The sequence below is a fragment of the Microlunatus antarcticus genome (genome assembly GCF_014193425.1).
Lineage (GTDB): Bacteria > Actinomycetota > Actinomycetes > Propionibacteriales > Propionibacteriaceae > Microlunatus > Microlunatus antarcticus.
In genome coordinates this window covers 1,023,305-1,253,990 of the sequence record NZ_JACHZG010000001.1, presented here as the reverse complement: position 1 = coordinate 1,253,990, position 230,686 = coordinate 1,023,305, and the positions used below count along the sequence as shown (strand labels likewise).

The following is a 230,686-nucleotide window of genomic DNA, read 5'->3' as shown; positions in this document are numbered from 1 at the left end:
TCGGCGGCCAGGGTCAGCGCGCCCAGCCGGTCGGCGAGCGTCACCCCGTACGGGACCAGCGCGCAGGTCGTCACGCCGGCGGCCGCCAGCCGGGCCAGCCCGTCGGCGACCCGGGAGCGGTCCCCGAGGAGCGACGTGCGGTCGACGAGCGGGTACGGGACCGCGGCCTCGGCGTCGCGCGGACGCCCGGCGAGGTAGAGGTCCTGGATCTCGGCGGCCTCGTTCGCGAAGCCCATCCGGACGGCGAGAGAGAAGTAGAAGTTCTGCTCGCGGCTGCCCATGCCGCCGACGTAGAGGGCGGCGTACGCCCGGACCGGGTCGGCGCAGGCGTGCAGGTCCTCGCCGACCGACAGCGGGACCGTCGCCACGACGTCGAAGCCGTCGAGGTCGAGCCCGGCCCGGGCCCGGCCGGACCCGACGTGACCGAGCTGCTCGGCCGCGAGGTCGGGGTCGAAGAAGACGGCGAGCCAGCCGTCGGCGATCTCACCCGCCAGCTCGAGGTTCCTGGGTCCGACGGCGGCGAGGTAGAGCGGCAGGTGGTCGCGGACCGGTCGCAGCCCCAGCCGCAGCGCCTTGCCCGGCCCGTCGGGCAGCGGCAGCGGGTGGTGCGGGCCGTCGTGGCGGACCGTCTGCCGGCTGAGCGCGAGACGGACGACCTCGACGTACGCCCGGGTGCGGGCCGACGGTTCCGCGAACGGGACCCCGTGCCAGCCCTCGGACACCTGCGGTCCGGACACCCCGAGGCCGAGGGAGAACCGGCCGCCGCTCAGCAGGTCGAGCGTCGCGGCGGTCATCGCCGTCAGGGCCGGCGTGCGTCCGGGGATCTGCATCACGCCCGCGCCGAGGCCGATCGTCGAGGTCTGCCCGGCGAGCCAGGCGAGCACGCTCGGGCTGTCGGACGAGTACGCCTCGGCGGCCCAGACCGACGCGAAGCCGAGCCGTTCCGCGTGCTGCGCGAGCGCGAAGGTCTCGGCCGGGTCGGCCCGGCCGGACAGGTAGCCGAGGTTGAGCGCGAGCCGCATCGTCCGACGGTAGGCCAGCCCGCGGACCGGTCCAGGAGCCGCCGGGCCATAGGGTCGCCTGCGTGGAGTCACGACGCGTCGGCGACAGCGGCCTGGTCGTCTCACGGCTCGGGCTCGGCACGCTCACCTGGGGCCGCGACACCGGCGAGGAGCAGGCCCGTGGCCTGCTCGAGACGTTCTGCGAGGCCGGCGGCACGCTGATCGACACCGCCGCCGCGTACGGGGCCGGCGACGCCGAGCGCCTGGTCGGGCGACTCGTCGACGAGGTCACCCACCGCGACGACGTCGTGATCGCCAGCAAGGCCGGGTTCGTCGTCCGCCGCGGCGAGCGCGTGGTCGACACCTCCCGGCGCGCGCTGCTCCGCGACCTGGACGCCTCCCTGGCCCGCCTCGGCACCGACCACCTCGACCTCTGGCAGGTGCACGCCTGGGGCGACGCACCGCTGGAGGAGTCGCTCAGCGCCGTCGACCAGGCGGTGACGAGCGGGCGGGTCCGCTACGCCGGCGTCTCGAACTTCGTCGGCTGGCAGACCGCGCAGGCCGCGACCTGGCAGCGGGCGGTGCCGGGCCGGAGCCAGCTGGTGAGCGCGCAGGTCGAGTACTCCCTGCTGGCGCGGCGCGCGGAGGTCGAGGTGCTCCCGGCGCTGCACGCGTTCGGGATGGGCTGCTTCCCGTGGTCGCCGCTGGGCCGCGGCGTGCTGACCGGCCAGTACCGCGTGGGCACGCCCCGCGGGTCACGGGCTGCGAGCGAGCACTTCGCCTGGTTCGTCGAGCCCTACCTGGAGCCGCGCAGCCGCGGCGTCGTCGAGGCCGTGAGCCGGGCGGCCGAGGGCCTCGACCTCACCCCGCTGCAGGTCGCCCTCCTGTGGGTCCGTGACGCGCCCGGCGTCACCGCTCCCCTGCTCGGCGCCCGGACGGCGGGTCAGCTCGCACCCGCCCTGGCCACCGAGGGCCTGACGCTGCCCCCGGAGATCAGCTCGGCGCTCGACGACGTCTCCGGTGGGCCGAACGCGCTGCGCTCGCCCCTCGCCGCCCGGAGCTAGCCGCGCACCTCCGGGTCAGCCGCACAGGCCGCAACCTGTGCGGCTGTGCCGCCGGTACGCGGCTGCGTGGAGGCCGCGCGGAAGGACTTCGTGACCGGGGCGAGGGCGTACGACGAGGAAGGTCAGACCGTCAGGCGCGCGCGGATGATCTTGCGGCGCACCCAGACGTCGCGCGTGCCGTCGCGGTAGCGCCGCAGGCGGGTCAGCTCCCAGCCCCCGTGCTCGCACCGTTCCGTGAGCAGCTGGCGGACCGCGCCGCGCGACAGGTCGCGGGGCAGCCGGACCTTCTGGACCTCGTAGTCGACCGGCCGTGCGTCGGCGTAGCTCGTGATCATCGAGACCGAGGGTAATCCGCGACCGGAGCGGCTGCGAGGACTTGTGGGGCGCGTCTCAGCCGTGAGGTCAGGCCTGGTCCAGGAACCGGTCGAGCACGCGTGCCCCGAACTCCAGCGACTCGACGGGTACCCGCTCGTCCACGCCGTGGAACATGCCGACGAAGTCGAGGTCCGGCGGCAGCCGGAGCGGTGCGAAGCCGAAGCAGCGCACGCCCAGCGCGTCCCACGCCTTGGCGTCCGTGCCGCCGCTCATCAGGAACGGCACCGCCTTGGCCCCCGGGTCCTCGGCGGCCAGGCATGACTGCATCGCCTCGACCAGCGCCCCGGAGAACTCCGTCTCCACCGCGGGCTGGACGTTCTCGATCTCGTAGCGGACCTTCTCCCCCAGCAGCTCGGTGATGGTCTCGAAGAAGGCGTCCTGCCCGCCCGGCACGAACCGCCCGTCCACCGACGCGGTCGCCCGGCCGGGGATCACGTTGTGCTTGTAGCCGGCGCGCAGCATCGTCGGGTTGGCCGTGTTGCCCATCGTCGCCCCGACCATGCGCGCGATGCTGCCGAGCTTGGCCAGCGTCGGCTCGACGTCGTTCGTGTCGAGCTCGACGCCGAGCGCCTCCGACACCGCCTCGAGGAACGCCTGCTGCGACGCGGTGATGCGGTTGGGCCACTCGTACGTCCCGATGCGCCCGACCGCGGCGGCGAGCTCGGTCACGGCGTTGTCGTCGTTGCGGAACGACCCGTGCCCGGCGCGTCCGTCGGCGATGAGGTTGAGCCAGGCCAGCCCCTTCTCCGCCGTCTGGACGAGGTAGAGCCGCAGGTCGTCGCGGACGGTGAGCGAGAAGCCGCCCACCTCGCCGATCGCCTCGGTGCAGCCCTCCACGACCTCCGGGTGGTTCTCGACCAGCCAGCGCCCACCGAGCCCGCTGCCGGCCTCCTCGTCCGCGGTGAAGATCAGCCGGATCGGACGCCGGGGCGCGCGGCCCGTCCGGACGCGGTCCCGTACGACGCTCAGCACCATCGCGTCGAAGTCCTTCATGTCGACCGCGCCGCGGCCCCAGACGCAGCCGTCCTGGATCTCCCCGGAGAACGGGTCGACGCTCCAGTCGTCCGCGTTCGCGGGCACGACGTCGAGGTGGCCGTGGACCAGCAGCGGCGGCAGGCTCTCGTCGGTCCCCTCGGGCGACCAGTGCGCGACCAGCGACGTACGGCGCGGCTCCGACTCGTAGAGCTGGCTCTCGATGCCGACCTCGTCCAGCCAGCCGGCCACCCGCTCGGCCGCGTCGCGCTCCCCCGGACCCGGCTCGGAGCCGTAGTTCGTGGTGTCGATGCGGATCAGCTCCCGGCAGAGCTCGACCACCTCGCGGTCCGGGGCTGCGTCCAGACCTTGCACGTTCGTCCTCGTGTCGTCGCTCACGCGCTCATTCTCGTCCGGCCGACCCGACCGACCCGGCGCCAGGGGTGAGAATGAGGCACGTGCGCTTCCCCTCCCGAGCCTGGCTGGTCTGGGGGGTCGGCGTCCTCGCGTACGGGCTGGCGGTGTTCCAGCGCTCCTCGCTGAGCGTCGCGGCGGAGTACGCGACGGCGCGCTTCGCGATCGGGGCGTCCCTGTTCTCGGTCTTCGCGGTCCTGCAGCTGGTCATGTACGCGGTGATGCAGGTGCCCGTGGGGGTGCTCGTCGACCGCATCGGGTCGCGCAAGATGGTCGCCCTCGGCGCGCTCGTCATGGCGGGCGGCCAGGTGCTGATGGCCCTCACGACCTCGCCCGCCGGCGCGATCGTCGCCCGGATGCTCGTCGGCACCGGCGACGCGATGACCTTCGTCAGCGTCCTGCGGCTGATCCCGTCCTGGTTCCCGGCGCGCCGGGTGCCGATCCTCACGCAGGTCACCGGCCTGCTCGGGCAGCTGGGGCAGGTGGCGGCCACCATCCCGCTGGTCCTGGTGCTGCACACGTTCGGGTGGACCCCGGCCTACCTGGGCGCCGCGGCGATCGGGGTGCTCGTGGGCGTCGCCGTGCTCGCCGGGATCCGAGACTCGCCGATCGGGGCGCAGGCCTCGCCGCCGATCACCTGGCGCGAGGCCGTCGGCCAGCTGCGGCTGTCCTTCGCCGAGCCGGGCACGCGCCTCGGTCTGTGGTCGCACTTCACCTCGCAGTTCTCCCAGATGGTCTTCGCCCTGCTCTGGGGCTTCCCGTTCCTCACCATCGGCCTGGGCTACAGCGCGACGCTCGCCGGCTCGCTGCTGACCCTGATGGTGCTCGCCGGGCTGGTCGTGTTGCCGGTCACCGGTCAGCTCACCGCGGCCTACCCGCGCCGCCGCTCCAACCTCGTCCTGACCGTGCTCGTCGCCACCGTCGTGATCTGGACCGTGGTGCTGCTCTGGCCGGGACCGGCACCGCTGCCCGTCGTCGTGATCCTCATGCTCGTGCTGTCGGCCAACGGCCCGGCGTCGGCGGTCGGCTTCGACTTCGCCCGCTCGTTCAACCCGACGCCCCGGCTCGGGGTGGCCTCCGGCATCGTCAACGTCGGCGGCTTCACCGCCTCGCTCACCACGATCCTCGTCATCGGGATCGTGCTCGACGCGCTGGCGCCCGACGGCGCGTACACGCTGCGCGACTTCAAGCTCGGCTTCTGCTTCCAGTACCTGCCCTGGGCCTTCGGCTTCCTCGCCGTGGTCCGGACCCGCCGGCTGACCCGCGCCGGGATGGCGGAGCAGGGCGACGTGATCGACACCCTGCCCCACGCCATCGCCCGGCACTGGCACGACCGCGGGCAGTAATCGCGGGCAGCAGGCGTCCCAGGCGTCCACGGGACCGACCGTGCGTCAGCAGCCCTCCGGGACAGGTATAGTCATCCCTCGGTCCGGAAACGGGCCGCACCGGTCCGGGTGGCGGAATAGGTAGACGCGCTAGCTTGAGGTGCTAGTTCCCTTTACGGGGAATGGGGGTTCAAGTCCCCCCTCGGACACATCTTGTCGAACACACCCTCACAACGACCGCCTGACGCGGGGCCTCCCGCGCCCGGCGTCGTCGAGGGGCCCGCGCCGACGGATCAGCCTGTCGAGCTGGGCACGGGGGTCCGGGCGTACGGACGGCTCCTCCGCCACGGACCGGCATCACGGCCGTTCCTCTTCGCCGCGCTCGCGCGGCTCACCCTGTCGATGACGCCGCTCGGCGTGCTCATCCTCGTCGAGTCCGAGCGCGGGACGTACGCCCTGGCGGGCCTGGTCAGCGGGGTGTACGCCATCGGCGCCGCGCTCGGGACCCCGCTCTGGGGCCGGCTGATGGACCGCTTCGGGCAGCTCCGGGTGCTGCTGCCCACCGCCCTGACCAGCGCGGCGCTGCTCGCCCTCCTCGCCCTGGCCACCACGCGCGGTGCGCCCGACCACCTGCTGCTCGTCATCGCCGCCGGCGTCGGCGTCAGCTATCCGCCCATCGGACCGGCCCTGCGCTCCAGCTTTCGCATCGTCCTGCCCGACCCGGATGCCCGGCGGGTCGCCTTCGCCCTGGACGCCACATCGGTCGAGCTCGCCTTCGTCCTCGGTCCGCTGCTGCTCTCGGTCCTGCTGCTGCCCGGGATCAACGCCCTGCCGCTGCTGGTCACCGCCGGGCTCCTCGCGGTCGGCGGGATCGGCTACTGCCTGACCGGGGTCGCCCGGCGTGCGACCGCCCGGACGCAGCAGGCCGCGGCCGGCCACGACGCGTCGGCGGCGCCCAGCGGCCCGCGGACGGCGCTGACGGCCGCCGGAGTCCCGGTCGTCCTCGCGGTGATGCTCGTCATCAGCATCGGCTTCGGACAGCTCGACACGTCGATGGCCGGCACGGCCGACCTCGCGCTCGGCAGCACCGAGCGCGTCGGCATCCTCTTCGCCGCCATCGCGGGCGGCAGCACCCTCGGGGGACTGGCGTACGGGGCCCGGACGTGGTCGCACAGCGAGCGTCAGGCCGTACCCCGCCTGCTCGCCGTGTTCGCGACCCTGCTGGGCGTGCTCGCCGTGCTGCTGGCGACAGGGACGACGCAGCTCGTCGTCCTCCTGCCGGTGCTGTTCCTGACGGGGCTGACCATCGCGCCGGCCCTGATCATGCAGCAGGCGCTGCTCGACCAGCTCGTGCCGCCCGCCCGGCTGAACGAGGCCCAGTCGTTCCTGTCCGCGTCGAACACGGCCGGGGCCGCGCTCGGCACGGCGATCGCCGGCGTCGTCATCGACGTGGCCGGGCTGTCCTGGTCGTTCGGCGGTGCGGCGCTCGGCGTCGCGGCGGCCGCGATCGTCGCGAGAGTCGCCCACCGCCGTCGCGCCTCCTGACCCCACACTGGTCAGTCGTACGAACCCCCGAGCACCGAAGTGAGTCGACCATGCCTGCCGTTCCCGCCCCGCCGTCCGACGTCCGCCTCCGCGGCCGCCTGGGGGCCGAGTTCCTCGGCACCTTCGGCCTGGTCTTCGGGGGTTGCGGCAGCGCCGTGCTCGCGGCCAAGTTCCTCACCGAGGACGGTGTGCAGCTCGGCATCGGCTTCGCGGGCGTCGCGCTCGCCTTCGGCCTGACCGTGCTCACCGGGGCCTTCGCCTTCGGCCACGTCTCGGGCGGTCACTTCAACCCCGCGGTGACCGTCGGCCTCGCGGTCGCGCGTCGCTTCGGCTGGCGCGAGGTGCCGCACTACGTCGTCACGCAGGTCGTGGCCGCCACCGCGGCCGGCGGCGTCCTGTGGATCATCGCCACCGGCGGCCCCACGACCGCGGGCGAGCTCCGCGCGTCGGGCTTCGCCACCAACGGCTACGGCGCCCACTCCCCCGGCGGCTACGGGCTCGGCGCGGCCCTGCTGACCGAGATCGTCATGACGGCGGCGTTCCTCTACGTGATCCTCGGTGCCACCGACGACCGGACGAACAAGGCCTTCGCGCCGATCGCCATCGGGCTCGCGCTGACCCTGATCCACCTGATCAGCATCCCGGTCACGAACACGTCGGTGAACCCGGCCCGCTCGCTCGGCGTGGCCTGGTACGTCGGCGGCGCGGCCCTCGGCCAGGTCTGGCTCTTCGTCCTCGCCCCGCTGGTCGGTGCCGCCCTCGCCGGCGCGACGTACGCCCGCGTCACGGGGGCAGACCGCGGGGCCCCGTCCGTCGAGATCGCCGACGACGACGAGGAGCCGGCGCAGCGCGCCCCGCGGCGGGGCTGAGCCCGCGCGGACCCGCCCGGGTCCTCGACCCTTCCCCACGGGGAAGGTCGAGGATGACGGCGTGACCTCCCGGATGACGATCGGCGACTTCGCCCGGGCGACGCGGCTCAGCGCCAAGGCGCTCCGCTTCTACCACCGGGCCGGGGTGCTCGAGCCCGCCGCGGTGGACCCCGTCAACGGCTACCGCCTGTACGAGCCCGACCAGATCGTCGACGCGCAGGTCGTCCGGCAGCTGCGCGCGCTCTCGGTCCCGGTCGAGACGGTCCGCGAGATCCTCTCGGCGCCCGCCGTCGAGACCCGTCACCGGCTGATCTCGGCGCACCTCGTCCGGCTCGAGTCCGAGCTGGCCGCCACGCGGGCCGCCGTCAGCGCGCTCCGAGGTCTCCTGACCGACCCGCCGACCCACCTCGAGGTGGAGCACCGGAGCGTCCCGGCGACGCCGGCCCTGGTGGTCCGCCAGTCGATCCGGCTGGACGACCTCGGCGCCTGGTACGTCGGCGCGTCCGCGGAGCTCGAGGCGGCCCGGGCCCACCTGGGCCAGGAGGCGGCGGGGCCGCTCGGCGGGATCTGGGACACGGGGCTGTTCCTCGACGAGCGCGGCGAGGCCGCCCTGTTCGCACCGCTGACGACGCTGGACCACCGCCCGACGCCGACGGGACGCGTCCGGACCGAGCTGCTGCCCGCCGTCGACCTCGCCGTCGCGGTCCACCGCGGGCCGGACGAGACGATGGCGCAGACGTACGGCGCGCTGGGCGCGTACGTCGCGGAGCACGAGCTGGGGGTCGAGGGGCCGGTGCGGGAGACGTACCTCGAGACCTGCACCCCGGGCTCGCCGGACGTGGTCACCGAGGTCGGCTGGCCCATCTTCCGCACGACGCGCTGACCGCCACGGGACCCGTGTCTTGACCTTCCCCCCACGGGAAGGTCGACGTTGGGGTCATGAACCCGGACCGACCCGCCCTCGCCCCCGCCGTCACGACGTACTTCGCGCTGATGGAGGGCCCGGACAAGCTCCGGGTGATCGACGTCTTCACCCCCGACGCCGTCGTGGTCGACGACGGGCGGACCTACCGCGGGCGTGACGCCGTCCGCACCTGGCTGACGGGCGCGGCGAGCGAGTTCACGACCACGTCGACGCGGTTGTCGGCCGAGCAGGCCGGTACGACGGCGACGGTCGTCGTCCTCCTGGAGGGCGACTTCCCGGGCGGGCGCGTCGAGCTGACGCACACGTTCGAGCTGGGGCCGGACGGGCTGGTGCGTGCGCTGAGCATCAGCGCCTGAGCATCAAAGCCTGAGCATCAGCGCCGGGCCGCGCTACCGGGTCGGGAGCCAGACGGTCGCGCGGATCATCTGGTGGTCCGAGGGGATGGTGCCGACGATCTTCCCCTTCTTGTCCAGCCTCGCCACCGTCTCCCACTCGCTGACGCGCATCTCGGTCGTGAGGATGTAGTCGATGTAGCTGCCCAGGCCCCAGCTCTTGTGGTTCGGGGCCTTGCGCGCCCAGTCGCCGTTCGAGCTGTTCAGGTAGGTGCGGATCTTGTGCTCGACGGTCGCACCCTTCGGCTTGTGCGTCTTGTACTTCCCGCCGAGCGGGTCGACGAAGCCGGCCTTGACGTAGACGTCGTACGGGCCGTTGCTGGGCTTCTCGAAGCGCGTCGAGTTCCAGTCGCCCACGGCGATCATGGGGAGGCCATCGGGGTTGTGCGCCCGGAGCTCGGCGAGCGCGACCTCCGCCTGCTTGTTCTTGACCTTGTAGTCCTTGTCGGTCCCCACCGTGTGCAGGTTGGAGAACAGGAACCGCTGGCCCGTGCTCCGCTGGCGCAGCTCGGCCCACGCCATGTAGTTGTCGCCCTTGCCCTTCGGCACCGGCAGCAGCTTCGACCCCTGGGCGACGACCTCGATGCGGGCGGCGTCGTAGAGGATCCGCTGGCCCTCGGAGGCGCCCTTGTCCGCGTAGGTGCAGCGGTTGGGCGACGTGTCCTTGACACAGTTGTAGCGGGTGCCGTTGGTGATCGCCCAGGTCCCGCCGAGCCGGGCGAGGAGGTCGTCGTACTGGTTGATCTTCTTCGGCTCGGACTCCTCGTCGTGGAGCAGGCCCTGGGTCGCCTCCTGGACCGCGAGCACGTCGAGGTCCTGGCCCAGGATCGTGTCGACCACCGCACCGCGGCGGTCCTCCCAGCGCTTCTCGTTCTTGCGTCCTTCGTAGGAGTTGGCGTTGCGGATGTTGTACGAGGCCACCCGCAGCGGCGCGGAGACCGGTGTCGCGACGGTCGCCACCGGGGCGGCCTGCGCCGCGGGGCTGAGGACGGACCCCGCCGGCACGCTCACGGGCAGCACCAGGGCGGCGAGCGCCGCGGCACCGGCTAGCCAGACGCGCGACGAGCACGTAGGACGGGGCCGGCGCGCGAGGAGGCCGCGCTCAGGCCGGGAGGTGGGGGTCATCGGGCTCCTTCGAGGACCGGACCGCCGTGAGGCGGCCCGTGCCGGCAGCCGTGTCCCCGCGCACCGCGACGGCGCGTCGACCGCCGTCTGCCCGTGACCTCGCTCGGGAAGCCCTCGCCGTTACCAAGAATCGGGTCGGTCGCCCTCAGGTCGGGTCCGGGCACACTGGACGTCCGGCCCGGCCCGCGGGCGGACCTGGAGGGAAGACCCGTGACCTACCCCGTGCCGTACGGGCCGCCGCCCGTGCTCGCGCAGCGTGACCCGATGCCCGTCGAGCCCGTCGCCTACCCCCAGATGCTGCGGACGCCGCGCGCGACGTGGGGGCGCGGGGTGCTGATGATCGTCTGCTTCGTGCTGTCGTACCTGCTCGTCAGCACGGTGCTGCAGGGCGCCGCGATCGGGTTCGACGTCTACCGCGGCGCCACGTCGCTGGATGACGTGCTGGCCATGCGGCTGGACCTCACACCCGCGCTGCTCCTGTCGGTCAACCTGTCGAACGTCGCCGCCATCCCGCTGAGCATGGTCCTGCAGCGCGCGTTCTTCGGCCAGCGCGGTCGGTGGCTCAGCTCGGTGACGGGACGGTTCCGCTGGGGCGTGCTGGCGCGCGGCGCGCTCGTCGCCCTCCCGTTCTGGGCGGCGTACCTCGTGATCACGCTGGTCTTCGCGCCCGAGTCGGTGAAGGTCCCGAGCGGCACCTACGTCGCCCTGCTCGTGATCGTCGTGCTGACCACGCCCTTCCAGGCGGCCGGCGAGGAGTACGGGGCCCGTGGCCTCATCACCCGCGGCGCCGGCTCGTGGTGCGCGTCGCCCCGGCTCGCGCTCCTCGTCGGCACGGTGCTGTCGGGCGCGGTCTTCACCCTGGCCCACGGGGCGGGCGACCCCTGGCTGATCGCCTTCTACTTCTTCTTCGCCGTGGTCCTGTCGCTGATCACCTGGCGCACCGGCGGGCTGGAGGTGGCGGTGCTGCTGCACGCGGCCAACAACCTCGTCGCCTTCGGCAGCCTGGTCCTGCTGCAGCAGGACACTGCATCGGTCTTCGACCGCGGCGCCGGCAGCGCGGGCCCCGCGGTCCTGCTGCCGGGGGTGATCCTGCTGCTCAGCGCAGGCGCGCTCTGGCTGTGGGCGTCCCGTGCGGGCCTGCAGCGCACGTACGTGCCCGAGCACGCAGCACCTGCGGCACTCGACCCCGCCTCGACGTACGTCGGTCCCTGGGACCAGGCGGTCCGCTGAGTCGTATCCTGAGGATCTGCCGTGAGAGGCGAAGAGCCCGGCCAGCCGAGGCTGGACGGGCTCTTCTGACCGCTCCTCCGCCCGTGGGCTGGGGTCACGCGGGGACGCACCTCAGCCCGGGATGAGGGGAGAGGGAGGAGGAACGGCGGTCAGTAGGCCCCGCGGCGGGCGGCCACCGTGGTCACGGTGCGGGCCAGGATGGAGACGTCGAGCATGGTGCTCCAGTTCTCGGCGTAGAAGACGTCGAGCTTGACGCGCTGGTCGTAGCCGACGTCGCTGCGCCCGGAGACCTGCCACAGGCCGGTGATGCCCGGCTTGAGCGCGAGGAAGCTGCGCTGGTGCGCGCCATAGCGCTCGAGCTCCATGGGCGTGATCGGTCGCGGACCGACGAGCGACAGGTGACCCAGCAGCGAGTTGAAGAGCTGCGGGATCTCGTCGAGGCTCGTCCGGCGCAGGAACTTGCCCAGGTTGGAGACCCGGGGGTCGTCGGCGACCTTCTGCTCGTGGGCGAACTCCGCCACCAGGTCCTCGCGGCCCATGGCGATGAAGGCCTCCTCGGCCGTCTTGTACGGACGGTCGGCACCGGTCGAGTACTCCCAGAGCATCGAGCGGAACTTGTACACGCCGATGGAGCGACCACCGCGGCCGAGACGCCGCTGCTTGTAGAGCACCGGACCAGCCGGGTCGGTGATCTTGACCAGCGCGGCCACGGTCAGGAACAGCGGAGCGAGGAGGACGAGACCGACCAGAGATCCGAGGACGTCGATGACCCGCTTCGTCACGGTCGCCCAGCCGTCGAGCGAGGTGAGACGCACCTCCATGACCGGGATGCCGTCGACGGTCGCCATGGTGGAGCTGGCGGCAAAGACCCCGAAGAGGTCGGGCACGAACCGGTAGCCCATGCCCCGGTCGTTGGCCAGCGCCATGAGACGGGTGGCTTCCTCCTTGGTCATCGTCGTGTCGGTCTGCACGATCTCGTCGATGCGGACGCGGTGCGAGTCCAGCGCGCGCTCGACCGTCGCGTAGACCGGACGATCACCGAGGAACACGCCACCGGCCTCGTCCTTCGATACAGCGGCAACGATGGAGTGCCCACGCCCGGAGCGCGTCAGAGTGGCGGCCACCCGCTCCGCCACGGGTCCGGTCCCGACCACGATGACGTTGTGCAGCGCACGACCCTGAGCGTGGGCCCGGCGGAGCGCCGCCCGCACCGCGGCCCGGCCGCCCATCACCAGCACGGTGCCGATGACGAAGGCGTACACAGGGACGGCCCGCCCCGGGAACAGCGGCAGGCCCAGGTAGAAGTAGTCGGCGAGGATGAGCGCCGCGACGCCGACGCCGATGCCGCCCATCACCCTCGACAGCTCGGTGAGGCGCCCCCAGCTCTGCCGGGTCGAGTACAGGCCAGAGGCGGCGAAAATCAGGGCCCAAGCCGGCGCGGCGACGCACACCACGGACGTGTACTGACCGAACGAGGCGAACTCCGCCCAAGGGTGCTTGGGCGTCGACACCCGCAAGACGTAGGCCGCGATGCAGGCGACGAAGAGTGCGAAGACGTCGACGACGACAGAGACTGCCGTGAAAGCCATCTGGCGCTGGGTGCGCGTGAGCGCGGACGATTCAGACATGGTTCCCCCCCGAGAACAACTACAAAAAGCAGACGCGTGACATCAGCGTCGACGTCTTAGAAGTCCTGCCCCCAGGACTGAGACGAGCCTATGTCGGTGCTCCCGGATCCGCTGGCGTCGTCGGGCAATTTCGCCAGACTTGCTTGAGATGTCAATCACACGAGAATCTCGTGCGCTGCACCAATCCGTTCTGCTGACAACGATTTCCCTGACGGGTGAACGCCAACTATTGGCGCCGAGGCGCCCTGAAGCAGAGAAATAGCTTCACCTGGTCGACCCGGCCGAACCTTCCCGTGCGGCCGGGCAGGTCGGTAGGGCCTTTCTGCTTCTCTTGGTATTCTCTTGGGTGTGTGGCCGCCTCGGGGCGGCCGGGGACGCACGTGACCGATCGGGTGTCGGGTGTCGGAGAGAACGCGCCTTGCTGAGCGCCTGCGGACGAAGCCGACTTGGCGCGACGGGGACCTGGTGTGGCTGGGTCTGCTGCTGTCGGTGGTGTCGGCCGTCCTGATGATCGCCCTCGTGTGGTGGCTCGTCACCTGAGCGTGCGCTCCGCGTCCGACCGCCCTAGCGGAAGTCGCGTGAGCGGTAGCTCTGCGGGATCACCGCGGTTGCGGCCGGGAAGAGCCCGCTGAGCGCCTCGAGCTTGTCGGCGACCAGGTTCGTCACCCCCTCGGAGTGCTCGATGGTGCCGCGCACCAGCATCGCGTTGGTCCGTCGGCCCACCCGGACGAAGCGTTGCCACATCGGGCGCGAGCAGACCACGTTGAGCATGCCGGTCTCGTCCTCCAGGTTGAGGAACGTGACCCCGCCGGCCGTCGAGGGCCGTTGCCGGTGGGTGACCAGCCCGGCCACCCGTACCCGGGTGCGGTCGTGCTGGGCCCCCAGCGCGCTGATCGGGACGATCTCGTGGCCGTCGAGCACCGGACGCAGGTGCCCGATCGGGTGGTCGTCCGGGCTGATCTGCGTCGCCCACAGGTCGGCGAGGGTCAGCTCGGCCGCGCTCATCCCCGGCAGCTCCGGCGGTGCAGCGTCCACCGCCGTGCCCGGCAGGGTGTCCGCGCTGTCGGCGTACCCCGCGTTCCACAGCGCCTGGCGCCGGGAGAGCCCGAAGGAGTCGAACGCCCCCGCGGTGGCGAGCGCCTCGGTCTGGGCCACGGTCAGGCCCGTCCGCCGGACGACGTCGTTGATGCTGGTGTACGGCCCCTCGGCCCGGGCGTCGACGATGCGCTGGGCCTGGGCCTTGCCGATCCCCTGCACCTCGCTCAGCCCCAGCCGGACCGCGAAGCGCCCGTCTCGGCGGTGGGTGTGGGTCAGGTCGGGGGCGCTCACGAGCCAGGGACCGACCGGCGCCTGGTCACGTTCCAGGCAGGACGCCATCCCGGTCGCGAGGCTGTGCTTCTCGCCTGCGGCCTTCCCCTCGCTCACGCCCTCGTCGCCGAGCTCGCCGTCCAGCAGCTCCAGGCCGGCGTCGACGTCGGAGGCGACGATGTCGGGGCGGCGGACCTCGACGCCGTGGCGCCGGCCGTCGGCGACCAGCGACTGCGAGGAGTAGAAGCCCATCGGCTGGGCGCGCAGCAGCCCGGCGAGGAACGCCCCGGGGTAGTGCAGCTTGAGCCAGGAGGAGGCGTAGACCAGCAGCGCGAAGCTGATCGAGTGGCTCTCGGCGAAGCCGAAGTTGGCGAACGCCTTGATCCGGGCGTAGATGTCGTCGGCCAGGTCGCCGAGGATGCCGTGCGAGGCCATCCCCTCGTACAGCGTCGTGCGCAGCCGCTCGATCTTCTCGATCCCGCGCTTGGAGCCCATCGCCCGGCGCAGCAGGTCGGCGTCGTCACCGGTGCAGCCGCCCACGGTCATGGCGATCTGCATCAGCTGCTCCTGGAAGAGCGGGATGCCCTTGGTGCGCTCGAGCACCGGCTTCAGCGCCGGGTGCAGATAGGTGATCTCCTCCTTGCCGGTGGCGCGCCGGATGTAGGGGTGCACGGCCCCGCCCTGGATCGGGCCCGGCCGGATCAGGCCGATCTCGACCACGAGGTCGTAGAAGCGGCGCGGCTGGAGGCGCGGCAGGGTGCCGATCTGGGCACGGCTCTCGACCTGGAACACCCCGATCGAGTCGGCGCGGCAGAGCATGTCGTACACGCCCTGCTCCTCCTTGGGGATCGAGTCGAGGTCGAGGCGCTCGCCGACCCGGTCGGCCGCGAGGTCGAGGGTGTACTGGATCGCGGCGAGGATGCCCAGCCCGAGGAAGTCGAACTTGACCAGCCCCATCCAGGCGCAGGAGTCCTTGTCCCACTGCAGGACGGTGCGCTGGTCCATCCGGCCGCGCTCGATCGGGACGACCTCCCCCACCGGTCGCTCGGTGAGCACCATGCCGCCGGAGTGGATGCCGAGGTGGCGCGGTGCGCGCAGCAGCTGCTCGGACAGGTCGACCACGGCGGTGGGGATGTCGTGGTCGTGCTCCTCGTGGTGGCCGTTGACTGACACCGTGCCCCAGGAGTCGATCTGCTTGGACCACGCGTCCTGCTGCCCGGTGGAGTAGCCGAGGGCCTTGGCCATGTCGCGTACCGCCGACTTGGGGCGGTAGCTGATGACGTTGGCGACCTGCGCCGCGTTGTGCCGGCCGTAGCGGCGGTAGACCTCCTGGATCACCTCCTCGCGCCGGTCGGAGTCGAAGTCCACGTCGATGTCGGGCTCCTCGTCCCGGTTGACCGAGAGGAACCGCTCGAACGGCAGGTCGTAGAGGATCGGGTCGACCGCGGTGATCATCAAGACGTAGCAGACGACCGAGTTGGCCGCCGAGCCCCGGCCCTGGCAGAGGATGCCCTGCTCGCGGGCGAAGGCGACCATGTCGCGGACGATGAGGAAGTACCCCGGGAAGTCCTTCTCCTCGATGACCGCGAGCTCGCGCTCCAGGCGCTGGCGGGCGACCGCGTGCCGCTCGGGCGGGTAGCGCTCCTCCAGGCCCTGGCGGCACAGCTCCCGCAGCCACGTGGCCGGGCTGTGGCCGGGCGGGACCTGCTGCTTGGGCAGCCGCGGCTTGGCCTGCTGCAGGTTGAAGGCGCACTCGGTCGCCAGCCGGACCGACGTGGGGACAGCACCCGGGAAGCGGGCGAAGCGCTGCGCCATCTCGTGGCCCGAGCGCAGGTGCGCGCCGGGCGGCGGCAGCCAGCCGTCCATCTCGGTCAGGCTGCGACGGGCCCGGACCGCCGCCATCGCGGCGGCCAGGCGACGTTCCTCGGGGGTCGCGAAGTGCACGTTCTGCGTGGCGACCAGCGGCAGGTGCTGCTCGGCGGCGAGAGCCGCGAGCACGTCGTGGGTCGTCGAGTCGGTGGGCAGGCCGGCGTCGCTGATCTCCACCGCCACGTGGTCACGGCCGAAGAGCCCGACCAGGTCGTCCAGCGCCCGCGCCGCGGCGGCGGTGCCCACCCGGGTCGGCCGACCGGCCTCGCTGTGCCGGGTGAGCGCGGCGCGCAACGGACCCTTTCGACAGCCGGTGAGCACCAGCCAGTGACCCTCCGAGCGCTGCGCCAGCTCGTCGAGGTCGTAGACGGGGCGGCCCTTCTCGTCGCCGCGCAGCTGGGCGTCGGTGATGGCGGCGGACAGGCGGTGGTAGCCCTCGACCCCGCGGGCCAGCACCAGCAGGTGCTCCCCCTCCGGGTCGGCGACCCCGTTCTGCGGCACGGTCAGGCCCAGCGACAGCTCCGCGCCGTAGACGGTGGGCAGGTCGTACGCCTTGGCCGCCTCGGCGAACCGCGCGGCGGCGTAGAAGCCGTCGTGGTCGGTGAGGGCCAGGCCCGCCAGCCGCAGCCGGGCGGCCTCCTCGATCAGCGACTCGGGGTCGCTCGCGCCGTCGAGAAAGCTGAAGTCGCTGTGCACGTGCAGCTCGGCGTAGGGGACGTACGGCTCGTCGGGCGAGCCCGGCCGCCCCTCCGGCACGCGGTAGGCCGGCCGCTTGTGCGAGTACCCCGGCGCGCTGTCGTCGCCCGGGTGGTCCAGGCTCGGCCGACGCTCCGGCGGGGCCGGCTCCGCCTCCGGCGCCGCCCGACGCCCGGACAGCGCCCGCTCGAGCTCGCCCCACGACTGCGGCGGGTTGCTCCACCCCATCTAGCGGCCCACCGCTCGCGGCCAGACCGTCGGGGTCGGGGTCAGGATCGGGATCGGTGTCGCCCTACTCATAGCGCGCCTCGACCCACCACTGGCCGCCCTCGACCATCAGCAGCCACGCGGAGCCGTCGACCGCGACGACCTGGAAGCGGGCGACCGCGCGGGCGACCTCCGGGTCCCACCAGAGCTCGTCGATCGGCCAGGGACCGGCCCAGGCGTCGACGACCAGGTCGGCGGACCAGTCCGCGGCCCACCGTGCCCCGGCGGGCTGGTCCGAGGAGGGCCGGACCCGCACCCGGACGGGCTCGGCGGAGACGGCACCGCGGCCGGTGAGCCGGACGGGCATCCCCTCCGCGGACAGGACCGTGGCGGGGACCGGCTGGGCCAGCACCCGCGCCGGGGCCGGCGGCGGGATGCTGCCCGGCCAGGGCAGGCCAGCCGGACGCCGGTCGCCGGCGCGCTCGCCCCAGGGGGTGAGCGCCTGCCGGTCGCGCGGGCTGCGACCGCCCTGCAGCGAGGGGACGAGCACCTGCTCGGGGCCGAGCATCCCCTGCAGCCGGGCCACCCCGCGCACGATCCGCTCGTCCGGCGCGGTGCCCCACAGCCCCTCGCCGTGGTCGGCCAGCGACTCGACCGCCTCCGGGATCAGCCGCACCGTCTCCACCGGCTCGGGCGCTGGGTCGCCCTGGAGCTGCCAGTAGAGCCGGTCGACGAGGTCGGCCGCGCTGAACCAGCGGGGGTGCGCCCACACCCGGGAGCCGAGCCAGCCGCGCTCGCCGCTGACCTCGATACGCACCTCGCCGCAGACCAGCCCGTGACGGGACAGCTCGGCGACGAACGCCTCCGCCGTACGGCGGGTGCTGAAGGCGATCGGCTCGATGGTCTCCAGGCCGGGCGAGAAGGTCACCTGCGCGTCGAGCTCGCGGGGCGGCCGCCGGGCCACCGCCGGGCGCGCGTCCGCGCCCCGGGCCAGCCGGTGCAGCCAGGCACCCGAGGCGCCGAAGCGGGTGGCGACGTCCCGCACCGGCAACGCCGCCAGGTCACCTAGGGTCCGCAGCCCGAGCCGGCGGAACAGGCTCACCTGCTCGAGGTCGTCGAGGACCGCGACGGGCAGCCGGGACAGGAAGCGCCGGGAGCCGCCCACCTCCACGACGACGCTGTCCTGCGGCGCGGCCTGCTTGGCCGCCTGCTCCGCGGTGAACATGCCGTCGGCGATCCCGGTGCGGCAGTCCCACACCCCGGTGGCGACGAGGTGCTCGGCGACGACCGCCGCGGCCTCGGTCTCCCCGCCGTAGAAGCGGCGCGGCACCGCGAGGGCGCAGAGACCCGGCCGGATCGGGGTCACCGTGGCGCTGACGTGCTCGATCGCGGACAGCACCGCCTCGAACGCCCGGACGTCGCGCTCGGGGCTGTGGTCGGTCAGCACGAGCTCCGGGCAGCGGGCGGTGGCGTCGCGGCGCCGCATTCCCCGGCGCACCCCGTCGCGACGGGCCTCCTCGGAGCAGGCGAAGACCTCGCCGCCCTCGATCACCGCCACCGGGTCGGTGACGGCCAGCCCGAGCTCGGCGGCCGCCGCCACGACCGGCCAGTCGGGGCACCAGACCACCATCACCCGGGGCGCACCGCCCCGGTCCTCATCGGTCCGGTCGGCGCCGGTCGGGTCGGCGCCCGCCCGGTCGGGCACGAGCAGCGCGCTCACCAGGAACCTCCGACGGCCGCCGCCGTACGCCCGTCGACCGGCTGGGGGGACGACGTGCGCACGGGCTCCGCCCCGCCGCGACCGGGCAGGTCGAGGCCGAACGTCTGCCGCGGCGACCCCGTACGACCCACCTCCACGACCATCCGACGGCCCGAGAGGTGGCCGTGGCCCCGGCCCAGGCCGGACCACACCGACTCGCGCACCCGGAACCTCGCCTGGCAGCGGGGCCACTCGCCCCAGCACACCAGCGCCGCGTCCTTGGTCCGCAGCCGTGCCCGGAGCCGCTCGGCCGGGTACTCGCCCACGGCGACCGACGGTCGCACCAGCACCACGGAGGCGACGTCGACCAGCGCCGCGACGACGCTCATCCAGTGCTCCCCGGGGTGCGGGACGACGATCGTGCGCTCGAGGTCGACCCCCAGCGCAGCCGCCGCCTCGTAGCCCAGGTCGGGCGCCCCCACGACGCCGACCCACTCCCCCGCCGCCGAGGGTCCGGCCAGGAGGGCGAGGGCCAGCCCGGCGCTGTCGGTGGCGTACGCCGCCCCGGTCGCCAGGTCGAGGTCGGGGGTCAGCCCGGGGAGCCGCCGGCCGCTGGCGCCACCCTGCATGCGGTGCACCCGCTGCCGCAGCTCGTCGAGGGTGCTCGCGCTCGTCGAGCCCCGCCCGCTGGGGAGACCGCGGACCGGCAGGTCGGGGACCTCGTCGAGGACGGCTGCGACTGACACCGGTCTATATTCGAACACGTGTTCGAGATCGTCAAGCGGGTCCCTCGGACTGGCCTCGACCCGAGGTCGAGGCCCGGCGCCCCACCAGGACCGGGCTCCCGCACGTCACGACGTGGTGTCGGAGTGCCCGGCCTCCTTCTCGCACGGGCCCGCCCGGGCCATAATCCTGCTGACAGCCAAGACGTCCCTCGTGCACCCTGTTCGAGCCCCGTGACCAGCCAGGCCACGTCTCGCCCGGCGCGTACGGGGCGGAGGGGAGGTGGTCGTGTCCACGGTCGTCGTGCTGAACACGGACAACACCGCGCTGCACACCGTCTCGGTCAAGCACGCCATCAAGATGCTCGTGCGCGAGGTCGCCGTGGTCGAGGAGTCCCGGGTCGGCGCCTCGATCGGGCCCTACCCGTGGCCCGTGGTGCTGCGGCTGATCCGTTACGTCAAGACCACATTCCTCTACGCGGCGGCCCCGGCGTGGTCGAAGCGGGGCGTGCTGCGTCGCGACGCGCACCGCTGCGCCTTCTGCGGGTCGACCGCCGACACCGTCGACCACCTGGTCCCGCAGTCGCGCGGGGGCGGCAACACCTGGCAGAACACCGTCGCCGCCTGCACGCGCTGCAACAACGTCAAGGCCGACCGCACCCCCGTCGAGGCCGGGATGCCGCTGCGCCGGCTGCCGCACGTGCCGACCTGGCGCGAGGCCTACCACCGACGCACCTGAGACCGGACGCCCTCGAACGAACGAGGGCGTCCGGCCTGCCGTGGCCCTAGGCCTGGACCGTGAGCCCGCCCGTGGGGACGAGGCCCGGGCGCCCGACGCCGGTCTGCCGCTCGTGCCGCTCGGTGTGGCGCGCCCTCAGCACGGACCGGGCGGCGTCCAGCGCGGACACCGAGCGGTCGTACGACCGCATCGCGACCCCGGTGAAGAGGCAGTCGACCAGCACCAGCTGCGAGACGCGGCTGGACATCGACCCCGTCCGGAACGTCGTCTCCCGGGCGGCCGTGGTGAGCACGATGTCGCTCTGGCCCACGATCGGCGCGCGGTCGAAGTTGGTGATCGCGATCGTGGTGGCCCCCCGCGTCCGGGCGACGCGGAGCGCGTCGATCACGTCGATCGTCGTCCCCGTGTGGGAGATGCCGACCGCCACGTCGCCGGAGACCAGGCCCGCGGCCGACGACAGCGCCGCGTGCGGGTCGGCCCAGACGCCGCTCGCCAGCCCGAGCCGGTGCAGGCGCCCGTGGAGCTCCTGGGCGACGAGAGCGCTCGCCCCCACCCCGTAGACGTCGACCCGCCGGGCCTTGGCCAGCGCGTCGACCGCGGCCTGGAGCGCCACGACGTCGACGGCCGCACCAGTGTCCGCGATCGAGCGCTGGTCGGCGTAGGTGATCTTGGCGACCATCTCGGCCATCGAGTCGGTCTGGACGATCACGCCGTCCGACGCCGTCCCCGAGGCCCGGTCGTCCTCCTCGCCCTGCGCCGCCCGGGCGAGCGCGATGCGCAGCTCCGGGTAGCCGGCCAGGCCGAGGGCCCGGCAGAAGCGCAGCACGGTCGTCTCCGACGTGCGGCACAACCGTGCCAACGAGGTGATGGAACGTTCGCTGACCCCCGCCGGGTCCGCGAGCACGGCCTCGGCGACCCGTTGCTCGGCCGGCCGCAGGCTGGGCAGAGCCCCCCGGACGCGGATCAGGACCGACAGCGACGAACGGCTCTGGCCGGAAGCAGGCGTGTTCGGAGAAGAAGCTGTGGCCGGGCGGGACGGCTTCGAGCCGTCCGTCCGTGGGATGTGACCCACCCCAGCCGCCGGACGAACCGGCGGTCTGCGCATGCCGAAATCAGTTGTTGACACATCGCCCCCCTGACTGTGTGTCTTGGTCGGATCATAGGGGTCGGCACGGGTCCCCGTCCGCCGTTCGCGCAGAATTCCGCGGCCGTCCCGAAGCCGCCGCCGCCCGGGTCGGCGTCGGCTCCGGACAAGGTTCCGGACGGCCCTCCACCACCGGCGTCGCCGTCGCTAGGTTGGCCCTGTCACCCGGCCTCGAGACGCCGCCGGGGCGAGGCGAGAGGGGCGACCGTGCCCACCTGGGACGCTCAGGCCTACGCGGCCTTCACCGACGAGCGGGCCCGCCCGTTCGTCGACCTGACGGCCCGGATCGGGGCCGCGTCGCCGAGGACGGTGGTCGACCTCGGCTGCGGGTCCGGCGCGCTCACGGCGGGCCTCGCGGAACGCTGGCCAACCGCGCACGTCACCGGCGTGGACTCCTCGCCCGCCATGATCGAGGCCGCCGAGCCGTACGCCGGGCCGCGCGTCTCCTTCGTCCAGGCCGACCTCGTCGGCTGGCGCCCGGCAGAGCCCGTCGACGTCCTCGTCAGCAACGCCGCCCTGCAGTGGGTGCCCGACCACCGCGCCCTGCTGCCAGCCCTGGTCGACGCCCTCGCCCCCGACGGGTGGCTGGCCTTCCAGGTCCCCGGGAACTTCGACGCCCCCAGCCACCAGGCCCTGCGGGCGGCCGCGGCCGGACCGGCGTACGTCGCGCACACCAGCGAGGTCGTCCGGCCAGCGGTCGCCGAGCCGGCCGACTACCTCGCCGAGCTGACCCGCCTGGGGTGCCGGGTCGACGCGTGGGAGACGACCTACCTGCACGTGCTGCAGGGGCCGGACCCCGTCCTGCACTGGCTCGAGGGGACCGGGGCGCGCCCCTACCTCGACGTGCTGCCCGAGACGTTGCGGCCGTCCTTCACCGAGGCGCTGCGGCAACGGCTGGCCCAGGCCTACCCCGCGCAGCCGTGGGGCACGGTGCTGCCGTTCCGGCGCCTCTTCGTCGTCGCCCAGCGGCAGGCGGGGTGAGCACGGACGACTGGTTCGCCGCGCCACCGCTGCGGACCGCCCGGCTGCGGCTCGACGCGCTGCGCCTGGCCGACGCCCCGGCGTTCCTGGCCGCGCTCGGCAGCCCCGAGGAGCGGGACGAGGTGGTGGCCCACCTGCGGGTGCCGCGGGTGAGCGACGTCCGCGGCGCCGGAGCGGTGATTGCGGCCGCGCTGACCGACGCCGACCGGGTCGCCTACGCCCAGCGGCTGGCGGACGGGACGTTCGTCGGGACGACCTCCTTCTACGAGATCGCGCCGGGCGTCCGGGCGCTGGCGATCGGGCACACCTGGGTCGGCCGGCCGTGGTGGCGGACGTTCGTCAACACCGAGTCCAAGCTAGCGATGCTGACCCGGGCCTTCGAGGGGGTGGGCGCGGAGCGGGTCGTCTGGCACACCGACATCCGCAACGTCCGCTCGCAGGAGGCCATCGCCCGGCTCGGGGCACAGCGCGAGGGCGTCCTGGCGCACCACCGGATCCGGATGGACGGGAGCTGGCGCGACACGGTCCAGCTCGCCATGCTCGCCGACGACTGGCCCGCGGCCCGGGCCCGGCTGACGGACCGGCTCGCCGCTCACGGGTGAGAACGGGAAGGATGAGCCGCATGCGCAGCCTGCGAGCCGCTCGATGAGCGCCGACGTCCAGACGGTCCGCGCCGATGACCGCTCCCGCTACGAGGGGCGCGTCGACGGCGAGCTCGTCACCGTGCTCGCCTTCGTCCGCCGCGGCGACGTCCTCGACCTCACCCACACCGCCACCGAGCCCGCGTTCCGCAACCGGGGCCTGGCGGGCGCCGTCACGGCGGCGGCGCTCGACGACGTCCGGCAGCGCGGCGAGAAGGTGCACCCGTCCTGCCCCTTCGCGGTCGCGTTCCTGGACGACCACCCGGAGTACGCCGACCTGCGCGTCTGACCCCGGCCAGGACCCGTCGGCGGCTCGCCCGGCTAGCCGGTCCGCCGGGGCAGCAGCAGCCCCGCCTCGCGCAGCTCCGCCTCCGCCAGGGCGTCGATCACCCGCCGGTCGCCCGAGCGCCATGCCCGGACCGGGTCGTCGCTGATGGCCGCGAGCACGTGCATGGGCTGGTTGGCCATGGCCCGCAGCGCAAACAGGTCGAGGTCGGCGGCACCGTCGATGTAGCGCTGCGCGGCCCGGGCCCGCCGGACGAAGCGGACCCGCCGGGGCACCCACAGGGCGAGCACCGTCGTCACCGGGATGAGGAACACCAGCCACCCGGTCGCCGTCGCGAGCCGCTCGATGAGGACCACCTGCCGGTCGGCGGTCGCGACGAGGTCGCCGAGGCTGCCGCTCGCCGCGTCGAACGGGCGGCGCAGCTGGTCGCCCAGCCCCGGCACCTGCGCGGCCGACGTCGCCGCGTCGCCGAACTGGCCCGCGAGGTCGCGGGCGGTGCGGGCGGTCTCGCGCGCCGGGCCCGCCAGCGCGCCGACGGCGCCGGACACCGCGAGGCCGACCGCAGCCCACAGCACCGTCCACACGAGCACGGCGACGTCGCCAGCGAGCTGGCCCGCCAGCTGGCCGCGCCGCTGCGCGTAGATCCTCATCCGGCCCACCTCCGGGTGGCAGGATAAAACGATGCGTGCCAGAGCAGGGTTGCTCGTGCTGGCGCTGGTCACGGCCGGCTGCAGCAGTGGTCCGACGCCGTCGCCGCCCCCGGACACCGACGGGGCCCGTCAGGTGGCCACCCAACTCGCCGCCGCCCTGGAGAAGAAGGACCTCACGTCGGTCACCTTCGCCGGCTCGACCGGCGCCCAGGCGGACGCCCTCTTCCAACCCCTCGTCCGCGGCATGGGACCCGTGAGCCCCCAGGTCGAGGTCACCGACGTGACCACGACCCAGGCCACGCTCGCCTACCGCTGGACGTTTCCGGGCGTGCCGCAGCCCTGGACATACGACGCGACGGTCGGTCTCGAGCGCCAGGCCGGCGCGTGGCGTCCGACCTGGGCGCCGACCCTCCTGCAGCCGGGGCTGGACGGCTCGCACCGGCTCTCGCAGCACCGGCTCTACCCCGAGCGCGGCGAGGTGCTCGGCGCGGACGGCGACGCGATCGTGCGCAGCCGCTCGGTGGTGCGGATCGGGATCGACAAGGCCAACCTCGCGGCTGGGCGCCAGAAGGCCTCCGCGACCCGGCTCGCGAAGCTCGTCGACATCGACGCCGAGACGTACGCCCGCCTGGTCGCCCGGGCCGGGGCCCAGGCCTTCGTGCCGGCGATCGTCTACCGCGCGAAAGACTCTGACCGACCGGCCAATCGCGAGGTCTTCGCCATCCCCGGTGCGCTGCCGATCCAGGACGACGCGATGCTCGCCCCGTCGCGCGACTTCGCCGCCGCGCTCCTCGGCCGGGTCGGTCCGGCCACCGCCGAGATCGTGAAGGCCTCGGACGGCGCGGTCACCGACGGCGACGAGGTCGGCCTGAGCGGGCTGCAGAAGCGCTACGACGAGCAGCTGCGCGGCACGCCGGGCGTGGTCGTCGAGCTGGTCGCGAGCAGCGACGCCTCCCCCGGCGCGAGCCCCGCGGCCCCCACGCCCAGCGACACCCCGTCGTCCCCGGACCCGTCGGACCCGCCGAAGGCCACCACCGCGTACGAGGTCAAGGCCGTCGAGGGCAAGCCGCTCGAGACGACGCTGAACGTCGGGCTGCAGCAGCTCGCGGAGAAGTCGGTCGGCCGGAGCTCCAGCGGCGCCTCGCTCGTCGCGGTCCGACCCTCGACCGGCGAGGTGCTCGCGGCGGCCAACAACGACGACAGCGACGGCCAGGCGGTCGCGACGGCCGGGCAGGTCCAGCCCGGGTCCACGTTCAAGGTCGTCTCGGCCCTCGCCCTCCTCCGCGCGGGGCTCGAGCCCGGGTCCCGGGTCGAGTGCCCGCGCACCATCAGGGTGGGCGGGCGCACGTACGAGAACTACGACGACTACCCCGGCGCCTACCTGGGACGCATCGACCTGAGGACCGCCTTCGCGCAGTCGTGCAACACCGCCTTCATCGGGCAGCGCGGCAAGCTCGGTGCCTCCGACCTCGCGGCCGCAGCGGGCTCGCTGGGCGTTGGGACCGACTTCGACGTCGGCTTCCCGGCCTACTTCGGCTCCGTCCCGACCGGCGGCAACGACAACGCCCGGGCCGAGGCCGTGTTTGGCCAGGGCAAGGACCAGGTCTCCCCGCTCTCCATGGCGCTGGTCGCGGCGAGCGTCGAGGCCGGCCGCACGGTGCTGCCGACCCTCCTCGAGGGCCAGCGGCCGACGTCGACGGCCGCCCCTCTCACCAGGGCGGAGGCGGCCGAGCTGAAGCAGCTCATGCGCGGCGTGGTGACGCAGGGCAGCGGGCGTCGCCTGCTCGGTCTCGACGGCCCGGACGTCATCGCCAAGACCGGGACCGCCGAGTACGGCGGCAGGACGCCCCCGAAGACGCACGCCTGGATGATCGCCGCGCAGGGCGACCTGGCGGTGGCCGTCTACGTGCAGGACGGCGAGTCCGGATCCGGTTCGGCCGGTCCGCTGCTCGAGGCGTTCCTGCGCGCAGCCCGCTGAGCGCTCCTGACCTCTCATGGCCCTCACCTCCCCGGCACGGGCGTCGCCCGCCAGCCGCGGGCGTCGCCGGTGGCGAGGCCGAGGGACTCCAGCTCGGACAGCGCGGCCAGGCAGACGGGCACCCGGACACCGGCGGCCGTCGCCACCTCTCCGGGCGTACGCCACCGCCGTGCGGAGAGCGCCTCGAAGACGCCCAGCCGGGTCGGGTCGAGCTCGTCCGTGCGCCGTTCGGGCCCCTGCTCGTACGGGAGCAGGTGCTGACCGGCGGCCGAGACCAGCTCGAGCACCTCGGCGGCGCGCGTCACCAGGACCGCCTGACCGCTCCGCACCATCAGGTGCGGCCCGACCGACGCCGCCGAGTGGACCGGGCCGGGCACGGCCATCAGCGGCCGGCTGAGCGCCGACGCCCAGCCGGCCGTGTTCCGCGCGCCGGACCGCAGCGCGGCCTCGACCACCACCGTCCCGCTGCTCAGCGCGGCGATCAGCCGGTTACGGGCCAGGAACCGCACCCGCGTCGGGTGCGAACCGGGCGGCAGCTCGGACACCACGAGGTGCCGCGCCGCGAGCGTCTCGAAGATCCGGGCGTTGCCGGGCGGGTAGGCCACGTCGACGCCGTTCGCCACCACCCCGACGCTCGCGCCACCGACCGCGAGAGCACCGCGGTGCGCAGCCGCGTCGATGCCGAACGCGCCGCCCGAGACCACGGTGAACCCAGCCTCCGTCAGGTCGGCCGAGAAGTCCGCGGCCACGCCGTTCCCGTACGCCGTGGCCGCCCGCGAGCCGACGACCGCCACGGATCGTTCCACGAGCTCGACCAGGTGACCCGGTCCGCGCAACCACAGACCGAGCGGGACCCCGCCGCGACGCTGCACCGGCTCGAGCCCGGCGAGGTCGTCGAGACGCTCCGGCCACTCCTCGTCCCCGGGCGTGACGAACCGCCCCCCGGCCTCCGCCGCCGCGGCCCGTCGCTCGTCGAGGTCCAGGGCCACGGCGCGGTCCGTCGTCAACTGCCCCAGGGCGCCCGCGCGGACGGCCGCCCAGGCCTCCTCGGCCCCGAGCCGCTCGACCAGCGCGGCGACCTCGGGGTCGCCGGCGTCGGTGACGCACCCGAGCGCCAGCCGTGCCGTCCGGTCGAGGGAGTCCGCTCCCGCCGTGCTCACCCGACCTCCCGCGTGAGGGTGCCGGGCTGCTCGCCGCGGCGCATGGCGAGAGCCAGGGCGGTGTCGTCGCGGCTGGGCCGGTCGCGGCCCGCCAGGTCGGCGACGGACCACGCCAGCCGGAACACCTTGTCCACGCCCCGCGCGCTGAGCCGTCCCCGGTCGAGCGCGTCCCACGCCAGCTGAGCCCCGTGAGGAGGCGGCAGCCCCCGGCGCAGGTACGGCCCCGGGACCTCCCCGTTCGTCCGCCAGGGCGTCCCCCGGAGCCGGTTCTGCTGCCGGCCCCGCGCCTCGACGACGCGCTCGGCGACGCGCGCCGAGGGCTCACTGTCCGAGCCGGCCGCCTTGAGGTGCGAACGCCGCAGCGGCAGGAACGCTTGGGCGATGTCCACCCGATCCCGCACAGGCCCGCTGATCTTGTCGGCGTAGCGCCGCACCGACGTCGGCGGGCACCGGCACTCCGCACCCGGCGTCGCGGCCATCCCGCACGGGCACGGGTTGGCCGCGAGGACCAGCTGGAACGCGGCCGGGAACCGGGTGTTCAGCTCGCTGCGCGCGATGCTCACCGTCCCCGCCTCCAGCGGCGTGCGCAGCGCGTCGAGCACCTGCGGCGCGAACTCGGGCGCCTCGTCCAGGAAGAGCACGCCACGGTGCGCGCGCGAGATCGCCCCGGGCCGGGCGATGCGCGGCCCTCCCCCGACGATGCTGGCCACGCTCGCCGAGTGGTGCGGGTCGACGTACGGCGGACGCGTCATGAGCCCGCCGGACAGGTCGAAGCCGGCGAGCGAGTGCACCGCCGACACCTCCAGCGCGTCGGCCGGCTCCAGGTCCGGCAGCAGCCCGGGCAGGCGTGACGCGAGCATCGTCTTGCCCGCGCCCGGTGGCCCGTGCAGGAACATGTGGTGACGGCCCGCTGCGGCGACCTCCAGCGCCCACTTGGCCTCCTCCTGACCGACCACGTCGGCCAGGTCGAGGACGCCCGCACGGTCGTCGGGCGACGTCGTCACGGTCAGCTCCACGGGGTCGACGAGCGGCACGGGGTCGCCCCGCAGCTCGGCGACCAGCTGGCTGAGCGAGGCGAAGCCGAGGACGTCGACGCCGTCGACCAGGCTCGCCTCCGGCGCCTGACGCAGGGGCACGATCACCCGGGTGAAGCCGGCCCGAGCCGCCGCGAGCGTCGCCGGGAGGACACCCGGTACCGGCCGCAGCCGCCCGTCCAGACCGAGCTCCCCGAGCAGCGCCGTACGTGAGAGCGCCTCGAGCGGCACGATCCCCGACGCGGCGAGCACCGCGGCGGCGATGGCCAAGTCGTAGTGGCTGCCCGTCTTCGGCAGCGCAGCCGGGGACAGGTTGATCGTCAGCAGGGCCACCGGCCAGGTGTGCCCCGAGTTGGAGACCGCCGCCTTGCACCGGTCACGGGACTGGTAGAGCGCCGCGTCGGGCAGCCCGATGAGGACCGTCTTCGGGAGACCACCGCCGATGTCCGCCTCGACCTGCACCATCCGTCCCTCGACGCCGACCAGCGCGACCGACCACGTGCTCGCGAGCATCAGCCCACCCCACGCGCGTGGGTCAGCTGCGGGTCCTGCCCGGCCAGCAGCACCACACCGATGGCGTCGATCCGCACGCGGACCGGCCCGGTCGGGTGGTCACGCACCCACTCGACGGCCAGCTGCCGCAACGTCCGCAGCTTGGCCCAGGTGATGGCCTCGAGCGGGTGGCCGAAGCCCAGGCCCGAACGGCACTTCACCTCGCACACCACGACCGTCGGCACCCCGGCCGACCGGTCCAGCGCCACCACGTCCACCTCGCCCAGCCGCCCGCAACGCCAGTTGCGGGCGAGGACCTCCATCCCCTGCCGCTGCAGCTCGGCGACCGCGAGATCCTCCCCGCGCCGCCCGATCGCCTGCTTGTCCGCCTTCATCGCTCACCTCCACCGGGAGGGTGGTCAGATCGAGCGATTCGTGCCGCGGTCCGCCGGGGCGGTGGACGACGAGGCCGGCCGAGCGCTCGTCCTGTGGACAAGCGACACAGCGGCTGCTCGGACTCGCGAAGTGGCTACGGCCAACGGGTCGCTGACCACGAGAAACTCCCGCTGACCACGGCAGATCTGGTGTGGTCAGCTCCGGACTTTCACGTGAACGTGAAAAATCAGTGACGCGCGGGACCCGTGAAACGCGATAGAAACCAGGGGCGGGCGTCAGCCCTCGGTGACGCTCTTGGGGACCTGGAGGTCGGAGTGGGCGATCTCCTCGATGGAGACGTCGCGGAACGTCAGGACCTTGGCGCTCTTGACGAAGCGGGCCGGGCGGTACATGTCCCACACCCAGGCGTCGCCCATGGAGACCTCGTAGTAGACGTCGCCGCCCTCGGTGCGGACCTTGAGGTCGACGGCGTTGCAGAGGTAGAAGCGCCGCTCGGTCTCCACGGCGTAGGTGAAGATGCCGACGACGTCCTTGTACTCGCGGTAGAGCTGGAGCTCCAGCTCGCTCTCGTACTGCTCGAGGTCTTCCGCGCTCATGACGCCCTGACTTCTCCCTGCTCGACGTGCTCGTCCTGCTCGTGCGCCCCACCATGCTCCGGCGCCCCGGCTCCGACGACCTTAGTGGCCCGACGCACGTTGACGAACCGGCGTCGGTGCGTGGGCGACGGCCCGTACGCGTCGAGCCGCTCCTGGTGCAGCGGGGTGCAGTAGCCCTTGTGGACGTCGAACGCGTACTCCGGGTAGACGAGGTGCTCGGCGGCCATGATGCGGTCCCGCGTGACCTTGGCGACGATCGAGGCGGCGGCGACGCAGGCCGCCACCCGATCGCCCTTCCAGACGGCCAGGCCCGGGACGCCGAGCCCGTCCACGCTGAAGCCGTCGGTGAGCACGTAGGTGGGCGGCAGGTCGAGGCGCAGCAGCGCGCGCCGCAGCGCGGCCAGGTTGGCGACGTGCATGCCGAGCCGGTCGCACTCCTCGGGCGGCACGGCGACCACCGACCAGGAAAGCGCCTTGCGGGTGATCTCGTCGTAGAGGCGATCCCGGGCGAGCGGGGTCAGCAGCTTGGAGTCGCGCAGACCCTCGATGCGGCGCGCCTTCGACTCGCCGAGGATGACCGCGCCCGCCACCAGGGGGCCCGCGCAGGCACCACGCCCGGCCTCGTCGGCACCGGCGACCGGGTCGAGCCCGGCCCGGTGCAGCGCGCGCTCGTAGCCGTACAGCCCGCTGTCCCGGCGCAACCGGATGCTCCCCGGAGCCGGGACCTCCGGGGCCGTGGGGACCGTCGTGCTCAACAGCTCACGCCGGCAGGCTTGATCTCGCCCCGTTCGGGTGCGGCCTTCGTCGGCGCCGGAACGTCGGCGAACGTCGCCGGCATCCGCAGCCGCTTGGCCCGGTCGAAGGGGGACGCGATGGCGAAGGCCGGTCCCACCACGTCGGAGACCGGGACGAAGGCGGTCTGCCCGCGCCCCTGGGTCGAGACGTCCGAGAGGTGGCAGCGCGAGTCGGCGCTGAGGTCGCGGTGGTCACCCATCACGAAGATGTGGTCGCGCGGGACGACCACGGTGAACTCGACGTCCGACGGGGCGACCTGCTCCCCCGACGGGCTCGTGTAGAGGTACGAGGTCTCGTCCAGCGCCGTGCCGTTCACGGTGAGCCGGCCGCTGTCGTCGCAGCAGACGACCGTGTCGCCGGGCATCCCGATCACGCGCTTGATGAGGTGGCCCGGAGAGCTCGCCGTCGGCACCCCGATGAACTCGAGGACCCGGTCCCCGAAGGTCGGGTCCTCGGTCGGCTCGTCGCCCAGCCAGTCGGCCGGGTCCTTGAACACGACGACGTCGCCGCGGTGGAAGTCGGTGATCTTCTGCACCACGACCCGGTCGCCGACGAGCAGCGTGCTCTCCATCGACTGGGACGGGATGATGAACATCTGCCCGACGAACGCCCGCAGCAGCGAGCTGACGATGATCGCGCCGACGACGACGAACACCAGCTCCCGCAGGAACGCCAGTCCCGCGTTCGGCCGCCGTCCGACCGGTCGCTCCACCGTCAGCTCTTCGCTCGCCATGGCTCCCGTTCGGTCACGCCCATCAGTGTGCCCGGCCGGGCGTCAGCGGTCGCGCTTCTCCTTGATCTTGGCAGCCTTGCCGCGCAGACCGCGGAGGTAGTAGAGCTTGGCGCGCCGCACGTCGCCGCGACGGTCGATCTCGATCTTGTCGATGATCGGGGAGTGCACCGGGAACGTGCGCTCGACGCCGACGCCGAAGCTGACCTTGCGGACCGTGAACGACTCGCGCAGGCCGTCACCCGCGCGGGAGATGACGATGCCCGCGAAGACCTGGATGCGGGAGCGGTTGCCCTCCACGACCTTCACGTGCACCTTGACGGAGTCGCCGGGGCGGAAGGTGGGGACGTCGTCGCGCAGCGAGGCGCGGTCCAGCTCGTCGATCAGTCTGCTCATGATGTGTTCCTCGCCGGTGCCACAGGTCACCATGCTCGTGTCGTGCTCGGATGAGGGAAGCCCGGTCGTTCCGCCTCGCTCCCCCTGTGGCAGGTGGGCGGGACGGGGGCAACAGCGAGCAAGTCTGCCACAACGCAGGAGGCCCAGCCGCATCCACGTGCGGGCTGGGCCTCCTGCTGCTGCAGAGCCGGTGAGGACTCAGTCGCCGCCGCGGGCGAGCGAGCCGAGCAGGTCGCGGTTGAGGCGGCTGATCGTCTCGAACGGGATGCCCTTGGGGCAGACCGCCGTGCAGTCGCCGATGTTCGTGCAGCCGCCGAAGCCCTCGGCGTCCTGCTGGTTGAGCATGTTCACGACGCGGCTCTTGCGCTCCGGCTGACCCTGCGGGAGCAGCCCGAGGTGGGTGACCTTGGCCGACGTGAACAGCATCGACGACCCGTTCGGGCACACCGCGACGCAGGCGCCGCAGCCGATGCAGGTCGCCGCGTCGAAGGCGTGGTCGGCGTCGTTCTTGGCCACCGGCGCCGCGTGGGCGTCGGGGGCGGTGCCGGTCGGGGCCGAGATGAAGCCGCCGGCCTGGATGATCCGGTCGAGCGCGCTCCGGTCGACCATCAGGTCCTTGATGATCGGGAACGGCCCGGCCCGGAACGGCTCCACGTCGATCGTGTCGCCGTCGTTGAAGCTGCGCATGTGCAGCTGGCACGTGGTCGTCTGCTGCGGGCCGTGCGGCACGCCGTCGATGACCAGGTCGCAGCTGCCGCAGATGCCCTCGCGGCAGTCGTGGTCGAAGGTGATCGGCTCCTCGCCGCGCATCGTCAACCGCTCGTTCAGCACGTCGAGCATCTCGAGGAAGCTCATGTGCTCGGAGACGTCTTCGACCTCGTACGGGACCATGCGGCCCTCGGCCTCGGGCCCGTCCTGGCGCCAGACCTTCACGGTGATGTTCACTACTTGTAAGACCTCGACTTCAGCTCGACGTACTCGTAGACCAGTGGTTCCTTGTGCAGGACCGGGCGTTCGCCCTCCCCGCCGAACTCCCACGCGGCGACGTAGGCGTACTCGTCGTCGTGGCGCAGGGCCTCGCCGTCCTCGGTCTGGGACTCGGCGCGGAAGTGCCCACCACATGATTCGCGGCGGTGGAGGGCATCGATGCACATGAGCTCGCCCAGCTCGATGAAGTCGGCGACCCGGCCGGCGCGCTCGAGGGCCTGGTTGAGACCCTCTCCCGTGCCGAGGATGCGGACGTCGGACCAGAACTCGGTCTTCAGCTCGCGGATCCGCGAGATGGCCTTGCGCAGGCCCTCCTCGCTCCGCTCCATGCCGCAGTAGTCCCACATGATGTGGCCGAGCTCCTTGTGGAAGGAGTCAACGGTCCGGCTGCCCTTGATCGACAGCAGCTTGTCGATCCGGCCCTTGACCGAACCCACGGCCTCGGCCACGGCCGGGTGGGAGGCCTCGACCTTCGGGAACGGACCGGCGGCCAGGTAGTCGTTGATCGTGTTCGGCAGGACGAAGTAGCCGTCGGCGAGACCCTGCATCAGCGCGCTGGCGCCGAGCCGGTTGGCACCGTGGTCGGAGAAGTTCGCCTCGCCGGTCACGAACAGGCCCGGGATCGAGCTCTGCAGGTCGTAGTCGACCCACAGCCCGCCCATCGTGTAGTGCACGGCGGGGTAGATCCGCATCGGCGTCTCGTACGGGTTCTCGCCCGTGATCTGGGCGTACATGTCGAAGAGGTTGCCGTACTTGGCCTCGACGCTCTTCTGCCCGAGCCGGTCGATCGCGTCGGCGAAGTCGAGGTAGACCCCGAGCCCGCCGGGACCGACACCGCGACCCTCGTCGCAGACGTTCTTGGCGGCCCGGGACGCGATGTCGCGCGGCACCAGGTTGCCGAACGCCGGGTAGATGCGCTCCAGGTAGTAGTCGCGCTCGTCCTCGGGGATCTCGCGCGGGTCACGCTTGTCCTCGCCGGACTTGGGGACCCAGATGCGGCCGTCGTTGCGCAGCGACTCGCTCATCAGCGTGAGCTTGGACTGGTAGTCCCCGCTCACCGGGATGCAGGTCGGGTGGATCTGGGTGTAGCAGGGGTTGGCGAAGTACGCGCCCTTGCGGTGGGCCCGCCAGGTGGCCGTGACGTTGCAGCCCATGGCGTTCGTCGAGAGGTAGAAGACGTTGCCGTAGCCGCCGCTCGCGAGCACCACGGCGTCGGCCATGTGCGTGTCGATCTCGCCGGTGACCATGTTCCGCACGACGATCCCGCGGGCCTTGCCGTCGACGACGACCAGCTCGAGCATCTCGTGCCGGGTGTGCATCTTGACCGTGCCGGCGGCGATCTGGCGCTCCAGCGCCTGGTACGCCCCCAGCAGCAGCTGCTGCCCGGTCTGGCCGCGCGCGTAGAAGGTGCGCGACACCTGCACGCCGCCGAACGAGCGGTTGTCGAGCAGGCCGCCGTACTCGCGGGCGAAGGGCACACCCTGCGCGACGCACTGGTCGATGATGTTGGTGCTGACCTGGGCGAGGCGGTAGACGTTCGACTCCCGCGAGCGGAAGTCCCCGCCCTTGACCGTGTCGTAGAACAGCCGGTAGGTCGAGTCGCCGTCGTTGCGGTAGTTCTTCGCGGCGTTGATGCCGCCCTGGGCGGCGATGGAGTGCGCCCGGCGGGGGCTGTCCTGGTAGCAGAAGCTCGTGACGTTGTAGCCGGCCTCGCCGAGCGTCGCGGCGGCCGAGGCGCCGGCCAGGCCGGTGCCGACGATGATCACGCTGAGCTTGCGGCGGTTGGCCGGGTTGACCAGCTTGGCGCTGAACTTGCGCTCGTCCCACCGCTGCGCGATGTCGACCTTCGGCGCCTTGGTGTCGGCGATGTCGTCGCCCTGGTCGTAGACGAGGTCTGCGTCGACCGAGTTGATCAGGTCACCGACCGAGTCCTTGGCCGAGTCGACCGCGTGCCGCCACGTGCCGACGACCCGGTCGCGCAGGCCGTGCTTCTCCTCGCCCTGGTCGCTCATCGCGTCACTCCTTCGCTCGGGGTCGCTCTCGTCATGGGCAGGGGGCACGGGGACGTCATCGGACGAGCCCGAACAGGATCGAGAAGGGGGGCAGCAGGAACCCGACCGTCACGACGCCGGCGACGGCGTACGCGATCAGGTTGAGCCGGTGCCGGGCCACGGTCGAGGTGTTGAGCCCGAGCGTGGTCAGCGCGCTCCAGGTGCCGTGGCGCAGGTGGAACCCGACCGCCAGCATCGCGACGGTGTAGGCCGCGACCAACCACCAGACGCTGAAGCCGTTGACGACACGCTCGTACGGGCTGGCCGAGGCCCCGCCCGGGGTGATCACCTGCCAGGTGAAGTTCAGCAGGTGGAAGACCACGAAGAGGGCGATGATGATGCCGCCCCAGCGCAGGGTGAAGGAGCTGTACGAACGCTGCACGCCACGTGCCGCCTTGGCCGAGTGGTAGCGCTTGGCGCCACCTCGACCCCGGTGGTTCCGACGCCAGAGCTTGACCGCGGCGTACGCGTGCGCCACGACGGCGGCGAGCAGGACCACGCGGATGATCCAGAGCAGACCGGTGTGCGGCAGGATCGGGTCGCCGATCGTGCGCAGGTGGTGCGCGTACTCGTCGAAGGCCGCCTGGCCGGCGAACACCTTCAGGTTCCCGTACATGTGCGCCAGCAGGTAGCCGATGAGGACGATCCCGCTCACGGCCATGAGGGCCTTGAGCGCGACGGTGGACCGCGCCGCGCGCTGCGACGTGGTCAGGGTCGTTGTTGCCACCCCGCAACGATAGAGCGAGGCCCTCCGGAGGCACGAATAAGGCCAGTCGAGGCACTGGTGTCATTGATCACGTCGGCGTCCGCATCCGGGTCTGCCACACAGGTCGGCTGCCTAGCCTCCGGTGGTGCGCACCTCCTGGACCGGTCGCGCGGTGGTCACCGCCGTCCTGCTCACCGCGGCCTGCGGAACGGTGCCGCCGACGTCGAACCCCTCCCCCACGGGCTCGCCCCCGGTGTCGCCGAGCCCGTCGCGCCCGTCCTCGCCCCCGACGACGCTGCACGTCGTCGGGCTCGGCGACTCGGTCACGTCCGGCGAGCACTGCGCCTGCGACGACTACGTCACGGGCTTCGGCCACCTCCTGGCCTCGCGGAGCGGCGCGAAGGTCCACACCACCGACGACGGCGAGAGCGGCTCCACCAGCGACGGCCTCGCCGACGAGCTGACCGGCCACGACGCGGACGACCGGCACCTGCAGGCCGACGTCGCGGACGCCGACGTCGTCGTCGTGACCATGGGCGCCAACGACCTCTCCCCCGCCCTGTCCGCCTGGCGCTCGGGCTCGTGCGGCCCGGCCTGCTACGACCCGGAGGTGACGCAGATGCGGTCGGACCTGGGACGCGTGCTCGACCGCGTCGCCACGCTGACGGCCGGGCGGGCCCGGGTCCTGGTCACCACCTACTGGAACGTCTTCACCGACGGCGACGTCGCCCGTCGGGCCGAGCGGGCGGGCTACCTCACCTGGAGCGACACCGTGACGCGGCGGGCGAACGCCGCCATCACCCAGGTCGCCGACGCGCACGCCGCGACCCTGGTCGACCTCTACGCCCCCTTCAAGGGCGACGGCAGCGCCGACCCGACCCGCCTGCTCGCGGCGGACGGCGACCACCCGGACCGCGCCGGCACCGCGCTGATCAGCCGTACGGTGCTGGCCGCCTACACGGGGTCCTGAACCTTCGACGTGGCTGGAGCCGCTCGCCTCACGGGGCGAAGGCCGCCTGACCCTGGCCGAGCCAGCGCAGCACGGCGGGGACCGAGCCGGCGTAGTTGCGGTAGTTGTGGCCGCCGGTGCTGAACACCAGCGAGGAGACGCCGGGGTCGCCCCGCGTGGCGGCCAGCATCTTCTCGGTCTCGCCGTAGCTGTCCGGGTCTCCCTGGCTGGTGATCAGCAGCAGCCGGTGGTCCGAGGCGAGCCCGGTCCGCCCGTAGAGCCAGAGCGGGGAGTTCTCGTCGTAGCGGATCCGGGAGCCGCCGAACAGGTTGCCGGTCGTGTGGTCGGTGATCGGCTGGTAGTAGCCCCCGAAGCCGGCCGCGTCGGTGAAGAGCTTCGGGTGGGCGAGCACCAGCTTGACCGCGCAGAAGGCGCCGGTGCTGTAGCCGGCGACGCTCCAGGACGAGGCCGACGTGTCGACGCGGGCGTGCTGCAGCACCGCGTCGCGGACGTCGTGCGACAGCCACGTCTCCGCCTTCGGCCCGCCGGGCACGTCGGTGCACTCGGTGTCGCGGGGCGGGTTGGTCATGAGCGGCGGGAACACCGCGACGAACGGCTTGACCAGGTGCGCGTCGATGGCCGCCGTGGCGGCCGCCCCGAAGCCGAAGTGCGCGAACATCACCGCCGGGCTCGAGGGCTGGCCGGGCAGGACCATCAGCACGGGGAACTTCGTGTGCGCGTACGCCGGCTGGTCGTACTGCGGCGGGCGCCAGACGAGGACGGGGGCGTCGACCCCGGACGCGGGGCCGTGCACCTGCACCACGTCGACGGTGCCCTGACCGGGCCGGACGAGGTTCTGGGTCTCGATCGCCGGGGTGGGGGCGGACGTCCCGAGCAGGTCGCCCCACGAGGAGTAGAAGACGAAGTCGCGGTTGACGGCCAGGAACGTGGTGGAGACGGCGAGGGCCTGGCAGCCGAGGACGGCGGCGACGCGGCCCAGGACCCCGAGCCGTCGGTGCCTCCCCGTGCGCCAGACGAGCCCGGTGACGACCGGGGCGACGAGGGTGGCTGCGCCGACGAGCAGCAGCAGCGGCAGGCCCGTGAGGCTCACCTTGAGCTCCTTCTGGCCCGCGACGACGCGAGCCCCACGCCATGAACTACGGGCGTGGGCGGCGAGTTCCGGCGGCTAGCGTGGCTCCGTGAGCAGCCGGTGAGCGACGAGGCGGGCGGCCGGGTCCGCGTCGGCCTGCTCGGGCCCCTGCTGGTGCTCCGCGACGGGGTCGACGTGACGCCGGCGGGCGTACGGCTGCGGGCGCTGCTGTGCCGGCTCGCGGTCGACGCGGGCCGCCGGGTCAGCCACGACGAGCTCGTCGACGCGGTCTGGCCGGACGGACCGCCGGCCGAGCCCACCAACGCGCTGCAGTCGCTCGTCTCGCGGCTGCGGCGCGCGCTCGGGGACGCCGCCCCGGTCGTGCAGGAGCCGTCGGGCTACCGGCTGGTGCTGGCGGCGAGCGACGTCGACACGGACCGGCTGCGGACCGCGGTCGTCCGGGGCGACGCCGCGCAGGCCGCCGGAGAGCTCGGACCCGCGGCACGGGCGTACGCCGAGGCCCTCGCCCTGGGACGTGGAGAGCCGCTGGTCGACGCCGGGCCCGCCGCGTACGCCGCCGCCCACGTCGCCCGCTGGGACGCCCTCCGCCTCGCCGCCGCCCGGGGTCGCGCCGCCTGCGCCCTGGCGTCCGGAGACCCGGCGGCCGTCGTCGACGACCTGGTCGAGCTGGTGGCCGCGCACCCCCTCGACGAACGTCTCCGGCTGCTCCTCATGCGCGCGCTCGCCGCGACCGGACGGTCGGCGGAGGCGCTGGCGGCGTACGAGGACGCGCGCCGGGTGCTCGCCGAGGAGCTCGGCACCGACCCCGGGCGCGAGCTGGCCGCGCTGCACCTGCGGCTGCTGCGCGGCGAGGTGCCGGCGGGCCCCGAGGTCGCCGCCGCGCGGCCGGCCGCGCCCCGGAGCAACCTGCCCGGCCCGCGCACCAGCTTCGTCGGGCGCGAGGACGACCTCGACCGGGTGCTGGGCGCCCTGGACACGTCGCGGCTCGTCACGGTCGTCGGGTCGGGCGGCGCGGGCAAGACCCGGCTCGCGGTGGAGGCGGCGGCGCGGTGGCTCGGCTCCGCGGACGGCTCGGCGTGGCTGGTCGAGCTGGCGCCGGTCACCGAGCCCGCCGGCGTGGCCGACGCGGCGCTCGCCGCCCTCGGGTTGCGCGACGCCCGGGTGACCGACCGCGCCGACCGGGCGCCGCAGGACGCGACCGAGCGGCTCGTCAACGCCCTGCGCGAGCGCCGCTGCCTGCTCGTGGTCGACAACTGCGAGCACCTGGTCGACGCTGCGGCCGAGCTGGTCGACCGGGTCCTGCGCGACGTCGGCGACCTGCGGGTGCTCGTGACCAGCCGGATGGCGCTGACCGTCGACGGCGAGGTCCTCGTCCCGCTCGCGCCGCTCCCCCTGCCGCCCGTGGACGTGGACCTCGGGACCGCAGCCGCCCACCCGGCCGTGCGCCTCTGGCTCGACCGGGCCGCCGCCGTGGCGCCCGGCTTCGTGCTCGACGCGCAGACCCTGGGTCCGGTCGTCGAGATCGTGCGCCGCCTGGACGGCCTGCCGCTGGCCATCGAGCTGGCCGCGGCGCGGCTCGGGGTGCTGCCCGTCGCCGACGTCGCGCAGCGGCTGTCCGACCGTTTCCGGCTGCTCACCGGCGGCAGCCGCGCCGGGCTCCCGCGCCACCGGACCCTCCGTGCCGTCGTGGGGTGGAGCTGGGACCTGCTCTCCCCCGCCGAGCGGCTGCTGGCCGAGCGGCTGGCGGTCTTCCCCGCCGGCACCGACGTGGAGACGGCGGTCGCGGTCTGCGCCGACGACCGCCTGCCCGCCGACGAGGTCGACGCGCTGCTGCTCGCGCTGGTCGAGAAGTCCCTGCTGCGGGCGACCGAGGCGGACGGCCGGTTGCGGCTGACGATGCTGGAGACGCTGCGCGAGTACGGGACGGAGCAGCTCCTGGGCCACGGCGAGCTGGACCGGGCGCGCGCCACGCACGCCGCGTACTTCACCGCCCTGGTCGAGCGGCCGGAGCCGGTGCTGCGGGGGCCGGACCAGCTGGGTGCGCTGGACCGGCTGGGGCGCGAGCGCGAGAACGTCGCCGCCGCGCTGCGCTACCTCGTCGACGCCGGCGAGGCCGCGGCCGCGCAGCGGATGTGCCTCGCCCTCGTCTGGTACTGGACCCTGGTGGACGGTGGCGACGAGGCCACCACGTGGCTGCGTGCCGTGGTGGAGGCGAGCAGGGGGCCTGGGCGGTCGGCGCCGCCCGAGATCGCCTACGCCGAGGCCGGGCTGGCCGTGTCCGAGGCCTTCGGGGCGCAGAACTTCGCCCTCGGCGGCTGGACGGAGGCGCGGACGCTGCTCGGGCGGTTGGCCGACCGGCTCGTCGGTGTGCCGGCACCCTTCCCCGGCCTCGCGGTGCTGCGGGCCACGGTCGCGTCCTTCGCCGCCCGGCCCGACCTGGTCGAGCGTTTCGTCGCGGAGGCCGAGGACGACCCCGACCCCTGGGTGCGGGCCGCGATCCAGAGCACCGTCGCGAGCATCGCGGAGAACTCCGGCGACGTCGACGGGATGCGGCGGGCGGCGGTCGCCGCGTACGACGGCTTCCGGGTGCTGGGCGACCGCTGGGGCCTGTCGTCGTCGTTGCTCGTCCTCGCCGCGCTCGCCGTCTTCGACTCCGACCTCGACGCGGCCGAGGCGGCGTACGCGGAGGCGCTGCGCCACATCGTGGCGCTCGGGTCGGCCGAGGACGACCTCTACCTGCGGATCCGGCTGGCCGACCTGCAGGCCCGGCAGGGTCAGGTCGACCGGGCTCGGGCGACCGTGACCGACTTCGTCGCGGACCCGGGCTCCCCGCGGATGACGGTGGAGCGCGAGCTCGTCGCCGAGGCGGTCCTGGTCGGCCTCGACCTGCAGGCCGGGCGGGCCGACGCGGCGCTGGCGGGCGCAGGTCGCCTCCGGCAGCGCCTGGCGGAGCGGCCGCTCACCGCACCGCTGGACGGGCACCTGAGCTCGATCTGCCTCGGGACGACGGCGACCGTCGAGGCGCTCGCCGGTGACCCGACCCGCGCGGCCGCCGACCTCGCCAGCGCGTACCCGACGGCGCTCGGAACCCACGACATGCCGATCATGGCCACGGTCGGGGTGGCGGTCGCCGCCCTGGCGCTGGCCCGCGCCGAGCCGGTCGAGGCGGCCACCGTCCTCGGCGCCGCCGCCCGGGTACGGGGCGCCGACGACCCGACAGAACCGACGGTCCTCCGCCTCACGACGGCGCTGCGCGACCGGCTCGGCGACGCCTTCGACCCCGCGTACGCCGCGGGCTGGACCCTCGGGAGCGCGGCGGCGGTGGCGCGGCTGGACCCTCAGGCCCGCCGGGCGTAGGCACGCAGGGCGAGCGGGACGAAGACGACCAGGAGCAGGGCCATCCAGCCCAGCGTCCAGACGAGGTCGTGCGCGTACGGGCCGCCGGTCATCAGCGCGCGCATCGTCGACACCAGGTGCGAGATCGGGTTGACGTGCACGAAGGCCTGCAGCCAGCCCGGCATGGTCTCGGTGGCGACGAAGGTGTTGCTGCCGAAGCTCAGCGGCAGCACCAGCAGGAAGCCGATCCCCTGCACCGCGCCCGACGTCCGGGCGATCATCCCGACGAAGACCGAGATCCAGCAGAAGCACAGCGCGAAGGCGATCGCGAGCAGCATCGCCGCCAGCGCGTGCAGCCCGTCGGTCTGGACGCGGAAGCCCATCAGGGTCCCCGTCCCCAGCGTGATCGCGCAGAGCACGACGTAGCGGGCCAGGTCGGCGAGGACCGCGCCGACCAGGGGGATCGAGCGGCCGATCGGCAACGAGCGGAACCGGTCGAAGACGCCCTTCTCGATGTCGGTGTTGAGGTTGGTCCCGAGCGCGATGCCGGCGAGGGCGATGGACTGGCCGAGGATCCCCGGCAGGAGGAACTGCAGGTACGCCCCGCGGTCGCCGCCCGCGATCGCGCCGCCGAAGATGAAGGTGAACAGCGCGAGGAAGATGATCGGCTGGACGGTGACGTCGATCAGGGCCTCGGGCGTCCGCCAGGTCTTGATCAGGCTGCGGCGCGCGAGGACCACGGCGTGCCGGACGTAGCGGGCGACGCCGCCCCGTGGTTCCGCGGGCAGCTCGGCGTCGGCCGAGGGTGAGCTGCGCGTGAGGGTCGGGGTGGCGGTCATGCTGCGTCCTCCTGGGACTCGGAGCCGGTGCTGGTGTCGTCGACCGGGCGTCCGGTCAGGGAGAGGAAGACCTCGTCGAGGCTCGGCAGGTGCAGGGAGAGCTCGGTGATGCCGATGCCGGCGGCGGCGAACCGTTCGACGGCCAGCGGCAGCACCGCCTCGCCGACCACGGGCACGGTCAGCCGGTGGCGGCCGGTGGCCTCGGGCTCCGCACCCGCCAGGCCGCCGAGGATCGCGGCCACGTCACCCAGCCGCGCCGGGTCGGTGGGCCGCACGGCGAGGCGGAAGCCGCCGAGGATCCGCTTGAGCCCGTCGGGGGTGTCGTCGGCGATCACGCGGCCGTGGTCGATGACGGTGATGGAGTCGGCCAGCGCGTCCGCCTCCTCGAGGTACTGCGTGGTCAGCAGGACCGTCGAGCCCTGCGTGACGAGGGTGCGGATGACGTCCCACATCTCCTCGCGCTTGGCCGGGTCGAGCCCGGTGGTGGGCTCGTCGAGGAAGATCACGGCGGGACGCCCGACCAGGCTGGCCGCGAGGTCGAGCCGGCGGCGCATGCCGCCCGAGTACTGCTTGGCCCGCTTGCCGGCCGCATCGGTGAGGTCGAACCAGGCCAGCAGCTCACGAGCCCGGGCGCGGGCCTCGCGCGGGCGCAGGTCGAGGAGCTCGCCGATCATGACGAGGTTCTGGGTGCCGGTCAGGTCCTCGTCGACGGAGGCGTACTGCCCGGTCAGCCCGATGCTGGCCCGGACCCGGCCGGCCGCGGTCGTGACGTCGTGGCCGGCGACCCGCGCGGAGCCGCTGTCGGGTCGCAGCAGCGTGGCGAGCACGCGTACGGCGGTGGTCTTGCCGGCCCCGTTCGGGCCGAGGACGCCGAGGACGGTGCCCTCCGGCGCGACGAGGTCGACGCCGTCGAGGGCCTGGGTGGTGCCGAACCGCTTGCGCAGCCCGGATGCTTCGATCGCGTTCATGCTGCCAGCGTGCGCGTGGTGCCTGACACGGCGCGCACACGGCGCTGGCACGGCGCGAGGCTGCGGTCAGCCCTTGCGGAGGGTCACCACGGGGACGCCGACCTCGTCGATGCCCTGCTCGACGACCCGGAAGCCGAAGCGGCGGTAGCGGGCGACGTTCTTGCGGCTGGCGACGCCGGTGAGCAGACCCGCGGGGGCACCGGGCGGGCCGGCGTCGAGGATCTGGCGCAGCAGGGCCGAGCCGAGGCCGCGGCGCTGCTGGTCGGGCGCCACCATCAGCCGGCCGATCCACCAGGTGCCGTCGTCGAGCAGAGTCCCACGGACCGCTCCGACGATCCGGCTCCCCGACCGGGCGACGAGCACGGTGGCCGAGGTCAGCAGGGACGCGGCCAGCTCGTCAAGGGTCTCGGTGAGCGGAGGGATCGTCAGCACCCTGTTGAGCTGGCCCTCCGCCAGGAACGCGGCCCGCTGCAGCGTGAGCAGCTCCCCCGCGTCGGCCGGCGTCGCCACGCCGACCACGACCCCCTCCACGCCGTCGAGCGGGCTCGGGGCGAGATCGGGGCGGACCCGTCGGGTGCGTTCCAGGGCCTGGTCGCGACGCCAGGCGGCGATCGCGCCGTGGTTGCCGGACAGCAGCACGGGCGGCACGTCGAGGCCGCGCCAGGAGGTGGGCTTGGTGTAGACGGGGCCCTCGAGGAGCCCGTCGTGCTCCGCCGCGTGCGACTCCTCGGTCAGCGACTCCGGGTTGCCGATCACCCCGGGGACCAGCCGGACGACGGCCTCCAGCATCACGAGCACGGCCGCCTCGCCGCCGTTGAGGACGTAGTCGCCGATGCTGATCTCGTCGACCCGCATCCGGGTGGCGGCGTCGGCCATGACGCGGGAGTCGATGCCCTCGTAGCGGCCGCAGGCGAAGACGAGGTGCTGCTCGGCGGCGAGCTCGGCGGCGACGGCCTGGGTGAAGCGGCGACCCGAGGGCGTGGGGACGACGAGCCGGGGCGTGGTGGCCGACCCGGCGGGAACGATCGCGTCGAGCGCCGCGCCCCACGGCTCGGGCTTCATCACCATGCCGGCGCCACCGCCGTACGGGGTGTCGTCGACGGTCCGGTGCCGGTCGTGGGTCCAGGTGCGCAGGTCGTGCACGCCCAGCTCGACCAGGCCGGTGTCGATCGCCTTGCCGATCAGGGACAGGCGGAGCGGAGCGAGGTAGTCGGGGAAGATCGAGACGACGTCGGCCCGGAGCAGCGCCGTCACGGAGCCAAGTCGGGCGCGTCGGGCTCGTCGAGGTCGTCCTCGGTGTCGCTCAGCAGGCCGGGCACGTCGGCCACGACCAGGCGACCGTTCACGAGGTCGACCTCGGGCACGAGCGCCTCGACGAAGGGGATCAGCCGTGGGCCGGTCCCGGTGCTGATCTCGAGGAGGTCCTGCCCCGCCGGGTGCAGCACGGCGAGCACCCGACCGACAGGGCGGCCGTCAGGGGTGACGGCCTCGAGTCCGACGAGCTGGCGGTCGTAGTACTCGCCCTCGTCCGACGGGAGCTCGCTCGCCGGGACGTCGGTCACGAGGACCAGGCCGCGGGCGGCCTCGGCGGCGTTGCGGTCCTCGAGCTCCTCGAAGCGGACGAGCAGGCGACCGGAGTGGTCACGCGCGGTCTCGACCGTCAGCACCCGCGGGGAACCCTCGACGCGCAGTCGCGCACCCGGGACGAAGCGTCGTTCCGGCTCGTCGGTGCGGACCCCGATCGCGACGTCGCCGCGGATGCCGTGGGCACCGCCGACGACGCCGACGACGACCTCGACCAGCTGGTCGGGGTCGTCGGACGGCGTCGGGGTCACGCGGCTGACGTCAGGGCGTCGGCGGTCAGGACCGCGGACGACGGGCGGGCCGGTCCACGTCGACGAAGTCGATGCGGACCGGGTCGCGCCCGGCCAGGGCGCCCACGACCGTGCGGAGCGCGGTCGCGGTGCGCCCCTGGCGCCCGATCACCTTGCCGATGTCCTCGGGGTTGACCCGCACCTCGAGCATCCGCCCGCGGCGCTGGTCCTTGTCCCGGACCACGACGTCGTCCGGGTTGTTCACGATCCCCCGGACGAGGTGCTCGAGCGCCTCGGTCAGCATCAGAAGGCTTTGCCCGGGGCGGGCGCCGCAGCGGCGACACCGGCGTCGGCGGCCTGCTCGGCCTCCGCCGGGGTGCCCTCGACCTCGGCGTCAGGCGTGGAGCGACCGGACTTGGTGGTCGCACCCCCGCGCGGCGCGTCGCCGGCCTCAGCCAGCGCGGCGTTGAAGAGGTCGAGCTTGTTCGGCTTCTCCTTCTGCGGCTGCACGCCGGAGGGCGTGGTGTCGCCGGAGAACTTCTGCCAGTCACCCGTGCGCTTGAGGATCGCGACGACGGCCTCGGACGGCTGCGCGCCGACGGAGAGCCAGTACTGCGCGCGCTCCGAGTCGACCTCGATGACCGAGGGGTCGTTCTTCGGGTGGTACTTGCCGATCTCCTCGATCGCCCGACCGTCGCGCTTGGTGCGCGAGTCGGCGACGACGATGCGGTAGTGCGGCGACCGGATCTTGCCCAGGCGCTTCAGACGGATCTTGACAGCCACGTGTGTGGATACTCCTGTTTTCGTACGCGGCCGGGCGCATGCACCGGCCACGAGGTTGGGTGAGCTCCGACGACACGGTGGGTGTCGAGACCGCCGGGGCTCGAGGGACCCGCGCACGACGGCGTTGAGAGGGCGCCGACCCGCACGGATGCGGCCCCCATCATGCCAGACCGGGCACGAGAGGCGCGCATCCGCGGACCGACCGGCTCAGGCCGTCGCGCACTCCTTCGTGCCCGAGCAGGTCCTCAGGTTCCGCACGGCCGACCTCAGCTCGGCCTTGCGGGTGGCCGAGAGGTCCTTCCATCGGTTGTCCAGCTGCTGCGGGTCCCGCGCGTTGTCGTAGTACTCGCGCTCGCCGTCGCCGTACTCGACGTAGGTCAACCGGTCGTTGGTGATGGCCTCGTAGGACGGCGGGTTCGCCCCGTTCTTCCCGGCGTAGTCGGGGTCGCTCGGGTCGAGGTTCGGCCCGTGGTGCTCGACCAGCCCGTACGCGCGCCAGTTCTTCGGCCGCTCGCCGCGCAGCAGCGGGAGCAGGGAGCGCCCGTCCGCCTTGGCCAGAGCCGGGGCTCCGGCGGCGTCGACGAAGGTCGGGGCGAGGTCGACGTTCTGCGCCGGTCGACCGATCGTGGCGTGCTTCACGCCGGGCCCCGTCACCACCAGCGGCACGACGAGGTCGGTCTTGTACGCCGTCTGCTTGCCCGCCGGCAGCCGGTGCTCACCGAGGTGGAAGCCGTTGTCGGAGCTGAAGACGACGTAGGTGTTGTCGAGCTGACCGGTCGCCCGGAGCGTCGAGCGCAGCCGGGAGAGCATCAGGTCGACCGAGCGGACGGACTGGGCACGCTTGCGGTAGACGGTGTCCAGCTTCGTGACCTGGGCCTTGGTCAGCTTCTTACGGTCCTTGATCCAGGCGGGCTTGTCGGCCATCGAGGCCTCGTTGAACGCCTTGCTGCGCGGGGCCTTCAGGCCCTTGTACTTCTTGGCGTCGCGCGGCGCGGGCGTGTAGGGCGCGTGCGGGGCGAAGGTCGCGATCTCCAGCGCGAACGGCTGCTTCGCGGCGCTGGCGTTCAGGATGAAGTTCTGGCCCTTCGTCGACACGACGTCGGTCAGGTAGGCCTGCGGGCGCTGGCCGTACGCGACCTCACGGCCGTTCTCGTTCATCGTGTAGCCGAGCTCGGGGTAGCCGTTGCCGGCCACGTCCCACTCGTCCCAGCCCTTCGGGACGTTCGACCCCGGGGTGCCGTCGCCGGCCTTGGGGTCGTAGCCGTTCAGGTACTTGCCCATGAACGCGGTCCGGTAGCCGGCCTTCTGCAGGGCGACGGCGTACGTCTGGTCGGCCAGCCCGTGGTGCTCGAACGCGCCGTAGCCGCCGTCGGCGCCGCTGTTGGTGAACACGCCGGAGGTGTGCGGGTACTGCCCGGTGAAGATCGACGTGCGCGACGGGCAGCAGAGCGAGTCCGAGACGGTGTAGTCGGAGAAGCTCGCCCCCTTCTCCTGCATCGACCGGACGGTCGGCATGTACCTCAGCAGGCTCGGCTCGAGGTCGTCGGTGAGGACGAAGACGAGGTTCGGCGGCTTCGGTGCCGCCGGCGCCGCCACGGACGGGGTGGGCGCGGGCGTCGCCCCGGCCTGGGCGGGCACGGCGAGCCCGGCGCCGGCCGCCGAGGCGACGGCGGACAGGCCGGCCAGTCCGACGACGAGCCGGACGAGGCCGGCGCGGGCCCGGGGACGAGGCCCGGACGGTCGTGCTCGGCGCTTGCTCTGGGACATGGGAACCCTTTCGGCGAGGTGAGGTCTACCGAGAGGGACGCTAGGGACGTTCGGAGAGCAGCAAGGGGTCCTGACCTCCTTCTTCAGGAACCCGACAGGTCAGCTCGTGACGTCGCGGCGCAGGAACCTCCACACGGCGACGCCCACGAGGACGACCGAGTAGCCGACCGACCAGAGCGCCCCCTGGGCCATGGCCGACCAGTCGACCGTCGGCGCGAGCGCGTCGGCCCAGGCGAAGGCGAAGTGCCCGGGCAGGGCCTGGCGCAGCCCGCCGAGCGCGGTGATCTGGTCGAGGATCGCGCAGACGATCCACAGCACGACGCCCCCGCCGACCGCGGCGAGCGGGGCGTCGGTCGTCGTACCGAGCAGGAACGCGAAGGCCCCGACCACGGCCAGCGAGAGGAACAGGTAGACCACGACCACCCCGAGCCGCGCGAGGAGGAGCGGGTAGCCGAGCTGGTCGCCGGTCGGCCCGACGTACGGGCCCCACCCGTACGCGATCCCGCCCACGAGGAGCGCCCAGGCCGGGAGGAAGACGAAGGCCGCGAGGCTGAACAGGCCGGCGGCGACCAGCTTCTGGCGCAGCAGGCGTTCCCGGCGGACGGGGGCGGTGAGCAGGTAGCGCAGGCTCGACCAGCTCGCCTCGCTGGGCACCGGGTCGCCGGCGAAGAGGGCGACGACCACCACCAGCAGGAAGCCGGTCGAGGCGAACAGCGCGAAGACGACGAGGTTGGCCCCGCTGTCCTGGGCCAGGTCCACGAACCCGCGCTGCGCCGTGCCGTCGTCGCGCCCGCCCAGGGCGAAGGCGCCCACCAGGACCAGCGGCAGGGCGACCAGCACGGCGAAGACGACGAGCGTGCGCCGCCGCGACAGCTGGCGGCGGATCTCGGCCCGCAGCGGAAGGCTGCCCCGGCTCACCGCGGCGTCGGCGTCCGGGGTGGTCACGGTGCTCATGAGGTCGCTCCCGCGCTCTCGGCGTCCAGCAGGTCGAGGAAGGCCTCCTCGAGGCGCCGTCGACCGTCCCCGGTGAGGGTGGCGGTCGACTCGGACAGCAGCACGTGCCCCCGGGCCATGACGACGACGTGGTCGCAGGTCTGCTCGACCTCGGCGAGCATGTGCGAGCTGACCACGACCGTGCGGCCGGCCGCGGCGTAGTCGGCCAGCACCTGCCGCATGGCGGTGATCTGGGGCGGGTCGAGCCCGTTGGTCGGCTCGTCGAGCAGCAGCAGCGGCGGCAGGCCGAGCATCGCCTGGGCGATGCCGAGCCGCTGCCGCATCCCCTGGCTGTAGCCGCGGACGCGGCGGTCGATCGCGCTGCCCAGGTCGGCGATGGCGAGCACCTCGTCGAGGTGCGACTCCTCGACGGGACGCCCGGTGGCCTCCCAGTACGCGTCGAGGTTGGCCCGGCCGCTCAGGTGCGGCAGGAAGCCCGGACCCTCGATCAGCGCGCCGACGGAGGCCAGGACGTCCGCGCCCGCGTGCACGCCGCGACCCTCCACCCAGACCTCGCCCTCGTCGGGCCGGATCAGCCCGACGACCATCCGCAGGGTGGTCGTCTTGCCCGCGCCGTTCGGTCCGAGCAGACCGACGACCTGACCGCGCTCGGCCCGGAACGAGACGCCGTCGACGGCACGGAGGCCGTCGGCGTACGTCTTGACCAGTCCGTCGACGACGAGCGGGACGTCGGCGAGGTCCGGGCGCTCGACCGCGGTGCGTCGCGACCGCCGCAGCAGGACCAGCCCGACCAGGGCGGCGAGCAGCACGACACCGAACCCGACGACCAGCGGCAGCGGCACGTCGAGCCGGCTGCCCCCGCTGGCGGCGAGCCCGCCGAGGTCGGGCAGCACGAGTGCGGGCGCGACGAGCGCGACCCGGTAGGTGGCGGGGTCGACGGGCCCGGCGTACGCGCTGTCGGTGGTCGCGAGGACCAGCTGCAGCCGGTGCCCGACCGGGACCGTGTGGGACACGACGGGCAGCGCGACCTCGACGGTCGTCGCCTCGCCCGGGGTCAGCCCGGTGACCCGGACGGGCGCGACGGCCCGGCCGGGCAGGACGGTCGACGTCGGGCGCTGCGTCTGCGGGTCGTCGGGACCGAGGTCCCACACGCTCGCGAACAGCACGGCCTCGGTCGACGACGACGTGACCCGCACCTGGACCCGGCCGCTGCCGACCAGGTCGTACGGGCGGGTGACGGGGGCACTGGTGAACACGGCCGCCTGCCCGGGCAGGACGGCCAGCGGGTAGCCCGCCGCGGCGGCCGCAGCTCCGAGGGCGCCGCTGCCGGGCAGGTTCGTGAGGGCGCCGGGGCGTGCGCCGGCCGGGTTCACCACCGTCTGCTCGCCGCCGTCGAGCGGGAGCGTGCGGGTCGCCGGGGCCGCGCTCCCCCGGCCCGGGTAGGTGTCGGAGGTGAGGACGCGAGGCGCGGTGCCGTCCCCGGCGTCGCCCTGGCCGACGAGCGACGTCTCGGGCACCGTCACCGAGAGGGCCGGGACGGCCGGCGCCGACGCGTCGCGCTTCAGGTAGCGGTCGAACCAGGCGGTCAGCCGGTCCAGCTGGGCATCGACGGAGACGTCGCCGTCGTGCCCGCCCGGAACCCACGCCGTCGCCGCCGGCGTGGCCGCGGGCAGCCCGCGCATGACGCGGTCGGCCTGGTCGAGGCCGAAGAGCGTGTCGTCCTCGCCCTGGATCATCAGCGTGGGCGCGGCGACGCGGCCCAGGTCGGGCGAGGAGCGCCGGGTCAGCGCGAGCAGGGCGTCGGTCGGGGTGCCGGTGCGGGCCGAGGCGAGGTAGGCGGCGCACACGTCGGGGGCGAACCGTCCGCACAGGCTCGGCGTCGGCTGCTCCCCCGCTGTGCCGCCGGTCGCCGACGGGTCCGTGGCGGTGCCGGCCGAGGCCGTCCCGGTGAACAGGGCGGCCGCCCACGCGGCCTTGAGCACGCCGGTCCCACCGGTCGCGGTGACGTCGCCCAGCGACCCCGCGCCCCCGGTCACCGCGTGCTGGGGGACGAGCGCGCTGGTCAGGTCGGCGTAGGTGAAGGCCGGGACGATCGCGTCGATGCGCGGGTCGAGCGCTGCGGCCTCGAGCGCGACCGCGCCGCCGTAGCTCGCGCCCGCGAAACCGACGACGGGGTCGTCGCCGACCTTCTCGACCTCGGGCCGGGCGGCCGCGGCGTCGACCATCGCCACCGCGTCACGCCCCTCGTACGCGGGGTCGTCCAGGTGGACCAGGCCGCCGGATGCGCCGAAGCCGCGGGCGGTGTAGACGAGGACCGCGTAGCCGTCACGGGCCAGGGAACGCGCGGTCGGCAGGCTGTCGGCCTTGGTGCCGCCCAGGCCGTGGGCCAGGACGATCGCCGGGCGCGCGACGCCGGGGTCGGTGGTGAGCAGGGTCGCGTCGAGGGCGACGGCCTGCCCGCCCTCCTCCGGCGTGCCGGGGACGCTGAGCACGGTCTCCACCACGCGCTCGTCCGCCGCCTGCGCCGGGACGGAACCCAGCAGCGGCAGGAGCCCGAGGGCTGCGGCGGCCGCCAGCGCGGCCGGTCGTCTAGACAACCCGGCGTCCACGCAGGACGACGGCGGCGGGGGTGCTGAGCACGGTGAGGTCGACGCGAGGATCCTCGTCGAAGGTGACCAGGTCGGCCGGGGAGCCCTCTGTGAGCGCGTCGGGGCGGCTCAGCCAGGCCCGGGCCCGCCAGGACCCGGCCCCGAGCGCCTGCTCCGGCGACAGGAACGCGCCCATCGCGGCGATCTCGCGCCCGACGATCCCGTGCGGCAGGTAGCCGCCGGCGTCCGTGCCCGCGTACACCGGGACACCCGCGTCGATCGCGGCGCCGAACGTGGCCACCCGACGGTCGTAGAGCGCGCGAACGCGCCGGGCGTACGCGGGGAACTTCGCCTGCGCGGCGTCGGCGAAGCCCGGGAAGTTCTCGAGCTGGATCATCGTCGGCACGAGCGCGACCTGACGTTCGGCCATGAGGGCGATGGTGGGCTCGTCGAGCCCCGTGCCGTGCTCGATCCCGTCGATGCCCGCCCCGACGAGCTCGGCGACGGCCTGCTCGCCGAACACGTGCGCCGTGACCCGGCAGCCGAGCTCGTGGGCGCGGTCGATGCCGGCCCTCGCGACCTCGACCGGCCACAGCGGCGTCAGGTCCCCGACCTCGCGGTCGATCCAGTCCCCCACCAGCTTGATCCAGCCGTCCCCGCGGGCGGCCTGCCGCTCGACCGCGGTCACCAACGCGTCCGGCTCGACCTCGTCGGCGTAGTTGCGCAGGTAGCGCTTCGGCCGCGCGATGTGCCGGCCGGCGCGGATGATCTCGGGCAGGTCCTCGCGGTCGTCCATCCAGCGGGTGTCGGCCGGGCTGCCGGCGTCACGGAGGAGGAGAGCCCCCGCGGAACGTTCCGCCAGTGCGTGCTGCTCGGCGACGTCGTCGGGGACCGCGCCGTCGCTCTCGAGGCCCACGTGGCAGTGCGCGTCGACCAGGCCGGGCATGGCGTACGCCCCCGGCACGGTCACCGCGTAGCGCACCGGCTCGTACGTCACCCGCCCCTCGACCACCCACAGCTCCCGCCGCTCGCCCTCGGGGAGGACGACGGCGGACAGGTGCAGGCGCTCGGTCGTGGCGGGGCTAGCGGCCGAGACGGTCACGCAGGTTGGAGGGCAGCTGGAAGTTCTGCATGGCCTCCTGCAGGGCCTTCTCGTCCATCGCCGGGTCAGCGCCGAAGGCGGCACCCGCGTCGACGGCCGGTGCAGCGGCCGGGGCGCCGTTCCGCTTGGCCGGGTTGCCGGAGACCTTGTGGCCCTTCTTCTTGGGGGCCGCCTTGGCCGGGGCCTTCTTGGCCGAGCCGGGCAGGCCCGGCATCCCGGGCATCTTGCCGCCGGCCAGCGAGCTCATCATCTTGCGCGCCTCGAAGAAGCGGTTGACCAGCCCGTTCACGTCGGAGACCTGGACGCCCGCGCCCTTGGCGATGCGTGCCCGGCGCGACCCGTCGATGATCTTGGGGTCGTCGCGCTCGGCCGGGGTCATCGAGTGGATGATCGCCTCGAGGCGGTCGACCTCGCGCTCGTCGATGTTGTTGATCTGGTCCTTGAACTCGCCCATCCCCGGCAGCATCCCGAAGATCTTGGACAGCGGACCCATCTTGCGGACCATCTGCATCTGCTGCAGGAAGTCGGCGAGGGAGAAGTCGCGCCCCTCCTTGGAGGTGAGCTTGGCCGCCGCCTTGGCCGACTGCTCGGCGTCGAAGGTCTTCTCGGCCTGCTCGATCAGGGTGAGGACGTCGCCCATGCCGAGGATGCGGCTGGCCATCCGGTCGGGGTGGAAGACGTCGAACTCGGTGAGCGCCTCGCCGTTCGAGGCGAACATGATCGGCTTGCCGGTCGCCCGCGCGATGGACAGCGCCGCACCGCCGCGGGCGTCGCCGTCGAGCTTGGTGAGGACGACGCCGTCGAAGCCGACGCCCTCGGCGAAGGCGTTGGCCGTGTTGACCGCGTCCTGGCCGATCATGGCGTCGACGACGAAGAGGACCTCGTCGGGCGAGACCGCGTCGCGGATGTCGGCGGCCTGCTGCATGAGGTCGGCGTCGATGCCGAGGCGGCCCGCGGTGTCGACGACGACCACGTCGAAGAGGCGGCGCTGCGCCTCGAGGATCGAGGCCTTGGCCACGGCGACCGGGTCCCCGACGCCGTTGCCCGGCTCGGGGGCGAAGACCTGCACCCCGGCGCGCTGCCCCACGACCTGGAGCTGGTTGACCGCGTTCGGGCGCTGGAGGTCGGCCGCGACGAGCAGCGGCGAGCGTCCCTGCGACTTGAGCCAGAGCGCGAGCTTGCCGGCCAGGGTCGTCTTGCCGGCGCCCTGGAGGCCGGCGAGCATGATCACCGTCGGCGGGTTCTTGGCGAACCGGATGGTGCGGGTGTCGCCGCCGAGGATCGCGACGAGCTCCTCGTCGACGATCTTGACGATCGCCTGCGACGGGTTGAGCGCGCCGGTGAGCTCCGCGCCCTTGGCCCGCTCGCGCACCTTGGCCACGAAGTCACGGACGACCGCGAGGTTGACGTCGGCCTCGAGCAGGGCGACGCGGATCTCCCGCGCGGTGGCGTCGATGTCGGCCTCGCTCAGCCGCGTCTTGCCGCGCAGGTTCTTGAACGTCGCGGCCAGGCGGTCGGAGAGGGTGTCGAACACGGAGTCAGCCTACCCAGCGCGTCCCTCCGCACGTCCCTCGTCGCCCGCCGCCGGTCGATAGTCTGGCGTCGTGCGCCTGGTGACGTTCAACGTCCTGCACGGAGCGAGTGCCGACGACGGCGAGGTGGACCTCGACCGCTTCGCCCGGGCGGTCGTGGCCCTCGACCCCGATGTCCTGGCCCTCCAGGAGGTCGACCGCGGTCAGGAACGGTCCCACGGGGCCGACCTCGCCGCCGTCGCCGCCGAGGCCATGGGTGCGGCCACCACCCGGTTCGTCGCGGCGATGACCGGGGACCCGCGCCACCGCTGGCAGCCGGCCCCGCGCTCGCCCGACCCGGAGGCGTCCGCGTACGGGGTGGCCCTGCTCTCGCGTTACCCGCTCGTCGGCTGGCGCGACCTCCACCTGCCACGGGTCGCGACCCCGGTCCCCCGGGTCAGGCGCCACCCGCGCCGCGTGGAGCTCGCCCACGAGGAACGGCGCGCCGCGGTGATCGCCCGGCTCGAGACGCCCGAGGGGCCGCTGCTCGTGGCGAGCGCGCACCTGTCCTTCCTCCCGGGCTGGAACCTGCTGCAGCTCTACGCCCTGCGCCGGGCCCTGACCTCGGTGGGCGGGCCCGCCGTCCTCATGGGCGACCTCAACATGACGCCGCGCCCGGCCCGGGCGGTCACGCGCTTCCGGCCGCTGGCGCGGTTCGACACGTTCCCGCACGACTCGCCGCGCGAGCAGATCGACCACGTCCTGGCCCACGGGGACGTCGGGGTCGTGACCGACGCCCGGGCCGTGCAGCTCCCGATGTCCGACCACCGCGCGGTGGTCGTGGAGCTCGACCGGTCCCGTCTGCGGTGACCGTGACCCCGGAGCCCGCCGGGCTGACGCTCGAGCGCGTCGCGTACGCCGACCCCGCCGTGGTGGCGCTGACCGCGCAGGTGCAGGACTACTACCGCTCGATCTACGGCGGGCCGGACGACGCGCCGCTCGCCGACGAGGAGCTGACGCCGCCGGCGGGGACGTTCCTGCTCGCGCGGCTCGAGGGCGAGCCGGCGGGGATGGGGGGCTGGCGGACCGCGCCGGGCGTGCCCGCGCTGGGCGGCGCGCACCCGGCCGAGCTGCGGCGGATGTACACGGTCCCGGCCGCTCGCCACCGCGGCGTCGCCCGGGCCCTGCTGACGGAGCTCGAGCGCACGGCGGGCGCGTACGGGTCGGACGTGATGGTGCTGTCGACCGGCGGGGTCCAGGCCGACGCGGTCGCCTTCTACCGGGCCTGCGGCTACGTCGACATCGCGCCCTTCGGGCACTGGGCGGGCTCTCCGGGCATCGTCTGCCTCGGTCGCCGCTTGGTGGGCTGATTCTTACCGGGCTCGGGGAAGCGTGACCCGCCTTCGACGGTTGAAGGCTGTATGACCACGACACCGGACAAGATCGTCTACACCGCCACCGCCACGACCGTCGGAGGCCGCCGCGGCGGTCGCGCCACCTCGAGCGACGGCATCCTCGACCTCACGCTCACCGCTCCCAAGGAGGTCGGCGGTCCGGGCACCGGCACCAACCCCGAGCAGCTGTTCGCCGCCGGCTACTCGGCGTGCTTCAACTCCGCGTTCGTGGGCGTGGCCAAGCAGGCCGGCGTCAAGGCCGACGACGCGCACGTCACCGCCAACGTCGGCTTCGGGCCGGCCGGGCAGGGCTACGCGCTGACCGTCGACCTGGAGATCTCCGTCGCCGGGCTGGACCTGGCGAAGGTCCAGGAGCTGGCCGAGGTCGCTCACCAGGTCTGCCCCTACAGCAACGCGATTCGCGGCAACGTGCCCACGACGGTGACCGCCGTCGAGGCCGCCTGACCCGAGAAGGCCTCTCTCCCGCCGGTTTTCTGACGCTCGTTCACCGAAATGCCGCTTCGACGGCCCATCTGCGACGACGAGGGGCAGGAAACCGGCGAGCAGGCGTCAGCCCAGGCGCCGGACGCCGACCTCGACGCCGTGCGCCCGGAGCCGGTGGGCGAGCCCCAGCCCGATCCCGGTCATCGGCGTGAGCACCCCGGCGGCGTCCGGCAGGTCGTCGAGGGCCAGCGCGAGGGCGCTCTCGCCGAGCAGCACCGCCGTCCCCTCGTAGCCCGGGTCGTACGGGGCCGCCACCCGCGCCGCGTACCGGGCGCCGGTGGTGGTGGTCGTCTCGACCTCGACCGCGAACCGGCCCCGCCGCCGGGCCGCCTCGCTCGGGCCGTCACCGGGGTCGGGGAGCACCCGGTCGGCGACGACGCGGGTGACCCGGTTGGTGAGCGAGCCGACCAAAGCGCCTTGGACCCCGGCCACGACGACCGCCGCCGCGACGCCCAACGGACCCCGGGCCGTGTCGACGACCTCGCGGTAGTCGAAGTCCGGTCCGTACGCACCGTCCAGCAGGGCGTCGGTCCGCATGACCACCTGCCGGTTGTAGACGCTCATGACGAACGGGGCGGACCAGACCCCGCTGCCTTCGTCGCGCGTGAGGGTCGCGTGCCCCCGCCGGCCGCGGCCGGGTGACGTGCCCCCGGTCAGTGCGTCCGGGTCGCTGAGGAACCGGCGCAGGTCCGGCTGCCCCTCGACGGTGATCAGCTGCTGGCGCAGGGAGTCGACCGTCCCGCCGCTCAGCCCCCCACGCATCTCACGGACGTGGAGCGTCGTCGCGCCCGGCGTGCCCTCGCCGTCCGCGGCCGCCTGGTCGGCGACGAGGCGGACCCCCAGGTCGGAGGGCACCGAGTCGAAGCCGCAGGAGTGCACGATCCGCGCGCCGGACGCCCGCGCGGCCTCGTGCGACCGGGCCACGCTGTCGCGGGCGAAGAGGGTCTCCCCGGTGAGGTCGGCGTAGTGGGTCCCGTGCTGCGCGCAGGCCGCCACGACCGGGAGCCCCGCGCGGGCGTACGGGCCAACGGTCGTGACCAGCACCCGGGTCCGGGCCGCCAGCCGGTCGAGCGCCCGGCGGTCGGTGACGTCGACGGTGACGAGCTCCCACGCGGCGGCGCCCGCACCGAGGTCGTCCCGGAGCGCCGTGAGGCGTTCCGCGGAACGACCCGCCAGGGCGATCCGTACGCCGGTCGGTGCCGAGCGCAGCAGGTGCGCCGCCGTCAGCCGCCCGACGAAGCCGGTGGCCCCGAGCAGGACGAGGTCGAGGTCACGGTCGCCGTCGTCGGTCATCGCCCCAGCGAAGCACAGGCGACCCCGGCGCCCCGGGTCAGCGCGTCAGGACGCGGACTCGAGCAGGGCGTCGACGAACACCTCGGCGTCGAAGGGCGCCAGGTCGTCCACGCCCTCGCCGATGCCGACGAGCTTGACCGGGACGCCGAGCTCGCGCTGCACCTGCACGACGATGCCGCCCTTGGCGCTGCCGTCGAGCTTGGTCAGCACGATCCCGGTGACCTGGACGACCTCGCGGAAGATGCGGGCCTGGACGAGCCCGTTCTGGCCGGTGGTGGCGTCGAGGACGAGCAGCACCTCCCCGACCGGGGCCTGCTTCTCGACGACGCGCTTGACCTTGCCGAGCTCGTCCATCAGGCCGGTCTTGGTGTGCAGCCGGCCGGCGGTGTCGACGATGACGACGTCGACCTCCTGCTCGATGCCGGCGCGCACCGCCTCGTACGCGACGCTCGCCGGGTCCGCGCCCTCCGCGCCCCGGATCGTCGGCACGCCGACCCGGTCGCCCCAGGTCTCGAGCTGGTCGGCGGCGGCCGCGCGGAACGTGTCCGCGGCGCCGAGCACGACGTCCTTGTCCTCGGCGACCAGGACACGGGCGAGCTTGCCGACCGTGGTCGTCTTGCCGGTGCCATTGACGCCCACGACCATGACGACGGCCGGGACCTCCGTCCGGGTGGTCGCGATCGACCGGTCCATCGTCGGGTCGACCAGCGCCAGCAGCTCCTCGCGCAGGATCGTCCGCGCCTGCCCGGGCTGAGCGACACCCTCGACGCGGAAGCGGGTCCGGAGACGTTCCACGAGCTCGGTGGTCGGGCCCACGCCGAGGTCGGAGGTGATGAGGACGTCCTCGAAGTCCTCCCACGTCTGCTCGTCGATGCGGTCACGGCTGAGCAGCATGAGCAGGCCGCGGCTCAGGCCGCTGTCCCGCCCGGCCAGCCGGCGACGCAGGCGCGCGAGACGGCTCTCCGCCGTCTCCGGCCGCTCGTGGACGAGCGGCGGGACCATCGGCTCGACCTCGACGGACTCCGGGGCCTCGGTCCCGGGCCGGTCCAGCAGGCCGACCGCACCGGCCCGTTCGTCGGCGCCGTCCTGCGCGCCCGGATGCCCCGGGGCGCCCGTGAGCGAGCGCGTGTCGCTCCCCCGCCGCAGCGCACGGCGGCGCGTACCGGCGACCAGGCCGACGACGACGAACGCCGCGACCAGGATGCCGCCGATGAGGTACCAGAGCTCGGTGCCGTTCACCGGCTCATCTTAGGGGCGCATGGGCGGGCCGCCCCCGGCGTCGAGCCGCCGCGGGCGGTGCCCGAAGGTCAGCCGACGTGCAGGTGCAGCACGCGCATCAGGCGCAGGAACGCGGGCGGCGGCGCGCCGTCGCCGTTGAGGTGCCGCGCCGCCTTGGCGAGCTTGACCCGCAGGCGGGGCAGGCGGTCGGCGCCGCGGCCCTCGAGCCCGACGACGACCACGCCGACGATCCCGAGGATGAGGGCGAGGAGCAGGAGGCTGGCCACGATGATCGCGGTCACGGCAGGAGCTCGGTCATGAGGTGCTTCTTTCGACAGTCGGGGGTTCCGGGGAAGGAACTGCCTACGCCGGCCCGGTCACCCGGGACGACGCCAGAATCGTCCGTCCCTCCCCACCGCCACCTGGTCCGGACACGCGCGCGTCTTCCTACCGATCCGGTAACGGCGCGGGCACCCACCCCAGCTGACCAGTGGTCGCTCAGCCCTCGACTGCAGCGACCAGTGGTCACTCCGTGCCCTTGGGAGGGCAGGGAACCCCGACCTACTGACCAGTGGTCGATCGAGACGGGTCCGGGATCCGCCGTCGGAGATCCGGCTCCGGAGCCCCGGGGTTGCTCAGGCGACGGCCTCGGACTCGCGGAGGCGCTGGGAGATGACGGCCGACACGCCGTCGCCGCGCATGGTCACCCCGTACAGCGCGTCGGCGATCTCCATCGTGCGCTTCTGGTGCGTGATCACGAGCAGCTGGCTGCTCGCGCGGAGCTCGGTGTAGATGTCGAGGAGGCGGCCCAGGTTGGTGTCGTCCAGCGCCGCCTCGACCTCGTCGAGGATGTAGAAGGGGCTCGGCCGGGCGATGAAGAGCGACACCAGGAACGCGACCGCCACGAGCGAGCGCTCACCGCCCGACAGCAGCGACAGCCGCTTGACCTTCTTCCCCGCCGGGCGCGCCTCGACGTCGATGCCCGTGGTGAGCCAGTCGCCCGGCTCCGTCAGCACCAGCCGGCCCTCGCCACCCGGGAAGAGGCGCGAGAACACCCGCTCGAAGGCGACCTCCACGTCCGCGTACGCCTCGGCGAAGACCTGCTCCACGCGGGTGTCGACGTCCGCGATGATGTCGACGAGGTCCTTGCGGGTCCGCCGCAGGTCCTCGAGCTGCTCGGCGAGGAAGCGGTGCCGCTCCTCCATCGCGTCGAACTCCTCGAGCGCCAGCGGGTTGACCCGGCCCAGCACGGCGAGCGCACGCTCGGCCTTGCGCAGCCGCGCCGACTGCTCTTCGCGGACGTACGGGCGCGGCGACGGGAGCTCCTCGCCCTCCTCCAGGTCCTCGGCGGCGGGCAGCGCGCTCCCGTCGGGTCGCGACAGCACGGGCACGAGCTGGTCGGGGCCGAACTCGGCGACCAGCACCTCGGCGTCGAGGGACAGCTCGGTGACGGCCTTCTCCACGAGGACCTCCACGCGCAGGCGCTGCTCGGTCCGCGCCATCTCGTCGCGGTGGGCCTCGTTCACGAGGGTCTCCAGCTCCGCGGCGAGGCGGCGTACGCGCGACCGGCTCTCCCCCAGCGCGGCGTCGGCCTCGGCGCGGACGGCGTCGACCTCGGCGCGCTGGGCAGCGGCGGCGGTCAGCGACCGCTCGACCAGGGCGAGCAGGTGCTCGGCCCCGGTCCGGACGGCCGCCGCGGTCTGCGCCTCGCGACGCATCCGCTCCCGACGGGCGTGGGCCTGGGCGCGGGCATCGCGTTCCGCACGGGCGGCGCGGCGGAGCGTGTCGGCCCGACCGGACAGGGCGCGTACGCGTTCCTCGTGCGTCCGCAGGGCGAGCCGCGCGTCCATCTCGGCGCTGCGGGAGACCCGGGCCTCCTCTCCGAGCGCGTGCCGCGGGCCGGGGTCGGGCTCCTCGTCGCCGGTCGACTGCTCGGCGGCGGCGAGCCGCTCCTGCAGGGCGACGAGCCCGGCGGCGTCGGACTCCTTGGCCGCCCGGGCCTTGCCGATGGCGTCCCCGAGCCGGCCGGCCTCGGCCGCGGAGCTCCGCGCCTGGGCGCTGTGCTGACCGAGCTCCTCGGCCAGGGCGGACATCACGGCGTCGGACTCGTGGAGCTGCGCGAGCGCCACCTCGACCGTCTTGGCGGCGTCGCGGTGCTCCTCCTCGACGGCGGCCCGCGAGAACCGGAGCCGCTCGAGCGTGTGCTCGGCCTCGGCGAGGCGGTCCTTCGCCTCGTCGAGGGCCGCCTGGGCCTCGAGGAGGCTGGGCTGCGCGCTCGAGCCGCCGCTGACCAGGTGCGTCGCGACCAGGTCGCCGTCGCGCGTGACGGCGGTGACCTCGGGGTGGGCGGCGACCAGCGTCCGGGCCGTGTCGAGGTCCGGGACGAGGGCGACGAGGTGCAGGGCGCGGCGGACCGCGGGGCGGAGCGCGTCCGGGGCCTGGACGACGTCGACGGCCCAGCGGGCGCCGACCTCTTCGAGGCCCTTCGACAAGCTCAGGGAGCGTTCTTCTGCCCCTGCTCCTGCCTCGGCGTCACTCGCGACGAGCAGGGCGGCGCGGCCGAGATCCTCGGTCTTGAGGTGGTCGATCGCGGCGAAGGCCGCGTCGAGGCCGTCGACGGCGACCGCGTCGGCGACCGTGCCGAGCGCGGCGGCGATCGCGGTCTCGAGACCCGGCTCGACGCGCAGCAGGGACGAGAGGGAGCCGAGCAGACCCGTCGTCGGCGAACCGTCCGCCAGCAGCGCAGCGGCCGCGTCCTTGCGCTGCAGCCCGACGCCGAGGGCGTCGACCCGGGCGGCGAGGGCGGCCCGTTCCTGGGCGGCGGCGTTCTCGGCGTCGCGCAGCTCGCGGCGACGCACGGCCACGGCTTCGAACGCCTCCACCGCCTCCTCGTGCTGGCTGTCGAGCCCCAGCTCGCCGTCGTCCAGCCCGGCGATGCGCGACTCGAGCGCGGTGAAGGCGAGCGTGGCCTGCTCCGCCCGGCACTCGGCCTCGCCCTGGGCGACGGCGAGGCGCTCGAGCTCGGCGTCGGCGGCCTCGCCGCGGCTGCGCAGCGCCTCGAGCTGGCCGTTCAGCCGGACGAGGCCCTCCCTGCGGTCGGCCGCGGCCCGGACCAGGCCGGCGTAGCGCGCCTCCTCGGCGCGGTGGGCCTCCTCGGCGCCGGCCCGCAGCGCGGTCGCCTCGGCGAGCGCCGCCGTACGACGCCCTACCTCGTCCAGCAGCTCACGTTCCTGGGCGGCGACCGTCGCGGCCTCTGCCTCCAGGGCGTCGGGGTCGCGTCCCGTGCGGACGTCGGCGGGCTGGTCGCTCGCGTGGCGCACGCGCTCGGTCGCGATCGAGATCGTGCTGGTGACGCGCTCCTTCACCGCGGCGAGGGCGTACCAGGTCTCCTGCGCGGTCCGCTGGCGCGGCGACGCCTCGCGCAGGCGCTCCTCCGCCGCGGCCTCGGCCTCGCGGGCCTGGGTCAGCGTCGCCTCGACGGTGCCGCGGCGGGCGAGCAGCGCCTCGGCGCCGGCGACCTCCGACTCGAGGGCGAGCGTGGCCTGCACGAGGTCGTCGGCCAGCAGCCGGGCGCGGGCGTCGCGAGCCTCGGCCTGGACCACGGCGGCCTTGCGGGCGACCTCGGCCTGCCGGCCGAGCGGCTTGAGCTGGCGCCGGATCTCGTTGAGCAGGTCGGCCAGGCGCTCGAGGTTGCCCTCGCACGCCTCCAGCTTGCGGAGCGCCTTCTCCTTGCGCTTGCGGTGCTTGAGGACCCCGGCCGCCTCCTCGACGAAGCCGCGTCGGACCTCCGGCGTCGCCTGCAGGATCGTGTCGAGCTGGCCCTGGCCGACGATGACGTGCATCTCGCGGCCGATGCCCGAGTCGCTCAGCAGCTCCTGCACGTCGAGCAGGCGGGCGGACCGGCCGTTGATCGCGTACTCCGAGCCCCCGTTGCGGAACATGGTCCGCGAGATGGTGACCTCGGCGTACTCCACGGGGAGCGCGCCGTCGGAGTTGTCGATGGTGAGGGCGACCTCGGCCCGGCCGAGGGGCGCGCGGCCGGCGGTGCCGGCGAAGATGACGTCCTCCATCTTGCCGCCGCGCAGCGACTTCGCGCCCTGCTCGCCCATGACCCAGGCGAGGGCGTCGACCACGTTCGACTTGCCGGACCCGTTCGGGCCGACGACGCAGGTGATGCCGGGCTCGAAGGTCAGCGAGGTCGCCGAGGCGAACGACTTGAACCCCCGCAGGGTGAGGTTCTTCAGGTACACGTGACGCCTCTCCGCCCCCACGCGGCGGGGACGTCCGGGACGGCCGTGCGTGCAGGACGCGCGACCCGCGGGGCGGAGGGCCGCACGAGACGACCCGCCGGAGGAAGCCCCGGTCTGAGGCCGTCAGGTTAGCCGCGGAGCGGGTGTCGCCGCCGCCACCGCGTACGGCGTGGCGTCTCCCGGCTCAGGCGGCGCGGTCGGGCTCGGAGCCCGGGACCAGGGTCGGAGCGGGAGCGGTGCCGTCGCGCTCCTCGGCCACCTCTTCCTCCTCCAGGCTCGGGTGCACGCCGCCCCGCACCGACGAGAAGGTCCAGAGCTTGTTGAGCACGAAGGACAGCGGGACCGTCACGGCGATGACGATCAGGTTGGCCCAGTAGAGCTTCGTCCGGAGCCCCGTCGAGTTGTCCAGCACCGTGGACGGGAGCGAGATCGGCGAGCCGGGGTGCATGAGCAGCGTCGCCAGGCCGAGCCCGATCAGCTGGGCCACCAGCCCGACGGCGAGGAACGGCGCGTACTCGCGCCACCAGCCCGAGTGCTTCGAGCTGCGGAACGTGAAGTGCCGGTTGAGCTGGAAGTTCCAGAGGTTGGCCACGAGAAAGCTGACCATCAGGAACAGGTGGTACCAGCGGATGTTGAAGGCCGTGCCCGGGAGGTCGATGAAGACGTCCTCGAAGTGCGGACCGGTCCGCTTGAGCAGGATCAGCGCCAGGGTGTTGATGAGCACGCCCGAGCCGCCCACCAGGCCGAACCGGAACAGGAGGTTCCAGTTCTGACGGTGGCGCACGAACACGTAGTGGCCCAGGCTCTTCACAGTGTCAGAGACGATAGCGCCGCGCGGATCGTTCCGGGCAGAGGCGCTCGGGGCACGTTCAGACCGCGCGGGCCGACGCGACCGGCGTCCGCTGGCAGTGCGGGCAGCGGTAGGACGACCGGTTCATGAAGGGCTCACGCCGTACGAGGGCGCCGCACCGGGGGCACGGCCGGCCCTCCTGGCCGTACACCGCGAGCGCGCGGTCGAAGTAGCCGCTGGCGCCGTTGACGTTGACGTAGAGCGCGTCGAACGAGGTCCCACCGGCCGCGAGCGCGCGGCTCATCACCGCCGTCGCCGCCGTCAGGATCTCGGCCGCCTTGGCCGCCGACAGCGACCAGGTGCCGCGGGCGTAGTGGGTCTTGGCGAGCCAGAGCGCCTCGTCGGCGTAGATGTTCCCGATCCCGGAGACCAGCTGCTGGTCCAGCAGCGCGCGCTTGATCCCGGTGCGGCGCGCACGGAGCCGCCGGCTCGCGGCGGCGAGGTCGAACTGCGGGTCGAAGGGGTCGCGCCCGATGTGGGCGACCTCGGCCGGGAGCTCGGCCCCGCCGGGCGACAGCGACAGCCCGCCGAACATCCGCTGGTCCACGAAGCGCAGCTGCGCGCCGGAGTCGAGGTCGAAGAGGACCCGGGTGTTGGGCGCGAGCGGCCCGTCGGCGGCGTCCACCCGGAACTGCCCGCTCATGCCCAGGTGCGCCAGCAGGGCGTCGCCGTCGGCGAACGGCAGCCAGAGGTACTTCCCGCGCCGGGCGGGCTCGGTGAAGGTGCGCCCCGTCAGCGCGGCGGCGAAGTCGTCGGGGCCGGCGAGGTGGCGGCGTACGGGCCGGGGGTGCAGGACCTGGACCCGCTCGACGCGGGTGCCGGCCACGGCGTCGGTCAGCCCACGCCGGACGGTCTCGACCTCCGGAAGCTCAGGCAGGGGCCTGGGCCGCGTCGTGCTGGGCGGCGTCCTGGACGGTCTGGCGCTCCTTGAGGGCGGCGAACGCGAGGGCTGCCGCGTTCTGCTCGGCCTCCTTCTTGTTGCGCCCGGCGCCGGGACCGTAGTCGAGGGCGTCCACGGCGACGGTCGCGAGGAACGACTTCGCGTGGTCGGGGCCCGACTCGAGCACGTGGTAGACGGGCACGCCCAGCCCGGAGAGCGACGCGATCTCCTGCAGGCTCGTCTTCCAGTCCAGGCCCGCACCGCGGGTCGAGACGTCGGTGATGAGGCTGTCGAAGAGGTGGTGCACGAAGCGCCGGGCGGCGTCGATGCCGTGCTGCAGGAACACGGCCCCGATCAGCGCCTCCATCGTGTCGGCGAGGATCGAGGACTTGTCGCGCCCGCCGGTGGTCTCCTCGCCCCGCCCGAGGTGGACGAGCGCCCCGAGCTCGAGGCCGCGCGCGACCTCCGCGAGGGCGCGCGAGTTGACGACCGCAGCCCGCAGCTTGGCGAGCTGACCCTCCGACAGGTCCGGGAAGGTCGTGAAGAGGTGCTCGGTGACCACCAGTCCGAGGACGGAGTCACCGAGGAACTCGAGACGTTCGTTCGTGGGCAGCCCACCCTGCTCGTACGCGTACGAGCGGTGCGTGAGCGTCCGTTCGAGCAGCACGGGCTCGATGACGAGCCCGAGCTGGTCCAGCAGCGCGCCGGCGGGCAGCTGCACCACGATCGACGACGGCGTCAGGACTCGAGGACCTGGCGGCGGAAGGCCCGGGTGCCGTAGGTGCCGCAGTTCGGGCACACGGTGTGCGGCAGGTGCTTCTGCCGGCACGCCGGGTTCTCGCAGATCACGAGGGTCGGCGCGGTGGCCTTCCACTGCGCGCGACGGCTCCGCGTGTTGCTGCGCGACATCCGCCTCTTGGGGACAGCCATGATTTCTCTCTTCTCGCTCTGGGACCGCCCCGCGTCAGCGGGACGACTCCTCGCCCTGCGCAGGGCCGGATCGATTGTACGGATGGGAAGCGGGCTGCTCCACCACCTGGTCGGACGGCGCGCCCAGGTCCAGGGCGCCGAGCGCGGACCAGCGGGGGTCCACGGCGGCGTCGTGGTGGTGCCCCGGGTCGTCGTCGAGCCGTGCGCCGCAGACCGGGCACAGGCCCGAGCAGTCCGGGGTGCACAGCGGCTGGAAGGGCAGGTCGAGCACGACGTCGTCGCGCAGGACCGGCTCGAGGTCGATCAGGTCGCCCTGGACGAGGCTGACCTCGTCCTCCTCGTCGTAGCCCGCCTCGGTGCTCGCGTCGTAGACGAAGAGCTCCTGCACGTCGACCTCGACGGGCACGGTGACCTCGCGGAGGCAGCGGACGCACTCCCCGACCGCCTCCAGCCGGGCCGTGCCGGTGGCGAGGACGCCCTCGACGACCGACTCGAGGCGCAGGTCGAGCTCGATGGGTGCGCCCTCGGGCACGCCGATGACCTCGATGCCGAGGCCGGCCGGGGCGGGGACGGTCGTGTCGACCTTCGTCATCGCGCCCGCCCGTCGTCCGAGGAGCCGGACGTCGAAGACGAGCGGGGAACGACGGTCGGCGGAGTGACGGTCGGTGGAGCGCTGGGACGCACTCATGACAGCTCCTCGGTCGACCGGGCGGTGGGGAGGGGGTCGCGTACGCCGCCCTCACGGGTCCGGCCCCCACGCCACGCTGTGCTCAGCAGGAGGGCCGACCCTCGATCTTAGCCGGGTCGACCTACGTCGCAAACTCCCCGGACGTCCTCGGTGCGCTCAGGCCCCGTGGGTCCGGGCGACGTCGAGCCCGCTGCGCTCGGCCAGGCGGGCCCGGGCGGTGTGGACCTGGCTCGTCGTCTTGTGCAGGACGGACTCGAAGCCCGCCATCCGGGAGTCGATGAAGAGGTCGGTCTCGCGGCGCAGGGCCTCCGCCTCTGCCTCGGCGTCCGCCTTGACCTTGGCCGCGATCTCCTCCGCGACGCGCACGACCTCGCTGTCGCGGGCCAGCGCACCCGCCTCCTCGCGAGCCCGCTCGCGCAGGCGGGCGGCCTCGGCCTCCCCCGCGGCGATGGCGGACTGCTTCTCGTCGATGACCTGCTGCGCCCCGGCGATCTCGTCGGGGAGGTGGGCGATGACGTCGTCGATCGCGTCCAGCACCTCGCCGCGGTTGATGACGCACGAGGCCGACATCGGCATCGAGCGGGCGTTGAGGACGAGCTGGCGCAGCTGCGTCAGCTTCTCCTCCGCCGTGGTGGTGGTGGCGGCCATGTCGTACCTCAGTCTCCTCGGTGGTGCCGGCGCCTGATCCCGCTGCGAGGCGCCTCCGGCGAGGTCGGTGCGCGGCCCCGCGAAGCGTCCAGCATAGGCACGCGGGACGCCGTGCGCCGACGCGCAGAAGGCGTCAGCGACCGTCCTGCACCTTGGCGCGCGTCCGGGCCGCAACCGCGGGCGGGACGAGGTCCGACAGGTCCGCCCCGTACGCCGCCAGCTCGCGGACGCGCGTCGAGGAGACGAAGGACAGCTCCGGCGCCGTCGGCAGGAAGAGGGTCTCGACGCCGGTCAGCCGGCGGTTGAGCTGGGCCATCTGCACCTCGTAGTCGGTGTCGGAGGCGCCCCGCAGCCCCTTGCAGATCACCGTGGCGCCGCGGGCGGTGCAGAAGTCGACCAGCAGCCCGTCGAACTCCTCGACGCTCACGTTGCCGAAGGGGGCGCAGACCTCGACGAGCAGCTCGACCCGCTCGGCGGCGGTGAACAGCGACCGCTTGCCGGCGTTGCGCCCGACCGCGACCACCAGGTGCTCGAAGGCGGCGGCGGAGCGGCCGATCACGTCGAGGTGCCCCAGCGTCACCGGGTCGAAGGAGCCGGGGCAGACCGCGGTCGTCATGGCGCGACGCTAGCGGTGCCGCCGCCCTCGGGCGCGAGCTGGGCGAAGTGCAGGACGGTCTCCCCGTACGAGCGCACCCAGCTGTCGGCGACCGCCGCGGGCCAGGCCGGCGCGGGCGTCCGGCTCGAGCGCTCGAGCACCAGCAGCCCGTCCGGCACCAGCCACCCGTGCGCGACCAGGTCGGCGACGACGGCGTCCAGCCGCTCGGCGGCGAGCGCGTACGGCGGGTCGGCGAAGGCGACGTCGTACGCCTGGTCGGCCCGGAGCCGGGCCAGGGTCTCGACCGGGGTCGAGCGGACGGCGGCCCCGAGGTCGAGGGCGGCCACGTTCCGCCGGGCGAGGGTCGCGGTGCGGGCGTCGGACTCGACCAGCAGCACCGGTGCGGCACCCCGGCTCGCGGCCTCGAGCCCGATCGCGCCGGAGCCGGCGTAGAGGTCGACGAACGCCAGCCCCGCCAGCGCCTCGGCGGGCGGCTCGGCCGCCGTGCCCGCCCAGGAGGCCAGCGCGGAGAAGAGGGCCTCCCGGACGCGGTCGGACGTCGGCCGTGTCAGGTCCCCGGTGGGGGTCTCGAGCCGTCGGCCGCCGCGGCTGCCGGCCACGATGCGGCTCACCGCGGGCTCGCCCCGGTCTCACCCTCGGGCGTCACGTCCGCTCCAGCCAGTCGCCCGCCGCGCGACGCTCGACGTCGGTGACGATGTCGGAGAGCCCCGGGTCGTCCGCCAGGTCGGGGTCGGCGACGCAGCGGGCGGCCAGGTCGCGGGCGTGCGCGATGAGGTCGCCGTCGTCCAGGACGCGCAGCAGCCGCAGGCTGGAGCGGCGCCCGGACTGGCTGGAGCCCAGCACGTCGCCCTCCCGCCGCTGCTCGAGGTCGACCTCGGCGAGGGCGAAGCCGTCCCGGGTCCCGGCCACGGCGGCCAGCCGCTCGCGCGCCGGCGTCCCCGGCTCGGCCTGCGTGAGGAGCAGGCAGACCCCCGTGTGGCCGCCGCGCCCGATGCGACCGCGGAGCTGGTGGAGCTGGGAGATGCCGAAGCGGTCGGCGTCGCAGATGACCATGACGGTCGCGTTCGGGACGTCGACGCCCACCTCGATCACCGTGGTCGCCACGAGGACGTCGGTCTCCCCCGCCGCGAACCGGCCCATGACCGCGTCCTTCTCCTCGCTCGGCAGCTGGCCGTGGAGCATCTCCACGGCGACGCCGGACAGCGCGCCCGTCGACAGCTCCGCGTACAGGTCTTCGACCGCGGCGGCCGGCGGGGCGTCCTCGGGGGCGAAGTCGTCGCCGAGGACCTCGCTGCTCCCGCTGGCCGCGTCCTTCACCTTGTCCTTGGTCGAGGAGATCCGCGCGCAGACGACGTACGCCTGCCGGCCCGCCGCGACCTCCTCGCGGACCCGGTCCCAGGCCCGGTCCACCCACGTGGGCTGGCGGCGTACGTCCACCACCACGGTGCTCACGTCGGCGCGCCCCGCCGGCAGCTCGCGCAGGGTCGAGGTCTCCAGGTCGCCGAACACGGTCATCGCCACCGAGCGCGGGATGGGGGTCGCGGTCATGACCAGGACGTGGGGGCGTGCGCTCGCCTTGGCGCCCAGAGCGGCGCGCTGCTCGACGCCGAAGCGGTGCTGCTCGTCGACCACGACCAGGCCCAGGTCGGCGAAGGCGACGTCCTCGCTGAGCAGCGCGTGGGTCCCGACCACGAGGCCGGCCGCACCGGAGGCGACCTGGGCCAGCGCCTCCCGCCGACGGGCCGCGCCGAGCGACCCGGTGAGCAGGACGACGCCGGTCGCGTGCTCGGCGGCGCCGAGCGTCCCGGCCTCGGCCAGGTCGCCGAGCATCCGCGTGATCGTGTGCCGGTGCTGCGTGGCCAGGACCTCGGTGGGCGCGAGCAGCGCCGCCTGGCCCCCGGCGTCGACGACCGCGAGCATCGCCCGCAGGGCGACCAGGGTCTTGCCCGAGCCGACCTCGCCCTGCAGCAGCCGCTGCATGGGGACGGTGCGCGCGATCTCGGAGAACAGCAGCTCCCCGATCTCGACCTGACCGGCGGTCAGGACGAACGGCAGACGCGCGTCGAACGCCTCCAGGAGCCCGCCGGGACGCCGCGGTCGCGGGGTCGACCCATGCGTCGCCGCGTCGGCCCGGCGCCGCGCCATGGTCAGCTGCAGCGCGAAGGCCTCGTCGAAGCGCAGCCGCTCCAGGCCCTGCTCGGCCCGGTGGCGGTCGTCCGGCCGGTGCACGGCCCGGAACGCCTCGCCCTGCTCGACCACCTCGGCCTCGGCCCGGATCACCTCGGGCAGCGGGTCCGCCCGACCGGCCACCGCGTCCAGGGCCAGCCCGATGCAGGAACCGATCGTCCAGGTCCGGAGCTTGCCGGTCTGGGGGTAGATGGGCACCAGCGCGCTGCCGGTGATCTTGGCCATGTCCTCGTTGCGCGCCGCTCCCCCGACCACCGAGCCGTCGTCGCCGAGGATCACGAAGTCGGGGTGCGCCAGCTGGAGGGTCTGGTTGAAGATGCGCACCTTGCCCGCGAAAATGCCGCGGGCGCCCGGGGTGAGGTCGTTCTGCCAGTAGCGGATCAGGTGCGGGGTGCCGAAGAACGTCAGCGTGAGGTAGCCGCGGCGGTCGGTGACCACGACCTCGAGCCGGGGCTTACGACCCGTGTGCTGGCCCGCGCTGGGCAGGTTGTGGGCGCGCACGGTGCGGACCTCCGCCAGCACGGCCACCTCCTCGTCCGGCTCCAGCGTCGAGAGGTCGGACAGCTCCGTGCCGGAGAAGTACTTGCGGGGCACGAGGTGCAGCAGGTCGCCGACCGTCCGGAGGCGCAGGCCCTCGAGCTGCGTGGCGGTGCGTCCGCCGACGAGCGTGTCGAGGCGGGCGTCGAGCTGCCGGAACGTCGGGGTCCGCCACACCGCGTCCGCGGGACGCACCTCGGGCTGAGGCGCGGGCCGGGCCTTCGACGGCGTCTTCGGCGGGGTCTTGGGCTCTGTCTTGGACCCGGGCTGCACCAGCGGGACCACGTTCCCCGTACGACCGGCCACGCGACCACCGTAGAGGTCCGTTCCGACACCCCGCCCGCCGCAACGCCCGTCCTACGGCACCAGGACGAGGGCGAGGACCCCCAGGGCGATCCAGACGACGACGAACAGCACCGGCACCGCGCGGAAGAACAGCAGCGCGCGCCGCTGGTCCGCCCAGGACGAGGGGCGTCCCGCACCCCCGTGGTAGCCGGGCGCGGTCCCGCCGAGGCGACCGAACAGCTCGTCCTGCTGCGCGCTGAGGACCAGCAGGATGCGCGCGGCCCCGCGGACCGCGGGCAGGGTCAGCAGCGCGAGCAGCAGCCCGAGCACGGCCAGCACCGGGGCCGCGACGCCGGCGAAGACCCGGCCCCACGGGGCACCGTTGCTCATCGCCGCGGTGTACGCGATGGTCAGGAACGCCTCGGCGCCGAGCAGCGCGTTCACCCGCTCGTGCAGCAGCCCCAGCTCGTCGCGCGTCTCCTCCCGGACGGCGGCCAGCCTCGCGGCGTCCGCGGCCGGGTCCGGCGCCGGCACGCTCACCGGGGCGTCGGCACGAGGGAATGCCGCAGCTCGGCGACAGACGTGTCCGGTTCGGGCAGGCCGGGAGGTCGGACGTCTGTCGTCATCGGTCTACCTCTCGAGGGTGCGATCCTGCTCGACGGAGAGTCTCGCTGATTCGACCGGGTTCCACACCGTCAGGTACTCTCGTGAAGTTGCCCAGGGCGGACCGCGTACGCGTGCGTCGCCGGGGCGAGACCAGATCCGATCTTTCGTGGGAGTGAATCCAAGTGGCTGCGGTGTGCGACGTGTGCGGCAAGAGGCCTGGCTTCGGCCACAACAAGCCTTGGTCGAAGAAGAAGACCAACCGGCGGTGGGACCCGAACATCCAGACCGTCAGCGCGGCCCTGTCCGGCCGGGCCAAGCGGATCAACGCCTGCACCTCGTGCATCAAGGCCGGCAAGGTCGCCGTCGCGAGCTGAGCCCGCGGCTCTGACGTACCGAGACCCGCCCCTCCTCACGGAGGGGCGGGTCTTGTCGTCTCCGGACCTTCTGCACACCCTGGAGAAAGTTCTGTGCCGTTGACCACCTCAAAGGTGGTCAACGGCGCAGAACTTCGAGAGCGGGGGCTGCCGCTCAGGTCAGGACGACGACCGGCACGATCATCGGGCGGCGGCGGTGGGTGTCGTTGACCCAGCGGCCCAGCCGGCGCCGGATCACCTGCTGCAGCGCGTACGCGTCGTCGGTGCCGTCGGCGAGCGCGGCCTCGAGGGCCTCGGTGATCCGCGGGCGGACGGGGTCGAAGATCTTGTCGCCCTCCACGAAGCCCCGGGCGTGGATGTCGGGGCCGGTGATCACCTTGCGGCTGCGGGTGTCCACGACCGCGACGACGGAGATGAAGCCCTCCTCGCCGAGGATCTTGCGGTCGGTGAGCGCGGCCTCGGAGATGTCGCCGACCGTCGTCCCGTCCACGAAGATGTAGCCGGCGTCGACCTTGCCGACGACAGACGCCTTGCCCCGCTCCAGGTCGATGACCGCGCCGTCCTCGGCCAGGATCGTCCGCGTGCGCGGGATCCCGGTCTGGATGGCGAGCTCGGCGTTGGCCACCAGGTGGCGGGCCTCGCCGTGCACGGGCATCACGTTGCGGGGCTTGACGATGTTGTAGCAGTACAGGAGCTCGCCGGCGCTGGCGTGCCCGGACACGTGGACCATCGCGTTGCCCTTGTGCACCACCTTCGCGCCGAGGCGGGTGAGCCCGTTGATCACGCGGTAGACCGAGTTCTCGTTGCCCGGGATCAGGGAGCTGGCCAGGACGACCGTGTCACCCGGCTTCAGGTCGATCACCGGGTGCTCGCTGGCGGCCATCCGGGAGAGGGCCGACATCGGCTCGCCCTGCGACCCGGTGCAGACGATGACGACGTCCTCGGGCCTGAAGTTCTCGATGTCGCGCATCTCGATGAGCGTGTTCGCGGGGACCTTGAGGTAGCCGAGGTCGCGTGCGACGCCCATGTTCCGGACCATGGAGCGCCCGACGTAGACGACCTTGCGACCGTGGGCGACCGCGGAGTCGAGCACCTGCTGCACGCGGTGCACGTGGGAGGCGAAGCAGGCGACGATCACGCGCTGCTTGCTCTTGTCGAACACGCGGTCCAGCGCGGGGGCGATGTCCCGTTCGGGCGTCGTGAAGCCGGGGACCTCGGCGTTGGTCGAGTCGACCATGAACAGGTCCACCCCGGCCTCGCCCAGCCGCGCGAACGCGCGCAGGTCGGTCAGCCGGCCGTCGAGCGGGAGCTGGTCCATCTTGAAGTCACCGGTGTGCAGGATGCGGCCGGCCTCGGTGCTGATCGCCACGGCGAAGGCGTCGGGGATCGAGTGGTTGACGGCGACGAACTCGAGGTCGAAGGCGCCGACCTGGGTCTGCTCGCCGTCGGTCACGACGAGCTCGACGGTGTTGCGCAGGCGGTGCTCCTTGAACTTCTCGCGCAGCAGCGCGAGCGTCAGCTTGGAGCCGATGAGCGGGATGTCCGGGCGCTGCTTGAGCAGGTAGGGCACGGCACCGATGTGGTCCTCGTGCCCGTGCGTGAGCACCAGTCCGACGACGTCGCCCAGGCGGTCGGCGATTGCGCCGAAGCCGGGCAGGATCAGGTCGACCCCGGGGTGGTTGTCCTCGGGGAAGAGGACGCCGCAGTCCACGATCAGCAGCTGGCCGTGGTACTCGACGACCGTCATGTTGCGCCCGATGTCGCCGAGCCCGCCGAGCGGGGTGACGCGCATGGCGGACCGCGAGAGGGGCGGGGGGTTGTGCAGACGGGAGGCAGCCACGTCGACCGACCCTACCGGTGGCGGCAGACGCACCATTTCTCCGGAACTGCCGTGGCGCGCCGTCCGTTACGGAACAATAAGAGGGTCCGCAGGCTGGCTGCTCGGGGGTTCAGGCAGCCTGCGGACTTCTCTCTCCCGCCGCCGGTGCTTCCTCGTCCGCGGTCGGGGCCCGGTGCGTCAGCCCTTCGCCGCGAAGTCCTTCGGGGTGAACCGGCCCTCCCGCAGGCGGCCCTCGATGTCCTCCAGGCTGTGCCCGGTCAGCTCGGGCATGCGGAGCAGGACGAAGATCCAGGCCGCGACGTTGAAGCCCGCGTAGACCCACATGGTCGGCCCGACCCCGATCCCCTCGATCATGGTCAGCACGGTGAGCGTGATCAGCATGTTCGTGGTCCACAGCGTCATCGACTGCGCACTGGTCCCGGCGCTGCGCACGCCCAGCGGGTAGATCTCCGAGCCCGTCAGCCAGCCCATCAGCTGCAGCCCGCCGGCGTTGAAGAACATGAACACCACGAGGCAGGCGACGATCACCGGGATGTCGCCGCGCCCGTCGTGGCCGGTCACGAACAGCCCGCCCAGGACCGCGAGGGCCAGGGCCGCGCCCGGCACCATGATCAGCGTCAGCCGCCGACGTCCCACCTTGTCGACGATCGCGAGCCCGACGATCATCATCACCAGGTACGTGACGCCCAGGGCGAGGCTGACGCGCAGCGCGGCGCTCTCGGAGAACCCGTTGTCGGTGAGGATCGTCGGCGCGTAGTAGATGATCATCTCGATGCCGCTGAGCTGGGTGAAGAGGGCGATCCCGCAGCCGACGACGAGCGCCGGGCGGACCCACGGCTTGCGCAGGCCGCGCCAGCCCCGGTTGTCCCGGCCGGCCGAGCGCTCCTCCTTCTCGAGCCCGACGATCTCGTCGAGCTCGGCGTCCAGGTCGCTGCCCTCCTCGCGCACGCCGCGCAGCGCCTCCCGCGCGTCGTCGCGCCGGTCGGCCTTGACCAGCCAGCGCGGGCTCTCCGGGAGCCGCAGCATGAGCAGGAGCATGATCGCGGCCGGCACCGCCGCCGCCCCGACCGAGACCCGCCACGGCGAGGCCTCGGTCGCGCCGACCAGGGTGGCCAGGACGATGCCGACGCCGATGCCCAGCTGGAACGTCAGGACCAGGCGCCCGCGCTTGCGGGCCGGGGCCAGCTCCGCCACGTACATCGGCACGACCTGGGTCGCGCCGCCGACCGCGAACCCGAGCACGATCCGGGCCAGCGAGAGGGTCGGCGCGCTCGGCGCGACCGAGCAGAGCAGGGTGCCGACGACGAAGACGCCGGACACGATGAGGATCGTCGTCCGCCGCCCCCGCCGCTCGGACAGCTGGCTGCAGGCGAACGCCCCGAGCACCGCCCCGAAGAGGATGCTGGCCGCGATGACCTGCTCCATGCCGCTGCCGGTGGAGAAGTCGCGGCGGATCTGCAGCAGAGCGCCCGAGATGATGCCGGTGTCGTAGCCGTAGAGCAGGGCCGAGATGGCCGACACCACGGCGGCCATCAGCATCCGGCCGGTCAGCGCCTGGGAGACGCCCTGGGTGGCGTCGGGCGGGGACGAGCCCTCCCGACCCCGCGTGGTGGTCTCCGGCTCGGTGTCCGCGGCCATCGGTGCTCCTCGCGTACGGGCGCCCCTCGGTGGACGCGCAGGACAACCTATGACGGCGCCCCGGGTGCGGCCGGGGGCTCCCCCGGGTCCTGCTGGGTAGCATCAGCGCGTGCCGCAGCCCGCGCAGGTCGCCGACTCCGTCCGGCTGGCCTGGCCCACGGAGGCCCCCTCGATCTCGGCCGTGCAGCGGCGCGGATGGCTCGGCCTGCCGGCGCCGCTGGCCGACTCCCTGCTGACCGGGGTCGACGAGCCGGCCATGGTGCAGGCGTGGGAGCAGGTGATCGCCCGCCCGGCCGACGCACGTCAGCGCGTGCTGGTGGCGGTCGGGAGCGACCGGCTGGTCGGCTTCGCCACGACGGGACCCTCGGAGGACGTCGACGCCGAGACGGGCGTGGACGGGGAGGTGGACCAGTTCTGGGTCGACCCGCCGGCCCAGCGTCGCGGGCACGGGTCACGCCTGCTGAACGCCTGCGCCGACACGCTGCGGGCGGACGGCTTCGGCCACGCGCGCTGGTGGGTGCTGGCCGAGGACGTCGTGCTGCGCCGCTTCCTCGCCGACGCCGGCTGGGAGGCGGACGGCGCCACCCGGTCGATCGGCTCCGAGGACGGCACGGTCCGCATCGACCAGCTGCGCCTGCACACCAGCCTGGCCGCCGAGGACGGCGCCTGAGTCCTCGGCCCGAGGCTCAGCGCCGGATCGGGAGGTCCGTCCCGCTGAGCCCGACGTGGAGCCCGTCGTCCTGGGCGTCGACCGACGTCACCTGCAGGTCGAAGGGGACGCCCTCGAGCGGGATCGGCTGCACGACCGCCTTGATCAGCTGCTGCGCCACCACGTCGGGCAGCGTGTAGCCCGCGACCTCGACCGTCGGGTCGGCCAACGACACGGTCTGCTTGGCCTCGTCCAGCGCGAGGCGGCCGGTGATCTTGGCCTGGACCGTCAGCCCGTACAGCCGCTGGTTGCCCTCGAGGGTGAAGCGCCCGCCGCCCGCGTAGGTGAGGGGGACGCCCGCCGCCCGCTGGAGCGCGTCGTACGCGACCAGGGCGGTCCCGTCGGCGCGGGCGACGTTCATCGTCTTCCACCAGTCGGTGGTCGTGACGTCGCGCAGCGTCATGTCGACGTGGTCGATGGGCAGCACGCTGTCGTTGCCCTGCCCGACGTCGTCGGCCACGACGTGCACCTCGCCGAGCCGGCGGGCGGCGACCTGCGTGAGGAACGGGCGACCGAGCACCTCGACGGCCGGGGCCTGCGGCGTCCCCAGCTCGCTCTGCAGCTGCGTGGCGACCTCCCGCTCGACGCGGGAGTGGGCGTACGCGTCGACGCCGTAGAAGGCGACCGCGAGCACCGCGGCGAGGACGACGAAGACGATGGCGAAGCGGACGCCGGCCGCTCCCCGCTGGCCCCGGCCCGCCAGGTGCCCCGGGAGTGCGCCGCTCACGCGAGGCCCAGCACGGACTCGATGCCGACCGTCAGGCCGGGGGTGCCCGGCAGGGCGCGGACCGCGGCCAGCACCCCGGGCATGAAGGAGACCCGGTCGAGCGAGTCGTGCCGGATGGTCAGGGTCTCGCCCTCGGAGCCGAAGAGGACCTCCTGGTGGGCGACGAGCCCGCGGAGACGGACGCTGTGGACGGCGATGCCGTCCGCGCGGGCCCCGCGGGCGCCCTCGAGCCCCGAGGAGGTCGCGTCCGGGGGTGCGCCCAGGCCGGCGGCCACACGGGCGTCGGCGACGCGGGCCGCGGTGGCGGCGGCCGTGCCGGACGGGGCGTCGGCCTTGCCGGGGTGGTGGAGCTCGATGATCTCGACGCTCTCGTAGAACGCGGCCGCCTGCTCGGCGAAGTGCATCATCAGCACGGCCCCGACGGAGAAGTTCGCGGCGACGAGCACGCCGACGCCCGGGTGGTGGCCGAGGAGCTCGTTCACGCGGCCGAGACGTTCGGGGGTGAAGCCGGTCGTGCCGACCACGACCCCGATCCCCCGCTGGACGCACCAGGTGAGGTTGTCCATCACGGCGTCCGGGTGGGTGAAGTCCACGGCGACGTCCGCGGCCTCGGCCGGAGCCCGGTCGTCGTCGGCGTCGAGCGCGGCGACCAGCTCGAGGTCCTCGGCGGCCTCGACGGCCCGGCAGACCTCGGCGCCCATGCGCCCGCGGGCGCCGAGCACGGCGACCTTGATCGTCACGGGACTCCTCGGGTTCGGCGTCGGGCGGACGCCCAACCTAGTCGGTCGGGGGTCGCGGTCTATGTCTCAGCCGAACGAGGCGAGGTCTCGCGTCAGGAGCGCGTGCTGGGCGGCGTAGCCGTCGCCGTAGAAGCGCAGCGTCCGGTCGAGCGCGTCCTGCAGCCACTGCCTGCCCTGGGCATCGATCTGGCCCGTCAGCCGCAGCAACGCGAACCCGGCGGCGATGACGAACCCGTCGAGATCCGGCGACCCCTCCTCGATCTCGTCCACGAAGGCAGCGGCGTCCTCGGCCGCCGTCAGCTCGAGGACGTCGGAGACGGTCGCCGTCGGACCCAGCTCGGTCCGCTGCTCCTCGGCCTCGACGAAGAGGTCAGACCCCTCGTCGGAGCCGAAGGGCGCGAAGTCGTCCGCCGGGTCGTCGTAGATCGGGTCGGTGAAGTGCTCCGCGAACCTCGGGTGGGTGTAACCCGGCACGCCCTCGCTCGACATCGCTCCATCCTGCCGTCTGGCGGGGACTCGGGCGCCCGATCGCCCGGATCTGCCGGGAACGCCGGTACGAGGAGATCGGTGAGTGCGGATCAGGCCCAGGGACGGGTCGCGGCCGCGGGGACCTTGGGACCGACGAGGCCGAGGGTCGGGCGGGAGCCGAAGATGCGGCCCGCCTCCGCGCGCAGCTCGTCGGGGGTGACGGCGTCGTAGTGGGCGAGGACGTCGTCCAGGGAACGCTCGTCGCGCAGCAGGGCGGTCGTGCCGAGCCGGCCCATCCGGCTGGAGGGGCCCTCGTACGACAGCACCGTCTGGCCGCGCATCTGGGTCTTGGCGTCGGCGAGCTCGGTGGCGGTGACGCCGTGCTCGGCCACCGCGTCGAGCTGGCCGCGCACCACGTCGAGGATCGGCCCGAGCCGCTCCGGCGCGCAGGCGAACTCGACGCTCCACATCCCCGCGTCGGAGTAGGTGGTCTCCCCCGCGTCGATGCCGTACGTCAGCCCGCGCCGTTCCCGGACCTCGACGAACAGCCGCGACGCCATCCCCCCACCGAGGACGGTGGCCAGCAGGCCCGAGGCGTAGCGCCGGTCGTCGAAGAGGCCGCCGGAGCGGTAGGCGAGGACGGCCTGCACCTGCTCGACCTTGCGGCGCGTCACCACGAGCCCGGTGAGGCCCGTGTCGGGAGTGGGGACGTCGGGTCGTGGCCCCGCGCCGGGCTGCGGCATGGCGTCGAGCGCCGCGACCTGCTCGACGAGCCGGTCGTGGTCGACGTCCCCGGCCGCGGCGACGACGAGGTTGCCGGGCCGGTAGTGCTGACGCCAGTGGCGGACGACCGTGTCGCGCGACATCGCCTCGATGGAGGCGGGCGAGCCGATGACCATCTTGCCGAGCCCCGACCCCGCGAAGACGGCGTCGGCGACCTGCTCGGCCACGACCTCGCCGGGGTCGTCGGCGTGCATGGCGATCTCGTCGAGGATGACGGCGCGCTCGGCGTCGACGTCGGCCGTACGGACCCTCGACTCGCTGACCATGTCGGTCAGCACGTCGGTCGCGAGATCGGCGTCAGCGGCCAGCACACGCGCGTAAAAGCACGTGTACTCCTTCGTGGTGTACGCGTTCAGCTCGCCGCCGCGCGACTCCACGGCGGCCGAGATCTGCTCCGCCGTACGCCGTCGCGTGCCCTTGAACAGCACGTGCTCGAGGAAGTGCGAGGCCCCGTGGCGCGCGGCGGTCTCCTGCCGTGAGCCCACGCCGGCGTAGATCCCCACGCAGAAGGTGCGGCTGGACGCCATGCGCTCGCTGACCACGGTCAGCCCGTGCGGCAGCACGGTGCGCCGAACGGCGCCGTCCTGGTCAGGACGGCGCCGCGCGGTGGTGGATCGGTTGGTGCTCAGACGGCGACCGGCTCCTCGACCACGGGGATGAGCGAGAGCTTGCCCCGGTCGTCGATGTCGCTGATCTCGACCTGGAGCTTCTGGCCGACGTTCAGGACGTCCTCCACGCTCTCGACGCGCGCGCCACCGGCGAGCGGGCGGAGCTTGGAGATGTGCAGCAGGCCGTCCTTGCCCGGGAGCAGCGAGACGAAGGCGCCGAAGGCGGTGATCTTGACGACCGTGCCGAGGTAGCGCTCCCCCCGCTCGGGCATCGTCGGGTTGGCGATGGCGTTGATCAGCGAACGCGCGGCTTCGGCCTTCTCGCCGGAGTCGGCGCCGACGTAGATCGTGCCGTCGTCCTCGATGCTGATCTGCGCACCGGTGTCGTCCTGGATCTGGTTGATCACCTTGCCCTTCGGGCCGATGACCTCGCCGATCTTGTCCACGGGGATGTTGATCGTGATGATCCGCGGCGCGAAGAGGCTCATCTCGTCCGGGGTGTCGATCGCCTCGGCCATGACCTCGAGGAGCGTGGTGCGCGCCTCCTTGGCCTGGCTGAGCGCGCCGGCGAGCACGTCGGACGGGACACCGTCGAGCTTGGTGTCGAGCTGCAGGGCGGTGATGAACTCGCTCGTGCCGGCGACCTTGAAGTCCATGTCGCCGAACGCGTCCTCGGCACCCAGGATGTCGGTCAGCGCGACGTAGCGGGTCTCCCCGTCGACGGTGTCGCTGACCAGGCCCATGGCGATGCCGGCAACCGGCGCGCGCAGCGGCACGCCGGCGTTCAGCAGGGCCAGCGTCGAGGCGCAGACCGAGCCCATGGAGGTCGAGCCGTTGGAGCTGAGCGCCTCCGAGACCTGACGGATGGCGTACGGGAACTCCTCGCGCGTCGGCAGCACCGGCAGCAGGGCGCGCTCGGCGAGCGCTCCGTGGCCGATCTCGCGGCGCTTGGGCGAACCCACGCGGCCGGTCTCGCCCGTGCTGTACGGCGGGAAGTTGTAGTTGTGCATGTAGCGCTTCGTCTTCTCCGGCGCCAGCGTGTCGAGCTTCTGCTCCAGGCCCAGCATGTTCAGCGTGGTGACACCCAGGATCTGGGTCTCGCCCCGCTGGAACAGCGCGGAGCCGTGCACGCGCGGGACCACGGCGACCTCGGCGGACAGGGTGCGGATGTCCCGCACGCCGCGGCCGTCGATGCGGAAGCCGTCGGCCAGGATCTTCTGACGGACGAGCTTCTTGGTCAGCGCGCGGAAGGCGCCGCCGATCTCCTTCTCACGACCGCCGAAGCCGCCGTCGCTGAGCTGGCCGCGGACCTTGTCCTTGAGGGTGTCGGTGGCCTCCTCGCGCTGCTGCTTGTCGGCGATCGACATGACCTCGGACAGCTCGGCACCGGCCAGGTCGGAGACGGCCGCGTACACGTCGTCGTTGTAGTCGAGGAAGATCGGGAAGTCCGCGGTGTCCTTGGGGAACTGGGCCGCGAGCTCGGCCTGCGCGTCGCACAGGATCTTGATGAACGGCTTCGACGCCTCGAGCCCGGCCGCGACGACCTGCTCGGTCGGGGCGGTCTTGCCGGAGCGGACGAAGTCCCAGGTCTGCTGGGTGGACTCGGCCTCGACCATCGCGATGGCGACGTCACCGGAGGCGGTGACCCGCCCGGCGACGACCATGTCGAAGGTCGACTCGGCGAGCTGGCTGACGTCGGGGAACGCGACCCAGTCGTTGCCGATGAGAGCGACGCGGACGCCACCGACCGGGCCGGTGAACGGCAGGCCGGCGAGCTGGGTCGACAGCGACGCGGCGTTGATCGCCACGACGTCGTACGACTTGTCCGGGTTGAGCGCCATGACCGTCACGACGACCTGGACCTCGTTGCGCAGACCCTTGACGAAGCAGGGGCGCAGGGGCCGGTCGATGAGGCGACAGGTGAGGATCGCGCCCTCGCTGGGGCGGCCCTCGCGGCGGAAGAACGAGCCGGGGATCTTGCCCGCGGCGTACATGCGCTCCTCGACGTCCACCGTCAGGGGGAAGAAGTCGATGGCGTCGCGGGGCTTGCTCTGGGCCGTGGTGGCCGACAGCAGCATCGTGTCGTCGTCGAGGTAGACGGTCGCCGAACCGGCGGCCTGCTGGGCCAGCAGGCCCGTCTCGAAGCGCACGACGTGGCGCCCGTGGGCGCCGTTGTCGATGACGGCCTCGGTGAACCGAACGTTGGGTCCCTCCATGGGGGTCCTTTCTCGCTGGCACGCCCGCGCCTGCGGGTCGTGCCGGATGGGGACCACATCCACGCACCGGTGTGTCTGGTGAGGCGCGGCTCGCGACCCTCCGCACTGCTGCGAGAGGGACGGCGGGCACCGGCGCCGCACCCACGGGCTCGCATCGGGAGCCGGTCTTCGATCGAGGTCCGCGGGTCGGGGCCGGTTCTTGCGAACCGGCGCCTCCCGAGGGCCACTACCGGAGACCGGGCTTCTCGTGCCGACACGCTGGTCGGGGTGCTCGACGGGGTCGAGCGGTGCGGGATGCGGTCTGAAGTGGGTCTGGCTGGTGAGCCGTTATGAAGTTGTCAGCCCTGCCGCACGGGGCGGCAGGACCGGTGGAGCGGCAAGCGGTCCTGGCGGGCTCTCACCCGCAGGACCGCTCGGTCGTCAACGACGCAGACCGAGGCGCTCGATGAGCGAGCGGTACCGGTTGATGTCGGTCTTCGCGGCGTAGTTCAGGAGCCGGCGCCGCTGGCCGACCAGGAGCATCAGGCCACGACGCGTGTGGTGGTCGTGCTTGTGCTCCTTGAGGTGCTCGGTCAGCATCGCGATGCGCCGGCTGAGCAGGGCCACCTGGACCTCGGGAGACCCCGTGTCACCGGGGTGCGTGGCGTACTGCTCCATGATGGTCTTCTTCTCGGCAGCGTCGAGCGCCATGTGTCCCTCCAAGGGGTCTCGTTGCGCGGCGCTCCCCGGGACCATCTACGAAAGACGGGTCTGCACTCGGTGTGCGAGGGAGCTCTTGGGCGTCCGCGGCCGATCGAACGGCAGGTCCGAGCATACAAGGTGCGCTCCGCACAACCGTAATCCGGCCCTGACCAGGGCTGATCTCGCCGGCCTCGCTGCCGGGACGTCCCCGGCAGGCCTAGGAGGAGTGCAGGAGCTGCCGGGCGTGGTCGACGTCGCTGTGCATCTGGACGATGAGCGACTCCATGCCGGCGTACTTGACCTGCCCGCGCAGCCGCGCGTAGAAGTCCACGGCGATCTCGACGCCGTAGAGCTCGAGGTCGTCGCGGTCGAGGACGTACGACTCGACGCGGCGCTCGAGGCCGTCGAAGGTCGGGTTGGTGCCTACAGAGATCGCCGCGGGCCACCGCTCGGCGTCCGGGACGTCGAGGCGCGTCACCCAGCCGGCGTAGACCCCGTCCGCCGGGACCGCGAGCCCGGGCGGGACGGCGACGTTGGCCGTGGGGAAGCCCATCTCGCGTCCACGCTGGTCGCCCTTGACCACGACGCCGCAGAAGCGGAACCCGTGGTCGCTGAGCTCGCGGACCCGCCCGAAGTCGCCGTCGGCGACGGCCTGCCGGATGAGCGTCGACGAGCTCGGCTGCGTGCCGTCGGTGAGCAGCGGCACGCCCGACACGGCAAAGCCTCCGCCCGGGCGCGAGGGGTCGTCCTGCCCGAGCGCGGTCAGGGCGGCGACGTCCCCGGCGGCGCGGAAGCCGAAGTGGAAGTTCTCGCCCACCACGACGCGGACGGGGTGCAGCGGGCGGATGACCTCGTCGACGAAGCGGGCGGGGCTCCAGCCGGCCACCTCGGAGGTGAACTCCACGACGACCACGTCGGTCACGCCCTGGGCGCGGAGGAGCTCGACGCGACGTTCCAGGGAACCGAGCAGCAGCGGGGTCTGGTCGGGGCGGATGACCGACATGGGGTGCGGCCAGAAGGTGACGACGACCAGCGGGGCGCCCGGCTCGAGGGCCTGCGCGGCCCGGAGGAGCTCGACGTGACCGCGGTGCACGCCGTCGAAGTTGCCGATGACCACCACGGGCCGCTCGGGCGCACGCCCGGGTGCCTCGTCAACCACCCCCGGAGCGTACCTGCGTGGCGCCGCCAGAATGACGTCATGACCGACGACAAGGACCGTACGGACGCCGCGGACCTCGGCCTGGACCTCGGCGGCAACGACGACGCCGTCCTCTTCAGGTGGCTGGTCGCGTGCCTGCTCTTCGGCGCGCGGATCAGCCAGGACCGGGCGGCCGCCGCGTTCGCGGAGCTCGACGGAGACGGCGTCCTCACCCCCGACGCCCTGGCCGGTGCCTCGACGCGGCACCTGGTGGCGCTGCTCGACGCCGGCCGCTACACCCGCTTCGACGACTCGAAGGCGGCCGAGCTGAAGCAGCTGGGCCGCGACGTGCGGGAGCGCTACGACGGACGCCTGTCGTCGCTGCCGGAGGGGGCGCGGACCTCGAAGGAGGTGTCGGAGCGGCTGCAGGGGTTCAAGGGCATCGGCCCGGTCGCCGCCGACATCTTCCTGCGCGACGCCCCGGCGGCCTGGCACCCCTGACGCCACCTGGGCGACGAGCCAGGCGCCTCAGCCGACGAAGACGGCCTCGGGCCGTGCCCCGTCGGGGCCGGGGCGGTAGAGCGCGAGGAACGTCCCGTCCTGGTCGACCAGCGCGGTCAGGCCCTCGAGCGCCAGCTGGGGAAGCCGCCGGCCGACCCGCACGTCCGCGGACCGGTCCGCGTCGAGGACGACCACGGGGAAGGACCGGGCGGCCACCTGCGCGATCGGCTCGACCCGCGGCGGCGTGACGTCGTGGCCCGGCTCGGGCAGGACGACCGCCTCGTCCAGCGTGAACGGACCGACCCGGGTCCGCCGCAGCGCCGTCAGGTGGCCGGCGCTGCCGAGGGCGGAGCCGAGGTCCCGGGCCAGGGCCCGGATGTACGTGCCGGACGAGCAGTCGACCACCACGTCGAGGTCGATCACCGCCACGCCCTCCGCCTCGGCGTCACGACGGGCCAGCACGTCGAACCGGTGGACGGTGACGGGGCGCGGCACGAGCGCGACCTCCTCGCCGGCCCGGACGCGGGCGTACGAGCGGACGCCGTCGACCTTGATCGCCGACACCGCGGTCGGGACCTGCAGGATCGGACCGCGCAGGGCGTCGAGCGCCACCTCGAGCCGTATGGTGTCGAGCTCCGGTGCGCCCGGCGTGGCCACGACGTCACCCTCGGCGTCGTCCGTGACCGTGCCGACCCCGAGGCGGATCGTCGCCTCGTAGGTCTTGTCGGTCAGCGTGAGGTGCCCGAGCAGCCGGGTGGCCCGCTCGACGCCGACGACGAGCACGCCGGTGGCCATCGGGTCGAGCGTCCCGGCGTGACCGACCTTGCGCGTGCCCAGGAGTCGACGCACCCGCCCGACCACCCCGTGCGAGGTGAGTCCGGCGGCCTTGTCGACGACCACGACCCCCGAGGGAACCGGCGGACGTCCGTCAGCGGGCAGGGCGGTCGACCTCGGGCTCGTCGACCGCAGCCGGCGGCACGTCGACGTCCGCGTCCGCGTCGTCCTCGGAGTCGTCCTCCGGGTCGTCGTGCTTGTAGGGGTCGGCCTCCCCCGCGTACGTCTTGCCCTCGGCGACCGCCGCGACCCGGGCGTCGACCTCGCGGGCGGCGGCGAGCGCCTCGTCGAGCTGGCGTGCGCTCTCCGGCACGACGTCGGGGATGAAGACGAGCGTCGGGGTGAACTTCAGCCCCAGCTGCTTGCCGACCTGGGAGCGGATGAGCCCCGTCGCGGACTGCAGGGCGGCGGCCGACGACGCGTAGTCGGCGTTGCCGCCGAGGACGGTGTAGAAGATGCTGGCGTCGCGGCTGTCGCCGGTGAGCCGGACGTCGGTGATCGTCACGAAGCCGAGCCTCGGGTCCTTGATCCGACGCTCCAGCATCGCGGCGGCGATCTCCTTGATCTGATCGGCCAGCTTGAGCACTCTCGGCGACGGCATGCGTCCTCCTCGGTCGTCGGGTGGGGAACACCCAATGGTGCCTCAGGCGCGGGAAGCTCTCACCGGCAGTCGACCGCCGGACCGGCACCGGGCGCGTCCGCGTCTTCAGACCGGTGCGTGAGTTGGTGGCCGACGACGGCGTCGGCGTACGGCGTCCTCAGACCGGTGCGTGAGTTCGTGGCCGACGACGGCGTCGGCGTACGGCGTCTTCAGACCGGTGCGTGAGTTCGTGGCCGACGACGGCGTCGGCGTACGGCGTCTTCAGACCGGTGCGTGGGTTTGTGGGGCGGGACGACGCCGGCGTACGGCGTCTTCAGACCGGTACGTGAATTCGTCGCCGACGACGGGCTCGGGTCCCGCATCTGCGGCCCGGCGCGGGAGCCGTGGCGCGAGCTGGGTTGGTCCCGGGTACGGCTCGGACGGGACAGCAGAACGGGGAGGATCCCGCACCGTGGTGGTGCGGGATCCTCCCCGTTTCCGGGTCAGACCCTACGAACGCGCCTTCTCGCGCATCTCGAAGGTCTCGATGACGTCACCCGTGCGGATGTCGGAGTAGTTCGCGAGCGTGACACCGCACTCGAACCCCTCGCGCACCTCGGTGGCGTCGTCCTTCTCCCGGCGCAGCGACGAGATGCTCGTCTCCGTGATGACGACCCCCTCGCGCAGCAGCCGGGCCTTCGAGTTGCGTCGGAGGCTGCCGCTCGTGACCATGCAACCCGCGATGATGCCGGCCCGCGAGCTGCGGAAGATCTCGCGGATCTCCGCCTGCCCGAGGGTGGCCTCCTCGTAGATCGGCTTGAGCAGACCCTTGAGCGCGGCCTCGATCTCGTCGATCGCGGCGTAGATGACCGAGTAGTACCGGATGTCGACGCCCTCGCGGTCCGCCATCTCCGTCGCCTTGCCCTGAGGCCGGACGTTGAAGCCGACGATGACCGCGTTCGAGGCCGCCGCGAGGCTGACGTTGGTCTCGGTGATCGCACCGACACCGCGGTCGATGACCCGCAGGCTGACCTCGTCGCCGACGTCGATCTTGGCCAGCGCGTCCTCGAGCGCCTCGACCGAACCCGCACCGTCGCCCTTGAGGATGAGGCGCAGCTCCTGCTCCTCGCCCTTCTCGAGCGAGTCGAACAGCTGGTCCAGCGTCTTGCGCCGGGTGCCGGCCGCCTGGGCCGCCATCCGGAGCCGCGACGCACGCCGCTCGGCGATCTGACGGGCCATCCGGTCGTCGTCGACGACGATGAAGCTGTCGCCCGCGCCGGGGACGGCCGTGAGGCCGAGGACCTGGACCGGGAACGACGGCGGAGCCTCGTCCACGTTGTGCCCGTGGTCGTCGAGCAGCGCCCGGACCCGGCCGTAGCCGGTGCCGGCGACGATCGAGTCGCCGACGTGCAGGGTGCCGCGCTGGACCAGGACGGTCGCGACGGGGCCGCGGCCCTTGTCGAGGTGGGCCTCGATGGCCACACCCTGTCCGTCCATCTCCGGGTTGGCCCGCAGGTCGAGGGCCGCGTCGGCGGTCAGGACGACCGCCTCGAGCAGCTGCTCGAGCCCGACGCCGGTGATGGCGGAGACGTCGACGAACATCGTGTCGCCGCCGTACTCCTCGGGCACCAGGCCGTACTCGGCCAGCTGGCCGCGGACCTTGGTCGGGTCCGCACCCTCGCGGTCGATCTTGTTCACCGCGACCACGATCGGCACCTCGGCGGCCAGGGCGTGGTTGAGCGCCTCGATCGTCTGCGGCATCACGCCGTCGTCCGCCGCCACGACGAGCACGGCGATGTCGGTCGACTTCGCCCCGCGGGCACGCATGGCGGTGAACGCCTCGTGACCAGGGGTGTCGATGAAGGTGATCTTGCGCTCCTGGCCGTCCACCTCGGTGGCGACCTGGTAGGCGCCGATGGCCTGCGTGATGCCACCGGCCTCGCCGGCGACCACGTTGGTCTTGCGGATCGCGTCGAGGAGCTTCGTCTTGCCGTGGTCGACGTGACCCATGACGGTGACGACCGGCGGGCGGGCCTCGAGCTCGTCCTCGCCACCCTCGTTCTCGCCGAACTCGATGTCGAAGCTCTCGAGCAGCTCGCGGTCCTCGTCCTCGGGCGAGACGATCTCGATCTTGTAGTTGAGCTCGGTGGCCAGCACCGCCAGCGTGTCCTCGGCCACCGTCTGCGTGGCGGTGACCATCTCGCCCAGGTTGAACAGCACCTGGACCAGGTTCGACACGTCGACGTTGATCTTCTCGGACAGGTCGGTCAGCGACGCGCCACGGGCCAGGCGGACGGTGGAGCCGTCGCCCTGACGGACGCGGACGCCACCGATCTCCGGCGCCTGCATCTGGTCGAACTCTTGACGACGCTGACGCTTCGACTTGCGACCACGACGGACGGGACCGCCGGCGCGCCCGAAGGCACCCTGCGTACCGCCGCGACCACCGCGGCCACCGCGGCCGGCCGGAGGCCCACCGGGACCGCCGCCGGGACGCCCGGGAGCGCCGCCGCCACCGGGACCACCCGGACGACCACGACCCGCGGGTGCGCCGCGACCACGGGCACCGGGACCGGCGGGAGCGCCGAGCTGGCCGGAGGCCTGGCGCGGCATCATCGCCGGGTTCGGACGGGGCATACCGGGCACGCCGCCGGGACGGGCACCCGGAGCGCCGGGCGCACGGCTGGCCGGAGGACGCGGGCCGCCCGGACGAGCGGTGTCGGCCGGGGCCGCGGGTGCACCCGGACGGGGCGGACGGGCCGCGCCCATGCCCTGGGAGGGCGCGAACGGGTTGTTGCCCGGGCGGGCCGTGCCGGGGCGACGGTCACGCGGGGCGGGACCACCGGGGGTGCCGGTGCCGGCACCGGGCGTGCCCGGTCGGGCCGGCGGACGGCTGGGCGTGGGGCCCGCGCCGGTGCTGGTGCCACCGGGCCGGGGCGCAGAGGTCGAGGGACGCTCGTCCTGGCGCGCGGCCGGGGCCGGCGTGGCCGGGCGCGGCGCACCGGGGCGCGCCGAGGCCGGCGTGGCGCTCCGGGTCGTCGAGGCGCCCGGGTTGCCCGGCGCGGACGGCGTCGGGGGGTTCCGGGTGGACGGCGCCGTGCTCGGAGCCGGCGCCGGAGGCGTACGGGTGGAGGGTGCGGTCGACTCGGCCGACGTCCGGGCCGCCGGTGCGGCCGGAGCAGCAGGCGTACGGGTCGAGGGCGCTGACGGGGCCGCGGGGGTCCGCGTCGACGGGGAGGCACCGGGACGCGGCCCCGGGGTCGCCGACGAGGTGCCGGGGACGCTCGGGCGCGGCGCGGAGGGCGTCGCGGACGGGGCGCTGGGGCTGGAAGGTGCGGTCGGCGCGCTGGGAGCGGCCGGAGCAGCGCTGCGGGCGGCCGGCACAGCCGGGGTGGGCCGGGCCGCGGGGGCCTCGGCGGGAGCGAGCTTCTCACGGAGGCGCCGGATGACCGGCGCTTCCAGGGTGGACGAGGGGGACTTGACGAACTCCCCCATGTCCTTGGCCATCGAAAGGACGGCCTTGCTGTCGACTCCGAGCTCCTTGGCGAGCTCGTAGACACGGGTCTTGGGCACGAATCTCCTACGTAGTCGGCCCTCACCCTCGTGGCGCGGACCAGTTAGCCGAACATGCTCATTGAGCAGTCTTCATCGCGAGTTCATGAGCGAGCGCTCACTTCCTGGTGTCTGCGGACCTCGATCGAGGCCCGGGCGCGGATCGGAAACAGCCCGATCACAAGGACCAACTCTAGCCGCTGCCGACGGCTCTGCCCAACGGGGCTCCGGGACCCGCTTCCGCGAGGTACGCGGTGAGGACCGCGCCGGCCGCGGGAGCCTCGACCGGGGCCCGCAGCATCCGGCCGAAGGCCCGCTTCTTGACCGCCAGAGCGACGCATGCAGCGTCCGGGTGGACGTACGCCCCCCGCCCGGGGGCACGGCGCCGGGGGTCGACCACGACGGTCGTCCCCGCGGCCACCACGCGCAGCAGGTGGTCGACCTCGTCGCGCCGGCGGCAGCCAAGGCAGGTGCGGACCGGGCCGTCGTACGCCGGGGCGCCTTGGCGTTCAGTCACCCGACGGCTGGACCTCGGTGTCCGGGCGGATGTCGATCCGCCAGCCGGTCAGGCGGGCGGCGAGGCGGGCGTTCTGCCCCTCGCGCCCGATGGCCAGCGAGAGCTGGTAGTCGGGGACCACGACGCGGGCGGAGCGGAGCCCCTCGTCGACCACCGTCACCGAGGTGACCTTGGCCGGAGACAGCGCCTGCCCCACGAACGTGGCCGAGTCGGGCGACCAGTCGACGATGTCGATCTTCTCGTCGTTGAGCTCGTGCATGATCGCCCGCACCCGCGACCCCATCGGGCCGATGCAGGCGCCCTTGGCGCTCACGTCGGGGTTGTGGCTGATCACGGCGATCTTGCTGCGGTGGCCGGCCTCGCGGGCCACGGCCTTGATCTCGACCGTGCCGTCGGCGATCTCGGGCACCTCGAGCGCGAAGAGCCGCTCGACCAGCGCGGGGTGGGTCCGGCTCACGACGACCTGCAGCCCGCGCAGCTCCCGGCGCACCGCGACGACGTAGACGCGGAGCCGCGTGCCGTGGGTGTAGCGCTCGCCCGGCACCTGCTCGGCCAGCGGCATGATCGCCTCGGTCTTGCCGAGGTCGACGAGCACGGTCCGCGAGTCCCGTCCCTGCTGGACGACGCCGACGACGATGTCGCCCTCGACCGCCGCGAACTGCCCGTACTTCTTCTCGTCCTCGGCGTCGCGCAGCCGCTGGAAGATCACCTGGCGCGCCGTCGCCGCCGCGACCCGGCCGAAGCCGTCCGGGGTCCCGTCGTACTCCCCCACCGTCGCGCCGTCCTCGTCGCGCTCGGGGACCATGACGGCCACGTGGCCGTTGCGCCGGTTCAGCTCGACGCGGGCGCCCGCCACGGGCGCGTCGGTCTTCTCGTACGCGGAGAGCAGGGCCTCCTCGATCGCGCTGGCGAGCAGCTCGAAGGAGATCTCCTTCTCGCGCTCCATGAGCCGTAGCACGGAGATGTCGATGTCCATCAGCTGTCCTCGTCCTCGTCGTCGTCGATCTCGAGCTCGTCGTCGTCCTCGTCGTCGTCGCTCTGCCTGCGGTTGAGCTCGACCTGCACGAGGGCCTTGGTGATCTCGTCGTAGCGCAGCCGGCGCGCCGCGCCGTCGACGTCGAGCTCCACCGCGTCCTCGCCGGCCTCGGTGATGCGCCCGGTCAGCTGGCTGCCGTCGAGCAGGTCGACCCGCACCAGACGGGTGGCGTTCCGCCGCCAGTGCTTGGGTGCCGTCAGGGGGCGGCCGACGCCGCGCGAGGAGACCTCGAGGGTGTACGCCGCCTGGCCGGTCGCGTCCGAGGTGTCGAGCGCCTCGGACACCGCCCGGCTGGCCGAGGCGATGTCGTCGAGCAGGGGTCCGCGGCCCTTGGGCCCGTCGCCGTCGACGACGATCCGCACCACGCGGCGCTTGCCGGCGGGGACCACCTCGAGGGCGTCCAGCTCGAGCCCGAAGCTCTCCAGCACCGGGCTCACCACGGCCTCGATCGCTGCATCCCTCATCGCGTCGCGCCGCCCCTCATCCGGTTGTGTCCCGCAGTTGTCCGGTCAGACGTCGCCGACCGGGTTGCCCGACACGCTCACGCGGCCGGAACCCCCCGAGCATAGCGAGGTCCCGGCGGGCCTCGGGTACGTTCGGTCGGTGCCCGAAGCCCCGACGGCCCGCTGGCGACGGCGGGACCTCCTGCGCCTCGGCCTCGCGCTCCCGGTGCTCGCCGGCTGCTCGACCTCCCCCGCCGTGGCCCCGCTGCCCGGCGCGTCGGGGACGAGCGGCCCGAGCCTGACGCCGGGTGCCGCCTCGCCCGCCCCGGGTCCCTCCGTGCCCGCCACCGCGACCGCGGAGCAGACGCTGTCGGTGTACGCCGCCGCCGTCCTCACCGGTCCCCGGCGAGCGGACCTGAGCGGCGACCAGCGCCGGCTGCTGACCTTCCTGCGTGACGTGCACGCGGACCACGCCATGGCCCTCGCCGGGGCGGACCCCACCTCGCGACCCACGACCGCCACGCCCGCCCCCACCGCCGAGAAGCCGGACCTGGCCAAGGTGAGCCTGGGCGACGCGCTGAAGCGCCTGGCCAAGCAGGAGTCGGCGCAGGCCGCCCGGCACCGCCGGGCCGCCACCGCGGCCACCGGTCTCGCGGCGCTCGTCGCCGGGTCGCTCGCGGTCGCCGCCGACTCGTACGCCGCCGCGCTCGGTGCCTCCGACACGCCGTCGGTGAGCGCGAAGAAGGCCCGCAAGCCGGCCGCCCTGCTGAGCGACGTCGCCGCCACCCAGCAGCTCGTCGCGCAGCTGCACGCCGTCGTCTACGGCTACCAGCTGGCGATCGGCAAGCTCGGGTACTCCAGCTCCGCCCGCCGGCGGGCCGTCGCCGAGCTCGCGACGGCGCGCCGGCTCCTCGACGTCCAGATCGCCTTCCTGCTCGGCCGCAAGGCCGACGTCCCGGCCGCCGAGCCCGCGTACGCCCCCTCCTCGACCGTGCGGTCGGCCGACGACGCCCGTCGGCTGGTGCGCGGGATGCAGGCGCGGCTGGAGCCATTCGTGGGGCTGTCACTGGCGGCGGCCGCGACGCCGGAGGCCCGGACGCAGGCCCTCACGCTGCTGGCCGGCACCTGCCGCACGGCACGTTCCTGGGGTGCGCCGCTGCAGGCCTGGCCGGGCTGGCCCGACTAGTCAGGCGCTCGTTCAGCTCGCGAGCATGCGGACGGTGTCGTACGCCAGCTTGATCGCCAGCGCGGCGACGACGACGAGGAACACGCGCCGCACGAACCCGTTGCCCCGGGCGATCGCCGTCCGGGCGCCGAGGTAGCCGCCGAGCAGGTTCGCCGCGCCCATCGACAGGCCCAGGCCCCACAGGACCGTGCCGTGCGCCGCGAACACGCCGAGCGCGGCCACGTTGGTCACGAGGTTGGCGATCTTCGCCTTGCCGCTGGCCTCGAGGAAGCCGTAGCCGAGCACGCCGACCAGCGCGATGACGAAGAACGAGCCCGTCCCCGGACCGAGGAAGCCGTCGTACGCACCGACCACCAGCCCGATCACCGCCGTCCGGCCGTAGTGGGCGCCCCCCGTGTGGCGGACCGCGCTCACCAGCCCCAGCTGCGGGCGGCGCCAGGTGTAGAGGCCGACGCCGACCAGGGCCACCAGCACGATCGGGGTGAAGGCGTCCTTCGGCAGCAGCTTCGCCAGCTGGGCTCCGCCCGCCGAGCCCAGGCCCGCCCCGACCACGAGGGACAGGACGGTGCGCCAGTCGGGCCGGACGCGGCGGGCGTACGTGATCGCGCTCGTCGCCGTACCCCACATGGAGGAGAGCTTGTTCGTGCCGAGGATCGCCGCCGGCGGGGTGCCCGCCGGGAGACCGATGAGCAGCGCCGGCAGCTGGACGAGACCCCCGCCGCCGACCACCGCGTCGATCCAGCCCGCGGCGAACGCGACGACGACCAGGAGGACGAGGGTGGCGAGCGGCAGGTCGAGACCCGCGAGCACTCAGCCCTGCTCGGGCACCACGAGGCTCGGCCGCCCGTGCGCCTCGGCGACGACCTCACCGAGCGCGTCGTCCAGGGCCACCTCGCGACGCTCGCCGCTGCGGCGGTCGCGCACCTCGACGTTCCCGTCGGCGAAGCCCCGGCCCACCACGACGATCGTCGGCATCCCGAGGATCTCCGCGTCCGCGAACTTCACGCCCGGGCTGGCCTTGCGGTCGTCCAGGAGCACGCTCACGCCGGCCTCGTCCAGGGACGTGGCGAGCTCCGTCGCCCACGCCAGCGCGGCGGCGTCCTTGCCCGCGACGACGACGTGCACCAGGTAGGGCGCGAGCTCGCGCGGCCAGGCCAGGCCCTTGTCGTCGCAGGTGTTGTCGGCCACGGCCGCCACCGCGCGCGAGCACCCCAGCCCGTACGAGCCCATCGTGACGGTGACGAGCTTGCCGTTCTGGTCGAGCACCTTGAGCCCGAGCGCGTCGGCGTAGCGGGTGCCGAGCTGGAAGATGTGGCCCATCTCGATGCCGCGCGCGAGCTCGAGCGGACCCGAGCCGTCCGGCGCCGGGTCGCCCTCGCGCAGCTCGGCGGCCTCCAGGAAGCCGTCCGGGGTGAAGTCGCGCCCGCAGACCAGGTCGAAGACGTGCTGGCCGTTGACGTTGGCGCCGGTGATCCAGCGGGTGCCCACGCCGACGCGGGGGTCGACCAGGAAGCGGATGCCGCTGCCCGACTCCTCCCCCAGGACCTCCGGGCCGATGTAGCCCTTGACCAGCATCGGGTAGTCGGAGAAGGCGTCGAAGATCTCCACCTCGGCCGGCTCGAGCTGCGCCTGGACGCGCTTGAGGTCGACCTCGCGGTCGCCGGGCAGGCCGAGGACCAGCGGGGCCTGCTTGCCGTCGGGCTGGGTGACCATGAGGACGACGTTCTTGAGGGTGTCCGCGCCGGTCCAGGGCCGGTCGTCGCGCGGGTACCGCTCGTTGGCCACGGCGACCAGGCTCGCGATCGTCGGCGTGTCCGGGGTGTCCTCGACGTGCGCGGCGGGGACGTCGTCGAAGGGCAGGTCGTCGGGCGTGGGCGTCCGGACCGCCTCGACGTTGGCCGCGTAGCCGCCGGGCGAGCGGACGAACGTGTCCTCGCCGGTCGCCGAGAGCGCCAGGAACTCCTCGCTCGCCGAGCCGCCCATGGCCCCCGACATCGCGGAGACGACCGCGTACTCGAAGCCGAGCCGGTCGAAGATCCGGATGTAGGCGGCGCGGTGGGCCGCGTACTGCTCGCGGAACGCCTCCACGTCGATCGCGAACGTGTACGAGTCCTTCATGACGAACTCGCGCCCGCGCAGGATCCCGGCGCGGGGCCGCGGCTCGTCGCGGTACTTCGTCTGGATCTGGTAGAGCGTCAGCGGCAGGTCCTTGTACGAGGAGTACAGGTCCTTGACCGCGAGCGTGAACATCTCCTCGTGCGTCGGGCCGAGGAGGTAGTCGGCGCCCTTGCGGTCCTTGAGGCGGAAGATGTTGGGCCCGTAGTCGGTCCAGCGCCCGCTCGCGTCGTACGGCTCGCGCGGCAGCAGCGCAGGGAACCGCACCTCCTGGCCGCCGATGGCGTCCATCTCCTCGCGGACGATGCGCTCGACGTTCTGGAGGACCTTGAGCCCGAGCGGGAGCCAGGAGTAGATGCCGGGAGCCGCACGGCGGATGTACCCGGCGCGGACGAGCCAGGTGTGGCTCGGCACCTCGGCGTCGGCCGGGTCCTCCCTCAGCGTGCGCACGAACAGCTGGGACATCCGGGAGATCACCGGCTCACCCTAGGCGACGGGGCGGCCTGCGCCCGAGCCCGTTTCGGGTCGGCGGCGGGTCGCGGGACGCCCGGGGTCGCGGGCTACGGTTCGCCGTGACACCGGCGAGGGCGCCGGGAGGAAGGCGGTCGTCGTGGCCCTGCAGGAGATCACGTTCACCTCGGCGAACGGCCGAGACACCATCCAGGGGTGGGTCTACGAACCCGTCGGCCGGGCGACCGCGGTCGTCCAGGTCGTGCACGGGCTCGGGGAGCACTCACGGCGCTACCTGCACCTGGTCTCGACGCTGCTCGACGCCGGGTACGTCGTCGTGGCCGCCGACCACGCCGGGCACGGCCGGACGGCGATGGAGTCCGGCGTGTGGGCCGACGCGGGCGACGACGCGGCGCAGGTGGTCGTCGCCGACGCGCTGCGGCTGCAGGCGGAGGCCCGCGACCGGCTGGCCGGGGCGGCTGCGTCGACCGGAGCGCCCGCGCTCCCGTGGGTGGTCTACGGCCACAGCTGGGGGTCCCTGATCGCGCGAGCCATGACGTCCAACCCGGACGCCCGGCTCTCCGGGCTGGTGCTGGGCGGGATCGCCGCGCAGATGCGGGGCATCGAGCGGGTGCTCGACCGGCCCGCCCTCGCCGCGCTGGCGGCGGGCGACCAGGCCGCCGAGCCGGCCCCGCAGGAGCTCGTGGGCCAGCTGTTCGACGGCTTCCTCGAGCGGTTCGGACCCGGCGCGGGTCCCACCGCCTGGGTGGCCCTCGACGCCGACGTCGTCGCCGACCACGGGCGGGACCCCTTCAACAACTTCGGCGCCCCGCTGAGCGCCCGCTTCCTCCAGGGGTTCGTCGACCTCTACGACCAGGTGAACGGCGACGCCTGGTACGCGACGGTCCCCTCCGGGCTGCCGGTGCTGATCCTCGCCGGCGACCAGGATCCCGTGACGCACTACGGAGAGGGCGCGTACCACGTGGCGAACCGGCTGGTCGCGACCGGTCACGCGGACGTCCGGACCCGGGTGTTCCCCGGCGTCCGGCACGAGGTGCACAACGAACCCACCACCCGCGCCGAGGTCGAGCGCGAGATCACCGAGTTCGTGGCTCGCGTCTCCTGAGGGAGCACTCGGGACGAAGAACGCTCCCTAAGCCCGAGCACGCTCGAGCGACCGGGCCTCAGTCGGTGCCGGACTCCATCGCCGCGCGGTCGAGGGACTCGGGGTCGCTCGTGCTGTCGCCGCTCTCGAGCTCGGAGGCATCGCCGTACGCCGAGAGGTTGTCGGTCACGTCGCCCAGGTCGAGATGCAGCGTGATGTCGGAGCGCAGGTGGTCCTCCGACACGAGCTGGCCGCGGCCGGCGTAGCCGAGGAGCCGGGTCCGGGTGTCGGCGATGTCGAGGTTGCGCATCGTCAGCTGGCCGATCCGGTCGGTCGGACCGAACACGGCGTTGCCGTTGCGCTCCATCGAGAGCCGGTCGGGCTGGTAGGACAGCGCCGGGCCGGTCGTGTCGAGGATCGTGTAGTCGTTGCCGCGACGAAGCCGCAGCGTGACGGTCCCGGTGACGGGCGAGGCGATCCAGCGCTGCAGGCCCTCGCGGATCATCAGCGCCTGCGGGTCGAACCAGCGGCCCTCGTAGAGGAAGCGGCCGAGCTTGCGGCCCTGGGTGAAGTACGCGTCGAGCGTGTCCTCGTTGTGGATCGCCGACAGCAGCCGCTCGTAGCCGAGCACCAGCAGCGCCATCCCGGGCGCCTCGTACACGCCACGGCTCTTGGCCTCGATGATCCGGTTCTCGATCTGGTCGGACATGCCCAGCCCGTGGCGACCGCCGATCGTGTTCGCGGCGATCACCAGGTCGACGTCGGAGGCGAACGTCTCGCCGTTGATCGCCACCGGCTGGCCGCCCTCGAACGTCAGCGTGACGTCCTCGGTCTCGATCTCGACCGACGGGTCCCAGAAGCGGACGCCCATGATCGGCTCGACGATCTCCATCGAGGTGTCGAGCTGCTCGAGCTGCTTGGCCTCGTGGGTGGCGCCCCAGATGTTCGCGTCGGTCGAGTACGCCTTCTCGGTGCTGTCGCGGTAGGGCAGGTCGTGCGCGACGAGCCACTCCGACATCTCCTTGCGCCCGCCGAGCTCGGTGACGAAGCGCTCGTCCAGCCACGGCTTGTAGATGCGCAGCCCCGGGTTGGCCAGCAGTCCGTAGCGGTAGAACCGCTCGATGTCGTTGCCCTTGAACGTGGACCCGTCGCCCCAGATCGACACGCCGTCCTCGTGCATCGCGCGCACCAGCAGCGTGCCGGTCACGGCGCGGCCGAGCGGGGTGGTGTTGAAGTACGTCTGCGCGCCCGAGCGGATGTGGAACGCCCCGCAGGTCATGGCGGCGAGGCCCTCGTTCACCAGGGCCGAGCGGCAGTCGACGAGCCGCGCCTCCTCGGCGCCGTACAGCTTGGCCCGGCCGGGGACGCCGACGAGGTCGTCCTCGTCGTACTGGCCGAGGTCGGCGGTGTAGGTGAAGGGGACGGCGCCCGCGTCGCGCATCCACGCCACCGCGCAGGAGGTGTCGAGGCCGCCGGAGAAGGCGATCCCGACCCGTTGACCGACGGGGAGGCTGGTGAGGACCTTGGACATCCCCCCACGCTATCGGCCCGGCGCCTTGGAGCCCCGAGACGACCACGCCCGCCTAGTAGTGGATCGTCGCGAACTCGCCGACCTGGGTGAAGCCGACCCGGTCGTAGGTCGCCCGCGCCGCGTGGTTGTAGTCGTTCACGTAGAGCGAGACGGTCGGCACCACCGTCCGGGCCAGCTTGACCACCGCGGCCATCGCCGCCGGCGCCATGCCGCGCCCGCGCAGCTCGGGGTCGAGCCAGACGCCCTGCACCTGGCAGACCGATCCCGAGACCGAGCCCAGGTCGGCCTTGAAGAGCACCTTCTCGCCGTCGAACAGCGCGAACGCCCGGCCGCTGCTGATCAGCTGACGGACGTAGAAGCGATAGCCCGCCGAGTTCCCGGAGACCGGCGAGACGCCGATCTCCTCGGTGTACATCTTGATCGCCGCCTCGGTGTAGGCGTCCCAGTGCTCCAGGGTCACCCGCCGTACGCGGGGGTCCGGCTCGATCAGGGGGTCGCCGACGATCGTCATGACCGGCTGGTGCGGCCGGACGTCGCGCACCTCGGACCAGCTCGGGCCCCAGCGGTCGCCCAGCATCCGCCAGAACCGCGTGGCGGTCTCGGCGGGGCCGATGATCGAGGCGCACATGCGCTGGCGGCCGGCGTACTCGGTCCAGGCTTGCAGAGCCTCGTCGTCGGCGTTGACGGGGACGAGGTTGGAGCCGGCGTGGCAGAGCGCGGTCAGCGCGCCGTCGCGTTCGTAGCCCCACACCTGGCAGCCGAGCGTGGCCGGGTCGAGGCCGGCGGCACGGACGCGAGCGGCGACGAAGACGTTCTCGACGGGCCGTGCGGACAGCACCCGTACCGCGGCGGGGACGTCGTCCCGGCCGAGCACGCGGACCGAGCCGCGGTCGCGCAGGCCGATGCCCCCTCCCGCCCGGGTCGAGGTCACCGCGTCGTCACGTCCGTCAGACCCGGGCGGGCGCGCTGCCCGCGACCGAGACCAGGGGCGCACCGCTCTCCTCGCCCGCAGGCATCTCGTCGGCCAGGCGCATGGCCTCCTCGATGAGGGTCGCGACGATGTCGGCCTCCGGCACGGTCTTGATCACCTCGCCGCGGACGAAGATCTGACCCTTGCCGTTGCCCGACGCCACGCCCAGGTCGGCCTCGCGGGCCTCGCCCGGACCGTTCACGACGCAGCCCATGACCGCGACGCGGAGCGGGACGGTCATGCCCTCGAGCCCGGCCGTGACCTGCTCCGCCAGCGTGTAGACGTCGACCTGCGCGCGGCCGCACGAGGGGCAGGACACGATCTCGAGTTTGCGGGGCCGCAGGTTGAGCGACTGCAGGATCTGCAGCCCGACCTTGACCTCCTCGACCGGCGGGGCCGAGAGCGAGACGCGGATGGTGTCGCCGATGCCCCGGCTGAGCAGCGAGCCGAAGGCGACCGAGGACTTGATCGTCCCCTGGAACGCGGGGCCGGCCTCGGTGACGCCGAGGTGCAGCGGGTAGTCGCAGGACTCGCTGAGGAGCTCGTACGCCCGGACCATGATCACCGGGTCGTTGTGCTTGACGCTGATCTTGAACTCGCGGAAGTCGTGCTCCTCGAAGAGGCTGGCCTCCCACAGCGCGGACTCGACGAGCGCCTCCGGGGTGGCCTTGCCGTACTTGGCCATCAGGCGCTTGTCGAGCGAGCCGGCGTTGACGCCGATCCGGATCGAGGTGCCGTGGTCCTTCGCGGCCTTCGCGATCTCCTTGACCTGGTCGTCGAAGGCGCGGATGTTGCCCGGGTTGACCCGGACCGCCGCGCAGCCCGCCTCGATGGCGGCGAAGACGTACTTCGGCTGGAAGTGGATGTCCGCGATCACGGGGATCTGCGACTTGTGCGCGATGGCCGGGAGCGCGTCGGCGTCGTCCTGGCTCGGCACGGCCACGCGCACGATGTCGCAGCCGGTCGCGGTGAGCTCGGCGATCTGCTGGAGCGTGGCGTTGATGTTCGAGGTCAGCGTCGTCGTCATGGACTGGACGCTGACCGGCGCGTCACCACCGACGTCGACCTTGCCCACCTTGATCTTGCGGGTCTTGCGGCGCGGGGCGAGGGTGGGAGGCGGCAGCGAGGGCAGCCCGAGGTTGATAGTCATGGCGCTTTCAGCGTAGCCGCGCCCCCTCCACCGCGCGGGCGTGGCCGCGCGGTGGAGGAGGCGTCGTGCTGGTCGCGGGGTGGACCTCCCGCGCAGGGCCGTGTCTCACTCGGCTCAGGAGACGGTGCGGCCCTTGCTGGGACCGTCGGCCCAGGTGTTGCCCGAGACCGTGTAGGAGGGCATCAGGTCGGTGAGCGGGCCGAACGCCCCGGCCTTCGCGAAGTAGCGGGTGGAGAACTGGTTGTCCTTGACCGTGACGCCGGCCGCGGGCCCGTCGCCGCCGTTGCCTTCCTCCGAGCCCGCGTAGATCGTCCAGGCGCCTCCGGCGACGAGGTTCCGTTCGATGACGAGGTCGGAGATGGGACCGAAGTCGGCCTTGGCCAGGATGCCGGACGTCGCGGACTTCAGGCCGATGAGGATCGAGTTGTGGACGATCTTGATGTGCGAGCCGGCCAGCACCTGCAGGCCGTCGTTGTGCGAGTCGTTCGTCCCCACGAGGTCGTGGATGTAGGAGTCCTGGATGACGACGTTGCTACCCACCTTGAAGCCGTCGATCGTCCCGTGGACGTCGCAGCGGAGGCAGGTGTAGCCGGCACCGTTGACGGCGGAGTCCCCGTTGGTGTTGCCCTGGCCGTCGATCTCCACGTCGACGAGCTGCAGACCGGTGTTCCCGTTGGCCGCCAGCACGTTGAAGAAGCAGTTCTTCGACTGGATCAGGCTGTTGCGGATGGTGACGTCGTTCGCCTTGACCTCGATGCAGGTGGTGATGCGCTTGCCGTCGATCACGGTGCCGGCGGTCGTGATCGTGGCGGGCCCGGTGTAGGCCGACAGCGTCACGCCGGAGGGCACGCCGGTCGACGAGGCGGACGGGAAGTCGTCTCCGCCCGTGGGGTTCGGGCTCGCGGTGGCGGACGGGCTCGGCGTGCTGGACGGCGAGGGGGTGCTCGAAGGCGAAGGGCTCGCGCTCGGTGCCGGCGGCAAGCTCGTGCTCGGCGAGAGCGCAGCGACCTGGGCGTCCAGCTTGTCGAACCGGCACGCGGAGTACTTCAGAAGGTCGGCGTGGGAGGGGCTCTTCGTGCTCCCCACCACCTTCCGGCACGTGGTGTCGTTCGGTGTCGCGGCACCTGCGGCGAGGCTGCCCCCCAGCAGGGCGGCGAGGACGAGGAAGACGAGCACGGTCAGTGGTCGGCGCACGGGAGTGGCTCCTTGACGATCGGAGAGCCTCTCGGCTCGGTGGTTCCCCCGATCTGTCCCCGCCCGTTCATCGTCCGACGGGTCCCCGTCGTTACCTGCCCGCGACCCTGCGCTACTGGAACAGGCGGATCGGGTCGATCACGTCGGCGAGGATGAGCACGGCGCCGGACACCGCGATCAGCGAGCCGACGACGTACGCGACCGGCAGCATCTTCGCCGTGTCGACGAAGCCGGGGTCGGGCCGCTTGAAGAGGGCGGCCAGGCGGCGGCGGACCGCCTCGTACAGCGCGCCGGCGATGTGGCCGCCGTCGAGCGGGAGCAGCGGCACGAAGTTGAAGAGCGCGACGAAGAGGTTCACGGAGCCGAGCACGGTGACCAGCGCGGCGCCCTTGTCGGCCGCATCGATCTTGTTGGTCGACGCGATCTCCCCTGCCGCCCGGCTGGCGCCGAGGATGCTCATCGGCCCGTACAGGTCGCGCGGCTTGCCCGTCACGAGGTTGTAGCCGGTGTAGAAGACCTTGGCCGGGAAGTGCACCAGGGCGACAGCGGTCTGCTCCGTCATCGTCCACATGTCCCGAACCACCGCGACCGGCCCGCCGCGCACCCGCTCGACGGTCGGGACGACCCCGAGGAACCCGGCCGCCACGCGCTTCGACGGGTCGAGCGCGTCGGGGACGCCCTGGACGACAGTGCTGACGGTGGGCAGCGCGAGGTCCTGTCCCCCACGGACCACCGTCAGCTGGGCTGGACGGTCGAGGTTGCCGCGGATCGCGGTGGAGACGTCGGCCCAGGAGTCGACCGCCCGGCCGTTGAAGCTGACGATGCGATCTCCGGGCTGGAGGCCCATCTGGGCCGCCGGGGTCGGTGCCTTGCCGGTGCAGCTGGTGTCCGTCGCGTCACCCGGCACGATGCAGGGCTGGACCTCCGACACCGTGAGCTGGGGGCGTGAGACCCCGTAGACAGCGGTGACGCCCAGCAGGAGGAGGAACGCGAGCAGGATGTTCATGGTCGGGCCGCCGGCCATGATGATCACCTTCTGCCAGGACCGCTTCTGGTAGAAGAGCCGACCCTCGTCGGCGGGAGTGATGTCCTCCCACTCGACGGAACGGGCCTGGTCGGCCATGGTCTGGAACATGCCCGTGCGCGTCCTGCGGACCTGGTCGGGGTGCTCCTTGCTCGGCGGGTACATGCCGACGAAGCGGACGTAGCCACCCAGCGGGATCGCCTTCACCCCGTACTCGGTCTCCCCGCGCCGCGTGGACCAGAGGGTTCGCCCGAAGCCGACGAAGTACTGCGTGGTCTTGACGCCGAAGAGCTTGCCCGGCACGAGGTGGCCGATCTCGTGCAGCGCGATGGAGGCCATCACGAGCGCGAAGAAGACGACCGCACCGAGGACGTACACGACGATGTCCATCAGCGTCCGCCTCTCCTCTCTACCCCTGCCGACCGGCATCGAGCGTACGTCGGAGCCGGTGCGGCCGCCGGACCTCGTGAGGGCTGCCGGACGCGAACCAGACCCTCGCACGTCGTACCGGCCGACGGACCAGAACCGACGCGGCGCGATGAGTTCGGGGAAATCTCCGCCAAGAGCGGTCGCGCCACCTTGGGCGGGCTACCTTCCCCACGACCCGGTCGAGGCCTGCCGGTTCCTGAGACCTGGAGAGAGGCGCGACATGTCGAGCACGCTGGGACGCGCGGCCAATCGCGCGAAGCGTCAGGTCATCGCTCGGTTCGCTCCGGCGCACCGGCTCGTGCAGAGGGGCTACGAGGCCCGGTTGCACGAGCACCACGCGAACCTGCCCGCGATCAGCCCGGCGATGTCCGCACTGATCGAGCAGGTCGAGGCGACCGGAGTGGCCGTCAGCTCGCTCGACGAGCTGGGCATCCCGGGGACCGAACAGCTGAAGGTCGTCCTCGACGGGCTGAAGGCCTCGTTGGCCGCGCGCGACCCCGACGGTGCCAGCGCGCTCAAGCCGGCGCACCAGGAGCTCCTGGCCGACGCCGCCCTGTGGCGGTGGGGGCTCCAGCCGCAGCTGCTCGACCTCGTGGAGAACTACATCGGTCTCCCGATCACCTACTACGGTGCCGCGGTCTACCGCGAGGTGGCCGACGGACGCACCGAGGGAACCCGTCAGTGGCACCGCGACATCGAGGACCACAAGGTGTTCAAGATCCTGGTCTGGATCGACGACGTCAGTCCGCGCGGGGGCGCGTTGGAGTACGTCCCCAGACCGGTCTCCGACCCCGCGGTCGAGCAGCTCAAGTACGTCGCCGGGTTCGTGAGCGACGCCGACATGAGCAGCGTCGTATCGCCAGAGGAATGGGTGAAGGCCGCTGGACCGCGGTGGACGGCCGTGCTCGCCGACCCGGCCAGGATCCTCCACCGGGCCAGCCTGGCCGAGGACAAGGACCGGTACTCGGTCACCTTCACCTGGACGTCGCGCCACCCGATCAAGACGATGCCGCTGGCGGAGCCCTTCACGGCCGACGAGAGCGCCCGGTTGCACGCCGACCTGAGCGCGGCCCAGCTCGCCTGCCTGTCGGCCTAGCCCCGTCCGTCCGCCCGCGGTCCGGTGTCGTCGCGGCCCTCGGCGACCTGCACGAGCTCGGCGGCTCGCGACCGGGCCCAGGCGTCCGCGGCGAGCACCGAGTCCAGGGTGAGGCCCGCGCCGCTCACCAGTCCCGATCCTCCGACGGCGTCGGATCGGTTCCCAGGCCCGCCCACGTGCTCGTCGAGCACCCGCGCGATGACGTCGACGATGCCGAGGAACGGCAGCCGCCCCTCGTGGAACGCGTCGACGCACACCTCGTTCGCGGCGTTGTAGACCGCCGGCGCGCTGCCGCCGTGGCGACCGGCCATGCGAGCCAGCTCGACGGCAGGGAACGCCTCGGAGTCCAGGGGCTCGAACGTCCACTCCTGCGCCCGTGACCAGTCGCAGGCCGCCGCTGCGCCGGGGACCCGGTCCGGCCAACCGAGAGCGAGAGCGATCGGCAGCCGCATGTCCGGCGGAGAGGCTTGGGCGATGGTCGAGCCGTCGACGAACTGGACCATCGAGTGCACCAGCGACTGCGGGTGCACGACGACGTCGATCCGGTCGAGCGGGACCCCGAAGAGGAGGTGGGCCTCGAGCAGCTCGAGGCCCTTGTTGACCAGCGTGGCCGAGTTCGTGGTGATGACCCGACCCATGTCCCAGGTCGGGTGGGCCAGCGCCTGCGCGGGAGTCACGTCGGCCATCTCCGCCCGGCTCCGACCGCGGAACGGTCCCCCGCTCGCCGTCAGGACGAGCCGGTCGACCTCGACGTCGCGCCCGCCCCGCAGGCACTGGGCGATGGCGGAGTGCTCGGAGTCGACGGCGACGATCTGGCCGGGTGCGGCGGCCGCCAGCACGAGCGGCCCACCGACGACCAGGGACTCCTTGTTCGCCAGGGCGAGGACGGCCCCGGACGCCAGCGCGGCCAGCGTCGGAGCGAGCCCGGTCGATCCGGTGATGCCGTTGAGCACGACGTCGCAGGGGTACGCGGCCAGCTCCGTCGCCGCGTCCGGGCCGGCGATGATCCGGGGCAGCCTGGTGTCCCCGGTCGACCAGCCGCGCCGCTGCGCCTCGGCGTAGAAGGCCAGCTGCAGGTCCTGCACGGTGGTGGCGCGGGCGACCGCGACGACCTGCGCCCCCGTCTCCAGGGCCTGGCGCGCGAGCAAGGCGACGGACGCGCCCCCGGCGGCCAGCCCGACCACCCGGAACACCTCCGGACTGCGGGCCATGACCTCCAGCGCCTGCGTCCCGATCGAACCGGTGCTGCCCAGGACCACGACGTCACGCACCGGTTCAGTGTGGCAGGGGTGCCGGACGCCGGGCCGCGCGCCGCACGACTTCGACGAACTGGCCCCCCGGGTGCCGTCCGGTCACTACGTTCTCTAGCGTCAGGCGACCGAGCTGCGGGGGGACGAAGAATGGTTCGACGAGGGTTGGTCCGACGGCGGATGGTGGCGCCCGCTGTGGCGGCGATGGCGTTTCTCGCCGGCTGCTCCGCATCAGGACCCCAGATCGTGCCGCTGCCCGAGATGTCGACCGCCGCGACCAGCGAGGCGCAGACCACCGCGCCCGACGTCACGCCCAGCCCGGGATCGACGGACGAGCTCGCCAGCGGGTTGGCGCACCACGTCGTGCGGTCCGGTGGGCTGACGATCGACGTGACCTATTCGGTCGCCACCCCGACCCGCTGGGCCTCGGACGGCGGCACGCCCGTCCAGGTGGAGGTCGCCGTGCGCGATCGTGTGCGGAAGATCTACCTCACGCGGACGACGATGCGGTTCGTCGTGAACGACGGGACGTCGAACCTTCCCGGCCCTGACCCCCTCGTCGACACGACGAACCTGACGCCGGGCTACCTGGTGACCCCGCCGTACTCCTACGTCCAGTCGTTCTCGGTCCCGCCGGTCGACCGCACGGCGCAGGTCCTGACCATGAACGTCAAGCTGGAGCTGGTCTCCCTCGTCGACAAGAAGGCCAAGGACTACAGCAAGCAGACCGTGACCGACGTGCTGACGACCGTTGTCGCCGTCTGACCTGGGCGTCTCTCCCAGCGCTCCAGGTCAAGGACCAACGCACTCAGGATTTTGACGGGTAATTCTTGTAGTCGTCACACCGGCCCCCGCGCAGCCCATACGCTCACCGAGGCTGAGCTCGCAGCGTCGTCGAGGTTCCGTTTCCCCGACGCCCACCCTGTCACCAGGAGTGCGTGAGGCCTCTCTGCGGGGGCAGGGATCACCACCGCGGGGGGCGGTGGGGACACGAGGGGCCGACATGTTCGAGACTCGACCATCGCAGCAGGGCTCCGCATCGGTCGCTTGGCGGCTCTCGCGCTCGCGACTCCTGGTCCTGACCGGCCTCATGGCCGTTGTCGCGACGTTCCTGGTGCTGCCGGCGACCCCGGCCGCGGCCGCGTGCAGCGGGAACGCCATCGTGTGCGAGAACCAGCTCCCAGGCGAGAGCGCCGGCGACTGGGACGTGTTCGGTGCCGGTGACGACACGATCCAGGGCTTCGCCACGGCGACGAGCGTCAACGTGGGCGCGTCCATCAACTTCAAGATCAACACGGACGCTCGGGCCTACTCGGTCAAGATCTACCGGCTCGGCTGGTACCAGGGCACGGGCGCCCGGCTGATCACCACCATCGCCCCCTCGGCACCGCTCCCCCAGGTCCAGCCACCGTGCGCCACCGACGCCAGCACCGAGCTCACCGACTGCGGGACATGGGGCGTGTCGGCCTCGTGGAACGTCCCCTCCACCGCCGTCTCGGGGATCTACATCGCGCGCCTGACCCGGACCGACACCGGGGGCGACTCCCACATCCCGTTCGTGGTGCGCAACGACGGCAACACCTCCGCCGCGGTCTTCCAGACCTCCGACTCCACCTGGCAGGCCTACAACACCTACGGCGGCTCGGACTTCTACGAGGGCAAGGCGAACGGCCGGGCCTACAAGATCAGCTACAACCGGCCGTACCTGACGCGCGGCACGTCCTACGGCCGGGACTTCCTCTTCTCCAACGAGTACCCGATGCTGCGGTTCCTCGAGCAGAACGGGGTCGACGTGTCCTACGTGTCGGGCCTCGACGTGGCGACCGACCCGGCGCTCCTGCGCAAGCACAAGGTGTTCCTGTCGGTCGGGCACGACGAGTACTGGACGAAGGAGCAGCGGAAGAACGTCACCGACGCGCGCGACGCCGGGGTGAACCTCGCGTTCTTCGGCGGGAACGACGTCTACTGGAAGACGCGGCTGGAGCCCTCGCAGGACGGCACCAGCACGCCCAACCGGACCATCGTGGACTACAAGAACACGTGGGCGAACGCCGCGATCGACCCCGTCGAGCCGACCGCCACCTGGAGGGACCCGCGGTTCGGGGACCTCGGTTACGGCTACGGCCCCGAGAACGGTCTGATCGGCACGCTCTACCAGGCGAACTCCGACGACTTCCCGATGCAGGTGAGCTCCGAGGAGGGCAAGCTGCGGGTCTGGCGCGGCACCACGCTCGCATCGATGGCGAACGGCGCGAAGGCGACGCTCGCCGACCACATGGTCGGCTACGAGTCGAACGAGGACATCGACAACGGCTACCGGCCGGACGGGCTCATCGACATGTCGACCGCCGTCGGCAACACGCCCGAGTACCTGCGTGACTTCGGCAACCAGGTGAGCCCGGGCACGACCACCCACCACATCACGCTCTACCGCGCCTCGAGCGGCGCGCTCGTCTTCTCGGCCGGCACGATCCAGTGGTCCTGGGGTCTCGACTCGCGCGGTGACGGAGCCGACCGTCCGGCGGCCGACCCGCGCGTCCGGCAGGCGACGATCAACCTGCTCACCGACATGGCCGCACCCGCCACGACGCTGGCGTCGGACCTCACCCCGGTGACGGCGTCGACCGACACGGTGGCGCCCTCGGTCGTCGTGACCGCACCGGCCTCGGGCCAGTCGCTGACGCAGGGTTCGCTGCTGACCGTCAACGGCACGGCGACCGACACCGGCGGGCGGGTCGCCGGCGTCGAGGTCTCCGTCGACGGCGGCGCGAGCTTCCACCCGGCGAGCGGGACGACGAGCTGGTCCTACTCGGGGATCCTGACCGGCAACGGACCGTCCGCGGTCCAGGTGCGCGCCACCGACGACTCGGCCCGGACGTCCGCGCCGGTCCTGGTCGCCGTCACCTCGACCTGCCCGTGCTCGATCTTCGGGGTCGCTACCCCGTTGCAGGTCGACCCGGGTGACGGATCGCCGGTCACGGTCGGCACGAAGTTCACGTCCTCGCGCGACGGCTACGTCAGCGGCATCCGCTTCTACAAGGCCGCCGCGAACACCGGCACGCACACGGGCACGCTCTACTCGACGTCGGGCACGGTGCTGGCTACCGGGACGTTCACCAACGAGACCGCCAGCGGCTGGCAGACGCTGCAGTTCAGCCAGGCGGTCGCCATCAACGCGGGAACGACCTACGTCGCCGCGTACTACGCCCCGGTCGGCCACTACTCCGCCGACTCCTACTACTTCGGCAAGCCGTACAACGCCGGGGTCCTCACCGCCGCCGGCGGCAGCGGGGTCACCAACGGGGTCTACGCCGACCGGTCGGCCTTCCCGACCAACAGCATCCGGCAGACCAACTACTACGTGGACGCGGTGTTCTCGCCCGACGACACCATCCCGGCCACGGTCACGACCGTCAGCCCCAGGGCCGGGGCGAGCTCGGTGGCCACCTCCACGGTCGCCGCCGCGACCTTCTCGAAGGCCGTCGACCCGGCCACGATCTCGATGCAGCTGATCGATGCCGCCCAGAACGTCATCAACGGGACCGTCAGCTGGAACGCAGCGACCAGGACCGCCACGTTCAACCCGGTGCAGGGCCTCGCGAGCAGCACGGCCTACACCGCGACCGTCAACGCCGCGACGCTGGCGGCACCGGTCCAGTGGACCTTCAGCACGGTCGACCCGGACGCGACGCCGAACGAGTGCCCGTGCACGCTCTTCAACGACTCCGACCAGCCCGCCTCCGGACCGGCTGACGACTCCGGCGGCGTCAAGCTCGGAGTCGCCTTCAAGGCCTCGCAGGACGGTCAGATCACCGGAGCCCGGTTCTGGAAGCGTCCGGAGGAGACCGCGCCGCACACCGTCAACCTCTGGTCGGGCAGCACGAAGGTCGCAGAGGCGACCACGATCAACGAGACGACCTCCGGCTGGCAGGAAGCGACCTTCGCCGCTCCTCAGACGGTGACGAAGGGCACGACCTACGTCGTGTCGTACACGTCCTCGACCGGGAAGTACGGCTACACGAGCAACGGCCTCGCCGACCCCGTCACGAACGGTCCGCTGTCCACCTCGGCGACCGCCGGCCGCTACACGTACGGCGCCGGGGACGCCCCGACGAACTCGTCCAACGCCAACTACTTCGTGGACCCGGTCTTCGTCCCGAGCGCTGCGACGAAGCCGACCGTCCTGTCGACCTCGCCCGGCGACGGGGCCCGCTCCGTGCCGGTGGACGACCATCTCCAGATCCGGTTCAACACCGCGATCCAGCCCGGCTCGGCCACGGTCAAGGTCGTCCGGACCTCTGACGGCAACCCGGTCGCCGGGACCGTGGGTGCCGAGTCCCAGGGAACGACCGCGACGTTCGTGCCCTCGTCGGACCTCGCGCCGGGGACGAAGTACACGCTGACCGTGAGCGATGCCATCAGCACCGGTGGTCCGAAGATGTCCGGCTCGATCAGCTCCAGCTTCACGACCTCGGGTGCCGCGGCGTGCCCGTGCTCCTTGATGGAGACGACGACCCGGCCCGTGCAGTCCGACGGAGGCGACGGTGACGCCGTCACTCTGGGCCTCAAGTTCACCCCGACGACCACGGGGTTCGTGAAGGGTCTGCGGTACTGGCGGGACGCGAGCAACACCGGGACGCACACCGGCGCGCTCTACTCCGCGACGGGTCAGAAGCTCGCCGGCCTGACCTTCGACGACTCGGGCACCGGTTGGCAGACCGCGAGCTTCAGCACCAACGTGCCCGTGACCGCCGGCACCACCTACGTCGCGTCGTACTACGCGCCGAAGGGCCACTACGCCGCCGACCTCAACTACTTCACGAACCCCGTGGTCAACACCCCGCTCGCCAGCGCCGATCCCGGCAGCCTGTACGCCTACGGCGACACCTTCCCCGACCACTCGTACGCCAACACCAACTACTACGTCGACGTCGTGTTCGACACGAACGACGACGCGGCTCTGCAGGTGTCGTCGATCACGCCGCCAAAAGGGTCGACCGGCGTCGCGACCACGACGGCCGTCTCGGCGACCTTCAGCCGGGATGTCGACCCGAGCTCCGTCCAGCTGACGCTGGCTGACGCCGCCGGCAACCTCGTCGGCGGTCAGGTCGTCTACGACGCCGCCACCAAGAAGGTCACCTTCACCACGGCCGCACCACTCTCGGGGGCGACGACCTACACCGCCACCGCCACCGCGGCGAGCGCCTCCGGCGTGGCGATGACTGCACCGAGGACGTGGAGCTTCACCACGGCCGACACGCAGCCACCGAGCGTGACGACCGTGAGCCCCGCTGACGGATCCACGGGCGTCACGACCGCCGCGAAGGTGGTCGCGACCTTCGCCTCGCCGATAGATCCCGCCTCGGCGCTCTTCACCGTGGCCCGGTCCGACACCTCGGCGGTCGCCGCCGGGGCGACGACCTACGACGCCACCACGAGGACGGCCACGTTCACCCCGACGAGCGCCCTCGCCGACAACGCGGCGTACACGGTCTCGGTGTCGGCCCGGAACACGTCGGGCATCAGCATGGCGGCGCCCAGGACCTGGTCCTTCACCACGGCCGACACCCAGCCGCCCATGGTGTCGACGACGAGCCCGTCACCGGGAGCGACCGGCGTCGGCGCGTCGGCCAAGGTCACAGCCGTCTTCGTCCGCGCGGTGGACCCGGCCTCGGTCGTGGTGTCGGTGAAGAACACGAGCACCTCGGCCGCGGTCGCCGGGACGACCGCCTACGACGCCGGGAGCAGGACGGCGACGTTCACCCCGTCGGCCGCCTTCGCCGGCCTGACCGGCTACACGGCCTCCGTGACCGCGAAGAACGTCTCGGGTGTCGCGATGACCGCTCCGCAGACGTGGACCTTCACCACCGCCGACTCGGTCGCACCCACCGTCACCGCAGTGACGCCAGCGGCCGGAGCGACCAACGTCGGCGCCACCACCACAGTGACGGCGACCTTTGCCCGGGCGGTCGACCCGGCCACGGTTCAGCTCGTTCTCAAGACGGCCGGCGGCACCACGGTCGCCGGAGCGACGAGCCTCGACGCCGGTAACCTCAAGGCCACGTTCACACCCGGAGCCGCCCTGGCCGGCGTCACCGGGTACACGGCCAGCGTGACGGCGAAGAACGCGTCGGGCGTGGCCATGAGCGCCCCCCGGACGTGGTCCTTCACCACTGCGGACACCGACGCCCCGACCCTGTCGAGCAGGACCCCGGCCGCAGGCGCGGCGAACGTCGCCGCCGGCACCAACGTCACCGCCACCTTCGCCCGGCCGGTCACCACCAGCAGCATCACGGTCTCGCTCAAGACGGCGTCGGGCGCGATGGTCGCGGGGGCCGGTAGCTACAACACCAGCACCCGGGTGGTGACCTTCAACCCGACGGCCGACCTGACCAGCTCGACCACCTACACCGCCTCGGTGGGCGCCACCAGCTCGACCGGCGTCCCCATGACGTCGCCCGCCACCTGGACGTTCACCACGGCCGCGCAGAGCTTCAGCCTCTACACGACCACGCGCACGCCGTCGACGTCGGCCGTCTCCACGACCACCCCGACCACGGTGGGCGTGCGGTTCAGCTCGACACGGGCCGGTTCGGTGACGGCCATCCGTTACTACGCGAGCTCCGTCAACACCGGCCGGACCGTCAAGCTCTGGGCCGCCGACGGCTCGGTGCTGGGCACCGCGACCACGACCCAGACCACGACCGGGTGGCGGACCGCCACGTTCAGCACGCCGGTCGCGGTCGCCGCAGGCACGACGTACACCGCGTCGTACTACGCCCCGGTCGGCCGCTGGTCGACGACCACGGGCAGCTACGCCTCGGCGTTCACGTCGGGTCCGCTCACCGTCCCGGCCTCCGGCGGCGTCACCGGCAACGGCGACGTCCTCCCGACCATCGCGAGCACCACCAACTACTGGGTCGACGTCGTCGTCTCCATCTGATCCACACCTTGCCTGCACCATCCACTGACACCTCTGGGGGAGAGATGTACTCGATTGCCGTCATCGGCGCTGGTTACTGGGGTCCGAACCTCATCCGCAACTTCCGGGCCAACCCGGCCTGGGACCTCGTCGCGGTCTGCGACCTCGACGAGACCCGCGCCCGCAAGGTCGTGGGCGCCCGCTCGACCGTCGAGGTCGAGACCTCGGTCGAGCGGCTGCTCGCCCGCGACGACATCGACGCGGTCGCCATCGCGACGCCGGCCAAGACGCACGCGCCGCTCGCGCTCGCCGCCTTCCAGGCCGGCAAGCACGTGCTCGTGGAGAAGCCGCTCGCCGACAACGCCGAGACCGCGGCCGTGATGGTCAGTGCGGCCGAGGCAGCCGGCAAGGTGCTGATGATCGACCACACCTTCTGCTACACGCCCGCGGTGCAGTACATCCGCGACACGATCGCCTCCGGCGAGCTGGGCGACGTGCTCTACGTCGACTCGACCCGCATCAACCTCGGCCTCGTGCAGCCCGACGTCGACGTGTTCTGGGACCTCGCCCCGCACGACCTCTCGATCCTCGACTTCATCCTGCCGGGCGGTCTGCGGCCCACCGACGTGACCGCGCACGGGGCGGACCCGCTCGGGGCCGGCAAGGCCTGCGTCGGCTACCTGAACCTGCCGCTCGCCAACGGCGCGATCGCGCACGTCAACGTCAACTGGCTCTCCCCCACCAAGATCCGTCAGATGGTCATCGGCGGCAGCCGCCGGACCCTGGTGTGGGACGACATGAACCCCGCTCAGCGGATCTCCGTCCACGACCGCGGTGTGGACCTGCGCACGCAGGCGGCCGACGCCGCCGTCCAGCGCGAGGCCGTCACGGTCTCCTACCGGATGGGCGACGTCGTCGTCCCGGCCCTCAAGGAGGGCGAGGCCCTGGCCGGCGTCGCCACCGAGTTCGCCGCCGCGATCGAGGCCGGCCGCGCCCCGCAGACCGACGGTCGTTCGGGGCTCCGGGTCCTGTCCGTGCTCGAGGCCGCCAGCGCGAGCCTCGCCAGCGGTAGGCCCGTGCGCACGGTCGAGCAGCACGTCGCGCAGCCGGAGCTCGTGGCATGAGCGGCCCCGACCTGAAGGGCGCCACCACGCTCGTCACCGGCGGCGCCGGGACCATCGGCTCGACCATCGTCGACCAGCTGCTCGAGGCGGGGGTCGGCGAGGTCCGCATCCTCGACAACCTCGTGCGTGGTCGTCGGGGCAACCTGCGCGGTCCCCTCGAGGATCCGCGGGTCCGGCTCGTCGTCGGAGACCTGCGAGACCGCGACCTCGTGCACGACCTCGCCGCCGGTGCCGACGTGGTCTTCCACCAGGCGGCGATCCGGATCACGCAGTGCGCCGAGGAGCCACGGCTGGCGCTGGAGGTGCTGGTCGACGGCACGTTCAACGTCATCGAGGCGGCCGCGCAGCAAAAGGTGGGCAAGCTCGTGGCCGCGTCCTCGGCGTCGGTCTACGGGCTGGCGGAGGAGTTCCCGACCACGGAGCACCAGCACCCCTACGACAACGACACCTTCTACGGCGCGGCGAAGACCTTCAACGAGGGCATGCTGCGCAGCTTCCGAGCGATGTCCGGGCTCGACTACGTCGCCCTGCGCTACTTCAACGTCTACGGCCCGCGGATGGACATCCACGGCCTCTACACGGAGGTGCTCATCCGCTGGATGGAGCGCATCGTCGCCGGCAAGCCGCCGCTGATCTTCGGCAGCGGGGCTCAGACGATGGACTTCGTGTTCACCACCGACATCGCCCGCGCCAACCTGCTCGCGGCGACGAGCCCGGTCGTCGAGGGCGTCTACAACGTCGCCCGCGGCGAGGAGACGTCGCTGCTGCAGCTGGCCGAGCGCCTGCTGTCGGTGATGGGGTCCGACCTCGGCGTCGAGCACGGGCCGGACCGTCCGGTGAACGGCGTGACCCGTCGCCTCGCGAGCACGGAGGCCGCCCGTCAGGACCTCGGCTTCACCGCCGACATCGGCCTGGACGAGGGGCTCCGCCAACTCGTCGACTGGTGGCGCAGCGAGAAGGCCCTCGGGTTCGACCCGGGCCAGGACGAGCAGGACGACCAGAAGACCGAGCCGGCGGGAGCGATGGCATGAGCCGCGTCAACGTGATGCTCCCCTACCTGGGCGAGGAGGAGGTCGAGGCGGTCGCCGAGGTCCTCCGCTCCGGCTGGGTGGCCCAGGGCCCGCGCGTCGCGTCCTTCGAAGCGGCCTTCGCCACCGCGATGCAGGCCGAGCACGCGGTCGCCGTGTCCTCGTGCACCACCGGCCTGCACCTCGCCATGGTCGTGGTCGGGGTCGGTCCGGGCGACGAGGTCGTCGTCCCGTCGTTCTCGTTCATCGCGACCAGCAACGCTGTGCGCTACGTCGGGGCGACCCCGGTCTTCGCCGACGTCGACGTGACGACGGGCAACCTCACGCCGGCGGCGGTCGAGGCTGCACTCACCGAGCGCACCCGGGCGGTCGTCGTCGTGGACCAGGGTGGTGTCCCGGTCGACCTCGACGCCATCCGTGCCGTCTGCGACCCCCGCGGCGTCGCGGTGGTCGAGGACGCCGCGTGCGGTGCCGGCTCCACCTACCGTGGCCGGCCGGTCGGCGCGGGCGCGGAGATCTCGGCGTGGTCCTTCCACCCGCGCAAGATCCTCACCACCGGTGAGGGCGGGATGGTCACGACGTCCCGCCAAGACTGGGCCGACCGGGTCCGCAAGCTCCGCGAGCACGCGATGAGCGTGTCCGCGGCCGACCGGCACGCGTCGGTCCTCGCCCCGCCCGAGACGTACGACGAGGTGGGCTACAACTTCCGGATGACCGACCTCCAGGCTGCGGTCGGGCTGGTCCAGCTGGGCCGGCTGCCCGAGGTCGTGGCCCGTCGCCGCGAGCTCGCGGCGTCGTACCAGAAGTTCCTCGGCGAGGTCCCCGGCCTGCGCACAGTCACCGACCCGGCCTGGGGCGAGAGCAACTTCCAGTCCTTCTGGGTCGAGGTCGGCGAGGCCTACCCGCTCGGCCGCGACGGGCTGCTCGAGGCGCTGGCGCACGCCGACATCTCCGCGCGGCGAGGGATCATGTCGACGCACCGGCAGCCGCCGTACGTCGGCGTGGCCGCGCCCGGCTCGCTGCCGGTGACCGAGCACCTGACCGACACCACGCTGATCCTGCCGCTCTTCCACCAGATGGACGAGACCCAGCAGGCGCGGGTGGTCGACGTGCTGACCGAGGCCGGCCGGTCGGCGTGAGCGTGCCGCTGATCCTCGTGGCGGCGAGCGGGCTCGCCCGCGAGGTGCTCGCCGCCCTCGCGGAGGCGCCCTCCGGCTTCGAGGTCCGCGGGCTGCTCGACGACGCCCCGAACCTGGCCGGCACCACCGTCGGTGGCGCACCCGTGCTGGGCACGGTCGAGGCCGCCGCTGAGCACCCGGACGCGAGGTTCCTGGTCTGCGCGGGCCGCGGTGCGAGCCGCGCCGCGATCGTCGACCGGCTCGCCGCGCTGGGCATCGACGGCGACCGGTTCGCGACGTTCGTGCACCCGCGGGCGTCGGTGCCGCGGACCTGCCGGATCGGCTGCGGGAGCGTGCTCCTCGCCGGTACCGTCCTGACGACGGACGTGGGGGTCGGGAGGCATGTCGTGGTGATGCCGAACGTCACCCTCACCCACGACGACAAGGTCGGCGACTTCGCCACGCTCTGCGCCGGCGTCAGCCTCGGTGGGCACGTGGTCGTGGAGCCGTACGCGTACCTCGGGATGAGCAGCAGCGTCCGGGAGCACACCACGGTCGGGGCCCGCTCCGTGCTCGGCATGGGCGCGGTGCTCCTGTCCGACCTCCCGGCCGACCAGACCTGGACCGGCGTCCCGGCCCGACCCCGCCAGAGAACGACCCCTGACACCACGACCCCAGACACCACCACCTCGATCGGGAGCAGCTCGTGAACGCCATTCCGCTGGTCGACCTCGCCGCACAGCAGGCGGAGATCTCGGACGAGGTGATGGCCGGCCTGACCGAGGTGTTCGCGACCACCGCCTTCATCGGGGGCAAGCCCGTCGCCGAGTTCGAGCTCGCCTACGCCGAGGCGACGAACGTCGCGCACTGCGTGGGCGTCGCCAACGGCACCGACGCGCTGGAGCTCGCTCTGCGCGGCGTCGGCGTCACCGCCGGGGGCGAGGTGATCATCCCCGCGAACACCTTCATCGCGACGGCCGAGGCCGTCTCCCGGATCGGCGCCGTCCCGGTCCTGGTCGACGTCGACGACAAGCACCTGCTGATCGACCCAGACCTGATCGCCGCCGCCGTCACGCCGCGGACCCAGGCCATCGTGCCGGTCCACCTCTTCGGCCAGGTCGCCCCGGTCGAGCGGGTGCTCGCGGTCGCCGGCGACATCCCGGTCGTCGAGGACGCCGCGCAGTCCCAGGGAGCGACCCGCTTCGGCCGGTACGCCGGCAGCCTGGGTGCTGCAGCCGGCACCAGCTTCTACCCGGGCAAGAACCTCGGCGCCGCGGGCGACGCCGGTGCGGTCACGACGCAGGACGCCGATCTCGCCGCCCGCGTGCGGATCGTCGCCAGCCACGGGTCGGCGCGCAAGTACGACCACGAGGTCGTGGGCATGAACTCGCGCCTCGACACCGTGCAGGCCGTCGTGCTCAACGCCAAACTCAAGCGCCTGGCCGGGTGGAACGAGGCCCGACGGGTCGCCGCGGCGCGGTACTCGGAGCTGCTGGCCGACGTCGACGGCGTGCGCGCCCCGCGGTCCGCCGAGGGCAACGTCGACGCCTGGCACCTCTACGTCGTGCGCGTGCAGGACCGCGACGCGGTCCTGCGCAGCCTCAACGAGGCCGGCATCGGTGCGGGCATCCACTACCCCGTCCCGGTGCACCTGACCCGCGCGTACGCGTCCCTCGGTCTGGGCGTCGGTTCCTTCCCCGTGTCGGAGCGGGCCGCGACCGAGATCCTCTCGCTGCCGCTGTACCCGCACATCTCGTCCGAGCAGCAGGAGCGCGTGGTCGACGCGCTGCGCACAGCCGTGCGGCCCGCCCCCGTCCAGTGACCACGACAGCGCCGGCGCCGTCCTCGGGCGGCCTCAGCTCGGTCGCCTCGCGTGCGCTGCGCTGGAGCTTTCTCAACACGGTCGTCTCCAAGCTCGGGACGATGGCCGTGGGCATCGTCCTGGCGCGGTTGCTCGGCCCTGCCGAGTTCGGCACGTTCGCCGTGGCGACGGTCGCCCTGACGGCGATCCTGAGCTTCAACGAGCTCGGGGTCAGTCTGGCGATCGTGCGGTGGGCGGAGGACCCCGACCGCATCGCTCCCACGGTCGCCACGCTCTCCGTCGCCATGAGCGCCCTGCTGACCGGCTCCATGGTGCTGCTCGCCCCCTGGTTCTGCGCGGTGATGGGCTCGCCGAGTGCCACACCGGTCGTTCGGCTGATGGCGCTCTCCGTGCTGCTGAGCGGCCTGGTGGCCACCCCGGCAGCGCTGATGCAACGCGAGTTCCGCCAGCGCGAGCGCGTGGTGGTCGACCAGATCGGCATCTGGCTCGGCGCCGCCTGCTCGCTCGGCCTCGCGCTGGTCGGGCTCGGCGCGATGAGCCTCGCGGTCGGCCGCGTGGTCGGAGCCGGGGCGAGCGCGATCGCCTTCGGCCGGCTGTGCCCTCAGGGCTTCCGCCTCGGTCTGCGTCGCGACGCCCTGCCGGCCCTGCTCTCGTTCGGACTGCCCCTGGCCGGCACGAGCATCCTGGTCTTCGCAGTCGGGTACGTCGACCAGCTCGTGGCGGGCAGCAGGCTCGGCGCGACCGCTCTCGGCTTCTACGTCCTGGCCTTCAACCTGTCGAGCTGGCCGGTCTTCATCTTCTCCCTGCCGCTGCGCAGCGTCGGCCCGGCTCTGTTCGCCCGGCTCCGTGGTGACGTCCCCGCGACGCGCGTCGAGTTCCGTCGGCTGCTCGGCCTGCTCGCCTCCGCCAGCATCCCAATCTGCGCGCTGCTCGCGGGAGCGGCAGACCCGATCGTGCGTCTGGTCTACGGCTCGGCCTGGCAGCCCGCCGCCCAGGCCCTGCAGCTGCTCGGGCTCGGAGCCGCGGCTCGCATCTTCGGCGAGCTGGCGTACGACTACCTGGTGATCAACGGACGCTCCCGCTCTCTGCTGGCGGTCCAGGCAGTCTGGCTCGTCGTGCTGGTCCCCGCGCTGCTGGTCGGCAGCCGGGACGGGCTGCGTGGCGTCGCGACCGCCCAGCTGGTCGTGATGGCAGTGATCCTGCCGCTCTACGTCGCCCTGCTGCGCCTGCACGGGCTCGCTGTGGGCGACGTCCTCCGCCCGGTGGCGGTCCCGCTGACCGTCGGCGTGGTCGTCTTCTTCGGCACCGGTCTGGTCGCCGCGTCAGTCCCGGGTGCCTTGTCCGCGTGCCTGGTCTGCGGCGGGGTCGCCGCCGTCGGTGCGCTGCCGCTGCTGTGGCGCCATCGCGCGTCGCTGACCGGCCTGGCCAGAGGCGGCTCGTGAGCGCACCGATCCCGCTCGACCGTACGAACGGCCTTGATCAGGAGGACCCCGTCCGTGCCGAGGCCCGAGCGCGTCTGAGCAGGAACTTCACCGAGTTCAGCCGCCTGCGGGACCGCGCCGACCACGACGTCCGGGCCGGACGGCCGGACCGGGCCGCCGCCTGGGTGCAGACCGCGGCCGACTACGCCTGGCTCAACCCCGGGGGGCAGTTCGCGGACGCCGATCTCGAGAGCATGCTCCTGCCACTCGCCGCAGCGGTACCGGAACCGGACGGCCGACGGCCCACAACCACGGCGGGCCGGGTGCTGCACATCGTCACCCAGGCCTACCAGACCGGGGGGTCGACCCAGTTCGTCGCCTCCTGGGCCGACCAGGACCTCAGCCGTGAGCACCACGTGTGCCTGACCCGTCAGGGACCGGTCCCGCTTCCCCCCAAGCTGCTCGCCCGCGCGGAGTCGCAGCTCACCCTGAGCCGGGCCGACGAGGTCCGGGGACTGCTCAGGAGAGCGGGAGAGGTGCGCGCGCTGGCGCGAGGGAGCGATCTCGTCCTCGTGCACGCCCATCCCTACGACGTGGTACCGGGCCTGGCGTTCGCGGGCGTTCCGGACCTGCCTCCGATCGTGTACGTCAACCATGCCGACCACGTCTTCTGGCTCGGGACGCAGATCACCTCCCTCCTCCTCAACATGCGCAGGAGTGGATCCGAGCTCGCCGTCCGTCGACGCGGCATCGACCCGGAACGGTCCGCCATCCTGGCTCGGCCGTTGAACCCACGTGGTCGGACGATGAGTCGTGCCGCGGCGAAGGAGCGCCTGGGCCTCGACCCGCAGCAGGTCGTCGTCGTGACCGCCGCCGACCCGTCCAAGTACCGACCCGTGTCCGGCCCGAGCCTGCTCGACCTCGTCCTGCCGGCGATCGCCTCCCGTGCGGACGCCGTGCTGCTGGCCGCCGGGCCCGAGCCCGAGGGCGAGTGGGCCACGGCCCAGGCGTCCACCGGCGGCCGGGTGCGTGCCCTCGGGCTCCTGGACGACCCGGGCCTGGTCCAGCAAGCGGCCGATGTCTACCTCGACTCGTTCCCCTTCAGCTCCTTGACCTCGTTGCTCGAGGTGGGCAGCCTCGGGACTCCGGTGGTCACCTACGCGGGGCACCCGGACGGGTGCGACGTCTTCGGTGCCGACACCCCGGTCGTCGAGGACCACATGCACCGGCCGACCACCCCGGAGGACCTGACGTCGACGCTGGAGGCCCTCCTGGAGAGCGCGGCCCTGCGCGACAGCTCGGGAGCCGCCGTCGAGGCGAGCATCCTGTCGTCCCACACCGGACCCGGCTGGAGAGCGGCGCTCGACCTTCTGGTCGAGCGTGCGGAGAGTGCGGCCTCACCACCTCGGGTCGGGCGGACGGACCGCCGGGAGGAGGAGGTGGACCTGCTCCTGCTGGCGGTCATGGAACGGACGGCCTGGAGCCGGGGACCTGGAGAGGTGGTCCGGTCCAACCTCTCGGCCTTCCCGACATCCACACGGCTGCGGCTGACCGCGGAGCTCGTCAGGTCCGGCACCACCGTGTCCGCGAAGGATCTGCTGCCGGACCACGTCCGGCCGGGCCTGGCGCGAGCCAGGTCGACCGCCCGACGGCTGAGACGCCGCTGATCTCCTGCGACTGAGCGGGTCGCAGAGCGCCCCGGAGTCCTGATCAGCCCCTGGCGCCCAGGGGTACGGCGGCTGGCCTCGACCACGACTCGGGGAGCCGGTCCAGCGGAACACCGCAGAGGAGCCAGATCTCCTCGGAGTGCAGACCGAGCAGGCAGGACCTGCCGCCGGGCACGACCGTGCTCAGCGACGTCAGGTCGTCGAGCGTCAGTCCCCCGACCAGAAGGATCTCGTCGGCAGCCAGGGCCGCGATCAGCCCCGGCACGGCGTCGGCTGTCGGTAGAGCACTCATCAGGACCGGCCGACCGTGCCGAGAGAAGAGGAGGGGTGTGACGTTGTGGTCGGCGAAGGCTCCACCGTGGTCGATGTTGACGAGCCGGAGCGGCACGTCGGCGTGCAACGGGAGCAGGTCGACCTCCTCCCTCATGTCGCTGAGCACCACCGGGACGCCCAGACGGCGACGTGCGCGCAGCGCGAGCCAGGAGTGGCGCAACCAGCGCAACCGCCAGCCGTGCCGTCGCACGAGAGGCCGGGCGCGGAGCCGGGACTCGTGCCCGCCGATGACCCCGCAGGTCGTCTGGATGGGCAGCTGGGCGGGGTGCAGACGACCGACGGCGTGGTGCGCCTCGTCGAGCCGGGCCATGTTGACCGTCAGGCTGTTGTGCGTGATCGCCAGGTCGACGGCTCCCGCCCGCCGGCCCAGGCTCGCCATCCGCAGGCTATACTCGACGCCGTACGCGTGCCACGCCAGGTCAGGGGCCTCGGTCAGAGGGTGCTCGAGCACGAGGTCGCGGGGGATCATGAACAGGACCTCGTCGAGCGTCTGCACCGGCACCGGCCGGGGCGCGGACATCCCGATGAGCTGGGTCCGGTCGCGCATCAGGCCGACGCTCCGGCCGTCCGACGTCACGCCGTTCGCGCCGAGGACGCCCCAGTCCCCGCCGTCGAAGGCTCGAGCCGCCTCCGCGAGCCGTTCGACGGAGTGCAGGTAGACGTCCTGGTGGACGAAGACGACCACGCTGTGCCGGGCCTGACGCGCCGCGTGGTTGAGCGCCGCTCCGGCGCTGGAGAACGCGTGCTCGGTGTTGTCGACCGGGATGTAGTCGACGTCGAGCGGGCCGGCGTAGGCCTCCACCGACCGGTCCAGGCACTCGCGGCGCACCGCGGGGTCGTTGAAGACGCAGGCGATGGAGATGCCCCCGTCGGGATCGCGGTCGGTGGTCATCGAGCTCCCTCGCTCCTCGTCAGCAGCCGTGGTTCCAGCAGCCCTCTGGCCGCGGCACGGTTCTTGCTCCGGCCGAGTGCGGCTCGGCTGGCCTCCCGGAGCAGCGTCACGAGCCAGAAGGCGAGCGTGGCGGCCCTCCCGTTGCGTCGGCGGAAGAGCCGGACCCGGTTCACCTGCTGCAGACGCCACAGCCAGTCCACGGAGACCGAGGACCCGCCCTCGAGGTGCACGACCTCAGCAGTCGGGACGTAGAGGGTGCCGAGACCGGCGTCACGAGCCCGCAGGTCGAAGTCGGTCTCCTCGCAGTAGAGGAAGAAGGACTCGTCCCAGGGTCCGCAGACATCCCAGCACTCGCGGCTGACGAGCTGTGTCGACCCCTCTGCCCAGTCCACCCACTGCTCGACGCCGTACGCGGCGGGGTTGGTGACCGTCTCACCCAGCTCCAGGACACGGCCCGCGACCTTGGCGCTGAGCACCGCGTCCCAGAACGAGTGCGCCACGCTCGGCTCGCGTCGCATCGAGTCGATCAGGCGGCCCGAGGCATCCGTCAGGCGCGGGACCACGATACCCGCGTGCGTCGCCCGCATCCGACGAAGCAGCTCCGGCACGCACCCCGGGCGCAGGCGGACGTCCGAGTTGAGCAGCAGCACCGCCGTGTGCGGGCCGGCGGCCGCAACTCCCGCGTTGATCCCCGCGGCGTAGCCACCGTTGCGTCCGGTCCGGATCACGGTGGCGTCGGGGGCGAGCTCCTCCACGAGGTCAGGGCTGCCGTCCGAGGAGTCGTTGTCGACGGCGACGAGCTCGTGGTCGACCCCGGCCAGACCCGCAGGCAGGGACGACAGGAAGTCCGCCAGGTGCTCGGCGCTGTTGTAGAGGACCACGACCACGACGACCCGCTCCGGCTCGCCGGCCGCAGGCCCGGCGCATGAGCTCATGCTCCACCGCCCCGGAGCTCCGCAGCCGGGGAGGTCGCCGCCAGGCGCCGGAGCGCCCCGGCGAGGCCGAGCACGAGGAAGAAGCAACCGGCCGACTGGGGGAAGCCGAAGCTGTCGAAGAAGGCGAGGCCGGCCGCGCCGCTCACGATGGAGGCGAGAACGGCGTACGCCAGCTGCCGGTCGAGCTCGCCGGGCAGCGCACGTGCCGCCGTGAGTGCCGCCCTGCACGCGACGAGGGTGAGGGCCACCAGCCCGACGAGTCCGAGCAGACCACCCTCCACCAGCAGGCCCAGGTAGGCGTTGTCGAAGATCCAGTACTTGGGCAGGAACGTGCCGAAACCCCGCCCCAACCAGGGGCTGTGGCTGAAGAAGGCGCCGGCCAGGTCGTAGCTGCCGGTGCGCGACGCGATGCTGGAGTCGTTCCCGGCGCCCGTGAAGAGGCGGGTCGTGGCGCCGAGCGAGCCGGGGACCGCGACGTAGACGGCGACCGAGGCGAAGGCCGCCACGACGATCGCCTTGAGCCGGAGCGCCGCCGGCCAGCTGGCCGCGAGCACCAGCAACGACAGCACGGTGCAGACCAGGGCGGAGCGCGAGCTCGACAGGAACACGTCCAGCGCGATCACGGCGAGCAGCCCGCGGTACACCCAGCGACGGTTCGGCGCCCAGAGCGCGTGCACGACCGCCAGCGGAAGGCCGATCGAGAGCACCACCCCGTACTCGATCGGGTGGGTCGACGTCCCGTTGGGCCGCGGCAGCCCGTTGCGCATGGTGAGCTCGGTGGGCGGGATCGAGGCGAGCCCCGGGATGTGCAGCCGGTCGATGAGCATCTCGCGGGTCAGGAACTGCACCAGCCCGAGGACGGCGACGAGCCCGATCGCGACCACCAGCCGGGAGGTGAAGACCCGCAACCGAGCACGGTCGTGGATGCCGTCGGTGGTCACGAGCAGGACGCCGCAGAAGCCGATGAGCTTCAGCATGCCGAAGTCGGCCGGGCTGACCTCGTCGGGCGAGAGCGGACCCGCCATGGCGTGCGCGTAGACCGCGACCATGACGAGCAACCAGAGCAGCGTCGCCCGACGCACGTGAGGGTCGGCCCCCGGCCGTCGCCAGGACCGGTGCAGCTGGAACCACGCCCAGAGCAGGAACAGGCCGACGGCGACGACCGTGGAGGGCGAGCCGGCGCTGCCCAGGGGGGCGAGGACCATGACCGACGGGACCCCGAGCAGCAGCACGAGGTAGACCGTCAGGACGGTCACACCGTCCCACCGGGCGAAGAACCACGGACGGCTCCGCAGGGCAAGGGGGCTCCGCTCCCGCCCGAGCGTCTGCGACACCAGGCTCACTCCCAGCGGGGGGTGGCCGAGTCCCCGCCCACGCCCGCCAGCTCCTGGTCGGTGGGGGTGCCCCAGTCCGGGACAGGAGGAGGCCGTTTGGTCGGCTTCGCCGGGCGGGCAGGTCCGGAGGGTCGCTGACCCGGCCTGCGGGTGACAGGGGTCGACGGCTCAGCGCTGGACGGGGCGTCGGTGACCTCGTCGGCCTCGGGCGTGGACGCATCCGCCTCGACCGCGTCGTCGGGGTCGAGGTCGTCCGGGGCCGGGCGACGCCGCCGCGGGAACAGCCCGTCGACCAGCCCGATCACCAGTGCGCCCAGAGCCAGCACGCCGCCACCCACCAGGACCCCGGCCCGGATCTGGTCCTTGTGCTGCACGTCGGGGAGGGTGTCGGTGACGATCGGGGTGGAGGTGATGGCTGCCCTGGCTCGGAGGTTCAGCCCGCCCTGCAGCTCGCTCAGGGAGGTCGGCACCCGTCCCATCACCGTCGTCAGGGTCGTCACGGCGTTCTCGGCCGACCCGGCTTCCGCGGTCACCAGGATGACCGGAGCCGTGCTCTCGAAGTCCTCGGTGACCTCGAAGCTGATGCTGGGATGAGGGCGGCACAGGTCGCGACGCATCGACTCGTAACGGGCGTCACCGACGCTCTGGCAGATCTCGAGGTAGGTCGACTTGGCGCTGACCGCGCGGATGACGATGTCACGCGCCTGGCTGAGGGAGCCCAGCTCCAGATAGGGGTTGCCGGATGCCGCAGCGGCACCGGGACGCTGGTCGAGCGTCGTCCCGGGGGGAATGAGGAGGACCGCTCCCTGGGCCTCGTACGTCGGACCCACCAGGCTCACCGTGAGCAGGGTCCCCGCGACGGCGAGCACGATGGTGGCCACAGCGAGGTACCACCGGCGCCATACCGCCAGCAGGATGTCTTGGAACCTCAAGCTCGTGCCTTCCCCCTGAGGCCACCCGCTGACCCCGTCGCACCCCCGGAGGCGCCCGTGCGCGCTCCCCTGCGACGCGGCATCGGGACAACGCTGCCCGTTCCGTCGTCGCGGGCTGCTGCATGGTCCCCGCGCCCCGAGCACCGTCGCCGGCGCCCGGGACGATCCTAGGGCGATCGGGCTGGGGCCGCTGAGTTCGTCGCAATTCCCTCCGCCCCTGCCGGCGTCGTCCTGGTGCGAAGCCGAGCGCGGCCGGCGACGTCGTGGGAACATCTCCGGGGGGAAGGGGCTCCGGGGATGCCACTGCTGGTTCTGCTGCGCGTCTGCGTACGACGCTGGTACGTCGTGCTGCTCGGCCTCGCCCTGACCCTGGGCGGGACGTACGTGGCCTACGACCAACCCGGCGTCTACTACAGCGAGGTGCAGCTCGTGCTGGTGGCACCGACCGTCACCTACTACCCGAACACCATCGCCTCGCAGCCCTTCACGCTGGCACCGATGGCGAGCCTGCTGGTCAGCGACTGGAACGGCACGCACAAGCCGTTGCTCACCTCGTCCTCCGACACCACTCTCTACGGAGAGGGCGTGAGGAGCGGCACCCAGGTACGCCTGCCCAACCAGGGATCGCAGTTCCGCCCGCTCTTCACCGCGCCGTACGTCGACATCCAGGTCGTCGGAGCCTCCCAGGACGAGGTCACCGCGGAGGCGACCCGTGTCGTTGACGAGCTCCGGCGCATGCTCCAGCGGCGGCAGGACTTCGCCGGCGTAGCCCCCGGGCTGCGCATCACCACCCTGCTGTCCCCGGCCGACGTCAGCGCCTCCCACGTGACGGGGAGCAGCAGCCGGGCCGCCGGCGTCACCTTCCTGCTGGGGCTGGTCGTCACCGCCCTGATGGCGAGCGGCGCCGACCGGCTCCTCGGGAGGACCGGCCGCCGTCGTCGCCCTGCTCCCGTGCCGTCCGGCTGGCCCGCGACCTGAGCGCACCGCACCGGATCACCACGCCACGCAGGTGAGCTCGCTGTAGAGGTCGTCGATGTCGGCCGGGACCAGCTCGTCGCTCTTGTACATCTTCGGCCGGGGCTGCGCCAGCATCCGGCTCAGGACGGGTCCGACCACGGCCACCCGCTCTTCGACGAGCGTGCACAGCGCGCCGTGCCGCGTGAGCAGATGGCTCGACACGACCCCGAAAGCGGCGGCGAAGAGATCGGGATCGCTCACGTGCAGGACCGTGGCGAACAGGGGCAGGTTCTTGCGCCGGTCCTTGCGGAAGACCACGTAGCAGTAGGCGTCGCCGCGGGTGACGACGAGGTGGCGGGCCGCGGCGGCCGCACGATGATCCGCGTAGACCGTCGCGTCGACCCCTTCCACCCGGGCCGCGATGTCGTCCGGACGGGTGAGCAGACGGAACCGACGGTCGAGGCGGGGAAGGTTCACCACGACCGCCGTAGCGGTGGGGAGCGGCCGGAAGCCGAGGCGGCGGTCGAGCTCGACCACGTTGCCGCTGGGCGAGAGGTCGGTGAAGTGGAACCCCGGCTGTCTCAGGAGCGCACGGATCAGGCGGACGGCGTGCGGCCGCGCCTGCTCGTCCACGCAGAGCGCCGCCATGTTGCAGAAGTCGCGGCGCTCCCCCCGCACCACGCGCGACGAGTAGATCGCCGCGTTGACGCCGACGACGTCGTTGCCGGCCAGCAGCATGAACCCGTGGTTGGGAGCGTCGACCGGCCACGGGGGGACGATCGCCTCGGCCCAGGCCGAGGGCGAGAGCCGTCGGTTCAGGTTCCGGTGGAGGTAGTCGCCGACACGGTGAAGGTCCTCGCGTGCGATCGGCCGCACCAGGACCGCGGTCTCCGCGGGCACGGACCTCAGGGTACGGCCCAGCGCGCCGATCGGAGCGAACCTCGCATGGGCACCCCTTCGGACCGCTATCTTCGTGCGCGGGTCCGGCACGGCCGGACCCCTGGTGCGCAGCCACCGCTGCGCGAGCGACGACGGGGGACGCCGCATGATCAGCGTGGTCATCGCCGCCCACGACGAGGCAGCGGTCATCGGGCGCTGCCTCCAGGCACTCAGAGACCAGCGGGGAGCCGGCCCGGTTCAGGTCGTGGTGGTCGCCAACGGCTGCCACGACAACACCGCCGAGGTCGCTGAACGGGCCGGCGCGTCGGTCGTGATCTCGGTGCCCGAGCCCGGGAAGTCGGCAGCGCTCGTCGTCGGTGATGCCGCCGCCGTCGGGTTCCCCCGGGTCTACCTCGACGCCGACATCGAGCTGCCCGCGCACGCGCTGGCCGCGTGCGAGCAGGTCCTCGCCGCGGATCCGACGATCCTGGCGGCCGCGCCCCGCCGCCATGTGGTCAGCACCGGCAGCAGCCTGCTGGTGCGCGCGTACACGGCCGTCAGCAGCCGGCACCCGGCCTACGACAACAGTCTGTTCGGCCGAGGCATGATCGTGCTGAGCGAGGACGGACGACGCCGCTTCGACCAGTTCCCCGCCGTCGTCGCCGACGACCTCTACCTCGACTCGCTCTACGCGGAGACCGAGAAGGGGTCCATCGACGCGGTCGACCTGGCCATCGCGGCTCCTTCGACCACCCGGGCCCTCCTCCGCCGCCTGGTCCGGGTGCGGCGGGGCAACGCCGACCTCCGATCGTCGATCGAGGCACGCGGGGCGGGGGCGACGGCGAGCGGACCAGACGTCCGGCGGTCCGACCGGCTGGCGTGGTTGAGAGAGGTCGTCCTGCCGCAGCCTCGACTTCTCCCGGCCGGGCTGGTCTACGTGGGCCTCACCAGCGTCGCCGCTCTGCTGGCCCGACTAGGGTCGAGGCGGGACGTCGCCTGGGGCCAGGACCGGACGGCTCGGCGCAGTCCGGACGGCCCGACCGCGAGCTCGGGACCGATCTCGTGATCAACCTCTGCTTCCACGGCATCGGACGCCCCGGCCGTGAGCTCGAGCCGGGCGAAGCCGGCTACTGGATCACCGAGGACTTCTACCGCCTCGTGGTCGAGACCGTCGCCGGGCGCGACGACGTGCGCCTGAGCTTCGACGACAGCAACGCGTCCGACATCGAGATCGGGCTGGACGGGCTCGTGCGGCACGGGTTGACGGCCTCGTTCTTCGTCATCGCGGCGCGGCTCGACCGGCCGGGAAGCCTGTCGGCCGAGCAGGTCCGGGAGCTGCGCGACCACGGCATGGCCGTCGGCAGCCACGGCATGGACCACGTCCCGTGGCGCGCGCTGTCCGACGCGGCCCAGCAGCGCGAGCTCGAGCAGGCCAGGCAGGTGCTGGCCGAGGTCGTCGGGGCTCCGGTGACCGAGGCGGCGCTGCCGCTGGGGCAGTACGACCGGCGCACGCTGACCCGCCTCCAACAGCTCGGGTACACCCACGTCCACACCAGCGACCGCCGTTCCTCGAAGCCGTCGGCCTGGCTCCAGCACCGCTTCAGCCTCCGGTCGGACGACACGGTCGACAGCCTGCACGCCATCTTGCGGGGAGAACCGCTGGCGCGGCGACTCGTCGGGCGCCTGAAGGGCGGCGTCAAGCAGCTTCGTTGAGGACGGCGACCACCCTCGGACAGAGAAGAGCGGCACCGGACCGCTGGGGACCGGTGCCGCTCGAGGGTCTGACGGTCAGCTGACCGACCCGCCGGCGTTGGGGCCGTCGTACCAGGTGTTTCCGGTGACCACGACGGGCGCGTCGGCGGTCGTGATGGGCCCGAAGGCGCCCGACCTCGGGAAGATCACCGTGGTGAACCGGTTGTTGGTGATGGAGATGTTGGAGACCTTGCCCGCCACGGCCGGGCCGTCGTAGCCGCCGTAGACGGTGTAGGCGCCGCCGCCGAGCAGGTTGCCGTCGATCTGGACGTTGCGGATCTGGTCGGCTGCGTTGGTCGACAAGATGATGGCGGAGGTGGCGCTGCCGGCGATGACGATCTTGTTGTGCAGGATCTTCAGGTTCGTCGTGCCGAGGGTCTGGATGCCGTCGTTGTGGGCGTCGTTGCCGGTGGCGAGGTCGTGGATGTAGGAGTCGCGGATGACGACGTTCGTCTGGGCCTTGAACCCGTCAACGGTGCCGTGGACGTCGCAGCGCAGGCAGGTGTAGCCGCCGCCGTTGACGGCGGAGTCGCTGCCGTTGTTGCCCTGGCCGTCGATCTCGACGTCGGTGAGGGTGAGGCCGGTGTTCCCCTCGTCGGACAGCACGTTGAAGAAGCACCCGCCTGACTGCAGGAGCGAGTTCTTGATCGTGACGTCGTCGGCCTTGATCACCAGGCAGGTGGTGATCTTCTTGGCGTCGATGACCGTCCCGTCCTTGGTGATCGTGGACGGACCCGTGTACGCCGACAGCGCGGTCCCGGCCGGCACCCCCGTGGTGGCCTCGCTCGGGAACCCGGACGAGGGCGTGGTCGGAGCAGGCGTGGTCGGAGCAGGCGTCGTCGGAGCAGGCGTGGTCGGAGCAGGCGTCGTCGGAGCAGGCGTCGTCGGAGCAGGCGTCGTCGGGCCGGACCCGCCGGTGCTGTCGGACGCCTGGAAGATCACGTCGACGAAGTAGTTGGACCGGCCGTAGCTCGACGAGGGGAACTCCAGGTCGCTGCCGTAGTTGTAGGTCCCTGCGAGGCCCAGCACGGCCACGCCGGCGTCGGGCCACGCGTACGGGCTGGTTACGGCGTAGTGCCCCTCCGGCATGAAGGTCGCGACGGTGTAGCTGCCACCGCGCCGCACGTCGACCGGGTCGTCGAAGACGACGGACTGCCAGCCGCTGCCGGACTCCGAGGTGAAGGTCGCCCTGGCCAGCAGCTGGCCCCTCGAGGAGTAGAGCGCCCCGACGTGCCTGCCCGTGTTCTGCGAGCCCTTGTAGAACTTGACGCCGGTGACCGAACCGGTCGCCGTCGCCCTGAACTTCATCCCGACGGTCACCGAGTCACCGTCGCTGAAGGAGGCGGTGGCCGGCGTGATGTTCCCGAGAACCGTGCTTCTCGCCTCCGCCGAGGTGCTGCTCCAGGGCGAGAGCGCAGCCACCAGGCCAAGCAGGAGTGCGAGGGCCAGGACGATCGTCGTGCGTCTCGCCGCGACCTCGGACACCGGGGTCCGGGGTCGGTCGACCTGGTTCGGGGCGGGCGTGCGCCATGGAGACGTGGAGCTGGTCATGGAGAGTTCATTTCTGTCGAGATCGGGGTGCTGCCCGGTCGTGGGGTCGACTTCGGGAAAACTGCTGCATGTGCGGAATGACGGACCGTCGTCACGACATCGCCAGGATCTTGTTGCACGATCTGAATATTTCCCGGGAACTTCGCCGACTATAACAGTCTGATAACAGAGTGTCACCTTGCTCTCAGGCGGAGTGATGGCAAATAATTCACAAACCGTTTGAAGTCGCATTGCCCAACTCGGCCGCAGGCTTCCACAAAGCCTCGCCCCAAGCCCGACCTGACTGCGGATCACCTGGTCAGGGCGCAGAAGTCGACGACCGGAACCACCCATGGACGCCCGGTCCGGAGACCACGTGTGCCCAAGTGGGCATGAGGCCGGATGATCAAGCAGGAACCGCTGCTGAGAGGTCGTCTGATCGATCTACCCACGAGGTGTTCTGCATCACACCCGAAAGGGAGATCGAGATTGGTCCGTCCGACGTCGCCCCGAGGGTTGGGAACGACCTTCTGCGGGGAATGACGGCGTCGGGTGATTCTTCACCCACCGCACGCGCCCAACACCTACGATGTCTGGCGCGGGACAGGTGACAAGTCCCTGAATCTGGGGGAACAGATGGTGCCCGTCGCTCGTCGGACCGTATCCGTGCGGGCGCTCGTCGTCCTGGTCGCGCTGGCCCTTGTCGTGGGCGCGCTGGCCGGCTCCGCGCTCCAGAGGATGACGGCCGGTGCGGCATCGCCACCGCCCGGCACGACAGCGACACAGACGACGGCGGCGCCCGTACCCGAATCCCCGTCACCGGTCAGCACGCCCGCCAGCACACCCTCAGGGGCTGCCTGGGCCGTCCGCACCGGGGTGCCGGCCGGGACCGCGCTGTCGGCGTACACGGGTCCGTCCACGATCACCAAGGACGGGACGGTCATCGACGCCAAGAAGATCACCACCTGCCTGGTGATCAAGGCCGACGACGTCACGATCAAGAACTCGCTCCTGCAGTCAGGCGGGTGCTTCTTCAACGTGCTGTCCGACGAGGGGAACACCGGCCTCACCCTCACCGACGTCGAGATCGACGGCCAGGGCAACAACGGCAGCGACTCCGCCGTCAACGGCGGCGGCTACACCTGCCTGCGCTGCGACGTCCACGGCACCGTCGACGGGTTCAAGGCCCAGACGAACGTCGTCATCCGCGACTCCTACATCCACGACCTCGCCACCGGCAACGACGCCCACAACGACGGCATCCAGACCCTCGGCACGACGAACCTGAAGATCCTGCACAACAAGATCGTCATCGCCGGCAGCGCCACCTCCGCCATCATCTTGTCGACCAACGCAGCCGACCAGATCCGCAACGTCCAGATCGACGGCAACCTGCTCGGCGGCGGCGCCTACACCGTCTACGGCGGCTACGACACGTCGACCGACGACCCGTCCAAGATCTCGGACATCGCCATCACCAACAACGAGTTCACCACGGCGGTCTTCCCGAAGAGCGGCGCCTACGGACCGTTGACGTCCACCGCTCCGCCGGTGCGGGTCAGCGGCAACACCTGGTATGACGGCCCCGACGCGGGCAAGCCCGTCAGCTGACCACCCCGGGAACGACAGCGCTCGCCGCCCGGCACCGCACGAGGGCGGTCAGGCTCTCGCGGAACGGTCCTTCATCCGCAGGAACGGGCGCTCGACGAAGCGGTAGGAGAGCACCACGACGACGGCGGTGACGGCGAGGGCCAGGAACCGCGGGCCCCAGCTGTCCAGGCCGAGCGTGCCGTCCACGACCACGAAGACCGGGAAGTGCCACAGGTAGGCGCCGTAGGAGACCTTACCGACGGCCACCAGGGGGGCCCACCCGAGCACGGTCTTCGTCAGGTTCGGGCCGGCGACGCAGGCGACGATCAGCAGCACGGTCAACGCGACGACCACCGGCCACTGCACGAGCATCTCGACCCACGGGTTCCACGGGTCGTGGCTCGCGACGACGAGGAGAGCGAGCAGCCCCAGGAGCGACACGGGACCGGTCGCCCGGGAACCGATCCGGAGCGCCGGAGCACCGGCCACCCCGCGCCGCTGGAGGACGACCGCCAGCAGGCACCCGGCCAGCAGCTCGAACGCACGGGAGGTCGTGGCGTTCCAGGCCAGCTCCACCGATCCGCCGAGCAGGAGGCAGGCCACGACGCTGAGGTAGGAGGCGACGGCCAGGAGGAGCACGGACCGGGCCACGCGCCCGAGGTCTCCACGGGCGCGTCCGAGAAGTGCCACCAGCACCAGTGGCCAGAGGAGGTAGAACTGCTCCTCGATCGACAGCGACCACGTATGCGCGAGCAGCCCTGTACCGACCCCGGCGGCGGCGGCCCAGTTGGAGACGTAGAAGAAGGACGTCGCCGCGCCCTTGAGCGTGCCGCCGGAATCGTGCAGCAGGTCGGTGAGGACGCACACGATCAGGACCGTGAGGTACGCCGGAAGCAGCCTGAGCGCCCGCCGGCGGTAGAAGTCGGCATAGCTGACGCGACCGCGTCCCGCGGACCTCAGCAGGATCCCGCTGATCAGGAACCCGCTGAGGACGAAGAAGACGTCGACCCCCAGATCTCCGTTGGAGAACCCGGGGATGCGGGCGTGGAACAGCACGACCAGGAGCAGAGCGACCGCACGGAGGCCGTCGAGCGCAGGTACGTGGACCGAAGAGCTCCCTCCCCCGGCCGGCGCACCGGCCGGCGACGGGACGACGGCCACCCTGGCTTGCCGGCTGCGCGAGGCTGCTCCGCGCAGAGCAGGAGGGAGGGTCACGGTCTCGTCGGGTTCTCAGGCGCGCTTGCCGTCGACGAACGTGGCGAGCGAGCCGAGGGTCTCGAAGATCTCGCCGCCGAACTCCTCGTCCTCGACGACGATGCCGAAGCGGTCCTCGAGGGCCGAGACGAGCTCGAGCACGGCGAGCGAGTCGAGCTCGGGCATCTCGCCGAAGAGCGGGGTGCTGGCGTCGAGCGTGGCGGCGCGGTCCTGGATACCGAGGGTCTCGACGAGGACCTCGGCGACCTCGGGGAGCGAGCCGGTGGACGGGTCTGCGGTAGCGGTCATGATCATGTCCTTCTCGTGGTGGTCGAACAGGTCTAGACGAGGACCTCGGCCGGAGCCGGGTGCCCGAGGAACGCGGTGGGGCTGGCGGTGAGGCCGTACGCCCCCGCCTGGAACAGGACGACGAGGTCGCCGACCTCCGTGCGGGGCAGCTCGACGTCGTTGCCCAAGAGGTCGAGGGGGGTGCACAGGCATCCGACGACCGACGCGGTCTCGACCGTCTCCTCCTCCGCCCGGCTGCCCACGACGAGCGGGTAGTTCCGGCGGATGACCTGACCGAGGTTGCCCGAGGCCGCGAGCTGGTGGTGCATCCCGCCGTCGACGACGAGGTACGTCTTGCCGCGCGAGACCTTGCGGTCCACGACCTCGGTGACGTAGACGCCGCACTCGCCGACGATGTAGCGGCCGAGCTCGACCACGGTCCGCGCCTCCGGCAGGTACGCGGCGATCGGTCCGTCGAGCAGGGCGGCCAGGTTGTCGGCCACCACCCCGAGGTCGAGCGGCGTGTCCGCGGCGAAGTACGGGATACCGAAGCCGCCGCCCAGGTTGAGGTAGCGCACCGGGGTGGGCAGGAGGTCGGCGAGACCGACGACGAGGTCGACCGTCCGGCGCTGCGCCTCGGCGATGATCTCCGCCCGCAGGTTCTGCGAGCCGGCGAAGACGTGGAAGCCCAGCAGGTCCACGTCGGCGCCCACGAGCTCGGCGACGAGCCCGGGCACCTGCTCGGCGTCGGTGCCGAACTGCTGCGGCCCGCCGCCCATCCGCATGCCCGAGCCCTTGACCGCGAAGTCCGGGTTGACGCGTAGCGCGACGCGGGGCCGGACCCCGAGCTCGTTTCCGGCGGCGAGGACGCGGCGGGCCTCGGTCGACGACTCCAGCTCGACGACGATGCCTGCGGCCACGGCACGGCGCAGCTCGGCGGCGGTCTTGCCCGGACCGGCGAAGCTGACCCGCTCGGCCGGCATCCCCGTGTCGAGGGCGACGGCCATCTCCCCCGCCGACGCGACGTCGATGGAGTCGACGAGCCCGGCGAGGTGCTGCACCACGGCCGGCATCGGGTTGGCCTTCATCGCGTACGTCAGGTCGAGCCCGTCGGGCAGCACCGAGCGGAGCGTCGCGACGCGTTCGGTGAGCAGGCGGCGGTCGTACGCGAAGAAGGGCGTCGAGCCGACGCGCGCGGCGAGCAGGCTCAGCGGCATCCCGCCGACGGCGAGCTCGCCCTTGATCGTGCCGAAGTCGGCCAGCAGGTCGGCGGTGCTCATGCGAGCAGCTCCTCACGGACGAGCGGTCGGTCGTACTTGCCGTTGGGCGAGCGCGGCATGCTCGCCCGCACCACCACCCGGCTCGGTACCATGTAGAGCGGCAGCTCGCGGCGCAGCGCGGTGATCAGGGCCTTCGGCTCCAGTGCGGTGCCGACGGCGGGGGTGACGACCAGCGCGATCGCGTCGCCGAGCCGCTCGTCGGGCACGCCGAGCGCGACCGCGTCGGCGACCAGCCCGGTGCCGAAGGCCGCCTCCTCGACCTCGGTCGGGCTCACCCGGTAGCCCGACGTCTTGATCATCTCGTCGCTGCGGCCGACGAAGTAGAGGAAGCCCTCCTCGTCGGCGACCACGGTGTCGCCGGAGTAGACGGCCAGCTCGGGTGCGCGCCACCCGGGCCGTGCACCGGGGACCGGCTTGAACCGTTCCGCGGTCTTGGCCTCGTCCTCCCAGTAGCCGAGCGCGACGAGTGCCCCGCGGTGCACCAGCTCGCCGGGCTCCCCCGGTTCGCACAGCGTGCCGTCCGGGCGGACGACGAGGATCTCGGCGTCCGGGATCGCCTTGCCGATCGAGTCGGGCCGACGGTCCACCTCGGCCGGGTCGAGGTAGGTGGACCGGAACGACTCGGTGAGGCCGTACATCAGGTAGGGGGCGGCGCCCGGGAACAGCGCACGGAGCCGGTCGAGGGTGGTGCGCGGCATCCGCCCGCCGGTGTTGGCGAAGTAGCGCAGCGTGTCCGCCGCCCCGTCCGGCCAGGTGGTGCCGATGACCTGCAGCCAGAGCGGCGGGACCGCGGTCAGCCCGGTGACGCGGTGCTTCGCCACGAGCCGGGGGATGTCGGTCGCGACCAGGTGGTTGTGCAGCACGAGGTGCGCCCCGACCGCGAAGGCGGTGGTCACCTGGCTGAACCCCGCGTCGAAGCTCAGGGGCAGCGCCGAGAGGATCACGTCGTCGGCGGTGTTGTGGAGGTAGGTGCTGACGCTCTCCGCCCCGACGATCAGGTTCCGGTGGCTGAGGACCACGCCCTTGGGCCGCCCGGTGCTGCCGGAGGTGTAGAAGATCGCGGCCACGTCCAGGTCCAGCGGACGGGGACCGGTCGCCCCGACCCCCGGGACGAGCAGCTTCTCCCAGCGCGTGAGGGTCACGTTCGCGTCGATCACGGGGAGCTCGCGCTCGGGGTCGCCGACGACGACGACGTGCTCCAGCGCCGGGCAGCCCGCCAGCTCGCCGGCGACGGCGACCAGCCGGTCGGCGCTGGTCACCAGCACCCGCACGTCGCAGTTGCCGAGGATGTACGACACCTGGGCGGCCTTCAGCACCGGGTTCACCGGGACGAAGACCGCGCCCGCGGCCGAGGTGGCGAAGAAGGCCGCGACGGTCTCGACGCGCTTGTCGAGGAACACCGCCACGCGCTCGCCGCGGCGCAGCCCCAGGGCCTCGAGCCCGCCCGCGGCGGCCTCGCAGGTCTGCCACAGCTCGCCGTAGGTGACCGTGACGTCCTTGGAGGTGACGGCCGGCGCGTGGGGTCGCGCGGCGGCGGCCTCCTGGAGGAGGTGGTGGAGGTTCGTCCTCATGGTGCGTTCCTTGCTCGGCGGATCAGGGTGTGGACGGACCGGACGTCACTTGGCCAGGTCGAACGCGTCGCTGAGCTCCAGGTTCCCGGTCCCGGCGACCACCGGCGGGACGGGCGCCGCGACGACATCCCGCTTGAGGATGTACGCGTCCAGGGCCGCGTCGTGGAGCTCGACGAACGGGCGGCCCCGGTGGTCGCAGGTCGGGTCGGCCACGAGCTCGGGCGGCAGCACCGTCGACGGGTCGACGGTCAGCGCCTCGTCCTCGGTCAGGCCCGTGAAGCGGGCGAAGACCCCGCGGTAGGCCACGGCCTGGGCCTTCCAGTCGAGCTCCTCCGTCACGCGGCGCCGGGCGGCCCGGCCCATCTCGCAGCGCAGCTCGTCGTCGTCGAGCAGCCGCTCCACCTCGTCGGCGAACGCGGTGGTGTCGCCCGAGGGGACGTAGCGGACCGTGTCGCCGCCCGAGACCCGGGTCTCGACCAGGTCGAACGCGACCGACGGCAGGGCGTACGCCATGTACTCCATCGTCTTGTTCATGGTCGAGACGTCGTTGAGCGGCGACTTCAGGTCGGGGCAGAGCCCCACGTCGGCGGCGCTCAGCTCGTCGGCGATGGTGTCCAGGCCGGCGCGACCGGTGAAGGTGACGCAGTCGTCCAGCCCCAGCTCCGTGGTCATGGACCGCAGGTCCTCGTAGCAGTCGCCGAAACCCATCAGGACCGCGCGGACGTCGGTCCGGCCGCGGTGGTGGACGAGCTCGTCCATCACGACGAGGACCTGCTCGACGCCGTCCTGCGGACCCATGATCCCGAGGTAGACGAGCGTCTTGCGGGGGTCGCGCGCGGCCGACGGCTCGGGGTGCACGGGCCGCATGCGGTCCGTCTCCGGACCGCTCCGCACGACCACGACGTCCTCGGCCGCGCGCTGGCCCCGCCCCATCGCGATGGCGCGGTAGGACTCGTTGGTCGAGATGACCATGTCCGCGGTGCGGTAGGTCATCTGCTCCAGCCAGCGCAGCGCGTAGTACTGGAAGCGCGGCCCGAAGCCCTGCGGCTTGCCGAAGCGCGACTCGAAGAGCTCGGGGTTGAGGTCGTGCTGGTCGAAGACGAAGCGGACACCCCGCTTCTTCCAGATCCGCGCCAGCAGCCAGTAGGTGTCCGGCGGGTTGCACGCCTGCATGACGTCGAACGGCCGGTCGGCCCAGACGCGCGCCGACAGCGCGGCGGTGCGCAGCCAGGAGTAGCCGAACTCCCAGACGTAGCTGACGAACCCGGTCGTCTTCGGCGCCGGGCGGTACTTGTGGATCGTGATGCCGTCGATGACCTGGTAGCTCGGGTCACCGGGGCCCTTGGGGCAGATCACCGTGACCGCGTAGCCGGCCTTGGCCAGCGTGCGGCACTCCAGCCACACCCGGCGGTCGAGCGGGACGGGCAGGTTCTGCACGATCATCAGGACGTGCGGGCGCGAGTCGACGGGGCTCGCCTCGTCGGAAGGGAGCGGTCGGGCCGAGCCGGAGCGCGGCGTGAGCTTGAACAGGGTGGACACGTCAGCCCTCGTCCTGGATCAGGTGCAGCGAGCTCGCGAGGTTCGTCATCGGTGACTACTCCTTGGGTGTGAGGTGGTGCTGGGCTCGGGGGTCGGGTGGGTGGTCATGGCCGGGCGGCCGAGGCGGCCGCGGCGACGACCGCGGGTGAGGAGGCGTAGGGGACGAGCACCGACGGCGTGCCGGAGCCGTCGGACGGCACCCGCCAGACGTCGGACGTGGTGGCCTCGGTCCCCGAGCGGGGCAGGCTGTAGAGCAGCGAGGCGTCGTCGAGCCACTCGACCTGGTCGTCGACGTTCCGGGTCTCGGCCAGGAGCGTCTCGGCCCCGGTCGTGAGGTCGAGCGAGGCGAGGCGCCACACGCCGGGCGTCGGGTTGGCGAGCCGCTTCTTGTACGCGACGTGGCGCCCGTCCGGCGACAGCGACGGGCACTCGGCGTCGGTGCGCAGGGCGCGCATCGTGCGCTCCTTGACGCTGCCGCGCACGAGCCAGGTGGTGGTGCCCGAGGCCGCGGTGGCGTAGAAGGTGTCGTCGTCGGTCGCGAAGGTGACGCCCCAGAAGTTCCGGTTGGCCGCGACCAGCCGCTGGCCGTCGGGCAGGTAGGTCGTCCAGGTCTCGAGGTTGGGCAGGTCCCGCCCGCCGACCCGGATCACCGTGGCGGTCGAGAAGGAGGAGGCCGCGTACGAGTGGCCGGTGATGAAGGTCGTCGTCGAGACCAGGCGCCCGTCCACCGACATCCGCGCCCGGCTCGGCAGGCCGGCCAGCGGCGCGGACGAGGTCGGGGCGAGGTCCGGGCCGAGGGAGGCGACCGCGTACGTCGGCGCGATGCCGCCCGAGGCGGTCACGCAGACCCCCGCCGAGGCGGTGGCGTAGACGCGCTCGCAGCTCGTCGAGCCGAAGGCCCGGGCGCCGCCGGGGTCGCCCAGCGTGACGGCGGCGAGCTTGCCGTAGTCGGCGCCGAGGGTGGCGTTGCGGAACACGAGGTGCGGGCCGGCCAGCACGTCCGCCATCGGGACCGTGGAGACGGTCGGCGCCGCCGCCGCGCTGACGGAACCGGCGTGGCGGACCTGCAGGACGTAGACCACGACCAGGGCGAAGCACACGGCCACGACGGCGCCGAGCACGGCGATCCTCCCCCGGGTCACGCCGCCACCTCGGCGCCGGACGGGGTGGACGGGAGCTGGCGCAGCAGACGGGCCGCGACCGGGATGGCGATCGCCAGCGCGAGGCCGACGGCGAGCAGCGCGACCGAGCGGCCGGTGAGCTGCCACAGCAGGCCGAAGCAGACCGAGGAGGCGAAGCGGCTGAGCCCGACCGCGGTCTGCACCGACGCGATGCCGGTCGCCTTGGCGCCCTCGGGCACGCACTGGCTGGCCAGGGCGCTGATGACCCCGTCGGTCGCGGCGTAGAAGCAGCCCAGCAGGAGCAGCACGGCGATGACGCCGGCGAGGTGACCACCGGTGGTCGCGGCGACCGCGTAGGCGAGGACCAGGAGGACGTGCCCGCCCAGCAGCACCCGGGTCCGTCCGACCCGGTCGGCCAGCCGGCCGACGGGGACGGCGAGCGCGAAGTAGGCCGCGTTGGTCCCGACCATCAGCAGCGGGAACCAGGTGAGGCCGATGCCGCCGGCGTCGGCGAGCACGAGGTAGAGGAAGCCGTCGCCCACGGTCAGCAGGCCGAGGAGCGCGGCGGCGATCATCAGCGAGCGGATCCGGCGGTCGCCGAGGTCGCGCCAGCGCCAGCGGCGTACCGGCTGCTGCGCCGGCGGCAGCCCAGCGCTCCCCCGCACCCGGCTCGGCACCGCGAGCAGGAGGAACGCGAGCCCCACGACCGCGGCCGCGATGCTCAGCACGAACACCGCCCGGTAGCCGGCGAGCCCGGCCGGGACGACGGCGAGGACGCCGAAGGCGAGGAGCGGGCCGGCCATGGCGCCGGCGGTGTCGAGCGCGCGGTGCACGCCGAAGTTGCGCCCGAGCTGCTCGGGCGTGCTCGCGGCGGCGATCATCGCGTCGCGCGGCCCGGTCCGGAGCCCCTTGCCCAGCCGGTCGAGCGCGACCACCCCGGTGAGGGCGGCGATGCCGACGACCGGGAGCAGCAGCACCCGGGACAGGGCGGAGATGCCGTAGCCGAGCCCGGCGACGAGCTTGGGCCGCCCGCTGCGGTCGGACCACCAGCCCCCGAGGACCCGCACCAGCGAGGCGAAGCCCTGGTAGATGCCGTCCACGAACCCGTACGCCACGGGCCCGAGCCCGAGCACGGCGGTGAGGTAGAGGGGCAGGACGGCGGTGATCGCCTCGGACGAGATGTCGGTGAAGAGGCTCGTCAGGCCGAGGGCCAGCACGACCCCGGGGACGCGGCCGCCCTTGCGGCGCGTGCGGCGCTCGCGGTCGGGCGCGGGAGCCACGCCCGCGGCGGGGGCAGTGGCCGCGGGCGTGGGGCTGTTGCGCAGGCTCACGTACACGCGAGCTCCACGTCCTCGTGCAGCCCGTCGGCGCCGAGCGCGTACGCCCGGCCGCACGAGCAGCGGAGGTCGGCGTCGAGCCGGCGGCCGCAGCGGCAGGCCCAGCCGATCTGGCGCCCGGGGTTGCCCACGACGAAGGCGTGCGGGGCGACGTCGCGCGTGACGACCGCGCCGGCGCCGACGAAGGCGTTCGCCCCGATCGTGACGCCGCAGACCACGGTCACGCGGGCGCCGAGCGTGGCACCCTGCTCGACCCGGGTCGGGTCCAGGTCGTCGGGTCCCTTGCGGACGTGGGCGCGGGGCGTGAAGTCGTTGGTGAAGGTGACGCCCGGGCCGAGGAACACGTCGTCGGCGACGGTGACCCCGGCGAAGACCATGACCTGGTTCTTCACCGTGACGCGGTCGCCGAGGACGGCACCGCCCTCGACGTACGCGCCGTCGCAGACGTTGCAGCCCGCCCCGATGCGCGCACCCTCGAGCACGTGGGCGAAGGCCCAGACCCGCGTGCCGGCGCCGACGTCGGTCGAGTCGCACAGCCCCTGCGGGTGCACGAAGACGTCAGGCCGCAGCCCTTCAGCGCGCATGACCCATCCCCCCCGAGTGCGACGAGCGCGAACTCAGGAAGAGATTGGGCGAAGTGCCCTGGCAGCCCCCCCGAGCCGCGACCAGTGTGTCGGGCGTGTGACGGTCGGTTCAGGGAAACTGAGAAAGCAACGCAGATTTGCTGAGCAGGTAAATCTCTGACCTACGCGGCCCTCGACCGTCGCCCGGGGCGGGCCGGCCGCTCAGGCGCGCGGCAGGTGCTCGTGCGCCCAGACCTTGAGCTGGTCCATGGCCGGCAGCAGCGCCTGGCCGGCGGGGGTGAGCGCGTACGAGACCGAGACCGGCGGCCCGCTGTCGACGACCCGGGTGACGACGCCGGCGGCCGCCAGCCCGGAGAGCCGGTCGGAGAGCACCGAGTCGCTGATGCCGGTCACGCCGCGGGCGAGCCGGGAGAACGACGCCGGCCCGTTCGACAGGGCGCCGACGATGACGCCGTTCCAGCGCTTGCCGAGGATCTCGAAGACGTGCGACAGCGCCGCGTCGCAGCGCACGATCCCGGGCGCGACGTCCTCGCAGGTCGGCTCCTGGGCCGCCGGGTCCGCGTCCTGCTCTGCCTGCTGCACCTGCGCCGGGTCGATCGTGTCGGTCATCGTCCACACTCCTTGCGCCCCAGTCTAGTGGTGCTAGCATCGGGCTACCTGCTAGGAAATTCCTAGTTACTCAGATCACAGTAGTGGAGCATCTCCCATGACTCTCTTCCGACTGGACGCCAGCTTCCGCGTCGAGGGCTCGCACAGCCGGGCCGTCGCCGACGTCGTCGAGGCCGCCTGGACCGAGGCCAACCCGGGCGAGCGCGTCCTGCGCCGCCACGTCGGCACCGACCCGATCCCCGCCACCGCCTGGGGCGACGCCGTCACCGCCGCGTACGTCCCCGAGGACCAGCGCACCCCCGCCCAGCGCGAGGCCGTGGCCCTGGCCGCGACCCTCGTCGACGAGCTGCTCGAGGCCGACGCGCTGCTCTTCGCGGTCCCCCTCTTCAACTTCGGCGTCTCGCAGCACTTCAAGTCCTACGTCGACCTGGTCATCGCCGACCCGCGGATGGGCCCGGGCCAGACGCCGCTCGCCGGCAAGCCGGCCGAGCTCGTCGTCGTCCGCGGCGGCAACTACCGCGCGGGCACCCCGCGCGAGGGCTGGGACCACGCCACCCCGTGGATGCGTCGCGTCCTCGCCGACGTCTGGGGCCTGGACGTCACGGTCACCGAGACCGACTTCACCCTGGTCGGGGTCAACCCGGCGATGGACCAGTTCAAGGACATGGCCGCCGAGATGCGCGCCGAGTCCGAGGCGGTCGCCCGTCAGCACGGCGCCGAGCTCAGCCGTCGGCGCGCCGAGGTCGCGGCCTGAGCCGACGGGCCCAGGACTGCCCGCGCGGGGTCAGGACCGGGGGGACCGGCCTCGCGCGGGCGGCAGCACGTTGCTGCGCAGGTGCTCGTAGACCACCGACGTCCGGACGTCGCTGACCTCGGGCCGGCTGGTCAGGCGGTCGACGACGAAGGCGTACAGGGCGTCGGTGTCCGGGACGGCGAGGTGCAGCAGGAAGTCCTCGGCGCCGCTGGTGACGAACACCCCGACGGTCTCGGGCAGCGCGGCCGCCCACCCCCGGAACCGTTCGATGTTCACCCGGGTGGGCGGCCGGATCCGGATCGCCACGAGGGCCTGCATCGGGCGGCCGAGCGCCGCGAGGTCGACCTCGAGCCGCGCGCCGGTGATGACGCCCCGGTCCCGGAGCGCCCGCGTCCGGTCGAGCGCGGTGGTGGGAGCGACCCCGACCGCCGCAGCGACGTCACGGTTCGTCCGCCGTGCGTCGACCTGCAGCGCGGCCAGGATCGCCGTATCTAGTACGTCGAGGTCCGCCATGCGGGTGAGGCTAGCCGGACGTCGTACGGACTCGCTGGACCCAGCTGGTCGCGTAGGCGAGGTTGAGGCCTCCAGCACCGCACGACCGACGGCAGGACCCACTCGTGGACGAACGCACGGACGCACGCATCGGCTTCACCCCCGACGAGGTGCGGACCGACGCGCCCACCCGGGACGCCCGGCTCAAGTGGGTCGTCGTCGTCGACGCGGCCCTCCCGCCGGGCCGCGCGGTGAACGCCGCCGTCTGCCTCGCGGCGGCGACGCAGGCCGGGGTCGACGGTCTCCTGGGTCCCGCCGCCGTCGATGCCGACGGCTCGGTCCACCCGGGCCTGCCCTGGGCGGGGTGCTCGGTGCTCGCCGCGACGACCGAGCAGCTGGCCGCCATCCGGGCCAGGGCAATCACCCGGCCCGACCTCTTCGTGGCCGACATGCCGGCCGACGCGCAGGCGACCCGGGTCTACGACGGCTACCTCGAGCGTGTGGCCGAGCACCGCTCCGACGAGCTCGCGCTGCTCGCGGTCAGCCTGGTCGGCCCCCGGAACCGGGTCGACAAGGTCGTCGGCCGGCTCCCGCTGCTGCCCTGAGGGCAGCAGCGGGACGGGATCACCAGCGGTCGGCGACCAGCGGGGCGATCTCGCGGGCGTAGAGCTCCTCGACGGCGGCCATGAAGTCGTCGCCGAGCGGCGGCAGCTCGCCGGCAGCGGCGTTGGCCCGCGCCTGCTCCGGGGACCGGGCGCCCGGGATCACCGAGGTGACACCCGGCTGCTGGACCACCCAGGCGAGCGCGGCCTGGGCCGGGGTGGCCTCGAACGGCAGCGCCGCGACGAGGCGGGAGAACTCACGGGCGGCGCGGACGCCGGTCTCGTAGTCCACCCCCGAGAACGTCTCGCCGACGTCGAAGGCCTCGCCGTGGCGGTTGTAACTGCGGTGGTCGTTCTCCGCGAAGGTCGTCTGCTCGTCGTAGCGGCCGCTCAGCAGCCCGCTGGCCAGGGGCACGCGGGCGATGATCCCGACGCCGGCCGCCTGCGCGGCGGGCAGCACGAACTCGAGCGGCTTGCGCCGGAACACGTTGAGGATGATCTGCACCGACGCGGTCCCCCGGCGGCTGATCGCCGTCAGCGCCTCGTCGGACGTCTCGACGCTGACCCCGTACGCGGCGATCACGTGCTCGGACACCAGGGTGTCGAGGGCGTCGTACACCTCGTCGGCGGAGTAGACGGCGGTCGGCGGGCAGTGCAGCTGGACGAGGTCGAGGCGGTCGACCTCGAGGTTGCGGCGCGAGCGGTCGGTCCAGGCGCGGAAGTTCTCGAGGACGTAGTTCTCGGGCACCTGGTCCATCCGGCGGCCCATCTTGGTCGCCACCACGAGCTCGATGTCGTCGTGCTCGCCGAGGTAGCTGCCGATCAGCCGCTCGCTGCGGCCGTCGCCGTAGACGTCGGCGGTGTCGAAGAACGTGACCCCCGCCTCCACGGCCCCGTCGAGGACCGCGACCGCGTCACGCTCGTCGACCTCGCCCCAGTCGGCGCCCAGCTGCCAGGTCCCCAGACCGACGGTCGAGACGGGTCGTTCGGTCCGGCCGAGCACGCGCTGTTCCATCCGGCTGACGCTACCCGTGCGCCCGCGGGACCCAAGCCCCACCCTCAGGGGCGTATCAACCATCGCCCTTTCGTCTCCGGAGCGGTAGAACTGTCATCACTCCTCGTCCGAAGGCCCGCCGATGCCGTACGACCCCGCCGACAGCAACGCCCCGACCGCGCGCCCTCCGCTCGCGCCGACGCCTCGACGGCACGGCCCGCGGCGCGACCACCTGGACCCGCGGGGCGCCCGGTTCCTCGACCCGGGCACGGCGGTCCGCTTCGCCGGGCAGCGGCTGCAGCCGACCCCGTACGTCGGCGGCGGGCTGCTCGTGCGTCCCGGGCCTGACGGGGCGGTCGAGCCGGAGGTCCTGGACGCGCTGCGGTCGGCGGCCGACGCCGAGGGCTGGGCCCTCGAGGTCGACCCCACCGACACCGCGCTGGTCGACCTCGTCCGCCGCGCCGGCCTCCTCGGCGGACGCAGCCCGCTGGTCGTGCGGGTGTCGCTCGCTCGGCCCGTCGACGACACCCGGCCCCGGACGACGCCCGACGCGTGGCCGGTGCTGCAGCGCTACCGCGCGGACGTCGACGCCTCCTGGCGGGGCGCGGTCCAGCTGCAGCACCTCCTGACCACCTCGGCCGGGTCCGGCGAACGCACCGACGGTCACGGCATGCAGCCCAGCCCGTACGTCGCGCACGCCGCGACCCCGAACCCGTACGTCGCGCATGCCCCGCAGACCAACCCCTACGTCGCGCACGCCCCCACCCCGAACCCGTACGTCGCCCACCCCTACGTCGCCCACCCGGCCGGGTCGTCCTCCGCGGCGGCCACCGGGGAGTACGCCCAGCCCGGCTGGGGCGGGCGGGTGCCGGTGCGCTGGGTGGGCCCACGGCCGGCCCGGCTGACCGAGGCCCAGCTCGCCGGACGCCGCCGCCCCGTCGTGGCCGTGCTCGACACCGGGACGGGCCGGCACCCGTGGCTGGACGACGTCGTCGACCGCACCCCGACCTGCGGCCCGCTGCGGATCGGGCTGACCGACCCTGCGACCGACCTCGAGCGGTCCGGCGTCGTCACCGGGGGGCTCACCGGGTCGCTCGACGTGGAGGCGGGGCACGGCACGTTCGTCGCCGGGCTGGTGCACCAGCGCTGCCCGGACGCACGGATCCTGTCGGTCCGGGTCGTGCAGCCGGACGGCGTGATCGACGAGTACGACGTCCTCCAGGCGTTGAACATGCTCTGGGTGCGTCAGGTGCTGGCCCTGGCCGAAGACGAGCCGGACGCGCTGGTCGACGTCGTGTCGCTCTCGCTCGGCTACTACCACGAGGACCCGGCCGACGCCGCGTTCGACCCCCTGCTGCTCGCTCCCCTGCAGGCGCTCGCGCGGCTCGGCGTCCTCGTGGTGACCTCGGCCGGCAACGACGCCACGAGCCGGCCGATCTTCCCCGCGTCCTTCGCCCCGCACCCGGGTGGCGTCGTCACCGAGACGTCGGTCGACGAGGTGCCGCTCGTGGCCGTCGGCGCCCTCAACCCGGACGGGACCGCGGCCCTGTTCTCCAACGACGGTCCGTGGGTGCGCGCCTGGCGGCCCGGCGCCTCGATCGTCAGCACGGTGCCGACGACGTTCGACGGCGGGCAGCAGGCGAGCTCGCGGGTGACGGCCGACGGCGGGGTCCGGTCGACCATCGACCCGGACAACTTCTCCTCCGGCTTCGCGACCTGGAGCGGGACGTCCTTCGCGGCCCCGATCCTCGCCGGCGACCTGGCCCGGCGCCTGCTCGACGACGGCGCCACCCGGCTCGAGGACGCCCGCGACGTCGAGGCCCGCGTCGAGGCGGGCTGGCGGGCGGTCCGGGCCGAGGCGCCCGGTGTGGAGGAGCCCCGCTGACGCCGGCGCGCGCCCACCCGGACGTCGACCTCGTCGTCCGCGCGACCCGCCACCACGACGAGGCGCTCGCACACGCCTTCGCCGGCCGCTACGACCTCAGCCGGCGCCGCGCCGCCCGTGCGCTGGAGCTCGTCCGGCCCGCGCCGGGCACCGTCGAGGTGCAGCGGGTCCGCGTGCGGCTCCTGGTGCTGCTGTCGAACATGGAGTACGAGGTCGGCGGCCCGGCCCGGAGCCGGGCCCCGCTCGCGGCCGCGTCCGACCTGGCGGTCGCGGTCCGGGCCGACGACCTGGCCTTCGTCATCCACCAGACGCTCGGCCTGCAGTCGCTGCGCAGCGGCGCCTTCGACGAGGCGCTGACGCACTTCACCGCGGCCGAGCCCCTGCTGCGCAGCGCGACCGACCTGGACGCGGTGAAGATGCTGCTGAACCGGGGCGTGGTCAACCTCGAACGGCTCGACCTCGTCGCCGCGCGGCGCGACTTCGCCCGCTGCCTGGACCGCGCCGCGGGTCACCCCGAGCTGCTGACGCTGGCCATGATGGCCACCCACAATCTCGGCTGGGTGGAGCACCTGTCCGGCCACCAGCCGGCGGCGCTGCAGCGGATGAGCGACGCGGCCGACCTGGGCGGTGGTGCCGCACCGGCCGTCGCGCTGCTCGACCGGGCCCGGGTGCTGATCGAGGCCGGCCTGACCGACGACGCCGACGCCACGCTGCGCGAGGCCGCCGAGCAGTTCCGGCAGGGCCGGGCCTGGGCGTCGCTCGCCGAGACGGAGCTGTCGGGCGCCCAGGTCGCGCTGCTGACCGGGCGCTTCGACCTGGCCCGCCGTCTGGCCGGCTCCGCCCGGACGCGGTTCCGACGCCGCGGGAACGTGTCGTGGCGGCGGCGGGCCGAGCTGGTCCTGCTGGCGGGCGACCTGTCCGCCGGGCGGCCGCCCGGCCTGCTCGCCGCTCCCGCGCTGCGCCTGGCCGACGAGTTCGCGGCCGACGAGCTCACGACGTACGCGAAGTCGGCGCGCCTGCTCGGCTGCGAGGCGCTGCTGGCCGCCGGCCGTCGGTCGGAGGCGGCCGCGGTCTTCGCGACGATCGCCCCGCCGCGGCGGACGGACATCGTCGAGCTGCGGCTGCAGCAGCGCACGGTCGCCGCGCAGCTGGCCCGGGCGGCCGGCGACGCCGCGCTGGCCGCCCGCCAGGTGCGTCGCGGCCTCGACGAGCTGGTCCGGCACCAGGCGCAGTTCGGCAGCGTCGACCTGCAGACGGCGAGCGCGCTGCACGGCCGCCGCCTGGCCGCCCTCGACCTCGACCTCGCGCTCGAGCGGGGTCGGCCGGCGGACGTGTTCGCCGCGCTCGAGCGGGGTCGGGCCCAGTCCCGACGGCTGGTGCCGGTCACCCCGCCGGCCGACGCGTCCGCGTCCTCGCTCGTCGAGCTGCGCCGGCTGACGGCGACGCTGCACGAGATCGGCGCCGACCCGGGCCGCCGGGCGGAGGCGCAGGACGTCCGCGAGCGCATCAGCGAGGTCGAGGACCGGCTGCGGGGTCTCGCCTGGCGCAGCGCCGGCCTCGGCCCGGCCCACGCGGGTGCCGCCCTGGCCCGGGTGCGCGAGCGGCTCGCGCAGCGCGGCCGGCAGCTGGTCGTGCTCGGACGCCACCGCGGCGACCTCGTGGCCGTCGTCCTCGGGGCCGGGCGCCCGCGACTGGTCGGGCTCCCGGGGGCCGCCCGCGCGGGTGCTCTGGCCCGGACCGTGCGCGCCGACCTCGACGTCGTCGCCCGCTCCCGCGTCCCGGAACGGCTGCGGACCAGCGCGACCGCGTCCGCGACGCACAAGCTCGCCGCGCTGGAGCGCCTGCTGCTGGAGCCGCTCGGCCTGTCCGACGCGCCGCTCGTCGTCGTGCCCACCGCCGACCTCAGCACCCTTCCGTGGTCGTGCCTGCCGTCGCTCGTCGGTCGACCGGTCGAGGTCGCGCCCACCGCCGGGGCGTGGTGGCAGCGGGCCGGGTCCGGCGGAGGTCAGGCGGACGACGTCCTGCCGGCCCGGGTCGTCGCCCTCGCCGGGCCCGGGGTGCCGGCCGCCGTCGACGAGGTCGCGCGGGTGGCGGCGACCTGGCCGGGCACCCGGGTCTTCACCGGACCGGCGGCCACGGGCCAGGCCTTCGCGGAGCAGGGGTCGACGGCGACGATCGCCCACCTCGCCGCCCACGGGCACCACGTCGCGCAGAACCCGCTCTTCTCCTCCCTCGACCTCGCCGACGGGCCGCTGTTCGCGTACGAGCTCGACGCCGCGCAGGTCCCCGCGCACGTCGTCCTGTCGGCCTGCGAGCTGGGCCAGGCGACGGTGCGCCCCGGCGAGGAGTCGCTCGGGCTGACCAGCGTGCTGCTGCAGCTCGGCGCACGCTGCGTGGTCGCCGGGGTGGCGGAGGTCGGCGACGAGCTCGCGGCGGAGGTGATGGTCGGCTACCACCGGCGGCTGGCGGGCGGCGCGGACACCGCCGTCGCGCTCGCCGACGCGATCGCCGCGACCGGTCGGCCCGTGCCGTTCGTGTGCTTCGGCGCGGCGGTCCGCTTCGCGGCGCCCGCCTGACCAGGATGGCCGGGTGACGGCTCGGAGCGTGGAGATCGACAGCCTGGCCGACCTCGACGCGCAGGTCGCCCGCACGGGCGCGCTGAACGGCTGCTTCGTCTCCTCGCTCGACCTGCGGGACCGCACCGACGTCCTGCTCCGTGTCGACGTCACGGGCGCCGTGTTCCTGGGGTGCCGCTTCGCCGAACGGGCGGCGGCGAGCGGCGCCGACCCGGGTCCCGACGTCGCGGAACGGCTGCGGTCCGGCGGCGCCCTGCTCTTCCCGGCCCTGCCGGACGTGCCCTTCGACCCGTACCGCCCGCTCCTCTACTCCCCCGACGAGCTGTACGGCGTCCACGACGGCCGGCGGCCGCCGTACGCCCGCAGCCCCGACTCCGCCGTCTACGCCTGGACCCGCTCGCCGGCCGGGAACACCCTGACCGCCGACCTCGCCGCGACGCTCCACGACCACAGCGTCGACGGCGCGCTCGACGACGTCACCGACCGGCTGGACCCCACGCGGGTCGTCGGGGTGATGGGCGGCCACGCGCTGCGCCGCCAGGACCCCGCGTACGCGGCGACGGCCCGGCTGGGTGCCGGGCTCACCCGGGCGGGACGCACCGTGCTCACCGGCGGCGGGCCGGGCGCGATGGAGGCCGCGAACCTGGGGGCCTACCTCAGCGGCTGGGACGACGCGCTGCCCGTGGCGCTCGAGCAGCTGGCCACCTCGTCCGACTACGGCGACGACGCCGACGGCTGGGCCTCCGCCGCCTTCGCCGTCCGCGACCGCTGGCGGGGCGACCGGGTGGGGGCGAGCCTGAGCATCCCCACCTGGTTCTACGGCCACGAGCCCACCAACGTCTTCGGCACGTCGATCGCCAAGTACTTCGCCAACGCGCTGCGCGAGGACACCCTGCTGCACCGCTGCCGCGGCGGGATCGTCTTCGCCGCCGGCGCCGCCGGCACGGTCCAGGAGATCTTCCAGGCCGCCAACGACCGCTTCTATGGTCTGCGCGGCAGCTCCGGCGCCCCGCTCGTCCTCCTCGGCCGCGAGCACTGGACGACCACGCTGCCGGCCTGGCCGCTCCTGCAGGCCCTCGCCCACGACTCACCCATGGCCGGCGCCGTCCACGTCGTCGACGACCTCGACGAGGCCCTCGCCCTGGTCACGGCGGCCGTTGCCTGAGCGTTCACGCCCCTCGGCTCAGGCGAGGATCGACTCTTCCTCGGGCGTGCTGAGGGTGATGACGGCCTCCTCGATCACGTCCTGCTGCTCCAGCTCGCGCTCGACCTCGCGGAGGAGGTAGGCGACCTTCGTCTCGCTCGCCTCGCCGACGACGTCGATGGCGGCGACGCAGTAGTAGCGCGCCGGACCGACGAACTCCAGGTGCAGGTAGGTCACGCGATCGACCTCGGGCTGGGCGAGCAGGAAGCCGAGGACCAGCGCCCGGGCGTCGGCCGGGATCGCCTCGCCGATGAGGAACCGCCGGTTGCGGTTGATCAGGATCACCGCCACCACGCCGAGCAGCACGCCGACACCGATCGAGCCGAGCGCGTCGGGGACCGGCGAGCCGGTGACCTGGTGCAGGACGATGCCCGTCCCCGCGATGAGGATGCCCAGCAGCGCCGCCGAGTCCTCGAAGAAGACGGCGCGCAAGGTGGTGTTGGAGGTGTTGAGGACGAAGCCGAACGTCGTCCGCCCGTACGCCTTGGCGTCCTTGCGCGACTGACGGAAGGCCTGGGCGAAGCTCGTCCCCTCGAGCAGGAACGAGATGCCGAGCACGATGTATGCCACCAGGAAGTCCGAACCCGGCTCGGGGTCGCGCAGCTCGCTGATGCCGTGGCTGATCGAGACCACCGCGCCGGCGGTGAAGAGCCCGAAGGCCGCGAACATCGACCAGACGAAGGCCTCGCGCCCGTAGCCCAGCGGGTGCCGCTCGTCGCGGGTGCGATCCGAGCGCTTCTGCGCGATCAGCAGGAAGATCTCGTTGCCGGTGTCGGCCCAGGAGTGCGCCGCCTCGGCCAGCATCGAGGCGGAGCCGGTGAGGTAGGCCGCGATCGACTTCGCGACCGCGATGACGAGGTTCGCCGCGAAGGCCAGGATGACGGTGAAGAGGCTCTCGCCGCCGCCCTTGCCGTCCTCGTCCGGCCGGGACGAGGCCGGGGTCAGCGCGACGAGGTCGTCGGTGCTCCCCGTGGCGAGCGAGACGTCCGGCCGAGGGCCGTCGGGGACAGGCTCGGCAGAGGGCACGGGGACGACCGTAACCCCCCCAGGCGCAGACGTCCGGTCAGCCCGCGGCGAGCACGAGGGCCCGGAGATCGGCCAGCGTGTCCGCCTGCACGGCGGCCAGGGAACGTTCCTCGCCCTCGGCCATCCACCGTCGGTAGGAGACGGTGAAGACGGTGGTCCCGGTCTCCGCGGCGAGGACCGCGTGGGCCTCGTCCACGCCCCGCTCCTGCAGCGCACGGGCCATGGCGTCGGCGAGCGTCGCCATCTTCAGCAGCTCGCGCTCCTGCAGGCCCGGGTTGGCGGAGATGACCGCGTAGCGCACCCGGGAGTGCTGACGACGCTCGTCCGGGAAGTACGCGGACGCCGCCTCCAGGGCGGACGCGACCACGTCGAGCGCCGACGCCCCCGCGGGGGCCGCGGCCACGCCGTCGAGGAAGACCTGCTCGAAGTGCTCCTGCCCGGCGAACAGCACCTCGCGCTTGTCGGCGAAGTAGCGGAAGAACGTGCGCTCCGTCAGCCCCACCGACTGCGCGATGTCCGCGGTCGTCGTCTGCTCGAAGCCGCGCTCGGCGTAGAGGTTCAGCGCGGCCGCCTGCAGCCGCCCCTCCGCACCGGGCTCCCATCGGACCATGGCGCCAGTCTAGTGATGTCAGCGACTGATGACAGCCACTGAAATCGGGCGTACGCTGACAGCAGTGACCGACATCAGTCACTGACATCAGCAGGTCAGGTCGAAGGACCGACCTCGAAGGAGAACACCATGCACGTCTTCGTCACCGGCGCGTCCGGCTGGATCGGTTCCGCCACCGTCGACGAGCTGCTCGGCGCCGGCCACCGGGTCACCGGCCTCGTCCGTTCCGACGCCGCCGCGACGGCGCTCGAGGCCAAGGGGGCGACCGCGCTGCGCGGCGACCTCGACGACCTCGACGCCCTCCGCAGGGGCGCCGACGGCGCCGAGGCGACCATCCACCTCGCGAACAAGCACGACTGGTCGAACCCGGCCGAGTCGAACCGGGCCGAGCGGGCCGCGGTGCAGACCCTCGGCGACGTCCTCGTCGGGTCGGACCGCCCGTTCCTCCTCGCCTCCGGCGTGGCCGGCCTGGCCGCCGGCCGTCCGTCCACCGAGCAGGACCGGTCGCCGTTCAGCGGCCCGGACTCCATGCGCGGCGGCGCGGAGAACCTGGCGATGGACTTCGTCGAGCAGGGTGTGCGCTCGATCAGCCTCCGGTTCTCCCCGACGACCCACGGGACCGGCGACCACGGCTTCATCGCCCTGATCGTCGCGGCGGCCCGGGCCACCGGCGTCTCCGGCTACGTCGGCGACGGAATGAACGGCTGGGCCGCGGTGCACGTGTCCGACGCCGCCCGCATGATCCGGCTCGGGCTCGAGCTCGCTCCCGCCGGCAGCCTGCTGCACGCCGTCGGTGAGCCCGGCGTGCCCACCCGCACGATCGCCGAGGCCATCGGTCGCGGGCTCGGTCTCCCGGCGACCTCGGTCGCCCCGGAGGACGCGGTCGGGCACTTCGGCTTCATCGGCAACTTCTTCGCGATGGACATGTCCTCGTCGAGCACCCTCACCCAGGAGCTGCTGGGCTGGACCCCCACGGGTCCGACCCTGCTGGAGGACCTCGAGAGCGGCTCGTACTTCCGCGCCTGAGCCCGACGGGTCCGCGGCGTCATCGAGGCGCCGCGGGCCGCCGGCCCGCCGGGCACAGCGACACCCAGGGTCCTGACAGGTCCGTCCGAGCCGTCGCTCAGATACGGCCCGGATGCTTCGGCCCATGAAGAACCTGTCCACGAAGGCCAAGCGCACCGTCCTCGGTGCCTCCATGGGTGTCGTCGCCGTCGGCGCCGCCGCCGGGATCGCCGGCTTCGCCAGCGCCGCCCCCACCCCCACCCCTGCCGCCCCCAGCTCCGGCGCGTCCGCCCCCGCTCAGCCCGGCCCCGGCGGTCACGGCGGCCGCGGCCACGGCCAGAAGGACGGAGGCCAGCTGGCGACCGAGCTCGCCACCAAGCTCGGTCTCGACCAGGCCAAGGTCGCGACGGCGGTCCAGGAGGTGCGGGAGGCGAACCGGCCCACGACCAGGCCCACCCCGGGCACCGCGCCCACCCCGCGGGACCCGGCGGCCGACGACGCCGCGCTGGCGAAGGCGCTCGCGCCGAAGCTCGGCGTCGACGAGGCCAAGGTCAAGACCGCCCTCGACGAGATCCGCGCCGCGCGCGAGGCGGACCGGACCAAGGCGCTGGACGACCGGCTCGCCGCCGCGGTCAAGGCCGGCACGCTGACCCAGGCCGAGGCCGACGCCGTCAAGAAGGCGGCCGAGAAGGGCGTGATCGGTTTCGGCGGACCCCGCTGACGGCCACCCTGTTCGGGCGGCTCAGTCGAGCAGGTCGCGGACCACGCCGTCGGCGAGCAGGCGGCCGGCGCGGGTGAGCACGATCCGGTCGCCGGACGCGTCGGTGATCAGCGCGCGCCGGGCGAGGTCGGGAAGACGGCGGCGCTCGGTGGCCGTGAGGACGTCCACGCTCATGCCCTCGGCGAGCCGGACCTCGAGCAGCACGCGCTCGACCCGGCGCTGCTCGGCGTCCAGCCGCTCGCGACCGGCCGCCGGCGAGCGACCGGCGGCGAGGCGGGCGGCGTACGGGGCCGGGTGCTTGACGTTCCACCAGCGCAGGCCGGCGACGTGGCTGTGGGCGCCGGGACCGATCCCCCACCAGTCGTCGCCGCGCCAGTAGCCGAGGTTGTGGCGGCAGCGGGCGGCGTCGTCGCGGGCCCAGTTGCTGACCTCGTACGCGGCCAGCCGGGCGGCCGAGAACGCGTCGTCCGCCGCGACGTAGGCGTCGGCGAGCCCGTCGTCGTCCGGCATCGGCAGCTCGCCGCGCCGGACCCGGGCGGCCAGGCGGGTGCCCTCCTCGACGATCAGGGCGTACGCGCTGACGTGGTCGGGCCCGGCGGCCAGCGCCGCCTCGACGCTGGTCGCCCAGTCCGTCGACGACTCCCCCGGCGTGCCGTAGATGAGGTCGAGGCTGACGTGGTCGAAGCCCGCGGCCCACGCGTCCGCGACGGCCTGCTGCGCCCGGCCCGGCGTGTGCACCCGGTCCAGCGTGGCCAGCACGTGGGGCACCGCCGACTGCATGCCGAAGGAGACGCGGGTGAACCCGGCCTCGCGCAGCGTGGCCAGCCCGGCCGCGTCGATCGAGTCCGGGTTGGACTCGGTCGTCACCTCCGCGTCGGCGGCCAGGCCGAAGCGCGCGTCGACGGCGGCGAGGAAGCGCGCCAGGTCGGCCGGGGGCAGGAGCGTCGGCGTGCCCCCGCCGACGAAGACGGTCTGCACCGGGGGCGTGTCCGGGCCCAGCGACGCGACGGCGAGGTCGAGCTCGGTGATCGCGCGGTCGACGTAGCCGAGCCGGCTCGCGCCCGGGTCGGGCCCGAGCTCGGTCGCCGTGTACGTGTTGAAGTCGCAGTAGCCGCAGCGCGTCGTGCAGAACGGCACGTGCAGGTAGATCCCGAACGGACGCCGACCGACCTCGGCCACGACCTCGTCGGGGAGCCGGCCGTCCTCGGGGGCGGGGTCGCCCTCGGGCAGCGCGGAAGGCACCGGGAGAGGCTAGTCGCGCCGCGTCAGGGCAGCAGGACGAGCTTGCCGCGCACGTGACCGGACAGGCTGGTGGCGTACGCCTCCGCCGCCCGGTCGAGCGGGAACGTCTGGACCTTGATCACGATCTTGTTCTCCCGCAGCAGGTCGACCCCCTCCGCCAGGGCCTCGACCGGGTGCTGCTCGGCCGGGTTGCCGCCGGTCACGAGCCCGCCCTCGGCGGCCAGGTCGAAGTTGGCGATCGAGATGACCTTGTCGTGGCTCGGGGCGAGCGCGAAGAGATCGGCGGCCGGCGTCTTGCCCGCCACGTCCACGACCACGTCGACCCCGCCGGGAGCGGCGGCACGGACGCGCTCGACCAGGCCGTCCCCGTAGAGCACGGGGATCGCCCGGATCTCGGTCAGGTAGCCCTGGTTGTCGGCCCCGGCCGAGGCGACGACGGTGAGGCCCCGGGCCACGGCCAGCTGGACGAGGACCGCGCCCACCCCACCGGCGCCGCCAGCCACGAACAGGATCTGCCCGGGCTGCGCGCCGACGAGCCGCAGGACGCGCTCGCTCGTCTCCAGCGCGCTCGGCGCCGCGGCGGCGACGCTCCAGTCGAGCGAGGCCGGCTTCGGCGCCCAGGCCGTCAGCACGGCGAGCTCGGCTTGCGTCCCCGTCCCGAGCCCGAAGACGTCGTCGCCGACGGCCACACCGGCCACGCCGTCGCCGACCTCGTCGACCACGCCGGCCGCGTCGAAGCCGGGGACGGTCGCCTGCGTGGGGGCCTCGCTGCCCGGCATGAAGCCGCCGATGATCTTCCAGTCGATCGGGTTGACCCCGGCCGCCGCGACCTTGACCCGGATCCGGCCCGGTCCGGCGTGCGGCTCGGGCACCGCCGCCACGTGCAGGACCTCGGGGCCGCCGTTCTCGGTGTAGGTCAGGGCGCGCATCTGGAGTCTCCTCGGGTCGGTGTCGCCCGCGGTGGCGGCAACCCAAGTAACTAGAGTCCCGGACATGGGTATTCCCTCGTCGCTGCCCCGTCGCCGCTTCCTGTCCGGGGTGGGCGCCTCCGCGCTCGCCGTCGGCCTCGCCGGCTGCGGCGGCAACACCGGCCGTCCCCCGGCCGGCGCCTCCTCGAGCGGATCCGCCGGGGCGTCCGGCGGCCCGAAGCCGGCGCTGTCGCAGTGGTACCACGAGTACGGCGAGGACGGCGTCGAGGCGGCGGTGAAGCGCTACGCGGCCGCGTACGACCAGGCGAGCGTGACGGTGCGCTGGAACCCGGGCGACTACGACAAGCTCGCCTCGGCCTCGCTGCTCACGGCGGACGTGCCGGACGTCTTCGAGTACGGCAACGGACCGACTCTGGACATGATTCGGGCGGGCCAGGTCGTCGACCTCACCGACACCCTCGGCGACGCGGCGAGCCAGTTCTCCAAGCCCGTGCTCGACGCGATGACCTGGGAGGGCAAGGTCTACGCGATCCCCCAGACCGTCGACATGCAGCTGCTCTTCTACCGCAAGTCCGTGCTGGAGAAGGCGGGCGTCGCCCCGCCCACGACCCTGGCGGAGCTGACGGCGGCGGCCAAGGCCGTCGCGACCAAGGACATGGGCGGCTTCTTCGCCGGCAACGACGGCGGCGTCTCGACCCTGGCGCAGATGCTCGTGTGGTCGGCCGGGAGGGAGCAGCTCAACGCCGACTCCACCGGCATCGGCTTCGACGACGCGGACGGGTACGCCGCCTTCGCCGCCTACCGCGACCTCGCCACGTCCGGTGGTCTCGTCCGCAGCGCCTCGGCCGACTGGTTCGACGCGGCGCCGCTGACCAACGGCGAGACCGCCATGCAGTGGACCGGGCTCTGGACGTTGCCCGACGTGCAGGACAAGCTCGGCGACGACTTCGGCGTCCTGCCCTTCCCCGCAGTCGGGGCCGCCGGTCGGCCGAGCGTGCCCTTCGGCTCGTACGGGTCGATCGTCGCCGCCAAGGGCAAGGACCCGGAGGCGGCGAAGGCCTTCGTGCGCTGGCTCTGGGTCGACCAGGAGGCCGACCAGGTCGACTTCTCCAACTCCTACGGCGTCCACATCCCGGCCAAGCCCTCGCTCGTGCCGCAGGCGACCAAGATCGCCACGGGCCCGGGTGCCGAGGCGGCGAAGTTCGTCGACGAGCTCGGCCACGCCCCGAGCAAGCTGTGGACGCCGGCGACCTCCAACGCGCTCACCGCCGCCCTGACCCGGGTCCTGACCAAGAACGCCGACCCGCGCACGGAGATCGGCCAGGTCGCGGCCACCGCCAAGACCGAGATCGCCCGCGCCCGGGGGTGAGTCCCGCGTGAGCATCGCGGCACCCGCGCGGGCGCGCTCGGACCGCCTCTGGTTCTGGGTCTTCTGCGGCCCCTTCGTCCTCGGGCTGCTCGTCTTCGTCTACGTGCCGGTCGCGTGGAGCGTCTACCTGTCGTTCTTCGACGCCCGCAACACGGTGACGCCGACGCGCTTCGTCGGGCTGGGCAACTACGCCTACCTGCTGACGAACCGCGCGTTCCTGGTCAGCATGGGCACGTTCGTCGTCTTCGCCGTCCTCATCGTGCCGACGACGTTCGCGCTCTCGCTCGGCCTCGCGCTGCTCGTGGCCCGGGCCCGGTTCGCGCAGGCGTTCTTCCGGTCCGCCTTCTTCCTGCCCACGGCCTGCTCGTACGTCGTCGCCGCCCTCGTCTGGCGGCTTTCGATCTTCAACGGCGCCCGGTTCGGCCTGATCAACTCCGCGCTGCGGGCCCTGGGCCAGGACCCGGTGGCCTGGCTCAGCGGCGAGCACTACCTCTACTGGGTGGTGCTCGTGTCGCTGCGGCTGTGGCTGCAGGCCGGCTTCTACATGGTGCTGTTCCTCGCCGGGCTGCAGCGCATCCCGACCGACACGTACGAGGCCGCCGCGCTCGACGGCGCCACCGGCTGGCGGGTCGTCCGCTGGATCACGCTGCCGCAGCTCCGGGCGACGTCGGTCGCGGTGCTCCTGCTGCTGACCATCGGCGCGTTCCAGGCCTTCGACGAGTTCTACAACACCCTGATCTCGGTCGGCAGCTACCCGCCGTACGCGCGCCCGCCGCTGGTCTACCTCTACCTCGTCTCGCTCGGGCAGGGCACGCAGGACCTCGGGGTCGGCAGCGCCGGCACGGTCATCCTGACCCTCGTCGTCGCTGCCCTCGGGGTCGGGCAGCTGCGGCTGCTCCGCGAGCGGCGGGAGGCCGCATGATGATCGGCGGACGCGTCCGGCGGGGACCGGAGGTGGCGCGGCACGGGCTGCTCGCCCTGCTCGCGCTGGTCTTCCTGCTGCCGTTCTACGTCGTGGTGCGCAACGCGCTCGCCTCGCCCGCCGAGCTGGTCTCGGCGTCCTGGGTCTGGTGGCCGGCGAACCCGTCGCTGGAGAACCTGCGCCGCCTCTTCGCCGACGAGAACGTGCAGTTCGCCCGGAGCCTGCTCAACTCCGCCGTGGTCTCGGTCCTGCAGACCGTCCTCACCGTCGTGATCTCGGCCATGGCGGGCTACGGGCTCGCGCGCGTCCCCTCGCGGGCCAGCCGACTCGTGCTCGGGATGACCGTGCTGACGCTGATGGTGCCGACGACGGTGACCTTCGTGCCGACGTTCGTCATGGTGTCCAGCCTCGGCTGGATCTCCAGCCTGCGCGGGCTGGTCGTGCCGGTGCTCTTCTCGGCGTTCGCGACGTTCCTGTTCCGGCAGTTCTTCTCCGGCTTCCCCGTCGAGCTCGAGGAGGCGGCGTCGATCGACGGCGCGGGGCGCTGGCGCACCTTCACCCGCATCGTGCTGCCCAACGCGTGGGGCATCTGCGCCGCGGTCGGGACCATCACGTTCCTCAACGCCTGGAACTCGTTCCTCTGGCCGCTCCTCATCGGGCAGGACCCGGCCTACCGGACCGTCCAGGTGGCGCTGAGCGCGTACACGGCGTCGCAACGGGTGGACACCGCCCAGGTCTTCATGGGCTCGGCCGTCGCGATCCTGCCGGTCTTGATCGTCTTCCTCGTGCTGCAGCGCCAGCTCGTGCAGGGCGTGGAACGTTCCGGGATCGATTAGGAGACGAGCCCGACGACCAGGTTGATCACCGTCGCCGTGATCGCGGTGGCGAAGAAGTACGACAGCAGGCAGTGGCCCAGCACCAACCGCCGGATCGTCGGGCTCTTCACCGAGGTGTCGGACACCTGGAACGTCATGCCGAGGTTGAACGCGAAGTAGGTGAAGTCGCCGTACATCGGCCAGTAGCCGTCGACGTTGAAGTCGATGCCGCCGGCCACGGTGACGGTCCGGTCGGTGCCCGGCTCGGTGAGCACCAGGGGTGGGACGTCCGGCTCGGGCGGACCGTAGAAGATCCGGGCGTAGTGCGGGGCGTAGAGCGTGTGCAGCAGGAACCACGACAGCAGCACGCTGCCGACCGCGAGCCCGGCGTCGAGGTCGCGCCCCTCGCCCTGGTCCAGCACCAGGACCGCGACGACGGCGCCGAGGTTGCCGACGATGACCATCGTGATGCCGACCTGGCGGACGAGCCAGCTCGGGTCCTCCCGGCCGGCGTGCGCGTACGTGCCCTGGCCGTGAAACCGGCGCACCGAGAAGTAGGTCCAGACGACGTACGCGGCGGCGATGGTCATCAGCCCGCCGATGATCCCGTAGCGCAGCGCGGTGGCCAGCGACAGCACGACGCAGACGACGAGGCCCGCGCCGACCGACACGAGGAAGCGCAGCGTCCCCGAGCTGGACGGACGGGCCAGCAGCGCCTCCACCCGCGCACGGCGGGCCGCGACCTCGGCGCTGTCCGCCGCCGACGTCACTTCTTGGCCGGCTCCGTGGTGGAGAGCGCGGCGACGAACGCCTCCTGGGGGACCTCGACGCGGCCGACCATCTTCATCCGCTTCTTGCCCTCCTTCTGCTTCTCCAGCAGCTTGCGCTTGCGGGTGATGTCACCGCCGTAGCACTTCGCCAGGACGTCCTTGCGGATCGCGCTGATCGTCTCCCGGGCGATGACCCGGGCGCCGATCGCGGCCTGGATCGGCACCTCGAACTGCTGGCGCGGGATGAGCTCCTTGAGCTTGCCCGCCATCATCAGCCCGTACGCGTACGCCTTGTCCTTGTGCACGATGGCGGAGAAGGCGTCGACCGGCTCGCCCTGCAGCAGCACGTCGACCTTGACCAGGTCGGACTCCTGCTCGCCGCTCGGCTCGTAGTCCAGGCTCGCGTAGCCCTTGGTGCGCGACTTGAGGGCGTCGAAGAAGTCGAAGATGATCTCGGCGAGCGGCAGGGTGTAGCGGATCTCGACCCGGTCGGCGGAGAGGTACTCCATGCCGTGCTGGACGCCGCGGCGGGCCTGGCACAGCTCCAGGATCGTGCCGATGTAGTCGACCGGGGTGAGGACCGCCGCCTTGACCACGGGCTCGTAGACCTCGGCGATCTTGCCGCCCGTCGGGTACTCCGACGGGTTGGTCACCGTGACCTCGGAGCCGTCCTCCATGACCACGCGGTAGACCACGCTGGGCGCGGTGGAGATGAGGTCGAGGTTGAACTCGCGCTCCAGCCGCTCGCGGACGATCTCCATGTGCAGCAGGCCCAGGAAGCCGATCCGGAAGCCGAAGCCGAGGGCGCCCGAGGTCTCCGGCTCGTAGACCAGCGCGGCGTCGTTGAGCTGCAGCTTGTCGAGGGCCTCGCGGAGCTCGGGGTAGTCGGCGCCGTCGATCGGGTAGAGCCCGGCGTAGACCATCGGGTTCGGGGTCTTGTAGCCGCCGAGGTCCTGGGTCGCCGGCCGCGCCAGCGTCGTGACCGTGTCGCCGACGCGGGACTGCCGGACGTCCTTGACCCCGGTGATCAGGTAGCCGACCTCGCCGACCCCCAACGACGGCGACTTGGCCGGGTCGGGCGAGATGACCCCGACCTCCAGCGCCTCGTGCGTGGAGCGGGTCGACATCATCTGCACCTGCTCGCGGTGCTTGAGCTCGCCGTCGACCACGCGGACGTAGGTGACCACGCCGCGGTAGGTGTCGTACACGGAGTCGAAGATCAATGCCCGGGCCGGGGCCGTCGGGTCGCCGACCGGGTGCGGGACCTGGGCGACGATCGCGTCGAGCAGGTCCTCGACGCCCATCCCGGTCTTGGCCGACACCCGCAGCACGTCGGAGGGGTCGCAGCCGATGATCCCGGCCAGCTCGGCGGCGTACTTGTCCGGCTGCGCGCTGGGCAGGTCGATCTTGTTGAGCACCGGGATGATGTGCAGGTCCGCCTCGAGGGCGAGGTAGAGGTTCGCCAGCGTCTGCGCCTCGATGCCCTGCGCGGCGTCGACGAGCAGCACGGCCCCCTCGCACGCGGCGAGCGAGCGGGACACCTCGTACGTGAAGTCGACGTGGCCCGGGGTGTCGATCATGTTCAGGATGTACGTCGGGTCGTCGGCCGAGCTCCCCGAGAGGCGCCACGGCAGCCTGACCGCCTGGGACTTGATGGTGATGCCGCGCTCGCGCTCGATGTCCATGCGGTCGAGGTACTGCGCGCGGGCGGAGCGCGCGTCGACCACACCGGTCAGGCCGAGCATCCGGTCCGCCAGCGTCGACTTGCCGTGGTCGATGTGGGCGATGATGCAGAAGTTCCGGATGAGCGCAGGATCGGTGCGGCCGGGAGACGGGGCAGGGATCACAACGGACAACTATTCCACGCGTCCCGAAGACTCCCGACCGTTCGAGTTGGGCGGCCGTGCCGGGCGCTGGTAGTCTGAGCGATCGTGCCTGGGAACGGGCGCGTCATCTCGTCTCACTCACGCCAGCCTCGCAAGGATCAATTACCCCGTGGCCAACATCAAGTCTCAGATCAAGCGCATCAAGACGAACGAGAAGGCTCGTCAGCGCAACAAGGCCGTCAAGTCGGCGCTGCGCACCCAGGTGCGCAAGTTCCGCGACGCCGCCGAGTCCGGTGACGCCGAGAAGGCGACGATCGCCGCTCGCGCCGCCAACCGTGCGCTCGACAAGGCCGCCTCGCGGGGCGTCATCCACGCCAACCAGGCGGCGAACCGCAAGTCGGCCATCGCCAGCAAGGCCGCCAGCCTCGGCTGAGCACCACCCCCAGCACGTCCTCGACGTCCCGGTCACCTCGCGGTGACCGGGACGTCGTGCTGTCGGGACCCCGTGCTGTCGGAACTGCGCCCGACGACGACTAGGTGCGGCGCGCCGCTGCGACGGCCAGGACGGCACGCTCCAGGGAATACGCCGCGTCCTCGGCCGCGCCCTTGACGTCCGCGTCCGCGGTGGCGACGGCCCGCAGCGCGGTGGCGAGGCCGCGCGCGTCCCAGCCACGCGCCTGGGACCGCATCGACTTGAGCTTCCACGGCGGGACCCCCACCTCGCGGGCGAGGTCGACGTCGCGCTGCCCCGGGTCCGCGCCGACGAGCTTGCCGAGGCCCCGGACGCCGGAGGCCAGCGCGCTCGTCACCAGCACCGGCGCGACCCCGGTCGTGAGCGCCCAGCGCAGCTGCTCCATCGCCGCACCCGTACGCCCGGAGAGCACGGCGTCGGCGACCGCGAAGCTCGTCACGTCGGCCCGGCCGCCGAAGTAGCGCCGGACGTCCTCGGTCTCCACGTGGCCCTCGGTGTCGGAGACCAGCTGCGCGGCGCCGGCGGCGAGGGCGCGGAGGTCGTTGCCGACCGCGTCCACGAGCGCCTGGGCCGCGCCCGCCTCGACCGTCCCGCCGGCCTGGCGGACCTCGGCCGCGACGAACTGCGGCAGCTCCCACGTCTTGACCGGCGGGCAGTCGACGACCGTGACGTCGAGCGCCTTGAGCTTGTCGAGGACGCCCTTGCCCTTCTGTCCACCGCCGTGCACGAGCACCAGCGCGACGTCCGGCAGCCGCGCCGCCACCACCTCGAGCAGGTCGGGAGCGACCTCGGGCGACAGGTTGGCGAGGTCGGTGACGACGACCGCCTTGCGCGTGGCGAAGAGCGACGAGCCGCTCAGCTCGGTGAGCCGGCCGCCGTCGAGCAGCACCGCCTCGGTGCGGCTGACCTCGACCTCCGCCGACTCCTTGCGCGCCTGGGCGAGGAGCCCGGCGACGGCCCGGTCGGCGAGCAGCCCCTCCGGACCGCTCACCAGCGTCGTCCGCCCGAAGGGGGACGGAGTGCTCCGTCCCCGGGTCGCTGCAGCCACGGCGTCAGCATGCCAGGCCCCGCCGACACGTCTCCCGGCTCGGCGCGGGCTCGGCGGCGACCACCGGTGCCGGTGCCAGACTGACCCCGAGGTCGGGGCCCGTCCCGGCGAGGGGGTCGTCGTGGTCGCGCCGCTGGTCGAGGCCCTGCTGCTCCGCGCGGTCCGGCGCCGACCGGCCGGGACGCGCGCGCCCGAGCACCGGCCCACCCGCCTCGTCAGCCGGCCCCACCCGGTCGAGAGCGTCGCCTACGTGGCCGACCGGACCACCGCGCTGGTCCGCCGACCCGAGGGCGAGCTCGAGGTCCTGCCCGCCGGCAGCCTGGTCCTGCCCGCCCTGCTCGGGCTGGGCGCACCGACGTACGTGGTCGTGACGCACGAGCCCGTCGAGGTCTGGCTGCGCGTCGGGCCCTTCGACACCCACGACGACCGCGTCGTGCAGCAGGTCGAGCTGCGGCTGACGGTGGCGCTCGGGGACTCGGCGTCGGGCCTGCGCGAGCTCGCCGACGAGTCCGGGAGCGCCGGGTCGGACGGGCTCGAGGGGCTGGGCGACGCGATCCTGGACCGCCTGGCCCGCGAGGTCTCGGCGCGGACCACCGAAGCCGTACGCCGGCGCACGCTGCACGAGCTGGTCGACTCCAGCCTCGGCGTCCTGCTCGACGGGGCGCTGCCGGAGACGTTCCTGGGCGGCCTGGTCGAGCGGTCGGGCCTGGAGGTCGTCGACGTCGACTGGCCGACCGAGGGCCGCGGCTGGGTCGTGCCGGCGCCGCCGGCCACCGTGTCGCGATGACCCTCGTCCACGGCTACGTCAGCCGGCACGAGACCGAGCCCGAGCTCGGCTCGCCCTGGCCCGGCCGCGAGCTCGCCGTGCAGCGTCGGACCGTACGGACCGCCGCCACCCTCCCCCTCGCCGTGCTCCTGGCCGTGCAGTGGCTGTTCCTGGTCGCGGGCGGGCTGCCCGAGACCTCCGCCCTGCCGGCGCGGACCTGGTGGCTGGCCCAGCTGGGCGCGCTGTCGCTCTTCCGCCACCCGGTCAACGTGGGCCTGCTGCTGCTCTGCAGCGCCGGCCTCACGGTGCTGGTGCGCCGGGGCCAGCGGATCGGACGGGCCTGGCTGGCGGCGCCGGCCGCCGTCGGGACGCTGATGGCCCTCCTCGTCCTCGTGGAGCAGGCCGTGGCCGGCCTCAGCACTGGCGCGCTGTCCGTCATCGTCGTGCTGGTCTGGCTCGGCACGACGTGGTGGGCCGTCGGCCACGCTGTCCTGGCCGGCCTCGCGCCCCGGCCGCCGGTGACGACGCGGACGGGCGCCCTCCTCGTCGCCGCCTGGATCGTGCTCCTGCCGGGCCCGCTCGCGCTGGGCCGCTGGCTGCTGGCCTTCGACCTGCGCGCCGAGGCCGCCCTCCTGGCCGGCAACTCCGTCGCCCTCCGGTTCTCGGCGCTGCTCACGGGCGCCTCGGTGCGGCTCTACCTCTTCGGCGCCCTCCTGGTCCTCGTCACCTGGCTGGGCTACCAGTGCTGGCCGCGCTCGGGCGGGCGACGTTCCTGGTGGTGGTACGCGGCGCTCGCGGTCGGCTTCGTCGCCCTGCTCGAGCTCTGGTGGACGGCGCAGACCGTGGCCGGCCAGCGGGTGACCGAGCTCCGCTACGGCGACCCCGTCGCCGACCTGCACTTCACCTGCGCCACGTGGGTCTACCCGCCGACGCCCGAGCAGCCGGCCGACACCCCGACCCAGACCGTCGCCGTCAGCGGGTCGGGCTGCTCGACCGTGACGACGTACGTCGGCTACCGCCAGCTGGGCACGACGGACGCCGACGTCACGGTCTCCCCCGTCGCCCTGCGGGGGCCCGCCGTCGGCGCCTCTTCCGACGCGGAGTCGGACGGTCCGTTGCTCACCCGGCGGGTCGGCCCCGCCGGTGAACCGCGCCCGCTCGTCGGCGCCCGGTACGGCGACGTCGTCGTCCTCGCCGGCTCGAACCGCCTCGACCGCACGGCGGACCAGCTGGTCGCGGTCTCGGTTCACGGCGGACCCGCGCTGTGGCGCTTCGTGTGCGGGGACAAGCGCGAGGTGCGCGCCCGGTTCGCGGGCGGGCAGCGCGACCCGGCCTCGACGGCGACGGTTCCGGGGGATCCGGGTGACGCCGTCGTGCTGACGTGCGGCGGTCGACGTCTGCGGTTCGACCCGGTCACGGGGCTGACCGCTCCTCGCTGACCTCCTCAGCGCTCGGTCGCGACGGTCAGCCGGCCGCCGCGCTCCTCGACGGCCACACCGCCGTGCTCGTTCGTCGCGAGGACCTGCATGCCTAGGGCGCGGAGCCGGGCGACCGTGCTCGGCGCCGGGTGGCCGTAGTCGTTGTCGACCCCGGCGCTCGCGATCGCCAGCCGCGCGTGCGTCGCGGCCAGGAACGTCTGGTCCTGCCGCGCCGACCCGTGGTGCGGCACCTTCAGGACGTCGGCCCGCAGGTCGGCGCCGGCCGCGACGATCGCCTCCTGCCCCGGCGGCTCCACGTCGCCGCTCAGCAGCACCCGCATACCGTCGACGGTCATCATCACGACCAGGCTGGCGTCGTTCTGACGGCCAGACTCGTCCTCGGCCGCCACCTCGGCGGCCGGTCCCGTCCGTGGGCCGAGGACCTGCCAGGCGATCCCGCCGACCGTGCCCGAGGCACCCACGGCCGGCGTGAGCACGGGGACGCCGTGCGCAGCGGCCGCGGCCCGGACCTCGGCCACGCCGCCGGCGGGTGACGCCAGCGGGCACACCCAGACCTGACCGACCGGACGTACGCCGATGACGCCGTCCAGCCCGCCCACGTGGTCGTCGTGGAAGTGGGTGAGCACCAGCAGAACCACCCGGCGTACGCCGAGCTCGGCCAGGCAGCGGCGCATCGGGGCCGGGTCCGGGCCGGTGTCCACCACGACCGCGTCGTGACGGCCCGCCCGGAGCACCAGCCCGTCGCCCTGGCCGACGTCGCAGGCGACCAGCACCCAGTCGGACGGTGGCCAGCCCGGTCGGCGGGGCGAGCCGACCAGCGCGAGGACCATCACGAGGGCGACGACGAGGCACAGCCAGCGACGGGTCAGGACGGCCGGCACGAGGAACGCGGTCGCCAGGGACGCCGCCCCCAGCCACGCCACGGCGAACGGCGTGGCCGGCCAGTCCCGCGAGGAGCCAGGCAGCGCCGCGCCCGCGTGCGCGACCCAGAGGATCGGCTGCGCCGACCACGCCGCACCGAAGCCGAGGACGGCCGCCAGGTGGGCGCTGAGCAGCGAGGCCGCCGCCGCGGCGAAGCCGAGGACCGTGGCCGGCCCCACGAATGGCCCAGCAACGGCGTTGGTCAGCAGCCCGGAGACGCTGACCCGTCCGGAGATCGCCGCCACGACCGGCAGCGTGGCCAGGTGGGCGGCAAGCGGAACGGCGACGGACTCGGCCACGACCCGGGGCAGCCAACGGCGCAGCAGCCGGGTCCACGAGCGCGCCCACCACACGATCCCTCCGCTGGCCAGCACGGACAGCACGAACCCGACGGACCGCGCAAGGTACGGGTCCAGCAGCAGCAGCGCGGTGGCGGCCACCGCGAGGTGCCGCATCCCCGCCTGCCGACCCCCGGACCCGAGCGCGGCCAGGGCGACCAGCCCCATCGCGGCGGCTCGGAGCACGCTCGGCTCGGTCCGGCACAGCGCGACGAACACGACGACCGTGCCGAGACCGACGACGCGGAGCGCCCACCCCCGTACGCCGATCCAGCGGGCAAGGACGAGGCAGAAGGCGAGCAGCAGCGTCAGGTTCGCGCCGGACACCGCGGTGAGGTGGGAGAGGCCCGTCGTCCGGAAGTCGTCGACCACCGCCGGGGTCAGGGCCGAGGTGTCGCCCAGCACCAGCGCCGGCACGAGGGCCCGCGGCTCGGGCCGCCGGTGCGCGACGGAGGCGCGCAGGCCTGCCCGGACCCGTTCCACGAGCCGCAGCGACGCCGGTGGCGGGCGGACCAGGACGCCCCCCGACCGCACCCGCACCACGGCAGCGAACGCGTCACCCGCCTCCGCGCTCTCCAGCCGACCGCCGACGCGGAGCCGTGAGCCGACGGGCCAGTGGCTCCAGGCGGGGACGGCTCCCCCGGTCACGACGAGGAGCACCGGGGTGCGGGTGCGCCAGGCCTGGCCGCGTCCCTCGACCTGCACAGCGACCGCGTCGAGGCTCGCGTAAGGAGGACGTACGCCCTCCGCCGGATGGACCCGGGCGTCGCCGCGGACCTCGACCACGAGGTCGGCCACGGCCCGCTCCCGGGCAAGGGTCGCGACCGGACCGGTCGCCAGCGCCTCCGCCCGGACGGCCCCCGAGGCCCCGACGGCCAGGAGCACGCAGGCGACCGCCGTGAGCACCGCGGAACGTCGCCGCCACGCGAACATCGCCACCCCGACCGCGACGAGCACGACCGCACCCCACACCGGCCCGGAGCCTGCCGTCCCGAGCCACGCGCCCGCCCACGCCGCGAGCGTCACCGGAACCATCCGCAGGTCGCGCGGCGCCCGGACCCGCGCCCCCGTCACACGCGGACGTGCGGGGCGAGGCGGGCGTACGTCTTGGGCCCGATGCCGTCGACCTCCTGCAGCTCGTCGGCCCGGCTGAAGCGGCCGTGCTGCTGGCGCCAGTCGAGGATCTTCTGCGCCGTGACCGGCCCGACCCCGGGCAGGCTGTCCAGCTGGTCGACGGTCGCCGCGTTGAGGTCGACCACCGCACCCCCGGCCCCGGACGCCGACCCGTCGGAGCCACTCGAACTGCCCGAGCTCGAGCCGCCGCCGCTCGACGACGACCGGACCTCGCCTGCGGGGTGCTTGCGGGTGCCGACGACGACCTGCACGCCGTCGGTCAGCGGCTGCGCCAGGTTGAGCTCGTCCGGGTCGGCGTCGTCGCGCAGCCCACCGGCCGCCTTGATCGCGTCCGCCACGCGCGCCCCGGCCGGCAGCCGCACCAGGCCCGGTCGGCGTACGGCGCCGAGGACGTGCACGACCGGCCCGGCGGGCGAGGGCTCGGCGCTCGGCGTGGCCGCGCCCGGCGTCGTCCCCGCGGGCGCAGCCGACGCCTCGGGAACGTTCGCGGTCTGGACCGCCGTCGGGGCGGCCACCGCCTCCGGCCGGGTGCGCACCCACGACCAGCCGCCCCAGACCAGGCCGACGAGCAGCACCGCGACCACGACTCCCAGGTGCCAGCGCGTGAACCGGCGCGGGGGCTCCAGGTCCTCGACCCCGACCTCCACCCCGACCTCGTCCGCGGCTGCCGGGCCCGACCCGCCGCGGTCGACGTCGGTCAGGTCGAGCAGGTCGGGCTCCTCCACCGGCCGCGCGGCCCGCCGCGGCCGGACGCCCAGGCCGGCCGCGCCGTCGCCCAGGACCCGCGCGAGGCGTTCGCGCGCCAGGGCGGCGAGCTCGGGGTCGGGCGGTGCGTGTCGTCGGGCCACACCGGAGTTGTACGGAGACCGGGGAGGACGTGCCGGTCCGGCCGTGGCCTGTGGACGGCGCTTCCCGTCCCGGGCACGAGGTGTGGACGAGCGGCACCCCGGCGCCCGTCCACGACGTAGAGTCCCGTCGAACATCAGGTGGCAAGGGAGAGTCGGACCGGTGACGGATGGGTCGAGGCGCGTCTGGCGCGCGGCGCCCGGGACGCTCGCGGCGGTCGTGGTCTTCACCGTCCTGGCCGCCGGCGCCGTCGCCGGGCTGGCCTACCTCGTCTACCGCCGTCAGGGCACGCCCTGGATCCCGGGCGCGCTCGCGCTGCTGGCGGTCCTCGCGCTGCTCTACGCGTGGCGCTTCGGCCTCCACCCGCGCCTCGTCGCCGACGACGACGGGGTGCACGTGCGCAACCCGTTCTCCTCGCGGTCGTTCCCGTGGAGCGAGATCACGCTCGTGGCCCCCGGCGAGAACGGGCTGGTCATCGGCACCGACGACGAGGTCGCCGAGGCCTGGTGCGTCCAGAAGTCCAACGCCGCGATCGCCCAGGGACGCTTCACCCGGGCCGACGCCGTCGCCCACGACCTCATCGACGCCCTCGAGCTGCGGGACCCCCCGCTCGAGGACCGCGAGACGGGGCTGCGCATCCGGCGTGCGCGGCCGGACGAGGCACGCCTGCTGACCCGCATCGAGCGGGCCGCGAGCGAGGAGCGCCTGGAGCACCTCTTCCTGCCCGAGGAGTTCCCCTACCCGGTCCGGGAGGTCACGACGCTGTGGCGCCAGCTCCTGCACGACCCGGCCGCCCGGGTCTTCGTGCTCGTGCACGCCGACGACGACGAGGCACTCGGGCTCGTCGCCTTCGCCGGCGCGGAGGTGCTGCACCTCGCGGTCGTGCCCCACCGCACCCGGCTCGGCTACGGCTCGGCACTCCTGGAGTTCGCCGTTCGTCAGATCCATGACGGCGGCGAGCCCGAGGGCGGCCTGTGGGTCCTGGAGGGCGACGCGGGCACGCGGGCCTTCTACCGCCGTCACGGCTGGACCGACACCGGGCAGCGGCGACCGAGCCGCTACCCGCCGCACCCCGAGGAGCTCCGCATGGTCAAGCAGGTCCGCAGCAGGCCCCGCCGGGCCGCGTGAACGTCCCGGCCCCTCCGACGACGTCCGCCCGTCCGGCCTGGGACAGCACCCCCGACCACCGACGCCGCCCGCCCGTGGCCGTCGTGGTCGCCGCCGTCCTGCTGGTGCCGTCCGTCGCGGCGACGCTGCTCCGGGTCCTCGCCCCCACCGACGACATCGGGGCGATGCTCGCCTCGTTCGTGCCGTACGGGCTCCTCACCTACGTCCTCGCCCTCGTGCTGCTGCTCGTCGGGCTCGCCCGCGCGCGACGCCGGGCGGCGCTCGGGGCGGTGACGGTGGTCGTGGCCGCGCTGACCGCGCTGCACGTCAGCTGGCTGGCGCCGTTCTTCGTGCCGGACCACCGCCCGGTCGTCGGACCCACCTTCACCGTCTACGCGCAGAACGTCTACCTCGGCCAGGCCGACACCGACCGGCTCGCCGAGGTCGCCGCGGAGGCGGACGTGGTCGTCCTCAGCGAGACGACGCGGGCGTTCCTGCGCCGCCTCCAGACCCCCGCGTGGGGCGAGCGCTTCCCGTACGCGGTCGGCGACCTCTCGGGCTCGCCGAGCGACACCACCGTCTTCTCCCGCTTCCCCCTGGAGGACGCGCAGGTGCTGGCGGGTTCGCTGTCGACCCAGTGGGTGATGACGCTGGAGGTGCCCGACCGGACCCCCGTGCGGCTGGTGGGCACCCACCCGTGCAACCCGTACTGCGGCGGCGGGGCCTTCGCCCGCGACCACGCCGTCCTCGAGCAGACGGTGCTGGCCAACCGGTCCCAGCCGCTCGTCGTGGCCGGGGACCTGAACGCCATCGACGACCACGCACCCCTGCAGCGGCTGCGGGCGGACGGCATGCGCAGCGCGGCCGACCTCGTCGGCGCCGGCTGGGTCCCGACCTACCCGTCGAACCGGGCGTTCCCCCCACTGCTGCCGATCGACCACGTCCTGGTGGACGACCAGCTCACCGCGACGTCGCTCCGCACGGTCCGGATGCCCGGCAGCGACCACCTCGGCCTGCTGTCGACCCTCGCGGGCACGCGCTGAGCCCCGCGTCCGAGCCGCGTCCGAGCCGCGGTGGTCAGCGGGCCTTCCGGGCCCCGGAGCAGCTGCACGCGCGGAAGCCGCGCCCGATCAGGTAGTCGCAGGTCACCGCGTGGCGGGTCGCCCGCCGGTCCATCGGGGACCGCGTCCCCAGCTGGAGCGGTGCGCGGTCGGCGAACGTCGTCGGGCCGCTCATCAGTAGCGCTCGTTCAGGGCGCGGAGGTCGCCGGCGTCGGGCTTGGTCCGCCCGTGGGCGTACGCGTCCATGATGCTGGCCTTGCGCTTCACGTGGGGCAGCCCGACGGCGTGCCCGAGCTCGTGCTCGGCGATGTTCAGCCGGTCGGCGGACGAGGCGTGCTTGGCCCAGCGGTCGTTCAGCGTCGTGGTGGCCGTGGTCAGCTTGTTGGTGCTCTTGGCGAAGGTCCACCTCGTGGTGCCGGCGAGCGTGCCGCCGCCGAGGTCGCCCGACGTCACGCTGATGCACTGCACCGCCGGCTGGGACGCCGAGGTGCGCACCGGGCAGGTCTTGACGAGGACGAGCCGCAGCGGGGAGCCCTGGCTCAGCCGCTCCGTCGCGGTCTTCACCGGCCAGCGGCTCGTGGCGTCGCTCTGCACGTAGACCGTGTCCTCGGTCCAGCCGAGCTGGGGGCCGACGTTCGCGGTGGACGAGGGCGCCGGGTTCGTGGCGGCCTGGGCCGGCGCACCCTGGCCGAGGAGCACGGCCACCAGGGCGAGCGCCAGCAGGGTGAAGGTCAGGCGGAGGGTGGGCTGCAGGCGGCTCGGTCGGGTGACGGCGAGGTGCGCGGGGGTGACGCTCATCGGGTTCTCCTGGGGTTCAGGGGGCCCGGTCAGGCCCTCCCCAGAAGATTGATCGCTCAACCATCACGCGACGTCAGCGTCGTCCTCACGCCAGGGCAACGTTGTCAGAGTTCGTCCGGGCGACGCTGGAGGAGAAATTCAGTTGATGATTCAATCCCTCAGGGTCGGCCCTGTTCCTGCGCAGGTCCAGAGCGAGCGCTGCCCGCCGCCCTGAGGTTCCAGGACGGCGGGCAGGCGGACGGGCGAGCGGGACGAGCGGCGCTACTTCCCCGGGACGATGCTGACGAGCTTGGGCGCCCGGACGATGACCTTGGCGACCTCACGCCCGGCCAGCGCCCGCAGCACCCCCTCGTCGGCCAGCGCGGCCGCGCGCAGCTCGTCCTCCGTGACGTCGGGCGCCACCTCGATGCGGCCGCGGACCTTGCCCTGCACCTGGAACACGCAGGTCACGGTCTCGGCGACCAGCAGCGACGGGTCGACCTGGGGCCAGGGGGCGTGGGCGACCGACGGCGCGTGGCCGAGCCGCTCCCACATCTCCTCGGCGACGTACGGCGCCACCAGGCTCAGCGCGACCGTGATCACCTCGGCGGCCTCGCGGACCGCGGGGTCGGCCGGCCCGGCGCCCGTGTCGACGGCGCGACGGCCGGCGTTGACCATCTCCATCACGCGCGCGACCGCCACGTTGAAGCGCTGGGACTCCAGCGCCGCCGTCACGTCGGCCAGGAGCCGGTGGGTCTCGCGCCGCAGCGCCCGGTCACCGGTCGCCGGGTCGGTCCCCGGCGCGCTCGTGACGTCGGTGGCGAAGCGGTACGCCCGCTGGAGGAACTTCAGCGACCCGGCCGGCGACACGTCGGCCCAGTCGATGTCCTCCTCGGGCGGGCCGGCGAAGACGACGGTCAGCCGGACCGCGTCCACCCCGAACGCGTCGATCTGCGCGCCCAGGTCGACGCCGTTGCCCAGCGACTTGCTCATGGCCCGGCCCTGGTTGATGACCTGGCCCTGGTTGAGCAGCCGCCGCATCGGCTCGACGAAGTCGACCAGGCCCATGTCGAACAGCACCTTGGTGAAGAAGCGCATGTAGAGCAGGTGCAGGATCGCGTGCTCCACGCCGCCGACGTACTGCGCGACGGGCATCCAGCGGCGGACGTCGTCGGGGTCGAACGGCCCGCCCTCGTAGCCGGGGCTGCAGTAGCGGAAGAAGTACCACGACGAGTCGACGAACGTGTCCATCGTGTCGGTGTCCCGCTTGGCCGGCTCGCCGCACTGCGGGCAGGCGACGTTCACCCAGTCCGTGGCGCTGGCCAGCGGCGAGGTGCCCTTCGGGGCCAGCGCGGCACCCGAGAGGTGCGGCAGCTCGACGGGCAGCTGGTCGTCGGGGACCGCGACCTCGCCACAGCCTGGGCAGTGAATGATCGGGATCGGCGCGCCCCAGTAGCGCTGCCGGCTCAGCAGCCAGTCGCGCAGGCGGAACGTCACCGCCGTCTCGCCCACGCCGTCGTCCTGCAGCTGCTCGACGATGCGCGCGATGCCGGCCGTCTTGTCCGTCAGCCCGTCCAGCGGGCCCGAGGACACGTACGCGCCGTCGCCCGACGTCGCGACGCCGGTCTCGGCCGGGTCGGGCTGACCCGTGTCGACGACCATCTGCACGCGCAGGCCGTGGGCGCGGGCGAAGTCGAGGTCGCGCTGGTCGTGCGCCGGGACGCCCATGACGGCACCCGTGCCGTACTCGGCCAGCACGTAGTCGGCGGCGTAGACGGGGATCTGCGCGCCGTCGACCGGGTTGGTCGCGTGCACCCCCAGGAACACGCCGGTCTTGGGCCGGTCGGTGGCCTGGCGCTCGATCTCGGTGATCCGCTTGGTCTGCTCGAGGTAGGCCTCGAAGGCCGCGCGGTGCTTGTCGGTGACGAGCTCGGCGGCCAGCGGCGCCTCGGGGGCGATCACGAAGAACGTGGCCCCGTACAGCGTGTCGGGCCTGGTCGTGAAGACCCGGACGGGCTCCGCGCGGTGCGAGCCGTCGCCCAGGGTGACCGCGAAGTCGACGTAGGCGCCCTCGGACCGGCCGATCCAGTTGCGCTGCATGGCCAGCACGCGGTCGGGCCAGCCGCCCTCCAGCTCGCCCATGTCGTCCAGCAGGCGCTGCGCGTACTCGGTGACGCGGAAGTACCACTGGGTCAGCTGGCGCTTGGTCACCGTCGTGCCGCAGCGCTCGCAGGTGCCCTGCACGACCTGCTCGTTGGCCAGCACCGTCTGGTCCTTGGGGCACCAGTTGACGAAGCTCGCCTTGCGGTAGGCCAGGCCCCGCTCGCGGAAGCGCAGGAAGAGCCACTGCGTCCAGCGGTAGTACTCGGGGTCGGAGGTGTGCAGCCGGCGCGACCAGTCCAGGCTCAGCCCGTAGCGGCGGAACGAGGTGGCCTGGGTGTCGATGTTGGCGTACGTCCACTCGGCCGGGTGCGTCCCGCGCTGGATCGCCGCGTTCTCCGCGGGCAGGCCGAAGGAGTCCCAGCCGATCGGGTGCAGGACGTCGAGGCCCTTGAGCCGCAGGTAGCGCGAGACGATGTCGCCCATGACGAACGCCTCGGCGTGGCCCATGTGCAGGTCGCCGGAGGGGTACGGGAACATGTCGAGCACGTACGCGCGCTCGCTCGAGTCGTCGTCGCGCGGGACGAAGGTGCCGTTGGTCTCCCAGTACTCCTGCCAGCGCAGCTGCGCGGCGGCGGCGTCGTAGCGGTCGGGAGCCTCGTCGGAGCTCGGGTCGGCGGCGGCCTCGACGGCGGTCATGGGTGTCTCCTCGTTCACTTCTCCGGGCATGAAAAAGCCCCCGTGCCGGCAGGCACCAGGGGCAGCCGCGCAGCGTGCTGCGCGGCTAGGTAAGCAGGAACGTCCCGGACACGTCGTCCACTCTAGTCGAGAACGCCCCTGAGCCCTTCGACCGGCTCAGGGAGCGTCAGGCCAGGTACGCAGCCGTCGCCAGGTCGCGACCAGCAGCCCGGCCAGCAGGGAACCGCTCGTGCCCAGGGTCAGGTCACCGAGCGTGTCGGGGTAGACGAAGGCGTACGTCGGCAGCGTCCGCAGGAACGCGGCGTACTCCCCCAGCTCCCAGACGACCGCGGCGGTCGCGCCGAAGCCGAGCCCGACCATGACGACCACGCCGCCGCCGGTCCGCCGGTCCGGGTGCCACGCGAGGAGGACTCCGGCGGTCAGGAGCAGCCAGTGGGCGAAGTGGCTGACGTCGTCCCACCACGTCACCGTGTCGAAGAGGTTCAGCCGGTTGCCGAGCAGGTCCGACAGCCACGGCAGCGTGACCAGCAGGTCCGCCGCCCACGGGAACGTCCGGCCCGCGCGCCGCCGCCCCCGCAACCACCACCAGATCGGGACGGCGAGCGCCCCGAGCGGGTAGACGACCAGGCGCAGGCCCGCGCCCTTGGCCTTGAGGTTGGACAGGTCCGGGTACGCCAGCGCCACGACCAGCAGGACGACGAGCGCCAGCTTGGCCAGCAGGTCGAGGACCGGCAGCACCCGGCCCGTCGGCCGGTCGGAGGAGGTCAGCGGCGGCCGAGGCGACGCTCGCCGCTCGCGCCGCGCTCGTAGACCAGGCCGTAGTGCGCGTACAGGTCGGGCTCCTGCTCGGAGCTGAGCTCGCCGTCGGTCTCGATGGACGGGGCGTCCTTGGCCGTCTTCTTGTCGGCGGTCACGCGCACCTGCTTGGGGCTCACCGTGGCCCCGACCAGGGGGACGAAGACGAGCTTGGCCGGGACGCCGCGCTTGACGCTGGCGAAGGCGGGCTGGTCGGTCGAGGTGTCGAAGTAGACGCCCTCGAGCGAGCCGATCTTGGACCCGGACCCGTCGACCACGTTGAGGCCCTGCCACTCCCGGATGTCGCCGACCTCGACCACGTTGCCGCTCACGCTCGTTCTCCCTCGCACCGGCGGCCTCGTGGCCGCGCCCCGCGAGCCTAGTGGGCGCGACCGAGGTCCGGCGGGAGCGGTGGCGCTCAGCGCGAGTGGCGTTCCTGCGCCTCCCAGGCGCTCGCGACCATGTCGCGCAGCGAGTGCCGCATCTCCCACTCCAGGTCGCGCGCGGCGAGCTCGCCCGAGGCCACGATGCGGGCCGGGTCGCCGGGCCGGCGGGGGGCGACGGAGGGGGTGAAGTCGACGCCCGTGACCTCGGCGGCGACGTCCATGATCTGGCGCACCGAGACGCCGTCGCCGCTGCCGAGGTTGTAGACGGCCTCGAGCGCGGTGCCCGCCTCGAGGGCGTGCGCCGCCACGACGTGGCTGTGGGCCAGGTCGGCGACGTGGACGTAGTCGCGGACGCAGGTGCCGTCGGGGGTCGCGTAGTCGTCGCCGTTGATCCGGGGCGTCTCGCCGCGCGCCAGCATGCCGAGCACCAGCGGGAAGAGGTTGTGCGGGCTGGTGTCGTAGAGGTCCGGGGTCGCCGAGCCGACCACGTTGAAGTAGCGCAGCGACGTGTGGCGCAGGTCGGTGCCCGCCAGCTCCGCCGCCCGCGCCTGGTCGGCGATGAGCCACTCCCCGATCAGCTTGCTCTCCCCGTACGGCGACTCCGGGTGCGTCGGCGTGGCCTCGGTGACGAGGTCGACGTCGGGCGTCCCGTACGTCGCGGCGGAGCTGGAGAAGACGATCCGGCGCACGCCCGCCGCGTCCATCTGCTCGAGCAGGGTCGCGGTGGCGGTGACGTTCTGCTGGTAGGTCAGCAGCGGCTTGCTCACCGACACCCCGGCGTACTTGAAGCCCGCCAGGTGCACGACGCCGCTCACGTCGTGCTCGGCCAGGGTGTGCCGGACGAGGTCGCCGTCGAGCAGCGTGCCGCGGACGAAGGGGACGTCGGCCGGGACGAAGGACGCGTGCCCGCTGCTGAGGGAGTCGAGGACGACGACGCCCTCACCGGCCTCGCGGAACGCGCGGACCACGTGGGACCCGATGTACCCCGCACCGCCGGTGACCAGCCACGTCATCTGCATCTCCCTGTTCGGAAAGAAATCCTCACACGCGAAACCTCAGCGTCACGCACGCGTGAGAACTGTCATGCCGCCGTAACCGGCCGCACGTCCTGTGCAACACGAGTCCAGCAGAGTTCGGATCGCTATCCTCGCGCGCCGCCTCGACCGTGGCGCGGGCAGGTCCCCCGGACAGCTTCGTGTCGTCCAGCTCCAGTCCAGCTCCAGGAAGAAGCAGCATGACTCCACTCGACGTGAACTCGGGCGACACCGCCTGGATCCTCACCTCCGCCGCCCTCGTGCTCTTGATGACGCCCGGGCTCGCCCTGTTCTACGGCGGCATGGTCCGCGCCAAGACGGTGCTCAACATGATGATGATGAGCTTCGGGGCCCTGGCCTCGATCTCGGTCGTGTGGGTGCTGTGGGGCTACTCCATGGCCTTCGGCGACGACGTCGGCCTCGGGCTGCTCGGCAACCCCGGCCAGTACTTCGGGCTCAGGGGCCTGATGGAGGACACCGGCGCGAGCCTGCCGACGATGGCCTTCGTCGGCTTCCAGGCCGTGTTCGCGATCATCACCGTCGCCCTGATCTCCGGCGCCATCGCCGACCGCGCCAAGTGGGGCACCTGGATGATCTTCACGGTCGTCTGGGCGACGATCGTCTACTTCCCGGTCGCGCACTGGGTCTTCGACTTCACGGTCACCGAGGACGACGGGACGGTCTCCCACGTGGGTGGCTGGATCGCCAACAACCTCAAGGCCATCGACTTCGCCGGTGGCACCGCGGTCCACATCAACGCCGGTGTCGCGGGCCTCGCGCTGGCGATCGTGCTCGGCCGTCGTCACGGCTGGAAGCGCGACCCGATGCGGCCGCACAACCTGACCCTGGTCATGCTCGGCGCCGGTCTGCTCTGGTTCGGCTGGTTCGGCTTCAACGCCGGTTCCGCCCTGACCGCCGGTAACTCCGCCTCGGTCGTCTGGGTCAACACGATGGTCGCCACCGGCGCCGCCGCCCTGGCCTGGCTCATCACCGAGCGCATCCGTGACGGCCACGCCACCTCGCTCGGCGCCGCGTCCGGCGTCGTCGCGGGCCTGGTCGCCATCACCCCGTCCTGCTCCTCGGTGAGCCCCGTCGGCGCGATCCTCGTCGGCGCGATCGCCGGTGCCCTCTGCGCCCTGGCCGTCGGGCTGAAGTACAAGCTGAACGTCGACGACTCGCTCGACGTCGTCGGCGTGCACCTCGTCGGTGGCCTCTGGGGCACCATCGCCGTCGGCTTCTTCGCCACCGAGGCGGCCCCGGCCGGCGTGAACGGCCTGTTCTACGGTGGCGGCGTCGACCAGCTCTGGCGCCAGGTCGTCGGCGCGCTCGCGGTCCTGGTCTTCAGCTTCGTGCTCACCCTGGTCATCGGCCTCGTGCTCGAGAAGACCGTCGGCTTCCGGGTCGCCGAGGACATCGAGCTCGAGGGCGTCGACAGCGTCGAGCACGCCGAGACCGCGTACGACCTCGGCAACCTCGCCGGCACGCTCCGCTCGACCGGCGCACTGGGTGCCGCCGCTGCTCACCGCACCGATTCCGAGAAGGAGGTCCACGCGTGAAGCTCGTGACCGCGATCATCAAGCCCCACATGCTCGACGAGGTGAAGAGCGCCCTGGAGTCGTTCGGCGTCGAGGGCATGACCGTCAGCGAGGCCAGCGGCTTCGGCCGCCAGCGTGGCCACACCGAGGTCTACCGGGGGGCCGAGTACACGGTCGACCTGGTGCCGAAGGTGCGCCTCGAGGTCCTCGTCGGCGACGACGACGCGTCGGACATCATCGACGTCCTCGTCAAGAGCGCCCGGACCGGTCGCATCGGCGACGGCAAGGTCTGGTCGGTCCCGGTCGACGACGTCGTCCGGGTCCGCACCGGGGAGCGCGGGGCGGAAGCCCTCTGACGTCCGAGCCGACGACGGGCGACCTCACCGGTCGCCTGTCCCTCGGCCTCACCACCGCACGGCTCGACGTCGCGATCCGGTCCTCCTGGGCTCCCCAGGCAGGGCCGGATCGTCGGCGTTCGATGACCGCGTGCGTGGAGGAGGCCCTCGTCGACCTGTGGGACTCGGTCGACGCACCGCCCGCCGGGGTCGCCCTGGCCTGCGTCGGGAGCCTGGCCCGGCGCGAGCTCGGCCCCCGCTCCGACCTCGACCTCGTGCTGCTGCACGACGGCCGCCGACCGGGTGGGGTCGACGGGCTGAGCGAACGGCTCTGGTACCCGCTGTGGGACGCGCGGGTCAAGATGGACCACTCCGTCCGGACGCCGACCGAGTGCACGGCCGTGGCGGTCAAGGAGGTCAGCGCCGGCGTCGGGCTGCTCGACCTCCGCGTCGTCGCCGGTGACGCCGCTCTGGTCAGCAGCACCCGCACCGCGCTCCTGACGGCCTGGCGCACGAACGCCCGTCGCCGGCTGCCCGAGCTGCTCGACTCCCTCGACGAGCGGCTGGCCAAGTCCGGGGACGCCGCGTACCTGCTCGAGCCCGACCTCAAGGAGGCCCGCGGCGGTCTCCGCGACATGACGATGCTCCGCGCGCTGGCCGCGACGTGGCTCACCGACCGCCCGCACGCGACGGTCGAGGTCCCGTACGAGCGCCTCCTCGACGTGCGGGACGCCCTGCACCTCACGGCCGGCCGCGCGGTCGACCGGCTGCTCGCCGCCGAGGTGGACGAGGTCGCGACGCTGATGGGCTTCACCGACCCCGACGACCTGCGGCGCGAAGTCAGCCTCGGCGCCCGACGTATCGCCCACGCTGTCGACCTGACGGTCCGCGCCGCCCGCCAGTCGGTCCCCCAGCGGCGGGTCCTGAGCTTCGGGCGCCGGGAGCGCCGCCCGGAGTACCGCACCGCCGCGCACGGGCTGATCGTCTCCGGCAGCCAGGGCGCCGCCGAGGTGGGGCTGGCCCGCGTCGAGACGGCCGACGACCCGCTCGCCGGGCTCTGGGTCGGGGCGCTCGCCGCGAGCGAGGGCCTCACGATCTCCCCGGTCACCGCCGAGAACCTGGGCGCCCGGGTCAGCCCGCTGCCGGACCCCTGGCCCGAGGCGGGCCGGGACGCCTTCGTGACCATGCTCGCCTCCGGGCCGAACCTGCTGCCCGTGTGGGAGGCGCTCGACCTCGCCGGCTGCATCGCCTGCTGGCTGCCGGAGTGGACCCCGGTCCGCGCGCGCCCCCAGCACAACCCGCTGCACCGCCACACCGTCGACCGGCACTCCGTGCAGACCGTCGTCGAGGCGCACCGCTTCCTCACCCGCGTCGAGCGGCCGGACCTGCTCCTGCTCGCCGCCCTGCTGCACGACATCGGCAAGCTGCCGGGGGCCGGTGCGCAGCACCCGGCCGTGGGGGCCCCGATCGCCCGCGCGGCGGTCGACCGGATCGGGCTCTCGAGCGAGGACGCCGACCTCGTCGCCCTCCTCGTGCGCGAGCACCTCACGCTCGCCGAGCTCGCCACCCGCCGCGACCACGCCGACCCCAAGACGCAGGACGCGCTCGTGGCCGCGGTCGACGGGCGCAGCGAGGTGCTGACGCTGCTGCGGTTCCTGACCGAGGCCGACGCCAGGGCCGCGGGCCCGGCCGCGTGGTCGCCCTGGCGCGCCTCGCTGATCAGCTCGCTCGCCGACCAGGTCGAGGGGATGCTCGTCGACGGCGGGCCCGACGACCACGCGGTCGACCTCTCCCGCCTCGTCGACGTCGGCCTGGCCCGCTCGGTCGCCCTCGACGGCCGCCCTCGCGTCCGGGTAGAGCCGCGTCCCGGCGGGGCCGAGCTCCTCATCGCGGCGCCGGACCGGCTCGGGCTGTTCAGCGACACCGCCGGTCTCCTCGCGTCGGCCGGGGTCCCCGTCCGCGCCGCGGTGCTCCACACGGTCGACGGCGTCGCGGTCAACACCTGGCGGGTCGACCTCGAGCGCCTGGCCGACGTCCCCGACGCCGCGTTCCTCACCCAGCAGCTCGAACGCCTCGCCGCCGGCGACCGCGGCGCCCTCGAACCCGTACGCCGGCGCGAGTCCCGCGCCCGGCCGGAGCCCGCGCAGGTGCACGTCGAGGCGGTCCGCGGGGCGAGCGAGTCCGCGAGCGTGCTCGAAGTGCGCACGGGCGACCGCTCCGGCCTGCTCTGGGCGCTCGGCGCGGCGCTGAGCGGCGTCGGCCTGTCCATCCGGTCGGCGCACGTGGCGACGCTCGCCGGTCAGGCGATCGACACCTTCTACGTCACCGAGCCCGACGGGCGGCACCCCGACCCCGAGCGGGACCGTGAGGCCCTCGCCGCCCTGGTCGCCGCCGCGCGCGCCGAGGACGTCCCGGCGGTCTGACGTCCCCGCGGTCTGATGCCCCGGGAGCCAGACGTCCCGGAGACCTCAGGCGTGCGTGGCGCGGGCGATCAGCGCGTCGACCTCGGCCGCCGTCGGCGGCTGGGCGCCCTGCCGCGAGCACACGATGGACGCGGCGGCGGCACCGCGGCGCAGGCTCTCCTCCAGGGAGAGCTCCTGCTCCACCCGCGCCTCGAGGAACCCGGCCATGAAGGTGTCGCCCGCGCCCACGGTGTCGACCACCTCGGTGGGGAAGCCGGGCACCCGGGTGACGGCCCCGCCCGGCTCGACCGCGACCGAGCCGTCGGGGCCGAGCGTCACCACGGCCAGCCCGAGGCCGTACCGCTCCACCCACCCGGTGACGATCTCGACCGGGTCGGACCCGCCGGCCGCCTGGGCGAGGAACGCGATGTCCACGTCGCTGGCCTTGAGGATGCCGTCGCGCTCGCCGACCGCCCGCAGCCAGGGCTCGACGCGCGCCCAGTACTCCCCCGGGTCGGTGATGACCGTCGGCCGCACGTTGATGTCGTACGACACCCCGCTGCGCACCGAGGGCATCCAGTCGAGGAGGACCTGGTTGCCGGGGCTGACGACGCACGACAGGGAGGCGATGTGCAGCCAGTCGCCCGCGTCGAGCGCGGGCAGCTCCTCGGGCCGCCAGCCGAAGTTCGCGGTGTCGTGGAAGTGGAAGACGTAGCTCGCGACGCCGTCGTCGTCGAGGCTGACGACGGCGATGGACGTCGCCTGCGTCGACTCCGTGGCGAGGTCGAGACCGACGTCGGCCTTGACGACGTGCTCGCGCAGCTGACGGCCGAAGGAGTCGCCCGACAGCCGCCCCAGGAACTGCACCTCCGCACCCAACGTCCCCAGCGCGACGGCCGAGTTCATCGGCCCGCCCGCGGAGAGGGCCTCCCAGGTCGAGCGGAACGAGGTCGGCACGTCGGTCGACGACTCGACCAGGTCGATGAGGGTCTCCCCGCACACCACGAAGCGCGTCATGGCGGGCAATCTAGTGGCTCTCGACCCGCACTCAGCCCCCCAGCCCCAGGTCGCGCCGCAGGCCGTCGGCCATCGCGTCCCACCAGGCCGGCGGCAGCGCCCGACGGCTGACGTCGGACAGCAGCCGCCCCATCGGGTAGCGGGGGTCGAGCTCGGCCAGCCGCTCGCAGCAGGCGTTCAGCAGCGTCCCGTTGCCGCCGGCCCAGGCCGCCACCCCGACCAGGCAGAGCGGCGCCGACGCGAGGTCGGGCGGCGTGCGGGCGACGACCTGCTGCCACAGGGCCAGGTGGCGGGGCGCGTCCTCCCGCGTCACCAGCGCGCAGGCGACGTCGCGGACGAGGGTGTCGCGCACGAGCAGCGCGAGCTCCAGGCACGCCGCGTCGTCCAGCCGGGCGACCCGAGCCGCCCGTCCCTCCTCGTCCGCGCCCGCCGCCGGCCCTGCCTCGAGGTGCGGCAGCGCCGCCACCACCGCCCGCCCGAGCGCGTCCTGCCGCGCGGTCCGGCTCTCGCGGGCGAGCCGGCTGCGGATCGGACGGGCCAGCCGCCCGAGCGCCGCCCACTCCTCCTCGTCCGGCCCGCCCACGGTCGCGACGACGGCGGCACGGTCGGGGCGGGCGACCAGTCCGGCCCAGACCGCCTCGGCGCTCAGCGGGTGGTCCCCCGGCGCGTACGGGTTGCCCTCGGACGGGCAGCAGCCGGTCGAGCGGTCGAGCGACCACCACCGCTCGCCGTCCACCAGGAGGAGGTCGACGAGGTCGACGTCGGTCAACCGCTCGGCCTGGTCCCGCAGGGCGGCGCGGCCCCGGTCCGCGTCGGCGCAGTAGACGACGAGCACCAGACCGGTCGGGCGGTGCTGGTCGACGAGGTCCGCGACGTCGAGGTCGAGGTGGTCACCGAGGTCGTAGCGCGCGGTGAGCCGGACGCGGCCCGACTCGAGGAACAGCGCGACCAACGACTCCTGCGGGTGGAAGCCGAGCAGGAACGGGACGGCCGCGAGCAGGTCCGAGGGCCGCCGGGCCTTCAGCCGGACGGGTCCGTCGGGCTCGGACGGGGGGACGGCGGGTGAGTACGAGGTGGTCACGTCTGCACTGTGGTGACGGGGCCACCGTCCGGGTCGCCTCCCGCGGCCCGTCTGTGGACGACCCGCCACGACGTCGTGGCCCTGTGGACGACCGGCACGTCCGCACCGCGCACGACGCCGGGCTTGCGGGGGCCGGGCACCCTGGATGAAGCAACCCGACGGAGGAGCCCATGACGACCCAGCCGGTCCGCCCCCTGCACGCCGCCGTGGCCATGGCCGTGCTGCTCGCCGGCCTCTGGGTGGTCGAGGGCCTCGACCAGCTCAGCGGCAACGCGCTGGACACGTACGGGATCCACGCCCGCGAGCTCGACGGGCTGCCCGAGATCTTCACCGCCCCGCTGCTGCACGCCGGGTGGGACCACCTGGCGAGCAACTCGGTGCCGTTCTTCGCCTTCGGCGCCCTGGTCCTGCTGGGCGGCGTCGCGCGCTGGGTCGCCGCCTCCCTGGTCAGCGTCGTGTCGTCGGGGCTGACCGCGTGGCTGCTCACCCCGGCCGGGACGATCGTGCTCGGCGCGAGCGGGCTGATCTTCGGCTGGCTGACCTACCTGCTCGTCCGCGGCATCTGGTCGCGCCGCCCGGGCCAGGTGGTGCTGGCGCTGGCGATCCTCTTCGTCTACGGAGGCCTGCTCTGGGGCGTCCTGCCCACCACCGCCGGGGTCAGCTGGCAGGCCCACCTCGGTGGTGCCGTGGGTGGTGTGGTCGCGGCGTGGCTGCTGCACCGGCGTGACGTCCAGCGGCGCCCGACCGCACCGGCGACCGCGCTCTACGGCTGAGCCGCCGGGTCGGCCCGCTCAGTCCGGCCAGCCGAGCAGCGCGCTGACCTGGGCCGACAGCCGCATGGCGTCGAAGGGCTTGGCGATCACCCCGGCCAGCCCCTCGCCCGTCCAGCCGAGCGTGTTGTTCTTGGCCGTCAGGTAGATCACGGGGATGTCGTGGGTGGCCGCGTCGCGCCGCAGGGCGGCGAAGGTGCTCGGCCCGTCCTGGCCGGGCATCATCACGTCGAGCATGATCGCGTCGGGGTGCTCGACCCGGGCCTTCTCGTGCGCCTCCACCCCGGACGCGGCGGTGCTCACCGACCAGCCGGCCACGAGCTCCAGCGACGCCTTCGCGACCTCGCGCAGCAGCTCGTCGTCGTCGACCACGAGCACCCGCCGGACCGGTCCCGTCACGCTGGTCATCGTAGGGTGCCGCCGACCTGGGTGACAGGCTCGCCCCCGACCGGCAGAGCGCCGCGAGCACCTCGCGGACGGGGTGCCGGGTGGTATTTTTACGGGCATGGAGGTCCACCTCGACCCCCAGGACAGGGCGGTCCGTCGGCTCCGGCTCATGGGCCTGGCCGTCGCCCTCGTGCTCGCGGTGCTCGCCGTGGTCCTCGTCAGCGACCTCCCGCACCGCGTCCGGCAGACCGTCACCCTGACGACGCTGGCCCTGAGCGGGGTCGTCGCCGCCCTCGGCTTCCGCCGCCGGATCCTGGCCAGCACGGGTCGACGGCAGCGGGCGTACCTCCTCTTCGCCGGCGCGTGCCTGCTCGCCACGACGTCGAACCTGCTCCAGCTGGTCCTGCCGCGCGCGACCGCCCCCGGGCGGGTGATGCCCGGCGACGTCGTCCTGACGCTCGCCCTGGCCGTCGGCGTCGCCGGGATGGTCCACTTCCCCAGCCGGGCCCGGCGGACGACCGACGTGACGCGGATGATCCTCGACGGGATCGTGATCGGCGGCTCGATCCTGCTCGTCGCCGACGTCACGCTCTTCCCGGACCTGCTCGTCGACAACCCCGGGGGCTGGCCGCTGCTGGTCGTCCCGGTGACGGACGTGGTGCTGGCCACGCTCGCGACGCTGCTCTACCTGCGCTCGCGCCGCGACCACCTCATGCTGGGGCTCCTCGCCCTGAGCTTCTTCTGCTTCGCCGCCTCCGACTTCGGCTTCGCCTTCGTGGCGGCGTCGGGGCGGCAGTTCACGTACGGGTCGATCGTCGACGCCGGCTGGCTCTCGGGCTACCTGCTGCTGGTGCTGGCGATCTGGGTGCCGGCGCACGGTCCCGTCGAGCCGGACGTCGTCACCACCGAGAAGTCGCCGGTGCTGAGCACGGCGGTCATGTTCGTGCTCTTCCTGGTCGGGCTCGGCATCACGCTCGTCAAGTTCAGCAGCGAGGGCGTCAGCCTGCCGGCCGTCGTCCTGCTGCTGCTCGTGGTGCTCGCGGTGCTCGCCCGGCAGAGCCTGCTCGGGATCGACAACGACCGGCTGCGGCGCCGGCTCGAGGAGCGCGTCGCGGAACGCACCCGGTCCCTGCGCCAGATCACGGCGCGGACCGACCTGATGGTCGACTCGGTCGGCGAGGGCATCTACGGCGTGGACCCCGACGGGCTCATCACCTTCGTCAACCCGGCGGCCGCGCACGCGCTCGGCTACGCCGCCGAGGACCTGACCGGCTGCGACGCGCACACGACGTTCCACGCGCGGGGACCGGACGGAGAGCTGCTGCCCAAGGACCAGTGCTACATCGCCGAGGCCGTGCGCGAGGGTCTCGTCGCCACGTCGGAGGACGACAGCTACGTCCGCCGCGACGGCCGCCTGCTCCCCGTCGAGGTCACCACCACCCCGCTGACCGAGGACGACACGGTGGTCGGGGCGGTCGTCATCTTCCGCGACGTGACGCAGCGCCGGGAGGTGGAGCGACTGAAGTCCGAGTTCGTCTCCATGGTCAGCCACGAGCTCCGCACCCCGCTCACCGCGATCCAGGGGTCGCTGGGCCTCATCTCCGGCGGAGCGCTCGGTCCGCTGCCCGCCGGTGCCGCGCGGATGCTGGAGATCGCCTCGATCAGCGCGCACCGGCTCAACCGGCTGGTGGACGACATCCTCGACATCGAGCGCATCGAGTCCGGCGTCCTGGTGCTCCAGCCCGCGTGGCAGGACGCCCGCGTGCTCGTCGGCGCCGCGGCCGAGCAGATGCAGGTGCTGGCCGTCGAGGCCGGGGTCGAGCTGCGGGTCGGGACCGTGTCGGGCGCGGTGCACGCCGACCCGGACCGGGCGACGCAGACCCTGATCAACCTGCTCGGGAACGCCCTCAAGTTCTCCTACCCCGGCGGCCTCGTCGAGATCACCGCCTGGGCGGGCGACGACGTCGTCGAGTTCTGCGTCACCGACCAGGGCCGCGGGATCCCCGACGACCGGCTGGAGCGGATCTTCAACCGCTTCGAGCAGGTGGACTCCAGCGACGCGCGCGAGAAGGGCGGCTTCGGGCTGGGGCTCGCCATCAGCCGCAGCCTCGTGGAGCGTTCCGGGGGCCGCATCTGGGCCACCAACAACGCCGACCGCGGGGCGACCCTGCACTTCACCCTGCCGCGTGCGGCCGACCGCCCCGAACGAGATCCTTCGACGGTCGAAGCAGTTCCGGCCTCGGCGGGTGCCTGAGGGATGGCGGACATGATTTTCGGCCACTTCGTGGTGCTCGGATCTGCCCGCCGTGCACCGCGAACGGCAACGGTGTCGGTACGGTGACCAGCATGGCAGCCGAGCCGGAACGCGTCGCGGTCGTGATCGAGGACGACGCCGACATCCGGAACCTCCTCGCCGCCATCCTCGACCAGGCCGGTTTCACCTGCCACACGTGCGAGTCCGGGGCCGAGGGCATCGAGGCCGTCCGGACGTACGACCCGATCCTCACCACGCTCGACATCAGCCTGCCCGGCATCGACGGCTTCGAGGTCGCGCGCCAGATCCGGGCCTTCAGCTCGACGTACATCATCATGCTGTCGGCCCGCGACGAGGAGATCGACACCTTGATGGGCCTGGACGCTGGGGCCGACGACTACCTGACCAAGCCCTTCCGGCCGCGGGAGCTGCGCGCCCGGATCGAGGCCATGCTCCGGCGCTACGTGACCCCCGTGCAGGCCGCGGCCGCCTCGGGCACCGCGCCGGCGCCGGTGGCCGCCACGGCGCCGACGACCGCGGCACCGCCGCCCCAGCCCGAGGAGGACGAGACCGGGGGCTGGCTGAGCCACAACGGCCTGCGGATCAACTCGGACATGTGGCTCGTCGACCTCGACGGGGCTCCGTTGGAGCTCACGCGCAGCGAGTTCGACCTGCTGCTGGCGATCATGTCGGGCAACCGTCGGGTCATCTCCAAGGACACGCTGGCTCTGGAGCTGCGGGGCGACTACGCCAGCAGCGGCTACGTCAGCGACTCCGACCGGCGGGCGGTGGAGGTCCACATGGCCAACCTGCGGCGCAAGCTCAACGACCCCGTCGCCTCGCCGCGCTACATCGAGACGGTGCGCGGCGTCGGCTACCGCCTCGCCGACTCCCGCCGCTGAGCCCGTCCCGCCGCGCTCAGTCCGACGACGCGGGTGCCGGCTCGGGCACCCCGACGAGATCGTTCCGCGTCCGTTCCGCCTCGACGGTGACGTCGGCGAGCAGCGACGGCACCGTGTCGCGGTCGCCCTGCTCGACGGCTTCGCGGAGCCGCCCGGCCGCCTGCGCCAGGACGGTCGCCCCGACCATGACGCTGGTCGACTCCAGGCTCAGCAGCGCGACGTGCGCGGTCATGAAGTTCCGCTGCTCGAGGTGGCTCCGGATCGACGCGACCCGGTGGTCGAGCAGCTCGAGGTAGTCGTGGACGAAGCGCGCCATCATGGCGTCGTGCTCGGCCATCGGGCCTCCTGGTGAGCCGGCGTGAGCCGGCGCGAGCGGTGGGCGACCCTCCGAGACCGGTCCACGACCGGCTCCGTCCGGAGGTTCGCAGGACGTCTGCGACGCGAGCCCGGCATCTCCCCACCGCACTCGTCCGCCACCACCGGTTCTTCCCCTCGTCGATCCGGTCGGCCGCGGCCCCTGCGTTCCCCCGAACGCCCCTGCATCCCCCTTCACGTCGCATCCCCCCGCGACGCTTCCTGCGTGTGCACTTCCGACCCTCGGACGGCGTCGTACGTCACCGTCCACCCCCGTGCCGGTCGTTCCCCGATGAGACCTGAAGGACCTCCTCGTCCGTCAGCCGTGCTCCCCCCACAAGCCGGTGACCGCCTGACGGCGGGACTCCGGCCCAGACACGGTCGGTCCCTCCCCCGAGGCGACGACCTGGCCCTCGCGGGTCCTGCGTCGTCCCGGTGCCGTGGCCCCGGGCTCCCGCGTCGACCGACGAGATGCTGTCCTCTCCGGGGGCTCTCGTCCCCGGATGCGACCGATCCTCGTCGTGCTGTCTCTGCTCTGGGAACGGCTCCGGCTAAGGGTTCCTCAGGGTTTGCTCAAGTACCTGCGGAACCGCGTTCATTCCCCACCCGGCTGAATTGCCGGGTGCGGAAGGGGTCCCCACGGGGTCGGGAGGCCACCGCTCAGGCGGCGAGGAGCTCCCGGATGTCGTCGGCGCCCAGCTCGGCCCCGCCGAGAGCGTCGGCGTCGAAGACCGAGCCGAACAGCTCCGCCTTGCGGGCCTTGAGCGCCATCACCTTCTCCTCGATGGTGTCCTTGGCCACCATCCGGTAGACCATCACCTTGCGCGTCTGCCCGATCCGGTGCGCCCGGTCGACGGCCTGCGCCTCGGTCGCCGGGTTCCACCAGGGGTCGAGCACGAAGCAGTAGTCGGCCTCGGTGAGGTTGAGCCCGAACCCGCCCGCCTTGAGGCTGATCAGGAAGACCGGCGCCGCGCCGGTCCGGAACCGTTCCACGACCTGCTCGCGGTGGGTCGTCGAGCCGTCGAGGTAGGCGTGCTCGATCCCCGCCTGCTCGAGCCGCTCCCGGATCCGGCCCAGGAAGCTCGTGAACTGGCTGAAGACCAGCGCACGGTGGCCCTCGGCGACCAGCTCGGTCAGGTCGTCGAGGAGCATCTCGACCTTGGCCGCCGGGATGTCGGCGTGCGCCTCGTCGACCAGCGCCGGGTCCAGGCAGAGGCGGCGCAGCAGGGTCAGCGACCGCAGCACGGTGAACCGGTTGCGGTCGAGGTCGTCCAGCAGACCGAGCACCTTCTGGCGCTCGCGCTGCAGGTGGGTCTGGTAGACGCGCATGTGCCGCGGTGCGAGCTCGACCTCGACGACCTGCTCCTGCTTGGGCGGCAGGTCGGCGGCCACCGCCTGCTTCGTACGCCGCAGCAGGAACGGCCGGACCCGACGCTGCAGCTGCCGCAGCTTGTCGGTGTCGTGGTCCCGCTCGATCGCGCGGCGGTAGAACTGCGAGAACCGTTGCGGCGACGGGAACAGCCCCGGCGCGGTGACCGACAGCAGCGACCAGAGGTCCATCAGGCTGTTCTCGAGCGGCGTCCCGGTGATGGCGAGGGCGAACGGGGCGTCGACCCGTCGCGCCGCCTGGTACGTCTTCGCCCGGTGGTTCTTGACGAACTGGGCCTCGTCCAGCACGAGCCCCGACCACGCCAGCGCGGCGATCTCGTCGGCGTCGAGCCGCAGGAGCGCGTACGACGTCACCACCACGTCGGCGCCGGCGGCGAGCTCGGCCAGCGAGCCGCGGCGCCGCGCCCGCGAGTCGAGGGTCACCACCCGCAGCGACGGGACGAACCGGGCTGCCTCGCCGACCCAGCCCGGCACGACGCTGGTCGGCGCGACGACGAGGAACGGCGGCGCCGCGGGCTGCTCGAGCCGGGCCTGGGCCACCAGCGCGAGCGTCTGGACGGTCTTGCCCAGCCCCATGTCGTCGGCGAGGATCCCGCCGAGCCCGTTCGACCAGAGGGTGTGCAGCCAGGCGTAGCCCTCGCGCTGGTACGGCCGCAGGTCGGCCAGCAGCGTCGGCGGCAGCTCCGGCGCTCCGGTCGGCCCGCCGTCCGCCAGACCGCGGACGGCGCGGCTCCACCGCGCCGCCTGCGAGGCGACGACGCCGAGGTCGACGAGGTCCTCCCACAGCGACACCTGGAAGCGGTTGATCGTGAGCTCGCCGGAGTCGCGGTCGGCCAGCGAGCGGGACTCCTCGATGAGGTCGCGGAGCCGGTCGAGGCCGGGTCGCTGGAGGCTGAACCACACCCCGCTCTCGAGCACCAGGTGCTCCTCGCCCTGGCTGAGCGCCACGAAGAGCTGGTCGAAGGGCACCCGCTCGCCCTCGACGGACACCTCGACGTGCAGGTCGAACCAGTCGGCGGTGTCGGCACGCTCGGTCGCGCTCACCGCGATCGCCGGCTCGGCGACGGACTCGCGGTAGCCCGGCAGGTCCCCCACCAGCTCCACCAGGACCCCCGCGGCCTCGAGGCCGGGCAGGACGCGCTCGACGAAGAGCGCGGCGTCGAGCCCGTCCAGCAGCGCGTGCGCCGCCGGGGTCGCGGGTGAGCTGCCCGGCTCCTGCAGGACGGGCGTCGTCGCGTACGGCAGCGGGAGGTCGACGAGCAGCGCCCGCTCGGCGGCGGCGTCGCGCAGCCGACCGGCCCCCGGGTCGTCGAGGTCGTAGCTGGTGCCCGGGCCGGGCGACCCGGGGGCGACGTAGCGGAAGCACCAGTCGAGCCGGACCCGGTGCTCGTCGCGCGGGGTCACGGTCAGGGCGAGGCGCGGCGGGACGTCGAGCGGCAGCGCCACGCTGCCGTCGCGCGAGCCGACCGGGGCGTGGCGCCGCAGCCCGGGGACGTACTCGTCGAGGAAGCGCTCCTCGTCGGTCCGGGGCACCAGCAGCGGCCTTGCGCCGACGACCATCGAGCGCAGCTCGCGGGGCAGCAGGCGGTCGAGGCGCGCGACGGTGAGCTGCTGGTCGGCCCCCACCGTGTAGACGCCGTGCGCCGGCTCGCCCAGCACCCCGACCGACGTCAGCTCGACGCGGTCCTCGCCCACCCGGACCCGCGGCCCCACCAGCAGGCCGACCTGCTCCACGCGGCGGACGTCGATCGAGACCTCGGCGCTCGCCAGCACCTCGAGCGTGCGCAGCGGGTCCTCCACCACGACCTCGAGCCCGGCCGCACCGACCTGGTCGAGCAGCGACCAGAAGGCGCTGCTGACCGTCTGCAGGGAGAGCCACGGGTTGCGCGGCAGGGCGTTGCGAGCGCCGGCCCCGGCGGCGGCCCTGAACTGGAGCAGCAGCTCACGGTGGGCGGGCACGTACGAGCGGGCGACGAAGTCGAGGTCCTCCCAGGAGATGCCCGAGCGGACCCACCCTCCGCCCCGGCCACGCCGCACCGGACGTGCGCGCAGGTCGAGCCGGCCCGCGTAGCCGCGGTGGGCCGGGATGCGCTCGACGCCGAGCTCGAGCCCGAGGGGTGCCACCTCCACCGACGCGACGGGCGGAGCTGCGGCCACCAGCGGCCCGAGCACCCGCTCCCACTCGGCCCGCTCGACCCGCGGGCCGGGACCCTGCTGGTGGCGGGCGACGACCAGGACGGCGGCCGCGTGCTTGCAGTCCATGGCGACCGGGCAGCTGCACCGGCTGCGGTGGACGGTGGTGGACCCGGACGGGGACGACGCCAGGAACACGGTGACCTCGTAGTCGTCGCGGTGGTGGCCTCGGACCCGGCCCGACACCGTACGGGCCGCGTCGTCGACCTCCACGTGGCTCACGTGCCCGGACCGGACGGCGACCATCGCCCGGGCGAACGCCTCCGGTCCGACCAGGGCGTTGATCGCGGCGTCGCCGAGCGCGGCGGCCACGCCCCCGCCGGCCGCGCCGGAGGTCACCGCGGAGGGCGCCTCGGGGGCCGCGAGGAGCCCGGAGAGCGCCGCCTCCGCCTCCTCGAACACCTCGTCGCCCCGCATGCTCGCGATGCTAACCGGGGCCTCCGACAGAACCGGGTGGCGCGAGCGGGTGGGAAACCACCCCTCCCCACCACCGCGTGGACCGGGGTGGTTGCATGTGCCCAGGGCGCCGATCAGGCGCGTCACCGCGGTCCGTCAGCTCTGACGGGACCGCACACGAGCAGACGGAGGGCTTATGAGCGACAGCAGCCTCGAAGGACCGGCCGACGGCGGAGCCGAGGGCATCCCGGGCCACCAGGACGGCGGAGCTGACGGCGGGGCCGAGGGTCCCGCTGACGGTGGCGCCGAGGGCACCCCGGGCGTCCAGGACGGTGGAGCCGACGGCGGGGCCGAGGGTCCCGCCGACGGTGGCGCCGACGGCACCCCGGGCGTGAGCGACGGCGGAGCCGACGGCAGCGCCTAGCCACATCTGTGCGGACGGTGCCCGGCCTCCTGGCCGGGCACCGTCTGTCGTTCACCCCCGATCCACCCAGCCCCTCAGCACCACCGCACCCCACGTGAGGACCCCGTGCCCCTGCCCGACGACGCCACCCCGGCCCTCGACCGGCTGGTCGCGACCGACCCGGCCACGTTCGCCGGGCAGCACTGGGGCCGCCAGGCGCTGCTGAGCCGCGCGGGCGACCTGCCGCGGCCGTTCACCGACCTGCTGGACGAGCGCAGCGTCGACGAGCTCGTCTCCGAGCGCGGGCTGCGCGCACCGTTCCTCCGGGTGGCCAAGAGCGGCCAGACCCTCGGCGACCGCGCCTTCACCGCCCCCGGCGGCGTCGGGGCCGGCATCGCCGACCAGGTGAGTGACAGCAAGCTCGTCGCCCTGTTCGGCGGCGGCGCGACCCTCGTCCTCCAGGGCCTGCACCGCGTCTGGCCGCCGATCATCGACTTCGTCGGGGCGCTGGCCGAGGAGCTGGGGCACCCGGTCCAGGCCAACGCGTACGTCACCCCGCCGCAGAACCAGGGCTTCGACGACCACTACGACGTGCACGACGTCTTCGTGCTCCAGGTCTCCGGCGCCAAGCGCTGGCGCATCCACGCCCCGGTCTGGGAGTCGCCGCTGCGCGACCAGCCGTGGACCGACCGCCGCGCCGCCGTGCAGCGCGCCGCCGCCGAACCGCCGCTCATCGAGGCCGTCCTCGAGCCCGGCGACTGCCTCTACCTGCCGCGCGGCTTCCTCCACGCGGCCACCGCGCTCGGGGGCGTCAGCACGCACCTCACCCTCGGCGTCCACACCTGGACCCGGCTGAGCCTCGCCGAGCAGCTCACGGCCCAGGCCCTCCGCTCGCTGGCCGGCGACGCCGACCTGCGCGCGTCGCTCGCCCTCGGCACCGACCCCACCCGGCCGGACACGCTCGCCCCCGACGTCGAACGCGTCCGGGCCGCCCTGCTCGAGGCCGTGCGGACCGCTGACCTCGACACGGTGGTGGCGGCCCTGGCCCGGTCCGAGCGCGACTCCCGCCGCCCGGCCCCGGTGGGCCCGCTGCGCCAGCTCGACACCGCGGCCGCGCTCGAGCCGTCGACGAGCCTCCGCCTGCGCGAGCACCTCGCCGCGTCGCTCGACCAGACGGGTGGACGCAGCGTGCTGCGCAGCCGGGCGGGCGAGCTGGCGCTCGAGGAGTCCGACGTGGCGCCGGTCAAGACCCTGCTCGACGAGGGCCGTACGCGGGTGTCCGACCTCGGCGAGGACCTGGCCCGACGCCTCCTCCTCGGCGCGGTCGTCGTCGCGGGCTGACCTACAACTTCACCCGCAGGATCTTGTCGTCGTCCCGACCGGGCGTACGCCGTCCGTCGGTGTTGCTCGTGGTCATCCAGAGCGACCCGTCCCGCGCGACGGCGACGTTCCGGATGCGGCCGTGGTCGCGGGCGAAGTGCGCCTTCGGCTTCGCCGCGTCCGTGCCGTCCAGCGCCACCGAGAACAGGCACTGACCCTGCAGCGCGCCGACGAACGCGGTCGAGCGCGTGATGGCGAGCCCGGCGGGTGAGCAGCTGCTGGTGGGCGACCAGGTGGCGGCCGGGCTCGCGTACGCGTCGTTCGAGCTCCGGCCCTCGACGCGCGGCCAGCCGTAGTTGCGGCCCTTGACGATCCGGTTGAGCTCGTCCGCGCGCTTGTCGCCGAACTCGGTCGCCCACAGCCGCCCCGACGCGTCGAAGGCCAGGCCCTCGACGTTGCGATGGCCGTAGCTCCACGTCCGGTTGCCGTACGGGTTGCCCGACGCGGCCCGCCCGTCGGGCCGCAGCCGCAGGATCTTGCCGGCGAGCGACCCCTTCTGCTGGGCCAGCGCGGAGTCCTCGGCGTCGCCCACGCTGACGAAGAGGGTGCCGTCCGGGGCGAAGAGCAGCCGGCCGCCGTGGTGGTGGACGCTCGTCGGGATGCCGGTGAGGAGGGCCTTGGGCCGGCCCACCCTCCCGCCCCGGATGCTCAGCCGGACCAGCCGGTTGTCCGAGGCCGACGTGAGGTAGGCGAAGACGGTGTCCTCGTCGCCGGGCGCGAGGGCGATCCCGAGCAGCCCGCCCTCGCCGATCCCGGTGGCCGGCGCCACGCCCGCGACCTCGCCGAGCCGCGTCACCTTTCCCTTCGGCGTGATGCGGAGCAACCGGGCGCGGTCGCGCTCGGAGACGAGCGCGTCGCCGTTGGCGAAGAACGCCATCCCCCACGGCACGTCCAGGTCCTCGGCCACCGTCCCCGCGACGTCGGGGTCGGGCGGTCCGGTCGGCGTGGCCTTCGCCGTGGGCGTCGGGCTGGGGGTCGCGCTCGGGCTGGGGCTCGCGGAGGCCGTCGGCGTCACGCTCGGGGACGACGGCGCGACGCTGCCGGGGGCCGGCGGCACGGCCGGGGCCGGCGACCCGCTGCCGCACCCGGCGAGGCCGCCGACGGCGAGCCCGGCCACCCCGAGCAGGAGGTGTCGACGGTCGAGGTCGGCGGGACGGGACATCACCCGAGTGTGCCGCGGCCCGGCCGCGGCCGCACAGGTCGACCCGTCGGTCCCCGACCACCCACGGCCGCTCGGTTATCCTCGGGATGGCCGCGGGGGCGGCCTCCCGTCCGCAGCAGAGGTCCTGGAGTCCCCCGTGAAGCCCCCGTCGCGCCGAGCCGTACGCCGCAGCCGCTGGCTGGTCTGGCCGGTGTCGGCGCTCCTGGCCCTCGGGGTGGTGGGCCAGGCCTCGTACTCCGCGTTCAGCGCGAGGACGAGCATCCCGAGCAACAGCCTGGCCGCGGGAACCGTCGTGCTCGGGGACGACGACAGCGGCTCCGCCCTGTTCAGCGCGACCGGCCTGAAGCCGGGGGCGTCCGGCTCGCGGTGCGTCGCCGTCACCTCGACCGGCTCGCTGGCGTCCTCGGTCAAGCTCTACGCGACGGACGTCGCCGGCACGAAGAGCCTGGCGACCTATCTCGGCTGGACGGTCACGCAGGGCACGGGCGGCACCTACAGCACCTGCTCGGGCTTCACCGCGCTCTCCTCCGGGTCGTCGGTCTACTCCGGGACGCTCGCCGGGTTCACGGGCTCGGCCACGACCTACGGCAGCGGGCTCGGCACCTCGTCACCCACCGGCAGCGCCTCGGAGACCCGGACCTTCCAGTTCACGTACACCGTCAGCACGACCATCCCCGACTCCGCCCAGGGCGGGACCGCGACCTTCGGTCTCACCTGGGAGGCGCAGAACACCTGACGTGGAGGCCGCCACGCCGAGCCCCCGCCGGTGGACCTGGCCCCGCCTCGCCGCCGTGACCCTGGCGCGGTCCGTCCTGGTCGGGCTGCTCGGGCTCGCCGCGTGGGGCGCGCTGCCGGCCGTCGTCGGGTGGCACCCCACCACCGTCAGCAGCGGGTCGATGCTGCCGCGCCTGCACGTCGGCGACGTCGCCGTGTCCCGCCCGCTGGCGGCGCACGTGCCGACGCTGGGCAGCGTGCTGCTGTTCCACGACCCGGACCACCCCGGACGCCTCCGCATGCACCGCTTCGTCCGGATCGACGACGCGGGGCTCCTCGTCACCCGGGGCGACGCGAACGGCTCCGACGACTCCACCCCGGTCGCGCTCGGCACCGTCGTCGGGATCGGGACCCTGCGAGTGCCGTGGGTCGCCCTCCCGGTCGTCTGGGTGCGCCAGGGCCAGTGGCTCTTCCTGGCCCTGGTCGCGGCCTGCCTCGCCCTGCTGCTGGCGGTGGCGGCAAGCGGCCGCGACCGCACGTTCGACGACGACCCCGACAAGCCGGACGACCCGGCCGGGCCTCGCACCACTGAGTCCGGCCCCGCAGAATCCGCGCCCGGCACGCCCGCGACCTCACCGTCTCCAGACGTCCTCGCGCGCCGGGGCTCTCCGCGCCGGCGCGGTGCCACCCTGGTCGTCGCGCTCGTGCTGTCCGCCCTCGTCGCCGACCCGGCCGGAGCGGGCTTCAGCAGCCGGACCAGCACCACGGTCTCCCTGGCCACCAGCCCGGCCTCCACCTGCGCGAGCACGGTGGCGGCCCTCAACCCCTACTTCTACTACCGGATGGACGAGACGTCGGCCACGGCGACCGCGGCGACCGACAGCTCGGGCAACGCCCGCACCGGCGTCTACAGCACGGCCGGCCGGACGCCCACGACGGACCGACCCTGCGCCAACGACAGCGGGGGCTCGATGACCTTCGACGGGTCCCGCGGGTCCCTCGCCTCGCCCGGCCTGCCGAACGGGATGCCCACGGTGCTCACCCTGGCGGTCTGGTTCCGGACCACCACGCAGACCGGCGGCAAGCTGATCGGGTTCGGCAGCGGGCAGACCGGCTCCTCCGGCACCTACGACCGCCACATCTACCTGGCCAACTCCGGTCGGGTGTACTTCGGCGTGTACGCCAACGCGGTGAAGACGGTCTCGTCGTCGAAGGCGTACAACGACGGCGCCTGGCACCTCGCGGTCGCCTCGCTCTCGAGCGCGGGTCTCCGCCTCTACGTCGACGGCGCGCTCGTCGCCTCCGACACCTCCACGACCACGGGCGAGCCGGGGACGTCGGCGTACGTGCGGGTCGCCTACGACAACCTCAGCAACTGGGACGCCACCCCGACCAGCTTCTTCTTCGCCGGCACGCTGGACGACGCCACGTACTTCCCCTCCGCGCTCACCGCGAGCCAGGTGCAGGCGCTGTACGCGGCGGCCGCACGCTGACCCTCAGCGGCGTCCAGAGCAGTTCTTGAGGTTTGAACGATTGATACTTCAATCTTGCGGGACTCCTGAGACAACGGTGTCAGCGGCTTGAGGCTGACTGGAGGTCCCCCCGGCAGAGTTCTTCTCACCAGCCCAGAGAGGCCGGGGAGCAAGCGGGGGCTGGCTCGAAGGACCACCGTCCCAGCTCGAGGAGCCCCCCGCCATGTCGAACACCACCGCCGCTGTCGCCACCCGCCGCCCGTCGCGCAAGGTCGCCACGATCGTCTCGCTGGTCGCCGTCCCCGTCGCGCTCGCCGCCTCCGGCCTCGTCGTCGCGCAGTCGTCCTACTCCGCCTACTCGGCCACCACGGTCAACCCGACGAGCAACTGGGCGACCGGCACCGTCGCGCTGGCCGACGACGACAACAACACCGCGGCCTTCACTGCGACCAACCTCAAGCCCGGCTCCACCGGCACCCGCTGCATCGTGGTCTCCTCCACCGGCTCGCTGCCCTCGTCCGTCAAGCTCTACGGCACCGGCGCGGCGACGACGAAGGCGCTGGCCAGCGACATCAACCTCACCATCACCCAAGGCACCGGCGGGTCGTTCGGCTCCTGCACCGGCTACACCCCGCTGACCAGCGGCTCGAGCGTCTACTCCGGCACGCTCGCCGGCTTCGGCACGACCGCCACCGCCTTCAACAACGGCGTCGGCACCTGGAACACGGCCGGCGTCGCCACCGGCGCGGCCGCCGAGACCCGGACCTACCAGCTCACCTACAGCGTCAAGACCGAGACCACGAACGACACCCAGGGCGGCACCGCGGCGATCGGCTTCACCTGGGAGGCGCAGAACAGCTGACCTGCAGCACCCGGGCGAGCGCGGACGACCTCGCGCACCAGGGCCACGCACGCCGACGGCGTGCGTGGCCCTCGCGCGTCCCGGGGCGGTCAGGCCATCCGCTCGCCGGCCTCGACGCGGGCGGTGACGGAGTTCTCGGGCGGCGCGAGCGGGCAGAGCCAGGCGTCGTCGTAGCGGCAGGACGGGTGGTAGAGGAAGTTGAGGTCGATCACCATCCGGTCCCCCACCGCCCCGAGGTCGGCGCCCTTGGCCGTGTCGAGGAGGTAGCGCCCGCCGCCGTAGCTGGAGGTGGCCGGGTCGCCGCCGGCCGTGCCGTCGCGCATCGGGAGGAACAGCCCGCCCGCGTACTGCTCCAGCCACCAGACGGTGAGGCTCCCGCCGACCGGGTCGGGCAGCTCGAGCACGCCGACCGCGCGCAGCAGCGTGCTGCCCGTCTCGCCGCTGGGCAGCTCCAGGGTCCGCGTGCCCTCCGGGACCGGCCCGAGCGGCAGCTCGAAGCGCAGGTCCGGGTCGTACGGCCAGAACGGCAGCCCCGTCTCGCGCAGCGGGTCGTCGGCGCGCAGCGCGCTCTGCGGGTGCTCGCGGAACAGCGCGTCCCGGCCGGCGCGCCACAGGGCGTGGCCCACGGCCGGCTCCGCCTCCGCGCGGACGGCGGCGTAGAGCTGGGCCACCCGCCGCCGCCAGTCGGCGAGCTCGAGCTCCGTACGTCCGGTCATGTCGTCTCCTCAGGCACCGATGGGTCCTCGGGCGATCCCGCGCGCACCGCGCAGGTCGCCGCTCACGTCGGCCAGCAGCGGCGACGACGGCCCGGCGAGGTCCCGCGGCGCGCGGTGGCCGCGCAGGGCGGCGGCCAGGTCGTCGAAGGCGGCCACGAGCTGGGCGACGTCGGCCGCGGGCGGCCGTTCCGCAGGGTGGCGGGCACGGGCGGCCGCCTCGGTGAGGTCGTCCGCCGCCTTCTCCAGCTGGGCGATGAGCGGCCACCACGCGGCGGCCTGCCGCGACAGCGGCGGCGGCTCGGCCAGCGTGCTCTGCAGCTCGGAGCGGATGTCCGACATCGCCCCGTACGTCCGCCGCCGCGCCGGCCCGACCGGGCTCCGGTCGGCGCCGAACGCCACGCGTGCGTACCCGCCGAGGGCCTCGACGCCGGCGGCGATGTGCTCGCCCAGCCGGGGCCGCCACGTGCCCGGCCAGCACAGGTAGCCCACGACCAGGACGATCCCCGCCCCGATGGCGGTGTCGAGCAGCCGGTCGAGCGCGATCCGGCCGTCGACCCGCGCGCCGAAGTCGATCAGCAGCAGCACCAGCGGGGTGATGAAGGTCGAGAGCAGCCCGTAGTTGAGGTTGCGCCCGTACGGGAAGGCGAAGGCCAGCACCGCCATCGGCAGCAGCAGCCAGGCGCCGTGGGGCACGACGGCGACGACCGCGACGCCGAGCAGCACCCCGACCAGCGTGCCGAGCGTGCGCTGCACGCCGCGGGCGAAGACGGAGCCGAGGTCGGGCTTGAGGACGAGCGCGGCGGTCAGCACGATCCAGTAGGGCTTCTCGAGCGGGACGAGCTGGCGCACCGTCTCGGCGACCGCCATCGTGATCGCGAGCCGCGCGGCGAAGACCCACGCCTTCTGACCGGGCAGGTAGCCGGCCCACGACCGCCGGTCACCCCCCGTCGCCACGGACGGATGGCCCTCGACGGTCCGCAGCACGTGGAGGAGCGCGTCCCGGAGCCGCTGCACGTCGGCGTCGCCGCCGGACCCGTCGGTCTCGGCGGACCCGATCCGGGCGACCTCGTCCTCGAGCGCGGCGAGCTGCGCCCGGACCTCGCGGCGTCGGCGCTGCCCGACCAGCCCGGCGAGCCGGTCGACGAGGTCGGCGGCACCGGCTCGGACGGAGGCGAGGTCGTCCGACGCTGCGGGCAGGGCGAACACCGCCGTCACCAGCTCGAACGTCGCGGTCAGCGTGGACGCCAGCCGGCGCAGGTCGTCACGACGCCCGGCCGAGGTCGACCGCGCGGTCACGACCTCGTCGTACGCGGTGGACAGCTGCCGGACCAGGGCGACGCGGCGGACGTGGTCGGACCCGCCCGCGGGCTCGGCCCCGGCACCGTCGAGCGGCCGGCGGAGCTCGTCGGCCAGGCCGTGCAGCGCCGTCACCTCGCCGGCCAGGGCCGGGTTGCCCGGCGGCTGGAAACGGGTCTGCGCATAGGACAGCAGGAGCGCCCACGCGATCCCCGCGGCGTACGCGACGGCGATGAGGTGCAGCCCGACGTCGCGTGGCAGCGCCCCGGCGACCGCGATGTAGACGAGCAGCTGCAGCCCGGCGAAGGAGAGATTGGCGCTGAGCGAGCTGAGGAGGGCGGACACGGCGGCGAGGACGCCGATGGTCACCACGGCCGCGACCCCCTGCTCGGCGGCCGCACGCCCGACCACGAGCCCGAGCAGGCCCGCGCCCCCGCCCATCAGCACCCGGCGGAACCGGGCGCGGAAGCTGCCGCCGTTGTCGCCGAACGAGCCGACCAGCGCGCCCATGCCGGCGAACACCCCCAGCCCGGGCTGCCCGAGCAGCAGGCTCAGCGCCAGGACGACCGGCACGGTCAGGCCGGAGCGCACCATGTCGCCCCAGGGCACGTCGGCCTTCTTGGGCGCGAGGATCCGCACCACCCAGTCGGGCGCGATCGGGTCGAGCAGGCTCGGGTCGCGCCCGAAGGTCCGAGGCGAGCCCGACCGCCGCGCGGCCGCACGTCCCGGGGTCACCACCGGACGATCATCCCAGCCCGGAGCGCGCTCCGGGCGTGGGCGTCAGCGCTGCGACGTGGTCTCGTCCGCCTTGAGCCGGGCGAGCTCGTGGCGGCGGTCGGCCTGCGCGGCCGGGTCCGGCACGGGCAGGGAGGCGAGCAGCCGCTGCGTGTACGGGTGCTGCGGAGCGCCGAGCACCTGCTCGCCGGTGCCCTCCTCGACCAGCTCGCCGTGGTAGAGCACGGCGATGCGGTCGGCCAGCAGGTCGACGACCGCGAGGTCGTGGCTGATGAAGAGCGAGGCGAAGCCCAACCGGGCCTGCAGCTCGGAGAACAGCTCCAGCACCCGTGCCTGCACCGAGACGTCGAGGGCCGAGGTCGGCTCGTCGGCGATCAGCAGCTTCGGGTCGAGCGCCAGCGCCCGGGCGAGGCTCGCCCGCTGGCGCTGACCACCGCTCAGCTCGTGGGGGTAGCGGTCGCCGTACGCGCGCGGCAGCTGCACCGCCTCGAGCAGCTCGTCGACGCGGGCCCGCGCGGCCCGCGGGTCGGTTGCTCGCCCGTGCACGACCAGCGGCTCGGCGACGCAGTCGGCGATCGTGAGCAGCGGGTTGAAGCTCGAGGCCGGGTCCTGGAACACGAAGCCGATGTCGCCGCGCAGCGGGCGGAACGTGCGCTCCTTGACCCCGCGCATCTCCTGCCCCAGCACACGCAGCGACCCGCCGGTGACCTTGGTCAGCCCGGCGATGGCGCGCCCGATGGTGGTCTTGCCCGACCCGCTCTCCCCCACCAGGCCGAGCACCTCGCCCGACCGCAGCCGGAACGAGACCCCGTCGACGGCGGTGAAGCCGGCGCGGCCCAGCCGGCCGGGGTAGGTGATGCGCAGGCCGTCGGCCTCGACCACCGTCTCCGGCTCGGTGCCCGCGTCCTGCGCGGTGGCCTCGCGGGCGGAGGCGCGTACGGCGGCCCGCTCGCGGCCCTGCCCCACGAACGGGACGGCGGCGAGGAGCGTCCGGGTGTACTCCTGCTGCGGGTGCGCGAAGAGCTCCGCGGTGGTCGCCTGCTCGACGACCTTCCCGGCGTACATCACCGCGACCCGGTCGGCGAGGTCCGCGACCACGCCGAGGTTGTGCGTGATCAGCAGGATCGACGTGCCGAAGTCGTCCCGGCAACGCCGCAGCAGGTCCAGGATCTCGGCCTGCACGGTGACGTCGAGCGCGGTGGTCGGCTCGTCGGCGACGATCAGCCCGGGGTCGAGCACGAGCGCCATCGCGATGACGACCCGCTGCTTCTGGCCCCCCGAGAACTGGTGGGGGTAGTAGTCGACGCGCTCCTCGGGGTCGGGGATGCCGACCCGGCGCAGGACGTCGATCGCCTTGGCCCGCGCGTCGCCGCGGCTGATCGAGGTGTGGGCGCGCAGGCCCTCGGCGATCTGCCAGCCCACCGTGTAGACGGGGTTGAGCGCGGCGGACGGCTCCTGGAACACCATCGCCACGTCGGTCCCGCGCAGCTCGCGCAGGCGCGACTTCGGCACCGCGACGACGTCGGTCGCCGCGTGCCCGCGCTTCGACCCGAGCAGCACCATGCCCGAGGCGGTGGCGCTGGCCGGCAGCAGGCCGAGGATGCTCTTGGCCGTCACGGTCTTGCCGCTGCCGGACTCGCCGACGACGGCGAGGACCTCGCCAGGCGCGACCTGGAGGCTGACCCCGTCGACCGCCTTGACCGACCCGCGGTCGCTGGCGAACGAGACCTCGAGGTCGCGGATGTCCACCACCGGCCCGCCGGTGTCGTGCTCGGACTGACGTGCGGCGTCGTGCAGGCTCATCGGTCCTCCCCTCCGTCGACCCGGTCGTACGCGGCCCCGCCCGGGGTCTCCAGGCCGGCCGCCGAGTCGAGCGTCCCGCCGGGCACGACGGACGTCGCGGCCACGGTCCCGCCGGCCGCCGTCACCCGGCGACGTCCCCGCAGGCGGGGGTCGGCGAGGTCGTTCAGGCTCTCGCCGACCAGCGTGACGCCGAGGACGAAGAGCACGATCGCGAGCCCCGGGAAGAGCCCGGTCCACCACACGCCGCTCGTGACGTCGGAGATGGCGCGGTTGAGGTCGTAGCCCCACTCGGCGGCCGAGTTGGGCTCGATGCCGAAGCCGAGGAAGCCCAGCCCGGCCAGCGTCAGCAGGGCCTCGCTCGCGTTCAGCGTGAAGATCAGCGGCAGCGTGCGGGTGGCGTTGCGCAGCACGTGGCGGAACATGATCCGCCCGGTCGACGCACCGACGACCTTGGCCGACTCGACGTACGCCTCGGCCTTGATCCGGACGGTCTCGGACCGGATCACGCGGAAGTACTGCGGGATGTAGACCACGGTGATCGAGAAGGCGGCGGCGAGGATGCCGCCCCACTTGCTCGACTGCCCGCCGGAGATGGCGATGGAGACGACGATCGCCAGCAGCAGGGTCGGGAAGGCGTAGATCGCGTCGCCCACGACGACGAGGACGCGGTCCAGCCAGCCGCCGACGTAGCCGGAGACCAGACCCAGCGCGACGCCGACGAAGATCGACAGCACGACGGCGACGACCATCGTCTCGAGCGCGGTCTGGGCGCCCCAGACCACCCGGGAGAGCACGTCGTACCCGCCCTGGGTCGTGCCGAGCAGGTGGTCGCCGCCCGGCGGCTGCAGGGTGTCGAACGCCTGGCCGTCGGCCTCCCGCTGCGCCCAGCGGTACGGGGCGATCAGCGGGGCGAGGACGGCGACGAGGACGAAGACGGCCGTGAGCACCAGGCCGGCGACGAGCATCCCGCGCTGGACGCCCACGCTCTGGCGCAGCTGGTGCACCACCGGGAGGTCCCGCCAGGTACGACGGCGGCCGGACAGCGTGGCGTGGCTCGCGGGCGCCGCACCGGCGGGCGGGGTGGAGGTCGAGGTGGTCATCAGTAGCGCACCCGTGGGTCGATGAGGGCGGCCAGGACGTCGACGACGAAGTTGGTGACCGCGACGATCACCGCCAGCAGCGCGACGATGCCCTGGACGGCGACGAAGTCGCGCGCGGTCAGGTACTGCGCCAGCTGGAAGCCGAGGCCCTTCCACTCGAAGGTCGTCTCGGTCAGCACCGCACCGCCCAGGAGCAGCGCGATCTGGAGGCCGATGACGGTGATGATCGGGATCAGCGCGGGGCGGTAGGCGTGCTTGCGCACGAGCCGGTACTCGCTGACCCCGCGCGACCGGGCCGCGTCGACGTACTCGGTGCCGAGCGTGCCGATCACGTTGGTGCGGACGAGCCGCAGGAAGATGCCCGCGGTCAGCAGGCCCAGCGCCACGGCCGGGAGCACCGCGTGCTGCAGGACGTCGACCACCGCCGCCGGGTCGCCTAGCCGGATCGCGTCGATCAGGTAGATGCCGGTCTTGCCCTCCAGCAGCTGGAGGTTGAGCTCGGTCCCCGTGCTCGCGCGGCCCGAGACGGGCAGCACCCCGAGCTTGATCGCGAAGACCAGCTTGAGCAGCAGCCCGGCGAAGAACACCGGGGTGGCGTAGCAGAGGATCGCGAACACGCGCAGGAGCGCGTCGCCGAAGCGGTCGCGCAGGTAGGCCGCGACCATGCCGAGCGGGATGCCGACGACGAACGCGACGATCAGCGCGTACACCGCCAGCTCGAGCGTCGCGGTGCCGTACGTGACGAGCACCTCGGTCACGGGCCGGTTGTCGCTGAGCGTGGTGCCGAAGTCGCCGCGCAGCAGACCGCCCAGGTAGTCGCCGTACTGCACGAGCAGCGGGCGGTCGTAGCCGGCCGCGTGGATCCGCTCGGCCAGCTGCTCGGGGGGCAGCCGCCCGCCCTGGGCCGCTGTGATCGGGTCGCCGGTGGTCCGCATCAGCAGGAACACCAGCGTCACGAGGATGAACACCGTGGGGATGATCAGCAGGAAGCGGATGACGAGGTAGCGCCCGAGGCCGCCGCCCCCACGGGTCCTGCCCGTGGGAGCGACGGCCGCGACTCCTGCGTCCCCCGTGTCGAGGACGGTCAAGGTCAGCTCTTCGACAGCGCCGCGTAGCGGAACTTGAACGACGCGTCGAGCGTCTGGTCCGCGCCGGACACCGTGGAGCCGACGACCGCGACCTGCGAGCCCTGGAGCAGCGGCAGCGTGGAGATGTCCTTGGCCTCGGTGGTCTGGATCTGCTCGATCAGCTCCGTGCGCTTGGTCTTGTCCGTCTCGACCTGCTGCTCGGCGATCAGCTTCTGCACCGTCGGGCTGTCGTAGTGGTTGGCCACGAAGTTGTTCTTGACGAAGAACGGCGTCAGGTAGTTGTCGGCGTCGGAGTAGTCCGGGAACCAGCCGAGCTGGTAGACGGGGTAGGAGTCCTTGACCCGGTCCTTGGCGTACTGGACGTACTCGGTCGACTGCAGGTCGACCTTGAACACGCCCGAGGCCTCGAGCTGGCTCTTGATCAGGCCGTACTCGTCGGTCGAGCCGGGACCGTAGTGGTCGGTGTTGTACTGCAGCTTGAGGTCGACCGGGATGCTGACGCCGGCGTCGGCGAGCGTCTGCTTGGCCTTGTCGACGCTCGGGGCGCCGTTGCCGTCGCCGTAGAGCTCCTTGAACGCCTCGTTCGCCCCGGTGAGGCCCTTCGGGACCTGCGAGAAGAGCGGCGTGTAGGTGCCCTTGTAGACCGAGTCGGACAGCGCGCTGCGGTCCACGAGGTCGGCGACCGCGGAGCGGACGGCCAGCGACTTGGCCGGGTCGGCCTCGGAGGTCTTGGCGCCGAACGGCATGGTGTCGAAGTTGAAGACCATGTAGCGGATCTCGCCGCCGGGCCCGTCGATCACCTTGACCTTGTCGTTCGTCCGCAGGTCGGCGATGTCGTTGGCCGACAGGCTGCGGAGCGCGACGTCGATCGAGTTGTTGCTGACCTCGAGCTTCATGTTCGACGCGTCGGCGTAGTACTTGACGTTCACCGTGCCGGTCTTGGCCGGGCCGAGCAGCCCCTGGTAGCCGTCGTAGCTCTTGTACTGGATCAGGTTGTTCACGTCATAGCTGGCGATCGTGTACTGGCCGGCGAAGGCCTTGCCGTCGACGATCGTCTTGTCCGGGGTGACCGCGTCGGCCGAGAAGACCTCCTCGTCGACGATCGGGCCGGCCGGGGAGGACAGGACCTGGGCGAAGGTCTGGTCGTTCGCCGCCTTGAGCTTGAAGACCACCGTGGTGGCGTCCGGGGCGCTGACGCTGTCGAGGTTCGACAGCAGCGACGACGGCCCGTTCGGGTCGGCGATCTTGACGTCGCGGTCGAAGGTGAACTTCACGTCCGAGGAGGTGAGGTCGTGTCCGTTGGCCCACTTCAGGCCCGGCTTGAGCTTGACCGTGTACTCCGTCGGCGAGGTGAACTCGGCCGAGGTGGCGATGTCCGGCTGCACGTCGGGGCTGCCGTACGGGGTGTTGAGCAGGAAGGGGTAGACCTGGTTCATCACCGCGAAGGAGCCGTTGTCGTACGAGCCGGCCGGGTCGAGCGAGGTGATCTTGTCGGTCGTGCCGATGACGAGCGTGCCGCCGCTGGCGCCGGCGGAGCTGCCGGCGGTCGTGCCGCTGCCCCCGCCACCGCAGGCGGCGAGGAGCAGGGCCGAGGCGGCGAGGCCGGCGCCGAGCGCGAGGGCGCGCCCGCGGCGCGGGTGGACGTAGGACATGGGTTCTCCGATCCAGATGGGGAGGTCGGCAGGACTTGTGGTCCGCCAGACGCCGGACGCCGAAAGATCTCGCGTCCGGGCCGTAACGCGCCTCAGTGTTCCACGCGCGGCACTCAGGTGCCCACTCCACGGGCCCGGGTGGCGGCAGGCTTTACACATTCGTAGCCGGGCTCAGCTCCGGGCGCGCACCTCGGCGGCCGGGGCCGGCTCGGCGTCCTGCGCCGGGCCGTCGGCCGACGCCAGCTTGATGACGCCGGCGATGACGAGGGCCAGGCCCGCGACCTCGCCGGCGATGATCGACGGGCTCTGGCCGGGGTCCTCGCCCAGCACGAGCAGCCCGAAGACGATGGCGACGGCGACCTCGGCGACGTTGAGGATCGGCGTGGTGACCGAGAGCCGCGTCGCCTGGTAGGCCCGCTGGTTGAGCAGCACCGCCCAGACCCCCGTGACCACGAGGGCCCAGAGCGACCAGGACCCGAGGACGGCCCCGAGGCCCTCGCCGAAGCGCGCCAGCACCAGCTTGACCAGCCCCGCGACCAGCCCGAACAGCACGCCGGACACCCCGGCCAGGACCGCGCCGCGGCGCTGGGGCGTCGAGGTCCGCGACGCCACGAGCATGCCGACGAGGGCGAGGAGCACGCCCACGCCCACGAGCGCGGCGCCGAGACCGTTCTTGGGCGCCTCGTCCGCGGTCGGCGGCCGCACCGCCAGGAAGAGCGCGAGCCCGGCCCAGGTGATCACCAGCCAGACCAGCGTGCTGGCCGGCGGGAACCGGTGCTCCAGCGCCGCCCGGATGACGACGGCGAAGACGATGCCGCTGACGATGATCGGCTGCACGAGCGCCAGGTCGCCCCGGCTGAGCGCGAAGGCGTGCAGGGCGAAGGCCACCGCGCTCAGCAGCAGCCCCACCAGCCAGGACGGGTGGCCGGCGATCCGGACGAAGAAGGAGCCGTGGCTCTCCTCGTCGGGGGTCGTGCTGCCGGCGACCCGCTGCTGCAGCGCGGATCCGAGGGCGAAGGAGAACGCCGCCGCGAACGCGGCCACGGCGGCAAGTATCACGGGGCGGTCTCCTGAGCAGTCGTTCGCGCACGTGCGCCTGCCCACGGTAGTAGCCGATCACGGCTCCCCGACGATCTTCGTGATCACCTGCCCGCCGTGTCCGCCGCTGTTAATGTCCGGAGGCGGCTCCGGACGGGGCGGCACTCGTCAGACGTGAGGATCACCATGGGTCTCGGTACCGGCATCGCCCTGCTCGTCGTGGGCGGCATCCTCGCCTTCGGCGTCAAGGACTCGTTCGACGCCCTCGACCTCACCGCCATCGGCTACATCTGCATGGGCGCGGGCGTCCTGGCGATCATCCTCACCCTCGTGCTGCAGCAGCAGCGACGGAGCACCAGCCACGTCAGCGTGGTCGAGCGTCGCAACGTCGACGGTGGCGGGCCCCCCGTCGTCTGAGCCGCGGACGACCGGGGCCTCCGGGCCAGAGCGCTCGCGCCTGCTGCGCCGGGTCGACGGCCTGCTCTTCGGCTTCGCCGGCGTCGCCGCCGTCTGGCTCGCCTACCTGCTCGTCCGGATCGGCGTACGCCCCGGCTGGTCGCTGCTGCTCCTGCTGCCCTTCTGGCTGCTCGTCACCTACCTGACGCTGCCGCGGATCCACCGGATCCTCACGCTCGTCTACGTCCCCGGCTACTTCATCGGCCGGACGCGCACCAGCGACGGCCTGCTCGGCGACCCGGTCAACCTGGCGCTGCGCGGCAGCGAGGCCGAGGTCCACGCCGCCATGGCCGCGGCCGGCTGGACCCGCGCCGACGACCTCTCGCTGCGGACCGGCCTGCGGATCGTGGCGTCGACGCTGCGCCGGCAGAGCTACGCGGCCGCCCCGGTGAGCCCGTTGAACCTCTTCGACCGGCAGCAGGACTTCGCCTACCAGCAGCAGGTGGCCGGCAGCCCGTCGAAGCGGCACCACGTCCGCTTCTGGCGGTGCCCCGACGGGTGGTTCCTGCCCGGGGGCGCGGCCGTCGACTGGGTCGCGGCCGGGACGTACGACCGCAGCGTCGGGCTGTCGCTCTTCACCCTGCAGGTCACGCACAAGATCGAGGCGGACACCGACGTCGAGCGCGACTTCATCGTCGCCACCGTCACCCGCGCGACGCCGACGGTCCGGGTCGAGGTGATCCGGCACTTCTCGTCGGGCTTCCACGCCCGCAACGGGGGCGGAGACCGGATCGAGACCGACGGCGACCTGCCGGTCCTGGAGGTCGGCCCCTCCCCCGACCCGCCCGAGGCCGCCGCCGTCGGTCCGACCGACAGCCGCGACCGACGTCCCGTGCAGACCGTGTTCGGCGGCGGCGTCGCGCTCGTCCGCTGCCTGCTGTCGCTGCTCGCCGCGGTGGCGGTGTTCGTCGCGCCGGAGACGCTGCTCCGGCTCAGCCACGCCGAGTCGGACCTGCCCCAGCTGATCGCCGACCGCGTCTTCGGCGTCGTCCTGGCCGTGGTCCTGGTGCTCTTCGGGCTGGTCGAGCTCGGGCTCGGGCTGGCCACGCTCGCCGGGCGCAACTGGGCGCGGCTGTGGCTGATGCTCTCCGCGGTCGTGACGGTCGTCGGCGCCTTCGTGTCGAACCTGACCGGCTCGGAGCGGATCACGCTGCTCGGCCTCCCGGCCACGGCGACCTCGGTCCTGCTGCTCCTGGCGCTGACCAGCCACCGGGCGCGGGAGTACGCGGCCCGCGACCGACGCCGAGGTGGCCGCCGCGCGGCGACGCCGGTCAGGAACGTCGGCGGCTGAGCACCCGGACGACCTCGAGCAGCGAGCGGTCGTCGCCGACGTTGCCCGCGAACACGACGTACGGGATCCCCTCGGCCGGTCCGCCGACCGGCCGCCACAGCGACACGAGACCGGGCAGCATCGGCCCGCGGACGACGGCGCGCCGGACGCCGAGGCCGAGCGTCGCGACGTCGGATGAGGTGATCCCGCCCTTCGCGACCACGAACCGCGGCGGCCGCCGCGCCAGCGTCCGCCGGACCACCTCGACGACGGCGGCGGAGACCGTCCGCGCGATGCCCAGGCTCTCGGCCGGGTCGTCGCGCCGCACGAGCAGCCGGCTGGTGTGGACGACCACGTCCCCGTCGGCGAGGGCCCCGACCACCGACGCCACGACGCGGTCGACCTCGGCGGCTGCCTCCTCGGTCAGCAGCGGCCCGACCGCGATCTCCACCACGGTCGCGGGGTGCCCGTCGGTCAGAACCTCCAGCTGGCGGGTGGTCAGCCCGACGTGCGACCCCACGACGACCAGCCCGCCGCCGTCCGACGGACGCGTGCCCGCGTACGCCTCCGTGGCGGTCAGCGGGGCGCGCACCTCCTGGCCGATCCGGGCGCGGACGAAAGGCGGCCCGACGCGGTAGAGCAGCGTCCTGCCGCGCCGCTCGGACTCGGCGAGACCGAGCGCGAGGGCGCGCAGGTCGTTCTCGGTGACGGCGTCCACCACCACGGGGGTCGAGCCGGTGGTCCCCTCGAGCGCGGCGTCGAGGGCGTCGGCGATCCCCGTGGCCGGGCCACGGACCAGCGTGAGGTCCAGACCGATCACCTCCGCGGCCGGGTAGCGGCCGCCGGACTTCTCCTCGACGTACGCGGCCAGCGCGGACGAGGTGTAGCCGAACGTGGCGTCCCGGGCGAACTCGGTCTCCGCGACCGGCACGACCGTCCCGTCCGGGCCGCGGGTGTGGTGCACGCCGCCGACGGAGATCCGGCCCGCGTCGGGGAAGGCGGGCACGATCACCACCGCGTCGGTACGGACACCGGCACGTTCCTCGAGCACCTCCGCGATCACGTCCGTCTCCAGCGGGTGGTGCCCGCGCAGCGTGGAGTCGCTGCGGCTGACGAAGCCCACGCGGACCCCGAGCCCCTCGGCCGCGGCGAGCGCGTTCGTCACCACCTCGCGCGTACGCCGTGCCGCGTCCTCGGGGTCGAGGCTGCGGGTGTTGGTGAGGACGTAGCAGGCCGGCGCCCGCTGCTCCAGCGCCCAGCGCAGGCCCTCGACCTCCCACCGGGTGAGCACGGGGAGGTCGGCCACCGACTGCGTCCCCGTGGGGTCGTCGTCCAGCACGACCAGGACCCGGCCCGCCGCCGCGACCACGGCGGCGACCTCGGCGGCGGGCACCTCCACCTCGGGTGGGTAGCCGGCCAGCAGGTCCGCCTCGAGCATCGGGTGATCCTTCCGGTCCGGTTCGCCGTGTCGTCGCGTCGCCTCAGCCTGCCTCGTCGCCGGACACGCGCGCCGGGCGGGGCGAGGACACGGGTTCGCGCGCGTCCGCCTGCCTAGACTCCGGCCCGGGGCACGGTGCGTGCCCGCTGACGAACGCCGGCCCGACCACCGTCCGGGTCGGCTCGCGCGAGGGGAACGGCCACCATCGTCGGAGCAGGTCCCACCCGGTTCGCGCGGGCGCTCCTGGCGCCCGCCCTCGCGGCGGCGCTCCTGCTCAGCGGCTGCGGAACCGTCCCGACCCAGCCCTCGCCGACGACGACCACCACGGCCGCCCCCGCGCCGACGACACCGTCCGCCGGTCCGGCGACACCGTCCCCGTCGACCGGGTCCACGACGCCGGCTCACGCCGTCGAGAAGCCCGACCGGGGCTGGCGCATCAGGACGGACAAGAGCCCGGCGTTCGGGATCTCCCCCGCCTCACGCCCGGCCCCGCCGGTGGAGGGCTACGCAGACCAGAGCAGCGTGGCCGCCGGGCACGAGGTGCAGCTCTTCGTCTCGACCTCGGCCGGCCGGTGGCGGGCCACCGCCTACCGGATGGGCTGGTACGGCGGCAAGCAGGGCGCGTCGGTGTGGCACAGCGGGTGGCAGCGGGGCCGGGAGCAGGCCCGCCCCCGGACGTCGGGGAAGACCCTCACGGTGAAGGCGGGCTGGAAGAGGTCGCTCTCGGTCCCGACCGCCGGCTGGCGTCCCGGCAGCTACCTGATCCGGCTCGAGGTCGCCCACCACGCCAGCTACGTCCCGCTGACCGTCCGGTCGCCGAGCACGCGGGGCCGTCTCGTGCTGCTCGCCCCGGACACCACGTGGCAGGCGTACAACGACTGGGGCGGGCGCAACCTGTACTGGGGCCCGACGGGCAAGAGCGACAGCGCGCACCGCTCCCGCGCGGTCACCTTCGACCGCCCGTACGCGTACGGCCAGGGTGCGGGCGAGTTCCTCGCCCGGATGCTCCCCGTGGTGACGCTCGCCGAGCGGCTGAGGCTGCCGCTCGCCTACGCCGACGACATCGACCTGGAACGGGACCCGCACCTGCTCGACGGGGCCACCGGGGTCGTCTCGATGGGGCACGACGAGTACTACTCCGTGAAGATGCGCGCCAACCTGACCGCCGCCCGCGACGCGGGGACCAACCTCGCCTTCCTGGGGGCGAACGCCGTGTTCCGCAGGATCCGGCTCCAGTCGACGGACCTCGGCCGCTACCGCCTCGAGGTGAACTACAAGGACCCCGCCGAGGACCCGGTCAGCCGGAAGCACCCTAGGCAGACCACGGCGGACTGGCCGGCGAACCCCAGCCCCGACCCGGAGAGCAGCCTCGTGGGCGAGTCGTACGCCTGCTTCCCCGGTGCCGGCGCCCTGGTCGTGCTCGATCCGTCGAGCTGGCTGCTGGCCGGCACCGGTCTGAAGCAGGGCGACACGATCCCGGACGTGCTGGGCCCCGAGTTCGACACCGTCGTCCCGGGCATGCCCGCGCCGCACCCCCTCGACGTGGTGCTGCGGTCCCCCGTCTACTGCGGCCCGTACACCCACGCCGACGCCACCTACTACTCCGCGAAGTCAGGAGCCGGGGTGTTCGACGCCGGCACCATGAGCTGGGTCGTCGGTCTGACCGGGAGCCGCGGGGAGCGGACCCAGCACCTGGAGCAGGCGATCACCACGAACCTGCTGCGCGCGTTCGCCGGCTCGAGGGCGGGTTCGGCCCACCCCGCCGGGGGCTGATCTCCGCGCCGGCCCGGTGCTCCCGACCAGGGGCCGTCATCGCTTCAGCGCCCAGCGCTGGGCGTCCGAGCCGTTGCAGTCGTAGATCTGCAGCTGGACCCGCTTCTTCGAGACCCCCTTCGGAATGTCGAGGCAGCGGCCGGACCCTCCGTTCACGAGCGAGCCTGCGTCGCCGGCGGACCAGTCCTGCGCGGCACTGCCGTTGCAGCCCCACAGCTGGACCTTCGTCTTGTTCTTCGTCCCGCTCTTCTTCACGTCGAGGCACTTGCCGAGGGCCTGGAACGTCGTGCCGCTCCGCGCCCACGTCTGCCCCTCGCCCTCGTTGCAGGGGTAGAGCTGGACCGGCGTGCCGTTCCTGGTCTTGCTCCCGCGGACGTCGACGCACTTGCCCAGCCCGACGATCGCCTGGGTGACGGGCGTCGCGACGGCCTGGCCGTGCACCGTGATCAGGTGCGCGCCCTGACCGTCGTTGCCGGTGATCGAGTAGGTGCCGTCGAAGGCCCCCGGCTTCGTCGGGGTGAACGTGACCGACTGGTGCAGGACGTCACCGGGCTCGATCTGCTGACCCTCCGAGACCGGGTCCGGCACCAGGAACGGCGCCGTCGGCGGTGCGGCCTTCGTCAGCGTCAGCAGCAGGTTGCCCGTGTTCGTGATGTCGAACGTCTTCGTGACCGACTTCCCCACCGGCACCGACCCGAACTGGAGGGTGCCGGGCTTGATCGTCAGCTGCGCGTTGCCCTTGATCGACGTGCCCGTGACCGGCACCGTCACGTCCCCGGTCGAGGACCTGACCACCAGCGTGGTCGTGAACTTCCCCGCCTCGGTCGGCTCGAAGGACACCGGCACGGACACCGAGCTCCCGGCCTCCAGCTTGGTGCCCGCCTTCGGCAGGGCATCGCTGTCGAACGGTCCCGAGGGTCCGGTGGCCCCGGTGATCGTCGTCGTCGTCGCGCCGCTGTTGGTGATGCTCGCGTCGAGCGTGACCTTCCCCCCGGCCGGGACCTCGCCGAAGCTCAGCGTCGAGGGGTCGGACAGCAACCCGTCCTCGGTGCCCACCCCGTGCAGGTCGAAGGCGAACGTCCCGGTCGTGGTCACGAAGGCGAGCGCTCCCGACTCCGAGTCCGCGTCCTTCGGCTTGAACGTCACCGGCACGGTCAGGGAGGCGCCAGCCTTGAGGGTCTTGGGGAGCTTGACCTTGCCGGTCGTGAAGGGCGCGTCGGTCTTGATCTTCGTGATCTTGACCGTGCGCTTGGCGGTCACGGTGACCTGCTTGGTCACGCTCTTCTTCACCGCGACCATGCCGAAGTCGGTCGGCGTGCCGCCCAGGGCGATCGTGGTCGGCCGCCCGAAGCCGTAGACCGACCCGGACCGGTTCGCGACGTACACCCGGCCGTTGGTGGTGGCCGGCACGGCGAACTTGGTCGCCGTCCCGATCGGCGCCGAGTAGCGCAGCGCCAGCCGGCCCTTCTTCGGGACCGCGTCGTACGCCCGCAGCTGTCCGCCGTCGCCGTTCGGGCCCTTGCTGAAGACGACCCAGACGAGCGCCGACCCGGCCTTGGTGCCGTCCGAGGTGACCATGGGCGAGCCCGACGTGTAGCCGAAGCGCGCGGCGCTCGTCCCGGCCCGGCTCAGGGCGGGCTTGCCCGAGCCCGAGACCCCGACCTTGAACGCGGACAGGGGGCCGCGGTTGTTGGTCATGTAGACGTAGCCGCTGCCGCCGCCCCAGAACGACGGGTAGCCCCAGACGCCGTGCCAGGGCCCACCGGTCTGCAGCACGTCGTCCTTCTTGCCGGACTTCTGGGCGTTGCCGCCGAGGTCGTCGCGGTCGAGGAGGTAGACCCGGCCGTCCTTGCCCACCAAGACCATCAGGTGCGGGTGGTCCTTCGTGCCGTAGCCGTCGGGGATGGCCAGCGGCCCGCCCGAGCCGAGGTCGCTGTCGTCGGTGTCCAGGTTCGTGTTGTTCACCGGGGAGAAGAAGTCGGTCGCCTTCAGGTGGCCGTTCTTCTGCACCTCGACCCGGACGACCGACTCGGCCAGCTGGTCGGGCGGGTTCTTGCCCTTGTGCGGCGACGGAGAGACGCCGTTGCCGGTGGCGAAGATGATCTGGCCGGGACCGTCGGAGACCAGCCCGCCGCCGGACTGCCAGATGCCCGCCCCGGCCCGCGCGTTGCCCGTCTCGGTGGCGAACATCGCCGTCTGCTTGCCCGTGGTCGCGTTCACGCCCACGACGTAGCCGACGTACGGCGCCTTGTCGCAGTGGCTGGCGAAGCCGGCGTAGACGACGCCGTCGAGGAGCAGCAGCCCCGGCCGCTGCATGGCGGTCTTGGGGTTGAAGTCGATGTCCCCGTCGTTGTCCGCGTCGCCCTTGATCGTGGTCGGGAACCCGCTCCGTTCCTTGCCGTTGGTGATGTCGATGGCGTGCAGGTACCAGTGCGGGTGGTCACCGTCCTTGCCGTCGTCGACCTTGGCGGTGAAGTACGCGGTGCCGGTGGCCTGGTCGACGACCGGGGTGGACGTGATGCCGATGTCCGGGACGAGGTCGCCGCAGCCGATGTTCGACGCGGCCCACTCGGGCCCGACGTCACGCTTCCACCTGATCTTGCCGGTGACGGGATCGAGGCCGTACGCCTTGTCCTGCTCCGTGACCGCGAGCAGCACGCCCTTGGCCACGACGGGCTGGGCGTAGATCTGCCCGTCGAGCTTCGTCGCGAAGAGCTGGCCGAAGTCGGGGGCCGAGGCGTCCGACGGAGCCAGGCCGGGCTCGTTCCGGTCCCACCCGGTCCGGAGGTTGTCGACCGACACGGTCGTGACGTCGGCCACCGCCGGTGGTGCGGACACGAGCGCGGTCGAGCCGAGGACCGCGAGGAGGAGGCCGCTGAGCAGCCGGGTCGAGCGGCGGCGGGTGAAAGACACGACGAGACCCCATCACTGCCACGGCCGTCCGCACCGGGGGTGGTGCGTCCTCGTCGTCGCAGGGCCGAGGCAACCACACCGACGGCGTACGACGGGTGAGCGACGTGGCGAACCTCAGGTCACCACCGGGTGAACTCTTGGCGCGGCGGCCTCAGACGCCCAGGTCGACGTCGAGCCGGCCGCCGAGTGACCGGGGCAGGACGTCGGCATGGGCCTGGGTCATGCGGTCGCAGAGCTCCCAGATCTGGGCCGGGGTGAGGGTCGAGCTGGCGTTCGGGTCGGCCAGGACCGCCTGGCGGACGCGGCGGGGGTCGCCCGTCCGGGCGGCCTCGATCGTCAGGGCGGCGACCGACAGGTAGCTCCGGTTGAGGGCCGCGCCGGCCTCCGGGACCGAGCCGGCCGGGATCGGGTGCACCCCGTCGGCGTCCACGCTCGCGGCCACCTCGACCACGGCGCCGGTGGGGAGGTTGTCGATCAGCGGGGCGCCCACGGGGTTGACGACGTTCACGTGGATCTCCCGCTCGGCCCCGGTCAGCACGGAGTGGATGATCTGCGGCGCGTACTCGGCGGCGCCCTCCTCGAGCTCGAGCGGCCGCCCCTCGGCGAGCGCGACCTGGGCGCTCTCGAACTCGGCGACGTTGCCCCCGGAGATCTCGAGGTACTCCAGCGGCCGCAGCCGGAACCGCTCCACCTGCGCGTCCGAGCGGAGGAACCACGACACGTACTCCGAGGAGTGCTCGCTCGTCTCCGTGGGGTAGAAGCCGATCCGCCGGTACATCTCGACCCGGACGCGGCGCAGAAGCTCCGGGTCGCGCTCGATCGCCTCGTCGAGTCGCGGGTAGAGGCTCTGCCCGTCGCGGCTCCACTCGGAGAGCCAGGCCTGGTGGTTGACGCCGGCCGCGCGGAACCGGGTGCCCTCCATCGGGACGCCGACCAGCTCGCACAGCCCGTGCACCGTCCAGTGCACGCTGTGGCACAGCCCGACCGTCTTGATCTGCGGGGCGACCACGGACATCCACCACACGTTCATGGCCATCGGGTTGGTGTAGTTGCAGAGCAGCGCGTCAGGGCACAGCTGGGCCATGTCCGCGGCGATGCCGCTGAGCACCGGGAACGTCCGCAGCGCCCGGAACACGCCGCCGACGCCGGTCGTGTCCCCGATGGTCTGGCGCAGGCCGACCTCGGCGGGCAGCAGGAGGTCCACGCGGGTGGCGTCGATGCCGCCGACCTGGATCATGTCGACCACGAAGTCGGCCCCGTCGAGGGCCTGCCGCCGGTCGAGGGTCGCGACCACGTCGGCGTCGCGGCCGAAGCGTTCCGCGACCTGCAGCGCGGTGCCGCGCGCGACGTCGAGGCGGAGGGCGTCGATGTCGTGCAGGACGACCCGCAGCCCGGGCAGGTCATCGAAGCGGAACAGGTCGGCGAGCAGCTGCCGGGTGAACACGACGCTGCCGGCCCCGAGGAAGACGACGGTCGGACGAGTAGCCATGGCGGTCATCCTGGGCGCGACGAGCGAACCGCGCAACGGGGTGAGCGATCTCTGATTAAAGTGCTCACCACCAGCGAGCGATCAGGGCTGGCCGGAGGGAACGGGGTGGCGCGGTGGACGGAGGGCTGGAGTCACGGCTCCGGTCGTCGACGACCCAGCGGGCCCGGCGGCTGACCGCGGTCCTGGACCTGGTCGCGCAGCGACGGACCGTCACGCTCGCCGAGCTCACCGAGGGCCTCGGCATCTCGCCGGCCACCGCTCGTCGTGACCTCACCGAGCTGGCCGACCAGCGCCTCGTCATCCGCACCCACGGCGGGGCGACCGTCGCCGAGGGGCGTACGGAGCTGCCGGTCGCGCTTCGCGGCACGCAGTACGCCGACGCGAAGCGCGCGATCGCCCGGGCCATGGCCGTCCGGCTGCCCACCGGCCGGCACGTCGTCGCCCTGAGCGGTGGCACGACGACCGCCGCGGTCGCGCGGGAGCTCCAGTGGCGTCAGGACCTGACGGTCGTCACCAACTCGCTGACGATCGCCAACCTGCTCAGCGGGCGGGGTCGCGTCCGGGTCGTGGTCACGGGTGGGTTCCTGCGGCCCGAGTCGCTCGAGCTGGTCGGTGCCCTGGCCGAGCACACGTTCGCCTCCGTGAACCTCGGGACCGCCGTCCTCGGCGCCGACGGGGTCGGCGCCGCGGCGGGCGTGACCACGCACGACGAGACGGAGGCGCGCACCAACCACGCCATGGTGGCGCGGGCGCAGCGGACGGTCGTCGTGGCCGACGGCTCCAAGATCGGGCGCGTCGCGTTCGCGCAGATGGCCGACCTCGCGTCGGTGTCCATGATCATCACCGACGCGTCCGCGGACGCGGACGAGCTCGAGCTGGTCCGCGCGGCCGGCGTCGAGGTCGTCGTGGCGGACGCCTGAGGAGCACGTCTCCGGGTCAGCCGGACGCCTCGAGACGGGCCAGCGCGTCGGGGTCGAGCGGGGCGCCGACCTCGCGGGCCGCGTAGAGCGCGGCGCCGACGGCGGGGCTGAAGCGGGACGGCCGCAGGACGAGGCCGCCGACCGACCGGAGCCGGTCGGCGAAGGCGGCACGGACGAGTGGCGCGCCGAAGACGCCGCCGGAGCCGGTCACGGGCACCACCGCGCCGGCCGGGAAGCGCAGGCGGTCCGCCGCGACCAGCGCCAGGCGAGCGAGCTCGGCCACCGCGTCGTCGACGATCCGACGGGCGGCGGGGTCGCCCTCCTCGGCGGCCCGCACCACCAGCGGCGCGAGCCCGGCGATGGTGCGCCGGTCCCCCTGCCACCGCTCGTGCACGAGGCTGACCAGGTCGAGCGGGTCGTCGAGCCCGAGCCGTTCGCCCAGCAGCCCGTGGAGAGCCCCGACGGGCTCTCGGCCGTCGGTCATCTGCGTCCAGGCCTGCAGGCCGCGGATCCCCAGCCAGTAGGCCGAGCCCTCGTCGCCGAACAGCTCGCCCCAGCCGCCGACCCGGGCGCGGAGGTCCCCGCGCTCGCCGTAGCTCATCGACCCGGTCCCGCTCACCACGTTCACCCCGGCCGCCAGCGCGAGCGAGCCCGCCCACCCGCACACCATGTCGTTGTCGCAGCGGTACCGGTGGTGCCCGAGGACCTCCCCGGGGATCGCGTCGACCTCGGCCAGGTCGTCCGAGGCCTCCCCGTAGCCGGGCAGCCCGAAGAACGCCCCCTCGACAGCCGCGACCTCGATGCCGGCGTCGGCGCACACGGCGGGCACGGCGGCCGCGAGCACCTCCCTGACCAGGCCCGGGCCGCTCCCCTGCCCGGCGCCCAGGTAGTAGCAGCTCGGGGCGTCGCGCTCCGCCAGCAGCCGCCCGTCCGCCGACACCAGGCAGAGCGCGGTCTTCGTCCCTCCGCCGTCGACCCCGAGGAACACGGCCGGCGCGACGCTCACGCCGTGTACGGGTGCACGCTCACGCCGCGCACCACCCGGTTCACCTCGCCGGAGGGGAACGGGTTGTCCGGCGTCAGCCCCCGGACGATCGAGCTCCTCAGCGCGAACAGCTGGACGAACACGGCGTAGACCACCGCGGCCGGGACGTCGCCCAGCCCGTCCAGCCCGTCCACCCGCCACGTCCAGCCGGCCCCCTGCTGCACCGCCGCCGGCAGCGGACCGCCGCCGAGCACCGCGACCTGCCCGGGGTCGAGGTCGCGGACCAGCTCGGCGACGATGTCGTCGTCGTAGCGCGCGGTGTACGCGTCGGTGGAGCGGAGCACGACCACCATCGTGTCGTCGGTGAGCATCGCCTTGGGCCCGTGGCGGAAGCCGAGCGGGCTGTCGTGCTGACCGAGGACGCCGCCGGCCGTCAGCTCCAGCAGCTTGAGCGCCGCCTCCTGCGCCAGTCCGGCGAGCGGCCCGCTGCCGAGGTACGCCACCCGGCTGAAGCCGCGCTCGGCCAGGGCGGCGACCTCGCCGGCGGCGCTCAGTAGCTCGTCCGCCCCCCGGGCCAGCCGGTCGACGACCTCGGCGGCCGTCCCGGTCCCGGTCAGGGCGAACCAGCAGCCCAGCACCATCGTGGTGAAGCTCGACGTCATGGCGAAGCCGACGTCGTGCGTCGCGGGCGGCATCAGCAGCACGAGGGCGCGGTCGTCCGCGGCGTACGCGTGCGCGAGGTCGCTGTCGCCGTGGCAGCACACGACGAGGTGGTGGACCGAGGTCAGCAGCTGGTCGGCGAGGGCCGCGGCGGCCACGCTCTCGGGGCTGTTCCCGGACCGGGCGAAGGAGACGAGCAGCGTCGGGACGTCCTCGACGAAGACGGCACCGGGCCCGCCCACGATTGTGGTCGAGGCGACGGGGTCGACCCGCCGACGCATCGCCTGCGCGAGGGCAGGCGCCAACAGCTCGCCGGCGAAGGCCGACGTGCCGGCGCCGGTGAGCACGATCCGCAGGTGGGGCCGGGCCAGCAACGGCTCGAGGAAGGCCTCGATCTCGCCGGCTCGCTCCCCGAGGGTCACGGCCAGCTCGCGCCAGACCCGGGGCTGCTGGGCGATCTCGCGGGCGGTGGCCGACGTGCCCCAGCCCTCGCCGCCGGGTCCGGCCGGGGCGGCCGGGTTGGCGGGGTTGGCGAGGGCACCCTCGTGCGTGCTCACGCGGCCTCCGTCCGTACGGCGTCGGCCGGGCGGGCGAAGGCGCTCAGCGCAGCGCCGTGGGCACGCACCGCGTCGTCCAGGATCCGCCGGGCGACGTCCGGGCCGGGCACCAACGGGTCCAGCGCCAGGGCCTGGACGGCCAGCTCGCGGTCGCCCCGGAGCGCGGCCTGCACGGTCAGCTCCTGCTGGTACGCCCGGGCCGTCACGACCGCGGCGATGGCGGGCGGCAGCGGACCGACTGCGAGGGGTGTCACCCCGCGGGCGCCCACCACGGCCGGGACCTCCACCACGGCCTCGGGGGGCAGCCCGGTGATGGCGCCGGCGTTGGGCAGGTTCACGGCGAGCTCCATGTGGTCCCGGCCGGTGACGAGCGCCTCCACGATCGACACGAGCCGCTCGGCCTCCTGGTTGTCCCCGACCCGGACCGCGGGGGCCGTGCCGTCGGCCTGGTCGTGCAGCTGCTGCCAGAGGTCGGCCTTCTGGTCGATGTAGCGGATCGTGTCGTCGCGCCCGCCCTGCAGCCCCCACGGCAGCGCGTCCTCGTGCACCGGCGCACCGTCCGCGCTCCTCAGGTACCAGCCGAAGAACTCGGCGACGTGGCGGTCCCCGGGTGCCGGGTAGCGCCCGAACGTGCGGTAGAGGTCGGCCGAGACGGCGAGGTGGACGCCCTCGGTCGACGCGCTCGGCGCGTCCCGGCCGCCGGCGCGCTCGGCGACGAGCGCCGCGAGGCGGGGGTAGAGGTCCTCCGACCCGACGCGGTAGTCGAGCAGCCAGCACAGGTGGTTGAGCCCCGCGAACGTGGCGTGCACCTCCGACGCGCGGTCGGTCAGGCCGAGGTCCGCGTTCAACTTCGTGAGCGTGTGCGCGGTGCCGTGGCACAGCCCGATCGTCGGGACGCCGGTCTCGGCGGTGATCCCGCGGACGTTGGCGGTGAGCGGGTTGGAGTAGTTGACGAGCTGCGCCCCGGGCGCGAGGTCGGCCACGTCGCGCGCGATCGCCACCAGCTCGGGCACGTGCCGCAGCGCTCGCAGCACGCCGCCCGGCCCGACGCTGTCGCCCACGGTCTGGACGATCCCGTGGCGGCCGGGCACCTCGAGGTCCAGGCGCCACCCCTTCGCCGCCCCGACCGCGACCGTGGTCGTCACCACCCGCGCGCCCGGCAGCGCCTCGCGGCGGTCGGTGTGCGGGACGAACGTGAGGTCGGCTCCCCGGGCCTCCGCCATCCGGCGCCCGACGCGGGCCATCACCTCGGCGGCCTCGCCGTTCAGGTCGACCAGGTGCACCGTCCAGCCGGCGAAGGTCGGCGAACCGACGAGGTCGCTCATCAGGCCTGGGGTGAAGACGGTGCTGCCCGCCCCGATCAGCACGATCGACCGGCCCGTCATCACGCCACGTCTCTCGGGCTCGCGGCTGCGGTGCTGCGTGTGGAGGTCATGACGGTTCCGTCCCTGCTCACTTGGAGCTGCCCGCGAGCAGCCCGTTGACGATGTAGCGGTTGAAGGTCAGCGCGAGCGCGGCCGGCACGATGATCGCCAGCACGCCGGCCGCGTTCAGCAGCGTCGAGGGGACGACGTGCCGGCCCTGCAGCGCGGCGATCACCACGGTCAGCGGCTGCGTCGACAGGTCGCTGGACAGCACGAGCGGGAACAGGAACTGCCCCCACGCGAAGAGGAACGTGATCAGCGCGGTCGAGATGATCCCGGGCACGGCGAGCGGGAGCAGCAGGTGGCGGAGCACCTGCAGGCGGCTGGCGCCGTCGATCAGGCCCGCCTCCTCGATCCCTTGCGGGATGGAGGCGAAGTAGTTGTGCAGCACCCAGGTCGCCAGCGGCAGGAAGCCGGAGACGTACACGAGCACGATGCCGGTGTAGGTGTTGACCAGCCCGAAGAGGCTCATGATCCGGTAGAGCGGGATCAGCGTCGTGTACGGCGGGAAGGCCATCGTCGCGAGCACCGCGTAGAAGAAGACGTTGCGCCCGCGGAAGCGGAAGCGCGCGAAGGCGTACGCCGCCAGCGTCGCCAGCACCACCGTGACGATCGTGGCCAGACCGCACTCCACGACGATGTTCAGCGCGGACCGGCGGATCTGCCCCGGCACGTCGCTGTCCGCGGTGAGCAGGTTCGCGTAGTTCTTCAGCGTCGGGTGCAGCGGCACGTACTGCGTGTCCCGCGCCCGGGCGTCGGACTCCGTCTGCAGGCTCGTCTTCACCGCCCAGTAGATCGGGACGAGCGACCACAGCACGGCCAGCACGAGCCCCACCACGCGTCCGGGCGTCATCCGGGACTTGGGTCGGCGTCGCCGACGCGGCGGTGTCGCCGTGGCCGGGCGGGGTGCTGCCGTCAGCGTGGCGCTCACAGCTCGACCTTGCGGTAGACGGCCTTGACGATCAGCAGCGAGCCGACGAGGGTCACGACGGTGATGCCGAGGCTGAGGGCGTAGCCCTGCCCGAAGTCGAGGTTCTGGAAGCTGACGAAGTAGGTCTGCATGGTCACCGTCGACGCGGTCGCCGCCGCGCCGTTGAGGACGTACGGCTGGTCGAAGACGTTCAGGGTGGCGACCAGGGCCTGCACCATGCAGACCGCGATGCCCGGACGGGCGAGGGGGAGCGTGATCGAGCGGATGGCGCCCCAGCGGCCGCAGCCGTCGATCTCCGCGGCCTCGTAGAGCTCGTCGGGGATGAGTTGCAGCGCGGCGAGGACGAGCAGGACCGACAGCGGCGTGATCTGCCAGACCTGCACGAGCTCGATGAGGAAGATCGTCAGCAGGCGGTCCTGGCCGAGCAGCAGGTGCCCGCCGCCGAGCCCGAGGTCACCCATCAGGCTGGAGACCAGACCGGCGTTGGGGTCGAAGATGCCGCTCCAGAGGATGCCCTCGACGACGCCCGGCAGCGCCCACGGCAGGATCAGCACCGCGATGACCAGGCTCCGCCCGCGGAACGGTCGCTGCAGCAGGATCGCCATGGCGATCCCCAGGACGGTGGAGAGCGTCACGCCGATCACCACGTAGAGGGCGGTGTTGGCGATGCTGCTGCGGATCGCGGCGTCCTCCGCCAGCGCCCGGAAGTTGTCCAGGCCGGAGAAGCGCGTGGGCGGGTCGAGCGCGTTCACCGTGAAGAACGACTGCACGATCGTGAAGACCGCGGGCACCAGGGCGAGGCCGGCGATGAAGAGGATCACCGGCGCGATCAGGACGTACGGCAGCGGGCTCGTCCGGGCGCTGCTCCGGCGGGCGGTCGGGGACGGCTCGTCGCCGCCCCCGACTCCCCCGCGCGGGACCTCGGCGACCCCCGCCGGTCGGAGTGCGGTCACTGCCCGCCGGCCAGCTTGGTCGCGGTGTCACCGATGGTCTTGATGGCCGCGTCGACGGTCGTCGAGCCGGTGGCCGCGGCGTGCAGGTTCGTGTAGACGGCGTTGGAGAACTGCGGGTACCAGGTCGGGGCGCCACCCTCGAAGACCGGCTTGGACCCGGACAGCATCTGGGACAGCTCCTCGCCGTAGACCAGGTTGCCGCTGGCCGTCATCTTCTCGACGGCCGACAGCCGCGACGGGATCGGGAAGGCGGTGAAGGCCTTCTCCGGGCCGTTCACGCCCGCGAAGTCGACCTGCTGGGACTCGGAGGTGAACCAGTCGATGAACTTCGCCGCCGCCTGCGGGTACTTGGCCTCCTTGGGGATGCCGACGCCGTCGGGGTTGCTGAGGTTGGCCGTCGGCCCGTCGACGCCCGGGGTCCGGAGGTAGCGGACCTGGCCCTTGACCGACGACTGCTCGGGCACGTCGTAGAGCGTCCCGACCGTGCCGGAGTAGTCGGAGAAGATGCTCGCGACCTCGCCCTTGGCCATCAGCGTCTGCTGGCCCTGGCTGTCGCTGACGTTGATGTTGCCGGGCGGCACGAGCCCGTTCTTCATGGCGTCGACCATCCACTGCGCCGCCTGGTAGCCGCCGGACGCCGGGTCGGTGAACTGCGGCTTGCCGGCGCCGTCGAGCACGGTGCCGCCGAAGGCCGCCGTGGCCTCGTACCAGTAGGTCGACAGCCCCTCGGCCGCGGCGAAGGGGATGTTCAGGGGGTGCTCGACGTCGCCCTTCGCCTTCACCTTCTGCAGGGCCGCGGTGTACTCCGTCATCGTCGTCGGCATCGTCTCGACCCCGGCGTCGTCGAACATCTTCTTGTTCACCGTCGTGACCATGAAGGAGGCGTCGTACGGGATCCCCACGACCTTGCCGTCGCTGGTGAAAGACGCCAGCTGAGGCATGTCCGCCTTCATCGCCTCGACGTCGAGGTAGTCGCCCATCGGGTAGAACCAGCCGAGCTTGCCCAGCTGCCCGACCCGGGACCAGTCGACGTCGGTCGCGTCGGCGAAGTAGGTCTTCGCGGTCGCCGCGGCCGAGATCTTGGTCTGCAGGCTGTCCCAGTCGACGTTCACCCAGTTGACCGTGATCCCGGTCTGCTTCGTGAAGTCGTCGAGCGCGGCCTTCGGCGGCGGGTCGGCGGCCAGGGCCACCGTGATCGTCACGCCGCTGGTCTGCGTCGAGCCGCCGCCGGCCTGCCCGCCGCCCCCGCCGCCGCAGCCCGCGAGCAGCAGCACCGCTGAGCCCAGCCCTGCGGCGAGCCGCAGCGTCGCCCGTCCCGATCGGCCGGTGGTGGTCATGTCGCGCCTCCGTGTTCCTCCGGACGAGGTCACGCCCGGACGAGGTTGATCAGGGTGCGCACCAGTGAGCACTTTCGCCCGTGCTGCGCGTTCGTGCTCCTGAACCAAGCATTTCGGGCCTCGGAGGTCAACAGTTCGGTGCAGACGCGCAGAGAAGTGATCACTTGCGCAGAGCGTTCACCGCATGTCCGCGCGTCGGGTTGCTACAGTCCGGGCGTGCAGCGCGCCGAGCGGCTCAATGTGATCCTCGAGCGGGTCGGCGTCGAGGGCCGGGTCGACGTGGGCGGCCTGGCGGACCGGCTCGGGGTCTCCGGGGCCACGGTCCGGCGCGACCTGCAGGCGCTGAGCCGGAACCAGCTGCTGGTCCGGACCCACGGGGGCGCCGTCTCGCAGCGGGCGGACGCCGAGGTGCCCGCCAGGATCAAGGCCGTGCTTGCCCAGCCGGAGAAGCGCCGCATCGCCCGCGCCGCCGACGCCCTGGTCGGCGACGGTGCGGTGGTCGGCCTGACCGGCGGCTCGACCACCCTCGAGCTCGCCCGCGTGCTGCTGGGACGTCGCGGCCTCACCGTCGTCACCAACTCCCTCGACGTCGCCTCCGAGCTCGCCGGCCGGGCCGGCATCCACCTCGTGGTGATCGGCGGCATCGTGCGGCGTTCACGCGAGCTCGTCGGGCCGGCGGCGGAGACGATGCTGGCCAATTACCACCTCGACCTCGCCGTCATCGGCGTCGACGGGCTCTCGTCCGCGGGCTGCACCACGTACGACGAGATGGAGGCCACGACCGACGCGGCCTTCCTGCAGCAGGCGCGGCGGCGGGTGGTCGTCGCGGACAGCTCCAAGATCGGCAGGGTCACGTTCGCCCGGATCAGCCCGCTCTCGGGCATCACCGACCTCGTCACCGACCGCGGCGCCCCGGCCGAGGCGCTCGAGCCGATCCGGCAGGCCGGCGTCGCGGTCGTCACGGTCTGACGCCCGGCGACCGTGCCTCAGCGCTGCGGCAGGTGCGGCTTGCGGAACCGGCTGTGCCGGTCCTGCCCGGTCGCCCGTCGGTAGGTGTCGAACCCCGTGTACGTCGTCCCGAGCGACCCGAACGTCGCCCGGCCCGGACGTCCACCCGTCGTCCAGTAGGTGTTGTGGTCGGCCCGCAGCGGCGTGCTGAGTCCGTCGCTCTCCGCACCCGCGGTCGTCCCGATCAGCGCGCGGGCGTCGTTCGTCGCCCAGACGACGTTGTGCTCGAACGTGGTGCGGTAGACGGAGAACTGCACGAGGACCTCCGGCGACCCGTCGTCGAGCCGGTTGTTGCCGCGCAGGGTGTTGTGGACGAAGCGGTTGTCGTGGGCGATGCCGGTCCGCTCGCCGCCACAGGACTCGGCGCCGTTGCAGTACCCGCCGGTGGCGATGCCGACGTACGCGCTCTCGGTGATCAGGTTGCGCGAGACCAGGACGTGGTCGGCGCTCCCCCGGGCGTTCTCCGCCGCGACCTCGATGCCGATGTCGCTGCCCGTGACCGTGTTCCGCTCGATGCGGATTGAGGTGCCCCCGTCGACGTAGATCCCGTCCGCGCAGTTGCACCACTCCCCGTCCTCGAAGTAGGTGGGGTTGCCCTTGGAGACGATGTTGCGGACCGTGTTGTCGGCGATCACGCCGTTGCGGGCCCGGTTGCGGTCGGTGTAGCGGTACGGCGCGGGCAGGGTCGGCTCGTAGCCGATCGCGTCGATGCCGATGTTGTTGTTGTCGTGGACGTCGTTCCCGCTGACCCGCCAGCCGTCCACGTTCCCGTTGACGACGACCGACTCGCTCGCCCCGAGCACGAGGTGGTCGACCTCGTTGCCCTCGATCACCAGCCCGGTGATCGGGTGCTCGACGGAGTCGCCGTAGACGGCGATGCCGTGGGCGTTGAGGTCGTAGCTGCCGAGCGTGGGGTTGTCGTTGCCCATCGCGTGCACGTGGTTGCCGCGCAGCGTGACGTCGCGGGCGGCGCCGTGGACGTAGAGGCCGATCGGCATCGCGTCGAGCGCGGCGGTCCGGTAGCCCGTGATCTCGAGCCCCTCGATCGTGACCGAGCGGCTCCCGTCGAGGGCGACCATCGCGCTGCGGCCGTCCGGCACGGTCAGCCCGGACCCGTCGAGGACCGGGTGCTCCCCGCCGTACGGGCGCACCACCAGGTCGTGCACGGACGGGCCCAGGCTGATCCGCTCGTCGTACCGGCCGCCGCGCAGCAGCACGGTCCCGCCGGACCCCAACCGCGAGACCGCGGCCGCCACCGTCGCCAACGGGTGCCGGACGGTCCCGGCCGCCCGGTCGTCCCCGCGCGTGGACACCACGAGCACGTGCGCCTGCTCGCGCGGGGGGGCGGCGGCAGCGCCAACTCCGCCGGCGCTGATGCCCACGGCGACCAGGGCCGCCACGAGGAGGGCCCCGGCACGACGCCGACGTGACGCGCGTCCTGGTCGTGCAGCGGTCGGAAGGTTCATGGGCAGGTCCTCACCGTGCGACAGGTTCCCGGGCTCTCGCGTCATCCTGCTGCGTCGGACGCGATCTGCCCACGGTGAAGGTCGTAGTGCTCACCGCGGCTGAGCGCCGCTCGAGCTGCTCAAGTGAAGAAAGGTGGAGCTTAGGGGATTCGAACCCCTGACCTCTTCCATGCCATGGAAGCGCGCTACCAACTGCGCCAAAGCCCCTCGCTGTTCAGGCTGCCGAGCCTCGACCCCGCCGCACGAACCCCAGAAGACTACCAACCGTCCCGGGTGCTCACGAAATCGTCTCCTGGACGGACACGTCGTACGCGGCCACCCGCCAGTACCCGCCGCCGCGGTGCCGCTGCAGGACGGCCCACGCGCAGTTGTCCAGGCTGCCGAACGTGCGCCAGTGGGCGAACGGCAGCTCCAGCAGCCGGCACATGCCCGCCCGGCCGGCGAGACCGTGCGTGGTGACGACGACGGTCGCCCCGTCCACCGCGGACTCGCCGATCTCGGTCAGGGCCTGCGCGACGCGCTCCCCCACCTCCGACACCGTCTCGCCCGTCGCGGACCGTCGGACGTCCTCGCCACGCCGCAGGGCCGCGTACGCCTCGGGGTCGGACGCGTCGAGGTCAGAGCCCTGCAGCCCCTCCCAGGTCCCCACGTGGATCTCGCGGAGCCGGGGGTCGAGGCGCGCCTCGAGACCGGTCACCGAGGTCAGCGCGGCAGCGGTGGTCCGGGTGCGACCGAGGTCGCTCGCCCACAGCTCGGTCGGCTCGAGGGCGGCGAGGACGGGAGCGGCCGCGCGCGCCTGGGCGAGTCCCGTCGCGTTGAGGGGGATGTCGGCCTGCCCCTGGAACCGGGTGGCCACGTTCCAGTCGGTCTGACCGTGCCGCCACAGGACGAGGCGGTCCGCGGTCACCGCCGGATGTCCAGGTCGAGCCTGATCGGAGGGGTGTCCTGCCAGAGGCGCTCGAGGGCGTAGAAGCGGCGCTCCTCGGCGTGCTGCACGTGCACCACGAGGTCGAGGTAGTCCAGCAGGACCCAGCGCTGCTCGCGGTCGCCCTCGCGCCGTACGGGCTTGGCCCCCAGCTCGCGGAGCGCCTCCTCGACCCCGTCGACGACGGAGCCGACCTGGCGCTCGTTCGTCGCAGTGATGACGAGGAAGACGTCGGTGATGGCGAGCTGCTCGGAGACGTCGAAGGCGACGATCTCGGTGCCGAGCTTGTCGGCGGCGGCCTGGGCGGCGGCCTGCGTCAGCTCGAGCGCGTGCTCGGTGGCGGTCATGGTGTTCCTTACGTCCGGGGCGTGCCACGCCTCGGGCGCAGGCTCAACCTGTCAAGAGTGCCAGATCCGGCCAACCGGGTCGGCGGCGTCACGGGAGGTAGAGCCCCCGCTTGGCGATGTACTGGACCACGCCGTCCGGCACGAGGTACCAGACCGGCTCGGCCTCGGCCACCCGGCCGCGGCAGGCCGTCGACGAGATCGACAGGGCCGGGATCTCCAGGAGCGTGACGCGTTCCTGGGGCAGGGAGGCGATGGTCGGGGTGTCGATCTCCACGCCGGGCCGCGAGCAGCCGACGAAGTGGGCGAGGTCGAACAGCTTGTCCGAGTTCCGCCAGGTCAGGATCTGGTCGAGGGCGTCGGCGCCGGTGATGAAGAACAGCTCGGTGTCGTCGCCGCGCTCGTCGCGGATGTCGACCAGCGTGTCGTACGTGTACGTCGGCCCCGGGCGGTCGATGTCGACCCGGCTCACGCTGAAGCGGGGGTTCGAGGCCGTCGCGATGACGGTCATCAGGTAGCGGTCCTCGGCGGCCGACACCTCGCGGTCGGCCTTCTGCCAGGGCTCGCCGGTCGGGACGAAGACGACCTCGTCGAGCGCGAACCGGGTTGCGACCTCGCTCGCGGCCACGAGGTGGCCGTGGTGGATGGGGTCGAACGTCCCGCCCATCACTCCGAGGCGGTGCCGCTCCCCGTTCTTGCGGGGTTGACGGGCCAGCCCCGTCGAGACGACGTGGTCGTGCGGCGTACGGACGGTCACGGGCAGCCTCAGCTGTGCGGGCGACCCTTGCCGATGGAGATCGTGATCGCCAGCATCAGGTGCAGGATGATGAAAGCGATCAGCCCGAAGCCCCACGCCGGGATCGGCAGCTCACGCTCGGTCTCGAGCAGCGCCAGTCCGAAGTTCATGCGGGAACTCTAGCGGGTGCGCGCGACACCCGACCTCGCGCCCGCCCGCGCCCCTCCGAGGATGGCGAAGATGACCGTCTGAGAACCCTCGGAAGAAGTAGAGGCGATGACGGCCTTCGATCTCGACAACCCTGACGACGCGGAGGCCTACCGCCTCGTCGCCGGCGGGCCGGTCACTCTCTTCTACCGGCAAGAGGTACTGGGCCGCTCGACGGCCTGGCTGTCGGCGCACGGCTACGACGTCGTGCAGATCGACTGTCGAGAGGCCACCTGCAAGCTCGACCTTCTGGACCAGCTCGCCATCGCGCTGCGCTTCCCCGCCTACTTCGGCCGGAATCTCGATGCGCTCAACGACTGCCTCCGCGACGTCGCCGACCACAGCTATGGCTTCGCCCTCGATGCCGTCGGCTCGGTCCTGGTCCTGCTCCACTACGACGCCTTCACGCGGTGTGAACCGCACCAGGCGTGGGTGGTGCTCGACATCGTTGCCGACCGATGGCGAGAGGCCGCTCTGACCGGCCACCGCATGATGTGCCTCGTCCAGTCCGACGACCCCGGCCTCTCTTTCCGACCGGTCGGAGCGACGCCCGTGATGTGGAACGGCGAGGAGTGGTTGACGGCTCGCCGCCAGGACGACCACTGACCGTCTTTCCCTCATCCACCGGGTTGTCCACAGATGTGAACAAGTGTTCGATATTTGTCAGTGGCGGGTTCTAGCTTTGGTCCATGGCGTTGCGGGCGGTGGAACGGGTCGAGGAGGTCTCTCACCCCACGACTGCGCGCCTGAGCTTGCTGGTCGACGAGCTGGCCGGGCTGACGTCGGACGCGCTCGCCGGGGTGGACGACGACTCGTCCGAGGCGGACCTGGTCGACCAGGTCGGGGTGCTGGAACGGTTGCGGGGTGCGGTCGCGGCGGTGCAGGCCGCCGTGATGGTCCGGTTCGGGCGGGCGCGGGTGGAGCGTCAGCTGGCCGCCGACGTCCACCCGCGTGACATCGGCCGCGGGGTGGCCGAGGAGCTGGGCCTGGCGTGCCGCGTGTCGCCGACGGTCGCGGCCCGGCGGCTGAGTTCGGCGCGGGCGTGGTGGTTCGACCTGCCGCACACCTACGCCGCCCTCGCTAAGGGGTCGGTGAGCGAGCCGACCGCTGAGGCCGTGGTCACGGAGACGCGGCACCTCGACGCCGGCATCCGCCGGGAGGTGGACGCACGGCTCGCGGCGAAGGACCTCGCCGGGCTGGGCCTGCGCGAAGCGACCGCCCTTGCACGTCGATACGCCTACGAGGCCGACCGCGAGGCCTACATCGCCCGCGGCCGGCACGAGCGGAAGCACCGCCGGGTCGGGCTGCGGCCGGCGCCGGACACGATGAGCGTCCTGTCGGGCTACCTGCCCGTGGAGCAGGGCGTCGCCTGCCTCGCCGCACTCCGGCGTCACACCGACGGCGTCGTCGCCACCGGCGACGACCGAAGCCGCGACCAGATCATGGCCGACACCCTCGTCGAACGCCTCACCGGACAAGCCCGAGCCACCGACGTGGCCGTGGAGATCCAGCTCGTCGTGCCGGCCGACCTGCTGACCGACCCCGACAGCCACCGCACCGCGACCGTCACCGGCGTCGGCCCGCTCCCTGGAGCCCTGGCCCGAGAGATCGTCGACGCCAGCCGCGGCGCCAAGACAGTGCGCCGCCTGCACGCCACGCCCAACGGTCGGCTGTCCGGGATCGACCCGAGGCGCCGCTTCACCGGTGCTCTGGCCGACCTCGTCCGGGCCCGCGACCAGACCTGCCGGGTCCCCTTCTGCGGGGCGCCGGTCCGTCACCTCGACCACGTCCGGCGTCACACCGACGGCGGCCCGACCACCCTGGTCAACGGCCGCGGTCTGTGCGCCCGGCACAACCTCGTCCACGAACAGCCCGGCTGGACCGCCACCGTCGTCCACGACGGACTCGGCGACCAGCCCCACACCGTCCGGACCACCACCCCGACCGGCCACGACTACACCGCCCGAGCCCCGGACCCGCCGTGAAGCAGAGATCAGCGGGTCTGACCCGACCCCGTCACGACGTACTTGGTGGACGTCATCTCCGGTAGGCCCATCGGGCCGCGGGCGTGGAGCTTCTGCGTGGAGATGCCGATCTCCGCCCCGAAGCCGAACTCGCTACCGTCGACGAACCGGCTCGACGCGTTCACGAGGACGGCGGCGGCGTCGATCTCCGCGGTGAAGCGCTGCGCGGCGGCCTCGGAGTCGGTCACGATCGTCTCGCTGTGCCCGGTGGAGTAGGTGGCGATGTGCGCGAGCGCGTCATCGAGGGAGTCGACGACGCCGATCGCGAGGTCGAGGGAGAGGTACTCGGTCTCCCAGTCCTCCTGGGTCACCGCCCGCACGTCCGGCCCGTACGCGGCCGTCCGCGCGTCTCCGTGCACGGTGACGCCCGCTCGGGCGAGAGCCTCGAGGGCCGTCGGGAGGAAGCGCGGGGCGGCGTCAGCGTGCACGAGGAGCGTCTCGACGGCGTTGCAGACCGACGGCCGCTGGGTCTTGGCGTTGAGCAGGATGGCGAGGGCCATCTCCGGGTCGGCGCTGGCGTCGACGTAGAGGTGGCAGTTCCCGACCCCGGTCTCGATGACGGGGACGACGCTGTGACGAACGACGTGGTCGATGAGGCCGGCGCCACCGCGTGGGATCAGCACGTCGACCAGGCCACGGGCGCCCATCAGCTCGTCGGTCACCTCGCGGGGTCCGGGCACGAGCTGCACCGCGTCGACCGGCAGACCGACGTCGGCCAGGCCGAGACGCAGGGCGTCGACGACGGCGGCGTTCGAGGCCGCCGCGGACGAGGAGCCGCGCAGCAGCACGGCGTTGCCGGACTTGAGGCAGAGGCCGGCGGCATCGGCGGTGACGTTCGGTCTTGCCTCGTAGACGATCCCGACGACGCCGAACGGCACGCGCACCTGCCGGACCTGCACCCCGTTGGCGTTCGTCCACCCGCGGACGACGTCCCCGACCGGGTCCGGCAGCCCGGCCACGTCGCGCAACCCGTCGACCATGGCGCCGACCCGGTCGGGGGTCAGCCGCAACCGGTCGACGATCGCGGCGCTGGTGCCGGCCTCCTCGGCCCGCCGGACGTCGGTGGCGTTGGCCTCGAGCACGGCCGTCTCGGCCTTGGCCAGCGCGTCGGCCATGGCGTGGAGCGCGGCGTCCTTGCGGGACCGGGTCGCCGTCGCCAGCGTCTGCGCCGCACCCCGGGCGGCCAGGGCCTGCTGCTGCACCGTCATGCGCCCAAACTAGCGGAGCAGGCCGGCGGTCGACCCGGCCTCAGCACCGTCGAGCGGTCGCCAAGAGGTACTCCCACTCCATCGTCCCGTCGACGAGGGACCGCTCCCCCAGCGCGGCCAGGTCGGCGTCCAGCGCCGCGACCTCGTCGGGGTCCCCCGCGACCGCGGCGTAGACGGCGATGGTGGGCCCGTAGGTCGCCTTCATGAAGTCACGGAACTCGGCCCCCGTGGCGAAGCGGTCGACCCGCAGGGTCTGCTGCCGCGCGACCAGGTCGTCGACGCGGTCCCCGAGAAGCGTCCGCACGTGGTCGACGCGCCCCCACAGCGGCGCCGGCGAGGCCCCGGGCGGGGGCGGCGGGGCGTACGGCTTCATCGTCGCGAACAGCTGCCCGATGAAGCCGTCGGGTGTCCAGCTGAGCACCCCGAGGGCGCCGCTGGGCCGGCAGACCCGGACGAGCTCGTCCGCCGCGACCTGGTGGTGCGGCGCGAACATGACACCGATGCACGACATCACCACGTCGAAGGCGGCGTCGTCGTACGGCAGCGCCTCGACGTCGGCGACCTCCCAGGTCAGCGCCAGCCCCTCGGCCTGCGCCGCCGCACGCCCGACGTCAAGCAGCCGCGGCGTCAGGTCGGTAGCCGTGACGACGCCGCCTCGACGGGCAGCGGGGAGCGCGGAGCTGCCGGTGCCGGCGGCGACGTCGAGGACACGCTGCCCCGCCTGCACGTCGAGCGTGGCGACCAGGATCTCGCCGAGGCCGCCCACGACCTCGTCGGCCACCCGTGGGTAGTCACCGCTGGCCCACATCGCCGCTTGCCGGCCCTTGAGCGCGCGGTCCGCCTCCGCGGCGTCAGCGGTCGCACGGGGGACTTCGGTGGTGATCATGGTGCCTCCAGGTCGGGTGGTCGATGATCACGACGTTAGGGCGGCGAGGCGTCCGCACGCATCGGCGCCGGCACCCATCTCGTCGACCCGGGTCCCACCTCGCTGGCGGCTGACGCGTACGCGTCAGGTGCGCGCCAGCAGGCGCGCGACGGCGCCCGCCCGCGCGGACCTCCCGTGGAGGCCGAGCTTGGCGTACGCGTTCTGCAGGTGGCGCTCGACGGTTCGGACGGACAGCACCAGCTCGGCGCCGATCGCGTCGTTGTCGCAGCCGCTCGCGGCGAGGCGGAGGACATCCAGCTCGCGCGGCGAGAGGACGGTCGCGAGATCGGGCGACCCGGCGGCCTGCGCGGCAGCGATGGAAACGGCCAGCGCCTCGCGGTCCGGCTCGAGGAACGCGACCAGCTCGTGCAGCAGGACCGGCCAGGCCGGCTCGTCGGCCAGCACGATGTGGTTGTCGCTCTCCAGCGCCACGAGGCGGGCACCGCGGATGTGCGTGGCGAGGTGCCGGCTCTGGGCGAAGTCGTTCATCTGGTCGCCGAGACTGTGCAGCACCAGCACCGGCAGGTCGAGCTCGGGCAGCCGCGCGCTGGAGTCGGCCAGCTTGCGCTGCTCGCGGGCGACGACGGCGGTGTCGGCGTCGACCGCCGTCCGCTGCAGGTCGTCGATCCAGCGCATCTGCTCCTCGGTGCCGCCGGGGATCATCAGGTAGGTGAACACGCGGCGGAACTCGGGCGTCGGACGGTCCCAGCCGACCTTGATCAACGCCGTGAAGGCGGCGTCGAGCTCGAGCTCCTCCGCGGTGGCCTCGACCTGCGCCCCGGCGTAGCTGCCGTAGCAGGCGAGCCGGGTGACCCGCTCCGGGTGACGGGCCGCGTACTCGAGGGCGACGGGACCGCCCTGCGCCATGGCGAGGACCGCGAACCGTTCCAGCCCGGCGTCGTCGACCACGGCCTCCAGGTCGGCCACGCGCGCCTCGAGGCTGTGGTCGGTGACGCCCCGGTCGGACAGGCCGTGGCCCCGCTCGTCGAACCTGATCACCGTGGCGACCCGGCCGAGCTCGACCAGGTAGTGGCGCCAGACCGGGCTCTGCCAGTCGTGCTGCAGGTGGCTCAGCCAGCAGGAGTCAAGCAGCAGCGGTGGGCCCGACCCGTGCACCGCGTACGCGATCTGCACCCCGTCGGCCGAGCGCGCGAAACGGATGTCCTGCACCACGCCCGCGACAGCGCCCTCCATCTGCCGATGGTAGGCCCGATCAGCTGTTCTCCTTCACGTACTCCTCGGGGTCCTTGTCGACG

202 protein-coding genes and 2 tRNA genes (2 of these 204 cut by a window edge) are annotated in these 230,686 nt (G+C 73.1%); 71 read left to right on the top strand and 133 right to left on the bottom strand.

What is annotated here, in order from left to right; all coding sequences use genetic code 11:
* Window positions 1-1,022: the 5' portion of an LLM class F420-dependent oxidoreductase gene (locus FHX39_RS05760; RefSeq protein WP_183337192.1), read on the bottom strand. Its footprint begins 22 nt before the window's first position; the window shows 1,022 of its 1,044 coding nt (coding positions 1-1,022); the start codon lies at window positions 1,020-1,022; its stop codon lies beyond the left edge, outside the window.
* Window positions 1,023-1,084: 62 nt separating this feature from the next.
* Here FHX39_RS05760 and FHX39_RS05755 point away from each other — a divergent pair, with 62 nt between their 5' ends.
* Window positions 1,085-2,065 carry an aldo/keto reductase gene (locus tag FHX39_RS05755; RefSeq protein ID WP_183337191.1) on the top strand — a complete coding sequence of 327 codons (981 nt, stop codon included), beginning with the start codon at window positions 1,085-1,087 and terminating at the stop codon, window positions 2,063-2,065.
* 122 nt (window positions 2,066-2,187) lie between these two features.
* Here FHX39_RS05755 and FHX39_RS05750 read toward each other — a convergent pair whose 3' ends face one another.
* Window positions 2,188-2,400 carry a DUF5703 family protein gene (locus tag FHX39_RS05750; protein WP_183337190.1) on the bottom strand — a complete coding sequence of 71 codons (213 nt, stop codon included), beginning with the start codon at window positions 2,398-2,400 and terminating at the stop codon, window positions 2,188-2,190.
* A 67-nt stretch (window positions 2,401-2,467) separates the two neighbouring features.
* Window positions 2,468-3,811: a M20/M25/M40 family metallo-hydrolase gene (locus FHX39_RS05745; protein WP_332836686.1), complete on the bottom strand. Its 1,344-nt coding sequence runs from the start codon at window positions 3,809-3,811 to the stop codon at window positions 2,468-2,470.
* 59 nt (window positions 3,812-3,870) lie between these two features.
* Here FHX39_RS05745 and FHX39_RS05740 point away from each other — a divergent pair, with 59 nt between their 5' ends.
* From FHX39_RS05740 to FHX39_RS05715, 6 genes are all read left to right on the top strand, one after another.
* On the top strand, window positions 3,871-5,172 hold the full coding sequence (locus tag FHX39_RS05740) for an MFS transporter (RefSeq protein WP_198423272.1): 1,302 nt from the start codon (window positions 3,871-3,873) through the stop codon (window positions 5,170-5,172).
* A 102-nt stretch (window positions 5,173-5,274) separates the two neighbouring features.
* Window positions 5,275-5,360: transfer RNA gene (locus FHX39_RS05735), tRNA-Leu, on the top strand.
* Between the two features lie 4 nt (window positions 5,361-5,364).
* The gene (locus FHX39_RS05730; protein ID WP_332836685.1) at window positions 5,365-6,696 is read left to right on the top strand and encodes an MFS transporter; all 1,332 of its coding nucleotides are present in this window, start codon (window positions 5,365-5,367) and stop codon (window positions 6,694-6,696) included.
* 50 nt (window positions 6,697-6,746) lie between these two features.
* The gene (gene aqpZ, locus FHX39_RS05725) at window positions 6,747-7,565 is read left to right on the top strand and encodes an aquaporin Z (protein ID WP_183337187.1); all 819 of its coding nucleotides are present in this window, start codon (window positions 6,747-6,749) and stop codon (window positions 7,563-7,565) included.
* 61 nt (window positions 7,566-7,626) lie between these two features.
* Complete coding sequence (locus FHX39_RS05720; RefSeq protein ID WP_198423271.1) at window positions 7,627-8,448, top strand: MerR family transcriptional regulator; 822 nt, start codon at window positions 7,627-7,629, stop codon at window positions 8,446-8,448.
* Window positions 8,449-8,504: 56 nt separating this feature from the next.
* The gene (locus FHX39_RS05715) at window positions 8,505-8,846 is read left to right on the top strand and encodes a nuclear transport factor 2 family protein (RefSeq protein WP_183337186.1); all 342 of its coding nucleotides are present in this window, start codon (window positions 8,505-8,507) and stop codon (window positions 8,844-8,846) included.
* A 33-nt stretch (window positions 8,847-8,879) separates the two neighbouring features.
* Here the strand turns inward: FHX39_RS05715 and FHX39_RS05710 are convergent, their stop codons facing one another.
* Window positions 8,880-10,007 (bottom strand): endonuclease/exonuclease/phosphatase family protein, encoded by a 1,128-nt coding sequence (locus FHX39_RS05710; RefSeq protein ID WP_183337185.1) that lies wholly within the window; start codon window positions 10,005-10,007, stop codon window positions 8,880-8,882.
* Between the two features lie 210 nt (window positions 10,008-10,217).
* Here FHX39_RS05710 and FHX39_RS05705 point away from each other — a divergent pair, with 210 nt between their 5' ends.
* Window positions 10,218-11,237: a CPBP family intramembrane glutamic endopeptidase gene (locus tag FHX39_RS05705; protein WP_183337184.1), complete on the top strand. Its 1,020-nt coding sequence runs from the start codon at window positions 10,218-10,220 to the stop codon at window positions 11,235-11,237.
* A gap of 149 nt (window positions 11,238-11,386) precedes the next feature.
* Here the strand turns inward: FHX39_RS05705 and FHX39_RS05700 are convergent, their stop codons facing one another.
* A complete protein-coding gene (locus FHX39_RS05700; protein ID WP_183337183.1) occupies window positions 11,387-12,826 on the bottom strand; it encodes a sugar transferase in 1,440 nt (479 codons plus the stop codon).
* A gap of 438 nt (window positions 12,827-13,264) precedes the next feature.
* Here FHX39_RS05700 and FHX39_RS05695 point away from each other — a divergent pair, with 438 nt between their 5' ends.
* On the top strand, window positions 13,265-13,405 hold the full coding sequence (locus tag FHX39_RS05695; RefSeq protein WP_183337182.1) for a hypothetical protein: 141 nt from the start codon (window positions 13,265-13,267) through the stop codon (window positions 13,403-13,405).
* Between the two features lie 24 nt (window positions 13,406-13,429).
* Here the strand turns inward: FHX39_RS05695 and FHX39_RS05690 are convergent, their stop codons facing one another.
* The 3 genes from FHX39_RS05690 to FHX39_RS05680 all read right to left on the bottom strand — a co-directional run bounded on the left by FHX39_RS05690 (window position 13,430) and on the right by FHX39_RS05680 (window position 19,390).
* The gene (locus tag FHX39_RS05690; protein WP_183337181.1) at window positions 13,430-16,966 is read right to left on the bottom strand and encodes an error-prone DNA polymerase; all 3,537 of its coding nucleotides are present in this window, start codon (window positions 16,964-16,966) and stop codon (window positions 13,430-13,432) included.
* 64 nt (window positions 16,967-17,030) lie between these two features.
* Entirely contained in the window at window positions 17,031-18,665 is a 1,635-nt protein-coding gene (locus tag FHX39_RS05685; RefSeq protein WP_332836684.1) for a Y-family DNA polymerase, read from the bottom strand.
* Window positions 18,662-19,390 carry a hypothetical protein gene (locus FHX39_RS05680; protein WP_332836683.1) on the bottom strand — a complete coding sequence of 243 codons (729 nt, stop codon included), beginning with the start codon at window positions 19,388-19,390 and terminating at the stop codon, window positions 18,662-18,664. The genes FHX39_RS05685 and FHX39_RS05680 overlap by 4 nt, the downstream gene beginning before the upstream one ends.
* A gap of 265 nt (window positions 19,391-19,655) precedes the next feature.
* Between FHX39_RS05680 and FHX39_RS05675 the strand changes: the two genes are divergently transcribed.
* Window positions 19,656-20,105: an HNH endonuclease gene (locus tag FHX39_RS05675; protein WP_183337180.1), complete on the top strand. Its 450-nt coding sequence runs from the start codon at window positions 19,656-19,658 to the stop codon at window positions 20,103-20,105.
* 46 nt (window positions 20,106-20,151) lie between these two features.
* Here FHX39_RS05675 and FHX39_RS05670 read toward each other — a convergent pair whose 3' ends face one another.
* Window positions 20,152-21,069 carry a MurR/RpiR family transcriptional regulator gene (locus tag FHX39_RS05670; RefSeq protein ID WP_332836934.1) on the bottom strand — a complete coding sequence of 306 codons (918 nt, stop codon included), beginning with the start codon at window positions 21,067-21,069 and terminating at the stop codon, window positions 20,152-20,154.
* Window positions 21,070-21,456: 387 nt separating this feature from the next.
* Here FHX39_RS05670 and FHX39_RS05665 point away from each other — a divergent pair, with 387 nt between their 5' ends.
* The 3 genes from FHX39_RS05665 to FHX39_RS05655 are packed head-to-tail and all read left to right on the top strand — an operon-like array spanning window position 21,457 to window position 23,160.
* Window positions 21,457-22,230: a methyltransferase domain-containing protein gene (locus FHX39_RS05665; RefSeq protein WP_183337178.1), complete on the top strand. Its 774-nt coding sequence runs from the start codon at window positions 21,457-21,459 to the stop codon at window positions 22,228-22,230.
* Complete coding sequence (locus tag FHX39_RS05660) at window positions 22,227-22,832, top strand: GNAT family N-acetyltransferase (protein ID WP_332836682.1); 606 nt, start codon at window positions 22,227-22,229, stop codon at window positions 22,830-22,832. Before FHX39_RS05665 ends, FHX39_RS05660 begins: the two co-directional genes overlap by 4 nt.
* Before the next feature lie 43 nt (window positions 22,833-22,875).
* Complete coding sequence (locus FHX39_RS05655) at window positions 22,876-23,160, top strand: GNAT family N-acetyltransferase (protein WP_183337176.1); 285 nt, start codon at window positions 22,876-22,878, stop codon at window positions 23,158-23,160.
* A 32-nt stretch (window positions 23,161-23,192) separates the two neighbouring features.
* Here the strand turns inward: FHX39_RS05655 and FHX39_RS05650 are convergent, their stop codons facing one another.
* Complete coding sequence (locus tag FHX39_RS05650; RefSeq protein WP_183337175.1) at window positions 23,193-23,807, bottom strand: hypothetical protein; 615 nt, start codon at window positions 23,805-23,807, stop codon at window positions 23,193-23,195.
* Window positions 23,808-23,838: 31 nt separating this feature from the next.
* On the opposite strand from FHX39_RS05650, the gene FHX39_RS05645 reads away from it, so the two are divergent.
* A complete protein-coding gene (locus FHX39_RS05645) occupies window positions 23,839-25,785 on the top strand; it encodes a penicillin-binding transpeptidase domain-containing protein (protein ID WP_183337174.1) in 1,947 nt (648 codons plus the stop codon).
* A 23-nt stretch (window positions 25,786-25,808) separates the two neighbouring features.
* Here FHX39_RS05645 and dprA read toward each other — a convergent pair whose 3' ends face one another.
* The 10 genes from dprA to FHX39_RS05595 all read right to left on the bottom strand — a co-directional run bounded on the left by dprA (window position 25,809) and on the right by FHX39_RS05595 (window position 35,149).
* A complete protein-coding gene (gene dprA, locus FHX39_RS05640) occupies window positions 25,809-26,945 on the bottom strand; it encodes a DNA-processing protein DprA (RefSeq protein WP_183337173.1) in 1,137 nt (378 codons plus the stop codon).
* On the bottom strand, window positions 26,942-28,492 hold the full coding sequence (locus tag FHX39_RS05635; protein ID WP_183337172.1) for a YifB family Mg chelatase-like AAA ATPase: 1,551 nt from the start codon (window positions 28,490-28,492) through the stop codon (window positions 26,942-26,944). The genes dprA and FHX39_RS05635 overlap by 4 nt, the downstream gene beginning before the upstream one ends.
* The gene (locus tag FHX39_RS05630; RefSeq protein WP_183337171.1) at window positions 28,492-28,866 is read right to left on the bottom strand and encodes a YraN family protein; all 375 of its coding nucleotides are present in this window, start codon (window positions 28,864-28,866) and stop codon (window positions 28,492-28,494) included. The genes FHX39_RS05635 and FHX39_RS05630 overlap by 1 nt, the downstream gene beginning before the upstream one ends.
* A gap of 276 nt (window positions 28,867-29,142) precedes the next feature.
* Window positions 29,143-29,463: a DUF2469 domain-containing protein gene (locus FHX39_RS05625; protein WP_183337170.1), complete on the bottom strand. Its 321-nt coding sequence runs from the start codon at window positions 29,461-29,463 to the stop codon at window positions 29,143-29,145.
* Window positions 29,460-30,218: a ribonuclease HII gene (locus FHX39_RS05620; protein WP_198423270.1), complete on the bottom strand. Its 759-nt coding sequence runs from the start codon at window positions 30,216-30,218 to the stop codon at window positions 29,460-29,462. The genes FHX39_RS05625 and FHX39_RS05620 overlap by 4 nt, the downstream gene beginning before the upstream one ends.
* On the bottom strand, window positions 30,215-30,991 hold the full coding sequence (gene lepB, locus FHX39_RS05615; RefSeq protein ID WP_183337169.1) for a signal peptidase I: 777 nt from the start codon (window positions 30,989-30,991) through the stop codon (window positions 30,215-30,217). Before lepB ends, FHX39_RS05620 begins: the two co-directional genes overlap by 4 nt.
* Before the next feature lie 42 nt (window positions 30,992-31,033).
* The gene (gene rplS / locus FHX39_RS05610) at window positions 31,034-31,384 is read right to left on the bottom strand and encodes a 50S ribosomal protein L19 (RefSeq protein ID WP_183337168.1); all 351 of its coding nucleotides are present in this window, start codon (window positions 31,382-31,384) and stop codon (window positions 31,034-31,036) included.
* A gap of 198 nt (window positions 31,385-31,582) precedes the next feature.
* Window positions 31,583-32,329: a succinate dehydrogenase/fumarate reductase iron-sulfur subunit gene (locus FHX39_RS05605; RefSeq protein ID WP_183337167.1), complete on the bottom strand. Its 747-nt coding sequence runs from the start codon at window positions 32,327-32,329 to the stop codon at window positions 31,583-31,585.
* Window positions 32,329-34,383, bottom strand: coding sequence for a fumarate reductase/succinate dehydrogenase flavoprotein subunit (locus tag FHX39_RS05600; protein ID WP_183337166.1), 2,055 nt, complete (start codon window positions 34,381-34,383; stop codon window positions 32,329-32,331). Before FHX39_RS05600 ends, FHX39_RS05605 begins: the two co-directional genes overlap by 1 nt.
* A gap of 55 nt (window positions 34,384-34,438) precedes the next feature.
* On the bottom strand, window positions 34,439-35,149 hold the full coding sequence (locus tag FHX39_RS05595; protein WP_183337165.1) for a succinate dehydrogenase cytochrome b subunit: 711 nt from the start codon (window positions 35,147-35,149) through the stop codon (window positions 34,439-34,441).
* Between the two features lie 124 nt (window positions 35,150-35,273).
* Here FHX39_RS05595 and FHX39_RS05590 point away from each other — a divergent pair, with 124 nt between their 5' ends.
* On the top strand, window positions 35,274-36,098 hold the full coding sequence (locus FHX39_RS05590) for an SGNH/GDSL hydrolase family protein (RefSeq protein ID WP_183337164.1): 825 nt from the start codon (window positions 35,274-35,276) through the stop codon (window positions 36,096-36,098).
* A 28-nt stretch (window positions 36,099-36,126) separates the two neighbouring features.
* Here FHX39_RS05590 and FHX39_RS05585 read toward each other — a convergent pair whose 3' ends face one another.
* Complete coding sequence (locus tag FHX39_RS05585) at window positions 36,127-37,188, bottom strand: alpha/beta hydrolase (RefSeq protein WP_183337163.1); 1,062 nt, start codon at window positions 37,186-37,188, stop codon at window positions 36,127-36,129.
* 99 nt (window positions 37,189-37,287) lie between these two features.
* Between FHX39_RS05585 and FHX39_RS05580 the strand changes: the two genes are divergently transcribed.
* Window positions 37,288-40,545: a BTAD domain-containing putative transcriptional regulator gene (locus FHX39_RS05580; protein ID WP_183337162.1), complete on the top strand. Its 3,258-nt coding sequence runs from the start codon at window positions 37,288-37,290 to the stop codon at window positions 40,543-40,545.
* Here FHX39_RS05580 and FHX39_RS05575 read toward each other — a convergent pair.
* From FHX39_RS05575 to ffh, 11 genes are all read right to left on the bottom strand, one after another.
* Window positions 40,527-41,363 (bottom strand): ABC transporter permease, encoded by an 837-nt coding sequence (locus FHX39_RS05575; protein WP_183337161.1) that lies wholly within the window; start codon window positions 41,361-41,363, stop codon window positions 40,527-40,529. The two genes, FHX39_RS05580 and FHX39_RS05575, sit on opposite strands and share 19 nt — an antisense overlap.
* Window positions 41,360-42,331 carry an ATP-binding cassette domain-containing protein gene (locus FHX39_RS05570; RefSeq protein WP_183337160.1) on the bottom strand — a complete coding sequence of 324 codons (972 nt, stop codon included), beginning with the start codon at window positions 42,329-42,331 and terminating at the stop codon, window positions 41,360-41,362. Before FHX39_RS05570 ends, FHX39_RS05575 begins: the two co-directional genes overlap by 4 nt.
* 66 nt (window positions 42,332-42,397) lie before the next feature.
* Window positions 42,398-43,585, bottom strand: a complete 1,188-nt coding sequence (trmD, locus tag FHX39_RS05565; RefSeq protein ID WP_332836681.1) for a tRNA (guanosine(37)-N1)-methyltransferase TrmD — start codon at window positions 43,583-43,585, stop codon at window positions 42,398-42,400.
* Complete coding sequence (gene rimM / locus FHX39_RS05560) at window positions 43,582-44,166, bottom strand: ribosome maturation factor RimM (protein WP_332836680.1); 585 nt, start codon at window positions 44,164-44,166, stop codon at window positions 43,582-43,584. Before rimM ends, trmD begins: the two co-directional genes overlap by 4 nt.
* Window positions 44,167-44,191: 25 nt before the next feature.
* The gene (locus FHX39_RS05555; RefSeq protein WP_183337159.1) at window positions 44,192-44,449 is read right to left on the bottom strand and encodes an RNA-binding protein; all 258 of its coding nucleotides are present in this window, start codon (window positions 44,447-44,449) and stop codon (window positions 44,192-44,194) included.
* Complete coding sequence (rpsP, locus tag FHX39_RS05550) at window positions 44,449-44,928, bottom strand: 30S ribosomal protein S16 (RefSeq protein ID WP_183337158.1); 480 nt, start codon at window positions 44,926-44,928, stop codon at window positions 44,449-44,451. Before rpsP ends, FHX39_RS05555 begins: the two co-directional genes overlap by 1 nt.
* Window positions 44,929-45,135: 207 nt before the next feature.
* Window positions 45,136-46,695 carry a sulfatase family protein gene (locus tag FHX39_RS05545; protein WP_183337157.1) on the bottom strand — a complete coding sequence of 520 codons (1,560 nt, stop codon included), beginning with the start codon at window positions 46,693-46,695 and terminating at the stop codon, window positions 45,136-45,138.
* A 99-nt stretch (window positions 46,696-46,794) separates the two neighbouring features.
* A complete protein-coding gene (locus tag FHX39_RS05540; protein WP_183337156.1) occupies window positions 46,795-47,649 on the bottom strand; it encodes an ABC transporter permease in 855 nt (284 codons plus the stop codon).
* Entirely contained in the window at window positions 47,646-50,246 is a 2,601-nt protein-coding gene (locus FHX39_RS05535; RefSeq protein WP_198423269.1) for an alpha/beta fold hydrolase, read from the bottom strand. The genes FHX39_RS05540 and FHX39_RS05535 overlap by 4 nt, the downstream gene beginning before the upstream one ends.
* Complete coding sequence (locus FHX39_RS05530; protein WP_183337155.1) at window positions 50,239-51,339, bottom strand: amidohydrolase family protein; 1,101 nt, start codon at window positions 51,337-51,339, stop codon at window positions 50,239-50,241. The genes FHX39_RS05535 and FHX39_RS05530 overlap by 8 nt, the downstream gene beginning before the upstream one ends.
* A complete protein-coding gene (gene ffh, locus FHX39_RS05525; RefSeq protein WP_183337154.1) occupies window positions 51,320-52,873 on the bottom strand; it encodes a signal recognition particle protein in 1,554 nt (517 codons plus the stop codon). The genes FHX39_RS05530 and ffh overlap by 20 nt, the downstream gene beginning before the upstream one ends.
* Before the next feature lie 70 nt (window positions 52,874-52,943).
* On the opposite strand from ffh, the gene FHX39_RS05520 reads away from it, so the two are divergent.
* Genes FHX39_RS05520 through FHX39_RS05510 form a run of 3 tightly spaced genes read left to right on the top strand, consistent with a single transcriptional unit; the run spans window position 52,944 to window position 54,709 of the window.
* A complete protein-coding gene (locus FHX39_RS05520) occupies window positions 52,944-53,720 on the top strand; it encodes an endonuclease/exonuclease/phosphatase family protein (protein ID WP_183337153.1) in 777 nt (258 codons plus the stop codon).
* 2 nt (window positions 53,721-53,722) lie between these two features.
* Complete coding sequence (locus FHX39_RS20975; protein ID WP_183337152.1) at window positions 53,723-54,220, top strand: GNAT family N-acetyltransferase; 498 nt, start codon at window positions 53,723-53,725, stop codon at window positions 54,218-54,220.
* Between the two features lie 51 nt (window positions 54,221-54,271).
* Window positions 54,272-54,709, top strand: a complete 438-nt coding sequence (locus FHX39_RS05510; protein ID WP_183337151.1) for an organic hydroperoxide resistance protein — start codon at window positions 54,272-54,274, stop codon at window positions 54,707-54,709.
* 105 nt (window positions 54,710-54,814) lie between these two features.
* Here FHX39_RS05510 and FHX39_RS05505 read toward each other — a convergent pair whose 3' ends face one another.
* The 14 genes from FHX39_RS05505 to FHX39_RS05440 all read right to left on the bottom strand — a co-directional run bounded on the left by FHX39_RS05505 (window position 54,815) and on the right by FHX39_RS05440 (window position 69,670).
* Entirely contained in the window at window positions 54,815-56,041 is a 1,227-nt protein-coding gene (locus tag FHX39_RS05505; RefSeq protein WP_183337150.1) for a saccharopine dehydrogenase family protein, read from the bottom strand.
* 45 nt (window positions 56,042-56,086) lie between these two features.
* Entirely contained in the window at window positions 56,087-57,280 is a 1,194-nt protein-coding gene (gene ftsY / locus FHX39_RS05500) for a signal recognition particle-docking protein FtsY (RefSeq protein WP_183337149.1), read from the bottom strand.
* A 68-nt stretch (window positions 57,281-57,348) separates the two neighbouring features.
* On the bottom strand, window positions 57,349-57,561 hold the full coding sequence (locus FHX39_RS05495; RefSeq protein ID WP_183337148.1) for a hypothetical protein: 213 nt from the start codon (window positions 57,559-57,561) through the stop codon (window positions 57,349-57,351).
* Window positions 57,562-57,894: 333 nt separating this feature from the next.
* On the bottom strand, window positions 57,895-61,509 hold the full coding sequence (gene smc / locus FHX39_RS05490) for a chromosome segregation protein SMC (protein ID WP_183337147.1): 3,615 nt from the start codon (window positions 61,507-61,509) through the stop codon (window positions 57,895-57,897).
* A 184-nt stretch (window positions 61,510-61,693) separates the two neighbouring features.
* On the bottom strand, window positions 61,694-62,320 hold the full coding sequence (locus FHX39_RS05485; protein WP_183337146.1) for a GtrA family protein: 627 nt from the start codon (window positions 62,318-62,320) through the stop codon (window positions 61,694-61,696).
* 58 nt (window positions 62,321-62,378) lie between these two features.
* Window positions 62,379-63,236, bottom strand: a complete 858-nt coding sequence (mutM, locus tag FHX39_RS05480) for a bifunctional DNA-formamidopyrimidine glycosylase/DNA-(apurinic or apyrimidinic site) lyase (RefSeq protein WP_183340971.1) — start codon at window positions 63,234-63,236, stop codon at window positions 62,379-62,381.
* On the bottom strand, window positions 63,229-63,963 hold the full coding sequence (gene rnc, locus FHX39_RS05475; RefSeq protein ID WP_332836679.1) for a ribonuclease III: 735 nt from the start codon (window positions 63,961-63,963) through the stop codon (window positions 63,229-63,231). The genes mutM and rnc overlap by 8 nt, the downstream gene beginning before the upstream one ends.
* A 14-nt stretch (window positions 63,964-63,977) precedes the next feature.
* Complete coding sequence (rpmF, locus tag FHX39_RS05470; protein WP_183337145.1) at window positions 63,978-64,169, bottom strand: 50S ribosomal protein L32; 192 nt, start codon at window positions 64,167-64,169, stop codon at window positions 63,978-63,980.
* A 34-nt stretch (window positions 64,170-64,203) separates the two neighbouring features.
* Complete coding sequence (locus tag FHX39_RS05465; protein WP_183337144.1) at window positions 64,204-64,857, bottom strand: YceD family protein; 654 nt, start codon at window positions 64,855-64,857, stop codon at window positions 64,204-64,206.
* A gap of 156 nt (window positions 64,858-65,013) precedes the next feature.
* Window positions 65,014-65,505 (bottom strand): hypothetical protein, encoded by a 492-nt coding sequence (locus FHX39_RS05460; protein WP_183337143.1) that lies wholly within the window; start codon window positions 65,503-65,505, stop codon window positions 65,014-65,016.
* Between the two features lie 133 nt (window positions 65,506-65,638).
* Window positions 65,639-66,121, bottom strand: a complete 483-nt coding sequence (coaD, locus tag FHX39_RS05455) for a pantetheine-phosphate adenylyltransferase (protein WP_183337142.1) — start codon at window positions 66,119-66,121, stop codon at window positions 65,639-65,641.
* Window positions 66,118-66,732, bottom strand: coding sequence for a 16S rRNA (guanine(966)-N(2))-methyltransferase RsmD (gene rsmD / locus FHX39_RS05450; protein WP_183337141.1), 615 nt, complete (start codon window positions 66,730-66,732; stop codon window positions 66,118-66,120). Before rsmD ends, coaD begins: the two co-directional genes overlap by 4 nt.
* 31 nt (window positions 66,733-66,763) lie before the next feature.
* A complete protein-coding gene (locus FHX39_RS05445) occupies window positions 66,764-69,040 on the bottom strand; it encodes an ATP-dependent DNA helicase RecG (protein WP_183340967.1) in 2,277 nt (758 codons plus the stop codon).
* A gap of 162 nt (window positions 69,041-69,202) precedes the next feature.
* A complete protein-coding gene (locus FHX39_RS05440; RefSeq protein WP_183337140.1) occupies window positions 69,203-69,670 on the bottom strand; it encodes a hypothetical protein in 468 nt (155 codons plus the stop codon).
* A gap of 248 nt (window positions 69,671-69,918) precedes the next feature.
* Here FHX39_RS05440 and rpmB point away from each other — a divergent pair, with 248 nt between their 5' ends.
* On the top strand, window positions 69,919-70,110 hold the full coding sequence (rpmB, locus tag FHX39_RS05435) for a 50S ribosomal protein L28 (RefSeq protein ID WP_183337139.1): 192 nt from the start codon (window positions 69,919-69,921) through the stop codon (window positions 70,108-70,110).
* A gap of 154 nt (window positions 70,111-70,264) precedes the next feature.
* Here rpmB and FHX39_RS05430 read toward each other — a convergent pair whose 3' ends face one another.
* Together FHX39_RS05430 and FHX39_RS05425 are read right to left on the bottom strand one after the other, a co-directional pair.
* A complete protein-coding gene (locus FHX39_RS05430; RefSeq protein WP_183337138.1) occupies window positions 70,265-71,986 on the bottom strand; it encodes a ribonuclease J in 1,722 nt (573 codons plus the stop codon).
* A gap of 141 nt (window positions 71,987-72,127) precedes the next feature.
* Window positions 72,128-73,588 (bottom strand): sugar porter family MFS transporter, encoded by a 1,461-nt coding sequence (locus FHX39_RS05425; protein ID WP_198423268.1) that lies wholly within the window; start codon window positions 73,586-73,588, stop codon window positions 72,128-72,130.
* 109 nt (window positions 73,589-73,697) lie between these two features.
* On the opposite strand from FHX39_RS05425, the gene FHX39_RS05420 reads away from it, so the two are divergent.
* Window positions 73,698-74,258 (top strand): GNAT family N-acetyltransferase, encoded by a 561-nt coding sequence (locus FHX39_RS05420; protein WP_183337137.1) that lies wholly within the window; start codon window positions 73,698-73,700, stop codon window positions 74,256-74,258.
* 16 nt (window positions 74,259-74,274) lie between these two features.
* Here the strand turns inward: FHX39_RS05420 and FHX39_RS05415 are convergent, their stop codons facing one another.
* From FHX39_RS05415 to FHX39_RS05385, 7 genes are all read right to left on the bottom strand, one after another.
* Entirely contained in the window at window positions 74,275-75,024 is a 750-nt protein-coding gene (locus FHX39_RS05415; protein ID WP_183337136.1) for an LmeA family phospholipid-binding protein, read from the bottom strand.
* Entirely contained in the window at window positions 75,021-75,758 is a 738-nt protein-coding gene (gene dapB, locus FHX39_RS05410; RefSeq protein ID WP_183340962.1) for a 4-hydroxy-tetrahydrodipicolinate reductase, read from the bottom strand. The genes FHX39_RS05415 and dapB overlap by 4 nt, the downstream gene beginning before the upstream one ends.
* Window positions 75,759-75,830: 72 nt before the next feature.
* Window positions 75,831-76,253 (bottom strand): hypothetical protein, encoded by a 423-nt coding sequence (locus FHX39_RS05405; RefSeq protein WP_183337135.1) that lies wholly within the window; start codon window positions 76,251-76,253, stop codon window positions 75,831-75,833.
* Between the two features lie 89 nt (window positions 76,254-76,342).
* Window positions 76,343-77,557 (bottom strand): M16 family metallopeptidase, encoded by a 1,215-nt coding sequence (locus FHX39_RS05400; RefSeq protein WP_183337134.1) that lies wholly within the window; start codon window positions 77,555-77,557, stop codon window positions 76,343-76,345.
* A gap of 83 nt (window positions 77,558-77,640) precedes the next feature.
* On the bottom strand, window positions 77,641-79,839 hold the full coding sequence (locus FHX39_RS05395; RefSeq protein WP_183337133.1) for a polyribonucleotide nucleotidyltransferase: 2,199 nt from the start codon (window positions 79,837-79,839) through the stop codon (window positions 77,641-77,643).
* A 420-nt stretch (window positions 79,840-80,259) separates the two neighbouring features.
* Window positions 80,260-80,529: a 30S ribosomal protein S15 gene (gene rpsO, locus FHX39_RS05390; RefSeq protein WP_183337132.1), complete on the bottom strand. Its 270-nt coding sequence runs from the start codon at window positions 80,527-80,529 to the stop codon at window positions 80,260-80,262.
* 208 nt (window positions 80,530-80,737) lie between these two features.
* Window positions 80,738-81,679, bottom strand: coding sequence for a bifunctional riboflavin kinase/FAD synthetase (locus FHX39_RS05385; RefSeq protein WP_183337131.1), 942 nt, complete (start codon window positions 81,677-81,679; stop codon window positions 80,738-80,740).
* A gap of 39 nt (window positions 81,680-81,718) precedes the next feature.
* Between FHX39_RS05385 and FHX39_RS05380 the strand changes: the two genes are divergently transcribed.
* A complete protein-coding gene (locus FHX39_RS05380; protein ID WP_183337130.1) occupies window positions 81,719-82,159 on the top strand; it encodes an HhH-GDP family DNA glycosylase in 441 nt (146 codons plus the stop codon).
* Between the two features lie 27 nt (window positions 82,160-82,186).
* Here the strand turns inward: FHX39_RS05380 and truB are convergent, their stop codons facing one another.
* The 6 genes from truB to rimP all read right to left on the bottom strand — a co-directional run bounded on the left by truB (window position 82,187) and on the right by rimP (window position 89,142).
* The gene (truB, locus tag FHX39_RS05375) at window positions 82,187-83,098 is read right to left on the bottom strand and encodes a tRNA pseudouridine(55) synthase TruB (RefSeq protein ID WP_183340959.1); all 912 of its coding nucleotides are present in this window, start codon (window positions 83,096-83,098) and stop codon (window positions 82,187-82,189) included.
* The gene (gene rbfA, locus FHX39_RS05370) at window positions 83,088-83,594 is read right to left on the bottom strand and encodes a 30S ribosome-binding factor RbfA (RefSeq protein ID WP_183337129.1); all 507 of its coding nucleotides are present in this window, start codon (window positions 83,592-83,594) and stop codon (window positions 83,088-83,090) included. The genes truB and rbfA overlap by 11 nt, the downstream gene beginning before the upstream one ends.
* Before the next feature lie 489 nt (window positions 83,595-84,083).
* Window positions 84,084-87,146, bottom strand: coding sequence for a translation initiation factor IF-2 (infB, locus tag FHX39_RS05365; protein WP_183337128.1), 3,063 nt, complete (start codon window positions 87,144-87,146; stop codon window positions 84,084-84,086).
* 172 nt (window positions 87,147-87,318) lie between these two features.
* The gene (locus FHX39_RS05360; RefSeq protein WP_183337127.1) at window positions 87,319-87,642 is read right to left on the bottom strand and encodes a YlxR family protein; all 324 of its coding nucleotides are present in this window, start codon (window positions 87,640-87,642) and stop codon (window positions 87,319-87,321) included.
* Window positions 87,635-88,618: a transcription termination factor NusA gene (gene nusA, locus FHX39_RS05355; protein WP_183337126.1), complete on the bottom strand. Its 984-nt coding sequence runs from the start codon at window positions 88,616-88,618 to the stop codon at window positions 87,635-87,637. Before nusA ends, FHX39_RS05360 begins: the two co-directional genes overlap by 8 nt.
* Window positions 88,618-89,142 (bottom strand): ribosome maturation factor RimP, encoded by a 525-nt coding sequence (gene rimP / locus FHX39_RS05350; protein WP_183337125.1) that lies wholly within the window; start codon window positions 89,140-89,142, stop codon window positions 88,618-88,620. The genes nusA and rimP overlap by 1 nt, the downstream gene beginning before the upstream one ends.
* A 139-nt stretch (window positions 89,143-89,281) precedes the next feature.
* Here rimP and FHX39_RS05345 point away from each other — a divergent pair, with 139 nt between their 5' ends.
* Complete coding sequence (locus FHX39_RS05345) at window positions 89,282-90,307, top strand: DUF4439 domain-containing protein (RefSeq protein ID WP_183337124.1); 1,026 nt, start codon at window positions 89,282-89,284, stop codon at window positions 90,305-90,307.
* Window positions 90,308-90,319: 12 nt separating this feature from the next.
* Here FHX39_RS05345 and FHX39_RS05340 read toward each other — a convergent pair whose 3' ends face one another.
* Together FHX39_RS05340 and FHX39_RS05335 are read right to left on the bottom strand one after the other, a co-directional pair.
* Window positions 90,320-91,117: a sulfite exporter TauE/SafE family protein gene (locus FHX39_RS05340; RefSeq protein WP_183337123.1), complete on the bottom strand. Its 798-nt coding sequence runs from the start codon at window positions 91,115-91,117 to the stop codon at window positions 90,320-90,322.
* Entirely contained in the window at window positions 91,118-92,887 is a 1,770-nt protein-coding gene (locus tag FHX39_RS05335) for a proline--tRNA ligase (RefSeq protein ID WP_198423643.1), read from the bottom strand.
* A gap of 145 nt (window positions 92,888-93,032) precedes the next feature.
* Between FHX39_RS05335 and FHX39_RS05330 the strand changes: the two genes are divergently transcribed.
* Window positions 93,033-93,998 (top strand): alpha/beta fold hydrolase, encoded by a 966-nt coding sequence (locus FHX39_RS05330; RefSeq protein WP_183337121.1) that lies wholly within the window; start codon window positions 93,033-93,035, stop codon window positions 93,996-93,998.
* A gap of 58 nt (window positions 93,999-94,056) precedes the next feature.
* Here the strand turns inward: FHX39_RS05330 and argG are convergent, their stop codons facing one another.
* The 5 genes from argG to FHX39_RS05305 form a co-directional block, all read right to left on the bottom strand.
* The gene (argG, locus tag FHX39_RS05325) at window positions 94,057-95,508 is read right to left on the bottom strand and encodes an argininosuccinate synthase (RefSeq protein WP_183337120.1); all 1,452 of its coding nucleotides are present in this window, start codon (window positions 95,506-95,508) and stop codon (window positions 94,057-94,059) included.
* Between the two features lie 52 nt (window positions 95,509-95,560).
* Window positions 95,561-96,439, bottom strand: coding sequence for a GNAT family N-acetyltransferase (locus FHX39_RS05320; RefSeq protein ID WP_332836677.1), 879 nt, complete (start codon window positions 96,437-96,439; stop codon window positions 95,561-95,563).
* 16 nt (window positions 96,440-96,455) lie between these two features.
* Entirely contained in the window at window positions 96,456-97,628 is a 1,173-nt protein-coding gene (ispG, locus tag FHX39_RS05315) for a flavodoxin-dependent (E)-4-hydroxy-3-methylbut-2-enyl-diphosphate synthase (protein WP_183337119.1), read from the bottom strand.
* Window positions 97,629-97,742: 114 nt separating this feature from the next.
* Window positions 97,743-98,822, bottom strand: a complete 1,080-nt coding sequence (locus FHX39_RS05310) for a right-handed parallel beta-helix repeat-containing protein (RefSeq protein WP_183337118.1) — start codon at window positions 98,820-98,822, stop codon at window positions 97,743-97,745.
* A gap of 112 nt (window positions 98,823-98,934) precedes the next feature.
* Window positions 98,935-100,236 (bottom strand): M50 family metallopeptidase, encoded by a 1,302-nt coding sequence (locus tag FHX39_RS05305; protein ID WP_183337117.1) that lies wholly within the window; start codon window positions 100,234-100,236, stop codon window positions 98,935-98,937.
* Window positions 100,237-100,495: 259 nt separating this feature from the next.
* Here FHX39_RS05305 and FHX39_RS05300 point away from each other — a divergent pair, with 259 nt between their 5' ends.
* Window positions 100,496-101,371 carry a phytanoyl-CoA dioxygenase family protein gene (locus tag FHX39_RS05300; RefSeq protein WP_183337116.1) on the top strand — a complete coding sequence of 292 codons (876 nt, stop codon included), beginning with the start codon at window positions 100,496-100,498 and terminating at the stop codon, window positions 101,369-101,371.
* Here FHX39_RS05300 and dxr read toward each other — a convergent pair.
* Complete coding sequence (gene dxr / locus FHX39_RS05295) at window positions 101,368-102,642, bottom strand: 1-deoxy-D-xylulose-5-phosphate reductoisomerase (protein WP_183337115.1); 1,275 nt, start codon at window positions 102,640-102,642, stop codon at window positions 101,368-101,370. The genes FHX39_RS05300 and dxr overlap by 4 nt on opposite strands.
* Window positions 102,643-102,867: 225 nt before the next feature.
* Between dxr and FHX39_RS05290 the strand changes: the two genes are divergently transcribed.
* The 9 genes from FHX39_RS05290 to FHX39_RS05250 all read left to right on the top strand — a co-directional run bounded on the left by FHX39_RS05290 (window position 102,868) and on the right by FHX39_RS05250 (window position 117,723).
* Window positions 102,868-103,386, top strand: coding sequence for a hypothetical protein (locus tag FHX39_RS05290; protein ID WP_183337114.1), 519 nt, complete (start codon window positions 102,868-102,870; stop codon window positions 103,384-103,386).
* 325 nt (window positions 103,387-103,711) lie between these two features.
* A complete protein-coding gene (locus FHX39_RS05285) occupies window positions 103,712-109,564 on the top strand; it encodes a DUF4082 domain-containing protein (protein WP_183337113.1) in 5,853 nt (1,950 codons plus the stop codon).
* A 44-nt stretch (window positions 109,565-109,608) separates the two neighbouring features.
* The gene (locus tag FHX39_RS05280; RefSeq protein WP_183337112.1) at window positions 109,609-110,667 is read left to right on the top strand and encodes a Gfo/Idh/MocA family protein; all 1,059 of its coding nucleotides are present in this window, start codon (window positions 109,609-109,611) and stop codon (window positions 110,665-110,667) included.
* The gene (locus FHX39_RS05275) at window positions 110,664-111,698 is read left to right on the top strand and encodes an NAD-dependent epimerase/dehydratase family protein (RefSeq protein WP_183337111.1); all 1,035 of its coding nucleotides are present in this window, start codon (window positions 110,664-110,666) and stop codon (window positions 111,696-111,698) included. Before FHX39_RS05280 ends, FHX39_RS05275 begins: the two co-directional genes overlap by 4 nt.
* A complete protein-coding gene (locus FHX39_RS05270; protein WP_183337110.1) occupies window positions 111,695-112,834 on the top strand; it encodes a DegT/DnrJ/EryC1/StrS family aminotransferase in 1,140 nt (379 codons plus the stop codon). Before FHX39_RS05275 ends, FHX39_RS05270 begins: the two co-directional genes overlap by 4 nt.
* Window positions 112,831-113,523, top strand: a complete 693-nt coding sequence (locus FHX39_RS05265) for a NeuD/PglB/VioB family sugar acetyltransferase (RefSeq protein ID WP_183337109.1) — start codon at window positions 112,831-112,833, stop codon at window positions 113,521-113,523. The genes FHX39_RS05270 and FHX39_RS05265 overlap by 4 nt, the downstream gene beginning before the upstream one ends.
* Window positions 113,520-114,635, top strand: coding sequence for a DegT/DnrJ/EryC1/StrS family aminotransferase (locus FHX39_RS05260; RefSeq protein ID WP_332836676.1), 1,116 nt, complete (start codon window positions 113,520-113,522; stop codon window positions 114,633-114,635). The genes FHX39_RS05265 and FHX39_RS05260 overlap by 4 nt, the downstream gene beginning before the upstream one ends.
* Window positions 114,632-116,077 (top strand): oligosaccharide flippase family protein, encoded by a 1,446-nt coding sequence (locus FHX39_RS05255; RefSeq protein ID WP_198423267.1) that lies wholly within the window; start codon window positions 114,632-114,634, stop codon window positions 116,075-116,077. The genes FHX39_RS05260 and FHX39_RS05255 overlap by 4 nt, the downstream gene beginning before the upstream one ends.
* Window positions 116,074-117,723 carry a glycosyltransferase family protein gene (locus FHX39_RS05250; RefSeq protein ID WP_183337108.1) on the top strand — a complete coding sequence of 550 codons (1,650 nt, stop codon included), beginning with the start codon at window positions 116,074-116,076 and terminating at the stop codon, window positions 117,721-117,723. Before FHX39_RS05255 ends, FHX39_RS05250 begins: the two co-directional genes overlap by 4 nt.
* Window positions 117,724-117,766: 43 nt before the next feature.
* On the opposite strand, the gene FHX39_RS05245 is transcribed toward FHX39_RS05250, so the two are convergent.
* From FHX39_RS05245 to FHX39_RS05230, 4 genes are read right to left on the bottom strand one after another with little or no spacing between them, the layout of a single operon-like run.
* On the bottom strand, window positions 117,767-118,948 hold the full coding sequence (locus tag FHX39_RS05245) for a glycosyltransferase (RefSeq protein WP_183337107.1): 1,182 nt from the start codon (window positions 118,946-118,948) through the stop codon (window positions 117,767-117,769).
* Entirely contained in the window at window positions 118,945-119,883 is a 939-nt protein-coding gene (locus FHX39_RS05240) for a glycosyltransferase family 2 protein (protein WP_183337106.1), read from the bottom strand. The genes FHX39_RS05245 and FHX39_RS05240 overlap by 4 nt, the downstream gene beginning before the upstream one ends.
* Window positions 119,880-121,217: an O-antigen ligase family protein gene (locus FHX39_RS05235; protein ID WP_183337105.1), complete on the bottom strand. Its 1,338-nt coding sequence runs from the start codon at window positions 121,215-121,217 to the stop codon at window positions 119,880-119,882. The genes FHX39_RS05240 and FHX39_RS05235 overlap by 4 nt, the downstream gene beginning before the upstream one ends.
* 5 nt (window positions 121,218-121,222) lie before the next feature.
* Window positions 121,223-122,149, bottom strand: coding sequence for a YveK family protein (locus tag FHX39_RS05230; RefSeq protein WP_183337104.1), 927 nt, complete (start codon window positions 122,147-122,149; stop codon window positions 121,223-121,225).
* Window positions 122,150-122,446: 297 nt separating this feature from the next.
* On the opposite strand from FHX39_RS05230, the gene FHX39_RS05225 reads away from it, so the two are divergent.
* Entirely contained in the window at window positions 122,447-123,127 is a 681-nt protein-coding gene (locus FHX39_RS05225) for a hypothetical protein (protein WP_183337103.1), read from the top strand.
* 15 nt (window positions 123,128-123,142) lie between these two features.
* Here the strand turns inward: FHX39_RS05225 and FHX39_RS05220 are convergent, their stop codons facing one another.
* Window positions 123,143-124,006 carry a hypothetical protein gene (locus tag FHX39_RS05220; RefSeq protein WP_198423266.1) on the bottom strand — a complete coding sequence of 288 codons (864 nt, stop codon included), beginning with the start codon at window positions 124,004-124,006 and terminating at the stop codon, window positions 123,143-123,145.
* Window positions 124,007-124,109: 103 nt separating this feature from the next.
* Between FHX39_RS05220 and FHX39_RS05215 the strand changes: the two genes are divergently transcribed.
* Both FHX39_RS05215 and FHX39_RS05210 read left to right on the top strand, forming a co-directional pair.
* Window positions 124,110-125,051: a glycosyltransferase gene (locus FHX39_RS05215; protein ID WP_332836675.1), complete on the top strand. Its 942-nt coding sequence runs from the start codon at window positions 124,110-124,112 to the stop codon at window positions 125,049-125,051.
* Window positions 125,048-125,698, top strand: coding sequence for a polysaccharide deacetylase family protein (locus FHX39_RS05210; protein WP_183337102.1), 651 nt, complete (start codon window positions 125,048-125,050; stop codon window positions 125,696-125,698). The genes FHX39_RS05215 and FHX39_RS05210 overlap by 4 nt, the downstream gene beginning before the upstream one ends.
* A gap of 75 nt (window positions 125,699-125,773) precedes the next feature.
* Here FHX39_RS05210 and FHX39_RS05205 read toward each other — a convergent pair whose 3' ends face one another.
* On the bottom strand, window positions 125,774-127,288 hold the full coding sequence (locus FHX39_RS05205) for a DUF4082 domain-containing protein (protein ID WP_183337101.1): 1,515 nt from the start codon (window positions 127,286-127,288) through the stop codon (window positions 125,774-125,776).
* 645 nt (window positions 127,289-127,933) lie between these two features.
* Here FHX39_RS05205 and FHX39_RS05200 point away from each other — a divergent pair.
* Complete coding sequence (locus tag FHX39_RS05200) at window positions 127,934-128,878, top strand: right-handed parallel beta-helix repeat-containing protein (protein WP_183337100.1); 945 nt, start codon at window positions 127,934-127,936, stop codon at window positions 128,876-128,878.
* Between the two features lie 48 nt (window positions 128,879-128,926).
* On the opposite strand, the gene FHX39_RS05195 is transcribed toward FHX39_RS05200, so the two are convergent.
* From FHX39_RS05195 to FHX39_RS05155, 9 genes are all read right to left on the bottom strand, one after another.
* Entirely contained in the window at window positions 128,927-130,018 is a 1,092-nt protein-coding gene (locus tag FHX39_RS05195) for an acyltransferase family protein (protein ID WP_183337099.1), read from the bottom strand.
* 69 nt (window positions 130,019-130,087) lie between these two features.
* Entirely contained in the window at window positions 130,088-130,360 is a 273-nt protein-coding gene (locus FHX39_RS05190) for an acyl carrier protein (protein WP_183337098.1), read from the bottom strand.
* A 32-nt stretch (window positions 130,361-130,392) separates the two neighbouring features.
* Window positions 130,393-131,619: a pyridoxal-dependent decarboxylase, exosortase A system-associated gene (locus FHX39_RS05185; RefSeq protein ID WP_183337097.1), complete on the bottom strand. Its 1,227-nt coding sequence runs from the start codon at window positions 131,617-131,619 to the stop codon at window positions 130,393-130,395.
* On the bottom strand, window positions 131,616-133,190 hold the full coding sequence (locus FHX39_RS05180) for an acyl-CoA ligase (AMP-forming), exosortase A system-associated (protein ID WP_183337096.1): 1,575 nt from the start codon (window positions 133,188-133,190) through the stop codon (window positions 131,616-131,618). Before FHX39_RS05180 ends, FHX39_RS05185 begins: the two co-directional genes overlap by 4 nt.
* Window positions 133,191-133,235: 45 nt before the next feature.
* Window positions 133,236-134,729 (bottom strand): glycosyltransferase family 4 protein, encoded by a 1,494-nt coding sequence (locus FHX39_RS05175; RefSeq protein WP_332836674.1) that lies wholly within the window; start codon window positions 134,727-134,729, stop codon window positions 133,236-133,238.
* A 104-nt stretch (window positions 134,730-134,833) separates the two neighbouring features.
* The gene (locus FHX39_RS05170; RefSeq protein ID WP_183337095.1) at window positions 134,834-135,871 is read right to left on the bottom strand and encodes a hypothetical protein; all 1,038 of its coding nucleotides are present in this window, start codon (window positions 135,869-135,871) and stop codon (window positions 134,834-134,836) included.
* Window positions 135,868-137,181, bottom strand: coding sequence for an MFS transporter (locus FHX39_RS05165; protein ID WP_332836673.1), 1,314 nt, complete (start codon window positions 137,179-137,181; stop codon window positions 135,868-135,870). Before FHX39_RS05165 ends, FHX39_RS05170 begins: the two co-directional genes overlap by 4 nt.
* Window positions 137,178-137,771 carry an acyltransferase gene (locus FHX39_RS05160; RefSeq protein WP_183337093.1) on the bottom strand — a complete coding sequence of 198 codons (594 nt, stop codon included), beginning with the start codon at window positions 137,769-137,771 and terminating at the stop codon, window positions 137,178-137,180. The genes FHX39_RS05165 and FHX39_RS05160 overlap by 4 nt, the downstream gene beginning before the upstream one ends.
* 201 nt (window positions 137,772-137,972) lie before the next feature.
* On the bottom strand, window positions 137,973-138,380 hold the full coding sequence (locus FHX39_RS05155; RefSeq protein WP_183337092.1) for a winged helix-turn-helix transcriptional regulator: 408 nt from the start codon (window positions 138,378-138,380) through the stop codon (window positions 137,973-137,975).
* Between the two features lie 97 nt (window positions 138,381-138,477).
* Here FHX39_RS05155 and FHX39_RS05150 point away from each other — a divergent pair, with 97 nt between their 5' ends.
* Complete coding sequence (locus FHX39_RS05150) at window positions 138,478-139,134, top strand: FMN-dependent NADH-azoreductase (protein WP_183337091.1); 657 nt, start codon at window positions 138,478-138,480, stop codon at window positions 139,132-139,134.
* A gap of 30 nt (window positions 139,135-139,164) precedes the next feature.
* Here the strand turns inward: FHX39_RS05150 and FHX39_RS05145 are convergent, their stop codons facing one another.
* Window positions 139,165-139,647, bottom strand: coding sequence for an Lrp/AsnC family transcriptional regulator (locus FHX39_RS05145; protein WP_183337090.1), 483 nt, complete (start codon window positions 139,645-139,647; stop codon window positions 139,165-139,167).
* A gap of 104 nt (window positions 139,648-139,751) precedes the next feature.
* Here FHX39_RS05145 and FHX39_RS05140 point away from each other — a divergent pair, with 104 nt between their 5' ends.
* Entirely contained in the window at window positions 139,752-140,231 is a 480-nt protein-coding gene (locus FHX39_RS05140; RefSeq protein ID WP_183337089.1) for a DUF2000 domain-containing protein, read from the top strand.
* Window positions 140,232-140,250: 19 nt separating this feature from the next.
* Here FHX39_RS05140 and FHX39_RS05135 read toward each other — a convergent pair whose 3' ends face one another.
* A complete protein-coding gene (locus tag FHX39_RS05135) occupies window positions 140,251-141,243 on the bottom strand; it encodes an aldo/keto reductase (RefSeq protein ID WP_183337088.1) in 993 nt (330 codons plus the stop codon).
* A 121-nt stretch (window positions 141,244-141,364) separates the two neighbouring features.
* Between FHX39_RS05135 and FHX39_RS05130 the strand changes: the two genes are divergently transcribed.
* The 3 genes from FHX39_RS05130 (at window position 141,365) to FHX39_RS05120 (ending at window position 146,848) form a co-directional block, all read left to right on the top strand.
* On the top strand, window positions 141,365-143,107 hold the full coding sequence (locus FHX39_RS05130; RefSeq protein WP_183337087.1) for a S8 family peptidase: 1,743 nt from the start codon (window positions 141,365-141,367) through the stop codon (window positions 143,105-143,107).
* Window positions 143,108-143,280: 173 nt separating this feature from the next.
* Window positions 143,281-145,683, top strand: coding sequence for a CHAT domain-containing protein (locus FHX39_RS05125; protein ID WP_183337086.1), 2,403 nt, complete (start codon window positions 143,281-143,283; stop codon window positions 145,681-145,683).
* A gap of 13 nt (window positions 145,684-145,696) precedes the next feature.
* Complete coding sequence (locus tag FHX39_RS05120) at window positions 145,697-146,848, top strand: LOG family protein (protein ID WP_183337085.1); 1,152 nt, start codon at window positions 145,697-145,699, stop codon at window positions 146,846-146,848.
* 18 nt (window positions 146,849-146,866) lie between these two features.
* On the opposite strand, the gene FHX39_RS05115 is transcribed toward FHX39_RS05120, so the two are convergent.
* Together FHX39_RS05115 and FHX39_RS05110 are read right to left on the bottom strand one after the other, a co-directional pair.
* Window positions 146,867-147,913, bottom strand: coding sequence for a cation diffusion facilitator family transporter (locus FHX39_RS05115; protein WP_332836672.1), 1,047 nt, complete (start codon window positions 147,911-147,913; stop codon window positions 146,867-146,869).
* Window positions 147,914-147,950: 37 nt separating this feature from the next.
* Window positions 147,951-148,523, bottom strand: coding sequence for a TetR family transcriptional regulator (locus FHX39_RS05110; protein WP_183337084.1), 573 nt, complete (start codon window positions 148,521-148,523; stop codon window positions 147,951-147,953).
* Between the two features lie 129 nt (window positions 148,524-148,652).
* On the opposite strand from FHX39_RS05110, the gene FHX39_RS05105 reads away from it, so the two are divergent.
* Window positions 148,653-149,549, top strand: coding sequence for an SDR family oxidoreductase (locus tag FHX39_RS05105; RefSeq protein WP_183337083.1), 897 nt, complete (start codon window positions 148,653-148,655; stop codon window positions 149,547-149,549).
* Window positions 149,550-149,673: 124 nt separating this feature from the next.
* Window positions 149,674-150,249, top strand: coding sequence for a hypothetical protein (locus tag FHX39_RS05100; RefSeq protein ID WP_183337082.1), 576 nt, complete (start codon window positions 149,674-149,676; stop codon window positions 150,247-150,249).
* Window positions 150,250-150,270: 21 nt separating this feature from the next.
* On the opposite strand, the gene hemW is transcribed toward FHX39_RS05100, so the two are convergent.
* Together hemW and FHX39_RS05090 are read right to left on the bottom strand one after the other, a co-directional pair.
* On the bottom strand, window positions 150,271-151,491 hold the full coding sequence (hemW, locus tag FHX39_RS05095) for a radical SAM family heme chaperone HemW (protein WP_183337081.1): 1,221 nt from the start codon (window positions 151,489-151,491) through the stop codon (window positions 150,271-150,273).
* A gap of 23 nt (window positions 151,492-151,514) precedes the next feature.
* Window positions 151,515-152,420 carry an NADP-dependent oxidoreductase gene (locus tag FHX39_RS05090; RefSeq protein ID WP_183337080.1) on the bottom strand — a complete coding sequence of 302 codons (906 nt, stop codon included), beginning with the start codon at window positions 152,418-152,420 and terminating at the stop codon, window positions 151,515-151,517.
* 64 nt (window positions 152,421-152,484) lie between these two features.
* Here FHX39_RS05090 and FHX39_RS05085 point away from each other — a divergent pair, with 64 nt between their 5' ends.
* Genes FHX39_RS05085 through FHX39_RS05075 form a run of 3 tightly spaced genes read left to right on the top strand, consistent with a single transcriptional unit; the run spans window position 152,485 to window position 155,547 of the window.
* The gene (locus FHX39_RS05085; protein WP_183337079.1) at window positions 152,485-153,789 is read left to right on the top strand and encodes an ABC transporter substrate-binding protein; all 1,305 of its coding nucleotides are present in this window, start codon (window positions 152,485-152,487) and stop codon (window positions 153,787-153,789) included.
* Between the two features lie 7 nt (window positions 153,790-153,796).
* Window positions 153,797-154,711: a carbohydrate ABC transporter permease gene (locus FHX39_RS05080; RefSeq protein WP_183337078.1), complete on the top strand. Its 915-nt coding sequence runs from the start codon at window positions 153,797-153,799 to the stop codon at window positions 154,709-154,711.
* Window positions 154,708-155,547, top strand: coding sequence for a carbohydrate ABC transporter permease (locus tag FHX39_RS05075; protein WP_232530581.1), 840 nt, complete (start codon window positions 154,708-154,710; stop codon window positions 155,545-155,547). Before FHX39_RS05080 ends, FHX39_RS05075 begins: the two co-directional genes overlap by 4 nt.
* Here the strand turns inward: FHX39_RS05075 and FHX39_RS05070 are convergent.
* A complete protein-coding gene (locus FHX39_RS05070; protein WP_183337077.1) occupies window positions 155,544-156,296 on the bottom strand; it encodes a DUF1345 domain-containing protein in 753 nt (250 codons plus the stop codon). The two genes, FHX39_RS05075 and FHX39_RS05070, sit on opposite strands and share 4 nt — an antisense overlap.
* A complete protein-coding gene (lepA, locus tag FHX39_RS05065) occupies window positions 156,293-158,140 on the bottom strand; it encodes a translation elongation factor 4 (RefSeq protein ID WP_183340941.1) in 1,848 nt (615 codons plus the stop codon). The genes FHX39_RS05070 and lepA overlap by 4 nt, the downstream gene beginning before the upstream one ends.
* Before the next feature lie 151 nt (window positions 158,141-158,291).
* Here lepA and rpsT point away from each other — a divergent pair, with 151 nt between their 5' ends.
* Window positions 158,292-158,555 (top strand): 30S ribosomal protein S20, encoded by a 264-nt coding sequence (gene rpsT, locus FHX39_RS05060; protein WP_183337076.1) that lies wholly within the window; start codon window positions 158,292-158,294, stop codon window positions 158,553-158,555.
* A gap of 100 nt (window positions 158,556-158,655) precedes the next feature.
* On the opposite strand, the gene holA is transcribed toward rpsT, so the two are convergent.
* Entirely contained in the window at window positions 158,656-159,642 is a 987-nt protein-coding gene (gene holA, locus FHX39_RS05055) for a DNA polymerase III subunit delta (protein WP_183337075.1), read from the bottom strand.
* Between the two features lie 121 nt (window positions 159,643-159,763).
* Here holA and FHX39_RS05050 point away from each other — a divergent pair, with 121 nt between their 5' ends.
* Both FHX39_RS05050 and FHX39_RS05045 read left to right on the top strand, forming a co-directional pair.
* Window positions 159,764-160,429: a hypothetical protein gene (locus FHX39_RS05050; RefSeq protein ID WP_183337074.1), complete on the top strand. Its 666-nt coding sequence runs from the start codon at window positions 159,764-159,766 to the stop codon at window positions 160,427-160,429.
* Window positions 160,426-161,847, top strand: a complete 1,422-nt coding sequence (locus FHX39_RS05045) for a hypothetical protein (protein WP_183337073.1) — start codon at window positions 160,426-160,428, stop codon at window positions 161,845-161,847. Before FHX39_RS05050 ends, FHX39_RS05045 begins: the two co-directional genes overlap by 4 nt.
* A 5-nt stretch (window positions 161,848-161,852) precedes the next feature.
* Here FHX39_RS05045 and FHX39_RS05040 read toward each other — a convergent pair whose 3' ends face one another.
* Window positions 161,853-164,132 (bottom strand): ComEC/Rec2 family competence protein, encoded by a 2,280-nt coding sequence (locus tag FHX39_RS05040; protein WP_183337072.1) that lies wholly within the window; start codon window positions 164,130-164,132, stop codon window positions 161,853-161,855.
* A 44-nt stretch (window positions 164,133-164,176) separates the two neighbouring features.
* Complete coding sequence (locus FHX39_RS20970; RefSeq protein WP_332836671.1) at window positions 164,177-165,088, bottom strand: helix-hairpin-helix domain-containing protein; 912 nt, start codon at window positions 165,086-165,088, stop codon at window positions 164,177-164,179.
* Window positions 165,089-165,248: 160 nt separating this feature from the next.
* Here FHX39_RS20970 and FHX39_RS05030 point away from each other — a divergent pair, with 160 nt between their 5' ends.
* Complete coding sequence (locus tag FHX39_RS05030; RefSeq protein WP_183337071.1) at window positions 165,249-166,214, top strand: GNAT family N-acetyltransferase; 966 nt, start codon at window positions 165,249-165,251, stop codon at window positions 166,212-166,214.
* Window positions 166,211-167,236: an endonuclease/exonuclease/phosphatase family protein gene (locus tag FHX39_RS05025; protein ID WP_183337070.1), complete on the top strand. Its 1,026-nt coding sequence runs from the start codon at window positions 166,211-166,213 to the stop codon at window positions 167,234-167,236. Before FHX39_RS05030 ends, FHX39_RS05025 begins: the two co-directional genes overlap by 4 nt.
* A 34-nt stretch (window positions 167,237-167,270) precedes the next feature.
* Here FHX39_RS05025 and FHX39_RS05020 read toward each other — a convergent pair whose 3' ends face one another.
* From FHX39_RS05020 to galE, 6 genes are all read right to left on the bottom strand, one after another.
* Window positions 167,271-167,429: a hypothetical protein gene (locus FHX39_RS05020; RefSeq protein ID WP_183337069.1), complete on the bottom strand. Its 159-nt coding sequence runs from the start codon at window positions 167,427-167,429 to the stop codon at window positions 167,271-167,273.
* Entirely contained in the window at window positions 167,429-168,052 is a 624-nt protein-coding gene (locus tag FHX39_RS05015; RefSeq protein WP_183337068.1) for a matrixin family metalloprotease, read from the bottom strand. Before FHX39_RS05015 ends, FHX39_RS05020 begins: the two co-directional genes overlap by 1 nt.
* Before the next feature lie 261 nt (window positions 168,053-168,313).
* The gene (gene leuS, locus FHX39_RS05010; protein ID WP_183337067.1) at window positions 168,314-170,830 is read right to left on the bottom strand and encodes a leucine--tRNA ligase; all 2,517 of its coding nucleotides are present in this window, start codon (window positions 170,828-170,830) and stop codon (window positions 168,314-168,316) included.
* Window positions 170,831-170,986: 156 nt separating this feature from the next.
* A complete protein-coding gene (locus FHX39_RS05005; protein WP_183337066.1) occupies window positions 170,987-171,568 on the bottom strand; it encodes a hypothetical protein in 582 nt (193 codons plus the stop codon).
* A gap of 26 nt (window positions 171,569-171,594) precedes the next feature.
* Window positions 171,595-171,957, bottom strand: a complete 363-nt coding sequence (locus tag FHX39_RS05000) for a PRC-barrel domain-containing protein (protein ID WP_198423262.1) — start codon at window positions 171,955-171,957, stop codon at window positions 171,595-171,597.
* Between the two features lie 86 nt (window positions 171,958-172,043).
* A complete protein-coding gene (gene galE, locus FHX39_RS04995; protein ID WP_183337065.1) occupies window positions 172,044-173,024 on the bottom strand; it encodes a UDP-glucose 4-epimerase GalE in 981 nt (326 codons plus the stop codon).
* Between the two features lie 221 nt (window positions 173,025-173,245).
* Here galE and FHX39_RS04990 point away from each other — a divergent pair, with 221 nt between their 5' ends.
* Genes FHX39_RS04990 through FHX39_RS04980 form a run of 3 tightly spaced genes read left to right on the top strand, consistent with a single transcriptional unit; the run spans window position 173,246 to window position 177,338 of the window.
* Entirely contained in the window at window positions 173,246-174,601 is a 1,356-nt protein-coding gene (locus FHX39_RS04990; protein ID WP_198423261.1) for an ammonium transporter, read from the top strand.
* The gene (locus tag FHX39_RS04985) at window positions 174,598-174,936 is read left to right on the top strand and encodes a P-II family nitrogen regulator (RefSeq protein ID WP_183337064.1); all 339 of its coding nucleotides are present in this window, start codon (window positions 174,598-174,600) and stop codon (window positions 174,934-174,936) included. The genes FHX39_RS04990 and FHX39_RS04985 overlap by 4 nt, the downstream gene beginning before the upstream one ends.
* A complete protein-coding gene (locus tag FHX39_RS04980; RefSeq protein ID WP_332836932.1) occupies window positions 174,870-177,338 on the top strand; it encodes a [protein-PII] uridylyltransferase in 2,469 nt (822 codons plus the stop codon). Before FHX39_RS04985 ends, FHX39_RS04980 begins: the two co-directional genes overlap by 67 nt.
* Before the next feature lie 45 nt (window positions 177,339-177,383).
* Here the strand turns inward: FHX39_RS04980 and FHX39_RS04975 are convergent, their stop codons facing one another.
* Together FHX39_RS04975 and FHX39_RS04970 are read right to left on the bottom strand one after the other, a co-directional pair.
* A complete protein-coding gene (locus FHX39_RS04975) occupies window positions 177,384-178,334 on the bottom strand; it encodes a carbohydrate kinase family protein (protein WP_183337062.1) in 951 nt (316 codons plus the stop codon).
* Window positions 178,335-178,365: 31 nt separating this feature from the next.
* Complete coding sequence (locus FHX39_RS04970) at window positions 178,366-179,415, bottom strand: DUF4192 domain-containing protein (RefSeq protein ID WP_183337061.1); 1,050 nt, start codon at window positions 179,413-179,415, stop codon at window positions 178,366-178,368.
* Between the two features lie 212 nt (window positions 179,416-179,627).
* Here FHX39_RS04970 and FHX39_RS04965 point away from each other — a divergent pair, with 212 nt between their 5' ends.
* Window positions 179,628-180,188 (top strand): rhomboid family intramembrane serine protease, encoded by a 561-nt coding sequence (locus tag FHX39_RS04965; protein ID WP_183340933.1) that lies wholly within the window; start codon window positions 179,628-179,630, stop codon window positions 180,186-180,188.
* A gap of 18 nt (window positions 180,189-180,206) precedes the next feature.
* Here the strand turns inward: FHX39_RS04965 and FHX39_RS04960 are convergent, their stop codons facing one another.
* Window positions 180,207-180,584 (bottom strand): response regulator, encoded by a 378-nt coding sequence (locus tag FHX39_RS04960; protein WP_332836670.1) that lies wholly within the window; start codon window positions 180,582-180,584, stop codon window positions 180,207-180,209.
* A gap of 106 nt (window positions 180,585-180,690) precedes the next feature.
* On the opposite strand from FHX39_RS04960, the gene FHX39_RS04955 reads away from it, so the two are divergent.
* Both FHX39_RS04955 and FHX39_RS04950 read left to right on the top strand, forming a co-directional pair.
* A complete protein-coding gene (locus FHX39_RS04955) occupies window positions 180,691-182,826 on the top strand; it encodes a PAS domain-containing sensor histidine kinase (RefSeq protein WP_183337059.1) in 2,136 nt (711 codons plus the stop codon).
* Window positions 182,827-182,918: 92 nt separating this feature from the next.
* Window positions 182,919-183,728 carry a response regulator transcription factor gene (locus tag FHX39_RS04950; RefSeq protein WP_183337058.1) on the top strand — a complete coding sequence of 270 codons (810 nt, stop codon included), beginning with the start codon at window positions 182,919-182,921 and terminating at the stop codon, window positions 183,726-183,728.
* A gap of 16 nt (window positions 183,729-183,744) precedes the next feature.
* On the opposite strand, the gene FHX39_RS04945 is transcribed toward FHX39_RS04950, so the two are convergent.
* Both FHX39_RS04945 and FHX39_RS04940 read right to left on the bottom strand, forming a co-directional pair.
* Complete coding sequence (locus tag FHX39_RS04945; protein WP_183337057.1) at window positions 183,745-184,065, bottom strand: hypothetical protein; 321 nt, start codon at window positions 184,063-184,065, stop codon at window positions 183,745-183,747.
* A 677-nt stretch (window positions 184,066-184,742) separates the two neighbouring features.
* Window positions 184,743-188,081, bottom strand: a complete 3,339-nt coding sequence (locus tag FHX39_RS04940) for a DEAD/DEAH box helicase (RefSeq protein ID WP_183337056.1) — start codon at window positions 188,079-188,081, stop codon at window positions 184,743-184,745.
* A gap of 175 nt (window positions 188,082-188,256) precedes the next feature.
* Between FHX39_RS04940 and FHX39_RS04935 the strand changes: the two genes are divergently transcribed.
* Both FHX39_RS04935 and FHX39_RS04930 read left to right on the top strand, forming a co-directional pair.
* Window positions 188,257-188,484 carry a BatC protein gene (locus tag FHX39_RS04935; RefSeq protein ID WP_183337055.1) on the top strand — a complete coding sequence of 76 codons (228 nt, stop codon included), beginning with the start codon at window positions 188,257-188,259 and terminating at the stop codon, window positions 188,482-188,484.
* 105 nt (window positions 188,485-188,589) lie between these two features.
* Window positions 188,590-189,804, top strand: coding sequence for a cupin domain-containing protein (locus tag FHX39_RS04930; RefSeq protein ID WP_183337054.1), 1,215 nt, complete (start codon window positions 188,590-188,592; stop codon window positions 189,802-189,804).
* 1 nt (window position 189,805) lies between these two features.
* On the opposite strand, the gene FHX39_RS04925 is transcribed toward FHX39_RS04930, so the two are convergent.
* Entirely contained in the window at window positions 189,806-191,005 is a 1,200-nt protein-coding gene (locus FHX39_RS04925) for a PQQ-dependent sugar dehydrogenase (RefSeq protein ID WP_183337053.1), read from the bottom strand.
* Between the two features lie 136 nt (window positions 191,006-191,141).
* Between FHX39_RS04925 and FHX39_RS04920 the strand changes: the two genes are divergently transcribed.
* From FHX39_RS04920 to FHX39_RS04910, 3 genes are all read left to right on the top strand, one after another.
* Complete coding sequence (locus FHX39_RS04920) at window positions 191,142-191,741, top strand: M73 family metallopeptidase (RefSeq protein ID WP_183337052.1); 600 nt, start codon at window positions 191,142-191,144, stop codon at window positions 191,739-191,741.
* A gap of 1 nt (window position 191,742) precedes the next feature.
* Window positions 191,743-193,212, top strand: coding sequence for a LamG-like jellyroll fold domain-containing protein (locus tag FHX39_RS22020; RefSeq protein WP_183337051.1), 1,470 nt, complete (start codon window positions 191,743-191,745; stop codon window positions 193,210-193,212).
* A 202-nt stretch (window positions 193,213-193,414) separates the two neighbouring features.
* The gene (locus FHX39_RS04910) at window positions 193,415-194,053 is read left to right on the top strand and encodes a hypothetical protein (protein ID WP_183337050.1); all 639 of its coding nucleotides are present in this window, start codon (window positions 193,415-193,417) and stop codon (window positions 194,051-194,053) included.
* Window positions 194,054-194,142: 89 nt separating this feature from the next.
* Here FHX39_RS04910 and FHX39_RS04905 read toward each other — a convergent pair whose 3' ends face one another.
* The 7 genes from FHX39_RS04905 to FHX39_RS04875 form a co-directional block, all read right to left on the bottom strand.
* Complete coding sequence (locus tag FHX39_RS04905) at window positions 194,143-194,769, bottom strand: DUF1684 domain-containing protein (RefSeq protein ID WP_183337049.1); 627 nt, start codon at window positions 194,767-194,769, stop codon at window positions 194,143-194,145.
* Between the two features lie 9 nt (window positions 194,770-194,778).
* On the bottom strand, window positions 194,779-196,800 hold the full coding sequence (locus FHX39_RS21695) for an FUSC family protein (protein WP_183337048.1): 2,022 nt from the start codon (window positions 196,798-196,800) through the stop codon (window positions 194,779-194,781).
* A 45-nt stretch (window positions 196,801-196,845) separates the two neighbouring features.
* Entirely contained in the window at window positions 196,846-198,603 is a 1,758-nt protein-coding gene (locus FHX39_RS04895) for an ABC transporter ATP-binding protein (RefSeq protein ID WP_183337047.1), read from the bottom strand.
* Window positions 198,600-199,703 (bottom strand): ABC transporter permease, encoded by a 1,104-nt coding sequence (locus FHX39_RS04890; protein WP_198423260.1) that lies wholly within the window; start codon window positions 199,701-199,703, stop codon window positions 198,600-198,602. The genes FHX39_RS04895 and FHX39_RS04890 overlap by 4 nt, the downstream gene beginning before the upstream one ends.
* Window positions 199,703-200,791: an ABC transporter permease gene (locus FHX39_RS04885; RefSeq protein WP_183337046.1), complete on the bottom strand. Its 1,089-nt coding sequence runs from the start codon at window positions 200,789-200,791 to the stop codon at window positions 199,703-199,705. Before FHX39_RS04885 ends, FHX39_RS04890 begins: the two co-directional genes overlap by 1 nt.
* Window positions 200,792-200,793: 2 nt before the next feature.
* On the bottom strand, window positions 200,794-202,443 hold the full coding sequence (locus tag FHX39_RS04880; protein WP_183337045.1) for an ABC transporter substrate-binding protein: 1,650 nt from the start codon (window positions 202,441-202,443) through the stop codon (window positions 200,794-200,796).
* Between the two features lie 171 nt (window positions 202,444-202,614).
* Window positions 202,615-203,502 (bottom strand): DMT family transporter, encoded by an 888-nt coding sequence (locus FHX39_RS04875; protein WP_183337044.1) that lies wholly within the window; start codon window positions 203,500-203,502, stop codon window positions 202,615-202,617.
* Between the two features lie 165 nt (window positions 203,503-203,667).
* On the opposite strand from FHX39_RS04875, the gene FHX39_RS04870 reads away from it, so the two are divergent.
* Together FHX39_RS04870 and FHX39_RS04865 are read left to right on the top strand one after the other, a co-directional pair.
* Window positions 203,668-203,898 (top strand): DUF6458 family protein, encoded by a 231-nt coding sequence (locus tag FHX39_RS04870; RefSeq protein ID WP_183337043.1) that lies wholly within the window; start codon window positions 203,668-203,670, stop codon window positions 203,896-203,898.
* Window positions 203,876-205,228 (top strand): LssY C-terminal domain-containing protein, encoded by a 1,353-nt coding sequence (locus FHX39_RS04865; protein WP_332836669.1) that lies wholly within the window; start codon window positions 203,876-203,878, stop codon window positions 205,226-205,228. The genes FHX39_RS04870 and FHX39_RS04865 overlap by 23 nt, the downstream gene beginning before the upstream one ends.
* Here FHX39_RS04865 and FHX39_RS04860 read toward each other — a convergent pair.
* The gene (locus FHX39_RS04860; RefSeq protein WP_183337042.1) at window positions 205,209-206,645 is read right to left on the bottom strand and encodes a four-carbon acid sugar kinase family protein; all 1,437 of its coding nucleotides are present in this window, start codon (window positions 206,643-206,645) and stop codon (window positions 205,209-205,211) included. The genes FHX39_RS04865 and FHX39_RS04860 overlap by 20 nt on opposite strands.
* 495 nt (window positions 206,646-207,140) lie before the next feature.
* Here FHX39_RS04860 and FHX39_RS04855 point away from each other — a divergent pair, with 495 nt between their 5' ends.
* Complete coding sequence (locus tag FHX39_RS04855) at window positions 207,141-208,418, top strand: N,N-dimethylformamidase beta subunit family domain-containing protein (RefSeq protein ID WP_183337041.1); 1,278 nt, start codon at window positions 207,141-207,143, stop codon at window positions 208,416-208,418.
* Between the two features lie 36 nt (window positions 208,419-208,454).
* On the opposite strand, the gene FHX39_RS04850 is transcribed toward FHX39_RS04855, so the two are convergent.
* Window positions 208,455-211,331 carry a choice-of-anchor D domain-containing protein gene (locus tag FHX39_RS04850; RefSeq protein ID WP_183337040.1) on the bottom strand — a complete coding sequence of 959 codons (2,877 nt, stop codon included), beginning with the start codon at window positions 211,329-211,331 and terminating at the stop codon, window positions 208,455-208,457.
* Between the two features lie 151 nt (window positions 211,332-211,482).
* A complete protein-coding gene (gene melA / locus FHX39_RS04845) occupies window positions 211,483-212,820 on the bottom strand; it encodes an alpha-galactosidase (RefSeq protein WP_198423259.1) in 1,338 nt (445 codons plus the stop codon).
* A 113-nt stretch (window positions 212,821-212,933) separates the two neighbouring features.
* Here melA and FHX39_RS04840 point away from each other — a divergent pair, with 113 nt between their 5' ends.
* On the top strand, window positions 212,934-213,740 hold the full coding sequence (locus FHX39_RS04840) for a DeoR/GlpR family DNA-binding transcription regulator (protein ID WP_332836668.1): 807 nt from the start codon (window positions 212,934-212,936) through the stop codon (window positions 213,738-213,740).
* 16 nt (window positions 213,741-213,756) lie between these two features.
* Here the strand turns inward: FHX39_RS04840 and FHX39_RS04835 are convergent, their stop codons facing one another.
* The 6 genes from FHX39_RS04835 to FHX39_RS04810 form a co-directional block, all read right to left on the bottom strand.
* Window positions 213,757-214,746: an N-acetylglucosamine kinase gene (locus tag FHX39_RS04835; RefSeq protein WP_198423258.1), complete on the bottom strand. Its 990-nt coding sequence runs from the start codon at window positions 214,744-214,746 to the stop codon at window positions 213,757-213,759.
* Window positions 214,743-215,942: an SIS domain-containing protein gene (locus FHX39_RS22015; protein ID WP_183337038.1), complete on the bottom strand. Its 1,200-nt coding sequence runs from the start codon at window positions 215,940-215,942 to the stop codon at window positions 214,743-214,745. Before FHX39_RS22015 ends, FHX39_RS04835 begins: the two co-directional genes overlap by 4 nt.
* A complete protein-coding gene (locus FHX39_RS04825) occupies window positions 215,939-217,327 on the bottom strand; it encodes a family 4 glycosyl hydrolase (RefSeq protein ID WP_183337037.1) in 1,389 nt (462 codons plus the stop codon). Before FHX39_RS04825 ends, FHX39_RS22015 begins: the two co-directional genes overlap by 4 nt.
* 67 nt (window positions 217,328-217,394) lie before the next feature.
* Window positions 217,395-218,297 carry a carbohydrate ABC transporter permease gene (locus FHX39_RS04820; RefSeq protein ID WP_183337036.1) on the bottom strand — a complete coding sequence of 301 codons (903 nt, stop codon included), beginning with the start codon at window positions 218,295-218,297 and terminating at the stop codon, window positions 217,395-217,397.
* Window positions 218,294-219,250, bottom strand: a complete 957-nt coding sequence (locus FHX39_RS22010) for a carbohydrate ABC transporter permease (RefSeq protein ID WP_183337035.1) — start codon at window positions 219,248-219,250, stop codon at window positions 218,294-218,296. The genes FHX39_RS04820 and FHX39_RS22010 overlap by 4 nt, the downstream gene beginning before the upstream one ends.
* Window positions 219,247-220,587 (bottom strand): extracellular solute-binding protein, encoded by a 1,341-nt coding sequence (locus tag FHX39_RS04810; RefSeq protein WP_183337034.1) that lies wholly within the window; start codon window positions 220,585-220,587, stop codon window positions 219,247-219,249. Before FHX39_RS04810 ends, FHX39_RS22010 begins: the two co-directional genes overlap by 4 nt.
* A gap of 216 nt (window positions 220,588-220,803) precedes the next feature.
* Here FHX39_RS04810 and FHX39_RS04805 point away from each other — a divergent pair, with 216 nt between their 5' ends.
* A complete protein-coding gene (locus tag FHX39_RS04805) occupies window positions 220,804-221,556 on the top strand; it encodes a DeoR/GlpR family DNA-binding transcription regulator (protein WP_183337033.1) in 753 nt (250 codons plus the stop codon).
* 17 nt (window positions 221,557-221,573) lie between these two features.
* On the opposite strand, the gene FHX39_RS04800 is transcribed toward FHX39_RS04805, so the two are convergent.
* The 6 genes from FHX39_RS04800 to FHX39_RS04775 all read right to left on the bottom strand — a co-directional run bounded on the left by FHX39_RS04800 (window position 221,574) and on the right by FHX39_RS04775 (window position 225,236).
* On the bottom strand, window positions 221,574-223,061 hold the full coding sequence (locus FHX39_RS04800; RefSeq protein ID WP_183337032.1) for a right-handed parallel beta-helix repeat-containing protein: 1,488 nt from the start codon (window positions 223,059-223,061) through the stop codon (window positions 221,574-221,576).
* Window positions 223,062-223,195: 134 nt separating this feature from the next.
* A tRNA-Ala gene (locus FHX39_RS04795) sits at window positions 223,196-223,268 on the bottom strand.
* Between the two features lie 70 nt (window positions 223,269-223,338).
* Complete coding sequence (locus tag FHX39_RS04790) at window positions 223,339-223,968, bottom strand: histidine phosphatase family protein (RefSeq protein WP_183337031.1); 630 nt, start codon at window positions 223,966-223,968, stop codon at window positions 223,339-223,341.
* Window positions 223,965-224,333 carry a ribosome silencing factor gene (gene rsfS, locus FHX39_RS04785; RefSeq protein WP_183337030.1) on the bottom strand — a complete coding sequence of 123 codons (369 nt, stop codon included), beginning with the start codon at window positions 224,331-224,333 and terminating at the stop codon, window positions 223,965-223,967. Before rsfS ends, FHX39_RS04790 begins: the two co-directional genes overlap by 4 nt.
* A gap of 88 nt (window positions 224,334-224,421) precedes the next feature.
* Window positions 224,422-225,087 carry a nicotinate-nucleotide adenylyltransferase gene (nadD, locus tag FHX39_RS04780; protein WP_408631480.1) on the bottom strand — a complete coding sequence of 222 codons (666 nt, stop codon included), beginning with the start codon at window positions 225,085-225,087 and terminating at the stop codon, window positions 224,422-224,424.
* 8 nt (window positions 225,088-225,095) lie between these two features.
* Window positions 225,096-225,236 carry a hypothetical protein gene (locus FHX39_RS04775; RefSeq protein ID WP_183337029.1) on the bottom strand — a complete coding sequence of 47 codons (141 nt, stop codon included), beginning with the start codon at window positions 225,234-225,236 and terminating at the stop codon, window positions 225,096-225,098.
* Window positions 225,237-225,342: 106 nt separating this feature from the next.
* On the opposite strand from FHX39_RS04775, the gene FHX39_RS04770 reads away from it, so the two are divergent.
* Entirely contained in the window at window positions 225,343-225,879 is a 537-nt protein-coding gene (locus FHX39_RS04770; protein WP_183337028.1) for a barstar family protein, read from the top strand.
* Between the two features lie 83 nt (window positions 225,880-225,962).
* The gene (locus tag FHX39_RS04765) at window positions 225,963-227,258 is read left to right on the top strand and encodes an HNH endonuclease signature motif containing protein (RefSeq protein WP_183337027.1); all 1,296 of its coding nucleotides are present in this window, start codon (window positions 225,963-225,965) and stop codon (window positions 227,256-227,258) included.
* An 8-nt stretch (window positions 227,259-227,266) separates the two neighbouring features.
* Here the strand turns inward: FHX39_RS04765 and FHX39_RS04760 are convergent, their stop codons facing one another.
* From FHX39_RS04760 to FHX39_RS04745, 4 genes are all read right to left on the bottom strand, one after another.
* Window positions 227,267-228,505, bottom strand: coding sequence for a glutamate-5-semialdehyde dehydrogenase (locus tag FHX39_RS04760; protein ID WP_183337026.1), 1,239 nt, complete (start codon window positions 228,503-228,505; stop codon window positions 227,267-227,269).
* A gap of 40 nt (window positions 228,506-228,545) precedes the next feature.
* Entirely contained in the window at window positions 228,546-229,391 is an 846-nt protein-coding gene (locus tag FHX39_RS04755) for a class I SAM-dependent methyltransferase (protein WP_183337025.1), read from the bottom strand.
* 123 nt (window positions 229,392-229,514) lie between these two features.
* The gene (locus tag FHX39_RS04750) at window positions 229,515-230,624 is read right to left on the bottom strand and encodes an alpha/beta fold hydrolase (protein WP_183337024.1); all 1,110 of its coding nucleotides are present in this window, start codon (window positions 230,622-230,624) and stop codon (window positions 229,515-229,517) included.
* 19 nt (window positions 230,625-230,643) lie between these two features.
* On the bottom strand, window positions 230,644-230,686 hold the 3' portion of the coding sequence (locus FHX39_RS04745; RefSeq protein ID WP_183337023.1) for a hemerythrin domain-containing protein. 467 nt of this gene lie beyond the right edge of the window; 43 of the gene's 510 nt are visible here — the last part of the coding sequence; its start codon lies off the right edge, out of view; it ends in the stop codon at window positions 230,644-230,646.

Excerpts from the sequence above, each read along its gene's own strand:
- FHX39_RS05750 (WP_183337190.1), bottom strand. The coding sequence starts at position 2,400 with ATGATCACGAGCTACGCCGACGCACGGCCGGTCGACTACGAGGTCCAG.
- aqpZ (WP_183337187.1), top strand. The coding sequence starts at position 6,747 with ATGCCTGCCGTTCCCGCCCCGCCGTCCGACGTCCGCCTCCGCGGCCGC.
- FHX39_RS05715 (WP_183337186.1), top strand. The coding sequence starts at position 8,505 with ATGAACCCGGACCGACCCGCCCTCGCCCCCGCCGTCACGACGTACTTC.
- FHX39_RS05710 (WP_183337185.1), bottom strand. The coding sequence starts at position 10,007 with ATGACCCCCACCTCCCGGCCTGAGCGCGGCCTCCTCGCGCGCCGGCCC.
- FHX39_RS05700 (WP_183337183.1), bottom strand. The coding sequence starts at position 12,826 with ATGGCTTTCACGGCAGTCTCTGTCGTCGTCGACGTCTTCGCACTCTTC.
- FHX39_RS05690 (WP_183337181.1), bottom strand. The coding sequence starts at position 16,966 with ATGGGGTGGAGCAACCCGCCGCAGTCGTGGGGCGAGCTCGAGCGGGCG.
- FHX39_RS05655 (WP_183337176.1), top strand. The coding sequence starts at position 22,876 with ATGAGCGCCGACGTCCAGACGGTCCGCGCCGATGACCGCTCCCGCTAC.
- FHX39_RS05650 (WP_183337175.1), bottom strand. The coding sequence starts at position 23,807 with ATGAGGATCTACGCGCAGCGGCGCGGCCAGCTGGCGGGCCAGCTCGCT.
- FHX39_RS05645 (WP_183337174.1), top strand. The coding sequence starts at position 23,839 with ATGCGTGCCAGAGCAGGGTTGCTCGTGCTGGCGCTGGTCACGGCCGGC.
- FHX39_RS05635 (WP_183337172.1), bottom strand. The coding sequence starts at position 28,492 with ATGCTCGCGAGCACGTGGTCGGTCGCGCTGGTCGGCGTCGAGGGACGG.
- FHX39_RS05630 (WP_183337171.1), bottom strand. The coding sequence starts at position 28,866 with ATGAAGGCGGACAAGCAGGCGATCGGGCGGCGCGGGGAGGATCTCGCG.
- FHX39_RS05625 (WP_183337170.1), bottom strand. The coding sequence starts at position 29,463 with ATGAGCGCGGAAGACCTCGAGCAGTACGAGAGCGAGCTGGAGCTCCAG.
- lepB (WP_183337169.1), bottom strand. The coding sequence starts at position 30,991 with ATGGCGAGCGAAGAGCTGACGGTGGAGCGACCGGTCGGACGGCGGCCG.
- rplS (WP_183337168.1), bottom strand. The coding sequence starts at position 31,384 with ATGAGCAGACTGATCGACGAGCTGGACCGCGCCTCGCTGCGCGACGAC.
- FHX39_RS05600 (WP_183337166.1), bottom strand. The coding sequence starts at position 34,383 with ATGAGCGACCAGGGCGAGGAGAAGCACGGCCTGCGCGACCGGGTCGTC.
- FHX39_RS05575 (WP_183337161.1), bottom strand. The coding sequence starts at position 41,363 with ATGACCGCCACCCCGACCCTCACGCGCAGCTCACCCTCGGCCGACGCC.
- FHX39_RS05570 (WP_183337160.1), bottom strand. The coding sequence starts at position 42,331 with ATGAACGCGATCGAAGCATCCGGGCTGCGCAAGCGGTTCGGCACCACC.
- FHX39_RS05555 (WP_183337159.1), bottom strand. The coding sequence starts at position 44,449 with ATGCTGACCGAGGCGCTCGAGCACCTCGTCCGGGGGATCGTGAACAAC.
- FHX39_RS05545 (WP_183337157.1), bottom strand. The coding sequence starts at position 46,695 with ATGTCCCAGAGCAAGCGCCGAGCACGACCGTCCGGGCCTCGTCCCCGG.
- FHX39_RS05540 (WP_183337156.1), bottom strand. The coding sequence starts at position 47,649 with ATGAGCACCGTGACCACCCCGGACGCCGACGCCGCGGTGAGCCGGGGC.
- FHX39_RS05510 (WP_183337151.1), top strand. The coding sequence starts at position 54,272 with ATGACCACGACACCGGACAAGATCGTCTACACCGCCACCGCCACGACC.
- FHX39_RS05505 (WP_183337150.1), bottom strand. The coding sequence starts at position 56,041 with ATGACCGACGACGGCGACCGTGACCTCGACCTCGTCCTGCTCGGGGCC.
- rpmF (WP_183337145.1), bottom strand. The coding sequence starts at position 64,169 with ATGGCTGTCCCCAAGAGGCGGATGTCGCGCAGCAACACGCGGAGCCGT.
- FHX39_RS05465 (WP_183337144.1), bottom strand. The coding sequence starts at position 64,857 with ATGAGTGCGTCCCAGCGCTCCACCGACCGTCACTCCGCCGACCGTCGT.
- FHX39_RS05460 (WP_183337143.1), bottom strand. The coding sequence starts at position 65,505 with ATGGCCGCCACCACCACCACGGCGGAGGAGAAGCTGACGCAGCTGCGC.
- coaD (WP_183337142.1), bottom strand. The coding sequence starts at position 66,121 with ATGACGACCGCGGTCTGCCCCGGCTCCTTCGACCCGGTGACGCTGGGG.
- FHX39_RS05430 (WP_183337138.1), bottom strand. The coding sequence starts at position 71,986 with ATGGTGCGTCTGCCGCCACCGGTAGGGTCGGTCGACGTGGCTGCCTCC.
- FHX39_RS05425 (WP_198423268.1), bottom strand. The coding sequence starts at position 73,588 with ATGGCCGCGGACACCGAGCCGGAGACCACCACGCGGGGTCGGGAGGGC.
- FHX39_RS05405 (WP_183337135.1), bottom strand. The coding sequence starts at position 76,253 with ATGTCGAGCGAGGGCGTGCCGGGTTACACCCACCCGAGGTTCGCGGAG.
- FHX39_RS05395 (WP_183337133.1), bottom strand. The coding sequence starts at position 79,839 with ATGGAGGGACCCAACGTTCGGTTCACCGAGGCCGTCATCGACAACGGC.
- rpsO (WP_183337132.1), bottom strand. The coding sequence starts at position 80,529 with ATGGCGCTCGACGCTGCCGAGAAGAAGACCATCATGGAGCAGTACGCC.
- FHX39_RS05380 (WP_183337130.1), top strand. The coding sequence starts at position 81,719 with ATGACCGACGACAAGGACCGTACGGACGCCGCGGACCTCGGCCTGGAC.
- rbfA (WP_183337129.1), bottom strand. The coding sequence starts at position 83,594 with ATGCCGTCGCCGAGAGTGCTCAAGCTGGCCGATCAGATCAAGGAGATC.
- nusA (WP_183337126.1), bottom strand. The coding sequence starts at position 88,618 with ATGGACATCGACATCTCCGTGCTACGGCTCATGGAGCGCGAGAAGGAG.
- rimP (WP_183337125.1), bottom strand. The coding sequence starts at position 89,142 with ATGAGGGATGCAGCGATCGAGGCCGTGGTGAGCCCGGTGCTGGAGAGC.
- FHX39_RS05335 (WP_198423643.1), bottom strand. The coding sequence starts at position 92,887 with ATGTCCCAGCTGTTCGTGCGCACGCTGAGGGAGGACCCGGCCGACGCC.
- argG (WP_183337120.1), bottom strand. The coding sequence starts at position 95,508 with ATGTCCAAGGTCCTCACCAGCCTCCCCGTCGGTCAACGGGTCGGGATC.
- ispG (WP_183337119.1), bottom strand. The coding sequence starts at position 97,628 with ATGACTATCAACCTCGGGCTGCCCTCGCTGCCGCCTCCCACCCTCGCC.
- FHX39_RS05305 (WP_183337117.1), bottom strand. The coding sequence starts at position 100,236 with ATGGACATCGTCGTGTACGTCCTCGGTGCGGTCGTCTTCTTCGCGCTC.
- FHX39_RS05300 (WP_183337116.1), top strand. The coding sequence starts at position 100,496 with ATGTCGAGCACGCTGGGACGCGCGGCCAATCGCGCGAAGCGTCAGGTC.
- FHX39_RS05285 (WP_183337113.1), top strand. The coding sequence starts at position 103,712 with ATGGCCGTTGTCGCGACGTTCCTGGTGCTGCCGGCGACCCCGGCCGCG.
- FHX39_RS05280 (WP_183337112.1), top strand. The coding sequence starts at position 109,609 with ATGTACTCGATTGCCGTCATCGGCGCTGGTTACTGGGGTCCGAACCTC.
- FHX39_RS05275 (WP_183337111.1), top strand. The coding sequence starts at position 110,664 with ATGAGCGGCCCCGACCTGAAGGGCGCCACCACGCTCGTCACCGGCGGC.
- FHX39_RS05270 (WP_183337110.1), top strand. The coding sequence starts at position 111,695 with ATGAGCCGCGTCAACGTGATGCTCCCCTACCTGGGCGAGGAGGAGGTC.
- FHX39_RS05245 (WP_183337107.1), bottom strand. The coding sequence starts at position 118,948 with ATGACCACCGACCGCGATCCCGACGGGGGCATCTCCATCGCCTGCGTC.
- FHX39_RS05240 (WP_183337106.1), bottom strand. The coding sequence starts at position 119,883 with ATGAGCTCATGCGCCGGGCCTGCGGCCGGCGAGCCGGAGCGGGTCGTC.
- FHX39_RS05225 (WP_183337103.1), top strand. The coding sequence starts at position 122,447 with ATGCCACTGCTGGTTCTGCTGCGCGTCTGCGTACGACGCTGGTACGTC.
- FHX39_RS05205 (WP_183337101.1), bottom strand. The coding sequence starts at position 127,288 with ATGACCAGCTCCACGTCTCCATGGCGCACGCCCGCCCCGAACCAGGTC.
- FHX39_RS05190 (WP_183337098.1), bottom strand. The coding sequence starts at position 130,360 with ATGACCGCTACCGCAGACCCGTCCACCGGCTCGCTCCCCGAGGTCGCC.
- FHX39_RS05185 (WP_183337097.1), bottom strand. The coding sequence starts at position 131,619 with ATGAGCACCGCCGACCTGCTGGCCGACTTCGGCACGATCAAGGGCGAG.
- FHX39_RS05180 (WP_183337096.1), bottom strand. The coding sequence starts at position 133,190 with ATGAGGACGAACCTCCACCACCTCCTCCAGGAGGCCGCCGCCGCGCGA.
- FHX39_RS05160 (WP_183337093.1), bottom strand. The coding sequence starts at position 137,771 with ATGCGCGCTGAAGGGCTGCGGCCTGACGTCTTCGTGCACCCGCAGGGG.
- FHX39_RS05155 (WP_183337092.1), bottom strand. The coding sequence starts at position 138,380 with ATGACCGACACGATCGACCCGGCGCAGGTGCAGCAGGCAGAGCAGGAC.
- FHX39_RS05150 (WP_183337091.1), top strand. The coding sequence starts at position 138,478 with ATGACTCTCTTCCGACTGGACGCCAGCTTCCGCGTCGAGGGCTCGCAC.
- FHX39_RS05145 (WP_183337090.1), bottom strand. The coding sequence starts at position 139,647 with ATGGCGGACCTCGACGTACTAGATACGGCGATCCTGGCCGCGCTGCAG.
- FHX39_RS05135 (WP_183337088.1), bottom strand. The coding sequence starts at position 141,243 with ATGGAACAGCGCGTGCTCGGCCGGACCGAACGACCCGTCTCGACCGTC.
- FHX39_RS05130 (WP_183337087.1), top strand. The coding sequence starts at position 141,365 with ATGCCGTACGACCCCGCCGACAGCAACGCCCCGACCGCGCGCCCTCCG.
- FHX39_RS05110 (WP_183337084.1), bottom strand. The coding sequence starts at position 148,523 with ATGGTCCGATGGGAGCCCGGTGCGGAGGGGCGGCTGCAGGCGGCCGCG.
- FHX39_RS05105 (WP_183337083.1), top strand. The coding sequence starts at position 148,653 with ATGCACGTCTTCGTCACCGGCGCGTCCGGCTGGATCGGTTCCGCCACC.
- FHX39_RS05100 (WP_183337082.1), top strand. The coding sequence starts at position 149,674 with ATGAAGAACCTGTCCACGAAGGCCAAGCGCACCGTCCTCGGTGCCTCC.
- FHX39_RS05090 (WP_183337080.1), bottom strand. The coding sequence starts at position 152,420 with ATGCGCGCCCTGACCTACACCGAGAACGGCGGCCCCGAGGTCCTGCAC.
- FHX39_RS05085 (WP_183337079.1), top strand. The coding sequence starts at position 152,485 with ATGGGTATTCCCTCGTCGCTGCCCCGTCGCCGCTTCCTGTCCGGGGTG.
- FHX39_RS05075 (WP_232530581.1), top strand. The coding sequence starts at position 154,708 with ATGATGATCGGCGGACGCGTCCGGCGGGGACCGGAGGTGGCGCGGCAC.
- FHX39_RS05045 (WP_183337073.1), top strand. The coding sequence starts at position 160,426 with ATGACCCTCGTCCACGGCTACGTCAGCCGGCACGAGACCGAGCCCGAG.
- FHX39_RS05020 (WP_183337069.1), bottom strand. The coding sequence starts at position 167,429 with ATGAGCGGCCCGACGACGTTCGCCGACCGCGCACCGCTCCAGCTGGGG.
- FHX39_RS05015 (WP_183337068.1), bottom strand. The coding sequence starts at position 168,052 with ATGAGCGTCACCCCCGCGCACCTCGCCGTCACCCGACCGAGCCGCCTG.
- leuS (WP_183337067.1), bottom strand. The coding sequence starts at position 170,830 with ATGACCGCCGTCGAGGCCGCCGCCGACCCGAGCTCCGACGAGGCTCCC.
- galE (WP_183337065.1), bottom strand. The coding sequence starts at position 173,024 with ATGACGTGGCTGGTCACCGGCGGTGCGGGGTACATCGGGTCCCACGTG.
- FHX39_RS04990 (WP_198423261.1), top strand. The coding sequence starts at position 173,246 with ATGACTCCACTCGACGTGAACTCGGGCGACACCGCCTGGATCCTCACC.
- FHX39_RS04975 (WP_183337062.1), bottom strand. The coding sequence starts at position 178,334 with ATGACGCGCTTCGTGGTGTGCGGGGAGACCCTCATCGACCTGGTCGAG.
- FHX39_RS04965 (WP_183340933.1), top strand. The coding sequence starts at position 179,628 with ATGGCCGTGCTGCTCGCCGGCCTCTGGGTGGTCGAGGGCCTCGACCAG.
- FHX39_RS04955 (WP_183337059.1), top strand. The coding sequence starts at position 180,691 with ATGGAGGTCCACCTCGACCCCCAGGACAGGGCGGTCCGTCGGCTCCGG.
- FHX39_RS04950 (WP_183337058.1), top strand. The coding sequence starts at position 182,919 with ATGGCAGCCGAGCCGGAACGCGTCGCGGTCGTGATCGAGGACGACGCC.
- FHX39_RS04945 (WP_183337057.1), bottom strand. The coding sequence starts at position 184,065 with ATGGCCGAGCACGACGCCATGATGGCGCGCTTCGTCCACGACTACCTC.
- FHX39_RS04940 (WP_183337056.1), bottom strand. The coding sequence starts at position 188,081 with ATGCGGGGCGACGAGGTGTTCGAGGAGGCGGAGGCGGCGCTCTCCGGG.
- FHX39_RS04935 (WP_183337055.1), top strand. The coding sequence starts at position 188,257 with ATGAGCGACAGCAGCCTCGAAGGACCGGCCGACGGCGGAGCCGAGGGC.
- FHX39_RS04925 (WP_183337053.1), bottom strand. The coding sequence starts at position 191,005 with ATGTCCCGTCCCGCCGACCTCGACCGTCGACACCTCCTGCTCGGGGTG.
- FHX39_RS04910 (WP_183337050.1), top strand. The coding sequence starts at position 193,415 with ATGTCGAACACCACCGCCGCTGTCGCCACCCGCCGCCCGTCGCGCAAG.
- FHX39_RS04905 (WP_183337049.1), bottom strand. The coding sequence starts at position 194,769 with ATGACCGGACGTACGGAGCTCGAGCTCGCCGACTGGCGGCGGCGGGTG.
- FHX39_RS04895 (WP_183337047.1), bottom strand. The coding sequence starts at position 198,603 with ATGAGCCTGCACGACGCCGCACGTCAGTCCGAGCACGACACCGGCGGG.
- FHX39_RS04890 (WP_198423260.1), bottom strand. The coding sequence starts at position 199,703 with ATGACCACCTCGACCTCCACCCCGCCCGCCGGTGCGGCGCCCGCGAGC.
- FHX39_RS04880 (WP_183337045.1), bottom strand. The coding sequence starts at position 202,443 with ATGTCCTACGTCCACCCGCGCCGCGGGCGCGCCCTCGCGCTCGGCGCC.
- FHX39_RS04870 (WP_183337043.1), top strand. The coding sequence starts at position 203,668 with ATGGGTCTCGGTACCGGCATCGCCCTGCTCGTCGTGGGCGGCATCCTC.
- FHX39_RS04860 (WP_183337042.1), bottom strand. The coding sequence starts at position 206,645 with ATGCTCGAGGCGGACCTGCTGGCCGGCTACCCACCCGAGGTGGAGGTG.
- melA (WP_198423259.1), bottom strand. The coding sequence starts at position 212,820 with ATGGCTACTCGTCCGACCGTCGTCTTCCTCGGGGCCGGCAGCGTCGTG.
- FHX39_RS04825 (WP_183337037.1), bottom strand. The coding sequence starts at position 217,327 with ATGACGGGCCGGTCGATCGTGCTGATCGGGGCGGGCAGCACCGTCTTC.
- FHX39_RS04810 (WP_183337034.1), bottom strand. The coding sequence starts at position 220,587 with ATGACCACCACCGGCCGATCGGGACGGGCGACGCTGCGGCTCGCCGCA.
- FHX39_RS04800 (WP_183337032.1), bottom strand. The coding sequence starts at position 223,061 with ATGAACCTTCCGACCGCTGCACGACCAGGACGCGCGTCACGTCGGCGT.
- rsfS (WP_183337030.1), bottom strand. The coding sequence starts at position 224,333 with ATGACCGCCACCGAGCACGCGCTCGAGCTGACGCAGGCCGCCGCCCAG.
- FHX39_RS04775 (WP_183337029.1), bottom strand. The coding sequence starts at position 225,236 with ATGAACTTCGGACTGGCGCTGCTCGAGACCGAGCGTGAGCTGCCGATC.
- FHX39_RS04770 (WP_183337028.1), top strand. The coding sequence starts at position 225,343 with ATGACGGCCTTCGATCTCGACAACCCTGACGACGCGGAGGCCTACCGC.
- FHX39_RS04765 (WP_183337027.1), top strand. The coding sequence starts at position 225,963 with ATGGCGTTGCGGGCGGTGGAACGGGTCGAGGAGGTCTCTCACCCCACG.
- FHX39_RS04760 (WP_183337026.1), bottom strand. The coding sequence starts at position 228,505 with ATGACGGTGCAGCAGCAGGCCCTGGCCGCCCGGGGTGCGGCGCAGACG.
- FHX39_RS04755 (WP_183337025.1), bottom strand. The coding sequence starts at position 229,391 with ATGATCACCACCGAAGTCCCCCGTGCGACCGCTGACGCCGCGGAGGCG.
- FHX39_RS04750 (WP_183337024.1), bottom strand. The coding sequence starts at position 230,624 with ATGGAGGGCGCTGTCGCGGGCGTGGTGCAGGACATCCGTTTCGCGCGC.